The sequence below is a fragment of the Pseudomonas crudilactis genome (assembly GCF_013433315.1).
GTDB classification, from domain to species: Bacteria; Pseudomonadota; Gammaproteobacteria; order Pseudomonadales; family Pseudomonadaceae; genus Aquipseudomonas; species Aquipseudomonas crudilactis.
Genome location: NZ_WXVV01000016.1, coordinates 1 through 166,169, shown reverse-complemented (window position 1 = coordinate 166,169; position 166,169 = coordinate 1). Strand labels below are relative to the sequence as shown.

Annotated in this window: 147 protein-coding genes; 64 read left to right on the top strand and 83 right to left on the bottom strand. The window is 59.6% G+C overall.

The window, feature by feature from the left end; genetic code table 11:
• Positions 1 to 347: 347 nt before the first annotated feature.
• Together GTU76_RS18775 and GTU76_RS18770 are read right to left on the bottom strand one after the other, a co-directional pair.
• Complete coding sequence (locus GTU76_RS18775) at positions 348 to 3,416, bottom strand: efflux RND transporter permease subunit (protein WP_180699303.1); 3,069 nt, start codon at positions 3,414 to 3,416, stop codon at positions 348 to 350.
• A 6-nt stretch (positions 3,417 to 3,422) separates the two neighbouring features.
• Positions 3,423 to 4,523, bottom strand: a complete 1,101-nt coding sequence (locus GTU76_RS18770) for an efflux RND transporter periplasmic adaptor subunit (RefSeq protein WP_123594900.1) — start codon at positions 4,521 to 4,523, stop codon at positions 3,423 to 3,425.
• A gap of 94 nt (positions 4,524 to 4,617) precedes the next feature.
• Here GTU76_RS18770 and GTU76_RS18765 point away from each other — a divergent pair, with 94 nt between their 5' ends.
• Positions 4,618 to 5,253 (top strand): TetR/AcrR family transcriptional regulator, encoded by a 636-nt coding sequence (locus tag GTU76_RS18765; RefSeq protein ID WP_016983601.1) that lies wholly within the window; start codon positions 4,618 to 4,620, stop codon positions 5,251 to 5,253.
• Positions 5,254 to 5,358: 105 nt separating this feature from the next.
• On the opposite strand, the gene GTU76_RS18760 is transcribed toward GTU76_RS18765, so the two are convergent.
• Entirely contained in the window at positions 5,359 to 6,141 is a 783-nt protein-coding gene (locus tag GTU76_RS18760; protein WP_026000488.1) for a class I SAM-dependent methyltransferase, read from the bottom strand.
• Positions 6,142 to 6,233: 92 nt separating this feature from the next.
• On the opposite strand from GTU76_RS18760, the gene GTU76_RS18755 reads away from it, so the two are divergent.
• Positions 6,234 to 6,854 carry an energy transducer TonB gene (locus GTU76_RS18755; protein ID WP_180699302.1) on the top strand — a complete coding sequence of 207 codons (621 nt, stop codon included), beginning with the start codon at positions 6,234 to 6,236 and terminating at the stop codon, positions 6,852 to 6,854.
• A 3-nt stretch (positions 6,855 to 6,857) separates the two neighbouring features.
• On the opposite strand, the gene GTU76_RS18750 is transcribed toward GTU76_RS18755, so the two are convergent.
• From GTU76_RS18750 to ppc, 7 genes are all read right to left on the bottom strand, one after another.
• Positions 6,858 to 7,550 carry an extensin-like domain-containing protein gene (locus tag GTU76_RS18750; protein ID WP_026000489.1) on the bottom strand — a complete coding sequence of 231 codons (693 nt, stop codon included), beginning with the start codon at positions 7,548 to 7,550 and terminating at the stop codon, positions 6,858 to 6,860.
• A 2-nt stretch (positions 7,551 to 7,552) separates the two neighbouring features.
• Positions 7,553 to 8,389 carry an isocitrate lyase/PEP mutase family protein gene (locus GTU76_RS18745; RefSeq protein WP_180699300.1) on the bottom strand — a complete coding sequence of 279 codons (837 nt, stop codon included), beginning with the start codon at positions 8,387 to 8,389 and terminating at the stop codon, positions 7,553 to 7,555.
• Between the two features lie 31 nt (positions 8,390 to 8,420).
• Positions 8,421 to 9,281, bottom strand: a complete 861-nt coding sequence (locus GTU76_RS18740) for a DUF72 domain-containing protein (protein ID WP_180699298.1) — start codon at positions 9,279 to 9,281, stop codon at positions 8,421 to 8,423.
• A complete protein-coding gene (locus GTU76_RS18735) occupies positions 9,281 to 9,589 on the bottom strand; it encodes a hypothetical protein (protein WP_008078387.1) in 309 nt (102 codons plus the stop codon). The genes GTU76_RS18740 and GTU76_RS18735 overlap by 1 nt, the downstream gene beginning before the upstream one ends.
• Before the next feature lie 254 nt (positions 9,590 to 9,843).
• On the bottom strand, positions 9,844 to 10,518 hold the full coding sequence (gene tsaB, locus GTU76_RS18730) for a tRNA (adenosine(37)-N6)-threonylcarbamoyltransferase complex dimerization subunit type 1 TsaB (RefSeq protein WP_016983306.1): 675 nt from the start codon (positions 10,516 to 10,518) through the stop codon (positions 9,844 to 9,846).
• Positions 10,519 to 10,611: 93 nt separating this feature from the next.
• Complete coding sequence (gene adk / locus GTU76_RS18725) at positions 10,612 to 11,262, bottom strand: adenylate kinase (protein ID WP_008078383.1); 651 nt, start codon at positions 11,260 to 11,262, stop codon at positions 10,612 to 10,614.
• 300 nt (positions 11,263 to 11,562) lie between these two features.
• Positions 11,563 to 14,193, bottom strand: a complete 2,631-nt coding sequence (gene ppc / locus GTU76_RS18720) for a phosphoenolpyruvate carboxylase (RefSeq protein WP_180699297.1) — start codon at positions 14,191 to 14,193, stop codon at positions 11,563 to 11,565.
• Positions 14,194 to 14,406: 213 nt separating this feature from the next.
• Between ppc and GTU76_RS18715 the strand changes: the two genes are divergently transcribed.
• From GTU76_RS18715 to lptF (GTU76_RS18705), 3 genes are all read left to right on the top strand, one after another.
• Complete coding sequence (locus GTU76_RS18715; protein WP_016983304.1) at positions 14,407 to 14,751, top strand: hypothetical protein; 345 nt, start codon at positions 14,407 to 14,409, stop codon at positions 14,749 to 14,751.
• Positions 14,752 to 15,129: 378 nt separating this feature from the next.
• On the top strand, positions 15,130 to 15,534 hold the full coding sequence (locus GTU76_RS18710; protein WP_016983303.1) for a DUF4398 domain-containing protein: 405 nt from the start codon (positions 15,130 to 15,132) through the stop codon (positions 15,532 to 15,534).
• Between the two features lie 54 nt (positions 15,535 to 15,588).
• The gene (gene lptF, locus GTU76_RS18705) at positions 15,589 to 16,377 is read left to right on the top strand and encodes a lipotoxin F family OmpA-related lipoprotein LptF (protein ID WP_180699295.1); all 789 of its coding nucleotides are present in this window, start codon (positions 15,589 to 15,591) and stop codon (positions 16,375 to 16,377) included.
• A gap of 345 nt (positions 16,378 to 16,722) precedes the next feature.
• Here lptF (GTU76_RS18705) and GTU76_RS18700 read toward each other — a convergent pair whose 3' ends face one another.
• The 15 genes from GTU76_RS18700 to GTU76_RS18630 all read right to left on the bottom strand — a co-directional run bounded on the left by GTU76_RS18700 (position 16,723) and on the right by GTU76_RS18630 (position 33,439).
• A complete protein-coding gene (locus GTU76_RS18700; protein ID WP_016983545.1) occupies positions 16,723 to 17,052 on the bottom strand; it encodes a PA3694 family proteiin in 330 nt (109 codons plus the stop codon).
• The gene (locus GTU76_RS18695) at positions 17,049 to 17,954 is read right to left on the bottom strand and encodes an alpha/beta hydrolase (protein WP_180699293.1); all 906 of its coding nucleotides are present in this window, start codon (positions 17,952 to 17,954) and stop codon (positions 17,049 to 17,051) included. The genes GTU76_RS18700 and GTU76_RS18695 overlap by 4 nt, the downstream gene beginning before the upstream one ends.
• Positions 17,955 to 18,107: 153 nt before the next feature.
• Positions 18,108 to 19,358, bottom strand: coding sequence for a flavohemoglobin expression-modulating QEGLA motif protein (locus GTU76_RS18690; protein ID WP_175555733.1), 1,251 nt, complete (start codon positions 19,356 to 19,358; stop codon positions 18,108 to 18,110).
• Positions 19,359 to 19,418: 60 nt separating this feature from the next.
• Positions 19,419 to 19,973 carry a hypothetical protein gene (locus tag GTU76_RS18685; protein ID WP_016983548.1) on the bottom strand — a complete coding sequence of 185 codons (555 nt, stop codon included), beginning with the start codon at positions 19,971 to 19,973 and terminating at the stop codon, positions 19,419 to 19,421.
• Positions 19,974 to 20,135: 162 nt separating this feature from the next.
• Complete coding sequence (locus GTU76_RS18680) at positions 20,136 to 20,849, bottom strand: TetR/AcrR family transcriptional regulator (RefSeq protein ID WP_175555734.1); 714 nt, start codon at positions 20,847 to 20,849, stop codon at positions 20,136 to 20,138.
• A gap of 105 nt (positions 20,850 to 20,954) precedes the next feature.
• Positions 20,955 to 22,457, bottom strand: coding sequence for a lysine--tRNA ligase (gene lysS, locus GTU76_RS18675; RefSeq protein WP_016983551.1), 1,503 nt, complete (start codon positions 22,455 to 22,457; stop codon positions 20,955 to 20,957).
• Positions 22,458 to 22,571: 114 nt separating this feature from the next.
• A protein-coding gene (prfB, locus tag GTU76_RS18670) for a peptide chain release factor 2 (RefSeq protein WP_099758102.1) occupies positions 22,572 to 23,667 on the bottom strand; the annotation gives its coding sequence in 2 pieces (ribosomal slippage) (positions 22,572 to 23,594 and positions 23,596 to 23,667; 1,095 coding nt in all).
• A gap of 311 nt (positions 23,668 to 23,978) precedes the next feature.
• Positions 23,979 to 24,980, bottom strand: a complete 1,002-nt coding sequence (locus GTU76_RS18665) for a response regulator (protein ID WP_180699292.1) — start codon at positions 24,978 to 24,980, stop codon at positions 23,979 to 23,981.
• A 48-nt stretch (positions 24,981 to 25,028) separates the two neighbouring features.
• On the bottom strand, positions 25,029 to 26,039 hold the full coding sequence (gene cheB, locus GTU76_RS18660; RefSeq protein ID WP_180699290.1) for a chemotaxis response regulator protein-glutamate methylesterase: 1,011 nt from the start codon (positions 26,037 to 26,039) through the stop codon (positions 25,029 to 25,031).
• Positions 26,036 to 28,321 (bottom strand): hybrid sensor histidine kinase/response regulator, encoded by a 2,286-nt coding sequence (locus tag GTU76_RS18655; RefSeq protein ID WP_180699288.1) that lies wholly within the window; start codon positions 28,319 to 28,321, stop codon positions 26,036 to 26,038. The genes cheB and GTU76_RS18655 overlap by 4 nt, the downstream gene beginning before the upstream one ends.
• Positions 28,318 to 29,001: a chemotaxis protein CheW gene (locus GTU76_RS18650; RefSeq protein ID WP_180699287.1), complete on the bottom strand. Its 684-nt coding sequence runs from the start codon at positions 28,999 to 29,001 to the stop codon at positions 28,318 to 28,320. The genes GTU76_RS18655 and GTU76_RS18650 overlap by 4 nt, the downstream gene beginning before the upstream one ends.
• The gene (locus tag GTU76_RS18645; RefSeq protein ID WP_180699285.1) at positions 28,998 to 30,269 is read right to left on the bottom strand and encodes a CheR family methyltransferase; all 1,272 of its coding nucleotides are present in this window, start codon (positions 30,267 to 30,269) and stop codon (positions 28,998 to 29,000) included. The genes GTU76_RS18650 and GTU76_RS18645 overlap by 4 nt, the downstream gene beginning before the upstream one ends.
• On the bottom strand, positions 30,266 to 30,802 hold the full coding sequence (locus tag GTU76_RS18640; protein WP_016983560.1) for a chemotaxis protein CheW: 537 nt from the start codon (positions 30,800 to 30,802) through the stop codon (positions 30,266 to 30,268). Before GTU76_RS18640 ends, GTU76_RS18645 begins: the two co-directional genes overlap by 4 nt.
• The gene (locus GTU76_RS18635; protein ID WP_180699284.1) at positions 30,802 to 32,424 is read right to left on the bottom strand and encodes a methyl-accepting chemotaxis protein; all 1,623 of its coding nucleotides are present in this window, start codon (positions 32,422 to 32,424) and stop codon (positions 30,802 to 30,804) included. The genes GTU76_RS18640 and GTU76_RS18635 overlap by 1 nt, the downstream gene beginning before the upstream one ends.
• Positions 32,425 to 32,716: 292 nt before the next feature.
• Positions 32,717 to 33,439, bottom strand: a complete 723-nt coding sequence (locus tag GTU76_RS18630) for a tellurite resistance TerB family protein (RefSeq protein WP_180699282.1) — start codon at positions 33,437 to 33,439, stop codon at positions 32,717 to 32,719.
• Positions 33,440 to 33,617: 178 nt separating this feature from the next.
• On the opposite strand from GTU76_RS18630, the gene GTU76_RS18625 reads away from it, so the two are divergent.
• The 8 genes from GTU76_RS18625 to GTU76_RS18590 all read left to right on the top strand — a co-directional run bounded on the left by GTU76_RS18625 (position 33,618) and on the right by GTU76_RS18590 (position 43,676).
• Positions 33,618 to 34,532, top strand: a complete 915-nt coding sequence (locus GTU76_RS18625; protein ID WP_007967749.1) for a LysR family transcriptional regulator — start codon at positions 33,618 to 33,620, stop codon at positions 34,530 to 34,532.
• Between the two features lie 131 nt (positions 34,533 to 34,663).
• A complete protein-coding gene (locus GTU76_RS18620; protein WP_180699304.1) occupies positions 34,664 to 36,121 on the top strand; it encodes a gamma-aminobutyraldehyde dehydrogenase in 1,458 nt (485 codons plus the stop codon).
• 83 nt (positions 36,122 to 36,204) lie between these two features.
• The gene (gene ydcS, locus GTU76_RS18615) at positions 36,205 to 37,356 is read left to right on the top strand and encodes a putative ABC transporter substrate-binding protein YdcS (protein WP_180699280.1); all 1,152 of its coding nucleotides are present in this window, start codon (positions 36,205 to 36,207) and stop codon (positions 37,354 to 37,356) included.
• Positions 37,357 to 37,634: 278 nt separating this feature from the next.
• The gene (locus tag GTU76_RS18610) at positions 37,635 to 38,672 is read left to right on the top strand and encodes an ABC transporter ATP-binding protein (RefSeq protein WP_180699278.1); all 1,038 of its coding nucleotides are present in this window, start codon (positions 37,635 to 37,637) and stop codon (positions 38,670 to 38,672) included.
• A 16-nt stretch (positions 38,673 to 38,688) separates the two neighbouring features.
• Positions 38,689 to 39,609, top strand: a complete 921-nt coding sequence (locus GTU76_RS18605) for an ABC transporter permease (RefSeq protein WP_007908947.1) — start codon at positions 38,689 to 38,691, stop codon at positions 39,607 to 39,609.
• On the top strand, positions 39,599 to 40,423 hold the full coding sequence (locus tag GTU76_RS18600; RefSeq protein WP_180699277.1) for an ABC transporter permease: 825 nt from the start codon (positions 39,599 to 39,601) through the stop codon (positions 40,421 to 40,423). The genes GTU76_RS18605 and GTU76_RS18600 overlap by 11 nt, the downstream gene beginning before the upstream one ends.
• A gap of 167 nt (positions 40,424 to 40,590) precedes the next feature.
• Positions 40,591 to 42,015 carry a gamma-aminobutyraldehyde dehydrogenase gene (locus GTU76_RS18595; RefSeq protein WP_180699275.1) on the top strand — a complete coding sequence of 475 codons (1,425 nt, stop codon included), beginning with the start codon at positions 40,591 to 40,593 and terminating at the stop codon, positions 42,013 to 42,015.
• A gap of 176 nt (positions 42,016 to 42,191) precedes the next feature.
• On the top strand, positions 42,192 to 43,676 hold the full coding sequence (locus GTU76_RS18590) for an APC family permease (protein ID WP_077571272.1): 1,485 nt from the start codon (positions 42,192 to 42,194) through the stop codon (positions 43,674 to 43,676).
• Between the two features lie 75 nt (positions 43,677 to 43,751).
• Here GTU76_RS18590 and GTU76_RS18585 read toward each other — a convergent pair whose 3' ends face one another.
• Positions 43,752 to 44,153 carry a type II toxin-antitoxin system VapC family toxin gene (locus tag GTU76_RS18585; RefSeq protein WP_016986390.1) on the bottom strand — a complete coding sequence of 134 codons (402 nt, stop codon included), beginning with the start codon at positions 44,151 to 44,153 and terminating at the stop codon, positions 43,752 to 43,754.
• A complete protein-coding gene (locus GTU76_RS18580) occupies positions 44,153 to 44,398 on the bottom strand; it encodes an AbrB/MazE/SpoVT family DNA-binding domain-containing protein (RefSeq protein ID WP_016986389.1) in 246 nt (81 codons plus the stop codon). Before GTU76_RS18580 ends, GTU76_RS18585 begins: the two co-directional genes overlap by 1 nt.
• Positions 44,399 to 44,817: 419 nt before the next feature.
• Between GTU76_RS18580 and GTU76_RS18575 the strand changes: the two genes are divergently transcribed.
• The gene (locus GTU76_RS18575) at positions 44,818 to 45,330 is read left to right on the top strand and encodes a BRO-N domain-containing protein (RefSeq protein WP_180699273.1); all 513 of its coding nucleotides are present in this window, start codon (positions 44,818 to 44,820) and stop codon (positions 45,328 to 45,330) included.
• Positions 45,331 to 45,618: 288 nt separating this feature from the next.
• On the opposite strand, the gene GTU76_RS18570 is transcribed toward GTU76_RS18575, so the two are convergent.
• Positions 45,619 to 45,804: a hypothetical protein gene (locus tag GTU76_RS18570; RefSeq protein WP_016986386.1), complete on the bottom strand. Its 186-nt coding sequence runs from the start codon at positions 45,802 to 45,804 to the stop codon at positions 45,619 to 45,621.
• 403 nt (positions 45,805 to 46,207) lie between these two features.
• Between GTU76_RS18570 and GTU76_RS18565 the strand changes: the two genes are divergently transcribed.
• A complete protein-coding gene (locus tag GTU76_RS18565) occupies positions 46,208 to 47,836 on the top strand; it encodes a glucan biosynthesis protein D (RefSeq protein WP_038357769.1) in 1,629 nt (542 codons plus the stop codon).
• Positions 47,837 to 48,041: 205 nt separating this feature from the next.
• On the opposite strand, the gene GTU76_RS18560 is transcribed toward GTU76_RS18565, so the two are convergent.
• From GTU76_RS18560 to GTU76_RS18550, 3 genes are all read right to left on the bottom strand, one after another.
• Positions 48,042 to 49,148: an NADH:flavin oxidoreductase/NADH oxidase gene (locus GTU76_RS18560; protein ID WP_180699271.1), complete on the bottom strand. Its 1,107-nt coding sequence runs from the start codon at positions 49,146 to 49,148 to the stop codon at positions 48,042 to 48,044.
• Between the two features lie 285 nt (positions 49,149 to 49,433).
• Positions 49,434 to 51,143 (bottom strand): single-stranded-DNA-specific exonuclease RecJ, encoded by a 1,710-nt coding sequence (recJ, locus tag GTU76_RS18555; RefSeq protein WP_180699269.1) that lies wholly within the window; start codon positions 51,141 to 51,143, stop codon positions 49,434 to 49,436.
• 55 nt (positions 51,144 to 51,198) lie between these two features.
• Positions 51,199 to 51,741 (bottom strand): YaeQ family protein, encoded by a 543-nt coding sequence (locus GTU76_RS18550; protein WP_007908961.1) that lies wholly within the window; start codon positions 51,739 to 51,741, stop codon positions 51,199 to 51,201.
• A gap of 146 nt (positions 51,742 to 51,887) precedes the next feature.
• On the opposite strand from GTU76_RS18550, the gene GTU76_RS18545 reads away from it, so the two are divergent.
• Complete coding sequence (locus GTU76_RS18545; RefSeq protein WP_016986383.1) at positions 51,888 to 53,087, top strand: CaiB/BaiF CoA transferase family protein; 1,200 nt, start codon at positions 51,888 to 51,890, stop codon at positions 53,085 to 53,087.
• Complete coding sequence (locus GTU76_RS18540) at positions 53,014 to 53,994, top strand: TIGR02285 family protein (RefSeq protein ID WP_080587511.1); 981 nt, start codon at positions 53,014 to 53,016, stop codon at positions 53,992 to 53,994. The genes GTU76_RS18545 and GTU76_RS18540 overlap by 74 nt, the downstream gene beginning before the upstream one ends.
• Before the next feature lie 176 nt (positions 53,995 to 54,170).
• Here the strand turns inward: GTU76_RS18540 and GTU76_RS18535 are convergent, their stop codons facing one another.
• From GTU76_RS18535 to xerD, 7 genes are all read right to left on the bottom strand, one after another.
• The gene (locus GTU76_RS18535) at positions 54,171 to 54,452 is read right to left on the bottom strand and encodes a DUF3509 domain-containing protein (RefSeq protein ID WP_016986381.1); all 282 of its coding nucleotides are present in this window, start codon (positions 54,450 to 54,452) and stop codon (positions 54,171 to 54,173) included.
• A gap of 175 nt (positions 54,453 to 54,627) precedes the next feature.
• Positions 54,628 to 55,035, bottom strand: coding sequence for a response regulator (locus GTU76_RS18530; RefSeq protein WP_016986380.1), 408 nt, complete (start codon positions 55,033 to 55,035; stop codon positions 54,628 to 54,630).
• A gap of 117 nt (positions 55,036 to 55,152) precedes the next feature.
• Entirely contained in the window at positions 55,153 to 56,526 is a 1,374-nt protein-coding gene (locus GTU76_RS18525; RefSeq protein ID WP_026000695.1) for a transporter substrate-binding domain-containing protein, read from the bottom strand.
• Positions 56,527 to 56,646: 120 nt separating this feature from the next.
• Positions 56,647 to 58,056 carry a threonine synthase gene (thrC, locus tag GTU76_RS18520; RefSeq protein ID WP_095119346.1) on the bottom strand — a complete coding sequence of 470 codons (1,410 nt, stop codon included), beginning with the start codon at positions 58,054 to 58,056 and terminating at the stop codon, positions 56,647 to 56,649.
• Positions 58,057 to 58,165: 109 nt separating this feature from the next.
• Entirely contained in the window at positions 58,166 to 59,470 is a 1,305-nt protein-coding gene (locus GTU76_RS18515) for a homoserine dehydrogenase (RefSeq protein ID WP_007908972.1), read from the bottom strand.
• A 130-nt stretch (positions 59,471 to 59,600) separates the two neighbouring features.
• The gene (gene dsbC / locus GTU76_RS18510; protein ID WP_007908974.1) at positions 59,601 to 60,332 is read right to left on the bottom strand and encodes a bifunctional protein-disulfide isomerase/oxidoreductase DsbC; all 732 of its coding nucleotides are present in this window, start codon (positions 60,330 to 60,332) and stop codon (positions 59,601 to 59,603) included.
• 255 nt (positions 60,333 to 60,587) lie between these two features.
• Positions 60,588 to 61,484: a site-specific tyrosine recombinase XerD gene (gene xerD, locus GTU76_RS18505; protein ID WP_016986376.1), complete on the bottom strand. Its 897-nt coding sequence runs from the start codon at positions 61,482 to 61,484 to the stop codon at positions 60,588 to 60,590.
• Positions 61,485 to 61,592: 108 nt separating this feature from the next.
• Here xerD and GTU76_RS18500 point away from each other — a divergent pair, with 108 nt between their 5' ends.
• Complete coding sequence (locus GTU76_RS18500; RefSeq protein WP_180699268.1) at positions 61,593 to 63,401, top strand: cation:proton antiporter; 1,809 nt, start codon at positions 61,593 to 61,595, stop codon at positions 63,399 to 63,401.
• A gap of 118 nt (positions 63,402 to 63,519) precedes the next feature.
• Here GTU76_RS18500 and GTU76_RS18495 read toward each other — a convergent pair whose 3' ends face one another.
• The 6 genes from GTU76_RS18495 to ffh form a co-directional block, all read right to left on the bottom strand.
• Entirely contained in the window at positions 63,520 to 63,933 is a 414-nt protein-coding gene (locus GTU76_RS18495) for an acyl-CoA thioesterase (protein WP_038357747.1), read from the bottom strand.
• Between the two features lie 91 nt (positions 63,934 to 64,024).
• A complete protein-coding gene (gene rplS, locus GTU76_RS18490) occupies positions 64,025 to 64,375 on the bottom strand; it encodes a 50S ribosomal protein L19 (protein ID WP_003175895.1) in 351 nt (116 codons plus the stop codon).
• 45 nt (positions 64,376 to 64,420) lie between these two features.
• Positions 64,421 to 65,173, bottom strand: a complete 753-nt coding sequence (gene trmD / locus GTU76_RS18485) for a tRNA (guanosine(37)-N1)-methyltransferase TrmD (RefSeq protein WP_008081628.1) — start codon at positions 65,171 to 65,173, stop codon at positions 64,421 to 64,423.
• A 2-nt stretch (positions 65,174 to 65,175) separates the two neighbouring features.
• On the bottom strand, positions 65,176 to 65,712 hold the full coding sequence (gene rimM, locus GTU76_RS18480; RefSeq protein ID WP_016986372.1) for a ribosome maturation factor RimM: 537 nt from the start codon (positions 65,710 to 65,712) through the stop codon (positions 65,176 to 65,178).
• A gap of 5 nt (positions 65,713 to 65,717) precedes the next feature.
• Entirely contained in the window at positions 65,718 to 65,969 is a 252-nt protein-coding gene (rpsP, locus tag GTU76_RS18475) for a 30S ribosomal protein S16 (RefSeq protein ID WP_016986371.1), read from the bottom strand.
• A gap of 410 nt (positions 65,970 to 66,379) precedes the next feature.
• Positions 66,380 to 67,756, bottom strand: coding sequence for a signal recognition particle protein (gene ffh / locus GTU76_RS18470; RefSeq protein ID WP_007908988.1), 1,377 nt, complete (start codon positions 67,754 to 67,756; stop codon positions 66,380 to 66,382).
• Between the two features lie 210 nt (positions 67,757 to 67,966).
• Here ffh and GTU76_RS18465 point away from each other — a divergent pair, with 210 nt between their 5' ends.
• The 3 genes from GTU76_RS18465 to GTU76_RS18455 all read left to right on the top strand — a co-directional run bounded on the left by GTU76_RS18465 (position 67,967) and on the right by GTU76_RS18455 (position 71,579).
• Positions 67,967 to 68,779, top strand: coding sequence for a cytochrome C assembly family protein (locus tag GTU76_RS18465; RefSeq protein WP_134174803.1), 813 nt, complete (start codon positions 67,967 to 67,969; stop codon positions 68,777 to 68,779).
• A gap of 12 nt (positions 68,780 to 68,791) precedes the next feature.
• Entirely contained in the window at positions 68,792 to 70,033 is a 1,242-nt protein-coding gene (locus GTU76_RS18460) for a transporter associated domain-containing protein (RefSeq protein ID WP_175555259.1), read from the top strand.
• Between the two features lie 229 nt (positions 70,034 to 70,262).
• Positions 70,263 to 71,579: an MFS transporter gene (locus GTU76_RS18455; RefSeq protein ID WP_175555260.1), complete on the top strand. Its 1,317-nt coding sequence runs from the start codon at positions 70,263 to 70,265 to the stop codon at positions 71,577 to 71,579.
• Between the two features lie 119 nt (positions 71,580 to 71,698).
• Here GTU76_RS18455 and purT read toward each other — a convergent pair whose 3' ends face one another.
• The 5 genes from purT to GTU76_RS18430 all read right to left on the bottom strand — a co-directional run bounded on the left by purT (position 71,699) and on the right by GTU76_RS18430 (position 75,055).
• Positions 71,699 to 72,880 carry a formate-dependent phosphoribosylglycinamide formyltransferase gene (gene purT / locus GTU76_RS18450; protein WP_180699266.1) on the bottom strand — a complete coding sequence of 394 codons (1,182 nt, stop codon included), beginning with the start codon at positions 72,878 to 72,880 and terminating at the stop codon, positions 71,699 to 71,701.
• 100 nt (positions 72,881 to 72,980) lie between these two features.
• The gene (locus GTU76_RS18445) at positions 72,981 to 73,448 is read right to left on the bottom strand and encodes a preQ0 transporter (protein ID WP_126360484.1); all 468 of its coding nucleotides are present in this window, start codon (positions 73,446 to 73,448) and stop codon (positions 72,981 to 72,983) included.
• A gap of 226 nt (positions 73,449 to 73,674) precedes the next feature.
• Entirely contained in the window at positions 73,675 to 73,887 is a 213-nt protein-coding gene (locus tag GTU76_RS18440; RefSeq protein ID WP_180699264.1) for a DUF1289 domain-containing protein, read from the bottom strand.
• Positions 73,884 to 74,408, bottom strand: a complete 525-nt coding sequence (locus GTU76_RS18435; protein ID WP_180699262.1) for a gamma carbonic anhydrase family protein — start codon at positions 74,406 to 74,408, stop codon at positions 73,884 to 73,886. Before GTU76_RS18435 ends, GTU76_RS18440 begins: the two co-directional genes overlap by 4 nt.
• Positions 74,409 to 74,455: 47 nt before the next feature.
• Entirely contained in the window at positions 74,456 to 75,055 is a 600-nt protein-coding gene (locus GTU76_RS18430; RefSeq protein WP_180699261.1) for a CoA pyrophosphatase, read from the bottom strand.
• A 147-nt stretch (positions 75,056 to 75,202) separates the two neighbouring features.
• Here GTU76_RS18430 and GTU76_RS18425 point away from each other — a divergent pair, with 147 nt between their 5' ends.
• The 7 genes from GTU76_RS18425 to nagE all read left to right on the top strand — a co-directional run bounded on the left by GTU76_RS18425 (position 75,203) and on the right by nagE (position 83,923).
• Positions 75,203 to 75,754 carry an NUDIX hydrolase gene (locus tag GTU76_RS18425; RefSeq protein ID WP_180699260.1) on the top strand — a complete coding sequence of 184 codons (552 nt, stop codon included), beginning with the start codon at positions 75,203 to 75,205 and terminating at the stop codon, positions 75,752 to 75,754.
• Between the two features lie 87 nt (positions 75,755 to 75,841).
• Positions 75,842 to 76,357, top strand: coding sequence for a L,D-transpeptidase family protein (locus GTU76_RS18420; RefSeq protein ID WP_016986362.1), 516 nt, complete (start codon positions 75,842 to 75,844; stop codon positions 76,355 to 76,357).
• Positions 76,358 to 76,640: 283 nt separating this feature from the next.
• On the top strand, positions 76,641 to 77,372 hold the full coding sequence (locus GTU76_RS18415) for a GntR family transcriptional regulator (RefSeq protein ID WP_425503647.1): 732 nt from the start codon (positions 76,641 to 76,643) through the stop codon (positions 77,370 to 77,372).
• Positions 77,373 to 77,395: 23 nt separating this feature from the next.
• A complete protein-coding gene (gene nagA / locus GTU76_RS18410; protein WP_180699258.1) occupies positions 77,396 to 78,502 on the top strand; it encodes an N-acetylglucosamine-6-phosphate deacetylase in 1,107 nt (368 codons plus the stop codon).
• The gene (locus GTU76_RS18405; protein WP_180699257.1) at positions 78,483 to 79,505 is read left to right on the top strand and encodes an SIS domain-containing protein; all 1,023 of its coding nucleotides are present in this window, start codon (positions 78,483 to 78,485) and stop codon (positions 79,503 to 79,505) included. The genes nagA and GTU76_RS18405 overlap by 20 nt, the downstream gene beginning before the upstream one ends.
• A gap of 135 nt (positions 79,506 to 79,640) precedes the next feature.
• Positions 79,641 to 82,154 carry a phosphoenolpyruvate--protein phosphotransferase gene (gene ptsP / locus GTU76_RS18400; protein WP_180699256.1) on the top strand — a complete coding sequence of 838 codons (2,514 nt, stop codon included), beginning with the start codon at positions 79,641 to 79,643 and terminating at the stop codon, positions 82,152 to 82,154.
• Positions 82,155 to 82,177: 23 nt separating this feature from the next.
• The gene (nagE, locus tag GTU76_RS18395; protein ID WP_175555267.1) at positions 82,178 to 83,923 is read left to right on the top strand and encodes an N-acetylglucosamine-specific PTS transporter subunit IIBC; all 1,746 of its coding nucleotides are present in this window, start codon (positions 82,178 to 82,180) and stop codon (positions 83,921 to 83,923) included.
• A 49-nt stretch (positions 83,924 to 83,972) separates the two neighbouring features.
• Here the strand turns inward: nagE and GTU76_RS18390 are convergent, their stop codons facing one another.
• The 4 genes from GTU76_RS18390 to purL form a co-directional block, all read right to left on the bottom strand.
• The gene (locus tag GTU76_RS18390) at positions 83,973 to 84,269 is read right to left on the bottom strand and encodes a hypothetical protein (protein WP_016986354.1); all 297 of its coding nucleotides are present in this window, start codon (positions 84,267 to 84,269) and stop codon (positions 83,973 to 83,975) included.
• Positions 84,270 to 84,493: 224 nt separating this feature from the next.
• Entirely contained in the window at positions 84,494 to 84,856 is a 363-nt protein-coding gene (locus GTU76_RS18385) for a DUF6124 family protein (protein WP_180699255.1), read from the bottom strand.
• A gap of 1,098 nt (positions 84,857 to 85,954) precedes the next feature.
• Positions 85,955 to 86,266: a YqfO family protein gene (locus GTU76_RS18380; protein ID WP_016986104.1), complete on the bottom strand. Its 312-nt coding sequence runs from the start codon at positions 86,264 to 86,266 to the stop codon at positions 85,955 to 85,957.
• Between the two features lie 5 nt (positions 86,267 to 86,271).
• Positions 86,272 to 90,168 (bottom strand): phosphoribosylformylglycinamidine synthase, encoded by a 3,897-nt coding sequence (gene purL, locus GTU76_RS18375; RefSeq protein ID WP_180699254.1) that lies wholly within the window; start codon positions 90,166 to 90,168, stop codon positions 86,272 to 86,274.
• 285 nt (positions 90,169 to 90,453) lie between these two features.
• Here purL and mltF point away from each other — a divergent pair, with 285 nt between their 5' ends.
• Positions 90,454 to 91,914, top strand: a complete 1,461-nt coding sequence (gene mltF / locus GTU76_RS18370; protein WP_016986102.1) for a membrane-bound lytic murein transglycosylase MltF — start codon at positions 90,454 to 90,456, stop codon at positions 91,912 to 91,914.
• 127 nt (positions 91,915 to 92,041) lie between these two features.
• Here the strand turns inward: mltF and pdxJ are convergent, their stop codons facing one another.
• The 8 genes from pdxJ to lptF (GTU76_RS18330) all read right to left on the bottom strand — a co-directional run bounded on the left by pdxJ (position 92,042) and on the right by lptF (GTU76_RS18330) (position 100,447).
• Entirely contained in the window at positions 92,042 to 92,788 is a 747-nt protein-coding gene (gene pdxJ, locus GTU76_RS18365; RefSeq protein WP_047292711.1) for a pyridoxine 5'-phosphate synthase, read from the bottom strand.
• A gap of 39 nt (positions 92,789 to 92,827) precedes the next feature.
• The gene (recO, locus tag GTU76_RS18360; RefSeq protein ID WP_180699253.1) at positions 92,828 to 93,517 is read right to left on the bottom strand and encodes a DNA repair protein RecO; all 690 of its coding nucleotides are present in this window, start codon (positions 93,515 to 93,517) and stop codon (positions 92,828 to 92,830) included.
• Between the two features lie 167 nt (positions 93,518 to 93,684).
• On the bottom strand, positions 93,685 to 94,587 hold the full coding sequence (gene era, locus GTU76_RS18355; protein WP_016771562.1) for a GTPase Era: 903 nt from the start codon (positions 94,585 to 94,587) through the stop codon (positions 93,685 to 93,687).
• Positions 94,580 to 95,269, bottom strand: a complete 690-nt coding sequence (gene rnc / locus GTU76_RS18350) for a ribonuclease III (protein ID WP_016986099.1) — start codon at positions 95,267 to 95,269, stop codon at positions 94,580 to 94,582. The genes era and rnc overlap by 8 nt, the downstream gene beginning before the upstream one ends.
• Before the next feature lie 169 nt (positions 95,270 to 95,438).
• The gene (gene lepB, locus GTU76_RS18345; protein ID WP_016986098.1) at positions 95,439 to 96,293 is read right to left on the bottom strand and encodes a signal peptidase I; all 855 of its coding nucleotides are present in this window, start codon (positions 96,291 to 96,293) and stop codon (positions 95,439 to 95,441) included.
• A 5-nt stretch (positions 96,294 to 96,298) separates the two neighbouring features.
• Complete coding sequence (lepA, locus tag GTU76_RS18340) at positions 96,299 to 98,098, bottom strand: translation elongation factor 4 (RefSeq protein ID WP_016986097.1); 1,800 nt, start codon at positions 98,096 to 98,098, stop codon at positions 96,299 to 96,301.
• A 173-nt stretch (positions 98,099 to 98,271) separates the two neighbouring features.
• Complete coding sequence (lptG, locus tag GTU76_RS18335; protein ID WP_016986096.1) at positions 98,272 to 99,333, bottom strand: LPS export ABC transporter permease LptG; 1,062 nt, start codon at positions 99,331 to 99,333, stop codon at positions 98,272 to 98,274.
• The gene (lptF, locus tag GTU76_RS18330; RefSeq protein WP_016986095.1) at positions 99,326 to 100,447 is read right to left on the bottom strand and encodes an LPS export ABC transporter permease LptF; all 1,122 of its coding nucleotides are present in this window, start codon (positions 100,445 to 100,447) and stop codon (positions 99,326 to 99,328) included. Before lptF (GTU76_RS18330) ends, lptG begins: the two co-directional genes overlap by 8 nt.
• A gap of 577 nt (positions 100,448 to 101,024) precedes the next feature.
• On the opposite strand from lptF (GTU76_RS18330), the gene GTU76_RS18325 reads away from it, so the two are divergent.
• The 5 genes from GTU76_RS18325 to rlmF all read left to right on the top strand — a co-directional run bounded on the left by GTU76_RS18325 (position 101,025) and on the right by rlmF (position 107,733).
• A complete protein-coding gene (locus GTU76_RS18325; protein WP_077571238.1) occupies positions 101,025 to 102,515 on the top strand; it encodes a leucyl aminopeptidase in 1,491 nt (496 codons plus the stop codon).
• Positions 102,516 to 102,572: 57 nt separating this feature from the next.
• The gene (locus tag GTU76_RS18320) at positions 102,573 to 103,001 is read left to right on the top strand and encodes a DNA polymerase III subunit chi (protein ID WP_175555273.1); all 429 of its coding nucleotides are present in this window, start codon (positions 102,573 to 102,575) and stop codon (positions 102,999 to 103,001) included.
• An 8-nt stretch (positions 103,002 to 103,009) separates the two neighbouring features.
• Positions 103,010 to 103,405 carry a hypothetical protein gene (locus tag GTU76_RS18315; RefSeq protein ID WP_016984996.1) on the top strand — a complete coding sequence of 132 codons (396 nt, stop codon included), beginning with the start codon at positions 103,010 to 103,012 and terminating at the stop codon, positions 103,403 to 103,405.
• 194 nt (positions 103,406 to 103,599) lie between these two features.
• A complete protein-coding gene (locus GTU76_RS18310) occupies positions 103,600 to 106,446 on the top strand; it encodes a valine--tRNA ligase (RefSeq protein WP_016984997.1) in 2,847 nt (948 codons plus the stop codon).
• A 267-nt stretch (positions 106,447 to 106,713) separates the two neighbouring features.
• On the top strand, positions 106,714 to 107,733 hold the full coding sequence (rlmF, locus tag GTU76_RS18305) for a 23S rRNA (adenine(1618)-N(6))-methyltransferase RlmF (RefSeq protein ID WP_095119373.1): 1,020 nt from the start codon (positions 106,714 to 106,716) through the stop codon (positions 107,731 to 107,733).
• 193 nt (positions 107,734 to 107,926) lie between these two features.
• Here rlmF and GTU76_RS18300 read toward each other — a convergent pair whose 3' ends face one another.
• Positions 107,927 to 108,208: an HU family DNA-binding protein gene (locus GTU76_RS18300; RefSeq protein WP_003221909.1), complete on the bottom strand. Its 282-nt coding sequence runs from the start codon at positions 108,206 to 108,208 to the stop codon at positions 107,927 to 107,929.
• A gap of 395 nt (positions 108,209 to 108,603) precedes the next feature.
• On the opposite strand from GTU76_RS18300, the gene yejK reads away from it, so the two are divergent.
• Together yejK and GTU76_RS18290 are read left to right on the top strand one after the other, a co-directional pair.
• The gene (gene yejK / locus GTU76_RS18295) at positions 108,604 to 109,608 is read left to right on the top strand and encodes a nucleoid-associated protein YejK (protein ID WP_007909053.1); all 1,005 of its coding nucleotides are present in this window, start codon (positions 108,604 to 108,606) and stop codon (positions 109,606 to 109,608) included.
• Positions 109,608 to 109,958: a glutaredoxin family protein gene (locus tag GTU76_RS18290; protein ID WP_175555275.1), complete on the top strand. Its 351-nt coding sequence runs from the start codon at positions 109,608 to 109,610 to the stop codon at positions 109,956 to 109,958. Before yejK ends, GTU76_RS18290 begins: the two co-directional genes overlap by 1 nt.
• A 102-nt stretch (positions 109,959 to 110,060) precedes the next feature.
• Here the strand turns inward: GTU76_RS18290 and GTU76_RS18285 are convergent, their stop codons facing one another.
• The 5 genes from GTU76_RS18285 to GTU76_RS18265 all read right to left on the bottom strand — a co-directional run bounded on the left by GTU76_RS18285 (position 110,061) and on the right by GTU76_RS18265 (position 114,050).
• Complete coding sequence (locus GTU76_RS18285) at positions 110,061 to 110,996, bottom strand: glutathione S-transferase family protein (RefSeq protein ID WP_180699252.1); 936 nt, start codon at positions 110,994 to 110,996, stop codon at positions 110,061 to 110,063.
• 84 nt (positions 110,997 to 111,080) lie between these two features.
• Positions 111,081 to 111,383 carry a GIY-YIG nuclease family protein gene (locus tag GTU76_RS18280; RefSeq protein WP_175555277.1) on the bottom strand — a complete coding sequence of 101 codons (303 nt, stop codon included), beginning with the start codon at positions 111,381 to 111,383 and terminating at the stop codon, positions 111,081 to 111,083.
• Between the two features lie 39 nt (positions 111,384 to 111,422).
• On the bottom strand, positions 111,423 to 111,893 hold the full coding sequence (locus GTU76_RS18275; RefSeq protein WP_180699251.1) for a nuclear transport factor 2 family protein: 471 nt from the start codon (positions 111,891 to 111,893) through the stop codon (positions 111,423 to 111,425).
• A 203-nt stretch (positions 111,894 to 112,096) separates the two neighbouring features.
• Positions 112,097 to 113,401: a CynX/NimT family MFS transporter gene (locus GTU76_RS18270; RefSeq protein ID WP_175555278.1), complete on the bottom strand. Its 1,305-nt coding sequence runs from the start codon at positions 113,399 to 113,401 to the stop codon at positions 112,097 to 112,099.
• Positions 113,391 to 114,050, bottom strand: coding sequence for a FadR/GntR family transcriptional regulator (locus GTU76_RS18265; RefSeq protein WP_180699250.1), 660 nt, complete (start codon positions 114,048 to 114,050; stop codon positions 113,391 to 113,393). The genes GTU76_RS18270 and GTU76_RS18265 overlap by 11 nt, the downstream gene beginning before the upstream one ends.
• A gap of 166 nt (positions 114,051 to 114,216) precedes the next feature.
• On the opposite strand from GTU76_RS18265, the gene GTU76_RS18260 reads away from it, so the two are divergent.
• Both GTU76_RS18260 and GTU76_RS18255 read left to right on the top strand, forming a co-directional pair.
• Complete coding sequence (locus GTU76_RS18260; protein ID WP_016985005.1) at positions 114,217 to 114,528, top strand: type II toxin-antitoxin system MqsR family toxin; 312 nt, start codon at positions 114,217 to 114,219, stop codon at positions 114,526 to 114,528.
• Positions 114,525 to 115,013, top strand: a complete 489-nt coding sequence (locus GTU76_RS18255; RefSeq protein WP_016985006.1) for a type II toxin-antitoxin system MqsA family antitoxin — start codon at positions 114,525 to 114,527, stop codon at positions 115,011 to 115,013. Before GTU76_RS18260 ends, GTU76_RS18255 begins: the two co-directional genes overlap by 4 nt.
• A 57-nt stretch (positions 115,014 to 115,070) precedes the next feature.
• Here the strand turns inward: GTU76_RS18255 and GTU76_RS18250 are convergent, their stop codons facing one another.
• From GTU76_RS18250 to GTU76_RS18235, 4 genes are all read right to left on the bottom strand, one after another.
• Positions 115,071 to 115,835, bottom strand: coding sequence for an amino acid ABC transporter ATP-binding protein (locus tag GTU76_RS18250; RefSeq protein ID WP_008080191.1), 765 nt, complete (start codon positions 115,833 to 115,835; stop codon positions 115,071 to 115,073).
• A gap of 11 nt (positions 115,836 to 115,846) precedes the next feature.
• Positions 115,847 to 116,941 (bottom strand): amino acid ABC transporter permease, encoded by a 1,095-nt coding sequence (locus GTU76_RS18245; RefSeq protein WP_016985007.1) that lies wholly within the window; start codon positions 116,939 to 116,941, stop codon positions 115,847 to 115,849.
• A 10-nt stretch (positions 116,942 to 116,951) separates the two neighbouring features.
• Entirely contained in the window at positions 116,952 to 118,133 is a 1,182-nt protein-coding gene (locus GTU76_RS18240) for an amino acid ABC transporter permease (RefSeq protein ID WP_016985008.1), read from the bottom strand.
• Between the two features lie 66 nt (positions 118,134 to 118,199).
• On the bottom strand, positions 118,200 to 119,231 hold the full coding sequence (locus GTU76_RS18235; protein WP_007914328.1) for an amino acid ABC transporter substrate-binding protein: 1,032 nt from the start codon (positions 119,229 to 119,231) through the stop codon (positions 118,200 to 118,202).
• Between the two features lie 467 nt (positions 119,232 to 119,698).
• Between GTU76_RS18235 and GTU76_RS18230 the strand changes: the two genes are divergently transcribed.
• The 5 genes from GTU76_RS18230 to GTU76_RS18210 all read left to right on the top strand — a co-directional run bounded on the left by GTU76_RS18230 (position 119,699) and on the right by GTU76_RS18210 (position 125,015).
• On the top strand, positions 119,699 to 120,355 hold the full coding sequence (locus GTU76_RS18230) for an alpha/beta hydrolase (RefSeq protein WP_016985009.1): 657 nt from the start codon (positions 119,699 to 119,701) through the stop codon (positions 120,353 to 120,355).
• Between the two features lie 97 nt (positions 120,356 to 120,452).
• Entirely contained in the window at positions 120,453 to 121,931 is a 1,479-nt protein-coding gene (gene rhlB / locus GTU76_RS18225) for an ATP-dependent RNA helicase RhlB (protein WP_016985010.1), read from the top strand.
• 137 nt (positions 121,932 to 122,068) lie between these two features.
• Positions 122,069 to 123,019, top strand: coding sequence for an ornithine cyclodeaminase family protein (locus GTU76_RS18220; protein ID WP_016985011.1), 951 nt, complete (start codon positions 122,069 to 122,071; stop codon positions 123,017 to 123,019).
• A gap of 148 nt (positions 123,020 to 123,167) precedes the next feature.
• Positions 123,168 to 124,295, top strand: coding sequence for an NAD(P)/FAD-dependent oxidoreductase (locus GTU76_RS18215; RefSeq protein ID WP_180699249.1), 1,128 nt, complete (start codon positions 123,168 to 123,170; stop codon positions 124,293 to 124,295).
• A gap of 93 nt (positions 124,296 to 124,388) precedes the next feature.
• Positions 124,389 to 125,015 (top strand): helix-turn-helix transcriptional regulator, encoded by a 627-nt coding sequence (locus GTU76_RS18210; RefSeq protein WP_180699248.1) that lies wholly within the window; start codon positions 124,389 to 124,391, stop codon positions 125,013 to 125,015.
• Between the two features lie 84 nt (positions 125,016 to 125,099).
• Here GTU76_RS18210 and GTU76_RS18205 read toward each other — a convergent pair whose 3' ends face one another.
• The 6 genes from GTU76_RS18205 to GTU76_RS18180 all read right to left on the bottom strand — a co-directional run bounded on the left by GTU76_RS18205 (position 125,100) and on the right by GTU76_RS18180 (position 130,440).
• Positions 125,100 to 125,876 carry an ABC transporter substrate-binding protein gene (locus GTU76_RS18205; protein WP_175555288.1) on the bottom strand — a complete coding sequence of 259 codons (777 nt, stop codon included), beginning with the start codon at positions 125,874 to 125,876 and terminating at the stop codon, positions 125,100 to 125,102.
• Between the two features lie 285 nt (positions 125,877 to 126,161).
• The gene (moaE, locus tag GTU76_RS18200; protein ID WP_016771590.1) at positions 126,162 to 126,614 is read right to left on the bottom strand and encodes a molybdopterin synthase catalytic subunit MoaE; all 453 of its coding nucleotides are present in this window, start codon (positions 126,612 to 126,614) and stop codon (positions 126,162 to 126,164) included.
• Between the two features lie 3 nt (positions 126,615 to 126,617).
• Positions 126,618 to 126,860, bottom strand: a complete 243-nt coding sequence (locus GTU76_RS18195; RefSeq protein ID WP_016985014.1) for a MoaD/ThiS family protein — start codon at positions 126,858 to 126,860, stop codon at positions 126,618 to 126,620.
• On the bottom strand, positions 126,857 to 127,330 hold the full coding sequence (moaC, locus tag GTU76_RS18190; RefSeq protein ID WP_016985015.1) for a cyclic pyranopterin monophosphate synthase MoaC: 474 nt from the start codon (positions 127,328 to 127,330) through the stop codon (positions 126,857 to 126,859). Before moaC ends, GTU76_RS18195 begins: the two co-directional genes overlap by 4 nt.
• A gap of 238 nt (positions 127,331 to 127,568) precedes the next feature.
• Positions 127,569 to 128,963, bottom strand: coding sequence for a PhoH family protein (locus tag GTU76_RS18185; protein ID WP_007914309.1), 1,395 nt, complete (start codon positions 128,961 to 128,963; stop codon positions 127,569 to 127,571).
• Positions 128,964 to 129,300: 337 nt separating this feature from the next.
• A complete protein-coding gene (locus GTU76_RS18180) occupies positions 129,301 to 130,440 on the bottom strand; it encodes a polysaccharide deacetylase family protein (RefSeq protein WP_409077491.1) in 1,140 nt (379 codons plus the stop codon).
• Between the two features lie 313 nt (positions 130,441 to 130,753).
• Between GTU76_RS18180 and yaaA the strand changes: the two genes are divergently transcribed.
• The 13 genes from yaaA (at position 130,754) to GTU76_RS18115 (ending at position 149,114) form a co-directional block, all read left to right on the top strand.
• On the top strand, positions 130,754 to 131,533 hold the full coding sequence (gene yaaA, locus GTU76_RS18175) for a peroxide stress protein YaaA (protein ID WP_180699247.1): 780 nt from the start codon (positions 130,754 to 130,756) through the stop codon (positions 131,531 to 131,533).
• A gap of 810 nt (positions 131,534 to 132,343) precedes the next feature.
• Positions 132,344 to 133,660: a nucleotide sugar dehydrogenase gene (locus GTU76_RS18170; protein WP_016985180.1), complete on the top strand. Its 1,317-nt coding sequence runs from the start codon at positions 132,344 to 132,346 to the stop codon at positions 133,658 to 133,660.
• A 98-nt stretch (positions 133,661 to 133,758) separates the two neighbouring features.
• Complete coding sequence (gene alg8, locus GTU76_RS18165; protein ID WP_175555292.1) at positions 133,759 to 135,240, top strand: mannuronan synthase; 1,482 nt, start codon at positions 133,759 to 133,761, stop codon at positions 135,238 to 135,240.
• Between the two features lie 35 nt (positions 135,241 to 135,275).
• Entirely contained in the window at positions 135,276 to 136,445 is a 1,170-nt protein-coding gene (locus tag GTU76_RS18160) for an alginate biosynthesis protein Alg44 (protein WP_180699246.1), read from the top strand.
• A gap of 9 nt (positions 136,446 to 136,454) precedes the next feature.
• A complete protein-coding gene (gene algK, locus GTU76_RS18155; protein ID WP_219342195.1) occupies positions 136,455 to 137,963 on the top strand; it encodes an alginate biosynthesis TPR repeat lipoprotein AlgK in 1,509 nt (502 codons plus the stop codon).
• On the top strand, positions 137,960 to 139,441 hold the full coding sequence (locus tag GTU76_RS18150; protein ID WP_095119394.1) for an alginate export family protein: 1,482 nt from the start codon (positions 137,960 to 137,962) through the stop codon (positions 139,439 to 139,441). The genes algK and GTU76_RS18150 overlap by 4 nt, the downstream gene beginning before the upstream one ends.
• Before the next feature lie 26 nt (positions 139,442 to 139,467).
• Positions 139,468 to 141,039, top strand: coding sequence for a mannuronan 5-epimerase AlgG (gene algG / locus GTU76_RS18145; RefSeq protein ID WP_180699244.1), 1,572 nt, complete (start codon positions 139,468 to 139,470; stop codon positions 141,037 to 141,039).
• Positions 141,040 to 141,049: 10 nt separating this feature from the next.
• Positions 141,050 to 142,510: an alginate O-acetyltransferase gene (locus GTU76_RS18140; RefSeq protein WP_180699243.1), complete on the top strand. Its 1,461-nt coding sequence runs from the start codon at positions 141,050 to 141,052 to the stop codon at positions 142,508 to 142,510.
• An 8-nt stretch (positions 142,511 to 142,518) separates the two neighbouring features.
• Positions 142,519 to 143,643: a mannuronate-specific alginate lyase gene (locus tag GTU76_RS18135; protein WP_180699242.1), complete on the top strand. Its 1,125-nt coding sequence runs from the start codon at positions 142,519 to 142,521 to the stop codon at positions 143,641 to 143,643.
• A 382-nt stretch (positions 143,644 to 144,025) separates the two neighbouring features.
• Positions 144,026 to 145,591: an MBOAT family O-acyltransferase gene (locus GTU76_RS18130; RefSeq protein WP_016985188.1), complete on the top strand. Its 1,566-nt coding sequence runs from the start codon at positions 144,026 to 144,028 to the stop codon at positions 145,589 to 145,591.
• Between the two features lie 10 nt (positions 145,592 to 145,601).
• Entirely contained in the window at positions 145,602 to 146,777 is a 1,176-nt protein-coding gene (locus GTU76_RS18125) for an alginate O-acetyltransferase (RefSeq protein ID WP_180699241.1), read from the top strand.
• A 14-nt stretch (positions 146,778 to 146,791) separates the two neighbouring features.
• Positions 146,792 to 147,448, top strand: coding sequence for an alginate O-acetyltransferase AlgF (locus tag GTU76_RS18120; RefSeq protein WP_007914291.1), 657 nt, complete (start codon positions 146,792 to 146,794; stop codon positions 147,446 to 147,448).
• 214 nt (positions 147,449 to 147,662) lie between these two features.
• On the top strand, positions 147,663 to 149,114 hold the full coding sequence (locus GTU76_RS18115; protein WP_016985190.1) for a mannose-1-phosphate guanylyltransferase/mannose-6-phosphate isomerase: 1,452 nt from the start codon (positions 147,663 to 147,665) through the stop codon (positions 149,112 to 149,114).
• 78 nt (positions 149,115 to 149,192) lie between these two features.
• On the opposite strand, the gene GTU76_RS18110 is transcribed toward GTU76_RS18115, so the two are convergent.
• Positions 149,193 to 151,946, bottom strand: coding sequence for an RHS repeat domain-containing protein (locus GTU76_RS18110; RefSeq protein WP_180699240.1), 2,754 nt, complete (start codon positions 151,944 to 151,946; stop codon positions 149,193 to 149,195).
• A 181-nt stretch (positions 151,947 to 152,127) separates the two neighbouring features.
• On the opposite strand from GTU76_RS18110, the gene GTU76_RS18105 reads away from it, so the two are divergent.
• The 3 genes from GTU76_RS18105 to GTU76_RS18095 all read left to right on the top strand — a co-directional run bounded on the left by GTU76_RS18105 (position 152,128) and on the right by GTU76_RS18095 (position 154,687).
• A complete protein-coding gene (locus GTU76_RS18105) occupies positions 152,128 to 152,592 on the top strand; it encodes a multidrug transporter (RefSeq protein ID WP_180699239.1) in 465 nt (154 codons plus the stop codon).
• A gap of 37 nt (positions 152,593 to 152,629) precedes the next feature.
• The gene (locus GTU76_RS18100) at positions 152,630 to 153,454 is read left to right on the top strand and encodes an SDR family oxidoreductase (protein ID WP_016985193.1); all 825 of its coding nucleotides are present in this window, start codon (positions 152,630 to 152,632) and stop codon (positions 153,452 to 153,454) included.
• 237 nt (positions 153,455 to 153,691) lie between these two features.
• Complete coding sequence (locus GTU76_RS18095) at positions 153,692 to 154,687, top strand: SEL1-like repeat protein (RefSeq protein WP_016985194.1); 996 nt, start codon at positions 153,692 to 153,694, stop codon at positions 154,685 to 154,687.
• Between the two features lie 98 nt (positions 154,688 to 154,785).
• Here the strand turns inward: GTU76_RS18095 and GTU76_RS18090 are convergent, their stop codons facing one another.
• The 4 genes from GTU76_RS18090 to GTU76_RS18075 all read right to left on the bottom strand — a co-directional run bounded on the left by GTU76_RS18090 (position 154,786) and on the right by GTU76_RS18075 (position 159,682).
• Complete coding sequence (locus GTU76_RS18090; RefSeq protein WP_016985195.1) at positions 154,786 to 155,652, bottom strand: efflux RND transporter periplasmic adaptor subunit; 867 nt, start codon at positions 155,650 to 155,652, stop codon at positions 154,786 to 154,788.
• 10 nt (positions 155,653 to 155,662) lie between these two features.
• Entirely contained in the window at positions 155,663 to 155,863 is a 201-nt protein-coding gene (locus GTU76_RS18085; RefSeq protein WP_007914106.1) for a DUF1656 domain-containing protein, read from the bottom strand.
• Positions 155,853 to 158,045, bottom strand: a complete 2,193-nt coding sequence (locus GTU76_RS18080; RefSeq protein WP_180699238.1) for an FUSC family protein — start codon at positions 158,043 to 158,045, stop codon at positions 155,853 to 155,855. Before GTU76_RS18080 ends, GTU76_RS18085 begins: the two co-directional genes overlap by 11 nt.
• Before the next feature lie 137 nt (positions 158,046 to 158,182).
• Positions 158,183 to 159,682: an efflux transporter outer membrane subunit gene (locus GTU76_RS18075; protein WP_180699237.1), complete on the bottom strand. Its 1,500-nt coding sequence runs from the start codon at positions 159,680 to 159,682 to the stop codon at positions 158,183 to 158,185.
• Positions 159,683 to 159,962: 280 nt separating this feature from the next.
• On the opposite strand from GTU76_RS18075, the gene GTU76_RS18070 reads away from it, so the two are divergent.
• The 4 genes from GTU76_RS18070 (at position 159,963) to GTU76_RS18055 (ending at position 164,087) form a co-directional block, all read left to right on the top strand.
• Positions 159,963 to 160,931 (top strand): LysR family transcriptional regulator, encoded by a 969-nt coding sequence (locus tag GTU76_RS18070; RefSeq protein WP_007914118.1) that lies wholly within the window; start codon positions 159,963 to 159,965, stop codon positions 160,929 to 160,931.
• 380 nt (positions 160,932 to 161,311) lie between these two features.
• Entirely contained in the window at positions 161,312 to 161,686 is a 375-nt protein-coding gene (locus tag GTU76_RS18065) for a DUF6124 family protein (protein WP_093436220.1), read from the top strand.
• Between the two features lie 768 nt (positions 161,687 to 162,454).
• Positions 162,455 to 163,429, top strand: coding sequence for a 2-hydroxyacid dehydrogenase (locus GTU76_RS18060; protein ID WP_180699236.1), 975 nt, complete (start codon positions 162,455 to 162,457; stop codon positions 163,427 to 163,429).
• A 148-nt stretch (positions 163,430 to 163,577) separates the two neighbouring features.
• Positions 163,578 to 164,087, top strand: a complete 510-nt coding sequence (locus tag GTU76_RS18055; protein ID WP_180699235.1) for a DUF2165 family protein — start codon at positions 163,578 to 163,580, stop codon at positions 164,085 to 164,087.
• Positions 164,088 to 164,106: 19 nt separating this feature from the next.
• On the opposite strand, the gene GTU76_RS18050 is transcribed toward GTU76_RS18055, so the two are convergent.
• Positions 164,107 to 165,009, bottom strand: a complete 903-nt coding sequence (locus tag GTU76_RS18050; protein ID WP_016982845.1) for a DMT family transporter — start codon at positions 165,007 to 165,009, stop codon at positions 164,107 to 164,109.
• A gap of 139 nt (positions 165,010 to 165,148) precedes the next feature.
• Here GTU76_RS18050 and GTU76_RS18045 point away from each other — a divergent pair, with 139 nt between their 5' ends.
• The gene (locus GTU76_RS18045; protein WP_175555304.1) at positions 165,149 to 166,024 is read left to right on the top strand and encodes an AraC family transcriptional regulator; all 876 of its coding nucleotides are present in this window, start codon (positions 165,149 to 165,151) and stop codon (positions 166,022 to 166,024) included.
• The last annotated feature ends 145 nt before the right edge of the window (positions 166,025 to 166,169 follow it).

Sequence of the window (166,169 nt, the reverse complement as noted above, 5' to 3'; positions counted from 1 at the left end):
TCGGCTGCGGCTTTTGATCTTGATCTGGAAGCCCGTCGGCAGGCTGAGTGGAGGGATTGATCCGGGGGTGGGAGCGCAGCGACCGTTCGACGAAGTCGAACACATCGAAAGTAGGTGCAGCGAAGCAAACCGGAAGCGATGCCCCCGGATCGATCCCGGAGCGAAGGAACCCCGAGCCCCAGCGAGCGGGCCGAACGTCAGGGCACAGACCTTTGGTTCCTTTGGGGCGTTTGCCAAAGGGACTCGCTGTAAAAGCGAAACCGCCAGCGGCAGCACCCGCAGAAACGGATATACACCCAAAACCCCAAGAACATGGTCGGCCCGAAGGCCGCCACGTCACACAAGAATCAACCCTCCCGACGAACCCGGAACCAGGCCGCATACAACGCTGGCAAAAACAACAGCGTCAACGCAGTCGCAACAATCAACCCCCCCATGATCGCCACCGCCATCGGCCCAAAAAACACACTCCGTGACAACGGAATCATCGCCAAAACCGCCGCCAACGCCGTCAACACAATCGGCCTGAAGCGTCGAACCGTAGCCTCGATAATCGCCTGCCAAGGCCTAAGCCCGGAAGCGATATCCTGCTCGATCTGATCCACCAGAATCACCGAATTGCGCATGATCATCCCGGACAGCGCAATCGTCCCCAACATCGCCACAAACCCGAACGGCTGGCGGAACACCATCAAAAACAGCACCACCCCGATCAACCCCAGCGGCGCCGTCAAAAACACCATCGCCGTGCGCGAAAAACTGCGCAACTGCACCATCAACAGCGTCAGCACCACGACGATGAACATCGGCACCCCGGCATTCACCGACTTCTGCCCACGCTCGGAATCCTCCACCGTGCCGCCGACATCCAGCAAATAGCCATCCGGCAACTCGGCACGAATCGAATCCAGCGTCGGCATGATCTGCTTCACCAGCGTCGCCGGCTGCTCCTTGCCATAAATATCCGCCCGCACGGTCACGTTCGGCAGGCGATTGCGGTGCCAGATAATCCCTTCCTCAAAGCCATATTCCAGCGTGGCAATCTGCGACAACGCCACACTGCGGCCGTTATCCGTCGGCACCGCCAGGCTCGGCAACAACGACAACTCAGTACGTTCATGCACCGTGCCGCGCAGCAGAATCTCGATCAACTCATTGTCTTCGCGATACTGACTGACACTCGACCCGGTCAACGAACTCTGGAGGAATTTCGCCAGATTGGCCGTGCTCACACCCAGCGCCCGGGCACGATCCTGATCGATATTCAGGTACACGACTTTGCTCGGCTCTTCCCAATCCAGATGCACATTGACCACATGCGGGTTCTCGCGAACCTTGGCCGCCACCTTGCGCGCCAACGCTCGGACTTCTTCGATGTGTTCACCGGTGACGCGGAACTGCACCGGATAGCCAACCGGCGGACCGTTCTCCAACCGCGTAACCCGCGAACGCAATGCCGGGAACTGCTCGTTAAGCGTTTCAATCAACCAGCTGCGTAGTGCTTCCCGCTCCTCGATGGTTTTCGCCAACACCACAAACTGCGCGAAGCTCGCCGCCGGCAATTGCTGATCCAGCGGCAGATAGAAACGCGGCGACCCCGTGCCAACATAGGCGACGTAATTATCAATGCCGGCATGCTCCTTGAGCATCGCCTCCAGCCGTTTCACCTCACCGGTGGTATTGGCCAACGACGCACCTTCAGCGAGCTTCAGGTCGACCATCAACTCCAGTCGATTGGAAGCCGGGAAGAACTGCTGTGGCACGAAGCGGAACAACATCACCGAGGCGATAAACAGCCCGACCGTCAGCACGATCACGGTCTTGCGATGCGCCACGCACCATTCCACCAAGCGTCGAACGCGCTGATAAAACGGCGTGCCATACGGATCAGGCTGGCCATCGCCGGTGCCGTGTTTGACCGCATGAATTTTCGCCAGATCCGGCAGCAGTTTTTCCCCCAGATACGGCACAAACACCACCGCCGCCACCCATGACGCGAGCAACGCGATGGTCACTACCTGAAAGATCGACCGGGTGTATTCGCCAGTGCCGGACTGCGCCGTGGCAATCGGCAAGAACCCGGCGGCAGTGATCAACGTACCGGTGAGCATTGGGAATGCGGTGCTGGTCCAGGCATAACTCGCCGCGCGGATGCGATCAAAGCCCTGCTCCATTTTGATCGCCATCATTTCCACAGCAATGATCGCGTCGTCCACCAGCAAACCCAGCGCCAGCACCAACGCGCCAAGAGAGATCTTGTGCAGGCCGATGCCGAGGTAATACATGCAGGCGAAGGTCATCGCCAGCACCAGCGGAATGGTCAGCGCGACGACCATGCCGGTACGCACGCCGAGGGAGAAGAAGCTCACCAGCAAGACAATCGCCAACGCTTCGACCAGTACCTGAACGAACTCGCCGACCCCGGTTTTCACCGCCGCCGGCTGGTCGGAAACCTTGCGCAATTGCATACCGGCCGGAAGGTTTTTCTGGATGCGCGAGAACTCGCCTTCCAGCGCTTTACCGAGCACCAGAATGTCGCCGCCATCCTTCATCGCCACCGCCAGACCAATCGCATCTTCGCCCATGAAGCGCATGCGCGGCGCCGGTGGATCGTTGAAACCGCGACGCACATCGGCCACATCGGAGATGCGGAACGTACGATCACCGACGCGGATCGGAAAGTTTTTTATCTCCTCGACCGTCTGAAAATTCCCCGAGACCCGTAGCTGCAAGCGCTCGCTACCGGTTTCAAAGAACCCGGCGGTCGAGACCGCGTTCTGCTCTTGCAGCGCCTGTTGCACTGCTGCCAGCGGCAAGCCGAGGGTCGCCAGTTTGACGTTGGACAGTTCGACCCAGATTTTTTCGTCCTGCAAACCGAGCAGTTCGACCTTGCCGACGTCCTTGACCCGTTGCAGCTGGATCTGGATGCGATCGGCGTAATCCTTGAGCACCGCGTAATCGAAACCGTCCCCCGTTAGCGCATAGATATTGCCGAACGTGGTGCCGAATTCATCGTTGAAAAACGGCCCCTGAATATCCGGCGGCAAGGTCTGGCGAATATCGCTGACCTTCTTGCGCACCTGATACCAAAGATCAGGGATTTGCTTGGAATGCATCGAGTCGCGGGCAATGAACGTCACTTGCGATTCACCGGGACGCGAGAACGACACGATGCGTTCGTATTCGCCGGTTTCCATCAGTTTCTTTTCGATGCGTTCGGTGACCTGCCGCGAGACTTCTTGCGCGGTCGCCCCTGGCCAACGTGTCTGAATCACCATGGCTTTGAAAGTAAACGGCGGGTCTTCACTCTGGCCGAGTTTGGTGTAGGACAACGCACCGACGATGGCCAGCAAAAGCATCAGGAACAGTACGATCTGGCGATTACGCAGCGCCCATTCGGAAAGGTTGAAGCGCATCGGGATTTACTCCTTGTCCGCCAGATTGACCACACGGTTGGAGCGATCCACCGGACGCACCTGCTGCCCTTCAAGCAACACATGCACGCCAGCAGCCACCACCCAGTCACTGGCGTTCAAGCCTTCGAGCACCGGCACGCTTTTCTCGCCAAACGGACCGATGCGCACCGGGGTTTTCTTCAAGGTGTTGTTGCCATTGACGACCCACACGTAGGTTGCACCGTTTTCCGCAGTGAGTGCCGAAAGCGGCACCGACAGGGAAACGCTGTCAGCCGATTGCACGAACACCCGGGCACTCTGGCCCAGTTCGGCCGGGACTTTGCCGCCGGTGAAGGAAATACGCGCAGCAAAAGTGCGTGAGCGTGGATCGGCGGCGGGCGACAGTTCGCGGATTTGCCCGGCGAAGCGCTGGTTCTGTTGCGTCCACAGTTCGACTGTCACTGGCTGACCGACCTTGAAGCGGCCGAAGCTCTGCTCCGGCAGGCTGATCAGCACTTCGCGCTCGCCATCGGTGGCGAGGGTAAACACGGTTTGCCCGGCGGCGACGACCTGCCCCACCTCGACCGAACGCTTGGCCACCACGCCATCCTGCGGCGCACGCAACACGGCGTAACTGGCCTGATTGGTCGATACGTTGAATTCGGCTTTGATTTGTTTAAGGCGGGCTTCACCGGAACGGTAAAGGTTTTCGGCGTTGTCGTAAGCCGAGCGGCTGACCATCTGCCGATCCATCAAGGTTTTGTAACGATCACGCTCGGCGCGCACAAGATTGAGATTGGCTTCGGCGGCGGCAACCTGAGCACGGGTGGCTTCCAGTTGCAGACGCACGTCCTGTGGATCGAGTTCAGCGAGCGGTTGGTCAGCCTTCACACGCTGACCTTCATCGACCAGTCGTCGGCTGACTTTGCCGCCAATACGAAAGGCCAGATCGGGTTCATAGCGGGCGCGTACCTCGCCCGGATAACTTTCCATCGCCTGGGCCGAAGGCTCTGGCTGCACCACCATGGCCGGTCGCACGGTGACTTGCGTCGCCTCTTCCTGACCGCATGCTGACAAAAGGAACGCCAGACTCACTGGCAACGCGAGGGACAACGCATGGCGGAACATGGTGACGGACCTTTCGCTAATGGTGCTTGGAATAATTATACTGGCGGGTATGTTATTAATAGCAAACTCACCAGTCCAGTATTAAAAGCGAAGAATGTCGAACAATCTTTCAGCTCCAAACGGCCCGGGCCGCCCCAAGGATCTGGCCAAGCGCCAGGCCATCCTCGACGCGGCGAAAATTCTGTTTTTGAGTCATGGCTATGCCAACACCAGCATGGACGCGGTGGCCAGCGAGGCTGGCGTGTCGAAGCTGACGGTCTACAGCCATTTCAACGACAAGGAGACGCTGTTCTCCGCCGCCGTGGTGGCCAAATGCGAAGAGCAATTACCGCCACTGTTCTTCGAATTGCCCGAAGGCATCGCTGTGGAAAATGTATTGCTGAACATTGCGCGAGGCTTTCACCAGCTGATCAACAGCGATGAGTCGGTGAATCTGCACCGCTTGATCATGGCCCTCGGCAGTCAGGATCCGAACCTGTCGCTGATCTTCTTCGAGGCCGGCCCGCAGCGCATGGTGCAAGGGATGGAGCGGTTGTTGACGCGCATTCACGAGACCGGTGCGCTGAGCATTGATCTGCCGCGCAATGCCGCTGAGCATTTCTTCTGCCTGATCAAGGGTGCGGGGAATTTTCGGCTGTTGTATGGCTGTGGGGAGCCGTTGAGCGAAGAGGCTGCGGAGAGCCATATTGAGGAAGTGGTGGCTTTGTTTATGCGCGCCTATCGCCCCTGATTCTGTGGTGTCTGGGGGGACGCCTTCGCGAGCAAGCTCGCTCCCACATTGGAATGCATTTCAAATGTGGGAGCGAGCTTGCTCGCGAATGGGGGCGCCTCGGTCTTAAGCCTTGAGCGCTTTCTTCGGGTAAATGTCATACCGGCTGGATTTGCCATCCAGCGCATGACTCGGCTTCGGCCCCGCAATGCACGGTGCCTTGCGCGGGCGCTTGACCACCACCCGGTGCGTCGCCAGAGCCAAAGCGGCCTGCAACAGCGCCGGCGCATCCGGATCATCGCCCACCAGCGGCCGGAACAGACGCATCTCCTTCTTCACCAGCGCGGTTTTCTCACGGTGCGGAAACATCGGATCGAGATAGATCACCTGCGGCGGCTCCCCTTCCCAGTTCTGCATGACTTCGATGGAGTTGCCCTTGAGCAACTTCATCCGCGCCACGATCGGCGCGACATCGAAATCTTCCGCGCCTCGCGCCAGACCATCTTCCAGCAGCGCGCCAATCAGCGGCTGGCGCTCGATCAGACTCATTTCGCAACCGAGACTGGCCAGCACAAAAGCATCCTTGCCCAGCCCCGCCGTGGCATCCAGCACGCGCGGGCGCACGCCTTGGGCGATGCCGACGGCCTTGGCAATCATCTGCCCGCTGCCGCCGCCATACAAGCGCCGATGCGCCGCCCCGCCTTCAACGAAGTCGACCCGCACCGGCCCTGGTGCATCCGGGCCGAGCTGTTGCAGTTGCAAACCCTGTTCGCCAACCTGCAAGGCGAACTCGCCGTCCGCCACTTCACGCGGCAGACCGAGGCATTCGGCCCACTGCTGCGCTTGCGCTTCAAACGTCGCGCCGAGGGCTTCGACATGGATGCGGCAGGCCGCGGGTTGCTCGATCATGGAAAACACGCTCAAAAATTCAAGGATCGGCAAAAACCGCCGATAATTCATTCAACGCGCATTTTGCCAGAGCTGAGCGTCAACCGAAAAAAATGTCAGGCATTCTTCTCACATCGATTGGCTACATCTCGCCCCATGGCGACTTTAGCCGTCACAACACTCAAGCACTGAGCGGCGTCAGTCACCTGTGGCAGGATTTCTTTGCCCAGGCAATGGCCGAACAGACGAGTGAAGTGGTGCCTGCCTGCGGCACGTTTCCACCGGTTGACCTGAGCAGCCCGGTAGAACCGACCATCGGCAGCGAGTTGCACGCGCACATCGTCAGTCAGCGCGAGTGCGATGTAGTCGAAACCGAAGTGCGTCCGCCGGAGCCATTGTTCCTGCCAATCGCCGAATTCGAAATGGACCTGCTGGACAAGCCATTCCCACCGTTCCCGCCTGAAGAACTCAAGGCTCAGCAAGAGCAACAGGATTTCGACAGCAGTTGGGTGCGTCCGGTGGTGATCAACAATGGTCAGCCAACACCAGAACCTGGCCCGGCCCCGCAGAAGAAACCACTGTACCTGCCGATTGCCGAGTTCGACCTCGACCTGATGCAGAAGCCCTACCCGCCGTTCCCGCCAGAAGAAATCGTCGAGCAACAGAAAGCGCTGGACTTCGATAATGGCTGGGCCCGTCCGATCGTTCTGCAGAACCTGCGCCTCGCCGCCTAAACCTCAGCGACACACGCTCCAGCGGCCGACATCGACATGAAAGTGATTGCGATGGGCGGCGTTGTAATCCGGACTCAACACCACACTGAATGCCTCGCAGGCGCCATCGCGCAGCTGACGGAGAAACTGCGCGTCCTGATTTTGCCTGGGCCAGTCCCTGAGTACGCTGATGCTGCGGCCGTCGGCCAGACGAAACCCGGCAATGTCCAGCGCATCAGCACTGGCATGACGGCTGAGCGCGCCGCTTTCGCGGTTGTAGACATTGCGGCAGGCGAAGCTGCCGAGATGATCGAGGCGTACGACTTTCTGACCGTAAACCGACTGTGCTGCGGGTTGCAGCGAATGGTGCTCGAACATCGCGTAGGCCACCGCCAGCGGACAACTGGCGAGGAAACTGCTGCTCAGCGCCACCTCACCGCCCTGTACGCGCAGGGCGCCGATCAGCGGGCACTTGGCGTCAGGACTGTCGGATTGACGCGTGACGCGCAAGTCAGAGCTGCTCAACGCTTGCGCACAGAGTTGTGGGTCGCTGCGCAAACGCATCAGCTTGTAGCCGGTCAGCCAATTGGGCGTGGCTTTGACGTCCAGCGGCGCCCATGGATTCCATTCTGACGGCACGTCCAGCCAACCGCGCCAGACACTGATCAACGCGCCGCCGATGATCAACAGGACGCTTAGCGCAATCCATCGCCCCATGCTCAACCCTTGAAGAACTGATTGGCCTTGGCGTACGGCATCGACTGCGAGGTAAAGCCGAAGGTGCCGGATTGCTGGATCTCTTCAGCGGCGCGGAAAAACTCGCCGAACGCTGCCAACGCCAAGGCCGAACCGGTACTGATCCGCCGCACACCCATGTTTTGCAACTCCTGCACGGTCAGTTTCAAACCGCCGGACATCAGCACGTTGACCGGTTTCGGCGCCACCGCGCGCACCACCGCCAGCACTTCCTCGGCGTTGCGCAAACCTGGCGCGTACAACACGTCAGCGCCGGCCTCGGCGAAGGCCTGCAAGCGGCGAACGGTGTCGTTGATATCGGGATTGCCGTGCAGATAATTCTCCGCACGGGCAGTCAGGATGAAGGGGAATGGCAACGTGCGCACCGCGGCGACCGCAGCTTCGATACGCGCCACGGCGTGTTCAAAGCAATAGATCGGCGCGTCTGCACGGCCCGTGGCGTCTTCGATCGAGCCACCGACCGCACCCGCCTCGGCTGCACAAATCAGGCTTTTCGCGGCTTCGGCCGGGTCATCGGCAAAACCGTTTTCCAGGTCCACCGCCACTGGCAAATCGGTGGCCGCGACAATCGCGCGGACATTGGCCAGGGTCTCATCAAGACTCAAGGCACCGTCAGCCTTGCCCTGGGAAAACGCATAGCCGGCGCTGGTCGTCGCCAAGGCCTGATAGCCGAGACTCGCGAGCATTTTTGCCGAGCCGGCGTCCCACGGATTGGGAATGACGAAAGTCCCCGAACGTTCATGCAGGGCTTTGAAGGCGTGGGCCTTACGGGTTTGTTCTTGAAGGGCTGAGGCGTCCATCGGCTGGCTCCCGGGCAGGAAAAATTCCGCCTCAGAGCAGGTCAAGCTGCTCGGCGGCGGGCTCTCTGTATAGCTCAGGCAGCGCTGGCAGGCCAGGCAAACGTTGCATCAATTGCGTGTGAAAACGTTGCGCCAGTTTTGCCGCCAACAGGTTGTCGGCGGTGTGCAGGAAGATGTACGGCGTACGGCCCTCTTCAATCCACTCGGCGATTTTCGCCACCCACGGCACAAGGAAATTATCGTTAGCCTCAAGCTCGGGATGGCCAATGAAGCGCACTTGCGGAAACTGTGTGAACGCCGCCGGACGCGTCGGCACTCGCGGTTTCTTCGATTGCGCGTGAATCACCGAGGACTCAGTCGACAGGCAACTGAACAGCGCACGCGGGTCGAGGCAGATGCGTTCCACGCCACGGTCCAGCAGCAGGCGATTGAGCAGGCGTTCGCTCTCGCCCTTGGCGAAGAACTGTTCATGGCGCACTTCCACTGCCAGCGGGCAATCCAGCGCATCGATGAACGCCGCCAGTTCCGGCAGCCGCTGCGGCGTGAAGCTTTTCGACAATTGCAGCCACAGCGGCGAGACGCGCGCACCGAGGGGCTTGAGTAATTGCAGGAAAGTTTCTGCGGCGGTCAGCTGGTCGCGCAGATCACCGCTGTGGCTGATGTCGCCGGGAAATTTGGCGGTGAAGCGAAAGTGTTCGGGCATGACCTCGGCCCAACGCTGCACAGTGGCGGGCGATGGACTGGCGTAGAAGGTCGTGTTGCCTTCGACGGCGTTGAACACTTGCGAATAAAGACCGAGGAAATCGGAGGTTTTGGCGTCTACCGGGTACAGATACTCGCGCCAGGCGTTTTCGCTCCAGGACGGGCAACCGAGGTAGTAAGGCAAATCCATCAGATGTACAGATCGAGGCCCAGCACGTCTGCATCCCAATCGACAAAACCGGCGGTGCTCAGGTAGCTGGCCAAGGCCATTGCTACGCTCTTTTTCATCGCACGGTGGTAGATCATGTCTTGCTGACGGGCAGGCAGATTGCTCAGGCGTTGGGCCGAGGCTTTGGCAGCGCGGGCGGCCAGTTGCTCTTCAGTCGGGAATTCCAGCTCGCCGTCGATATCGTCGACGGACTCATCCACAGTCACATTGCCTTTGCGAGGCTTGCGCTTGATGGGGTAGGACTGAGAGGAAAGGCCGTCTATACGCATAATTTCATGCTCGGTATCGATGATGGCAATTTAGCGGCACTTGACCGACTTAGCAAACCGCCGAGTGATAACTAGAACACATAAAGCGCAAAAGGTTTAAAGCGGGGGGTTGGAAACTGACGATTGGCTGGATTCGCGGGCGACTCAGTTCCCTGTGGGAGCGAGCTTGCTCGCGAAGGCGGTGTGTCGGAGAAGCAGATCGAGACTGAGACACCCTTCGCGAGCAAGCTCGCTCCCACAGGGTTTGTGGTGAATCAGCGGGCTTTCGGGGTGGCGACTTTGTCGCGCAGGTAAACCGGTTGTGCGTCATCCGCCGGGATCGACTCGCCGCGTTCCCAGGCAAAACGCGCCAGCGTCAGCAGGTCTTCGGCATGGGGCAGCATGCCCGCATCCGAGCCGGTCAGCTCGACCGCGATCCGCTCGCCATAACCCCAACCGGTGCCGGCGCCGAACCACTCACCACTGGCATCCGCCGGCAGCGCAGCGACTTCCGGTGGCAACACCGCTTCGGCACCGACCAGCCGCATCTCCCCCGCTGTTTCGCGGTAGCAGCCCCAATACACTTCATCCATCCGTGCATCGATGGCCGCCGCCACCTGACTCACGCCATGTTCACGCAATGCGCGCTGGGCCAGCACGGCAAGGTTGGACACCGGCAACACCGGGCGATCCAGCGCGAACGCCAGACCCTGGACCACACCAATAGCGATCCGCACACCGGTAAACGCGCCCGGTCCGCGACCGAAAGCAATCGCATCAACCGCTTGCAGCGTGGTGCCAGCGTCGGCCAGCAGTTGCTGAATCATCGGCAGCAGCTTCTGCGCGTGCAGGCGTGGGATCACCTCGTAATGGCTCGTGACCTTGCCGTCATGCAGCAAGGCAACGGAGCAAGCTTCAGTCGCGGTGTCCAGGGCCAGCAAGGTGCTCATCGATGTTTCCAAAACAGGGGAGGGAAAAAGTGCGTCAGTATAAACAACTACGGCCCGCAAGCGGGCCGTGGATGATGCAGCCGATCAGACTTTTCAGCTCAGCGCGGCCAGCACCTTGGCGGTGATCGCATCGACCGAACCAACGCCCGGGATGTGGCTGTACTTCGGCTTGCCAGCGTTTTTGGCGGACAGGCTCTGATAGAACTCCACCAGCGGCTTGGTCTGCGAGTGGTAGACCGACAGGCGATGACGCACGGTTTCTTCGGTGTCGTCCTTGCGCTGTACCAGCTCTTCGCCGGTGATGTCGTCTTTACCCGCGATTTTCGGCGGGTTGTAGACGATGTGGTAAACGCGGCCGCTGGCTTCGTGAACACGACGACCGGCGATGCGTTGCACGATTTCTTCGTCTTCAACAGCGATTTCAACTACCGCGTCCAGCTCAACACCGGCAGTTACCAACGCTTCAGCCTGCGGAATGGTGCGCGGGAAGCCGTCGAACAGGAAACCGTTGGCGCAGTCTGGCTGAGCGATGCGATCCTGAACCAGTGCGATGATCAGGTCATCCGACACCAGGCCGCCGGCATCCATGATGCTCTTGGCTTGCACGCCCAGTGGAGTACCGGCCTTGACCGCTGCACGCAGCATGTCGCCAGTGGAAATTTGTGGAATGCCGAATTTTTCGGTGATGAACTTAGCCTGAGTACCTTTACCGGCCCCGGGAGCTCCCAGCAGAATGACGCGCATTAGATGTGCTCCTCAATTTTTTTATAAAAAGCTTTTACAAAACAAAGGATTCGCCGCTTGGGACGAATCCTGAAAATACGGGTCGTGGCCGCACAAACGGCCAAAGGCTGATCAAGATACACAGCAGGCTGCGCCCACACAAGACGCCAAAAGTCGGAGAAACCGACGCCCCCCGCGACCTCGCGACGCGGTAACCCAAGTCGCAACCCCATCCTTAACTGTCGCCTGGCGGCACTTTCGCCGGTCAGGCAACGTGACAGCCAGGTCTTCGTCCGGCTACCGCGCCCCACGACAAAAACGTTAGCCGGTATTTCGCAAACCGGCGGCAATCCCCGCCACAGACACCAGCAACGCCTGTTCCACCGGGCTGCCCTGCTCGACATCCTGCTGCCGCGAGCGGGCCAGCAATTCGGCCTGCAATAGATGCAGCGGGTCGAGGTAGGTGTTGCGCAACCGGATGAATTCAAGGGTGTCCGGGCTATGTGCCAGCAGCTGCGACTGGCCAGTCAGGCCGAGCACCACCGTGCACGCCTGCGACAATAGGTCGCGTAACTGCGCGCCCAACGGCAGCAAGTCCGGCTCGACCAGACGCTGATCGTAGGACAGTGCGATGTCCGCATCTGCCTTGGCCAGGACCATTTCCAGCATGTCGATACGGGTGCGGAAGAACGGCCACTGCTCGCGCATCTGCCCGAGCAACTCGCCTTCACCGCGCTCCAGCGCTTTGCTCAGCGCCGATTCCCAACCGAGCCACGCCGGCAGCATCAGCCGCGTTTGCGTCCAGCCGAAGATCCACGGAATTGCTCGCAGACTCTCGATACCGCCCGCACGACGTTTGGCCGGCCGACTGCCGAGCGGCAAACGGCCCAGTTCCTGCTCCGGGGTGGACTGGCGGAAGTACTCGACGAACTGCGGGTTTTCCCGCACCACCTGGCGATAAGCACTGACTCCGTCAGCCGCCAATTCGTCCATCAGATGACGCCATTCCGGTGTCGGTGGCGGTGGTGGCAGCAATGTCGCTTCAAGCACCGCCGCCAGATACAGATTGAGGTTTTGCTCGGCGATGTCCGGCAGGCCGAATTTGAAGCGAATCATTTCCCCCTGCTCGGTGGTGCGGAAACGCCCGGCCACCGACCCGGGTGGCTGCGACAGAATCGCCGCGTGGGCCGGGCCACCGCCACGGCCCACAGTGCCGCCGCGACCGTGGAACAGCAGCAGTTCGACTTGTTGCTCGCGGCAGATTTCCACCAGGCGTTCCTGCGCGCGATATTGCGCCCAGGCCGCCGCCGTAGTGCCGGCGTCCTTGGCCGAATCGGAATAACCGATCATCACTTCCTGCGGACCTTGCAGCCGCGCGCGATAACCCGGCAGCAGCAACAAACGCTCCATCACCGGCCCGGCGTTGTCGAGGTCGGCGAGGGTTTCGAACAGCGGCACCACGCGCATCGGCCGCAACACGCCGGACTCTTTGAGCAGCAGTTGCACGGCGAGCACATCGGAAGCGGCGCCAGCCATGGAGATCACGTAGGAACCGAGCGAAGCGCCCGGTGCGGCGGCGATTTCCTTGCAGGTGTTGAGCACTTCAGCGGTGTCGGCCGAGGGTTTGAAATGTGCTGGCAGCAGTGGCCGGCGATTGCTCAGTTCGCGGGTCAGAAAGGTGATGCGTTGCTCTTCGTCCCAGTCTTCATAACGACCGAGACCGAGGTAATCGGTGATTTCGGTCATCGCCGAACTGTGCCGCGACGAGTCCTGACGCACATCCAGACGCACGAGGAACAGGCCAAAAGTCACCGCCCGACGCAAGCAATCAAGCAGCGGGCCATCCGCAATCACGCCCATGCCGCATTCGTGCAGCGAGTTAAAGCACAGTTCCAGCGGATCGAGCAGATCGCGGTTGTTGTGCAACACATCGGCCGGCGCTGGTGTCGGTGCGGTCAGCGCGGCGTGTGCCCAGTTGCGCGTGGCGCGCAGACGTTCGCGCAGTTGTTTGAGCACCGCACGATACGGTTCGGCACTGTCGCCAGCCTTGGCTTTGAGGGCTTCGCTGGCCTGCTGCATCGACAGTTCAGCCGCGAGATGATCGACATCGCGCAGGTACAAATCCGCGGCCATCCAGCGCGCCAGCAGCAGCACTTCGCGGGTCACCGCAGCGGTGACGTTGGGGTTGCCGTCACGGTCGCCGCCCATCCACGACGCGAAGCGAATCGGCGCCGCTTCCAGTGGCAGACGCAGGCCGGTTGCTTCATGCAACGCCTTGTCGGCCTTGCGCATATGGTTGGGAATCGCCTGCCACAGCGAATGTTCGATCACCGCGAAACCCCACTTGGCTTCATCGACCGGCGTCGGGCGCGTGCGGCGGATCTCTTCGGTGTGCCAGGCTTCGGCGATCAGGCGTTGCAGGGTGTTCTGAATCTGTTCGCGTTCGGCGCTGGTCAGGTCGCGATGATCTTGCGCCGCGAGTTGCCCGGCGATCGCATCGTATTTCTGGATCAGCGTGCGTCGCGCGACTTCGGTCGGGTGCGCGGTCAGTACCAGTTCGATTTCCAGCCGCGCCAATTGCCGGGCCAGCGATTCAGCGCTGTGGCCTTCGTTACGCAAACGCGCGAGCAATTCCGGCAATACTCGAGATTCGAACGGCGCCGGCTGCGACTCTTCGCGCCGATGAATCAACTGATACTGCTCGGCGATGTTCGCCAGATTGAGAAACTGGTTGAACGCCCGCGCCACCGGGAGCAATTCGTCTTCGCTCAATTGATTGAGGCTGGCGCTCAGTTCAGCGTCCATCGAGCCACGGCGATCGGCCTTGGCGCCCTTGCGAATCTGCTCGATCTTGTCGAGGAAAGCCTCGCCGTACTGGTCTCGAATGGTGTTGCCCAACAGCTCTCCGAGCAGGTGAACGTCTTCGCGCAAGCGTGCATCAATATCGGTCATCAGCAATTCCCCAGCAGTAATCCGGACGGCTTAGAAACGAGTGCATGACCTAGAGAGTGCCGCTCTACGACGCTTCTTACAAGCAGCCGACCAAGGGACTTTAAACCTTGCGGACAAAAGCTAGTCTCAACAGTAAGCCGTACAACGGCTTGCCGCCGGCGCTGCCGGACACTCACCCAGGCCTGCCATGAGCAGGCGCGAAATGAGGTCATCATGAAAATTCGTGAACTCGCCCAGCATTGGGAAGAAAACGCCAAGGGTCGCCTGACCGACACTGGCTACACGATTCATCTGGACGTTGAAGCCGCCGCACGGCTGGCGGCGATTGCCGAGATGTACCCGAAACGGCATGCCGAAGAACTGCTCGGTGAACTGATTGGCGCAGCGCTCGAAGAGTTTGAAGCGAGCCTGCCGTATGTGAAAGGTTCGACGGTGGTGGCGACGGATGAGGAAGGTGATCCGTTGTATGAGGATGTCGGGCCTACGCCGCGGTTTCTGGCGTTGTCGCGCCGGCATCTGCATGACCTGTCGGCTGTTGAAGGCAAGCAAAAACACTGACACAACCTAGTCCAAAACTGTGGGAGCGAGCCTGCTCGCGAATGCGGTATATCAGTCGACATTGATGGCGACTGGCACACCGCTTTCGCGAGCAGGCTCGCTCCCACATTGACTGCATTTTTGCCTCCAGATCGACTTGTTTTCAGTATTGGAAACTCCAGCGCGTACCACTCTCTGCCGCCAAAGTTCCCGCCCTAGAGCCTTGTCCATTCGGTCAAAAAATATTTTGGCGATAGGCCATCTTTTCTGAACTTTTGAAAAATCCCGCCGGTCGGAACCTGTAACCACGCCTGGAACGAGCGTTTCAAAAACGCGCTTTCACACGTCGCTTGCGGCTCCTCGACCAGGATGGATTCAGATGTATTCAGGAGATGCCTAATGGAGTTGAAGACCATGAAAAACCAAACCACATTTGCACACTTGCGCGGTCTGAAACTGGCCGCTCTGGCCATCGGCACCAGCTTCGTGCTGGCTGGTTGCGCCGGTAACCCGCCGACCGAGCAGTACGCCGTGACCCAGTCGGCCGTGAACAGCGCGGTCAGCGCCGGCGGTACCGAGTTTGCTGCCGTTGAGATGAAGCAAGCGCAGGACAAACTGAAACAAGCCGAAATCGCCATGCACGACAAGAAGTATGACGAAGCGCGCACCCTGTCCGAGCAAGCCGAGTGGGACGCTCGCGTCGCAGAACGCAAGGCTCAGGCCGCAAAAGCCGAACAGGCTGTGAAGGATTCCCAGAAAGGTGTTCAGGAACTGCGTCAGGAAAGTCAGCGCACCGTGCAGTAAGCGCGCATCCCGATCGCAAAGCTGAAACTTTTATCGATAGAAAGGACGAAAATTATGCGTAAGCAACTGATGATCCCCGCTCTTCTGGCTGCAAGTGTTGCTCTGGCTGCGTGCTCGACTCCGCCTAACCCGAACCTGGAACAGGCGCGTACCAACTACGCCGGCCTGCAAGCCAACCCACAGGCGAGCAAAGTCGCAGCACTGGAAACCAAAGACGCCAGCGACTACCTGGACAAGGCCGACAAGGCTTATCTGGACAAGCAAGACACGGCCAAAGTCGACCAACTGGCCTACCTGACCAACCAGCGCGTGGAAGTGGCCAAGCAGACCATCGCCCTGCGCACCGCTGAAAACAATCTGAAGAACGCCGCCGCGCAACGTGCCCAGGCGCGCCTGGATGCTCGCGATCAGCAGATCAAGCAGCTGCAGGACAGCCTGAACGCCAAGCAGACCGATCGCGGTACGCTGGTGACTTTCGGTGACGTGCTGTTCGCCACCGATCGTGCTGACCTGAAATCCAGCGGTTTGGTGAACATCAACAAACTGGCGCAATTCCTCCAGGAAAACCCTGATCGCAAAGTGATCGTCGAGGGTTACACCGACAGCACCGGGACCGCCAGCCACAACCAGTCGCTGTCCGAGCGTCGCGCCAACTCCGTGCGCACCGCGCTGGTGAAAATGGGCGTTGATCCAGCGCGCATCGTCACTCAAGGCTACGGCAAGGAATACCCGGTTGCCGAGAACGGCAGCGCCTCCGGCCGTGCGATGAACCGTCGGGTGGAAGTGACCATTTCCAACGACAACCAGCCAGTGATGCCGCGTTCGGCGGTCAGCTCGAACTAAGCGCCCTGCTGTAACGCAAAAGCCCCGCCTGAGTGATCAGGTGGGGCTTTTTTGTGGGGGCTGATATCGCGGCCCCTCACCCCAGCCCTCTCCCGAGGGAGAGGGAGCTGATTTGTGGTGCTTTCAGAATTTGTGTTCGACACAAGGGATCAGGCTGGTTTTTTTGTGCGGGCTGAAATCGCGGCCCCCACAAAAAAGCCCTCTCCCGAGGGAGAGGGCTGGGGTGAGGGGCTTTCAGAATTTGTGTTCGAAACGATGGATCAGGTCGGCGCATAGCGAAAGAACACCTCGGTCAGTCCCCTCTCCCTCTGGGAGAGGGTTAGGGTGAGGGCTGAACCTGCAGAATCACTCTTGCAGCTTCTGCGGGGTCTCTTCGCCCATGCAACGCACCGCTTTTTTCTGTGCATTGATCAACACGCCGGTCAGGCCTTTCTGCTCGGTATCAAACAACACCAGCACGCCATCAATGCACTGCGCCACTTGCGGTGCCGGATCCAGAGAGACTTTGTAATCCTCACCCGGCACAGTCTTGAGCATGGTGAATTCATTGAGCAGCAACGCATCCTCGGGTTTGGCGAAATGCAGGTAACCGTAGTACCACAGCGCCCCGACGGTGCCGAGGATGCTGCAGATACCGGTGATGATCAGCGGGATGGCGTTACGTTCTTCACTCATTGCGGACTCTCATCTTCAGAATTCGGGGGTTGCGGGTAATTGGGGATTTCGCCGAGGCGACGCAGGCCGTTGAAATGCTCTGGATCCTCCAGATAGCGCAGCATCACTTGGCGCCACACCGGATCGCCAAACGTCTGCACATGCCCGCCACGGGTCAGTTGCAGCACGCGCGGGGGCGGCGCAGCTTGATACAGACGGATACCGTTGGAAAGCGGCACCAGCGGATCGTCGATACTGTGGTAGATCAGTTTCGGCACGCCGTTGAGCTGCGGCATCGAGTTGATTGCGCTGTCACTGTCCGGCACCAGCCACGACAGCGGCACCTGAAATGGCCAGGTTAGCCACGAGGTGCTGAGAGCATATTGGCCAACGCTGCGATAGCTGGCGGGCACACCGTCTAGCACCAGCGCTTTCAGCTGTTTTTGCCGCTCGGGATGCTGCACCAGCCAATGCACGGCCATTGAACCGCCGAGGCTCTGGCCGAGCAGCACCAGCGGTTTACCTTTGACTTCCGACGCCTTGTCCAGCCACGCAAACGCCGCGTCGATGTCCTGATAGATCGCCGGCAAACTCGGCTCGCCCTCGGACAAGCCATACCCGCGATAGTCCACCAGCAGCACTTGATAGCCATTTTTCGGCAGCCACCAACTGCCGCCCAAGTGCATCGGCAGATTGCCGCCGTTGCCGTGCAGGTGCAGGACGGTGCCCTTGACCTCTACGCCGGGTTTGGCCGGCAGCCACCAGGCATTGAGCTTGAGGCCATCCGCCGTGACCAGCGTGACGGTGCGGTATTCGAGTTTGGCTTTTTCCGGGGTAAAAATCTGGCCCGGCTCGGGATAGAACAACAAAGAGCTGCAACCGCCGAGGGTCAAGAGCAGGCAGAAGATGCCGAGGATTCTCATCCGGTGAAACCTCGCAAAAGATTCGGATTGGAACACCATTAAAAACTGTAGGAGTGAGCCTGCTCGCGATAGCGGTGTTTCAGTCGCTATTTGTGTTGATTGACACACCGCTATCGCGAGCAGGCTCACTCCTACAGGGGGTTAGTGTGTGGGCTAGAGAATGTTGGAGTAATCCGCTTCGATCCGGTCCAGGCTCAAATGATTGAGGAAGTTGGAGAAGCACATCCATGCCGACAATGCATTCAAATCGCGGAACTGGTCCGGCAGATATTTCGGCGGCACCACCAGTCCCTCATCCACCAACTGACGCAAGGTACGCATGTCTTCCAGCGTGGTCTTGCCGCAGAACAACAACGGAATCTGCTCAAGCTTGCCTTTACGCACGGCCAACTGAATGTAGTTGTAAACCATGATAAAGCCCTTGAGGTAGGACAAGTCTTTGGTGAATGGCAGACCGGTCGGCGTCGATCCACGGAAAACCCGACTGGCGTTGCCATAACTTTCTGCCATTTCAAAACCCTGCTCGCGGAAGAACTCGAAGATCTGCAAGAAGTCCGCGCCCTCCTCGACCATGTGAATGGCGCGGGTGCGGTTGGTCAGTTTGCGCAGGCGGCTCGGGTAAGAGGCGAAGGTGATGATTTCCATGAGGATCGCCAGGCCTTCCTGCGTCACTGTCGACGACGGCGGGCCTTTGGACAGGAAGGTGCAAATCGGCTGGTTCAAACCGTTGAGCGTGGTGCCAACGTGCACCAGGCCCTCGTGGACTTCCAGCGCGCGCACGTCGCGGTCGTTGAACATCGCGTCGGTGCGGATCTTGATGTAATCCGCGCCCGCCGCCGCGTCGGCAACGATGCCGTCGGACTCAAACACGCGGATGGTTTCCTCAGCCTCGCCAAAAACCTTGTTCAGACGAGTCTGCAGCAGGTGAACGGCGTCCTTGGCGGTGAGGATTTTCGGCTCGTCCTTCAGATCGCCACGGCCATCAATGTTGTTCAGATAGTCGGACATCATCAGGCCGAGATCGGCCAGCGTCGGGTCACCAGCGTGGAAAGCATCGGACGCGGCGCCGTACAGCTCTTGCGAGATCAGACCGAAATCCTCGGTGCCGCGCGCTTCGAGCATGCGCACCACCATGCGGTATTCCTTGCACATGCGCCGCATGATCTGCCCGACCGGGTTGAACTGGCCGAGCTGGCGGGTGATGTCGCGCTCGATGTTCTGGAACTCCAGTTTGACCTTGCTCGAATCAAAGCTCAGCGGCCGATTGAGGTAGTAGTCGCGATCAATGGCGGGCATTTCCTTGCCCTTGGCCTTGAGGAAACCCTTGCGGATATTCTCGTCCCACTTGACCGCGTCGAGCACACGGATCGGCGTCTGCGCCAGCACAATGCGGTCGGACAACATGCGTATCGTCTGCTGGTAATCGTCCACCCGAAACTCCTGTAGAAAACCTGACGGTCTGAATTATTTGGCGCGGGCCTGACGCTGGTAGCGCACAGCTTCGACGAAAACATCGGAATTGGCCGGATCGTCGAGGTAAGCAAAGACCTTGTCGAGATTACTGTCGACTTGCACACCGTCGCCATCGTCGGTCTGGAAGACCTGACCGTCGAGGGCTTTCTGTTTGATCGCTTGATTGATCTGCTCGAGATCGAGGTTGTAGACCACCAGTTCGTGTTTGTCGGTGAGTTCGAAACCGGCGATGGTGAAATGGCCACCGTACTGCGCGGGGACTTTCGCCGACAGATACCAGCGGTTGCCGTGGCGCGACACGGTGAAGGGATAGGCTTCGCGTTCGTGGGGTTTGGCCTTGAAGTACGTAACGGCCTGATAGCGATCGTTGCCCAATCGCGTCAGCTCAAGGTTCATCGGATCGCCCCAGGCATTGGTGCTCGACCATTTGCCGAGCAGGCCCTTGGGCGCCGGGTCACTGGCGGCCAGCGGCTCCTTGAAGGTCACCAGACAGCCACCGAGCAGCAGGAACGACAAGGCGATCAGCACGCCACGCCAGGCTTTCATTCAATACTCCCTATGAACATTCGCCGCCCCTTGAATACTCCACCGAACCTGTGGGAGCGAGCTTGCTCGCGAAAGCGTCAGCACAGCCAACATTAGTGTTGAATGTCAGTCCGTCTTCGCGAGCAAGCTCGCTCCCACAGGGTTCGGTGTTTCCCCTGAGGATCAGACCGACGCGAGCACCAGGTGCATGTAGCGCGTCAGAATGCCGAGCATGTCCTCTTCGGCCAAAGGCTCGGCGTCGTTGAGCAGGCCCTGATATTCCATCCGTCCGATAATCGCCGTCAACACCTTGGCATCCTGTTGCGGTTCGCGCGAGCCCAATACCTGAAACAACTGGCAAGTGCCCTGCAGCAGAATCTGCTGATGCGAGCGCACCAGAATCGCCAGACGCGGGTTGAGCAACGCCTCCTGACGGAACGCCTGTTCAGCCATCAAGTGCTCACGACGGTTGACCAACTGCCGGTGCACGTAGTCCGCCATCAGCCGCGCAATATCGTCGGCCAGTTGCGAGCGCGACTCCGGACTGCCGTCGCCACTGACGACCATGTCACGCAACAGGCCTTCATTGTTGATCCACAACTTGGCCATGTACGCAGCGCTGCGCTCGACGTATTGAGCGAAGGTATCGGTGAGCAGGTCGTCGATATCCTTGAAGTAATAGGTGGTCGCCGACAACGGCACACCGGCCTCGGCAGCCACGGCGCGGTGGCGCACGGCGCGCACGCCGTCGCGCACGACAATCCTCATCGCGGCGTCGAGAATGTCCTGTCGACGCTGCTCACTGCCCTGTCGGCTGGCCTTGCGACCCTGGTACTGAACACTTTCAGCGACCGCAGTGGCGATACCCGCTGCACCTTCTTGAGCGATTGCAACCATCACGACTGGACTTCCTCTGCTATTTCAAAAGTAACCAATTGATACATTTGTACCAGACAGGCAATAAAAAGCCGCCTGTTTTAGGCGGCTTTTCAACTGAAACGTTTACGCTTGCGGTCGCATGTGCGGGAACAGGATCACATCGCGGATCGACGGTGAGTTGGTCAGCAACATCACCAGACGGTCGATGCCGATGCCTTCACCCGCCGTTGGCGGCATGCCGTACTCCAGCGCGCGCACGAAGTCGGCGTCGTAGTGCATGGCTTCGTCGTCGCCAGCGTCCTTGTCGGCCACCTGCGCCATGAAGCGCTCGGCCTGGTCTTCCGCGTCGTTCAACTCGGAGTAGGCGTTGGCGATTTCACGGCCACCGATGAACAGCTCGAAACGGTCGGTGACGTTCGGGTTGTCATCGTTGCGACGGGCCAGCGGCGACACTTCGAACGGATACTGAGTGATGAAGTGCGGCTGTTCCAGCTTGTGCTCGACCAGCTCTTCGAAAATCATCACCTGCAGCTTGCCCAGACCTTCGAAGCCCAGCACCTTGGCGCCGGCCTTCTTGGCGATGGCGCGAGCCTTGTCGATGTCGTTCAGATCATCGGCGGTCAGCTCAGGGTTGTACTTGAGGATCGAGTCGAACACCGACAGGCGCACGAACGGCTCGCCGAAGTGGAACACCTTGTCGCCGTACGGCACGTCGGTGCTGCCCAGCACCAGCTGCGCCAGTTCACGGAACAGTTCTTCGGTCAGGTCCATGTTGTCTTCGTAGTCGGCGTAAGCCTGGTAGAACTCCAACATGGTGAATTCAGGGTTGTGACGAGTCGAAACGCCTTCGTTTCGGAAGTTGCGGTTGATCTCGAAAACCTTTTCAAAGCCACCAACCACCAGACGCTTGAGGTACAGCTCAGGGGCGATGCGCAGGAACATTTCCATGTCCAGCGCGTTGTGGTGGGTTTCGAACGGCTTGGCAGCAGCGCCGCCCGGAATGGTCTGCAGCATCGGCGTTTCGACTTCGAGGAAGTCGCGCTTCATCAGGAAGCTGCGGATGTGCGCGATCACTTGCGAACGCACGCGGAAGGTCTGACGCACTTCTTCGTTGACGATCAGGTCAACGTAGCGCTGACGGTAGCGCTGTTCGGTGTCGGTCAGGCCGTGATGCTTGTCCGGCAGCGGACGCAGCGATTTGGTCAGCAGACGCACGCTGGTCATTTCAACGTACAGGTCGCCCTTGCCGGAACGCGCCAGAGTGCCTTCGGCGGCAATGATGTCGCCCATGTCCCAGGTTTTTACCGCGGCCAGGGTGTCTTCCGACAAGGTTTTACGGTTGACGTAGACCTGGATGCGACCGGTCATGTCCTGAATCACCATGAACGAGCCACGGTTGAGCATGATGCGACCGGCAACCTTGACCGGGATTGCAGCCTCTGCCAGCTCTTCCTTGGTCTTGTCCGCGTATTTCTTCTGCAGATCTTCGCAGTAGTTTTCGCGGCGGAAGTCATTCGGGAAGGCGTTGCCCTTGGCGCGCTCGGCAGCCAGCTTTTCCTTGCGCAGGGCGATCAGGGAGTTTTCTTCCTGTTGCAGGGCTTGCGGGTCGAGTTGTTGGTCGCTCATGTCTTTAGATATTCCATCAGGTTCGTTGCCCCCTGACCTTGCGGCCCGGGGATCGCCAGCAGGGCTGGCTCCTACAGGGATCGTGCTGAATCAGCCGATGCTGTATTGCGTCTTTTACAGCCCGGATTTCAGGCTGGCTTCCAGGTATTCGTCGATATCACCGTCGAGTACCTTGTCGCAGTCGCTGCGTTCGATGTTGGTGCGCAGATCCTTGATCCGCGACGCATCGAGCACGTACGAGCGAATCTGGTGACCCCAGCCGATGTCGGACTTGGTGTCTTCCAGCGCTTGCGACGCGGCGTTGCGTTTCTGCATTTCCTGCTCGTACAACTTGGCCCGCAGCATTTTCATGGCGGTGTCCTTGTTGGCGTGCTGGGAACGTTCGTTCTGGCAGCTGACCACGGTGTTGGTCGGTACGTGAGTGATACGTACGGCCGAGTCGGTGGTGTTTACGTGCTGACCACCGGCACCGGAGGAACGATAGGTGTCGATCCGCAGGTCTGCCGGGTTGATTTCGATTTCCACCTTGTCGTCGATCTCTGGCGAGACGAAAACCGCGGAGAACGAAGTGTGGCGACGGTTGCCGGAGTCGAACGGGCTCTTGCGCACCAGACGGTGCACGCCGATCTCGGTACGCAGCCAGCCAAAGGCGTATTCGCCCTTGATGTGCACGGTCGCGCCTTTGATACCGGCGACTTCACCAGCCGACAGTTCCATGATGGTCGCGTCGAAACCGCGTTTATCCGCCCAGCGCAGGTACATGCGCAGGAGGATGTTGGCCCAGTCCTGGGCTTCGGTGCCGCCGGAGCCGGCCTGGATGTCCAGGTAGGCGTTGTTCGGGTCCATTTCATGGCTGAACATGCGACGGAATTCCAGCTTGGCCAGATTTTCCTCGAGACGGGCCAGCTCGGCGACGACATCGCCCACTGCGCCTTCGTCGTTTTCTTCGACGGCCATGTCCAGCAGGTCGCGGCAATCGGCCAAACCGCCGTTCAGTTCGTCGAGAGTATCGACGATCTGTGCCAGCGCGGCGCGCTCGCGGCCCAGTTCCTGGGCGTATTCAGGTTTGTTCCAGACACTCGGATCTTCAAGCTCGCGATTGACTTCGGTCAGACGCTCATGCTTTTGATCGTAGTCAAAGATACCCCCGAATAGTTTCGGAGCGCTCGGACAGGTCCTTGATGGTGTTCAGGATCGGGTTGATTTCCATGACGGGCAGCACTCGTTGGCGAACTTTTGAAAGCCGGCGAGTATAACGTAATCAGGCTGTGACGGCAGCCCGTCTGGCGGGTGTGGGGATCATTAAAGCCTTTGCCCTCACCCTAGCCCTCTCCCAGAGGTAGAGGGGACCGATTGGGGGATATTTGAGAGGTACGCCGACGTGAAAGGGCTTGGCTGAATCCGGAAATGCCAAGCTTGCAGATCCATAATCGACTCGGTCGATCAGGTCGATGTACAGCGCCAGACACCTCGGTCGGCCCCCTCTCCCTCTGGGAGAGGGCTGGGGTGAGGGAAAGGGCGTTACTCGATCCCGACCTGATTACGCCCGTTGTTCTTGGCCAGGTACAGGCCCCGGTCCGCCGCCGAAATCAGCAACCGGCAATCACTGCCCGCCTGCGGCACCATCGTCGCCAGACCAATACTGATCGTAAGACTCGCCCCTTCCGCCGGAGTGTTGTGCGGAATCTTCAGCGAAACCACAGTCTGCCGCAGCTTTTCCGCGACCAGTCGCGCGCCGCCCGGCGAGGTGTTCGGCAGCACCAGCACAAACTCCTCACCGCCATAACGCGCCGGCAGGTCCGACGGTCGCGCGCTGGCATCACGAATCGCCGTGGCGACCTTGCGCAACGCCTCATCCCCTTCAACGTGGCCAAAGCTGTCGTTGTAGGACTTGAAGTAATCAACGTCGATCATCAGCAACGACAACTGGCTCTGGTCACGCTGCGAGCGGCGCCACTCCAGTTCCAGGTACTCGTCGAAGTGGCGGCGGTTGGACAGTCCGGTCAGACCATCGGAGTTCATCAAGCGTTGCAACACCAGATTGGTGTCGAGCAGTTGCTGCTGGCTGACCCGTAGCGCGCGGTACGCGGCATCGCGTTGCAACAAAGTCATGTAGGAGCGCGAGTGATAGCGGATGCGCGCCACCAGTTCGATGGTGTCCGGCAGTTTCACCAGATAGTCGTTGGCCCCAGCGGAGAACGCCGCGCTCTTGATCAGCGGGTCTTCCTTGGTCGACAGGACGATGATCGGAATGTCCTTGGTCGCCGGGTGATTGCGGTATTCGCGCACCAGGCTCAGGCCATCGAGGCCGGGCATCACCAGGTCCTGCAGGATCACCGTCGGTTTGATCCGCACCGCCTGGGCAATGGCCTGCTGCGGGTCGGAACAGAAGTGGAAGTCGATGTTTTCCTGATTCGACAGCCCACGGCGCACGGCTTCGCCGATCATCGCCTGATCATCCACCAACAACACCATGGCGGCGTTTTCGTCGGTTTTAATGTCGTCGATCTGTAAGTCATTCATGGGCGGTCACCTGAGTACTGCGGGGGCCAGGATTGCGGATTGACCTGATCATCTGGGGAAAATCTCCTGCAATCGTGGCGCTATTCTTTCCAGCGGACGTATTTCTACGGCGGCATCAATGGCCGCAGCGGCCTTGGGCATGCCGTACACCGCACTGCTTTGCTGATCCTGCGCGATGGTCAGGTAACCCTGTTGGCGCATGAGCTTAAGCCCTTGCGCGCCGTCGCGCCCCATCCCGGTCAATAAAACCCCGACGGCGTCGCCATTCCAATAGCTGGCGACACTCTCGAAAAACACATCGATCGAGGGTCGATAGATCTCGTTGACCGGCTCGGCGGTGTAGGCCAGCGTGCCGTTTTTCAATAAGCGAATATGGTGATTGGTGCCGGCCAGCAGCACCGCGCCGGCCTGTGGCGGTTCGCCTTCGCGGGCGAGTCGTACATCGAGGCCGCTGGCGCTGGCCAGCCACTCTGCCATGCCAGCGGCGAATACCTGATCGACGTGCTGCACCAGCACAATCGCCGCCGAGAAATCTTTCGGCAAGCCTTTGAGCAACACCTCCAGCGCCGCCGGCCCACCTGCCGATGAGCCGATCGCCACCAATCGCTGGCACGAAGCGGAGCTGCGCTGGGCAGTCGGTACCGGGCGTGAGCGTTGCGGTTTCTCGCCGATCAGCCAGCCGATGTTCAGGATTTTGCGCAACAACGGCGCTGCCGCTTCCCGAGCATCACCGACGCCGAGGGCCGGGGTATCGACCACGTCCAGCGCGCCGTGGCCCATGGCCTCGAAGACCCGGTGCACGTTTTGCTGACGGTCGACGGTGACGATGACGATCGCGCATGGGGTTTCAGCCATGATCCGCCGAGTCGCTTCGACGCCATCCATCACCGGCATGATCAGATCCATCAGGATCAGGTCCGGGGTGTTTTCGGCGCACAGTTGCACCGCCTCGGCACCGTTGCGGGCGACCCAGACCACCTGATGCGCCGGCTCGAAGGCCAGCGCCCGGCGCAGCGCCTCTACCGCCATGGGCATGTCGTTGACGATTGCGATCTTCATGCCCGCGCTCCTCCGATAAGCTCGACCACTGCGTCGAGCAGGGCGTCGTCATGAAAACTGGCTTTGGCTAAATAATAGTCGGCGCCGGCATCGAGGCCACGGCGACGATCCTCTTCCCGATCCTTGTACGACACGACCATCACCGGCAGCGATTGCAGACGGTTATCGCGGCGCAGCAATGTGACCAGTTCGATGCCGTCCATGCGCGGCATGTCGATGTCGGTGATCAGCAAATCGAAGTCCTCCGAACGCAGCGCGTTCCAACCGTCCATGCCGTCCACCGCCACCGCGACGTCGTAGCCGCGATTGAGCAGCAGTTTGCGTTGCAGCTCGCGCACGGTCAGCGAATCGTCGACCACCAGCACCCGCTTTCGCGCCGCCTCGGCGGCCTGATTGCCATGACGGGCGATGCGCTCAAGGCGCCCGGTATTGAGCAGTTTGTCCACCGAACGCAGCATGTCTTCGACATCGACGATCAACACCACCGAGCCGTCGTCAAGCAAAGCGCCGGCAGAGATGTCCTGCACTTTGCCCAGACGTTCGTCGAGTGGCAAGACCACCAGCGTGCGCTCGCCAATGAAACGCTCCACGGCGACGCCATAAATCGTATCGCGCTCGCGAATAACCACGACTTTAAGGGTTTCGCCGCTGTTCTGGCTGGCCGGGCGGTTGAGCAACTGACTGGCCGCAACCAGCCCGACATGCTGGCCTTCGTGCCAGAAATGCTGACGGCCCTCGACTTGCACGATGTCTTCCGGCGCCAGATCACACATGCGCTCGATGTGCGCCAGCGGGAAGGCATACGCCTCTTCGCCGACTTCGACGACCAGGCTGCGCACCACCGACAAGGTCAGCGGCACTTCCAGATGGAAGCGACTGCCCTCGCCCGCCGTCTGCTCCAGCACCACCGCACCGCGCAACTGACGAACCATGTGTTGGACGGCATCGAGGCCAACGCCCCGCCCGGACACTTCGGTGACCGTGTCGCGCAAGCTGAAACCGGGCAGAAAGAGGAAGGTCAGCAGTTCTTCTTCGCTTAGCTGCGCTGCGGTTTCGGCTGGTGATAACTGCCGCTCGACGATGCTGCGGCGGACCTTCTCCAGGTCGACGCCATTGCCGTCATCGCTCAGTTCCAGCACCAGCAGACCGGCCTGATGCGAGGCGCGCAGGCGGATCAGGCCCTCTTCTGATTTGCCTTTAAGCAGACGCTGCTCAGGGGTTTCGATGCCGTGATCGACAGCGTTGCGCAGCAAATGCGTCAGCGGTGCTTCGAGTTTCTCCAGCACGTCGCGGTCGACCTGGGTTTTTTCGCCTTCGATCTCCAGGCGTACCTGTTTGCCAAGGCTGCGACCCAGATCCCGCACCATGCGCACTTGACCGGTCAGCACATCGGCGAAGGGCCGCATGCGGCAGGCCAGCGCGGTGTCGTAGAGCACTTGCGCGCGCTGGCTGGCCTGCCAGGCGAATTCGTCGAGTTCGGCGTTTTTCTCACTCAGCAGTTGCTGGGATTCGGCGAGCAAACGGCGCGCGTCCTCCAAGGCTTCCAGCGCTTCAAGGCTCAGCGCGTGCTCCTTGAGGTGGACGTTGAGGTTTTCCAGCGCACGCAGACCGTTGTTCTGCATGCGCTTGAGACGCTGCATGGTCGCCAGGTGCGGCTTAAGCCGCTGGGTTTCCACCAGCGATTTACTCGACAGATCGAGCAGACTGTTCAGGCGTTCGGCGGTAACGCGCAAGACGCGTTCGCCACCTTCGGTGGTGCGTTTGTTGTTGCGTGGCGCTGGCTCTGGCATCTCAGTCGGAACGTCGATAACGGGCGCTGGCGGTGTCGGCTCAACTCGCGGAGCTTCCAGTTGCAATTCGGCCATGACTGGCGTTGCGACAACGGGCGAGGACGATGGATCCAGCAACTGCGCCATCAACGCCACATACGCTTCGATGTCAGCCGGTTGCGGAGCATTCGCTGGCGTCGCAACGCGCATCAGCAAATCGGTGCCCTGCAACAACGCATCGATATGTTCGGGGCGCAGTAACAAGCGCCCTTCTTGCGCGCTGACCAGACAATCTTCCATGACATGGGCGACGCTGACGCCGCTGTCGATGCCGACAATTCGTGCCGCGCCTTTGAGCGAGTGCGCCGCGCGCATGCACGATTCCAGTTGATCGGCCTGAGTCGGGTTGCGCTCGAGTGCCAGCAACCCGGCGCTGAGTACTTGGGTCTGCGCTTCGGCTTCGAGGCTGAACAACTCCAGCAGCGAGGCGTCGCGCATTTGCTCGGGGGTCATGTGAGGCTCCGGGTCACGGCGGACAGCAGCTGTTCTTCATCCAGCCAACGCAGGCTGCGCCCTCGATATTGCAGAACACCACGGGTGTATTTGGCACTGGTTTGCGCGCCGGACTGCGATGCCGCATCAAGAATGCGCTCGTCGATGGCATGAATGCCGTCGACCTCATCCACCGGCACCACCACCGGCCCGCCATGGGCAGCAATGATCAACATGCGCGGCATGATTCGCACACCTGTGGCCGGCGCGACGTTGCCATCCAGATCGAGCAATTCAACCAGTGACAGGCACGCCACCAGCGCGCCACGCACATTGGCCACGCCGAGCAAGGCTCGCGAGCGCTGGTGCGGCAGCGAGTGAATCGCTTGCAGCGGCGCCACTTCGACGAGACTGCGCGTCGCCAGCCCCAGCCATTCTTCGCCGAGCCGGAACATCAGCAGCGAGCGGGTTTTCACATCGCTTTCCACAGCGATCGCCACCGGGTCGCGCTCGTCCTGCTGCAACGCATAACGGTCAAGCAAGCGCGTGGCGGCGGCGGAATACACCGAGCAATTGCGGCAATGAATATGCTCTTCCAGCAGCGGGCAGGACTTGTCGCCATGAATGCCGATGCGGTTCCAGCAATCATCGATGGCCCGGGCGTCTTCGTGGGTGACGTTCAAGGTGTCGGACGGGATCATCGTTTACGCTCACTGTCAGCGGTGCGGCCGCTGCGGGCGGCGCGCTCCTGCAATCGTCTGGCACCCGCCGTGTCGCCCTGGGCCTGAAGCAGCGCAGCCAGGTGCATCAACGCTTCGGGGTGTTGCGGTTCGAGGTACAAAGCCTTGCGATAGAATCCCTGGGCTTCGAGGGTCAGGCCGGCGACATCACTGAGCAAGCCGAGCCAGTAGAACACCTGGGCCACCGGTTCGTGGCTGCGCAAATACTGTTCACACGCGGCGCGCGCTTCGGCACTTTTACCCTCGTTGGCCAGCGCGGCGATGTTGGCCAGCAACGTCGCCGCGTCCGGGTTCGCGCTTTTACTGGCGATCGGCAGCGGCGGTACGACGGCAAACGGTCGATTGCGCACCGGCACTGGCGGTGTGTTGCGCTGCGGCTGGCTGATCGGCACCGCGACCGGTTTTGCTGTCGGCAGCGGCTCGGGGTGCGGGTCGCTGTGGCGGCTGAAGGCAAAGGATTGCGGGATACCGATTGAGCGCATGCCCAAACGCCCGAGCAGACTGCCCTCGGCCGGGCCGATAAACAGCACGCCATCGAAATGGGTCAGGCGCTTGAGCACCTCGAACACCAGTTTTTGCGTCGGCTGATCGAAATAGATCAACAGATTGCGGCAGAACACGAAATCGAACGCCGGCTCACTGGCCAGAAGCGTCGGATTCAGAACATTGCCGACCTGCAAGCGCACCTGCTCACGTACGTTCTCGTTGACCCGATGGCCGTCCTGCTCAGGGGTGAAATGCCGTTCGCGAAAGTCCAGATCCTGGCCGCGAAACGAGTTTTTGCCATACAGCGCGCGCCGCGCCTTCTCCACCGACAGCGGACTGACGTCCATGCCATCGACCTTGAACTGGTGCGGTTTAAGCCCGGCATCGAGCAAGGCCATGGCAATCGAATAGGGTTCTTCGCCGGTGGAGCACGGCAGGCTGAGGATACGCAGCGCGCGCATGTTGTTCAGCTCGGCGAGGCGATTGCGCGCCAGTTTGCCCAGCGTGGCGAAGGATTCCGGGTAACGGAAAAACCACGTTTCCGGGACGATCACTGCTTCGATCAACGCCTGTTGCTCATCCCGCGAGCCTTGCAGCAACTGCCAATACTCATCGGCATGCGCCGCTTGCGAGAGCGTTGTACGCTGCCGCAAGGCCCGCTCAATGATCGCCGGACCCACCGACGTCACATCAAGGCCGATGCGTTCTTTGAGAAAGTCGAAAAAACGCTGATCGCTGCTCATGTCTGCGCCTCGAGCTGCGCCGGACTCAGCGGACGATCGGGGAACAGCAAGGCGCGCACCTCGTCATCGAGCAAGTCATTGACCCGCACCCATTGCACCAATCCCTGCGCATCTTCGCGAACAGGGCCGAGGTATGGCGCCTCGCGGTTGTCGAGGCCGTAAGGCTGAAACTCGTGCGGATGGCAACGCAGGGTGTCGGTGGCCTGTTCGAGAATCAGCCCGAGCCATTGCGCCGGCTGCGCTTCATCCGGCTGATAATTCACCAACACCAGCCGTGTACTGGTGCGCGCCTCGGCGGGATGGCCAAAGGTCAATGCACTGAGGTCGATCACCGGCACCACCGCACCGCGATAGGCAAACACCCCGGCGACCCACTGCGGCGCGCGCGCAATCGGCTTCAACGGCAGGCGCGGCAGTACCTCCGCCACTTCGGTGGCGCGCAGGGCGTAACGCTCGCTGCTGATGCGAAACAGCAGGAACAACGCCGGCTTCGCCACCTGCGCAGCGCTGCGTTTGGCGATGATTTCGCTCATCAGACTTTGAATCGCGAAACGCCGCTGCGCAGCCCGACGGCCACTTGGCTCAGTTCGTCGATGGCGAAACTGGCCTGACGCAACGATTCGACGGTCTGGCTGCTGGCGTCGCCCAACTGCACCAGCGCGTGGTTGATCTGCTCGGCACCGGTGGCCTGCGCCTGCATACCTTCGTTGACCATCAGCACCCGTGGCGCCAGCGCCTGCACCTGATGGATGATCTGCGACAGCTGTTCGCCGACCTGCTGCACTTCAGACATGCCGCGACGCACTTCTTCGGAGAATTTGTCCATGCCCATCACACCCGCCGACACCGCCGACTGAATCTCGCGAACCATCTGTTCGATGTCGTAAGTGGCGACAGCGGTCTGATCCGCCAGCCGTCGCACTTCAGTTGCAACCACGGCGAAACCGCGACCGTATTCACCGGCCTTCTCGGCTTCGATCGCTGCGTTGAGCGACAACAGGTTGGTCTGGTCGGCAACCTTGACGATGGTCACCACCACCTGGTTGATGTTGCCGGCCTTCTCATTGAGGATCGCCAGTTTGGCATTGACCAGATCGGCCGCGCCCATCACCGAGTGCATGGTGTCTTCCATGCGCGCCAAGCCTTGCTGGCCGGAGCCGGCGAGCACCGAGGCCTGATCGGCCGCGGTGGACACTTCAGTCATGGTGCGCACCAGATCGCGCGAGGTGGCGGCGATCTCTCGGGACGTTGCGCCGATTTCGGTGGTGGTCGCAGCGGTTTCGGTGGCGGTGGCTTGCTGTTGCTTGGAGGTGGCGGCGATCTCGGTCACCGAGGTGGTGACCTGCACTGACGAACGCTGTGCCTGGGACACCAGTGCGGTCAGCTCGGTCATCATGTCGTTGAAGCCGGTTTCCACAGCGCCGAATTCATCCTTGCGGTCGAGGTTCAGGCGCGAACTGAGGTCGCCGGTGCGCATGGTTTCGAGGATCTGCACGATGCGGTTCATCGGCGCCATGATTGCGCGCATCAACAACAGCCCACACAAACCAGCGGCCAGGACGGCGACCAACAGGGAAATGAACATGCTGACTTTGGCAGCCGCCACAGCCTCGTCGATATTGTTCATGGCCTCATCGGCGACTCTCTTGTTTTCACCGATGATGTCGTTGAGCTTCATACGCCCGGAATACCAGGCGGGCGTGAGCTTGTCGTGGAACATCCTGACCGCATCGGCTTCCAGGTTACGCTTGTGCAGGTCCAGCACGGCATCCTGAATCTGGAGGTAGGCGTCGTGGTACTTCTCGAACGCGGCGAACTCGAGACGATCCTCGTCGGTCGCCATGGTCTTGCGATAGTTCTCCATTTGCTCCTGCAAACGCGCCTCGAAAGCCTTGTAGTCTGCCGCGTCCTCGCTGGAAATCCCCTCGCCTTCCTTGAGCCCGAGCAGTTCCTGAGTCTGCAGATAGCTGTCGACCCACGCGCCACGAATCATCGAGCTGTAATAGACGCCGGGAATCGCGTCATCGCGCACGCTGTTTTCACTGGCCTCGATCTTCAATAGTCGCGAATACGAGACGACGACCATCAGCAACATGATGGCGATAATCACCGCAAAGCTCGCCAAAATGCGTTGGCGCAACGTCCAGTTCTTCACAGTGATTCCTCGTGCCTGATCGAAATGCGGGGAGTATAGCCGAGGGCGCTGTTTCATTTATAAGACGCTTTTGACCCTCGTGCCTGTCCGGCGGGGTTGGCGGGAAGGCTCTGGGGTGGGACTGTCCGACAATTGCGGGTGGGCGTGCCAGTGGGGTAATGGCAAAAAGGGACGATGGAATGGTCAGTGCCGTCGCTGTGGCCGGAAAATGCCTTCGCGAGCAAGCTCGCTCTCACATTGGAACGCAATACCCTGTGGGAGCGAGCTTGCTCGCGAAGGGGATCAGCCGGGTTTACGCCGATGCGATGCGCACCTGCTTCTCCAGTTCCACCTTCAACCCCGGCTCCAGCTTCAACTGCCGCGCCAGTTCATCCAGATAGCTCTTCTCCATGAAGTTCTCCTCATCCACGAGCATCACGCTGGCAATGTACATCTCTGCCGCCATCTCCGGTGTGCTCGCGGCGCGGGCGACATCGGTCGGGTCCAGGGGTTTGTTGAGCTCGGCGTGCAGCCAGTGCTGTAGCTCCTGATCGTTGTCGAGCTTGGTGAATTCGCCTTCGATCAGTTGGCGTTCGCGGTCATCGATGTGGCCGTCGGCCTTCGCGGCAGCGACCAGCGCCTTGAGAATGGCCTGGCTGTGCTGTTCGGCCTGCGCCGGTGGCAAACGATCGAGGGTCTGCGGTTCACTTTGTGGGGCGGTGCCTTTTTGCGCGTTGTAGTTGCCGTAGGCTTTGTAAGCCAGCACACCCAGCGCAGCGAGGCCACCGTAGATCGCGACTTTACCGCCGACCTTGCGCACTTTCTTGTTACCGAGCAACAAGCCCATCGCGCCGGCCGCCAATGCGCCACCACCTGCGCCTGAGAGCAAACCGCCAAGGCCACCGGAGCCTGAAGCGCCGCTGAGCAAACCGCCCAAGCCACCGCTGGCCGATTTGTTCTGCGAACCACCGGCCTTGTTCTGCAACAGATCCTGGCCGGACTTGAGTAGTTGATCGAGCAATCCACGGGTGTTCATGTTCCGCCTCCAAAACAGGGGTTATCCGGATCTATAAGGCCTCCAGCCTAGTTCGAAAGTGCCCCTGCCCTGCTTGCGAGTGTGCTTCCAGATGTTGCTCAGTACGCCCAAGCCGTTCGTGAAAATAGATATACACTCAGGCCAATCTATAAAAACCGCCCACTGGGTAGCCCTTCTCATGATGACCCTGCGTCAGATCCGTCATTTCATCGCCGTGGCCGAGACCGGCTCGATCTCCGCCGCCGCGCAAACCGCATTCATTTCCCAATCGACCCTGACCCTGGCGATCCAGCAACTGGAAGAAGAAATCGGTGTCAGCCTGTTCAGCCGCCACGCCAAGGGCATGACGCTGACACACCAAGGTCATCAATTCCTACGCCAGGCGCACCTGATTCTGGCGACTGTGGATAACGCCAAACGTAGCCTTCAGCAAAGCACCGATCAGGTCGCCGGGCAGTTGATCGTCGGTGTGACCAGTCTGGTTGCCGGTTACTACCTGGCGGATCTGCTTACCCGTTTTCAGCGCGCGTATCCCAATGTCGAGATCCGCGTAATGGAAGACGAGCGCCCGTACATTGAGCATTTGCTGGTCAGCGGCGAGATCGATGTCGGCGTATTGATCCTCTCCAACCTCGAAGACCGCCACGCGTTGCAGACTGAAGTACTGACCCATTCACCGCACCGTTTGTGGCTGCCGGCCCAACATCCCCTGCTGGAACACGACAGCATCAACCTCGCTGACGTCGCTCGCGAGCCGCTGATTCAGCTCAACGTCGATGAAATGGATCGCAACGCCCAACGCCTGTGGCGGGGCGCTGGTCTGCAACCGAAGATCACCCTCAGAACCGCCTCGACCGAAGCGGTGCGAAGTCTGGTCGCCGCCGGTTTGGGCGTGTCGATTCAGCCGGACATGACTTATCGCCCGTGGTCACTGGAGGGCGACATCATCGAAGCGCGGCCAATTGCCGACCTCAACCAGACCCTCGACGTCGGTCTGGCCTGGCGCCGTGGCACCGCGCGCCCTGCTCTCGTCGACCCATTCCTGACCGTGGCCCGCGAACAACCCCACGGCGGGCGCAAGCCATCTATTTAATCGAATGCTGCCTTCAGTATTTAGAATTTGTCGACCTCGGAGCCGCGCACTAGTCTTGCTGCATCTATAAGACGGTCGGCTCCCGATATCAGGGAGCAACAATGGCCACACAAGAAAAGAGAACGCGGAAAATGGCTGGCGCGCAGACCCCGATGTGTACCGCGTTGTTGATCGACGGCGAATTGGTCGCCGGGGAAGGTTTCGTCGAGCCGATTCTCAACCCGGCCACCGGTGAAATCCTCACGCACATCGCCGAGGCCAGCACTGAGCAAGTCGAAGCCGCGATCCTCGCCGCCCACCGCGCTTTCGCCGAATGGTCGCGCACCACGCCGCAGCAACGTTCCAACCTGCTGCTCGAGATCGCCAACGCCGTCGAAAAACACGCCGACCACCTCGCCCGCCTCGAATCGCTGAACTGCGGCAAGCCGTTGCACCTGGCGCGTCAGGACGATCTGACGGCGACCGTCGATGTCTTCCGTTTCTTCGCCGGCGCCGTGCGTTGCCAGACCGGTCAACTCAGCGGCGAATACCTGCCGGGCTACACCAGCATGGTCCGGCGCGATCCGATTGGCGTGGTCGCCTCGATTGCGCCGTGGAATTACCCGATCATGATGGCCGCGTGGAAAATCGCTCCGGCCCTCGCCGCCGGCAACACGCTGGTGTTCAAACCCTCCGAACACACGCCGCTGTCGATCCTCGCACTGGCGCCAGCGCTGGCCGAAATCCTCCCGCGCGGGGTGATCAACATCATCTGCGGCGGCGGCGAAGGCGTCGGCAGCCATTTGGTCGGCCACGGGAAAGTGCGCATGGTCTCGCTGACCGGCGATATCGTCACCGGGCAGAAAATCCTCCAGGCCGCCGCGAAAACCCTGAAACGCACGCACCTCGAACTCGGCGGCAAAGCCCCGGTGATCGTCTGCAACGACGCCGACATCCAGGCCGTGGTCGATGGCGTGCGCACTTACGGTTACTACAACGCCGGGCAGGACTGCACCGCTGCCTGTCGGATCTACGCGCAGGCCGGGATTCACGACAAATTGGTCGCCGAACTCGGCGCCGCCGTCAGCAGCCTGCGCTTCGCCGGCAAACGTGATGCAGACAATGAGATTGGCCCGCTGATCAGCACCCGTCAACGTGACCGCGTCGCCAGTTTCGTCGAACGCGCCCTCGGTCAGCCGCACATTGAACGCGTGACCGGTGCAGCGGTGCATTCCGGCGCCGGTTTCTACTATCAACCGACGCTGCTCGCCGGTTGCAAACAGAGCGACGAAATCGTCCAGCGCGAAGTGTTCGGCCCGGTGGTCACGGTGACCCGTTTCGACGAACTCGCGCAGGCTGTCGACTGGGCCAACGACTCCGAATATGGCCTCGCCTCGTCGGTGTGGACGCAGAATCTGGACAAGGCTATGCAGGTTGCCGCGCGCTTGCAGTACGGCTGCACGTGGATCAACAGCCACTTCATGCTGGTCAGCGAAATGCCCCATGGCGGGCTGAAACGCTCGGGTTACGGCAAAGACCTATCCAGTGATTCGCTTCAGGACTACAGCGTGGTGCGGCACATCATGGCCCGCCACGGCCAGCATCTCTGACTACGCTAATAACAAGCCGCCAACGGCATGCTGCACCGCGTTCACAACTGCCCCGACCATAATTTGAAGAAGAGGGTTCAACCATGTTCGTGCACAAGACCGCACTGCTCAGTGCAATCACCACGGCCCTGCTGGCCAGTGCCAGCCTGCAAGCGGCCGAGCCGCTGAAGACTGTCGGTACTGGCGAAGGTCAGCTGGATATCGTTGCGTGGCCGGGTTACATCGAACGTGGCGAGAGCGACAAGGCCTACGACTGGGTGAGCGGTTTCGAAAAAGAAACCGGCTGCAAGGTCAATGTGAAGACCGCTGCGACCTCGGACGAAATGGTCAGCCTGATGGCCAAGGGCGGTTATGACCTGGTTACTGCATCCGGCGATGCGTCGCTACGATTGATCGTCGGCAAACGGGTGCAACCGATCAACACCGCGTTGATCCCGAACTGGAACACCCTCGACCCGCGCCTCAAAGACGCGCCGTGGTACGTGGTCAACAACCAGACTTACGGCACCCCGTACCAGTGGGGCCCGAACGTGCTGATGTACAACACCAACGTGTTCAAGACCGCGCCGACCAGTTGGAACGTGGTGTTCACCGCGCAGGATCTGCCCGATGGCAAGCCGAACAAGGGTCGCGTGCAGGCCTATGATGGCCCGATCTACATCGCCGATGCGGCGTTGTATCTGAAATCGACCAAGCCTGAACTGGGCATCAGGGATCCGTACCAACTCACCGAAGATCAGTACAAAGCCGTGCTCGACCTGTTGCGCGCGCAGCAGCCGCTGATCCACCGCTACTGGCATGACACCACGGTGCAGATGAGCGACTTCAAAAACGAAGGCGTGGTGGCGTCGAGCGCGTGGCCGTATCAGGTCAACGGTTTGATGAACGAGAAGCAGCCGATTGCTTCGACCATTCCGAAAGAAGGCGCTACGGGTTGGGCTGATACCACCATGTTGCACGCCGAGGCCAAGCACCCGAACTGCGCGTACAAGTGGATGGACTGGTCGCTGAAACCGAAAGTCCAGGGTGATGTGGCGGCGTGGTTTGGTTCGTTGCCGGCGGTGCCGGCGGCGTGCAAAGAGAGCGAATTGCTCGGCGCTGAAGGTTGCAAGACCAACGGCTTCGACCAGTTCGACAAGATCGCCTTCTGGAAAACCCCGCAGGCTGAGGGCGGCAAGTTTGTGCCGTATAGCCGCTGGACCCAGGACTACATCGCAATCATGGGCGGCCGCTAAGCCCGGGAGCGACTCGGTCGAGCGCCCTTTCCCCCTCGCCCCCTTGGGGGAGAGGGCTGGGGTGAGGGGGTAGCTTTTGCCTTTGCTCTTGATCTCAGAGCAAAGGCCGAAACCGCTGCCCTCACCCCCCGCCCTCTCCCGGAGGGAGAGGGAGCTAAAAGCGGATCGCATCTCGTCCGCCGAATGTGTGAGCCAAGCAAACCGTAAAACGATTCAGATTTTTCAGAAGTCCAGGCAGGGCCGCTGCGACGGCCTTCGCCTTTTTGGAGCACCGCACCATGACGCTTGCAGTCCAGTTCACCAACGTTTCCCGGCAGTTCGGCGACGTGAAGGCCGTTGACCGGGTTTCCATCGATATCGAGGACGGCGAGTTCTTTTCCATGCTCGGCCCTTCCGGCTCGGGCAAAACCACCTGCCTGCGCCTGATCGCCGGGTTCGAACAACCGAGCACCGGCTCGATCCGCATCCACGGTGCTGAAGCGGCCGGTTTGCCGCCGTATCAACGCGACGTCAACACAGTGTTTCAGGATTACGCGCTGTTCCCGCACATGAACGTCCTCGACAACGTCGCCTACGGCTTGAAGGTCAAAGGCGTCGGCAAAACCGAGCGCCATAAACGCGCCGAAGAAGCCTTGGACATGGTCGCCCTCGGCGGTTATGGCGCGCGCAAACCGGTGCAATTGTCCGGCGGTCAGCGCCAGCGTGTGGCCCTCGCCCGCGCCTTGGTCAATCGTCCGCGCGTGCTGTTGCTTGATGAGCCTTTGGGCGCCCTCGATTTGAAATTGCGCGAACAGATGCAAAGCGAATTGAAGAAGCTGCAACGCCAACTCGGCATCACCTTCATCTTCGTCACCCACGATCAAACCGAAGCGCTGTCGATGTCCGATCGCGTCGCCGTATTCAACAAGGGCCGCATCGAACAGGTCGACACGCCGCGCAATCTGTACATGAAACCGACCACTACATTCGTGGCTGAATTCGTCGGCACCTCGAACGTGATTCGCGGCGATCTGGCCCGTGAAATCAGCGGCCATCCGCAGCCGTTTTCGATCCGCCCTGAACACGTGCGTTTCGCCGAAGGTCCGCTGGCCAGCCACGAAATCGAAGTCAGCGGCCTGCTCCACGACATCCAGTACCAGGGCAGCGCCACCCGTTATGAATTGAAGCTGGAAAACGGCCAGACCCTGAGCATCAGCCACGCCAACAATCAGTGGATAGACAGCAGCGCACAGCATCAGACCGGCCAGCGCCTGAGCGCGCGTTGGGCGCGGGAAGCGATGATCCCGTTGCACGACACCGTGACGAGCGGGGTGTGACATGAGCACGCTCGCGATGACTGCATCGCCGCCGTTGCGCCGGTTTTCCAACCTGCTCTACCGCAAGCCGAACCTGTATCTGTCGATGCTGCTGGTGCCGCCGCTGCTGTGGTTTGGCGCGATTTATCTCGGCTCGCTGCTGGTGCTGTTGTGGCAGGGTTTCTACACCTTCGACGACTTCACCATGGCGGTCACCCCTGACCTGACCCTGGCGAATTTTGCCGCGCTGTTTCAACCGTCGAACTTCGACATCATCCTGCGCACGCTGAGCATGGCCATCGTCGTGTCGATCGCCAGCGCCATCGTCGCGTTCCCGATCGCCTATTACATGGCGCGCTACACCACGGGCAAGACCAAGGCGTTTTTCTACATCGCGGTGATGATGCCGATGTGGGCCAGTTACATCGTCAAGGCCTATGCGTGGACGTTGCTGTTGGCCAAGGGCGGCGTGGCGCAATGGTTTGTGCAGCACCTTGGATTGGAGCCGGTGTTGCAGTTCATTCTGGGGATTCCCGGGGTGGGCGGCAGCACCTTGTCGACCTCGCATCTGGGGCGGTTCATGGTGTTTGTCTATATCTGGCTGCCGTTCATGATTCTGCCGATTCAGGCGTCGCTGGAACGTCTGCCGCCGTCGCTGTTGCAGGCCTCTGCCGACTTGGGCGCGAAGCCGCGTCAGACCTTTATGCAGGTGATTTTGCCGCTGTCGATTCCGGGCATTGCCGCCGGTTCGATCTTCACGTTTTCGCTGACCTTGGGCGACTTCATCGTGCCGCAACTGGTCGGGCCGCCGGGCTACTTCGTCGGCAGCATGGTCTACGCGCAGCAAGGTGCGATCGGCAATATGCCGATGGCGGCGGCGTTCACGCTGGTGCCGATTGTGTTGATCGCGGTTTACCTGTCCATCGTCAAACGACTGGGGGCTTTCGATGCGCTCTGACTCTTCATCACAAGGGCATGCCTCTCTAGGCCTGAAAATCGCTGCCTGGGGCGGGTTGGTGTTTCTGCACTTCCCGATCCTGATCATCTTTCTTTACGCCTTCAACACCGAGGAAGCTGCGTTCAGTTTTCCGCCGAAGGGCTTCACATTGCACTGGTTCAGCGTGGCGTTTTTGCGGCCGGATGTTCTGGAGTCGATCAAGCTTTCATTGCAGATCGCAGCCATCGCCACATTGATTGCGATGGTGCTCGGCACGCTCGCATCGGCCGCGTTATACCGCCGGGAATTCTTCGGCAAACAGGGCATTTCACTGATGCTGATTTTGCCGATTGCGTTGCCGGGGATCATCACCGGGATCGCGCTGCTGGCGACGTTCAAAACGCTGGGCATCGAGCCGGGGATGTTCACCATCATCGTCGGCCACGCGACCTTCTGCGTGGTGATCGTCTACAACAACGTCATCGCCCGCCTGCGCCGTACTTCGCACAGTTTGATCGAGGCCTCAATGGATCTCGGAGCCGATGGCTGGCAGACCTTTCGCTACATCATTCTGCCCAACCTCGGCTCGGCGTTGCTGGCCGGCGGCATGTTGGCGTTTGCGCTGTCGTTCGACGAGATCATCGTCACCACGTTTACCGCCGGGCATGAACGCACGTTGCCGTTGTGGCTGCTCAATCAACTGAGCCGACCACGGGATGTGCCAGTGACCAATGTCGTCGCGATGCTGGTGATGATGGTGACCATGCTGCCGATTCTCGGCGCGTATTACCTGACGCGTGGTGGCGAAAGCGTCGCCGGCAGCGGCGGCAAATAAATATTCAACCGATATCCACTTTCCCCTGTGGGAGCGAGCTTGCTCGCGAAGAGGCCATGACATTCAACATTGATGTCGACTGACACACCGCCTTCGCGAGCAAGCTCGCTCCCACAGGGTTTCGGTTTCTTCAGAAAAATAACAATTGCTGCAAAGAGGACAAAACCATGCAAACCAAACTCCTGATCAACGGCCAACTGGTCAACGGTGAAGGCCCGGCGCAACCAGTGCTCAATCCCTCGCTCGGCGAAGTCCTGGTAGAAATCAACGAAGCCAGCGAAGCCCAGGTCGATGCCGCCGTGCGCGCTGCCGACAACGCCTTCGCCGACTGGTCGCAAACCGCGCCAAAAGACCGCTCGCTGTTGCTGCTCAAACTCGCCGACGCCATCGAAGCCCACGGCGAAGAGCTGGCCAAACTCGAATCCGATAACTGCGGCAAACCCTACACCGCCGCGCTCAACGACGAGATTCCGGCGATCGCCGACGTGTTCCGTTTCTTCGCCGGCGCCAGCCGTTGCATGAGCGGTTCGGCCGGTGGCGAATACCTGCCCGGCCACACCTCGATGATCCGCCGCGACCCGGTCGGCGTGATCGCCTCCATCGCGCCGTGGAACTACCCGCTGATGATGGTCGCCTGGAAAATCGCCCCGGCGCTGGCGGCCGGTAATACCGTGGTGCTCAAGCCGTCGGAACAAACCCCGCTGACCGCGTTGCGTCTGGCCGAACTGGCGTCGGAAATCTTCCCGGCCGGTGTACTCAATCTGGTGTTTGGCCGCGGTCCTACCGTTGGCAGCCCATTGGTTACTCACCCGAAAGTGCGCATGGTTTCGCTGACCGGCTCCATCGCCACAGGCGCCAACATCATTTCCAGCACTGCCGACTGCGTCAAACGCATGCACATGGAACTGGGCGGCAAGGCGCCGGTGATCATCTTCGACGACGCCGATATCGATGCGGCGGTGGAAGGCATTCGTACCTTTGGTTTCTACAACGCCGGGCAGGACTGCACCGCCGCGTGCCGGATCTACGCGCAGCAGGGCATCTACGACAAGTTCGTCGAGAAGCTTGGCGCGGCGGTCAGCAGCATCAAGTACGGCTTGCAGGATGATCCGTCGACTGAACTCGGGCCGCTGATCACCGCGCAACATCGCGACCGTGTGGCCGGGTTTGTCGAGCGTGCCGTGGCGCAGTCGCACATTCGTTTGATCACTGGCGGCAAGGCTGTTGACGGTAACGGCTTCTTCTTTGAACCGACCGTGCTGGCCGATGCCCAGCAGGACGACGAGATCGTTCGTCGCGAAGTGTTTGGGCCGGTGGTTTCAGTGACAAAGTTCACTGATGAAGCACAGGCACTGGAATGGGCCAACGATTCGGACTACGGCCTGGCGTCCTCCGTGTGGACAGCGGATGTAGGACGCGCGCATCGCATGTCGGCGCGTTTGCAGTACGGCTGCACATGGGTGAATACGCACTTCATGCTTGTCAGCGAAATGCCCCATGGCGGTCAGAAATTGTCCGGTTACGGCAAGGACATGTCCATGTATGGGCTGGAGGACTACACCACGGTTCGGCATGTGATGTTCAAGCACTAAGCCTTTACAAGCTTCGCGAGCCTGCTCGCGAAGGCGTCACCCCGGTTTCAGGAAGGAAACCGGCATTACGCACCACCAGGATCCCAAAACAATAACTACCGACCCGGGCGGCGCCTGCATGGCCCCGCCACGGCCTCGGCCATCCGAAATCTGCCGATTTCACGGAGCAAACACACATGAGTTCCTCACCCGATCTCGCCGCAGCCGTCGCCGACAGCGATGCCGAACAACTGCGCAAACTGGGCTACACCTCGAACTTCAACCGCAGCATGAGCCTGTGGGAAAACTTCGCTTTGGGCTTCACTTATCTGTCACCGGTCGTAGGGGTTTATACCCTCTTCGGCCTGTGCCTCGCCGCTGGCGGCCCACCGATGTTCTGGGCCTACTTGCTGGTCGGGTGCGGCCAGTTGCTGGTGTGCCTGATCTTCGGCGAAGTGGTTTCACAGTTCCCGATTTCCGGCGGCGTTTACCCGTGGGCACGCCGATTGGTCGGTAAAAAATGGGCATGGATGGTCGGCTGGATCTACTCCATCGCCCTCTGCGTAACCATTGCTGCAGTTGCCGTCGGCGCTGGCCCGTACCTGGCCGCGATGCTCGGTTTTGAACCGAGCAACAACACCAACATCGTCATCGCCCTGGTGCTGACCCTGTTCGCCACACTGGTCAACCTCAGCGGCACCAAAGTGCTGGCGCGCATCGCCATGTTCGGTTTTCTCTGCGAACTGGTGGGCGCGGTGATCGTCGGCGTGTACCTGCTGGTATTCGAACGCCATCAACCGCTCAGCGTGCTGTTCAACACCTTCGACATCAGCGTCGACGGCTCGTACCTGCCGGCCTTCCTCACCGCATCGCTGGCGGGGATGTTCCTCTACTACGGCTTCGAGGCCTGCGGCGACGTCGCTGAAGAAACCCCGAACCCGAGCGCAAAAATCCCGGTGGCCATGCGCATGACCATCTACATCGGCGGCATCGCAGCAATGTTCGCCTGCCTGGCGCTGATCCTCGCTGTGCCGGACATGCAAGCGGTGATTAACGGCACCGACAAAGACCCGGTCACCACCATCCTCAACAACGCCTTCGGCCCGGTCGGTTCGAAAGTGGTGATGGGCGTGGTGATGATTTCCTTCATCTCCTGCGTCATCAGCCTGCAAGCCGCGGCGAGTCGTCTGTTGTACTCCTACGCTCGCGATGAAATGGTCATCGGCAGCCGACTGCTGAAAAAGATTTCTCCTACCACCCAAGTACCGGTTGCCGCACTGTTCGTGTCCGGCGTCCTGCCCGCGCTGATCATCGCCCTCGGCTTCTTCTTGCAAGACGCCGTCGCCACCATCGTCAGCTTCGCCGCCATCGGCATCTACCTCGCATTCCAGATGATCGTGCTGGCCGCGCTGTACGCCCGCAGCAAAGGCTGGAAACCGAGCGGCAAATTCACCCTCGGCGCCTGGGGCTGGCCGGTGAACATCGGCGCGCTGGTGTATGGCGTTGGCGCAATCATCAACATGGCCTGGCCACGTACGCCGGATGCGGCTTGGTACGTGAACTATGCGATGGTGTTGAGCACGGCCATCGTGATTGGCTTGGGCTTGGTTTATATGTGGATTGGCAAGCCGTATGACCATGGCAAGGCGCCGGCTGGGGATGCGTGGAAGGTGAGTCGCTAAAGCAGAATCGCCCCGGTAGGTTCATTGTAACCGGGGCGATTTGCGAGACCGCACGTCGTGTAGCAATCCATAAGCTCAGGACGGCGTTATCAATTCGACTGAAGGGAAATAAGTGCGGTAACGCTTGGAGTCTCTCGTCAACAAGGGTAATTTTTTTACGGCCGCATGTGCTCCGATGAAAAAATCCGCCAGAACATTATGCTTTCCACCGCCAACCTTCCGATACTTCACGAAGGCCTTACCAGCTAAAAACAGTGCGGGTCTAGGAATCTCCTGCATGACCAATCCCAGTTGACTCACTACTCCGTCCAATGCCTCAAACGTCGAAAATGTCTGTGATAGCTCTGCATAAACTATCGGGTTGATGGCTAACTCATGGATCAGTGATTGAGCACGAAGTTGCTGAATCGACCAATCGGCCCAGACCGGATCGTCTTCGAGCACATCAATCAACACATTCGTATCGACCAGCACCATCAATCATCCCCTCGGAGCAAGGCCATCAAATCATCGGTTCGCCATTTGATATCGGCTTTGCCCCTTACGGCATCAAATCGATCAGGAGTTCGCGCTTTTCCCGATTCGCGCTTAGCACTATGCAGAACCACTTCGCCATGATCGTTGACGCTGAACTCAATGGCCGAGCCCGGCGTAAGATGCAAAGCATCACGAATTGGCTTGGGGATTGTGACTTGCCCCTTGCTGGTCATGGTCGTCGACATGTCATACCCCTAAAGTATTACTCAATGGAACAACGTATTACTTGATCGAGATATCTGCAACCTCCGCTTATCGCAGGATTATTTTTACCGGATTGCAGGCCTCGACCTCTTAGCCCTGATGGCACTCATGCGGTTCATTCCGTGGACCCAAATAGATAAAGGAAAAACTACAGCTTGGGCGGTCGGTTGCTGCCGACACTACAAAATCAGGCATTTCCTACAGATACCGCCTTCAGAAACAAGCTCGCTTTCCTACAGTAGGTGTCGATAGAGCCGACTTGGCGTCGTAGGTTGCTAGCCGATAGGCTTTCTCTCGGCAGCGAAATCAGCGGCCCGGTGTCGGAGCCGGAGTAAATATCAAAACGGCGTGACCGCACTCATTTGAGTGGCGGCTCTATTCTCAATATTGGAGTCGAAAAATGCCTAACCACGTACAAATTCCTTCTGAAACCTCCGCTTTCTTCACCCCCACCATCTTCACCCGCCACAACCGCTTCCTCCACACCTTCATGCAAGACCACGAAGCCTGGTTCTGCGTGCAAGATCTCGGTCGCCTGATGGGCTATCCGCTAAACGAGCGCCTCACCATGAAACTCGATCCCGACCAGCGTCGCCATGTCCTTCTGCGTCGGGACGGCGAAATCATCGATTGCGCGATGGTCAGCGAGTCCGGCCTGTTCGCCCTGCTCGTCCATCACTTCGTCCCGGAAAACCGTCACCTGCGCCAGTGGTTGAGCCATGAAGTCATCCCGATGCTGCGTGAAACCCATTCAAGTCCAGTGGAAAACCACCCAAGTCTGCGTTCGATGCACTGGGCAGGCGTCACCGTGCCACTGCTGCACTGGCAGCAGCAGGCGTGGGTCAAATGGCGGGATGTACCAGAGTTGATGCACGGCCAGCGGCCGTATCCGGTTCAGGGGACTTGTCGCTAAACTCCAGTGAACAAAAAACCTGTGGCGAGGAAGCTAGCTCCCTCGCCACAGGTTTAGCGTGTCACCTCTAGCGAGTTGAATTCAGATGAGTAGAACTGTTCTCAAATTTCCTCAGATTGAGGAAGTGATTCCCTGTGATGAAAGCTTTGCGATCTCTTACCTGAAACTAAACGACAGTGCCGAGCTTCAGAAAGCCATTCACGTCGGCATCACCGATGCCGACGCAGGCAATTTGATTGACCTGGCCACCGTAAAAGCCCAATGGCTTTCACGGTGCCCACCCCAGCGTTAAAACCGCGAAACACTCCGCATCGCATCCACCAGATAGCGCATCGCAATCCGGTCCCCTTCTGAAAGCTCTCGATAACGCTCCACCAGTTTCAGCTCGTCGGAGCTGAGTCGGCGTCTTTTGCGGCCGCTGCCCAGGCAAGGAAAGATGCCCAACATGTCGGTGATGCCTTGGATTTTTGCCATGGACGATGTCCTTCTCTAATACTGCAAAGAATTGCTTAAACACCACATCGCCCTGCCCCTTACAGCAGCGCCGTGTGCCCTACCGGTCAGATGGGTCGCACCGGTCATGCCCATAGAATAGAAATTAAATCGGCGCTGAAAAGCGGTTTTTAGAGTAATTAGTCGAAAAAAGCAGATATGCCGTGTAAATCAGAACGCCCTGTCAGATTTTTAACCGACATGTCTTGTTTCATTGACACACTGGCGCGGTGAATCAACGAATTTTGCATTGCGAGCGAACCGTTTAAGCTAGCCGGCATCTGTTAATAGTCCGTTGCGTTTGGCCGAAGGCTTGTCCGAACCGTTATTTCTGATCCAGCACGTGCCAGGAACGGCGCGGGATTGCACACGACAGGTTGTATTTATGCACCGCAGGAATTTGCTCAAAGCGTCCATGGCCATTGCGGCTTACACCGGTCTTTCAGCCACTGGCCTGCTGGCCAGCCGTGCGTGGGCGGCCAATGGCGGCGCCGCCGATGGCGAGGCGCAGGCCTTCGACTTCGAAGCGCTGAAGCGCCAGGCCAAGCAACTGGCTGGCAGCGCCTATCAGGACACCAAACAGGTGCTGCCGCCAACCCTGGCGACCATGACCCCGCAGAACTTCAACGCGATCCGCTACGACGGCGAGCATTCGCTGTGGAAGGAAAACAAGGGGCAGCTGGACGTGCAGTTCTTCCACGTCGGCATGGGATTCCGTCAGCCGGTGCGCATGTACAGCGTCGACGCCAAGACGCGCACTGCCCGCGAGGTGCATTTCCGCCCGGCACTGTTCAACTATGAAAACACTTCTGTCGACACCCAGCAGCTCAAGGGTGACCTCGGTTTTGCCGGCTTCAAGCTGTTCAAAGCGCCGGAGCTGGATCGTCACGATGTGTTGTCGTTCCTCGGCGCCAGTTATTTCCGTGCGGTAGACGCCACTGGCCAATATGGCCTCTCGGCGCGCGGTCTGGCGATCGACACGTACGCGAAAAAACGCGAAGAATTCCCTGACTTCACCAAGTTCTGGTTCGAGACACCGGACAAGAACGCCACCCGATTTGTGGTGTATGCCCTGCTCGACTCGCCGAGTGCCACTGGCGCTTACCGTTTCGACATCGACTGCCAGGCCGAGCGCGTGGTGATGGAAGTCGATGCGCACATCAATGCGCGCACGGCAATCGAGCAATTGGGCATCTCGCCGATGACCAGTATGTTCAGTTGCGGCACCCACGAGCGCCGCATGTGCGACACCATCCACCCGCAGATCCACGACTCGGATCGTCTGGCGATGTGGCGCGGCAACGGCGAGTGGATCTGCCGTCCGCTGAACAACCCGGCGACGTTGCAGTTCAATGCGTTTGCCGACACCGATCCGAAAGGATTCGGTCTGGTGCAGACCGACCATGAATTCGCCAACTATCAGGACACCGTCGACTGGTACAGCAAGCGTCCGAGCCTGTGGGTAGAACCGACCACGGCGTGGGGTGAAGGCTCTATCGATCTGTTGGAAATTCCTACCACCGGCGAGACCCTCGACAACATCGTGGCATTCTGGACCCCGAAAAAACCGGTCGCTGCCGGGGATTCGCTGAACTACGGCTACAAGCTTTACTGGAGCGCATTGCCGCCAGTGGGTACGCCGTTGGCACGGGTTCATGCGACCCGTTCCGGCATGGGCGGATTCACCGAAGGCTGGGCACCGGGCGAGCACTATCCGCCGGTGTGGGCGCGCCGTTTTGCCGTGGACTTCACGGGCGGCGGTCTCGATCGCCTGCCGCAGGGCACCGGGATCGAGCCCGTGGTGACCTGCTCGAACGGCAAGGTGCAGGATTTCAGCGTGCTGGTGCTGGATGACATCAAGGGTTACCGGATCCTGTTTGACTGGTACCCGACCAATGACAGTGTTGAGCCGGTGGAGCTGCGCTTGTTTATCCGCACCAATGACCGCACGTTGAGCGAGACCTGGTTGTACCAGTACTTCCCGCCGGCGCCGGACAAGCGCAAATACCCTTGATGATTCTCTAGCGTTTGGGCACCTCTTCGCGAGCAAGCTCGCTCCCACACATGATCTCGGCCGATTACAAAAATCATGACCGACTTCGATTCAATGTGGGAGCGAGCTTGCTCGCGAAGGCGGCAGCACAGGCAAAATACAATCATCAGACAAAAACAAAGCCCCGGCCATCACTGACCGGAGCTTTTTGCTTTATCGCTAATACTCAATCGCGCAAATCAGACTCATGAATCGGCTGATCCCGATGAGTCGCACGCTGATACTGCGCCGGCCACACCGCTTTGCGCCCACCCAGATCATCGTCGGCATGCAGCGGCCAGTACGGATCACGCAGCAGCTCTCGGGCGAGGAAGATGATGTCGGCCTGACAGGTGCGCAGAATATGCTCGGCCTGCGCCGGCTCGGTAATCATTCCCACGGTACCTGTGGCGATGCCCGACTCTTTGCGTACGCGTTCAGCGAAACGCGTCTGATAACCCGGCCCGACGGGGATCTCCGCGTTGGCTGCGGTGCCGCCTGACGACACGTCGATCAGATCCGCGCCAAGAGTGTGCAGGCGTCGCGCCAGTTCCACGGTTTCATCCGGGTTCCAGCCGTCTTCCACCCAGTCCGTGGCCGACACCCGAACAAACAGCGGCAACTCCTCTGGCCAGACCGCCCTCACCGCTTCAGTGACTTGCAGCACCAGACGAATGCGGTTCTCAAACGAACCACCGTACTGATCGCGGCGCTGATTGCTCAGCGGCGAAAGAAACTGATGCAGCAGATAACCATGCGCCGCGTGTACCTCGACCACACTGAAACCCGCCTTCAGCGCGCGCTTGGCGGCGTCGACAAACGCCTGAATGACTTCGGCGATCTGCCCTTCATCCAGCTGTTTCGGTTGTGTGTGCTGCGGATCGAAAGCAATCGGCGACGGCCCGACCGGGGTCCAGCCGCCATCCTCCGGTTTGACGCTACCATGCTTGCCGATCCACGGCCGATGGGTGCTGGCCTTGCGCCCGGCGTGGGCCAATTGAATGCCGGCAACCGCGCCTTGGGAGGTAATAAAGCGAGTAATACGTTGCAGCGGTTCGATTTGTTCGTCGTTCCACAGGCCCAGGTCTTCGGCGGTGATCCGCCCATCGGCGGTGACCGCCGTGGCTTCGGTGAAGACCAGACCGGCGCCACCCACCGCGCGACTACCGAGGTGCACCAGATGCCAGTCGTTGGCCAGGCCATCGACGCTCGAGTACTGGCACATCGGTGATACGGCTATGCGGTTGGGCAGGGTCAGTTGGCGAAGAGTGAAGGGTTCAAGCAGCAGACTCATGGGGCACCTCTCAAATCAGTGGGCAGGCTCCAGGGTTCTGTTTGAATAGTCGACGAGTGACAGGAAAAAGGTGCAGCACCCGCCCCCGCGGGCAAAAAATTCGACAAGACGTCACAAGGCCAATCAAGCAGTGCTTAGAGCCTAGTCGACAACCGGGGATGAGGGAGGGTTCAGAGTGATTCAGTGTGTGAAAGGACGCTCTCGCGAGCAGGTCGAATCGTCGCACCGTCGCTCCCACAGGGGATATGCATTCCAAATGTGGGAGCGAGCCTGCTCGCGAAGGACTTAGCGCGGTTCGATATGGGCAATCATCAACTGAACAGTCTCATTCCCCCGAAACTCGTTAACGTCGAGCTTATAAGCCAGTTCAACCCACTTGATCGTCGGGTTCGGCCAGATATCCCGGTCAATACCAAACGCAATGCCATCCAGCTTCACCGAACCGCACTCGCTTTTCAGCACCACTTTCAGGTGTCGTTCACCGACCACGCGCTGTTCGACCAACTGAAACACGCCATGAAACAGCGGCTCCGGGAAGTGCTGCCCCCAAGGCCCAGCGTGGCGCAGCGCGCGAGCCAGTTCGAGGTGGAACTCTTCGACCGCCAGCGTGCCATCGGTCAGCATGCGCCCGGTGAGGTCGTCTTCGCGAAGTTGCCTACGCACTTCAGCGTCAAAGGCCTCGGCGAACAGCGGAAAATTCTCCTGCGGCAAGGTCAGACCGGCCGCCATTGCATGGCCACCGTACTTGGCGATCAGGTTTGGATGCTGCGCCGCTACCACGCTCAAGGCATCGCGAATGTGGAAACCTTGCACCGAACGCCCCGAGCCCTTGAGCAAACCATCGCCCGCATCGGCAAAGGCAATGGTCGGACGGAAGTAACGTTCTTTCATGCGTGAAGCGAGGATGCCGATCACACCCTGGTGCCACTCGGGATCGAACAGGCACAAACCAAACGGCATCGACTCGACCGGCAAGTCCTTGAGCTGCGCCAGCGCTTCACGCTGCATGCCCTGCTCGATGGATTTGCGATCCTGGTTCATGCCGTCCAGTTGCGCGGCCATTTCCCGGGCCAGGTTGGCGTCGGCGGTGAGCAAGCATTCGATGCCCAGGCTCATGTCATCCAGACGCCCGGCCGCGTTCAGACGCGGCCCGACGATAAACCCTAGATCGGTGGAGGTGATGCGCGCAGCGTCACGCTTGGCCACTTCAAGAATCGCTTTGATCCCCGGCCGTGCGCGACCGGCGCGAATCCGTTCCAAGCCTTGATGCACCAGAATCCGGTTGTTGGCGTCCAGCGGCACCACGTCAGCGACGCTGCCCAGCGCCACCAGATCGAGCAGTTCACCGATGTTCGGCTGCGGCTTGTTCTCGTACCAGCCGAGGCTGCGCAGGCGCGCACGCAACGCCATCAACACATAAAAAATGACCCCGACGCCGGCCAGTGCCTTGCTCGGAAATTCGCAACCAGGCTGGTTCGGGTTGACCAACGCATCCGCCTGCGGCAGTTCTTCACCGGGCAAATGGTGGTCGGTGATCAGCACTTTGAGGCCGGCCTTTTTCGCCGCCGCCACACCTTCGACGCTGGAGATGCCGTTGTCGACGGTGACCAGCAAATGCGGCTCCCGAGTCAAAGCGACTTCAACGATTTCCGGAGTCAGGCCATAGCCATATTCGAAACGGTTCGGCACCAGATAATCGACGTGCGCCGCACCGAGCAGACGCAAACCAAGCATGCCAACCGTGCTGGCCGTCGCGCCGTCCGCATCGAAGTCGCCGACGATGAGAATGCGCTGGCGTTGTTCCAGCGCTGTCACCAGCAAGTCCACCGCCGCGTCGATGCCCTTGAGCTGCTGAAACGGGATCAACCGCGCCAGACTCTTGTCCAGCTCCGCCTCGGACTGCACGCCCCGCGCCGCGTACAGGCGGGTCAGCAGCGGCGGAATATCACCCAGAAAGGGCAGCGTGGCAGGCAGTTGACGAGGTTCGATACGCATGGGGTGACGGAAACTTCTCTTTAATACGTGGGATTAATCAGTTGAAGGCGCGGGATCAGCCGCGCTCACCTTGCAGCCATTGCAACTGAACTTCGTGCTGACCACGGTCGTCGGTGACGAAGATCGTCCCTTCGCTGATCATCACGTCCCACTTGATAACGCGGGGCATGTCCTTGGCCAGGGTTTCCAGCACTTCTTGCGGAACCGCAGCGATGTTGACGTTCTTCAGATTCTTGATCGCCGGGATCACTTTGGTTTCCCAAACGCGCAGGCTGCCGTAGGCCAGCAGGCTGGTGCGCTCGGTGCGACGCGAGCACCAGGTCAGGCGATCCGCGTCAGGCTGGCCGACTTCAATCCAGTGCAGGACGCGATCATCCAAGCTCTTTTCCCACAGTGCAGGTTCATCCACGTCTGACAGACCGCGACCAAACGACAACTGCTCGTTGTACCAGAGGGCGTAGGCCAGCAGTCGCACGGTCATGCGCTCTTCGGTTTCCGAAGGGTGACGGGCGATGGTCTGCTTGACGCTCTCGTAGACACTGCGGTCGAGGTCGGTGAGGTTCAGTTCAAACTTGTAGGTAGTGGACGGCTGGGCCATGAACGGGCTTCTTGATACGAGGAAAGTCGGCAAGTCTAACCGATGCGGTAGGCAATCATCGAATTGATGGCGATCAAGCTGCGGCGTCTGACAGCCGGCTATGTTAAAACGCTGTATCCGCTCAGCCTTGTCCTACAGGATTTCGCATGCCGTTCACCAGCAAACCGCTCTCGGGTCTGAAAGTCATTGAATTGGGTACATTGATTGCCGGGCCGTTTGCCTCGCGCATTTGCGGGGAGTTCGGTGCCGAAGTGATCAAGATCGAATCGCCGGACGGCGGGGATCCATTGCGCAAGTGGCGAAAACTGTATGAAGGCACGTCGCTGTGGTGGTTCGTCCAGGCGCGCAATAAAAAGTCGCTGACGCTGAACCTCAAACACCCTGACGGTTTGGCGATCCTGAAACAACTGCTCAGCGAAGCCGACATCCTCATCGAGAATTTCCGCCCAGGCGTGCTGGAAAAACTCGGCCTGAGTTGGGACACCCTGCACGCGCTGAACCCGAAACTGGTGATGGTGCGCCTGTCCGGTTTTGGCCAGACCGGGCCGATGAAGGACCAGCCTGGCTTCGGCGCGGTCGGCGAGTCCATGGGCGGTCTGCGCTACATCACTGGCTTCGAGGACCGGCCACCGGTGCGTACCGGGATTTCCATCGGCGACTCGATTGCCGCGTTGTGGGGCGTGATCGGCGCGCTGATGGCTCTGCGTCATCGCGAAGTCAACGGTGGCACTGGTCAGGTTGTCGATGTGGCGTTGTATGAAGCGATTTTCGCGATGATGGAAAGCATGGTGCCGGAGTTCGACGTGTTCGGTTTTATCCGCGAGCGCACCGGCAACATCATGCCCGGCATCACGCCCTCCTCCATCCACACCAGTGCCGACGGCAAACACGTGCAGATCGGCGCCAATGGTGACGCGATCTTCAAACGCTTCATGCTGATCATCGGCCGCGAAGACCTGGCCAATGACCCTACCCTGACCAGCAACGACGGGCGTGACAATCGTCGCGACGAGTTGTACGGCGTGATCGATCGCTGGGTCAATTCGCTGCCGCTGCAAAGCGTGCTCGACCTGCTCAATCAGGCCGAGGTGCCGGCCAGCCGGATCTTCAGTGCCGAAGACATGTTCAACGATCCGCAGTATCTGGCCCGGGAAATGTTCCTTCACGCCAAACTGCCAGACGGCAAACCTTTCAAGATGCCGGGGATCGTGCCGAAACTCTCAGAGACACCGGGCTCCTCCGAATGGGTCGGGCCGCAGCTCGGTGAACACAATGCGCAGGTACTCCACGATCTTGGCTACGACGAAAAGCAGATCGCCCGATTGCGCGAAGACGGAGCCATTTAAGCTGAAGCGCCTGCCGACACCGGACGCCAATCGCGCCCACCAGTGGTGGACGTGGCGGTTGTTCGGCCTGGTGTTTCTATTGACCTTGCCTGCTTGGGCTCAGGCGAAACCGACGTTGACCTGGTTATTGCGCGACTTGCCGCCACTGACTATTTTCGAAGGCCCGAAAAAGGGCCAGGGCGTCATTGATCACCTCATGCCAATGCTGATCGCCGGCATGCCGCAATACGAACACCAGTTGATGCGGGTCAATCGAGCCCGAGGCAGCCAGATGCTTCACGAAGCCTCCTTCACCTGCGACCCGTCGCTGATATGGAGCAAAGAGCGGACGCAATGGATCGCGTACTCCATCCCGGCCTTTCGCGCCGTCAGCAATGGGCTGGTGGTGCGTCAGAACGATCGCGAAGTGTTGGCGCCGTTTCTCGTGGAGGGTGAAATCGATCTGGCAGCGCTCCTGGCCAATGGCAAAGAGAAAATCGGTGTCGTGGCTGAGCGCAGTTACGGTGAAATGGTCGATGACCTGCTGCGCCAGGCACCACGGGACGCACTGACACCTCATTACGGCAATGACGCCCTGAACAGTCTGCTGATGATGCAGCGCCTGGGACGATTACAGGTGGTGCTGGGCTACTGGCCAGAAATTCGTTATCAGGCTCATCTGGCGCAAATCGCCGAAGACGAGTTGCTGTTTTATCCGATCCGCGGCACCGGTAAATATCTGTCGGGCTACATCGGCTGCTCCGACACACACCAGGGCCGTCAGGCGATCAGCGAAATAAACCAACTGCTGCGCACCCTCCCCCACGATCAACTGAACCAGCTGTACGCCGACTGGCTGGACCCCGCGATGCGAAGCGATTACCTCAAACAGGCCCGATCATTCTTCGAGCAACAAGCGGCGCCCTGAGCCAATTGCAGACAAAAAGAAACCCCGAGAAGTGGGGAGACGACTCGGGGTTAAACGTGGCCTGCATAAGGCCCGTAACAGCAAGCGACAAGCACCGGAGCACAATGCTTGATCCTGCTGTCATGGGGTCTGACTGACAGGGATGCAGGAAGGTTCCCACAAAAGATGTTTGATTTTCAGAGCGCCGGACGCTTGTCCAGAGCCGCATTACGCAAGGCCGCAATCACACAGGGCTCCAGGCGTCCTTCGGCAATCAGAATGTCGCGGTGCAAGCCGTCAACGACATCGGTCAACTGGCGCTTGTCGGTCAACTGCGCCTGGTTGAATTGGCGCTCCACTACAATCGCGCCGTTGCTGTTCTTCAAGGTCACCAGGCATTCACCGTGGGCGCCGCTTGGAGACAAAGAAACCTGATACGGGCTCAGAGCCTCACCGAGCAATAGACTGATACTTTCCATCTCGATCTCCACTCAATAGTCCGAAAACATTGTGTCTGGGGCGTGTCCACAGTAAATGACCACCGGCCCGAGAAGAAAGTTCTGCATTCCGCTCGCCAGCACCGGCGTGTCACGGAGGTATCACCGGTCTGTCAGAGCATGCACGGCAAAGATGACAGAAAAATAACCGGCCGCTTCAGGCCCCGACCGGCAGCGAAGGTGAAATCAGGTAGCTGTCCAGCAAACTGCGCATCAGTACTGCCGAAACAGGTGTTTGCAGAAGCCCCAGCAGTCGCAACCGATGCTCGCACAGCAACGGTTGGAGGTCGTTGAGCACGCTCGGCGCCACCGCGCCCAGCAGGATCAGCGCCCGCGCTTCGCGCTCCACTGCTACGTGCCGAATCAGGGCCAGGCCATCACCGCCCTTGAGCTGCGGATCGCAAATAGCGATATCGACCACGCCACGATGCCCCAGTGAACATAAGGCCGATGCCAGCGATGACGCGGTCAGGACATCATAAATGCCGATAGCATTGAGCATTTGGTGCAACGCCATCAGCTGGAACGGATTGGGTTCAAGAATCAGGACTTTAAGCGAGCGCATGGGCGACCTCTGAAGCGACAATCGCGGACTCTCACCGCAGTTGCTACTCACTGTAGGGCAGCCCTTTGAAGCCTCCCATCGGAAAAGTAGCCGCGTCTTATAGGACATTTCCCATTCTCAATGCAGACATCGGCACCCGCTCTCCGCCCGGCGCTGGGTAATGTCCGTCCAGCCGCCCAGCAGTCCGCGCAATTTGCCATCGACACTGTAAAACGGCACCGTCCACTGATAGACCTCCCGCGTACCGTTCTTGAACAGCAATTGCCGCTTGCTGAAACGTGACTTACGCGTGCGCAACTGCACCATGAATTCGTCGTGAAGCATGCGCGCGGTTGCTTCTGGCAACGCATCGACCTCCATCAACAGCCGCCCCTGCACCTGGTCCTGACGTACCGAAAGCGCTTCTTCATAGCTGCGGTTGCACATGATCAGCCGCCCCTGAAGATCACGGACAAACATCGGATCAGGCATGGAATCGATCAGTGCGTGCTGGAACGCCAATTGATCACCGAGGCTTTTCTCGGCAGCACGGCGTTGCTTGATCACCACCGTCAGGCGGCGGTTCCACACCAGCGACAGCAAGCCGAACACACCGAGGATCACCGCTGCCCAACAGCCCCACTCAATCATCCGTTGCCAGAGCGTGGGGACGGGCTTGAGCGAGATTCCCTCCAGCCACTTCAGGCGAATGGCGCGTAACTCGGGAGCAGGAAAGGCCTCCAGTGCCTTGTTGAGAATACTTAATAGCTCTGGCATGCCCTTGCGCACGGCCAGATGATCAGCTTCCCATTTGCCTTCTACCAAACCACCCACCTTAAGCAGACCCAGCGGGTAAAGTTGCGCCCCGATTTCATTCTCGATCGTCGCGTAGGCTTCGCCGCTTTCGACCAATGCTCGCGCTTCGGCGTAAGTCTTGACCGAACGGATCTCGATCGACGGGTAATCGCGTCGAATCACATCCTCCAGTGCGTGCCGGGCCGGCAACACCAGCACCCGCTTGGCGAGTTGCTCCAGTGACTCTACCGACGGCGCACCGGCGCGCCCGACAAACACCCAGCCAGCCCCACCGAAGGCGTGGCTGAAATCCAGAAACGCCTTGCGCTCATCGCTCATCGCCAGGGTCGTACTGATGTCCGCCTGGCCGCTTTCGAGACGCTCCAGCATGTGATCGGTGGAAAACGACTCCTGATGCATGAACTTCAACCCGGTCATCGCAGTGACGCGCTTGAGCACATCATTGTTCAAACCGCTCCACTGTCCATGTTCATCCTGGAACAGATACAACGGGTATTGCACCGACGCTACCGTTACCCGCGGATTGTCGCGAATCCATTGGCGCTCGTGCGCGTCCAGTTCAACAGGCTGGACGTTGAGTGCCATAACGTCATCGTTCAGCGCCAGTTGCGCCGCCACACTGCAGCGCATCAACCCGAGCAATCCGAACAAGAACAACCAGCCCAGTGCCGGTTTCAAACCTCTATAAAACAGCATTGCCACTTCCTTCGTGATCGACTCACCCGTCCTTCGTGGGTGAAAACCCGAGCAGTGTGGCAGCAGAAACAAAAAAGCCCGTCAGGAGACGGGCTTCAAAATGTGACAGCTTTTGCAGGCTTAAAGCGGCTTGCCGCGGTTGCCATGCTGGCTGACAAAGGCCTGCACGGCTTTCAGCTCGTTTGGCAGAACGGTGCAGCGCTCGTTTCGCTCAAACAAATCAGAAAGATGTGCAGGCAGTTCGAGCGCTTTTCCTACACCGGCTTTCTCCACTGCATCCGGGAATTTAACTGGATGTGCGGTGCCGAGGATCACCATTGGAATGTCCAGGCTGCGACGGCATTCGCGCGCGGCCTTGACGCCAATGGCGGTGTGCGGATCCAGCACTTCACCGCACTGCTCGTAGACTTCGGCGATGGTTTCGCAAGTCTGCGCATCGTCCACAGCCAGCGAGTCGAACAGTTTGCGTGCTTCGGTCCAGCGCTCTTGTTCGACGCTGAAGCCACCACCTTGCTTGAACGTGTCCATCAGCCCGGCGATCGCCGCACCGTTGCGACCGTGCAAGTCGAACAGCAGGCGTTCGAAGTTCGACGAGACCATGATGTCCATCGACGGCGACAGCGTGGCGTGCAGGGTCTCCTTGACGTACTGATTACCGCTCATGAAGCGGTGCAGGATGTCGTTGCGGTTGGTGGCGACGATCAACTGATTGATCGGCAGGCCCATGTTGCGCGCCAGGTAACCGGCGAAGATGTCGCCGAAGTTACCGGTTGGCACCGAGAACGACACCGAACGCGCCGGGCCGCCCAACTGCAGGGCTGCATGGAAGTAGTAAACGATCTGGGCCATGATCCGCGCCCAGTTGATCGAGTTCACCGCGACCAGACGCGTGCCTTTGAGGAAGCTCTGGTCGGCGAAGCTGTTCTTGACCATCTCCTGGCAGTCATCGAAGTTGCCTTCGATGGCGATGTTGTGGATGTTCTCGCCGAAAATCGTGGTCATCTGCCGGCGCTGCACTTCGGACACACGGTTGTGCGGGTGCAGGATGAAGATGTCGACGTTTTCGCAGTGCTTGCAGCCTTCGATGGCGGCCGAACCGGTATCACCGGAAGTAGCGCCGACGATGACAACGCGCTCGCCGCGCTTTTCCAGCACGTAGTCGAGCAGACGACCGAGCAGTTGCAGGGCGAAGTCCTTGAACGCCAGGGTCGGGCCGTGGAACAGCTCGAGCACCCATTCGTTGCCGTTCAGCTGACGCAGCGGCGCGACGGCGCTGTGCGAGAACACACCGTAGGTTTCTTCGAGAATCTTTTTGAAATCGGCGTCCGGAATGCTGCCGGTGACAAACGGGCGCATCACCCGGAAGGCCAGTTCGTGATACGGCAAGCCGGCCCAGGAAGCGATCTCTTCCTGGGTGAAACGTGGCAGGTTTTCCGGAACGTACAGACCGCCGTCGGTGGCGAGACCGGCCAGCAGGACGTCTTCGAAATTCAGGGCCGGTGCCTGGCCGCGGGTACTGATATAACGCATGATTTCAAACCTTCGGTTTGGGCTTCAAGCCGTAAGCTGCAAGCTACAAGTGAAAAGCGGCTCTGCTTTTACTTGCAGCTTGAAGCTCGAAGCTTGCAGCTGCTTCTGTTTAGTTCAGGTGCTCGACGCGGATCCGTACGACCGGACCATTGACGCCGGCCAGCGCTTCGAGGGCGGCGATGGCATCGTTGATGCGCTGTTCCACGACACGGTGGGTCAGCAGGATCATCGGTACCAGACCGTCGTGTTCCTCGACTTCCTTCTGCATGATCGACTCGATGTTGATGCCGCGCTCCGAGAGGATGCTCGCCACCTGAGCGAGAACGCCCGGATGGTCCTTGGCCTGAATGCGCAGGTAGTACGCGCTTTCGCAGGCTTCAATCGGCAGGATCGGATGGGCCGACAGCGAGTCCGGCTGGAAGGCCAGGTGCGGCACGCGGTTTTCCGGATCGGAAGTCATGGCGCGAACCACGTCGACCAGATCGGCGATCACCGACGAAGCGGTTGGCTCCATGCCGGCGCCAGCGCCGTAGAACAGCGTCGAGCCCGCGGCGTCACCGTTGACCATCACCGCGTTCATCACGCCGTTGACGTTGGCGATCAGGCGATCGGCCGGGATCAGCGTCGGGTGCACGCGCAACTCGATGCCGGCGGCAGTGCTACGCGCCACACCGAGGTGCTTGATGCGATAGCCCAGCGCTTCGGCGTAGTTGACGTCGGCGGTGGTCAGTTTGGTGATGCCTTCGGTGTAAGCCTTGTCGAATTGCAGCGGAATGCCGAATGCGATGGAAGCCAGAATCGTCAGCTTGTGCGCGGCATCGATGCCTTCAACGTCGAAGGTCGGATCGGCTTCGGCGTAGCCCAGTGCCTGAGCTTCGGCCAGCACGTCTTCGAAGGTGCGGCCCTTCTCGCGCATTTCGGTGAGGATGAAGTTACCGGTGCCGTTGATGATCCCGGCGACCCAGTTGATGCGGTTGGCGGACAGGCCTTCACGGATCGCCTTGATCACCGGAATGCCACCGGCCACGGCCGCTTCGAACGCCACGATCACGCCTTTCTCGCGAGCCTTGGCGAAAATTTCATTACCGTGAACGGCAATCAGTGCCTTGTTCGCGGTGACCACATGCTTGCCATTCTCGATGGCCTTGAGTACCAGCTCGCGGGCAACGGTGTAGCCGCCCATCAGCTCTATGACGATGTCGATCTCAGGGTTCGTGGCCACTTCGAAGACATCGTTGGTAATCGCAATACCGGTCGTCTGGAACTGAGGCTTTGGCGTGCGCATGGCAATTTGTGCCACTTCGATCCCACGCCCGGCACGACGAGCGATTTCCTCGGCGTTGCGCTGAAGTACGTTGAAGGTACCGCCACCGACGGTCCCTAACCCACAGATGCCTACTTTGACCGGATTCACTGTGAACTCCCCATAAAACGGCCGACGCGGGGTCGGCCGGAAAACAACCGCGTGCTCGCGGCTCTCTATTGATGGCCCGGCGATGTGGCTGCCAGGCCATGATCGTCACGGCTGACCGTGACGATGCGAATTACTTCGCGCCCAGCGCCAGTTTGGCGACTTGTGGCGCAGGCTGGTAGCCCGGAATCACTTGTCCGTCAGCCAAAACGATGGCCGGTGTACCGTTCACGCCAATTGACTGACCGAGGGCGAACTGTTTGGAAACCGGGTTATCGCACTTGGCGGCCTTGATTTCCTTGCCATCGACCATTTTGTCCATGGCGGCTTTCTTGTCTTTCGAGCACCACACGGCTTGCAGTTGCTCATCGCCCGGCGAGTTCAAACCCTGGCGCGGGAAGGCAACATAGCGCACTTCGATGCCGCGCTTGTTCAGCTCAGGCACTTCGGCGTGCAGCTTGTGGCAGTACGGACAGGTGGTGTCGGTGAACACGGTGATGTGCGATTTGGTCTCGCCCACGGCCGGGTACACCACGGTTTCGGCAACCGGAATGGCATTGATCAGTTTGGAGATGCCCAGACGTTCGGTTTTCTCGGTCAGGTTGACCGGTTTGCCGTCCTTGAGCTGAAACAGGTAGCCCTGCACGATGTACTGACCATCGGCACTGGCGTAGAGCACGCGACTGCCTTTGAGTTTGACTTCGTACATGCCCGGCAACGGGCTGGCGCTGATGCTTTCGACCGGAACCTCGAGTTCGAGTTTTTCCAGGCTTTGACGAATGGCTTTGTCGGCCGCGTCATCGGCGACGGCAAAGGTGCTGACCAACGCAATGGCTGCGGCGGCGAAAATCTGGGTCAGACGCATGAGAACTCCTGAAGGCGGACAAATGGAACGATCAGAACGCCCGTGCCGGAACACCGGGTCATAACCGTCCATCGTGCAAACCGGCAAAGCCTAACACATAAGGCCACGGTGGCCGAATGCGCCTGTCGCCATAGATTTTGAGAGCACTGAAGAACCTGTAGGAGTGATCCTGCTCGCGATAGCGGTCCTTCATTCAGCACTGTGTTGTCAGGAATACCGCTATCGCGAGCAGGCTCACTCCTACAAAGACTTTGTTCAGCCGCGCGGGTGATGTTTGGCGTGCAGGTCTTGCAGCCGCGCGCGGGCGACATGTGTGTAGATCTGTGTGGTGGAGAGGTCGCTGTGGCCTAGCAGCATCTGCACCACACGCAAATCCGCGCCATGGTTGAGCAGGTGCGTGGCAAACGCGTGACGCAAGGTGTGCGGCGACAGCGACTTGCCGATCCCGGCGACCTTGGCCTGATGCTTGATCCGGTGCCAGAAGGTCTGGCGAGTCATCTGCTCCCCGCGCTGGCTGGGAAACAGCACATCACTGGGACGGCCACCGAGCAGTTCGCCGCGACCATCGCGCATGTAGCGCTCGACCCAGACGATCGCCTCCTCGCCCATCGGCACCAGCCGTTCCTTGCTGCCCTTGCCCATCACCCGCAGCACGCCTTGGCGCAAGTTGACCTGTTCCAGGGTCAGACTGACCAGTTCGGTCACGCGCAGTCCGCAGGCGTAAAGCACTTCAAGCATGGCGCGGTCACGCTGGCCGATCGCTTCGCTCAGATCCGGTGCTTTAAGCAGCGCCTCGACATCGGCTTCTGACAGGGATTTTGGCAGTGGCCTACCGAGTTGTGGCATATCGACGCGCAAGGTCGGGTCGACGCTGATCATCTTTTCCCGCAGTAGATAGCGATAAAAGCCACGCACCCCGGAGAGAAATCTCGCGGTGGAACGTGGTTTGTAGTTCTGCTCCAGACGCCAGGACAAGTGATCAAGGATCAACTCGCGGCCAGCATTGATCAGCTCCAGGTTTTTCTCCTGCAACCAGCCATTGAACAGCGCCAGATCGCTGCGATAAGCGCCGCGGGTATTATCGGACAGGCCCTTCTCAAGCCACAGAGCGTCGAGGAATTGGTCAATCAGCGGGTGGTCGATGGCAGGCATGGGCGCTCAAGACACACAGCCTCAAGGACTGTGCGCAAATGTAGAGTGAACTGTAGGAATGGGCGCTAGTCTTTCATAGCCCGCTATTTCAAGGAACAGGGATCATCAATGAACGAGCAGCAAATTCTATTGGCGTTTGGCGGGATTGGCGCGGCGGCGCTGGGTTGCCAATGGCTGGCCTGGCGCCTGAAGCTGCCGGCGATTCTGTTTCTGTTGCTGACCGGTATTCTGGTCGGCCCGGTGCTGGGCTGGCTCGATCCGCAGGAAATGTTCGGCCCGCTGCTGATGCCGCTGGTTTCACTGGCCGTCGCGCTGATTCTGTTCGAAGGCAGCCTGACCCTACACCTGTCGGAATGGAAGGAGATTGGTAGCGTCGTTCATCGCCTGGTGACCATTGGCGCTATCTCGACCTGGATCGTCATCGCGGTCGCTACGCACTTCCTGCTCGGTTTCGACTGGATGTTGGCCATCCTGTTCGGCAGCCTGACGCTGGTCACCGGCCCGACCGTCATCGTGCCGATGCTGCGGGTGGTGCGGCCGAAAGCCTCGATCGCCAACATTCTGCGCTGGGAAGGCATCGTCATCGATCCGATCGTCGCGCTCCTCGCCGTGGTGGTTTACAGCTTCATCATTGCCAGCGCCGAAGGCCATGGTCTCAAGCAGAGCCTGTTCACCTTTGGCGGCGTGATTCTCTGCGGCGCTGCGTTCGGCATTCTCGGTGGCTGGCTGCTCGGCACGGTGATCCGTCGGCAATGGCTGCCGGAGTATCTGCATAACCTGGCGTCGCTGGCGGCTGTGCTGGGGATTTTCATTGTCTCCAATGAGGTGATGCACGAGTCCGGTCTGCTGGCGGTGACGCTGATGGGCATGTGGCTGGCCAACATGAAAGGCGTGGATGTACGGCATATCCTGCATTTCAAGGAAAACCTCAGCGTGCTGCTGATTTCCGGGCTGTTCATTTTGTTGGCGGCGCGTCTGGACTTGTATGCCTTGATCGGACTGGGCCCGTTGGTGCTGATTCTGCTGCTGGTGATTCAACTGATCGCCAGGCCGTTGAACGTATTGCTCAGCACGGCCGGTTCCAGCCTGAGCTGGCGGGAGCGTGCATTGCTGTGCTGGATCGCGCCACGCGGGATTGTCGCGGCGGCGGTGTCGGCGATTTTTGCGATTCGGCTGCATGAGGTCGGGCATGAGGGCGCATTGCTGCTGGTGCCGCTGACATTTGCGGTAATTATCGGCACTGTTGTCCTGCAAAGCGCGACGGCACGACCACTTGCACGACTATTGAAGGTGGCCGAGCCGGCGCCGAGCGGTTTCCTGATCGTCGGCGCCAACGGCCCGGCGCGGGAGCTGGGCAAGTCGCTGCAGCAACTGGGCAGCCGCGTGTTGCTGACCGATTCGAGCTGGGAGAATATTCGTGCGGCGCGGATGGAAGGTTTGCCGACGTATTTTGGTAATCCGGCCTCGCAACATGCCGATGCGCATTTGGATCTGGTCGGACTTGGGCATTTGCTCGCGCTGTCGCCGTCGGGTGAGCTGAATACCTTGGCGGCGATGCGCTTTCGGCATGATTTCGGTCATCAGCGCTTGTTTGGTCTGGCCAGTGGTCATGAGAGTCGGCGCAGCGATAAACATCGAGCGAGTCTGGAACATCGAGGCAATCAGTTGGGCAGCGAGGCGTTTACCTACGCGAAACTGGCCAGTCAGATGGGCCAGGGTGCCGAGTTGTACAGTACGACGTTGACGGATGGCTTCGGCTGGGAGGATTACCGGGTGCTGCATGGTAATCGTGCGACCTTGCTGTTCATGCGCGATGACAGCGGTTGGGTGCATGTGGTGACGCCGGAGACTACCGTGAAACCCGGGTCGGGGTGGACGTTGCTGGCGTTGATTCAGCCTGAGGCCAACGGCGCCTGAGCTGACGCTTTCGCGAGCAGGCTCGCTCCCACAGGGTTCGCGCTGAACACAAAATCTGTGAGCGACACACATCCTGTGGGAGCGAGCTTGCTCGCGAACGGCTCGACTCGGATCTGGATCAAGCCGCAAAACCCGGCAGCACCGGCACCGGTCGCTTGTCATCATCAATGGCGACAAAGCTGAACTGCCCATGAATGGCCTTCTCGCGGCCATCACAGCTCATGCTCTCGACAAACACTTCCACCTCGACCTTGAGGCTGGTATTGCCGACCTTGATCACCTTCCCGACCAACTCGACGATGGAACCGGCCGGGATCGCGTGATTGAAGTCGATGCGGTCGGTGGAAACGGTCACCAGTGGCAGTCGGCAGAAACGCGTGGCGGTGATGAACGAGACTTCGTCCATCCATGCCAGCGCGGTACCGCCGAACAGGGTGTTGTGGTGGTTGGTGGTGGGCGGGAAGACGGCTTTGGTTACGCGGGTCACCGAGAGTTCGGTGCGGCGTTCGATTTCCTGGTCGCGGGTGGTCATGGTTCTGGCCTGAAACGAAAGTACGGTGAATAAATTGCAGGCAACAAAAAAGCAGCCCGTAGGCTGCTTTTTTCTGCATCGAAAGCTGGACTTAAGCCAGTTTTTCCTTGATGCGAGCTGCTTTACCCGACAGGTCGCGCAGGTAGTACAGCTTGGCTTTACGTACGTCACCGCGACGTTTAACAGCCATGCTGTCGATCTGCGGGGAGTAGGTCTGGAAAGTACGTTCTACGCCAACACCGTTGGAGATTTTACGAACGGTGAACGCACTGTTCACGCCGCGGTTACGCTTGGCGATTACAACGCCTTCGAACGCTTGCAGACGGGAACGATCGCCTTCCTTCACTTTCACCTGAACGACAATAGTGTCGCCTGGGGCGAAGGTAGGGATTTCTTTGGTCATCTGCTCTGCTTCGAGTGCAAGGATGATTTTGTTGGTCATGCTGTGCTCCTAAGGTAAATCGTTCGATCTACCATCGATACGTTGTTAACTATCGTCCCGCTCGCGGATGTATTCCTCGAGCAGCTTCTTCTCTTCTCCAGAAAGCGAGCGGCTTTCCAGAAGATCGGCGCGTCGTTCAAAGGTCCTACCAAGGGACTGCTGTAAACGCCAACGCCGGATATGCGCGTGATTGCCACTCAGCAACACGTCGGGAACACGCTGATCCGCATACACCTCAGGTCGGGTGTAGTGCGGGCAATCCAGCAGACCATCCGTAAAGGAATCTTCCTCAGCGGAATCCGCATGCCCTAAAGCTCCAGGCAGCAGTCGTGTAACCGCATCGATCAGGACCATCGCCGGCAGCTCGCCGCCAGACAGTACATAGTCACCAATCGACCACTCTTCATCGACATGAGCCTCAATAAAGCGCTCGTCAATGCCTTCATAGCGGCCGGCAATCAGGATCAATGCATCCGATTGTGCCAGCTCGCGTACCGCCGACTGAGTCAGTTGACGGCCTTGGGGGGACAGGTAAATCACCTTCGCCGCCTCCCCGGCTGCTGCCTTGGCCTGAACCAGAGCATCTTCCAGGGGCTTGATCTTCATCACCATGCCCGGACCACCGCCAAACGGGCGATCGTCCACAGTGTGATGCCGATCCGTCGTGTAATCTCGCGGATTCCAACAGGTCAGCTGCAAGAGCCCCTGTTTGACCGCACGACTGGTGATGCCGTAGTCGCCGATGGCGGAAAACATCTCGGGAAACAAACTGATCACTTCTACGCGCAAGTTAGCCACGCTTAGAAGTCCGCGTCCCAATCCACCTTCATCTCGCCCGCTGCCAGGTCGATGGCCAACACGCATTGCTCCGTATAGGGCAACAGGCGTTCGCGATCATCCAGGCTGCCAGCGCAAGGCTTGACGACCATTACATCATTGGCGCCGGTTTCCAGAAGATGATCGATTTTCCCGAGCAATTGCCCAAGGGTGTCGATGACCTTCAGACCTTCCAGTTGGTACCAGTAGTACTCACCGTCGGTCAATTCAGCGAACAGATTGCGCGGCACGCAGATCTCATAACCGGCCAGAAGACGAGCTTCTTCACGATCATCAAGACCCTTGAGCTTCGCGACCAGGAACTTGTCGTTCCCGCGTCCACTGACCAGCTCGACCTGTTTCACATTGCCTTCGCGCTTGAGCGTCCAGGTTTTGTACTGCAACAGGTTTTCAGTCGGATCAGTAAAGGAATAAACCTTCACTTCGCCGCGAACGCCATGAACAGAATAAATTTTGCCAATAACGATCAAATCATCGGCAACAGCAGGCGTCGCGTTCATATTGCTCAGGCCGCAGCCTTGGCAGATTCCTTCAACAACTGAGCAACGCGCTCAGAAGGTTGTGCACCAACGCTCAGCCAGTAGGCTACGCGCTCTTGGTTCACGGACAGACGGGTTTCCTGACCACGGGCAACAGGGTTGAAGAAGCCAACCTGTTCTTTGTGGGAGCCGTCACGCGGGTTACGCGAGTCGGTTACGGTCAGGTGGTAAAACGGGCGCTTTTTGGAGCCGCCAAGGGCAAGACGGATTGTTAGCATGTGAACATCGTTCCTGTAGTCGGTGCTGCAAATCTAAATGCACAGCGGGCATGGGTGCCCGAAAGGCCGCATATTCTAAGGAATATCCGGACTTTTGCAAATGACTTTTTCCGGCGCCTATGGCATGCCGTGCAGATTTGCATAGAGAGCCGTCGATGAAAACGGCCAGTCAGCTCCCGCCGAGTGCGGGTTTGCTGTTGATCCCGCGTCCTTGCGGGGCCTGCGCCGGTGCGACGACCGGCGAGATTCTAGTGTCCCGTCTCACCCATTTCGCTCACTTTTGGCGAGTGACTGATGCCCTCAAGCAAGGCGCCGCGACGAGTCATAGCCCGCTATGGCGAGGAGCGGCAACGCAGCATGAGGGCATCAGACGCCGCCATAAGTGAGCAGAATGGGTGAGACGGGACACCTTACATTTTCGGCATGCCGCCGCCGGGCAACATTCCGCCCATGCCGCGCATCATTTTCGCCATTCCGCCCTTGGCGGAGAATTTCTTCATCATCTTCTGCATCTGCTTGTGCTGCTTGATCAAGCGACCGATGTCCTGCACCTGGGTGCCGGAACCCATGGCGATCCGGCGCTTGCGCGAACCGCTGATCAGCTCAGGGTCGCGGCGCTCGGCCGGGGTCATGGAATTGATGATGGCTTCCATCTGTTTGAATTGCTTCTCTGCGGCGTTCTGGGCATTGCCCATCTGCGACAGGTTGACGCCGCCGATGCTCGGCAGTTTGTCCATGAGCCCGCCGAGGCCGCCCATGTTCTTCATTTGTTGCAGCTGATCGCGGAAGTCTTCGAGGTCGAAGCCCTTACCCTTCTTCAGCTTCTTGGCCAGTTTATCGGCCTTGTCCTTGTCGAGGGTCGCTTCGGCCTGTTCGATCAGGCTGAGCACGTCGCCCATGCCGAGAATGCGCGAGGCGATACGCTCAGGGTGGAACGGATCGAGCGCTTCGCTCTTCTCACCCATACCGATGAACTTGATCGGCTTGCCGGTGATGGCGCGTACCGACAGGGCGGCACCGCCACGGGCGTCGCCGTCGACCTTGGTCAGGATCACACCGGTCAGCGGCAGCGCATCACCGAAGGCCTTGGCCGTATTGGCCGCGTCCTGACCGGTCATGGCATCGACCACAAACAGGGTTTCGACCGGATTGATCGCGGCGTGCAGCGCCTTGATCTCGCCCATCATCTCTTCGTCGATGTGCAGACGACCGGCGGTGTCGACGATGACCACGTCGATGAATTTCAGTTTTGCTTCTTTAATAGCTGCGGTGGCGATGTCCACCGGTTTCTGGCTCAGATCGGACGGAAAGAACGTCACGCCGATGTCGTTGGCCAGGGTTTCCAGCTGTTTAATGGCAGCCGGACGATAAACGTCCGCCGACACCACCATGACCGACTTCTTCTTGCGCTCTTTAAGGAAGCGCGCGAGCTTGCCGGCGGTGGTGGTTTTACCGGCGCCCTGCAGACCGGCCATCAGAATCACGGCAGGCGGTACGGCGCTGAGATTCAAATCTTCGTTGGCCGCGCCCATCAGGCTTTCGAGTTCGGCCTGGACGATCTTCACGAACGCCTGGCCCGGCGTCAGGCTGCGCGACACCTCGGTGCCGACAGCGCGCTCCTTGACCGAATTGACGAAGTCCTTGACCACCGGCAGGGCGACGTCAGCTTCGAGCAACGCCATGCGCACTTCACGCAGGGTGTCTTTGATATTGTCCTCGGTCAGCTTCGCCTTGCCGGTGACATGGCGCAGCGTCTGCGAGAGACGGTCGGTTAAGTTTTCAAACATTGCGCGATCCTTTCAGGCCCTGTGTAGACCGGGATAATGGCGGCCCAGACCGGAATCAACATGTGCTCGGCGAGCCTGCGGCGTGGGCAGGTCGCGGATTATAGCGAAGACTGCGGCTGGCGGACACCTCGCTGTCAGCTTCCTGAGTCTTTCGTGCGATGGCGGTTCTATGCCAAACTCAGCCCCTTTCGGGCCTGCCTAACAGGATTTATGCTCCCCTTGTCACCCAGTTTATTGACCACCCTCGCCGCCGCCCTTCTGTACGCCGCTGCGACCCTTTATCAGAGCACCCGCCTGGCCACCGGCGCCAAGGCGAACAAGCGCCTGCTGGTTACCCTCGGCGTCTTCGCCGTGCTGGCCCACGGCGCCAGCCTGCTCACTCACTTGCTGACCCCGATCGGTCTGGGCCTGGACTTCTTCAGTGCGTCCAGCCTGATCGCCGCAGCGGTGATCGCCCTGACGCTGATCGCCTGCTCGCGCATTCCGGTGGAAAACCTGCTGGTGCTGCTGTTCCCGCTGGGCGCGGTCACCGTGCTGCTGGCGCAGTTCGCGCCGACCGGCACGGTGCAGATCATCGATGAAGAGCCAGGCATCCTCGCGCACATTCTGTTGTCGATCCTCGCCTACGGCATGTTCACCATCGCAGTGTTCCAGGCCTTGCTGCTGCTGGTGCAAGACCACCAGCTCAAGCACAAGCATCCGTCCGGGCTGATCAAAAACTTCCCGCCGCTGCAAACCATGGAAAGCCTGCTGTTCGGTTTCCTCTGGGCCGGCTGGACGCTGCTGTCGCTGTCGTTGATTTCCGGCTGGCTGTTCGTCGAGAACCTGTTCGCCCAGCATCTGGTGCACAAGACCCTGCTGGCGTGCCTGGCCTGGATCGTCTTCAGCGTACTGCTGTGGGGCCGTAATCGCCTCGGCTGGCGCGGTCACAAGGCGATTCGCTGGACCCTCGCCGGTTTCTGCCTGCTGATGTTGGCGTACTTCGGCAGCAAACTGGTTCGTGAATACATCCTGCACATCTGACGGGCGGCATAAATGGACGCTTTGCCCATAGGGCCGATGCTCGCGGTTTTTGTCCTGCTGATTTTATGGTCGGGGCTGTTTACCGCCGTCGAAATCGCGCAACAGCACCTGCTCGCGCAACGCACCGCCTCGCGCGCCAGCGATAAACCGCTGGCGAAGCTGAGCTTTCCGCTCGATAGCCTGATCCTCTGCAATACCCTGTGCCGCGCGCTCGCGGTCGTCATCGCGACGTTGCTGGCAATTTTCCTTTGCGAAGAAAATGGCCCGTGGGCTGCGTGCCTCGGTGCCGGGGCAATCCTGCTGGTGTTTGCCGATTACTTCCCGCGTACCGTCGCTCAACGTTATCCCGACGCGGTGCTGGCGTTCGGCAATACCTTGCTGGCGGTGCCGCTGAAGATTGTTTATCCGTTTGCCTGGTTGTTCAGCCGCATCAGTGGCCTGCTGATGCGGCCGTTTGTGCGCAAGGTTCAAGTCGTACAGCAAAGCGAAGATGACTCACCTGCTGACCGTTACGACGATCCGGAGCACCCGGTTCACGCACACCCGGTTTCGGGGATTCATGCGTTGGACAACATTACGGTCAATGACATTCTGGTGCCGCGCAGTGACGTCGACGGCATCAACCTCGACGATTCGATCGACGAGATCATTGAGCAACTGCGTCACAACAAACGTACGCGCCTGCCGGTATTTCACAGCGACATCAATCAGGTTGAAGCGGTGCTCAACACCCGGCAGATCCGACATTTGCTGAACAATGGCGATCTGACCCGCGAGGCGCTGCTGGCGGCCAGTTACGAGCCTTACTTCGTGCCGGAAAGCACACCGCTGCAACTGCAACTGCTGAATTTCCACAAGCAGCAACGGCGCCTCGGCATGGTGGTCGACGAATACGGCGAAGTGCTCGGTATCGTCACGCTGGAAGACATTCTCGAAGAAATCGTTGGCGAATTCGAAAGCGAGCACAGCATCGATAATCCGCACATTCATCCGCAATCTGATGGCCGCATGGTGATTGACGGTGCCGCGTCGATCCGCGAGCTGAACAAGTGCCTGGGCTGGCATTTGCCGAGCGACGGACCGAAGACCCTCAATGGTCTGGTCACTGAGGCGCTGGAAACCATTCCGGAAAGCGCGGTTTGCCTGAAGATCGGGCGTTATCGGCTGGAGATTCTCGAGACTGAGGAGAACCGGGTGAGCAAGGTGTTGATCTGGCATACCTCTTCTGTGCCCGCTGTGGTGCCTACTCGATAGACGATCTTTTGCTCTTGTTTGATTGTTAGCCCCCTTCCTATAATCGAGACGCTTACCCAAGCGCCGCCGAACCTCGTGCTTACCCCGCACCCGACAGGCTTCGGCTATTTCCGCTGTACTCCGGAGACTGTTCCTACCTGAAGCAGCGACCGTGCCTCATCCCACATCCCTGGGTGTTCGACCATAATAATTCGCTCCAACGGAGCTCATGACTGTCAGGGATCACCGCATGACAACCAGTACCGCTATCAGCGACACCACCCCTGCCCAACCGACCAACTCCGCGACCCGCGTTGCCACGGCGAGCTTTATCGGCACCGCGATCGAGTTCTACGACTTCTATGTTTACGCCACCGCGGCTGCGCTGGTGATCGGGCCGGTGTTTTTCCCGCAGACCTCCGGCACCGCGCAGATGCTCTCGGCATTTCTGACCTTCGGCATTGCCTTCCTCGCCCGACCATTGGGATCGGCGCTGTTCGGCCACTTTGGTGACCGCATCGGACGCAAGTCGACGCTAGTCGCCTCGCTGCTGTTGATGGGCGTGTGCACGACGCTGATCGGCGTGCTGCCGGGTTATGCCAGCATTGGCGCCTGGGCACCGATCCTGCTGTGTGTGCTGCGTTTCGGCCAAGGTTTGGGATTGGGTGGTGAATGGGGCGGTGCCGCCCTGCTCGCAACGGAAAACGCGCCAAAAGGCAAACGTGCCTGGTTTGGCATGTTCCCGCAGCTCGGCCCTTCGATTGGCTTTCTCGCCGCCAACGGTTTGTTTCTGACCCTGGCCATGACGCTCACTGACGAGCAGTTCCGCAGCTGGGGCTGGCGGATTCCGTTCCTGCTCAGCGCAGCGCTGGTGATGGTTGGCCTGTACGTGCGCCTGAAACTTCATGAAACCCCGGTGTTCGCCAACGCCATCGCTCGTCAGGAGCGTGTAAAAGTGCCGCTGGTCGAACTGTTCAGCCAGTATTGGGCACCAACCCTGTTGGGCGCGGCGGCAATGGTGGTCTGCTATGCGCTGTTCTATATCTCGACGGTGTTTTCCCTGAGTTACGGGGTTTCCACACTCGGTTATAGCCGTGAAACGTTCCTTGGGTTGCTGTGTTTCGCGGTGCTGTTCATGGCCGCAGCTACGCCATTATCCGCGTGGGCCAGCGACCGTTACGGGCGCAAACCGGTGCTGATCATCGGTGGCGTGCTGGCGATTCTGTCCGGGTTCCTGATGGAGCCGTTGCTGACTCAGGGTTCGACCTGGGGCGTGGCGCTGTTTCTGTGCATCGAGCTGTTCTTGATGGGCGTGACGTTTGCACCGATGGGCGCACTGTTACCTGAACTGTTCCCGACCCACGTGCGTTATACCGGTGCTTCGGCGGCGTATAACCTGGGCGGTATTGTCGGGGCCTCGGCGGCGCCGTTCTTTGCGCAGAAACTGGTAGCGATGGGTGGTTTGAGTTATGTCGGCGGGTATGTGTCGGCGGCGGCGGTGCTGAGTTTGATTGCGGTGCTGTGCCTGAAGGAAACGCGGGATAACGATCTGAATCGGGTTGCCTGACAGAAAATCAAAAGCTTCGCGAGCAGGCTCGCTCCCACAGGTTTTTTGGTTGGTCACAGATTCTGTGTTCACCCAATCCCATGTGGGAGCGAGCCTGCTCGCGAATGCCGCGACTCGGTTTACAGCTCTACGACAACAGCCTGAGCAGCACGGGTCGCCTTGGCACGAGCAGCCTCGATCGACTCATCCCGCGCCAGTGCCACGCCCATACGGCGCTGGCCATTCACTTCCGGCTTGCCGAACAGACGCAACGCCGTGTCCGGCTCGCTCAACGCAGCCCCCAGATTGGCAAACGCGGTCTGGGTCGACTGCCCTTCCACCAGAATCACCGCCGAAGCCGACGGCCCGAACTGACGGATCAGCGGCACTGGCAAGCCCAGAATCGCGCGGGCGTGCAGGGCGAATTGCGACAGGTCCTGCGAAATCAAAGTAACCAGACCAGTGTCATGCGGACGCGGCGAAACTTCGCTGAACCACACCTGATCACCCTTGATGAACAGCTCAACGCCGAACAAGCCACGACCGCCCAGCGCTTCTGTCACCGCTTTGGCAACGCGCTCGGATTCAGCCAGGGCAATCGGGCTCATGGCTTGTGGCTGCCACGACTCCTGATAGTCGCCCTTCTCCTGACGGTGGCCGACCGGCGCGCAGAAAGTGGTGCCGCCGATGTGGCGCACGGTCAGCAAGGTGATTTCGTAGTCGAAATCGATGAAGCCTTCGATGATCACCCGACCTTTGCCGGCGCGGCCACCCTCTTGTGCGTAGTCCCAGGCTTTCTGCACATCAGCGGCACTGCGCAGCAGACTCTGGCCCTTGCCCGACGAGCTCATTACCGGTTTGACGACACATGGGAAGCCCAGATCGAGGACGGCTTTGCTGTAGTCCTCGAAGGTGTCGGCAAAGTGGTACGGCGAGGTCGGCAGGTCCAGCTCTTCGGCGGCCAGACGACGGATGCCTTCGCGGTTCATGGTCAGTTGCGCAGCGCGCGCGGTCGGGATCACGGTGAAGCCTTCGGCTTCCAGTTCGACCAGGGTAGCGGTGGCGATGGCTTCGATTTCCGGCACGATGAAGTGCGGCTTCTCGGCTTCGATCACCGCGCGCAAAGCGGCGCCGTCGAGCATGTTGATCACGTGGCTACGATGCGCAACTTGCATGGCCGGCGCGTTGGCGTAACGGTCAACGGCGATCACTTCAACGCCCAGGCGTTGCAGCTCGATTACCACTTCCTTGCCCAACTCACCACAGCCACACAGCAATACGCGGGTCGCGGTTGGCGACAATGGAGTTCCGATACGGGTCATCTCAGGTCCTCAAAGAAGCGGATCATCGAGGAAAGCAACGCCAGACGCGCTTTCCATTGGGAGAAAGCGCGGCATTTTACATGAACCTGAAGGTTTGGCTTCAGCCGGCGACGGCCTGTTTGCGATCGCGCCAGGCCATGATCAGCCACACAGCCGTCACGCCAGCAAACTTGGAGGCCAGCGCGGTGATGATCACCGGTGGCGTCAGCAAGTCGATCATGCCGAAGAAAATGAAAGTATCGAGGGGAATGCTCAGCGCCGAACTGATCCACAAGCGGTCGCGCAACGGGCGCTTGGTGATGCTGAACACCAGCCAGTCGATGCACTCGGAGACCGCGAACGCCGTGGCACTGGCCAAGGCAATGGAAGGATCGGAGGTGACGTAAGACAGCACCAGCGCCGCCAGCATCGCCACGATCGCGCCGTGACCGAAGCGGGTTTGCACCATGTCGCGCAGCACGAACACCAGACCACCCCAGGCCGACCAGATGATGTCCAGATGCGGCGCGGTGGAGAAGGCGAAGTTGATCAGCACAACGCTGCTGATGTAGGCGATGAGGAAAATCATGGAGGCGACCTGTCAGATTGGCGCACAGGTTACTTGACCGGCAGATCAAGAGCTACCCCCTCACCCCAGCCCTCTCCCCGAGGGGGCGAGGGGGAAAGGGAGCAGATCGGGGGCTTTTCAAATCTGAGTCCGACTCGACATGTCAGGTCGGCGTATAGCGAAAGACACCTCGGTCAGTCCCCTCTCCCTCTGGGAGAGGGTTAGGGTGAGGGCATACTCATGCCGATCACGACTTCGACGACGGGATCATCCACACCAACCCATTCGCCTTCGCCCGCTCATGACACAACCCCAACACCACACGGCGCTCGTCATTGCTCATGCGGCCCCAACGGGTGATTTCCGCGACCGTACGCTGGCAGCCGGTGCAGATGTCAGCCTCATCCAGCGCACAAATATTCACGCACGGCGAGGCGACCGGTCTTTCGGGCGTGCTCATTCTTCCTGCTCAACCAGATCGCGCGCATAACGCTGTGAGTTATGCACATAGTGCGCGGCGCTGGCTTCGAGCATCTTCTTCTGCGCCTCGGTCAGCTCACGCACAACCTTGCCCGGAGAGCCCATCACCAGCGAACCATCGGGAATTTCCTTGCCTTCGCCGATCAGCGAGTTGGCGCCAATGATGCAGTTCTTGCCGATCTTCGCGCCGTTGAGAATCACCGCGTTAATGCCGATCAGGCTGTAATCGCCGACGGTGCAGCCATGCAACATCGCATTGTGGCCGATGGTCACGCCGGTGCCGATGGTCAGCGGATAGCCCATGTCGGTGTGCATCACGGTGCCGTCCTGGACGTTGCTGTTCTTGCCGATCAGGATCAGTTCGTTGTCGCCACGCAGCACGGCGTTGAACCAGACGTTGGCGCCCTCTTCCAGTTTGACCTTGCCCACCATCACGGCATTGGGGGCGACCCAGCTCTGTGGATGGGTCTCGACACGGGCGTCGCCCAAGCGGTATTTCATCTTGTTTCCCTCAGGGCTCACGGTGAATGACCGTTCGGACGACGGCTTCAGGTATTGATAAAGCTTTTGGGTGGCTCATGCAGGCTGATTTTCGCGTCATAGAGCAAGTTGATCAACTCGACGATCATGATCGCCGTCAGGCCCCAGATTTTGTATTCGCCAAAGCGGTAGCTCGGCACGTACCAACTGCGCCCCTGATAGTCGATGCGGTGAGTGTGTTCGCGAGGGTCTTTACGGAAGAACTCCAGCGGCACGCTGAAGACGGCAGCGATCTCGGCATCATTGGGCTGATACTCGACGAAATCGGGAATCACACCGACATAAGGCGTGACCCTGATGCCGTGCAGGGAAATCAGCGGGCTGAGCGGGCCGATGACTTCGACCAGGCCGGGCGGCAGGCCGATTTCCTCTTCGGCCTCACGCAGGGCGGTAAAGATCAGATCCGGGTCTTCCGGATCGCGGCGACCACCGGGAAACGCCACTTCGCCGCCGTGGGTCGAGAGCCCGCTGGCGCGCAGGGTCAACACCAGTTCCGGCTCGTCACTGCGGGTGATCGGCACCAGAACGGCGGCCTCGGGGAAACGTATGTCGGTCTCCAGCGTGCGCGGTGTGTGGTTGCTTACCCTATGCAGTAGCTCGTCCAGCATGAGTGTTCTCGATCTGTGCCTTACCCTGCATCATGCACCAATCATTGCAGCCACCCAAGCCCCCGAAACCCGTCGTGTCGCGAAACGACAACTTGCCGACCGGCACCGCTGCACGCCAAGATAGGCGCAGCATTCAGGAAGCCCAGCATGAAATTTTGCAGCCACTGCGGTAACCCGGTCACTCAGCGCATTCCCGAAGGCGATTCGCGGCTGCGATTTGTCTGTGACAGCTGTCAGACCATTCACTATCAAAACCCCAATATCGTTGCCGGCTGCGTGCCGACCTGGGGCACGAAAGTGTTGCTCTGCCGTCGCGCCATCGAGCCGCGCCTCGGTTACTGGACGCTGCCTGCCGGTTTCATGGAGAACGGCGAGACCATCGAGCAGGCCGCCGTGCGCGAGACCGCCGAGGAAGCCTGCGCCCGCGTGCGCAACCTGAGCATCTACACGCTGATCGATGTGCCGCACATCAGTCAGGTGCATGTGTTCTTCCGTGCCGAGCTGGTCGACCTGGATTTCGCCGCCGGTCCCGAGAGCCTGGAAGTGCAACTATTCGACGAAGCCGACATTCCCTGGGACGAGCTGGCTTTCCGCACAGTGGGACGTACCTTAGAATGCTTCTTCGCTGATCGGCGTATTGAGGAGTATCCGGTTCGTTCGGAATCGATTCCGCCGCTTGCTCAGCCTGCCATTACTTGATTTCGTCGCCGGCCAGCCGATAACCCGAGCACGTCTGCACAACACCTGTAAATAATGTATCTGCGTCATTCCTGGGGAATCGTTTCAATGCGCTGGTTGCTTGCCCTGTTCTGCCTGTCGTTCGTTTCCGCCTCCCAAGCGTCCTTCGTGACCACCGTGGCGCCTGCGAATAGCCCGCTTATCGAAAAAGTCCTGGTGCTCAAATCAGCTCATCAACTGCAGTTGATCGCCGATGGCAAGCCGCTGAAGACCTATCGCATCTCCTTGGGCAAGGGCGCGAAAAAAGGCCCGAAACTGATTGAAGGCGACAAACGCACGCCGGAAGGTTTCTATTGGATCGACTGGCGCAAGACCAGTGACAAATTCAATCTGTCGATGCACATTTCCTACCCGAACATCAGCGATTCGGCCCGCGCCCGGCGCGAAGGCGTCGAGCCCGGCGGGATGATCATGATCCACGGCACGCCGGATTCGGAAGAGACCCCGGAAGACCTGTTCCACACCCTCGACTGGACCGACGGCTGCGTCGCCATGCGCAACGTCGATATGCGCGAAGTGTGGAGCCTGGTGCCGGACGGCACGATGGTCGAAATCCGCCCTTAATCCTTGACCACTGGTCACCTGCAAAAAAATAAATCAAAAGATCGCAGCCTGCGGCAGTTCCTTCAGAGGTGATACCACTTCCAAATACAGGAGCTGCCGCAGGCTGCGATCTTTTGGTTTTTAATGCCAAGCCCTAATACCAATTCAAACCACACCCAGTAAAAACCACCATTCCATTGGGTCAAAGGCCATTTTCGTGCGTTGACATGGTATTCAAGTGGTATTAATTTCCGCCCCACAAGCGAGCTACAACAATCCTATACTCGCGACGGAAATGCCCTACATGAACGACCTCCACGCCCTACGTCCCTATGACTCCCAGCCGACGCCGCTGTACTTGCAACTGGCACGCAATCTGGAAGCGGCGATTCATGCCGGACAGTGGAAGTCCGAGCAGGCGATGCCGTCCGAACGCAACCTCTGCGAGCAACTAGGCATTTCCCGGGTGACTGCGCGCAAGGCGCTGGAAGTCCTCCTCGATCAAGGCCTGATCCGCCGCCTGCAAGGCTCCGGCACCTTCATCACGCCACGCCTGGAACAGCCGCTGTCGCGCCTCTCGGGTTTCAGCGAGATGCTGCGCCTCAAGGGCTTCGTGCCCAGCTCGCAATGGCTGGAACGTGAAATCACCCTGCCGACTCACGAAGAACTGATCCGCCTGAGCCTGTCGCCGAACGACAAGGTCGCGCGCATGAAGCGTCTGCGCAAAGCCGATGACACCGTTATGGCCATCGAAATGAGCACCCTGCCCGCCTCGATCATGCCCAAGCCACAGCTGGTCGGTGATTCGCTCTACGAATACCTCGACGGTATCGGCAAACCGATTGTCCGCGCCTTGCAACACATCCAGGCAATCAACGCCTCGGACGAGTTCGCCGCGCTGGTCGGCATCGCCCCCGGCACCGCCATGTTGCTGATGACCCGGGTCGGCTATCTGGAAGACAACACGCCGATCGAAGTCACCGACACCTATTGCCGCAACGACTACTACGACTTTGTTGCAGAGCTGCGCCGCTAAAACGGCCCAAAGCGAGAACCAAAATGTCCGAAGACAACATCCTCACCGCCAGCGGCTGGGTTCGTGGCCGGCTGATCCACGAACACGGCAAAGTCGTGTCGATCGAAGGCGTGCCTTGCGATCCGGCCACCAATGACCTGCCGTATCTGCTGCCGGGCTTCATCGATCTGCACGTTCACGGCGGTGGCGGCAAAGACATCATGGAAGGCGCCAGCGCTTTCGAAACAATCACCAGAACCCACGTGCGTTTCGGCACCACCTCACTGCTGGCCACTACCATGACCGCGCCGAGTGCCGAGATCTCCAGCGTCTTGAAAGAAGTCGGGGAATTCTGCGAACAGCGTCCGCAAGGGGCCGCCCGCGTCCTCGGCGTACACCTCGAAGGCCCGTACATCAATCCCGGAAAACTCGGCGCGCAACCGAACTTCGCCCACACCGCGTTGATGGCCGAAGTCGAAGAATATCTGGCACTGGCGCCGATCCGGGTGATCACTATCGCCCCGGAAATCGCCGGCCACGACGGGTTGATCCGCGAACTGAGCAGCCGTGGCGTGCGCATGCAGATCGGCCACACCCTCGGCAGTTACGAGGAAGGCGTTGCTGCCCTCGATGCCGGCGCGACCAGTTTCACCCACCTCTACAACGCCATGAGCCCACTGCATCACCGCGAGCCAGGCATCGTCGGCGCCGCGCTGGCCCACGCCAAATTCGCCGAGTTGATCCCGGATCTGCTGCACGTGCATCCCGGTGCCATTCGCGTGGCCCTGCGTTCGATCCCCTGCCTGTATTGCGTCACCGATTCGACCGCTGCCGCCGGCATGCCCGACGGTGAATACAAGCTCGGCAGCCACACCGTGACCAAATGCCTCGGCGGCGTGCGCCTGCCCGACGGCACCTTGGCCGGCAGCACGCTGACCATGGATCAAGCCCTGCGCAATCTGGTGAAGATCGGTTTGCCGATCGCCGAGGCCTCGCAGCGCCTGTCGCAATTCCCCGCCGACTACCTCGGCATCAACGAACGCGGGCGCCTGCAACCGGGTGCCTGGGCCGACTGCGTGCGGCTGGATCGCTCACTCACACTGACCGCCGTCATGGTCGAAGGAGAAGACATTGACTTCAAAAATGCTTGAGGAGGCACTGTCCTCGTTCGAGGCCGTGCAAGCCCAACTGCAACAGCTCGACCCGCAAATGATCGAGATCGCCGGCCGCCTGCGCCGTCAGCCGCCGCAAGTGGCGATGACCGTCGCACGCGGCAGCTCCGACCACGCGGCGAGCTATTTTGCCTACCTGACCATGCAGCAACTGGGTGTGCCGGTGGCGTCGTTGCCGATGTCGGTGGTGACCATGCAGCAAGCGCCGTTGAAGGTCAGCGGTCAGGTCGCGTTCGCGTTTTCACAATCGGGGCAGAGCCCGGATCTGGTCAACAGCCTGCGTCTGTTGCGCAAGCGTGGCGCGCTCAGTGTGTCGATGGTCAACGCTGCCGATTCGCCACTGGAAGCGGCATGCGAATTCAGCCTGCCGCTGCTCGCCGGTACTGAAAGCAGCGTCGCCGCGACCAAGAGTTTTATCGCCACCCTCAGCGCCAGCGCCCGTTTGATTGCGCACTGGAAAGAGGACAGCGAATTGCTCGAGGCCGGCAATGCACTGCCTGAAGGCCTGCGCGAAGCGGCCAAACAGGACTGGAGCGTGGCCATCGAAGCGCTGCGCGATTGCCAGCGTTTGATGGTCATTGGTCGCGGCGCCGGGTTTGCCATCGCTCAAGAAGCGGCTTTGAAATTCAAGGAAACCTCGGCAATTCAGGCCGAAGCGTTCAGCAGCGCCGAAGTGCGTCACGGCCCGATGGCGCTGATCGACGAACACTATCCGTTGCTGGTCTTCGCTCCGCGCGGCGCCGAGCAGGCGGGTCTGTTGAGCCTGGCAGCAGAGATGCGCCAACGCGGCGCCCGTGTGTTGCTGGCCGCGCCGGATGATGTAAGCGAGCGCGACCTGACCCTGACCCGCGCCGAACACCCGGCCCTCGATCCGATTCTGGCGATCCAGAGTTTCTACGTGATGGCCGCCGGTTTGGCCGTGGCCCGTGGCATGGACCCGGATCAGCCGCGCCACCTGAGCAAAGTGACCCGTACGCACTAATTGAAGCAAACCTGTAGGAGCTGCCGAAGGCTGCGATCTTTTGATTTTGATCCAAAAAACAAGATCAAAAGATCGCAGCCTTCGGCAGCTCCTACAGGGGACATCGAACCGAGATATAACCGATGAGACCGAGCCATGCACAACAACAATAAAGAGCTGACCCTCAGCGCCCCGCTCAGCGGCCCGGTGCTCACGCTCGCCAAAGTCCCGGACGCGGTGTTCGCCAGCGGCGCGATGGGCGACGGCATTGCCATCGACCCGCTCAACGACACCCTGTACTCGCCGTGCGCCGGGGTGATCATTCACGTCGCCCGCACCGGGCACGCGCTGACGGTGCGGGCCGACAACGGCGCGGAGATCCTTCTGCATCTGGGCCTCGACACCGTTGAGTTGAACGGCGAAGGTTTCTCGATGCTGGTCAAGGAAGGGGCCCGCGTGACCAAGGGCCAGCCGTTGTTGCGCTACGACCTCGACAAGGTCGGCCAACAATGCAAAAGCCTCGTCAGCCTGTTGATTCTGACCAATAGCCAGGATTTTCAGGTGCGCCCGATCACGCTGAAAGCGGTGAAGGTTGGCGAGCCGTTATTGCACATTGTTGCGCGCAACAGCGTGGCGGCGAATGTCGCGAAAATCGCCGGACCTGAGGTTTATGGTCATGTATTGGTCGCTCATCGCGGTGGTTTGCATGCGCGCCCGGCTGCATTGATTCGACAGACCGCACAAGGTTTCAACAGCCAGTCGCAACTGCACTTCGCCGGCAAATCGGCGCCGTGCAACAGCCTGATCGGTTTGATGGGATTGGCAGTTGGCGAACAGGATGAAGTGCAGGTCAGCTGTCAGGGGCCGGATGCCGAAGCGGCGTTGCAAGCGTTGCTCAAGGCGTTGGCCACCGCGCTGCCGGATGATCATCACGCTGCAGCGCCGGTCAATGTTGCCGCTATTAAACGTCCGGCCGAGGCTGGCGTTTTGCACGGTGTGTGCGCCGCGCCGGGACTGGTCGGTGGGCCGCTGTTTCGCTTGAACTCGATCAGTTTGCCGGTCGACGCGGGCAATCACGATCCCCTGCAACAACAGCAGGTGCTTGAAGCTGCACTGCGACAGGTCAGCAACGAAATCCAAGGCACGCTAGCTCAAGCGAAAAAGCACAAGAACGCCGATGAAGAAGCAATCTTCGCCGCGCATCTGGCGTTGCTTGAAGACCCGGCGCTGCTCGATGCGGCACAGCAATCCATCGAACAAGGCACTGCGGCGACTCACGCCTGGAGCCAGTCGATCGATGTGCAATGCGACGTGCTGCTACACACCGGCAGCGCGCTGTTGGCTGAACGCGCCAATGATCTGCGCGACCTCAACCAACGGGTGTTGCGGGCATTGCTCGGCGAAGCATGGCATTACGACGTGCCGGCCGGCGCCATTGTTGCGGCTCACGAACTGACCCCATCGGATCTGCTGCAACTCAGCGCGCAAGGTGTTGCCGGTTTGTGCATGGCCGAAGGTGGCGCGACGTCGCATGTGGCGATTCTCGCTCGCGGCAAAGGTCTGCCGTGCATGGTGGCGTTGGGTTCTGCCTTGCTTGATCAGCGACAAGGCCAAGCGGTGGTGCTCGATGCCGACAGTGGACGCCTCGAACTGACCCCAGATGTCGAACGCCTGGCTGAAGTTCAGCAGGCGCAACTCGACCGTCAGCAGCGCCGCGACGCACAGCAAGCCAAGGCTCACTTGCCAGCAGAAACCCGCAATGGCGTGACCATCGAAGTCGTCGCCAATGTCGCCTCCAGCGGTGAAGCGGCAGATGCCTTCACCAACGGCGCTGATGGCGTTGGTCTGCTGCGCACTGAGTTTTTATTCGTCGATCGGCAGACCGCGCCGGATGTCGAAGAACAGCGTGCGGCCTATCAAGGCGTACTGGATGCGATGGGCGATCAATCAGTGATCATCCGCACCATCGACGTCGGCGGCGACAAGCAACTCGATTACCTGCCGCTGCCAATCGAAGCCAACCCGGTGCTCGGCCTGCGCGGCATTCGTCTGGCTCAGGTCCGTCCGGAAATCCTCGATCAACAATTGCGCGCGCTGCTGCAAGTCAGCCCGCTGCGCCGTTGCCGGATCCTGCTGCCGATGGTCACCGAAGTCGACGAACTGCTGCACATTCGCCAACGCGTCGATGCCCTGTGCCTGGAGCTCGGTATCAGCCAGCGTCCAGAAATCGGCGTGATGATCGAAGTCCCCGCCGCAGCGCTGCAATCCGAACAACTCGCCGAACACGCTGACTTCCTCTCGATCGGCACCAACGACTTGTCGCAATACACCCTGGCCATGGATCGCGACCACGCCGGTCTGGCCGCCCGTGTCGACGCCTTGCACCCGGCGCTGTTGCGCCTGATCGCCATGACCTGCGAAGGCGCGGCGGTGCACAAACGCTGGGTCGGCGTCTGCGGCGCCCTCGCCTCTGATCCGCTGGCCACACCGGTGTTGATCGGCCTGGGTGTTACCGAACTGTCGGTCAGCCCGGTGCAAATCGGCGAAATCAAGGATCGCGTGCGGCAACTGCATGAAGCCGAATGCCAGCGCCTCAGCCGCGATCTGCTCAAGCTGAGCAGCGCCGCCGCCGTGCGTCACGCCTGCCATCAACACTGGCCTCTGCGCTAATAACAACAAGAAGGAGAACCGCCATGTATCAACTCTTTATCGAAGGCCTGCAACGCCTCGGCCGCGCGCTGATGCTGCCGATCGCGATCCTGCCGATTGCCGGCCTGCTACTGCGCCTGGGTGACACCGACCTGCTGAACATCGCGATCATTCACGATGCCGGCCAGGTGATCTTCGCCAACCTGGCGATGATCTTCGCCATCGGCATCGCCGTCGGTTTCGCCAAGGACAACAACGGTACCGCCGGCCTCGCCGGGGTGATCGGTTATCTGGTGATGATCTCCACGCTCAAGGTGCTCGACGCGAGCATCAACATGGGCATGCTCGCCGGGATCGTCAGCGGCCTGATGGCCGGCGCGCTGTACAACCGCTTCAAGGACATCAAGCTGCCGGAGTACCTCGCGTTCTTTGGTGGCCGACGGTTTGTGCCGATTGTCACCGGGTTTGCGGCGGTCGGTCTGGGCGTGGTGTTCGGCTATATCTGGCCGCCGATCCAGCACGGCATCAACGCGTTTGGCGCGCTGATGATGGAAAGCGGCAGTATCGGCGCGTTCGTGTTTGGCGTGTTCAACCGCCTGCTGATCGTCACCGGCCTGCACCACATCCTCAACAACATGGCGTGGTTCGTGTTCGGTAACTTCACCGATCCGACTACCGGTGCGCTGGTGACCGGTGACCTGTCGCGCTACTTCGCTGGCGATCCGAAGGGTGGCCAGTTCATGACCGGCATGTTCCCGATGATGATCTTCGGCCTGCCAGCGGCATGCCTGGCGATGTACCGCAATGCGCTGCCGGAACGCCGCAAGGTCATGGGCGGGATCTTCCTGTCGATGGCGCTGACTTCGTTTTTGACCGGGGTGACCGAGCCGATTGAATTCGCCTTCATGTTTCTGGCGCCGCTGTTGTATCTGCTGCATGCGCTGCTGACCGGGTTGTCGATGGCGATTACCAATGCGTTGAACATTCACCTCGGCTTCACCTTCTCCGGTGGCTTCATCGACATGGTGCTGGGTTGGGGGCGCTCGACCAATGGCTGGCTGGTGATTCCGGTCGGGCTGGCGTACGCCGTGGTGTATTACGCGGTGTTTGATTTCTGTATTCGTCGCTTCAACTTGAAGACGCCGGGGCGTGAGGATGTCGCAACGGCAGAGAAAGTGGTTCTGACCGAGAACGAACGCGCCAGCGCTTATATCAAGGCATTGGGTGGTGCTGAAAATCTACTGACGGTCGGCGCCTGCACTACGCGGTTGCGCTTGGAAATGGTCGATCGCAACAAGGCGTCCGATGCTGATTTGAAAGCGTTGGGTGCGATGGCGGTTGTGCGTCCGGGCAAGGGCGGAAGTTTGCAGGTGGTGGTGGGGCCGATGGCGGACAGCATTGCGGATGAGATTCGCCTCGCCATGCCTTCACTGGGGCGTGCGGTTCTGGTTGAAACCGCTGTTGTTGCTGATGAGCCGAAAGCTTTTGTGGTCGCGAGTTCGGAAGCGCAGCAATGGCTGAATGCACTGGGTGGCGGCGACAACGTGCTGCAACTGGATTGCATTGCCATGAGCCGGATTCGCTTGTTGCTGGCAGATGGCAAGGCTCTGTCCGACGCGCAGTTAAAAGAGCTGGGTTGTCAGGGTGTCAGCCAGTTGGAGGGTGGTGTTTGGCACTTGTTGGTGGGTGACAAAGCTGCGAGTTTGAGTGGAGCACTTGAAGCTCTGCTCAATCGCATTGAGCCAAGTGCGAAGGTTTTAACCGCAATAAAAGTCCAACAGCCTTACTGACCCATGAAAAGCCGCCGTGCCAGGAAGCGCTGCGGCTTTTTATATCGTGTTACTTCGCTGGAACAACGATAAACGTGCGAACCGGTGACGTACCAGCGCTTCCTCTGGCCGTAACCGAATGAGCACCCACCATCAGACTCGTTAGGTGCGAATCCCAGAGTCCTGCAGCGCCGACGACTACTTGCCCCCTCAAAACAGCACCGTCGAAAATTTCAACTTTTTCTCCAGCATCTGCAACCCCGCTCAATTGCACAGAAGTTGCCGAGGTGGTGCCACCGTTGTCAATCACTCCCTTATCGTCTCTCACAGAGGTGATGACTGGCACAACATTTTTTTCAGCAGACATAGTCAAGTTCCTTCTTACCCGTTTGGATGGAAGGCTTATCTGACAGGAGTTGGAGGTATCGCGCCACTGTCAGAAATTACAGGTTAAGGGGTGTTTCCGATGAACGGTTAATGCCACATCTGCCACTGAGTTGAGCCGCGAACGTCAATCTCCAAAGTCATGCGCTTGAGCAGGCTCGCCCCTATCCCAATGGGGCCAGCCTGTTTGCGATGTACCCGTATGGATCAGGTTTGCGGGTCTACCCGATCCAGTGCGCGATTTACCGCCAGTTCGGCGAGCATGACGATTTGCTGGATGCCCAATACGGTGCTGCGCTGAGAACCGTTTAGCTCATTGGCGAAGTTGCCGGCCGCGGTACTTGCAGAGGCTAATGACTCGCAGGCGTGAGCGAGCAGGCTTTCGGTGTCGACCTCTGGGCAGACCATGAACATGGTGCTAGGCCGGCGGGGCTTCGCGGGTTCGGGGCACAGGTAGAAGTCGAGCGCGCGTTTGATGGCTTCGCGGTTTCGGGCCTGGTCTTCGGCGCGGAGGGCTGCTTCGAGTGGAGTTTTGGTTTCGTGGGGTGGGTCGGGGATCAGCTTGTCCAAAGTTCAACTCCTGCTACTGCAAGTGGAGATGCCATCGTTCGCCGGATCTCACGCGGCGAAGAGGTGGCAGCTATGTGCAGGGTGAGATCCACCGGAGCAGGCAACCGGCCAGACCGAAGTCTGCCCGCACACAGCCGCCATAAAACAGGCAGCAGATTGAGCTGGCGCCAATTATCGTAGTGTTGGCGCTAGTTGCAAGCATTCCGGGGATCTCACGCCCGGTCGCTGAATTGGCAGGGACAGGCAAAGCCTAGAGAGCGGGCGTCCGACGGACAACCTGAAAACCTTGTGGGAAGGTTCTGGCTATTCGACACATCATTAAACAGCCAAAAGCAAACCCTCACCCTAGCCCTCTCCCAAAGGGAGAGGGGACTGACCGAGGTGTTTGGTGGATGTACGCCGACGTGAAATACCGAGTCGAATTCACATTCTGAAACAGATCAAAGGCCCCTCACCCTAGCCCTCTCCCAGAGGGAGAGGGGACTGACCGGGGTGTTTGGTGGATCTACGCTGACGTGAAATACCGAGTCGAACTCAGATCTCGAAAAGCCCACAAATCGGCTCCCTCTCCCTCGGGAGAGGGCTGGGGTGAGGGGCGAATCCACCAAAAAATCAACGCCGAACACCCCGTGCTCTTCACCACTCAACAGGATGAGCGCAAGCTCGGCTGCAGCTCTTGATCTTGATCCACCGGCCCCGTCGGCAGGCTGAGTGGAGGGATTTATCCGGGGGTGGGAGCGCAGCGACCGTTTGGCGTAGCCAAACACAGCGAGAGGAGGTGCAGCGAAGCAAACCGTAGGCGATGCGCCCGGATGGATCCCGGAGCGAAGGAACCCCGAGCTTTAGCGAGTGGGCCGAACGTTGGGGCACAGACCTTTGGTTCCTTTGGGGCGTTTGCCAAAGGGACTCGCCGTAAGGGCGAAACCGCCAGCCGCAGCCCCCGAAGAAACGGATATTCACTCAGTCAGCCAGAGCATGGTCGCCTGTCAGGGCGCCATCGCGAGCAGGCTCACTCCTACAGAAAAGCAAATCGCAGGCAACAAAAAACCCGCAGACAATCACTCATCTGCGGGTTTCCCATTTCAGCAGCAAGAAAGATCAGAAATCTTCCAGCCGCCACACCTCATAAGCCGGCGTCTCGTAGGGATGGCTCAACTTGAGCGCCGCCACTACAGCAACGATCAACTCATCCGCCACTACAAGCTCAACCTTCCATTCCTCAACCCGCTCAACCCGCCCCGCCTCGCCCATGAACGGCTGACTGCCGTCCAACGGTCGAAACTGCCCCAGACCGAGCACCTGCCAGGCACAGTGGTCATAGTCACCGATCCGCCCACCACCGGCAGCGAACACAGCCCCTTTGACCACCTCGACATGACTGTCAGGAACAAAAAAGGCGAGCTTGTACACAGGTCTTAGTTCACCCAAACGCGAGCATTACGGAACATACGCATCCAAGGTGCATCTTCGTTCCAGTCTTCCGAACGCCACGAGTTCTGCACCGCGCGGAACACACGCTCCGGGTGCGGCATCATGATCGTCACACGGCCATCACGGCTGGTGAGACCGGTAATCCCGCGCGGCGAACCGTTCGGGTTGGCCGGATACGACTCGGTGACCTTGCCATGGTTGTCGACGAAACGCATCGCCACGCAACCGGACAGATCGGCTTCCAGCAGTGCTTCTTCGCTGGAGAACTCAGCGTGACCTTCACCGTGAGCAATGGCGATCGGCATACGCGAACCGGCCATGCCCTGCAGGAAGATCGAGTTCGATTCCTGAATCTGCACCATCGCCACGCGCGCTTCGAACTGCTCGGAACGGTTACGCACGAAGTGCGGCCAGAACTCGCTGCCCGGGATCAGCTCGTGCAGGTTGGACATCATCTGACAACCGTTGCACACGCCGAGGGTGAAGCTGTCGTTACGCTCGAAGAAGCCCTGGAACGCATCGCGGGCACGGCTGTTGAACAGCGCCGACTTGGCCCAGCCTTCACCGGCGCCAAGCACGTCGCCGTAGGAGAAACCACCGCACGCCACCAGACCTTTGAACTCGTTCAGGTCGACACGGCCAGCGAGGATGTCGCTCATGTGCACGTCGATCGCGTTGAAACCGGCGCGGTCGAACGCCGCCGCCATTTCCACCTGACCGTTGACGCCCTGCTCACGCAGCACGGCAACCTGTGGGCGAATGCCTTTCTTGATGTAAGGCGCGGCGATGTCCTGGTTGACGTCGTAGCTCAGCTTGACGCTCAGGCCCGGGTTGTCTTCTTCCAGCAGCACGTCGAACTCTTGCTCGGCGCAGTCGGCGTTATCGCGCAGACGCTGGATCTGGTAGCTGGTTTCAGCCCAGGTACGTTGCAGCAGACGACGCTGACCTTCGAACACGGTGTCACCGTTGAAGGTGATGTTGATCTGGCCGTTGTTCATTGGCTGACCGATCACCGACACGCAGTCGCCCAGACCGGCCGCGCTGAACTGCGCGAGAATGTCTGGCGTGGCGTCCTGACGAACCTGGATCACCGCACCCAGTTCTTCGTTGAACAGGATCGCAGCGATTTCGGCCGAAGACTCGGCAACGCTGTCGAGGTTCAGGCTCAGACCGCAGTGACCGGCGAAGGCCATTTCCACCACGGAAGTCAGCAGACCACCGTCGGAGCGGTCGTGGTACGCCAGCAGATGACCATCGGCGTTCAAGCCCTGGATCACGGCGAAGAAGGCTTTCAGGTCTTCGGCGTCATCGACGTCCGGCGCGTGTTTGCCGAGCTTGCCGTGAACCTGTGCAAGGATCGAAGCACCCATACGGTTCTGACCGCGACCGAGGTCGATCAGGATCAGGTCGGTGGTGCCCTTGTCCATGCGCAGTTCCGGGGTCAGGGTCTGACGGATGTCAGCCACTGGCGCGAAACCGGTCACGATCAGGGACATCGGCGAGGTCACGGTTTTTTCTTCGCCGTTATCGTTCCAGCGAGTGGCCATGGACATCGAGTCCTTGCCCACCGGAATGGTGATACCCAGCTCAGGGCACAGTTCCATACCAACCGCTTTCACGGTGTCGTACAGACGCGCGTCTTCGCCCGGGTGGCCGGCAGCCGACATCCAGTTCGCCGACAGTTTGATGTCGGAGATCTTGTTGATGCGCGAAGCAGCGATGTTGGTCAGGGTTTCGCCGATGGCCATGCGGCCCGACGCCGGGGCGTCCAGCAATGCCAGCGGAGTACGCTCGCCCATCGCCATGGCTTCACCGGTGTAAACGTCGAAACTGGTGGCGGTGACGGCAACGTCAGCCACCGGAACCTGCCACGGGCCGACCATTTGGTCACGGGCCACGAGGCCGGTGATGGTGCGGTCGCCGATGGTGATCAGGAAGCTTTTGCTCGCCACGGCCGGGTGATGCAGAACGCGTTCGATGCTTTCGCTGATGTCGAGGTTCGACGGATCGAAGTCATCGCCCAGCTCGGCTTCACGAACCACCGAACGGTGCATGCGCGGGGCTTTGCCCAGCAACACTTCCAGTGGCATGTCCACCGGGTTGTTGCCGAAGTGGCTGTCGGTCACGGTCAGTTGCGGTTCGGCAGTGGCTTCACCAACAACGGCAAACGGGCAGCGCTCGCGTTCGCAGATCGCCTGGAAGCGCTCGAAGTCTTCCGGGCCGACCGCCAGAACGTAACGTTCCTGGGATTCGTTGGACCAGATTTCGTGCGGGGCCATGCCCGGCTCGTCGTTTGGAATGTTGCGCAGTTCGAAACGGCCACCGCGGTCACCGTCGTTGACCAGTTCCGGGAAGGCGTTGGACAGACCGCCGGCCCCCACGTCGTGGATGAAGCTGATCGGGTTTTTGTCACCCAGTTGCCAGCAACGGTCGATGACTTCCTGGCAGCGACGTTCCATTTCTGGGTTTTCACGCTGTACGGAAGCGAAGTCGAGATCCGCCGAGCTGGTGCCGGTGGCCATCGAGGAAGCGGCGCCGCCACCCAGACCGATCAACATCGCCGGGCCGCCGAGCACGATCAGCTTGGAGCCAACGACGATCTCGCCTTTCTTGACGTGTTCTTCGCGGATGTTGCCCATGCCGCCAGCGAGCATGATCGGCTTGTGGTAACCACGAACTTCGTCACCGTGCGGGGTGGTGATCGATTGTTCGAAGGTACGGAAGTAGCCGGTCAGGGCCGGACGGCCGAATTCGTTGTTGAACGCGGCGCCGCCGAGCGGGCCTTCGATCATGATGTCCAGCGCGGTAACGATGCGCTCAGGCTTGCCGTACGGCACTTCCCACGGCTGTTCGAAGCCCGGGATCTGCAGGTTGGATACAGTGAAACCGGTCAGGCCAGCCTTTGGCTTGGCGCCACGACCGGTTGCACCTTCGTCACGGATTTCGCCGCCGGAACCGGTCGACGCGCCCGGGAACGGAGCAATCGCGGTCGGGTGGTTGTGGGTTTCAACCTTCATCAGGATGTGCACCGGCTCCTGCACCGCGCCGTACTGGCGGGTTTCAGGATTCGGGAAGAAACGGCCGGCAACGTTGCCGACGATCACCGAGGCGTTGTCCTTATAAGCCGACAGAACGCCTTCGCTGTGCATCACGTAGGTGTTCTTGATCATGCCGAACAGGCTTTTTTCCTGGTTCTCGCCATCAATATCCCAACTGGCGTTGAAGATCTTGTGACGGCAGTGCTCGGAGTTGGCCTGGGCGAACATCATCAGTTCGATGTCGTGCGGGTTGCGCTTGAGACCGTTGAAGGCATCGACCAGATAGTCGATTTCGTCTTCGGCCAGGGCGAGGCCCAGCTCGGTGTTGGCTTTTTCCAGCGCGGCGCGACCACCACCGAGGATGTCGATGGCCGTCAGCGGCTTCGGTTCGGCGTGGCTGAACAGACCGGCGGCCTGTTCAAGGTTGGCCAGCACGATTTGAGTCATGCGGTCATGCAGCACGTCGGCAATCTGCTGGGCTTCGGCTTCGCTGAACTGACCGGCAACGTAGAAGGCGATACCGCGCTCCAGACGCTGGATCTTGCTCAGGCCGCAGTTGCGGGCGATGTCGCTGGCCTTGCTCGACCATGGCGAGATGGTGCCGAAACGCGGCAACACCAGAAACAGACGACCGGTCGGCTCTTGTACCGGAACGCTTGGGCCGTACTTCAGAAGGCGCGCTAGCACCTGCTGTTCGTCGCCGGTCAGGACGCCGGTGACTTCGGCGAAGTGAGCGAATTCAGCATACAGGCCACTGACAGCTGGAACCTTCTGGCTCAGTTGCTCAAGGAGTTTGCTGTGGCGAAAGGCAGAAAGGGCAGGAGCGCCGCGCAGGATCAACATCTTCGGGACAGCCTCGGGAAGGGGTGTGCTTTGAGGCCGTGCATTCTAGCCTAAACCGCCCTCAACATCACCCGAAACGCTACGCACGGTTGCACTCGGACACCAATCTGTGTTTCTGCCTCCAGAGTCAGGTAAATCGCGTGTTTCACGATGGCTTATTTTTACTGTAACAAAAAGCCGTGAAGGCCCGTTTCTGCGGGGTTTAACCCGATTCTGTGATCGCTAGCAGACTCGCCCTGCACTGTCGAGATATGGCGCCCGTGGCCGTTTGCGTATACTGCGCAGATGTTTTTTCCAACGGCTTTGCGTCCGCGGTACGCCAAATGGCTGATCGCAACCGGACTCTTCCTGATGCTCGGTGGCTGTGTTGATAAACCCAACACACTCGAGCGCGTAAAGGAGGATGGTGTGCTGCGGGTGATTACCCGTAACAGCCCCGCCACCTACTTTCAGGATCGCAGCGGTGAAACCGGCTTCGAATACGAGCTGGTGAAGCGTTTCGCCGACGATTTGGGCGTAGAACTGAAGATCGAGACCGCCGACAACCTCGACGACCTGTTCGACCAGATCGGCAAGCCGAACGGCCCGGTGCTGGCCGCCGCCGGTCTGGTCAGCAGCGATCAGCGCAAGCAGCAGGTGCGGTTCTCGCATTCCTATCTTGAGGTCACCCCGCAGATCATCTATCGCAATGGCCAGTCGCGGCCGACCGATCCCGGTGATCTGGTCGGCAAGAAGATCATGGTGCTCAAGGGCAGCACTCACGCCGAACAATTGGCAGAGCTGAAAAAGAAATTTCCCGGTATCGAATACGAAGAGTCCGACGCGGTTGAAGTGGTCGACCTGTTGCGCATGGTTGATGAAGGCCAGATTGACCTGACCCTGGTCGACTCCAACGAAGTGGCGATGAATCAGGTGTACTTCACCAATATTCGCGTGGCCTTCGACCTCGGCGATGCGCGCAGCCAGAGCTGGGCGGTTGGTCCGGGCGAAGACAACAGTCTGCTCAACGAAATCAACGCGTATCTGGACAAGGTGCAGAAGAACGGCACCCTGCAACGCCTGAAGGATCGCTACTACGGCCACGTCGATGTCCTCGGCTACATGGGCGCCACGACCTTCGCCCAGCACTTGCAGCAGCGCCTGCCGAAATACGAACAGCACTTCAAGAATTACGCGAAGAAAGAGAAAGTCGACTGGCGCCTGCTCGCGGCCATCGGCTATCAGGAATCGCTGTGGCAGCCGACCGTCACCTCGAAAACCGGCGTGCGCGGCCTGATGATGCTGACCCAGAACACCGCGCAGGCGATGGGCGTGTCCAACCGCCTCGATCCGAAGCAAAGCATTATGGGCGGGGCGAAATACCTGGCTTATATGAAGGATCAGCTCGACGACTCGATCAAGGAGCCGGATCGCACCTGGTTCGCCCTGGCAGCCTACAACGTGGGCAGCGGTCACCTCGATGACGCGCGCAAACTGACGGCCAAGGAAGGGTTGAACCCGGACAAATGGCTGGACGTGAAGAAGATCCTGCCGCGCCTGTCGCAGAAGCAGTGGTATAGCAAGACGCGTTATGGCTACGCCCGGGGCGGCGAGCCGGTGCATTTTGTGGCGAACATTCGTCGCTACTACGACATTTTGACCTGGGTGACGCAGCCGCAGCTTGAAGGCGATCAGGTGGCTGAGGGCAATCTGCATGTGCCTGGCATCGACAAGTCAAAACCCGCGCAAGAACCTGCCCCGCTCTAGCCAACACCCCAAAAACAAATGTGGGAGCGAGCCTGCTCGCGAAGGCGTCGTGTCAGTCGATATCATGCTTGACTGATACACCGCTTTCGCGAGCAGGCTCGCTCCCACAGGGGTTATGCGTTGACCTTTAGCCTTTCAACGCGGCAGCCAGGATCAGCGCTTTCATCTCGGATACCGCGGACTTGAAGCCGACGAACAACGCATGCGCCACCAGCGCGTGGCCGATGTTCAGTTCGTTAATGCCCTTGATTGCCGCGACGGCTTCAACGTTGTGGTAGTGCAAGCCGTGACCCGCGTTTACGATCAAGCCTTGGGCCAAACCAAACGCCACGCCATCGGCAACGCGCTTGAGCTCTTCAGCCACTTCGGTCGGGGTTTCGGCATCGGCATAACGACCGGTGTGCAACTCGATGGCTGGAGCGCCAACACGCTTCGACGCCGCAATCTGCCGCTCATCAGCATCGATGAACAGCGACACTTCGCTGCCGATCTTCGACAGACGCTCGACCGCTGCCTTGATGCGCTCTTCCTGACCCGCTACATCCAGACCGCCTTCGGTAGTCAGCTCCTGGCGGGTTTCCGGGACCAGGCAAATGTGCGCCGGCCGGATGCGCTCGGCGAATGCCATCATTTCTTCGGTGACGCCCATTTCGAAGTTCATGCGGGTTTGCAGCACGTCCTTGAGCAACAGTACATCGCGCTCTTGAATGTGCCGGCGGTCTTCACGCAGGTGCACGGTAATGCCATCAGCGCCCGCCTCTTCCGCGTCCAGCGCCGCTTTGACCGGATCAGGGTAGCGCGTGCCACGGGCCTGACGCAGGGTGGCGACGTGGTCGATGTTCACGCCAAGAAGAATGCGATTGCTGGTGGTCACGGATGCGCTCCTGAATTGAGAGATTCGGCGCACAGCATATCAGGGCTTGCGAAACAGCTCGCGACTGACGAGAGGACGACCGCCCAGGTGAACAGCCAAGGCCTGACGCATCAAGCGCTTGGCCGCGGACAGCGCGCCGGGGGCGGACCAGTCGGCTTCGGCCATGGCCAGTAATTCAACGCCGTTGAACAGACCGGGTTGCAGCAGGAAAACCCTCTCAAGCCCCGCATCCACTTGCAGGCGATAGAGGCCGTCCGCCGCGACAGGCTCGCCATGGATATCAGTGTTCAGGGAAAAACCGTAACCGAGGTCGTCCAGCAGACGCCATTCGAAGGAGCGCAGCAATGGCTCAAGCGGTCTACCTTCAGCCAATGCCAGCAAGGTCGCGGCATAGTGATCGAATACACCCGGATGCGGATCTTCGGCCGGCAGCAGACGGATCAGCAACTCATTGAGATAGAGACCGCTGAACAGTGCCTCGCCGTTGAGCCACGCCGAAGTGCCAGAACTCTCCATGCGCCCGACATTCTTCAACTCACCCTTGCCACGAAATTCGACTTCCAGCGACACGAATGGTCGCGCCAACGTCCCGGCCTTGCCCCGCGCACTGCGCAACACCGCCCGCAGCCGCCCTTGCGGCGTGAGGAAATCCACCAACGCACTGGTTTCGCGGTAGGCGCGGGAGTGCAGGACGTAGGCGGGTTGGGCGGGAGGCGGGTTTGAGGACATGGAACTCTCATGGATAAAACGCGGTTTTATATTCACCCCAAAACCACTGTGGGAGCGAGCTTGCTCGCGAATGCAGGGTGTCAGTCAACAAATATGTCGTCTGGCACTACGCCTTCGCGAGCAAGCTCGCTCCCACAGGTTTTTTCGGTGTTGCGACAACCGCGTACTTACAGGTCGCCGTAACCCAGCGAACGCAGCGCACGCTCGTCGTCGGACCAGCCGCCCTTCACCTTGACCCACAGGTTGAGCATGATCTTGGAGTCGAACAGCAATTCCATATCCTTGCGCGCTTCGGTGCCGATGCGCTTGATGCGCTCGCCCTTGTCGCCAATGATGATCTTCTTCTGGCCGTCGCGCTCAACAAGGATCAAGGCATGGATGTGCAAGGTTTTGCCCTGCTGCTTGAACTCTTCGATTTCGACGGTGATCTGGTACGGCAGCTCGGCGCCCATCTGGCGCATGATCTTCTCGCGTACCAGTTCGGCGGCGAGGAAACGGCTGCTGCGGTCGGTGATCTGGTCTTCCGGGAAGAAGTGATCGTTCTCCGGCAGGTGATCGGCAATGACCTTTTCCAGTGCTTCGAGGTTATGCCCGTGCTGCGCGGAAATCGGAATGATCTGCGCGTTCGGCAGTTGTTCCTGCAACCAGCTGAGGTGCGGCATCAGCTCGGCTTTGTCTTCGATGCGGTCGGTCTTGTTCAGCGCGACGATCAGTGGGCCGGTCACGTATTGCACGCGCTCCAGCACCATCTGGTCTTCGTCGGTCCACTTGGTGCGATCGACCACGAAGATCACCACATCGACGTCTTTCAACGCCGCCGAAGCGGTTTTGTTCATGTAACGGTTCAGGGCCTTTTCGCCACCCTTGTGCATGCCGGGCGTGTCGACGTAGATCGCCTGCACGTCACCTTCGGTTTTGATCCCGAGCATGTTGTGGCGAGTGGTCTGCGGCTTGCGCGAAGTGATCGCGAGCTTCTGGCCGAGGATGTGGTTCAGCAGCGTCGACTTACCGACGTTGGGACGGCCGACGATGGCAACATAGCCACAGCGAGTTGCGTTTGTATCAGTCATTGCCATTCTCCACGCCCAGGGCAATCAGTGCTGCAGCGGCCGCTACCTGTTCGGCAATACGACGGCTCACACCCTGACCCCGGCTTTTTTCATTCAGTAAGACAACTTCGCATTCGACGAAGAAGGTTCGGCAGTGCGGCTCACCCTGGATATCCACCACTTCGTAGCGTGGCAGATCGCAACCGCGCGATTGCAGGTGTTCCTGCAAACGGGTCTTCGGATCCTTGTTGGTGTCGACCAGCGTCAGGCCTTCGAACTCGCCAGCCAGCCAGGCCAGCACGCGCTCACGCGCCATGTCCATACCGGCATCGAGATAGATCGCACCGATCAACGCTTCGAGGGCATCGGCCAGAATCGATTCGCGACGGAAACCACCGCTTTTCAACTCGCCGGAGCCCAGTCTCAGGTAATCGCCAAGGTCAAAACCACGCGCCAGTACGGCCAGCGTCTCACCTTTTACCAGGCGTGCGCGCAAACGCGACAACTGGCCTTCGCGGGCCAGCGGGAAGCGATCGAACAGCGCCTCGCCAGCGACGAAGTTGAGGATGGCATCACCGAGGAATTCCAGGCGTTCGTTGTTACGCCCGGCAAAACTGCGATGCGTGAGGGCCAGCAGCATCAGCTCCTGATCCTTGAAGGTGTAACCGAGCTGGCGCTCGAGACGGCTTAGAGAAACGCTCACGGTTTACCCACGCTGAGTTCGTGGCTGGATTCCACTGCCATCGCCGGGATGCGGCGCAGGCCTGGGACAATTAACGCTGTGTTCAAAAATTAAATCCTGGCGATTGCGAAGCCGATTGTGCCGGCTCCAGAAATGCATTCGGCGCTGTGGTCAACAGCGCCGTGTGTGATTACTTGATCAGGCCAACCCGCGAAAAATTCGGCAGGTGACTGAGTTTCGGCTCCGGCCAGCTCATCCAGACCGCGAAGGCCTTGCCGACGATATTCTGGTCGGGAACCATGCCCAGCAGATCCTTGGGAATGTTCGGATCATCCCAGTAGCGACTGTCGTTCGAGTTGTCGCGGTTGTCGCCCATCATGAAGTAGTGCCCGGCGGGCACTGTCCACGAGCGATCCGGCGTGGCGCGGTAGCGGCTCATTTCCTTGCGGATCAGATGCTCGGCGGCGCCCAGTTTCTCTTTGTATAGCTCGGCGCTGCCGAGTGTGCCCGGCTCGGCGCCGACCATCTGCTCGGCAATCGACTCGCCATTGACGAACAGACGCTTGTCGGCGGTGTAACGCACCGTGTCGCCTGGCAGACCGACTACACGCTTGATGTAGTTGACGTTCGGATCGCTCGGGTAGCGGAACACCATCACATCGCCACGCTGCGGGTCACCGACTTCGATGATTTTCTTGTCGATCACCGGCAGGCGGATCCCGTAGGAAAATTTGCTCACCAGAATGAAGTCGCCGACGTCCAGGGTCGGTTTCATCGAGCCCGACGGGATCTGGAACGGTTCCACGAGGAACGAACGCAGCACCAGCACGATGAACAGCACCGGAAAGAACGACTTGCCGTATTCAACCAGCAGCGGCTCTTTGTTCAGCTTCTCGACCACCACGACATCCGGCTGGCTGACACTGCCTTGATAAGAGGCAATGGCAGCACGCCGACGCGGTGCCAGGATCAACAGATCGAGCAACGCCAACAGGCCGCAGACAAACACGGCGATGACCAGCAACAGCGGGAAATTTAGTGACATAGGACCTAACTATCCAACCTGAGCACGGCAAGGAAGGCTTCTTGTGGAATTTCCACGTTGCCGACCTGCTTCATGCGTTTCTTACCGGCCTTTTGCTTCTCGAGCAGTTTCTTCTTACGGCTGACGTCACCGCCGTAGCATTTGGCCAATACGTTCTTTCTGAGCGCCTTGACGGTTGTCCGGGCAACGATCTGACCACCGATGGCAGCTTGAATCGCCACGTCGAACATCTGACGAGGAATCAGTTCTTTCATCTTCTCGGTCAACTGGCGACCTTTGTAGTGCGAGTTGTCACGGTGCACGATCAACGCGAGGGCATCGACCTTGTCGCCGTTGATCAGCACATCCAGTTTCACCAGATTAGCCGATTGGTAACGGTCGAAATGGTAATCCAGCGAAGCATAGCCGCGACTGGTGGATTTGAGACGGTCGAAGAAGTCCAGGACCACTTCGTTCATCGGCAGGTCGTAAGTGACCTGCACCTGATTGCCGAGGAACAGCATGTCGACTTGAACGCCGCGCTTCTCGATGCACAGGGTGATGACGTTACCCAAGTGTTCTTGCGGCACGAGGATATTGGCGCGCACGATCGGCTCGCGCATGTCTTCGATCGACGACACATCCGGGAGCTTGGATGGGTTGTCGACGTAAATCGTTTCACCGGTTTTCAGCACCAGTTCGAAGATTACCGTTGGCGCGGTGGTGATCAGGTCCAGGTCGTACTCGCGCTCGAGGCGCTCCTGGATGATTTCCATGTGCAGCATGCCGAGGAAGCCGCAACGGAAGCCGAAGCCCAGTGCGTCGGAGCTTTCCGGGGTGTACTGCAGCGACGAGTCGTTGAGGGTCAGCTTCTGCAGCGCTTCGCGGAAATCCTCGAAGTCGTCGGAACTGACCGGGAACAGACCGGCGTAAACCTGTGGCTGGATGCGTTTGAAGCCGGGCAGCACTTCAACGTCCGGGGTCGAACTCAGGGTCAGGGTGTCACCGACCGGTGCACCGTGAATGTCCTTGATGCTGGCGATGATGAAGCCCACTTCGCCGGCCTTGAGGTCAGCGGTGGCGGTGTGTTTCGGGTTGAATACACCAACGCTGTCGACCAGATGGATCTTGCCGGTGGACTTGACGAGGATCTTGTCGCCCTTCTTCACGCGGCCATGACGCACGCGCACCAGGGAGACAACGCCCAGGTAGTTGTCGAACCAGGAGTCGATGATCAACGCTTGCAGCGGATCTTCGATGTTGCCGGTCGGCGCAGGAATGGTGTGCACCAGACGCTCGAGCACTTCGTCGACACCCAGGCCGGTCTTGGCGCTGCACGTGACGGCGTCGGTGGCGTCGATGCCGATGATCTTCTCGATCTCATCCTTGACGCGATCAGGATCGGCCTGCGGCAGGTCGATCTTGTTCAGCACCGGCATGACCTCAAGGCCCTGCTCGATGGCGGTGTAGCAGTTCGCTACGGACTGAGCTTCAACGCCCTGACCGGCGTCGACTACCAGCAAAGCACCTTCACACGCGGCCAGGGAACGGCTGACTTCGTAGGTGAAGTCGACGTGGCCCGGGGTGTCAATGAAGTTCAGCTGATACTTGATGCCGTCTTTGGCGGTGTAATAGAGGGTAACGCTGTGGGCCTTGATGGTGATCCCGCGTTCACGCTCCAGATCCATGGAATCCAGTACCTGGGCTTCCATTTCACGCTCGGCCAGGCCGCCGCACATCTGGATGAAACGGTCAGCCAGCGTCGACTTGCCATGGTCAATGTGGGCGATGATGGAGAAATTGCGGATATGACTCAAATCACTCACGGATCAACACTCAAAAAGGCTGCAGGCATGGCCCGCCGAAAAATAGCCGGGAATTGTACCTGATACACGGCGCAAGCGTCACGTTCGCCTGTCACCCGGATTGCATGCAAAAACGCCCCGATCTGTCGACCGAGGCGTTTTCGAGGTTTGAAGCACAGGTCAATCGCCTGTTATCAACCGGCTCTTCGCAGCAGCCAGACACCCGCCAGCGCACAGACACCGGCCGGCACCAGCACCGCGAACAGCGGCGAGAAACCGAACACCAGGCTGGAGGGACCGAGCAAATCCTGGACGATACGGAAGGTGAAGCCCACCAGCACACCGGTGAACACGCGCTGACCGAGGGTCACCGAACGCAACGGACCGAAGATGAAGGAGATCGCCATCAACACCAGAGCGGCAGTGACCAACGGCTGCAACACCTTGACCCAAAATGCCAGCCAGTAGCGGCCGTTGCTCAGGCCTTGCTCGGACAAATAGTGGATATAGCCCCACAGACCACTGATCGACAGCGATTCCGGTGCCATGACCACAGTGCTGAGCAGTTGGGGGCTCAACGCCACGTCCCATTCTTCGCTCGGGGTATTGACGACTTCAGTGCTGCGCTCATGGAACCGCGTGGTAGCAACGTCAGTGAGCTGCCACTTATTACCGTCGAATTCAGCCTTCTTGGCGAAGCTTGAACTCAGCAGATGACGTTCCTTGTCGAAGTGATAGCGGGTCACGCCGTACAGCAGGCCGTTCGGTTGCACGGCGTTGATGTGGATAAATTCCTCACCCTGACGGTGCCACATACCGTGCTTGGCGCTTTGCGCGTCACCACTGCCCTGCGCCAGCGAGCGATTGGCCTGCGCCATGCTTTCGGTCGCCGGAGCAACGTATTCGCCGATCAGCACGCCCGCCAGCATCAGCACCAGCATCGGCTTCATGACCGCCCAGACGATACGGCCGATGGACACACCGGCAGCACGCATTACAGTCAGCTCGCTGCTGCTGGCCAGACTGCCGAGACCGATCAGGCAACCAATCAATGCGGCCATCGGCAGCATCTCGTAGAGACGACGTGGCGCGGTCAGCAACACGAAGCTCAGCACATCAACGAGGGTGTAGGTGTCGCTAACGTCGCCCATCTCGTCGATGAAGGCGAACAAGGTCGCCAGACCGAGAATGATGGCCAGCACGGCGATGATCGCCATGAACACGCTGCTGCCGATGTAGCGGTCGAGTTTAACCACGGGCCACCTCCAGCGCAGCGGAGCGACGACTGGCCATCTTCAGGCGTAGCGGCTCCCAATAGAGCAGGCCGAGACCGATGACAAGGAAGATCGCATGCACCCACCACAGGCCGAGGGCCGGCGGGATCTTGCCTTTTTCAAGGGCGCCGCGGGCGGCAATCAGAATGGTCAGGTAAGCCATATAAAGAAGAATCGCCGGCAGCAGCTTGAGGAAACGCCCTTGGCGCGGATTGACTCGCGACAGCGGCACCGCCATCAGGGTCACGATAAATACCAGCAACGGCAGGGACAAACGCCATTGCAGCTCGGTTTTGGAGCGGATGTCATCGCTGCCCAGCAGAGACGAGGTCGGCATGGCGTCACGGTCGGTGACTTCTTCGCTGACGTCTGGCTTGGGCAACAGCACACCGTAGGTTTCGTAGTGAATGGCGCGGTAATCGGCCTGCCCCGGGCTGCCGTCGTAGCGATAGCCGTTATCGAGGATCAGGTAGCGATTGCCGTCGGGGCGCACTTCCTGGCGACCGCTTTCGGCCACCAGCACGGAAATCCCGCGATCCTTTTGATCGGCACCGAGGTTCTTCTGCGAAATGAATACGCTGCCCAGATTGACGCGATCGTCGCTCAGGGTTTCGGTATAGGTCACCCGAGTACCGTCACGCAGGGCCTGGAAACGCCCCGGTTCGAGGGTATCGAATTCAGTCAGCGCGTCCTGCTTGTTCAGCAGCAACTGGAACTGGTTGGCGCCTTGCGGGGCCAGGCCCAGACTCAGCCACGCCACGACCAGCGCGACCAGCGTCGCTGGAAACAAGGTCATGCGAAACAGCTTCTGCTGGCTCATGCCTGTGGCCGAAAGCACAGTCATCTCGCTTTCCAGGTACAGCCGACCGTACGCCAGCAGGATCCCGAGGAACAGGCCCAGCGGCAGAATCAGTTGCAGGAACCCCGGCAGACGAAAGCCCATGATCAGGAACAAAGAGCCCGGATCGAGCTGGCCGGCAGCGGCCTGAGCCAGATATTTGATGAAGCGACCGCTCATGATGATGACCAGCAGCACGGCACTCACGGCGCTGAGGGTCAGCAGGACTTCGCGGGACAGATAACGGAAGACGATCAAACCAGACACTCCAGGGTTGTCAGGCTAAGGCGGCCAAACAAGCAAACACATCGACCGGCCCGCAACGCAGAGCCGTCGAAAAAAGATGCGGCATTATCCTGTGATTGAGGGCGCCTGTCACTGCGCACACTCATCCATGTCTGTAATCCTTTGCGGATCGTACAACCTAGGGGGCGTTCTCAATTAGTTTTCACACCGCGCCGGGTCTGCTGTTGTGCAGGGCAAGGCGCGAGAAGTGTGGCTTGGTCATTCCAAAATAAGCTTCGAGCAACGCAGCCCTGCACAACAGCAGGCCCGGCCCTTCGGGTTGTGCCTTAAAGCCGGCCAGTCTGCGTTGCAGGCCTTGGAAAGGGAACAACCATTCCCAGCGGCCCGCGCCTTGCCTGGCTGGCTTTAAGGCGACAACGCGGTGTGAAAACTAATTGAGAACGCCCCCTAGGGTTGTCAGGCGCAGTGAGCGAGGTTCAAACTGCGGCCCTTGTCGCAGGCTTTGGCCTGCGCCTCTTCTATCTATAAGCAGGCGACTGCGGACACCGTCGAACGCCTGCATGTTGACCATTCATTCAGGGATCCGGACATGGAACTGGTTGTAAAAAGCGTTAGCCCAGAAACGTTGAAAACCGCCACCCTGGTGGTTGCCGTCGGCGAAGGCCGCAAACTCGGCGTCGCCGCCAAACAGGTTGATGAGCTGAGCGGTGGCGCCATCAGCGCGGTGCTCAAGCGTGGCGATCTGGCTGGCAAGGTCGGTCAGAGTCTGTTGCTGCACAGCCTGCCGAACCTCAAAGCCGAGCGCGTGCTGCTGGTCGGCGTGGGCAAGGATGAAGAACTGGGCGACCGTCCGTTCCGCAAAATCGTGGCCGGCATCCTCAACACCCTGAAGGGTCTGGGCGGCAGCGACGCCGTGCTGGCGCTGGATGAAGTTATTGTCAAAAACCGTGACAGCTACGGCAAAACCCGTCTGCTGGCGGAAACCCTGGTGGACGGCGAATACACCTTCGACCAGTTCAAGAGCCAGAAAGCCGAACCGCGCGCCCTGAAAAAAATCACCCTGCTGACCATCAAGGCTGCCCAAGCTGAAGTGCAGCGCGCCGTGAACCACGCTACTGCGATCGCCAACGGCATGGCCTTCACCCGCGATCTGGGCAACCTGCCGCCGAACATCTGCCACCCGACCTTCCTCGGCGAACAAGCCAAGAATCTGGGCAAAGAGTTCAAGGATCTGAAAGTCGAAGTCCTCGACGAGAAGAAGATCAAATCCCTGGGCATGGGCTCGTTCTACGCCGTCGGCCAAGGCAGCGAGCAACCGCCGCGCCTGATCGTCATGCAATACAACGGCGGCAAGAAATCCGAGAAGCCGTACGCGCTGGTTGGTAAAGGCATCACCTTCGACACCGGCGGCATCAGCCTGAAACCAGGCGCCGGCATGGACGAAATGAAGTACGACATGGGCGGCGCGGCCTCCGTGTTCGGTACCCTGCGTGCCGTGCTTGAACTGAAATTGCCGATCAACCTGGTGTGCATCCTCGCCTGCGCCGAGAACATGCCTAGCGGCAACGCGACCCGTCCGGGCGATATCGTCACCACCATGAGCGGCCAGACCGTGGAAATCCTCAACACCGACGCCGAAGGCCGACTGGTGCTGTGCGACGCGCTGACCTACTCCGAGCGCTTCAAGCCTCAAGCGGTGATCGACATCGCCACCCTGACCGGCGCTTGCGTCGTTGCCTTGGGCGCCCACACTTCGGGCCTGCTGGGCAACAACGACGAACTGATCGACCAACTGCTCAGCGCCGGTAAAGCCGCTGATGACCGTGCCTGGCAATTGCCGCTGTTCGACGAATACCAGGAGCAACTGGACAGCCCGTTCGCCGACATCGCCAACATTGGCGGGCCGAAAGCCGGCACCATCACTGCGGCGTGCTTCCTGTCGCGCTTCACCAAGAACCTCAACTGGGCGCACCTGGACATCGCGGGCACCGCATGGACCAGCGGCGGCAAGGACAAAGGCGCAACCGGTCGTCCGGTGCCTCTGTTGACCCAGTACCTGCTGGATCGCGCCAAAGCCTGAACCCGCTGACGGGCGGCGTTACCTTCGGGTGACGCCGCTTGCTGCTCTGGAACCGCAATGACCAAAGTCGACTTCTATATCCTGCCCAGCGCTGACCCTTCGGCGCGCCTGGACTTTGCCTGCAAGCTCACCGAGAAAGCCTGGCGCATGGGCCATCGCATCTACCTGCATTGCAGCGATGCCGCTCAGCGCGATGATCTCGATGCACGCCTGTGGGCATTCAAGGGCGAAACGTTTGTACCTCACGGCCCGGCCGACAGCGAACCGGACGGTTTGATTGTGTTGGGTCTGGGTGAAGACTGCGGTCAGCATCAGGATTTGCTGGTTAATCTCGACCTGAAAGTCCCAGCCTTTGCCAACAAATTCGCCCGCGTGGCGGAAGTGGTGGTCGAAGATCCGTCGATCCGGGCGGCCGCGCGGGAGAGTTTCCGTTTCTACCGTGAACAGGGCTATCCTCTGCAAGACCACCGTTTACAGCGACTCTGAGCACTCCAATGGACACTCCGAAACCGCAACAAAAGTCCGCACACCTGTTGGATGATCTTGAATCGATCCGCCAGTTGCTCGGCGATGACAACCTGCAACCACCGCTGTTGACCGACACGGTCGACGATGGCGAACAGGAACAGATTCCGATGCTGTTCGATTCGGTCGGCACCGAGCCGGCTGCCGTCGAACCGCCTCCCACGCCCGCCCCGGCAACTGCCGCGCAATCGGCGGCGCCTGTGGATAAAGGCCCGGACGCCTTGCTTCACCTCGACAGCGAACTGCGCGCCGCCGCGCAATTGATCCTGCAAGACGTGATCGACGACTTCGCGCCGCACATCGAAACCGAAATCAAACGCCGCCTCGACGCGCGGATGGAACGGCTGCTCAGCCAGTACGAATAACGTACCCCGTGTAAGAGCTGCCGCAGGCTGCGATCTTTTGACCTTTGTTTTTTAAAGACAAGATCAAAAGATCGCTGCCTTCGGCAGCTCCTACATTTAGATCTCCATCCGGCCCGCCCCGCTCGCCCTCGGCCCCATGCCCCGCTATACTCGTCGGCTTTTCCTGAATTAATGCCAATAGGGTCCCGCCGCGCATGGATAAGACCTACCAGCCGCACGCCATTGAAACTTCCTGGTACAACACCTGGGAGTCCGAGAACTACTTCGCCCCGCAAGGCGCGGGCGACTCCTACACCATCATGATCCCGCCGCCGAACGTCACCGGCAGCCTGCACATGGGTCACGGTTTCAACAACGCGATCATGGACGCCCTGATCCGTTTCCGCCGCATGCAGGGTCGCAACACCCTGTGGCAGCCGGGCACCGACCACGCCGGTATCGCCACACAGATGCTGGTGGAGCGTCAACTCGAGGCCCAAGGCCAGAATCGCCATGATCTGGGCCGCGAAAAATTCCTCGAGAAAGTCTGGGAATGGAAGGATCAGTCCGGCGGCAACATTAGCCGTCAGATCCGCCGCCTCGGCTCGTCCGTTGACTGGAGCCGCGAGCGCTTCACCATGGACGACGGCCTCTCGGAAGCGGTCAAAGAAGCGTTCGTGCGCCTGCACGAAGACGGCCTGATCTACCGCGGCAAGCGTCTGGTCAACTGGGACACCAAGCTGCACACGGCGATTTCCGACCTCGAAGTGGAAAACCACGACGAGAAGGGTTTCCTGTGGAACCTGAAGTACCCGCTGGCCGACGGCGCGAAAACCGCTGATGGCAACGATTTCCTGATCGTCGCGACCACGCGTCCGGAAACCATGCTCGGTGACTCCGCAGTTGCGGTGAACCCGAACGACGAGCGCTACCAGGCCCTGATCGGCAAGTTTGTCGAGCTGCCACTGGTTGGCCGCCGCATCCCGATCATCGCCGACGATTACTGCGATCCTGAATTCGGCACCGGCTGCGTGAAAATCACCCCGGCCCACGATTTCAACGACTACGAAGTCGGCAAGCGCCACAACCTGCCGCTGCTGAATATCTTCGACAAGAACGCCAACGTGCTGCCGGCAGCGCAGGTGTTCAACCTCGACGGCACACTGAACGACAGCATCGATGGCAAGATCCCGGCTGAATACGCCGGCCTTGAGCGTTTCGAAGCGCGCAAGCAGATCGTTGCTGCGTTCGACGCAGCCGGCCTGTTGGTCAGCGTCAATGACCACGGCCTGAAAGTACCGAAAGGCGATCGCTCCGGCACCATCATCGAGCCGTGGCTGACCGACCAGTGGTACGTGTCGACCAAACCTTTGGCCGAGCCTGCGATTGCCGCCGTTGAAGACGGCCGCATCCAGTTCGTGCCCAAGCAATACGAAAACATGTACTTCTCGTGGATGCGCGACATCCAGGATTGGTGCATCAGCCGTCAGCTGTGGTGGGGCCACCGGATTCCGGCCTGGTACGACGAGTCGGGCAAAGTCTACGTCGGTCGCGACGAAGCCGAAGTGCGTGCCAAGCACAACCTCGGCCCGGACGTGGCGCTGCAACAGGACAACGACGTACTCGACACCTGGTTCAGCTCCGGCCTGTGGACGTTCTCCACCCTGGGCTGGCCGGAAAAAACCGAGTTCCTGAAGAAATTCCACTCCACCGACGTACTGGTGACGGGCTTCGACATCATTTTCTTCTGGGTTGCCCGGATGATCATGCTGACCATGCACCTGATCAAGAACGAGGACGGCACCCCGCAGGTACCGTTCAAGACCGTTTATGTGCACGGTCTGGTGCGTGATGGTCAGGGCCAGAAGATGTCCAAGTCCAAGGGCAACGTCCTTGACCCGCTGGACATCATCGACGGTATCGAGCTGGAAGAACTGGTGCAGAAACGCACCTCCGGCCTGATGCAGCCGAAACTGGCGAAGAAGATCGAGAAGCAGACCCGCGACGAGTTCGCCGACGGCATCGCCAGCTATGGCACCGACGCCCTGCGCTTCACCTTCTGCTCGCTGGCCTCGACCGGTCGCGACATCAAGTTCGACATGGGCCGCGTCGAAGGCTATCGCAACTTCTGCAACAAGATCTGGAACGCCGCGCGTTATGTTCTGGACAAGGGCGAAGACTGCGGCCAGAACGGCGAAGCCTACGAGCTGTCGCTGGCGGACCGCTGGATCATCTCGCAACTGCAGCGCACTGAAGCCGAAGTGACCCGTCAACTCGATCAGTTCCGTTTCGACCTGGCGGCGCAAGCGCTGTACGAGTTCATCTGGAACCAGTACTGCGACTGGTACCTGGAACTGTCCAAGCCTGTGCTGTGGGACGAGAACGCTCCGGTTGAACGTCAGCGCGGCACTCGCCGTACGCTGGTTCGCGTGCTGGAAGTGGCGCTGCGTCTGGCGCATCCGTTCATGCCATTCATCACTGAAGAAATCTGGCAGCGCATCGCGCCGCTGGCCGGCATTCAGGGCAAGACGATCATGCTGCAAGCGTGGCCAGTGGCCAACGAAGAGCGCATTGATCCGGCCGCCGAAGACGATATCGAATGGCTCAAGGAACTGATGCTCGGCACGCGTAACATCCGTGGCGAAATGAACATCGGCCCGGGCAAGCCACTGCCAATCTACCTGAAGAACGTCAGCGCTGAAGACCAGCGCCGTCTGACCGAGAACGAAGCGCTGCTGAAAAAGCTGGCGCGTCTGGAATCGATCACCGTTCTGGCGGCTGGTGAAGAAGCACCGCTGTCCGCCACCGCACTGGTTGGCGAGATGGAAGTGCTGGTGCCGATGGCCGGCCTGATCGACAAGGGTGCCGAACTGGCACGCCTGGACAAGGAAATCCTGCGTCTGCAGGGCGAAGTCCAGCGGGTTGGCGGCAAACTGTCCAACGCCGGTTTCGTCGACAAGGCCCCGGCCGAAGTCATCGAGAAGGAACGCGCCAAATTGGCCGAGGCGGAACAAGCCTTGGGCAAACTGGCCGAGCAACATGCGCGGATTGCCAGCCTGTAAAGGTAAATCGCATTAAAAAGGCGCGCCACCCGATTGGGTGACGCGCCTTTTTTATTGCCTACTTTCCTTCATCCACTGCCAATCCCTGTGGGAGCGAGCTTGCTCGCGAAGAGGCCGTGTCAGGCGAAAGTGATGTTGACTGAAACGACGCTTTCGCGAGCAAGCTCGCTCCCACAGAGATCGTTGGTGTTGCTGATATTGAGTTCGCAACGGCTGGATGTGGGACAATACCCGCCACTTTCAGCCATACCCGAATCGACCACGCCCATGAACGCCCCCCGCACACCCAAACCTGCGCGCAAGAAGCCTGACTCCGCGACCCCGGCCAAGACCGTCGAACCGCGCGAAAAGGCCAGCCTGCACCCGCGCAATCGCCATCAGGGTCGTTACGACTTCCCGGCGCTGATCAAAACCACGCCGGAACTGGCGAAGTTCGTGATCACCAACCCGTACGGCAAGGAAAGCATCGACTTCGCCAGCCCCGATGCGGTGCGTGTGTTCAACCGGGCGCTGCTCAAGTCGTTCTATGGCATCCAGCATTGGGACATCCCGGCGGATTACCTTTGCCCACCGGTTCCGGGCCGTGCCGATTACGTGCACTTCCTTGCGGATTTGCTGGCCAGCATGAACGACGGCAAGGTGCCACGCGGCGCGATCGTCAACGTGCTGGACATCGGGATGGGCGCCAACTGCGTATATCCGCTGATCGGTAACAGCGAATACCGCTGGCACTTCCTCGGCTCGGAAATCGACCCGACCGCCGTGGCCGCTGCCCGCGCCATCGTTCAGTCCAACGACCTGAACAAAGTTATCCAGCTGCGCCAGCAGGAAAACCGCAAGCACATCCTGATTGGCTTGCTGGAACCGGGCGAGCGCTTTGACCTGACCATGTGCAACCCGCCGTTCCACGCTTCGATGGATGAAGCGACCAAGGGCAGCGAGCGCAAATGGCGCGCATTGGGCAAGGCTGACCCGAAACGCAAACTGCCGGTGCTGAACTTCGGCGGGCAGTCGGCTGAACTGTGGTGTGAAGGTGGCGAGGCGCGTTTCGTGACGCAACTGATCGCCGAGAGCGCGAACTTCCAGCATAAGGTGCTGTGGTTCAGCACCTTGGTGTCGAAAGCGTCGAACCTGCCGGCCATCGAAACCGCGCTGAAAAAGGCCGGCGTGCTGGAAAGCCAAGTGGTGGAGATGTCGCAAGGCCAGAAGCAAAGCCGTTTCGTCGCCTGGACTTTCCAGACCAAGTCCGAGCAGCAGATCTGGCGCCGCGAGCGCTGGGTACGCTAATAGCTGCGCAGATGCCCCTGTAGGAGCTGCGGCACGCTGCGATCTTTTGATCTTGATCCTGAAAACAAGATCAAAAGATCGCAGCGTCGTTTCACTCGACAGCTCCTACAGGCGGAGTAACGCCTCACCAAATCGCAGACACAAAAAAACCGTGCCCGGATCACTCCGATGCACGGTTTTTTATTGCTGCGTCTTACTTGTTCACAGCGTCGGTCAGGCCTTTGGCCACAACCAGCTTGATCACTTTCTTAGCAGGGATTTCGATGGCAGCGCCAGTCGAAGGGTTACGGCCAGTGCGGGCAGGACGCTCGGTCACTTTCAGCTTGCCGATACCTGGCAAGGTGATTTCGCCGCCGTTTTCCAGCTGATCGGCAACGATTTGGCCCAGTTGGTCCAGAGCGTTACGCGCGGTGGTTTTCGGCGCGTCGATAGCTTCAGCGATGTCGGCGATCAGTTGGTCTTTAGTAAGAGCCATGTAGTGTTCCTTCCCTATCAAATTCATATGGATTGCAGAGTGCAGTGTCAGCCATCGAGCCCGATCTTCTGGATCTGGCACCCTCGGCGATAACCACGACGAGTCGGGTTATAGATGCCGAAATCAGGGTTTGGTTCGACCTGACAAATGCTGATTGCACGCTTAACGCAGTGACTTCGCGTAAGACCGGGCAAAACTAGCACAGAGACGGGGAAATATCCGCCTCTAGCTACCCATTTGGTCAGCTTTATTACGCTAAATCGGTAAAAAACTGCATATGCGTCAGTACGCGCCCCGGTTTTGCCCTACAACCCGCGCCAAAACCAGTGGTTGCGGTACACTGGGCGCTTTTTCGGGGGAGCCTGCCCTCCTCCCTTCCAACAGCCGAGAAGCCCATGCCGATCCGTCATTGCATCGTCCACCTGATCGACAAAAAACCCGACGGCACGCCCGCAGTTCTGCACGCCCGTGACACGGAACTGGCCGAGTCTGCAGCCATCGAAAACATGCTCGCCGACCTCAACGAGAGCTATAACGCCAAACAGGGCAAAGCCTGGGGCCTGTTCCATCCGGAATCCGGAGCGTTCCCGTTCAGCGGCTGGCTGAAGGAATACATGGAAGGCGGCAAGGACTTCACCGCGTTCAGCAAAGTCGCGGTCGAGCACCTGCAAAAGTTGATGGAAGAATCGAACCTGTCGGTCGGCGGCCACGTGCTGTTCGCCCACTATCAGCAAGGCATGACCGATTACCTGGCGATCGCCCTGCTGCACCACAGCGAAGGCGTGGCGGTGACCGACGAGCTGGACGTGACCCCGTCGCGCCACCTCGACCTCGGTCAACTGCACCTGGCGGCGCGCATCAACGTTTCCGAGTGGCAGAACAACAAGCAGTCCAAGCAATACATCTCGTTCATCAAGGGCAAGAACGGCAAAAAGGTTTCGGAATACTTCCGCGACTTCATTGGTTGCCAGGAAGGCGTCGACGGCCCGGGCGAGACGCGCACGCTGCTCAAGGCTTTCAGCGACTTCGTAGAAAGCGAAGACCTGCCGGAAGAATCCGCCCGCGAGAAGACCAAGACCCTGGTCGATTACGCCAGCAGCCAGGCCAAACTCGGCGAACCGATGGGCCTGGAAGAACTCTCCGAGCTGATCGACGAAGAACGCCCGAAAGCCTTCTACGATCACATCCGCAACAAGGATTACGGCCTGTCGCCAGAGATTCCGGCGGACAAACGCACCCTGAATCAATTCCGCCGCTTCACCGGCCGCGCCGAAGGCCTGTCGATCAGCTTTGAAGCGCACCTGCTGGGCTCGAAGATCGAATACGACGAAGAAGCTGGCACCCTGGTGATCAAGGGCCTGCCGACATCGCTCACCGATCAGTTGAAGCGGCGTAACTGATGCTCGGCAATGTGCTGAAGAAAGTTGCGCTGGTTCTGCTGGTGGTGGTGGTCTATCAGAACTGGGGCAAGATCGAGCGGGTGTTCAATCCGTCGCAGATGGTTGCAGAGCAGACGCGCGCGCAAGCCAACGTCGTGCTCTACGCCACCGACTGGTGCGGCTATTGCAAGCAGACCAAACGCTTTCTCGACAGCAAGGGGATTCCCTTCAAGGAATTCGATATCGAGAAGAATACCGAGGCGCGCAAGGCGTATGAGGCATTGGGCGGACGCGGGATACCGTTGATCGATGTCAACGGCACGTTGATTCGCGGATTCGACCCGGACGAAATCCTCGCCGCCCTGAAATAATCAATGTGGGAGCGAGCCTGCTCGCGAAGACGGCTGATCATTCAACACTGTTGTTGTCTGACACACCGCTTTCGCGAGCAGGCTCGCTCCCACAATGGATCTTTAGCGGGCTTCGATGCGGAAACCGAAACGCGGGAAGTGCACATGCACCACACCGCCACGCTCGTCTTCGCGACGAATGATCAACTCTTCGCGACCGGCAAACAGCAACTCACCCACCACCGGATCAACCCCGTAATCGGTCGCAGAGATCGCCACCTGCTGCCCAGCCTTGAACCCATTCGGATCTACGAACTGCTCATCCGGCAACGCCGCCGGTGTCGCGTTACGTGCAACCTCCAGCGCCTCTTCCGAAGTCATCGCACTCGCCGCGCCATGACCAAAACCCAGCACTCGGCCCAACCAGGCTGCAACCGCCGGATACTCATCCACCAGCGGAGCCGTGACATGCGTGGCCTTCAGGAACCACATGGGATGCGCCAGTGCAAAGTCGGCAATCGACGGTTCGCCGAACAGGAAGTCGCCCTGCTCGCGCTGTAACTGCTGCTCCAGGCGAGCCATGATCGTCGGCCATTGATGCTTGGCCTGTTCGGCGGACAAACGCGTGGCACTGCCACCCGAGAACAAACCTGCACGGTCGGCGAGAAACGCCTTGATCGCTTCCGGCGGCAGTTTGCCGAAGCGCACTGCCACTGATTCCGGTTGGAACACCAGACTCACCGCATGTTGAAACACCACCGAGTCAGCCCACGTGGCAAAACTGGCAGCGGTAAATTCCTGACCTTCGGGGAAGAACGCCGGCAACGCCTTTTCCTGCTCCAGGCGCCGCGCGATTAACGATGTGTCGCAATAGATGTCAGAGCCAATCTGCAGCACCGGCGTCTTGCGGTAGCCACCGGTCAGCGCGGTCAGATCCGGTTTCGGCATCACCGGCGAGATATGCACCGAGCGCCACGACAAGCCTTTGAAGCCCAGCAGCAGGCGGGCCTTCTCGGCAAATGGAGAAGTCGGGTAATGATGCAGAATCAACTCGGACATGCTCGGCTCCGCCGCTCAGATAATGAGCTGGCAGCTTAGCGTGCATTTGCTTAGCAGCCTACAGATCTGGCTGATGGGAACTGATCAGTCAGATTGATAAGACGCGACCAGACATTCCTTGGCGCTTTTCCTGAGTTTTTTGATTAACCGTTCCTGGCGCAGCGCATCGCTCTTGTCGCGGCACAGTTCGGTGTAGACCAGCGCCATCGCCGGGCTGGAGAGGAAGAACCGCGCGCCTTTGCCGCTTTGATGTTTGGCGAAACGGCGCACAGGGTCGTTGCTGATTCCGCAGTACAACGAACCATTGGCGGCGCGAACGAGGTAGACGAACCAGGACTTGCTCACCGGTTCGGCCACATCGACAGATTTTTCGCTAAGGCTGGTCACTTCGGGATCAAGACGTGTAGGAAACAGGCGGCGATCTTATCAGCGACCGGCCTGAAATGCCTTCAGTCCCTTCAATGCCTGAGCGCGTACGGCGTTGCGCACCAGCGGCGTCCAGCCCAGCAGCAGGCCCTTGAAACCCAGCGCCTGACGCGACCAGCGCCACAGATCAAAATGATCGTGGTGCTCGCAGATCTTGCCGTCACGGAACACGAAGCTGGCCTGGATATCGTTGATGACGATGTTGCCGGTCTGGCTGAACAGATAAGTCGCGACCCAATGCGCGCCGCCGCTGCGCTCGTCGGCGCGAACGTTGTCGAAGGTCAGCGAGAAGTCTTTGGCGCGGGTGGTGAGCATGCGCCACATGTCGCCGGCATCGCGCCCACGCAGTTCGCCGAAGGCCGGATCGCTGAACACTACGTCGTCGGTGTAGCAGGCGGCCATGGCTTCGGCATCCAGGCGCTGGAAGGCCTGGTAGAAGCGGCTGATCAACGCGGCGTGGGTTTCGCTCATGGGCAATCTCCAAAATAGGTACAGAGTGCCAGCACGATAATCCGCAATGCGCAGAAACACTATCGGCATTCGCACAGCGAATACCGAGAACACGCATAACCTTGTAGGAGTGAGCCTGCTCGCGATAGCGGTGTGTCAGTCAGCGCAACGTTGACAGGTATAAAGCTATCGCGAGCAGGCTCACTCCTACAGTTTGAACCGCGTCAGATTTTTTCGCTTTGCACTTGCACGTACAGCGCACGCCCGGCACCGAGGCCAGCAATGATCGCACCGGTGCCGATAATGCCAAAGATCCAGCCCACGGCATTCCAGCCGCCGGTCCAGTCATGCACCACGCCGACCGCGAACGGCCCCATCGACGCCAGCGTGTAACCGAAGCCCTGAGACATGCTCGACAGGTTCGCCGCGACATGGGAATCGCGCGAACGCAGCACAATCAACGTCAACGCCAGACTGAACGTACCGCCCTGCCCCAGACCCAGCAAAATCGCCCAGCCCCACAGGCCTTCGATCGGCGCGTACAGGCAGCCGAACAGACCGCCAAGGGTCAGCGCCATGACCACGACGATTGCCAGACGCTGATCCTTGCCACGGGTCGCCAGCCACGGCGCGGCCAGAGAACTGGCGAGCTGAATAATCACCGAACCGGACAACACCAGACCGGCCTGGGTTGGCGTCAGTCCACGACCGATCAGGATCGACGGCAACCAGCCGAAGACGATGTAGGCCAGCGATGATTGCAGGCCCATGTACAAGGTCACCTGCCAGGCCAGCGGATCACGCAGCAGACCGCGCACGCGATAGGCGACGTTGTGCGCGCCATGTTTCTGCCCGACTTGCGGCAACCAGAACAACGCAGCCACCAACGCCGGGATAACCCAAAAGCCCAGGCCGATCGTCCAGCTGCCACCAAAATGCTCGCTTAACGGCACGCTGGAACCGGCCGCCATCGCCGCGCCCAGACACAGGGCCATGGTGTAGACGCCAGTCATGGTGCCGGCATGTTTGGCGAAGTCGCGTTTGACGATGCCCGGCAAAAGCACGCCGACGATGCCGATGCTCGCGCCGCCCAATACGCTGCCGGCGAATAAGCCGATCTCGCCAAAGTTACTGCGCAAAATGATCCCGCCGGCCAATGTCAGCAGAATCCCCAGCACCACCCGTTCAGCGCCAAAACGCCGCGCCAGAATCGGCGCCAGTGGCGCAAACAAACCGAGGCACAACACCGGCAGCGTGGTCAGCAGACCGGCCTGAGCCGCCGACAAGCCGAGGCTTTTGGAAACGTCGCTGAGCAGCGGCGCCATGCTCGACAGCGCCGGGCGCAAATTCAGCGCCACCAGAATCAAGCCGAGCAGCAACAGCCACGGCCGCCGCACCAGCGGATGGCTTTGTTGCACTTGCTCGTCGTCGGCCTCGGCATCGATCAGCAGTTCTTCGAGCTCTGCCGTGCGTTTGGGGGTTGTGGATATCTCGTTGCGGGACATGGATTTCTCGGTTTCAAGGTTCATTGATCAATTGCCTCGACAAGGCTTTGGCCCGTTCCGGGTCGCGTTGCTCGACCGCATCGAGCAACGCGATGTGCAGGTCGAACACTTCCTGACGGCGCGGGACGATGTTCAGGGTCTGGCGCAATTGCGCGCCGACGATGCTGGAGAAATAGCGATACAGCTCACTGAGGGTCGGGTTGTGCGCGGCATCGACCAGACGACGGTGGAACACCAGATCGCAAGCAATGTAGGTATCGAGATCGCCGTGGTAGTGACTGCCGCTGGTGCCGAGTGCCTCGCGCAATGCGACGAGGTCTTCTTCGGTACGACGTGACGCCGCCAGGCCGATGGCCTCGACTTCGAGGATGTGGCGGGTCTCGCGCGCCTGTTCCAGCGAGCATTGCGATAGCGCTTTCAGGGTATCCATCGGATCAACCACTGCGCGCAGGTAACTGCCATCGCCCTGGCGAATCTCGATCAATCCGGAGAATGCGAGTACGCGCATGGCTTCGCGCACGGTGTTGCGGCTGATGCCCAGTTCGGCGCACAGCTCGGGTTCGGTCGGCAATCGCTCGCCGACCTGCCAGGCACCGCTGTTGATGCGCTGACGGAGTTGATCCAGGGCCTGATCGACCAGGGATCGTTTGATGAGTGGAGAAATGTCTGACATAGGATTCGCCCTTTCATCCAATCATAGGATGAATTTTCTGACATGTTAGTCAGACCCGTGTAGGACGGCAACCACCTAGGGTCAATCGGAGACACATGGAGCGGCATTTTCGATTGGTCAAAATTACCCTTTAAGGGTAATTTCAGGGACAGGGTTTTGGTTTCTTATGGAGAAGAACACACCCCATTACGACTTGGCGGTGATTAAGGCGGATGTCGTGCGACGCGGCAAAGAAGCCTTCACCCGACGCGCGCTGGAGACTGGCAGGGAAATGGGCATGTCATATGAATCAATGACGCATATCGTCTGCTCGCTTGAGCGGCGCATGCTTTACAAATCCATGACGTCCTACGCCAACCATCGCAACTGGCACGACGTTTATCACACCTCGTTTCGTGGTTTGGAGATTTACATCAAAGTGACTTACTGCTCTGGCGGTGGGCCCCCGGTAATCTCCTTCAAGGAGAAAAACACATGAGCAAAAGACCGTGCATCAGTTGCGGTACCGAAGACGGAATGAGTCATTTTCGAAATCGCAGTCTCACCGTCAATTACAAACAGTTTTCGCGGCTCGTGCACACTCTTGCCGGTTGGGAGTGCAGGGTTTGCGGTGAAATCATTTTTGACAAGGACACCGACAGCGCTGAACGCTACGTGGATGCCGGGGATCGTTTGCTCGAAGACTCCCTTCGACTTATTGGCGCCGAGATGAAACGCATCCGACTTAAGCTTCATCTCACCCAAAGGAATGCGGTGAAGTTGTTATCGGGTGGAGGACACAATGCATTTTCACGCTACGAGCGGGGCGAGCTTTCTCCTCCTCAACCGCTGCTCACCTTGATGCAACTACTGGATCGCCACCCGCATTTGTTGGCCGACGTACAGGCAGTCAATCAAGGTAACGATCTCAAGCAGCTAATGGCTGCGCGTTACCCAGAACACGAACCTGTATTGACCTCCTGACCCCGGACAAAATAAACCCGGAACTCAATCCGGGTTTATTTCAATGCCTGGACTCGATCAATGCAAAATCTGACTCAAGAACAACTTCGTCCGCTCATTCTGCGGATTATCGAAGAAGTCATTCGGCGCCGCTTGCTCAACGATTTCACCCTTGTCCATGAAGATCACGCGGTTGGCCACGGTGCGGGCAAAGCCCATTTCGTGGGTCACGCAGAGCATGGTCATGCCGTCTTCAGCCAGACCGATCATGGTGTCGAGTACTTCCTTCACCATCTCCGGATCGAGCGCTGAAGTCGGTTCATCGAACAGCATGATTTTCGGTTTCATGCACAGCGCGCGAGCAATCGCCACACGCTGCTGCTGACCACCGGACAGTTGCCCCGGGAATTTGTGCGCCTGCTCCGGAATGCGTACGCGCTCCAGGTAATGCATGGCGATTTCCTCGGCCTTGCGCTTGGGCATCTTGCGTACCCACATCGGCGCCAGGGTGCAGTTCTGCAGAATGGTCAGGTGCGGGAACAGGTTGAAGTGCTGGAACACCATACCGACTTCGCGGCGGATCGCTTCGATCTGCTTGAGGTCGTTGGTCAGCTCCACGCCGTCGACGACGATGCGGCCCTGCTGGTGTTCTTCCAGGCGATTGAGGCAACGAATCGTCGTCGACTTGCCGGAACCCGACGGCCCGCACAGGACGATACGTTCGCCCTGTTTGACGTTGAGGTTGATGTCTTTGAGCACGTGGAACTGGCCGTACCACTTGTTGACGCCCTGCATCTGAATAATGCCTTCAGGACCTACAGGCTTTTTGATTGCTTCACTCATTTACACAACTCCTAACGCTTGTGGCCAGTGTCGAGCTTGCGTTCCAGATGCATGGAATAGCGCGACATACCAAAACAGAAAATCCAGAACACCAGGGCGGCGAACACGTAGCCTTCGGTGGCCATGCCCAGCCATTTCGGATCGGCAGCGGCTTGTTTGACGCTGTTGAGCAGGTCAAACAGGCCGATGATGATCACCAGACTGGTGTCCTTGAACAGCGCAATGAAGGTGTTGACGATGCCGGGGATCACCAGCTTCAGGGCTTGCGGCAGGATCACCAGGCCCATCGAACGCCAGTAACCGAGACCCATCGCCGCAGCCGCTTCGTACTGACCTTTGGGGATCGCTTGCAGACCGCCGCGCACCACCTCAGCCACATAGGCCGACTGGAACAGGATCACGCCGATCAGTGCCCGCAGCAGCTTGTCGAAGTTCATGCCTTCGGGCAGGAACAGCGGCAGCATCACCGAAGACATGAACAGCACCGTGATCAACGGCACACCGCGCCAGAACTCGATGAAGGTCACGCAGACCACACGAATCGCCGGCATGTTCGAACGACGACCCAGCGCCAGCACGATCCCCAGTGGCAAAGCTCCTGCGATACCGACAGTGGCGATCACCAGGGTCAGCATCAGGCCGCCCCATTGGCTGGTCGCCACATTGGTCAGACCGAAACCGCCGTGCAGCAGGGTGAAGGCAATGATCGGGTACAGCACCAGAAAGCTCAGCCCGTATACCGCTTTACGCGGCACGCGCGAGATGAACAATGGCGCCGCGCCGATCACCGCCAGCCACACGGTCAGGTCGACGCGCCAGCGCAACTCCGTCGGGTAGTAGCCGTACATGAACTGGCCGAAACGCTGCTGAATGAACACCCAGCAGGCACCCTCCTTGGTGCAATCGGCGCGAGTGGTGCCGACCCAGTTGGCATCGACAATCGCCCAGCTGAGGATAGGTGGCACCACGAGGTAGATCAGGTAAAACGCAAACAGGGTCAGCAGGGTGTTGAGCCAGCTGGAGAACATGTTCGCGCGCATCCACGCCACCACGCCGATGCTGCTGTTCGGTGGGGGCATGTCGGGTTTGAAAGTATGAGTACTCATGCGCTTTTCCTTACCGCTCGATCAGCGCAATGCGCTTGTTGTACCAGTTCATCAGCAGGGAAATGCTGATACTGATCGCCAGGTACACGCTCATGGTGATGGCAATCACTTCGATCGCCTGACCGGTCTGGTTGAGCACCGTGCCGGCAAACAGCGACACCATTTCCGGGTAACCGATACCGGCCGCCAGCGAGGAGTTCTTCGCCAGATTGAGGTATTGGCTGGTCAGCGGCGGAATGATCACGCGCAGGGCTTGCGGAATGATCACCTTGCGCAGGGTCGGGCCGTTGCGCAGGCCGAGCGAACGCGCCGCTTCGGTCTGGCCGTGGCTGACCGACTTGATCCCGGAACGCACGATCTCGGCGATGAATGCTGCGGTGTACACGGTCAGGGCCAGGGTCAAGGCGAGCAGTTCCGGGATCAGCACCCAGCCGCCGACGAAGTTGAAGCCTTGCAGCTTCGGCATTTCCCAATGCAGCGGTGCGCCGAAGATCAGTGCGCACAACGCCGGGATCACCAGCAAAATCGCCAGGCCCACCCAGAACTTGTGGAACGGCACGCCGGTTTCTTCGAAGCGTTTGTTGGCCCAGCGCGTCATCAACACGATGCCGACAATGGCCACTGCGACGCTGATCACGAACGCCCAGAAACCGTCGGCAGCCAGCGCGGCCGGCATGTTCAGGCCACGGCTGCTGACGAAGAAGGTGTCGCCGAAGTTATGGCTGTTGCGCGGCCCCGGCATGGTCAGGAACACCGCGAAGTACCAGAACAGGATTTGCAGCAGCGGCGGAATGTTGCGGAACACTTCCACATACACGGTCGCCAGTTTGCTGATGATCCAGTTCTGCGACAGCCGCGCCACACCGATGATGAAACCGAGAATCGTCGCCAGAATCACGCCGATCACTGTCACCAACAAGGTATTGAGAAGACCGATGACGAAGACGCGGGCATAGCTGTCCGCTTCGGTGTAGTCGATCAGGTGTTGAGCGATGCCGAACCCGGCACTGCGCTCCAGAAAGCCGAAACCGGAGGTAATGCCCCGGTGCTGAAGGTTGGTTTGCGTGTTGTCGAACAAGTACCAGCCCAGCGAGACCACCGCCACAACAGTGATGATCTGGAATAGCCACGCACGCACTCGTGGATCGCTGAGGCTGAGCCTCTGCTTTGGTGCGCCGATTGAATTTTGCATGAAGTGCCCCGGAAAAAATGGAACAAGAACATCACCCGGCGGTTGGCCCGCCGGGTGATAGAACCATTAGCGCACTGGTGGTGCGTACTGAATGCCGCCGTTGTTCCACAGGGCGTTCAGACCACGGTCGATCTCCAGCGGAGTGCTCTTGCCGAGGTTTTTCTCGAAGATCTCGCCGTAGTTGCCGACTTGTTTGACGATCTGCACCACCCAGTCCTTCGGCAGTTTCAGGTCTTTGCCGTACTCGCCGTCAGCGCCGAGCATACGGGCGACGTCCGGGTTCTTGGTCGACTTGGCTTCAGCTTCGACGTTCTTCGAAGTGATGCCGGCTTCTTCGGTGTTGAGCAGCGCGTAGCCAACCCAACGGACGATGGCCAGCCACTCGTCGTCGCCGTTACGTACGACCGGGCCCAGTGGTTCTTTGGAAATGGTTTCCGGCAGCACCACGTAGTCCTTCGGCGAGGCCAGCTTGCTGCGCTGGGCGAACAGTTGGGACTTGTCGGAGGTCAGCACGTCGCAACGACCGGATTCCAGCGACTTGGCGCTTTCATCGGAGGTGTCGAAAGTGATCGGGGTGTATTTCAGACCGTTGCCGCGGAAGTAGTCGGAAACGTTCAGCTCGGTGGTGGTACCGGCCTGGATGCAGATGGTTGCACCGTCCAGCTCTTTGGCACTCTTCACGCCCAGCTTGTTGTTCACCAGGAAGCCGATGCCGTCGTAGTAGGTAATGAAGCCCGGGAATTTCAGGCCCATGCCCGCGTCACGCGAACTGGTCATGGTGGTGTTGCGCGACAGGATGTCGATCTCGCCCGATTGCAGCGCGGTGAAGCGCTCCTTGGCGTTCAACTGACTGAACTTGACCTTGGTCGCGTCGCCGAATACGGCAGCGGCCACAGCGCGGCAGACGTCAGCGTCGATCCCGAGGATCTTGCCGGTCGCGTCCGGTACCGAGAAGCCCGGCAGACCGTCGCTCACGCCACACTGCACGAAACCTTTCTTCTGCACTGCATCCAGGGTTGCACCCGCCTGAGCGAACCCGCTGACACCGAGTACTGTTGCTGCAGTCACGATGGCCAGGGTGGATTTCAACATCTTCATTCAAACCTCCAGTTTTGCTCTTGTTGTGTCGGAGCTTGAGTCCAGTCGCACCCTTTTGAGGCGTTGCTGACCCGTGTTGGCTTTTTTTGGGGTCAACCGACGTAAGACCTTCGCTATGAGTCTAGTAGGAGAAAATCCACATCATGGACAACTCACTTCTCACCAATCGGCCGAACGGGCTGTAGCCCTTTCACGTTCGCTAAGCCCGTAGCGGCCATTGGCGAACATCCATCACCGGATTCTTTGCAATCCCGTCGCGGGTCGTACACTGATAGTGTTACCGCCCACGCAAGATCGGTTGCACGGTTCAAGCCATAGCAAAGCCCGTACCACACCCGCCGCGGAATCGATTCGGCGACAGGTCAATAGCAAAACTTGTAACCTTGCGACATCTTCTTAACGGATCAACCGGACGCGCACTCGAATCACGCACTTAATGAGAGCGCCCGCACATATTTGGAGCAGACATGACCGAGCCCTTGATTCTTCAGCCTGTTAAGCCCGCAGACGCCTGCGTGATCTGGCTGCACGGCCTCGGCGCCGATCGCTACGACTTCTTGCCGGTAGCGGAAGCGTTGCAGGAAAGCCTGCTGAGCACGCGCTTCGTGTTGCCGCAGGCACCGACCCGTCCAGTGACGATAAATGGCGGATATGCCATGCCGAGCTGGTACGACATTAAAGCCATGAGCCCGGCCCGGGCGATCGATCGTGATGAGCTGGAAGCATCAGCGGATCGCATCATCGAATTGATCGAAAACCAGCGCGCCAGCGGAATAGACGCCTCGCGGATTTTCCTCGCCGGTTTTTCCCAGGGTGGCGCCGTGGTCTTGCACAGCGCATTTGTGAAATGGCAGGGGCCGTTGGGTGGTGTACTGGCGTTGTCGACGTATGCGCCGACCTTCAGTGATGAGATGGAGCTTTCAGCCAGTCAGCAGCGGATTCCCGCGCTGTGCCTGCACGGCCAGTTCGATGGCGTGGTGCAGAACTCGATGGGCCGCAGTGCCTACGAGCATTTGCTGAAGCATGGTGTCACCGTGACATGGCAGGAATACCCAATGGAGCACGAAGTGTTACCCGAGGAAATTCGCGACATCGGCGTCTGGTTGAGCGAACGTCTGCGCTAAGCGTCGAGATTAAAATCGCCCTTTGATCCCTCCCCCTACGCCGCGCCCGTTTCTTGCATTACACTGGCCGGCGTACATTCCTTAACCAATTGATGAGATGACCGTGCTCAAAGCACTCAAGAAGATGTTCGGTAAAAGCGAGGCTGAGCAGCTCGCGCCAGTTCCCAGTGCGCCGTCGCACGCCCCCGGTCATCGCAACGATGCGCCCCAGGCCGACCGCCCCGCTCATGTAGCGGCACCGAAGGCAGAACCGCAACCGGCACCGGCCGCGTCAATCGCCGCCGAACCTGCCCACAGCGAAGCGCCGAAACCGGCCAGACCGCGCCGCGAACCGAAGCCCAAGGCACCGGTAATTCCGTGGAAACTCGAAGATTTCGTTGTCGACCCACAGGAAGGCAAAACCCGCTTCCACGATTTCAAGCTTTCACCAGAACTGATGCACGCCATCCAGGATCTGGGTTTTCCGTACTGCACGCCGATTCAGGCGCAGGTGCTGGGCTTCACCCTCGCTGGCAAAGACGCCATTGGCCGCGCACAGACCGGTACCGGCAAAACCGCCGCGTTTCTGATTTCGATCATCACCCAGTTGCTGCAAACGCCGCCGCCGAAAGAACGCTACATGGGTGAACCCCGTGCGCTGATCATCGCGCCGACCCGTGAGCTGGTGGTGCAGATCGCCAAGGACGCTGCCGACCTGACCAAGTACACCGGCCTCAACGTCATGACGTTTGTCGGTGGCATGGACTTCGACAAGCAGCTCAAGCACCTCGAAGCGCGCCACTGCGACATCCTCGTCGCGACACCGGGCCGCCTGCTCGACTTCAACCAACGTGGCGACGTGCACCTGGACATGGTCGAAGTCATGGTGCTGGACGAAGCCGACCGCATGCTCGACATGGGTTTCATCCCACAAGTACGGCAGATCATTCGCCAGACCCCGCCGAAGTCCGAGCGCCAGACCCTGCTGTTCTCCGCGACCTTCACTGAAGACGTGATGAACCTGGCCAAGCAATGGACGACCGATCCGTCCATTGTCGAAATCGAAGTCACCAACGTCGCCAGCGAAAACGTTGAGCAACACATCTATGCGGTGGCCGGTGCCGACAAGTACAAATTGCTCTACAACCTGGTCAACGATAATGGCTGGGAGCGGGTGATGGTCTTCGCCAACCGCAAGGACGAAGTCCGCCGTATCGAAGAGCGTCTGGTGCGCGACGGTGTGAATGCTGCGCAGTTGTCCGGCGACGTGCCGCAGCACAAGCGCATCAAGACCCTGGAAGGTTTCCGCGAGGGCAAGATTCGCGTACTGGTCGCCACTGATGTGGCCGGTCGCGGCATCCACATCGACGGCATCAGCCACGTGATCAACTTCACTCTGCCGGAAGTCCCGGACGACTACGTGCACCGCATCGGCCGGACCGGTCGTGCTGGCGCCGATGGCGTGTCGATCAGCTTCGCCGGTGAGGACGACTCCTATCAGTTGCCGTCCATCGAAGAGAAGCTCGGTCGCAAGATCAGCTGTGAAACGCCGCCGACGCATCTGTTGCGTGCGGTTGAGCGCAAGCGTCCGCAGTAAGCGACGTTTAAAAGAAAAGCGCAGCCGGCAACGGACTGCGCTTTTTTTTCGCGCGGATTTTCATCAGATGCTTGCCCGACAAAACTAAAAGTCCATAATGGACAAATAAGTTTATGTTTGCATTTTCGGAGCCTGACATGTCCAGTACGCCCTACGTGATCGACCAGCATCAGGCTCGCGAGCTGCTGGCGCGCATCGATGTACCGCAGATATTGCGCAAGCTGTTTCGAGACCTCGCCGCCGGGAACGCTGTGCAGCCGGCGCAACAACTGGTGGAGTTCCCGCAGGGTGCCGGCGACTTCATCAACTATCTGGGCGTGCTGGCTGAAGACGGTGTGTACGGCGTGAAGACTTCGCCGTATATCGTTGGCGAGCACGGTGCGCGGGTGACGGCGTGGACGCTGCTGATGTCGATGAAAACCGGCCAACCGCTGCTGCTCTGCGATGCCGGTGAACTGACCACCGCGCGCACCGCTGCGACCACCGCCGTGGCGGTCGACGCCCTCGCGCCGCTGAATGCCACGCGACTGGCGATCATCGGCAGCGGCAAGGTTGCCCAGGCGCATTTGCACTACGTGAGATCGCTGCGCAACTGGCAGAGCATCAGCCTGTATTCGCCAAGCCTGGCCGCCGAAGCGCAAACCCAGGCACTGTTGAAAGCCATCACGCCCAATCTGAAGATCGCTGACAGCCGTGATGCGGCCATCGCCGAGGCCGACGTGATCATGCTGTGCACTTCGTCTGCCGGACCGGTGATCGATCCCGCCGCATTGAGCAAACCGGCACTGATCACCTCGATCAGCACCAACGCCCCACGCGCCCACGAAGTGCCGCCGCAGAGCCTCAACGACATGCAGGTGTTCTGCGACTATCGTCTGACCACGCCGGGGTCGGCGGGGGAGATGTTGATTGCCAGTGAACAGCATGGCTGGAGCCAGGATTCGATTGTTGGTGACCTCGCCGACTTGCTCAGCGAGAAAGTCCAGCGCCCGGGTTACGACCGTCACGTGTTTTTCCGCTCAATTGGCCTCGGCCTGGAAGACATTGCCCTCGCCAATGCGGTTTATCTCCTCCATCACCAGAATTAAGCCTGATGCAATCCATGTGGGAGCGAGCTTGCTCGCGAATGCGGTCTGACATTCACCGAATGTGTTGACTGATAGGTCGCTTTCGCGAGCAAGCTCGCTCCCACAGGGATTGCGTGTATTTTCATATTTCGAGCATCAGGAGACCTTCATGAGCCAGGCAGACTTCATCATCATCGGCGGCGGGATTGCCGGCGCTTCCAGCGGTTTCTGGCTGTCGCCGCACGGCAAAGTGATCGTACTCGAACGTGAATCCCACCCGGCCTATCACTCCACCGGGCGCTCCGCCGCGCTGTTCACCGCCGCTTACGGCACACCGCAAGTGCGCGCACTGACCCAGGCCAGCCGGGCGTTTTTCGACAACCCGCCCAGCGGTTTCTGCGAACACCCGCTGTTGACCCCACGCGGCGAAATGACCGTGGATTTCACCGGTGACGCTGCCGAACTCAACAACCAATACCTCAGCGCCAAAGCCACCGTGCCAGAAATGCAGTTGCTCACTGCCGACGAAGCCTGCGCGCGACTGCCAATCCTGCGCCGGGAAAAAGTCCATGGCGCGATCTACGATCCAAGCGCCAGCGACATCGACACCGACGCCCTGCATCAAGGTTACCTGCGCGGCATCCGTCGCAACCACGGCGAAGTGCACACCGATTGCGAAGTACTCGGCCTGAACCGCGACGCCAACGGTCTCTGGCACGTACAAACCAACGGCCAGACTTTCAGTGCGCCGGTGATCATCAACGCCGCCGGCGCCTGGGCCGACAAGGTCGGCGCACTGGCCGGCGCCAAGCCGCTGGGCCTGCAACCGAAACGCCGCGCCGCATTCATCTTCGCCGGCCCCGAAGGCGTCGACATTCATCACTGGCCGATGCTGGTCAGTCTCGACGAATCCTTCTACATGAAGCCTGACGCCGGCATGTTCCTCGGTTCACCGGCCAACGCCGACCCGGTCGAACCCCACGACGTGCAGCCGGAAGAACTGGACATCGCCATGGGTATCTACCAGATCGAAGAAGCTACCACGCTGACCATCCGCCGCCCGACCCGCACCTGGGCCGGGCTGCGCAGTTTCGTTGCCGACGGTGATTTGCTCAGCGGTTTCGATCCGCAGGTGCCGGGGCTGTTCTGGGTCGCGGCGCAGGGTGGTTACGGCATTCAGACTTCGCCGGCGATGGGCCAGGCCAGTGCGGCATTGGTGCGCGGCGAGCCTTTGCCCGAGCACTTGCGTGACTTCGGCCTGAGCAGCGCCATGCTCTCCCCGGCCCGCCTTGCCTGATCGTCCACCCGGATGACGCGCCCAACGGATTGCGGCACACTCGCTGCGCCTCCTGATCACGGGGGCGTTGACGCTGCCTGGAGCTCCACTGTCATGACCGTCCCTGAGTTCGACCCGGCGCTGGATAACTTCCGCGCCATCGCCGATGCCATCGCCACACTGTTCTTTCCGCACGCCGAAGTGGTGCTGCACGACCTGCGCACACAGAAGGTCGATTACATCGCCAACAACCTGTCCAAACGCGAGATCGGTGACGACTCATCGCTGGAAGACATGCTCAGCGAGGATGTCAGCGACCGCAATATCGGCCCGTACGAGAAGCTCAACTGGGATGGTCAGAAGATTCGCAGCCTGAGCAGCGTCCTGCGCGACAGTGAAGGCCTGCCGCTGGCAGTGCTGTGCATCAATCTGAATATTTCGCTGTTCGAGAATGCCAAGGCGGCGCTGGATCTGTTCCTCTCACCGAGCAAACTGATCCCGCAACCGGACTCACTGTTTCGCGATGACTGGCAGGAGCGCATCAACACTTTCCTCCACGCCTGGCTGCGTGAGCGGCAGCTGAGCCTGAATGTGCTGACCCGCGATCACAAGCGTGAGCTGGTGCTGGCGCTGCACGCCGAAGGCGCGTTCAAAGGCAAGAGTGCCTCGAACTATGTGGCCAATGTGCTGAACATGGGGCGGGCGACGGTGTACAAGCATTTGAAAGAGCTGAAGGGCTGAAGATCAAAAGATCGCAGCCTGCGGCAGCTCCTACAGGAGCACGCATTCCCCTGTAGGAGCTGCCGAAGGCTGCGATCTTTTCTATCAGTCGCCGTAGATATCGGACTTGAAGTACTTCTCGGAAATCTTCTGGTACTCGCCACTCGCGCGAATGCCATCAATCGCGCCATTCAACTGGCTGACCAACTCGGCATTGCCCTTGCGCACCGCAATCCCCGCGCCTTCGCCCACGTACTTCGGATCCTTCAACTCAGGCCCGACAAACGCATAACCCTTGCCGCGCGGCATCGACAGAAAGTCATTAAGCGGAATGGTGTCGGCAAAAATAGCATCAAGACGCCCCGCTGCCAGGTCCATGTAAATCTCTTCGTTGTTGCTGTAGCGCTTGACGTTGATACCCTTCGGTTCGAACACCTCGGTGGCATAACGATCGGTGGTGGTCGCGCGCTGCACGCCGATGTTCTTGCCTTTGAGGCTGGCGTATTGATCATCAACGGTGGCGCCTTCCTTCATCACCAGGCGCGAGGATGTGAAGTAGTACTTATGAGTAAAATCCACCGACTTCTTGCGGTCTTCGTTGATGGTCATCGAGGACAGCGCCATGTCGATTTTCTTCACTTTCAGCGAAGGAATCAGGCCATCGAACTCACCCTCGACCCACACGCACTTGACCTTCATCTGCGCACACAAAGCGTTGCCGATGTCGTAGTCGAAACCAACGATTTCGCCCTTGTCGGTTTTCGAGGCGAATGGCGGGTAAGCGGCTTCGATACCGATGCGCAGGGTTTGCTCGGCGGCGAACACGCTGGCGCAGGACAACAGGCTGAGGGCCAGACCGGTGATGAGGGGAAGTTTCTTCATGTTCGTTCTCTCGCGGGTTTGTTGTTGGTTTGGCAAGATGAAGAAGAGCAGCTGCAAGCGGGGAGCTTTGAGCGGCAAGAATGAAGCTTTTTTGTACTTGGAAATCCATATTGGACTTATAGGTACAAGCCGTCAATCAGGGAGAAGAGAGTGTCTGCGAAGTTTTTGGTGTTGCAGATGACCCCTTCGCGAGCAAGCTCGCTCCCACATTGGATTTGTGCACGACACAGGTCCCATGTGGGAGCGAGCTTGCTCGCGAAGGCTTACTGAAGGGCGCTACAGGAATTACTTTTTCCAGCGATCCGCCGCAGCATGATCACTGTCCCGCCCTTCAACCCAACGCGGCCCGTCGCTGGTGTTCTCTTTCTTCCAGAACGGTGCGCGGGTTTTCAGGTAGTCCATGACAAAGGCGCAGGCATCGAAGGCGGCCTGGCGATGGGCACTGGCGGCGCCGACAAACACGATCGGCTCGCCCGGTTCCAGCGCGCCGATGCGATGCAGCACTTCCAGTTTCAACAGCGGCCAGCGCTGTTCCGCTTCAACGGCGATCTTGCCGAGGGCTTTTTCGGTCATGCCCGGATAGTGTTCGAGGAACATCCCCGCCACATCGAGGCCGTCGTTGAAGTCGCGCACATAGCCGACAAAGCTCACCACCGCGCCGACGCCGACATTGGCCGCGTGCATTGCGTTGACTTCAGCGCCCGGATCGAACGGCGTGGCCTGCACACGAATCGCCATGGCTCAGCCTCCGGTCACGGTGGGGAAAAACGCCACTTCGTCGCCATCGACCACCGGCTCGTCGAGCTGGCAGAGGTCTTCGTTGCGTGCGCACATCAGGTTCTGCTCGCTCAGCACCTCGGCGCCGTCACGTTGCGCCAGCAGTGCTCGCACGTCGTCGACGGTAGCGAAATCACCTTCAACCTTTACCGAATCCACGCCCAGCGCTTCACGGTAACGGGCAAAAAACTTCACGGTCAGGTTCATGGCTGCTCCGCTTGAAAGTGCCCGCTCTTGCCACCGACCTTCTCCAGCAGGCGTACGCTTTCGATGGTCATGCCGCGATCGACGGCTTTACACATGTCGTAAATGGTCAGGGCGGCAACACTGGCAGCGGTCAACGCTTCCATCTCGACGCCGGTCTGCCCGGAGAGTTTGCAACGGGCGACGATGCGTACGGTGTCTTCACCGTCGGCACTGAGCTCGACTTTGACGCCGGTGAGCATCAGCGGGTGGCACAGGGGAATCAGATCACTGGTTTTCTTCGCCGCTTGAATGCCGGCAATGCGCGCCACGGCGAACACGTCGCCCTTGGGATGGCCGCCGCTGACGATCATCTGCAGCGTTTCGGGGAGCATGCGCACCAGCGCTTGGGCCGTCGCTTCACGGAACGTCACGGCTTTTTCGGTGACGTCGACCATGTTGGCGCGACCTTGGGAATCGAGATGAGTCAGCACGGGATTACTCCTGATCAGGAGCGTGGATTGTAAACCTGCGGGTCAAATTTCCGCATCATTGATTATGAAATCACCACCATCCCTGTAGGAGTGAGCCTGCTCGCGATAGCGGTCTGATATTCACCACTGATGTCGACTGATCGACCGCTATCGCGAGCAGGCTCACTCCTACATTTGGATTTGTGCAGGGCCATAAAAAACCGGGCGGCTTTAGGGCCGCCCGGTTTTGGTTGAAGGGTTACAAATGCGATTCGGCGTATTCGGCCAGAATCGAGCGAGGTACGCCTTGCAGGGTGATGTGCACCCCGTTCGGGAAATCCTTGAAGCGTTCGGTCAGGTAGGTCAGCCCGGAGCTGGTCGCGGACAGGTAAGGGGTGTCGATTTGTGCGAGGTTGCCCAGGCACACCACTTTCGAACCGGCGCCGGCACGGGTGATGATGGTTTTCATTTGGTGCGGCGTAAGGTTCTGGCATTCGTCGATCAGGATCAGGCTCTGCTGGAAGCTGCGACCACGAATGTAGTTGAGCGATTTGAACTGCAACGGCACTTTGCTAAGGATGTAGTCGACGCTGCCATGGGTGTTTTCGTCATCCATGTGCAAGGCTTCGAGGTTGTCGGTGATGGCGCCCAGCCACGGCTCCATTTTTTCCGCTTCGGTGCCGGGCAGGAAGCCGATTTCCTGGTCCAGGCCCTGCACGCTGCGAGTCGCGATGATGCGGCGATAACGCTTGCTGACCATGGTCTGCTCGATCGCAGCGGCCAGCGCCAGAATGGTTTTACCGGAGCCTGCGGCCCCCGATAGATTGACCAGATGAATGTCCGGATCCAGCAACGCGTACAACGCCAGACTCTGATAAATGTCGCGTGGCTTGAGACCCCAGGCTTCTTGATGCAGCAGCGGTTCCTGGTGCAGATCGAGGATCAGCAGCTTGGCCTCATCAATCTCCTTGATCCAGCCGACAAAGCCCTGTTCATCAATGATGAACTCGTTGATGTGTACCGCCGGCAGGTTGTCGATCAGTTGCACTTGATGCCAGGTGCGGCCGTGATCCTGACGCGTATCGACCTTGCTCACGCGATCCCAGAAAGAGCCGGTCATGTTGTGGTAGCCGTTGGGCAGCAGGGACACGTCATCGACCAGTTGGTCGGTGCTGTAATCCTCGGCATCAATACCGCAGGCGCGCGCCTTGAGGCGCATGTTGATGTCTTTGGTGACCAGCACCACCGGTTTTTTCGGGTCGCGGGTGTGCAGATCGATCAGTTGGTTGATGATTTTGTTGTCGTTCAGATGCTCGGGCAGAATCAGATTCGATTCGGCCTGTTTGCTCATCAGAATCGACAGCAAGCCCTTCGGCCCGCCCTTGCCGCGCTGGATCGGCACACCCAGTTCGACATCTTCGGGGGACGCATCGCCCAGGGTCTTGTCGATCAGCCGGATGGCCTGACGGCATTCGGCGGCCACGCTGTGATGCCCGCTCTTGAGCTTGTCCAGCTCTTCAAGCACGGTCATCGGGATCGCGACGTGGTGTTCTTCGAAATTCAGCAGGGCGTTTGGATCGTGAATCAATACGTTGGTATCGAGTACATAAAGGATTGGCTGGTTGGAGGAAGGGCTACGTCCGTGATCATCCATACTCGGTCACCTTTGTCAGAGCCAGTAGACGCAATACCTGAGCGGTGCTGCGCCTCGAAGTGACTGCCGAAATCTCACCTGCGGAGATTCAAGTGACTGCAAACAAACGGGTCTTGGAAGACGCCACCTGTGTTGCAGGTTTCGGCGGTCTGTCTTCGTAATACTCCAAAACCGATGACATAAAAAAGTACTTTGACGGTTTTTTTAAGTTTATTTTGCAGAGTGACGAAAAGCCCTTGGCGGACTGCCCAGACCCCGCTAAAGTCGGAAGTCCGCCTGCACCGAATCCTGCAAAAAAATCGCCCCAAGCCCAATGTTTCCGGGCTTTCTTCGTTTCTCAGCGAAAAGCGTCCTGACAGTCTTCCCAACCAATGCCGCTCTGCGCGGTTTGCGTGATCAGCCACGGCAACGAGGTCTTCACCGCGTCCTGCTTCATGTTGAAATTGATCACCCCGTGACGCCACAGCAACATCAGGGTCAGCACCCGTTGCGCGCTCGGTGCGCCCTTGAGTTTGCCGGCGCCGTCCTGGGCGTCTATGTCCCATAACGCGACTTGCAAGCCTTGGGTGTTGAAGAAACCTTGCGCATCGCTGCGGCGTTGCCCTTCTGGCGGACGGAACAGCGGCACATAGTTTTCCGGCAACTTGTTCTTCACCAGATCAGCGCTGCGCCGCACCGAATCCTGCCAGTCCTGCCAGTGGCTGTGGGAACGGAACTCCCACCCCTGCACGCCGACGCACTGTTTCGAGAAACCGGCTTGCAGGCTGCTGACCGAGCGATCAGCAAGTCGCGCCTGAATATCCTTGCCCAACACAAAGAATGTGCCGCTCAGGTTTGCCTTGCGCAGGTATTCGGTGAGCCAACCGGTGTTGTCCGGTTGCACGTTGGCGGCGCTGTCGAAGGTCAGCAGAAACAAGCGGTCGTGCATCTCGTCGCCATTACGCTCGTAGTCGCCGAAACGATCGAATTCGTTGCTGGTCTGCGGCGATAACGCAGCCTTGCGCATCAACTCGTCCAGATACTGCAGATGGAAGATACGGCTCGGCTCGGCCCACTTGGTGTAATAGCTGTCATCGCTGACCACGAACTTGGCGGCTTGCTCGCGCAAGGTCGGCAGGTCTTCGACGAGGAAACAGAACGAGGCGTCCTGATCGCAGCTTTGCTGGGCGAAGTTGTAGTTGGCCAGCAGGCGCTGCCAGAGGCGTTGGCGCAGAATGTTGACCGCATCGATATTGACCGTGCGCAAGCCCAGACGCTGCGCCAGAGCGGCCTCATCCATCGACTCGGTGCCCAGCAGGACACGGGCGAACATGAGGATTTCCGCCCGTGAAGCCACGTCAAACAGCGTCGGATTACTGAGCTGCTCGGGCCAGGTGCTGCGATCCAGCGTCGCTACATCGCCCGGCGCCGCGATGGCACCGAAGCTCAACAGCCACGCGGTGAATAAAAGAACAATGCGCAAAAGGGATGTCTCCATAACAAAACCCGCGCGGCACTATAGCTGATGTGCAAGGCGGAAGGACGCCGCCCTCACCCCAGCCCTCTCCCGGGGGGAGAGGGAGCTGACCGAGTATCGCTTTCGATATCCGCCAATCGGAACTACCGAGTCGAACTCAAATTTTGAAATCAATGAGATCGGCTCCCTCTCCCTCCGGGAGAGGGCTGGGGTGAGGGAAAAATTCCACCAGCCGTCGCAAATGCCCGAGCTTCCCCACACCTATTACCCCCATAGCTGGAGTCAACACCGACAACCCCCTAGAATCGCCCCCACGATTAAAGGAGACGACTTCATGCTGATGGTGATTTCCCCCGCCAAGACCCTCGATTACGAAACACCGCCGGCGACCCAGCGCTTCACCCAGCCGCAATACCTCGACCACTCCCAGGAACTGATCCAGCAGTTGCGCGACCTGACGCCTGCGCAGATCAGCGAACTGATGCACGTGTCGGACAAGATCGGCGGGCTCAACGCCGCGCGCTTCGGCAGCTGGACGCCAGCGTTCACCCCGGAAAACGCCAAGCAGGCGCTGCTCGCCTTCAAGGGTGACGTCTATACCGGTCTCGACGCACAGTCCTTTAGCGAAGCCGATTTCGACTACGCGCAAAAACACCTGCGCATGCTCTCCGGTCTCTATGGGCTGCTGCGCCCGCTCGACCTGATGCAACCCTATCGTCTGGAAATGGGCACCAAACTGGCCAACGCCCGTGGCAAAGACCTGTACGCCTTCTGGGGCACGCGCATCAGCGAATGGCTGAACGAAGCGCTGGCCGATCAGGGCGATGACGTGCTGCTCAACCTGGCGTCCAACGAATACTTTTCGGCGGTAAAACGCACGGCGCTGAACGCGCGGATCATCAACACCGAGTTCAAGGACCAGAAGAACGGCCAGTACAAGATCATCAGTTTCTACGCGAAAAAGGCCCGTGGCCTGATGAGCCGTTTCGTGATCCAGGAAAAAATCAACGATCCGGCCCAGCTCAAACAGTTCGATGTGCAGGGTTATCGCTACAGCGCCGAACAGTCGAAACCCGAAAACCTGGTGTTTTTGCGCGACCACGCCCCCGAATAAAGCATGCCCAATGCACGACTCTTTCTATAAGGAGTCGTGCAGCTCGCACGATGTCAAAAAACTCTCGCCACATTTCGCCATTTTAATGGCGCCAGAAAATCTCCCCTGTCTTTTCTAAGATTAGTTTCACTCGACACTGATCATTTTTTTCAGTAGTGGCACCTGATTTTTTTCACCGTAGTGGCACAAAACTATCTAACGTGATTTTTCGCCTGTTATTAAAGGTCGAAAACGAAAGTGCTATCAAATTGAGACTAGTGCCATCTCTGACAATATTTCAAGAAATTTCAGATTTCGCGATGAGCGGACAGGAACTTCGTCCGAATGCATAGCTCATACCACCGGTAACGATTCTCGCCGAGTTTGTACGAGATAACTTACGCAGAGCAGATGGCCATGTAACCAAGTTGTCACAGCAACTTGCCTAGATGACTAACTAGTCTCAAAACAGACAATGGACAGGAGATACGCACCATTTATATCCCCTACAAAGGCCATGGCCGCGCCCTTATAAACGTGCTCGCCTGAGCACCCAACCGCTTGATTTACGGGACTTTCATCCTGACATCGAGCGCGCAAGACGATTGCACAAGAGTCTTCTATCAAGAAGATCGGCTGCATAACAGGGCAAGTCATAACAACAAGGCCTGGTTGCGCACATCTTGAGTGCACTTATTTAGACACTCGAAACTTAGTATGCCTGCACACGGCATTGTGGCGCCTGTATGCCGCACTTTCGAGTGCACTAATGAACGCTGAACACCATTAACTCCGGCCTTCTAAGGCCTGATATATACAGAGGTAATTGCGATGCGCATCAGCATATTTGGTTTGGGTTACGTTGGCGCAGTATGTGCCGGTTGCCTGTCTGCACGGGGCCATGACGTAGTTGGCGTCGATGTTGCCAAAGACAAGATCGACATGATCAACGCCGGCAAGTCGCCGATTGTTGAACCGGGCCTGGGCGAACTTCTGCAACAAGGTATCCAGACCGGTCGTCTGCGTGGCACGACCAACTTCGCCGAAGCGATTCGTGACACTGACCTGTCGATGATCTGCGTCGGCACGCCGAGCAAAAAGAACGGCGACCTCGAACTGAACTACATCGAAGCCGTGTGCCGCGAGATCGGTTTTGTTCTGCGTGAAAAAACCACCCGCCACACCATCGTCGTACGCAGCACCGTACTGCCGGGCACCGTTGCCAACGTGGTAATCCCGATTCTCGAAGACTGCTCGGGCAAGAAGGCCGGTGTCGACTTCGGTGTCGCGGTCAACCCTGAATTCCTGCGTGAATCCACCGCCATCGCCGACTACGACCTGCCACCGATGACTGTCATCGGCGAGTTCGACAAGGCGTCCGGCGACGTTCTGCAATCGCTGTACGAAGAACTCGACGCGCCGATCATCCGCAAGGACATCGCCGTTGCCGAGATGATCAAGTACACCTGCAACGTCTGGCACGCGACCAAAGTGACCTTCGCCAACGAGATCGGCAACATCGCCAAAGCGGTCGGCGTCGATGGCCGTGAAGTGATGGAAGTGGTTTGCCAGGACAAGACCCTCAACCTGTCCCAGTACTACATGCGCCCGGGTTTCGCCTTCGGCGGTTCGTGCCTGCCCAAAGACGTGCGCGCCCTCACCTACCGCGCCGGTTCGCTGGACGTCGAAGCACCACTGCTCAACTCGCTGATGCGCAGTAATGAATCGCAAGTGCAGAACGCCTTCGACATCGTGGAAAGCCACGACAAACGCAAAGTCGCCCTGCTCGGCCTGAGCTTCAAGGCCGGCACCGACGACCTGCGCGAAAGCCCATTGGTTGAGCTGGCGGAAATGCTGATCGGCAAGGGTTACGACCTGAGCATCTACGACAGCAACGTCGAGTACGCCCGTGTTCACGGCGCGAACAAAGACTACATCGAGTCGAAGATCCCGCACGTGTCGTCCCTGCTCAACTCGGACTTCGATTCGGTGATCGACAACTCCGACGTGATCATCCTCGGCAACCGCGACGAAAAATTCCGCTCGCTGGCCCAGGAAGCGCCGCACGGCAAACAGGTCATCGACCTGGTCGGCTTCATGGCCAAAGCCACCGACGCCGGTACTCGCACCGAAGGTATCTGCTGGTAAAGCAGCCCTAAGCGACAAGCCTCGAGCTGCCAGCCAAAGCGTTTCGCTTGCAGCTCGAAGCTTGCGGCTTGAAGCCTTCTCACCTTCGGATGACGTTGATGACCAAGCTCAAACATTTTTTTCTGCAATCAGCCGGCTGGCTTTTTTATCTCAGTCTGCTGATGGGCCTGGCCTTGATGCTGCCCACGTCCACATTCGACTCCGAGTCGAAGGACTTCATTTTCCTGATTGGCGCCGTGGGTATCTGGCGCTACTCGATGGGTGCAACGCACTTTGTGCGCGGCATGATTTTTCTCTACATCGTTTACCCGCACCTGCGCCGCAAAGTGCGCAAGCTGGGTAAAGCGGCGGACCCGTCGCATGTGTTCCTGATGGTCACCAGTTTCCGTATCGACGCGCTCACCACCGCGCAGGTCTACAGCTCGGTGATCCGCGAAGCCATCGACTGCGAACTGCCGACCACCGTGGTCTGCTCGATCGTGGAAATGTCCGATGAGCTGCTGGTCAAGGCACTGTGGGCACGGATGAATCCGCCAGACCGCGTGAAGCTCGACTTCGTACGCATTCCCGGCACCGGCAAACGTGATGGCCTGGCCTATGGTTTCCGCGCGATCTCCCGCCACTTGCCGGACGACCGCGCCGTGGTAGCCGTGATCGACGGCGACACCGTGCTCGGCGAAGGCACCGTGCGCAAGACCGTGCCGTGGTTCCAGCTGTTCGGCAACGTCGGCGGCCTGACCACCAACGAGTTCTGCGAAGTGCGCGGCGGCTACATCATGAGCGAATGGCACAAGCTGCGTTTCGCCCAGCGCCACATCAACATGTGCTCGATGGCCCTGTCCAAACGCGTGCTGACCATGACCGGCCGTATGTCGGTGTTCCGCGCCACCGTGGTAACCAACCCGGAATTCATCGCCGATGTTGAAAGCGACTCGCTGCAACACTGGCGCTTGGGCCGCTTCAAGTTTTTGACCGGCGACGACAAGTCGAGCTGGTTCAGCCTGATGCGCCTCGGTTACGACACCTTCTACGTGCCTGACGCAGCAATCAACACCGTCGAACACCCGCCGGAAAAGAGCTTCATCAAGGCCAGCCGCAAACTGATGTTCCGCTGGTACGGCAACAACCTGCGCCAGAACTCGCGAGCGCTGGGCCTGGGAGTAAAACGCCTCGGTGCGTTCACTTCGGTGGTGCTGTTTGACCAGCGCGTATCGATGTGGACTTCGCTGCTCGGCCTGACCGTGGCGATGATCGCCAGCTTCAAGTACGGCACCGCGTTCATCCTGGTCTACCTGCTGTGGATCGGCATCACCCGCCTGATCCTGACCCTGCTGCTGTCGTGCTCCGGTCACCGGATCGGTCCGGCTTACCCAGCAATTCTTTATTACAACCAGATCGTCGGTGCGCTGGTGAAGATCTACGTGTTCTTCCGCCTCGACCAACAATCCTGGACGCGCCAACCCACATCCCTGACCCGTGATCTCGCCAGCTTTCAACGTTGGTTCAACACCTGGTCGTCTCGGACCATGACCTTCTCCGCCGGCAGCATTTTTGTCGCCGTGCTGCTGATGATGGTCTGACCCGCCCCTATTGAATTAACAAGGAAATCGCCCCTATGAATACCGCCGTCAACGCCAACGTAGTGCATGAATCCGAAGCCCAGCGCCAACACGCCCGCGTGAAAATCCCGGCCAAACTGCGCTTCTTCGGTCCCGACCGGACGCCGGTCGAAGCGCGGGTCATCGACCTCTCGGCCGGTGGTCTGGCGTTCAACGCCGGGCAAATGCCACTGACCATCGGCGAGGTGTACAAGGCGCGTCTGCAATTCGTCATCGACAACCTTGGCATCGCCATGGACGTTGAACTGCAAGTGCGTTCCTACGACCGCCAGACCGGTCGCGTCGGCTGCCAGTTCCAGAACCTCGAGCCGCAGGACATTTCCACCCTGCGCCACTTGATCACTTCGCACCTGGCCGGCGACATCGTCAGCATCGGCGAAGTGCTGGCGACCCTGCAGCGCGACAACTTCACCAAGGCGCGCAAGGTCAAGGACGGCGGCTCCGGCATGACCCCGTTCGGGCGTCTGAAAGCAGTGACGTTCAGCGCCGGTATCTTCGCGGTCGGCCTGGTCGCAGCGGGTTTCATTTTCAAATCGGTGTACGGCATGTACTTCGTCAGCCACGCGCAGGCTGGTCTGGTCAGCGTGCCGGGAATGAACATCACCATGCCGCGCGACGGCACCGTGCAGAGCCTGGTCAAGTCCGATGGCGTCGCCGCCAAAGGCGCGCCACTGGCAACCTTCAGCACCAGCATGCTCGACGTGCTCAAGGGCCATCTGGAAGAAGATCAACTGTCGCCGGCCAAGGTTGAAGAACTGTTCGGCAAGCAAATGACCGGCACCCTGACTTCGCCGTGCGATTGCACCGTGGCCCAGCAACTGGTGGCTGACGGTCAATACGCGAGCAAAGGCGATGTGATCTTCCAGCTGGTACCGCGCAACACCCAGGCCACCGTCGATGCGCGCTTCTCCTATCGCCAGTTCGGCGACGTGCGTCCGGGCACCCCGGTGAGCTTCCAGATTGCCGGCGAAGACAAGACCCGCACCGGCAAGATCGTCAGCAGCACCAGCCTGAAAAGCGCTGACCTGTCCTCCGACATCCGCGTGCAGATCCAGCCTGACGAGCCGCTCGACAGCAGCCTCGCCGGTCGCCCGGTGGAAGTGAACAGCGACCGTGGCCCGAACCTGAACTGGCTGATCGACAAAGCCATGGCTGCCGGTCTTTAAGTCGAGGACATGCCTGTGACTACTCCACCCATCCTGAAAACACCGCGATCCCTGTGGGAGCTGGCCTGCCGGCGATTGGATCAGCGCGGTGTGTCTGATGTACCGCGCCGCCTGAATCGCGAGCAGGCTCACTCCTACATGGGCACGGTGTGTGCCTTGGCGCTGGCGGTGAGTCTGGCCGGTTGTGCCGGTCTGCCCGATCAGCGTCTGGCCAACGAAGCGCTCAAGCGTGGCGACACCGCCACCGCTGCGCAGAATTATCAGCAACTGGCCGATCTGGGTTACAGCGAAGCGCAAGTCGGTCTCGCTGATATCCAGGTCGACAGCCGCGACCCTGCGCAAATGAAACAGGCCGAAGCGACTTACCGCGCCGCCGCCAGTGTTTCGCCGCGTGCCCAGGCACGCTTGGGTCGCCTGCTGGTGGCCAAACCGGGTTCCACCGAAGCCGAGCACCACGAAGCCGAAACCCTGCTGAAAAAAGCCGCCGCCAATGGCGAAGGCAACACGTTGATCCCGCTGGCGATGCTCTATCTGCAATACCCGCACAGCTTCCCGAACATCAACGCACAGCAGCAGATCGATCAATGGCGCAAATCCGGTTATCCGGAAGCAGGTCTGGCGCAGGTGCTGCTGTATCGCACCCAAGGCACCTACGACCAGCACCTGGATGACGTGGAAAAAATCTGCAAAGCCGCGCTCAACACCACCGACATCTGCTACGTCGAACTGGCCACCGTTTACCAGAAACGCGCGCAGCCAGAGCAACAAGCCGAGTTGATCAAGCAGATGCAGGCCGGTTACAGCCGTGGCACCGTCACCGCCCAGCGCGTCGATTCCGTGGCCCGTGTATTGGCCGATTCGACCCTGGGCAAGACCGACGAAAAAACCGCGCAGTCGCTGCTCGAGCCGATCGCTCCGGGCTACCCGGCATCGTGGGTGACCCTCGCGCAATTGCTGTACGACTACCCGGAACTGGGCGACGTCGATCAGATGATGAAGTACCTCGACAATGGCCGTGCCGCCGACCAGCCGCGCGCCGAGCTGTTGCTGGGCAAGCTGTACTACGAAGGCAAAATGGTTCCGGCTGACGCGAAAGTCGCCGAAGAACATTTCCAGAAAGCCGTTGGCCGCGAAGTCGCTGCCGACTACTACCTCGGCCAGATCTATCGCCGTGGTTACCTCGGCAAGGTCTACCCGCAGAAGGCTCTCGACCACTTGCTGACCGCTGCGCGCAACGGCCAGAACAGCGCTGATTTCGCCATCGCGCAACTGTTCTCCCAAGGCAAGGGCACCAAGCCCGACCCGCTCAACGCCTACGTCTTCAGCCAATTGGCCAAGGCGCAAAACACCCCGCAAGCCGATGAGCTGGCGACCACCCTCGCCGCGCAACTGCCGCCCGAGCGTCTGGCCGAAGCCCAACGTCTGCTGCAACAAGAGCAAGCCAGCCGTGGCGCTCTGAACCAGAACACGCTGCAACTGCACGCGCTGCAAGAAGAAGACGGCGAGGAAAAATTATGAAGCTGAATCCATTCGTGAAGGCCGGCATTGGCCTTTCGTTCGCGCTGATCTGGTCTTGCCCGACACTCGCCGCGATGACTGAAACCAAGAACTTTGGCCTGGAAGTGAAAGTCACCGGCCAGTCCGAAGACGACCGTGACCTCGGCACTGCCAGCGGCGGCGACGTCAACGGCGTCGGCCTCGACCTGCGTCCGTGGATCTACGGCGAAAGCGGCGCGTGGAGCGCCTACGCCATGGGCCAGGCCGTGACCTCGACCGACATCATCGAAACCGACACCCTGCAACAATCCGACGGTGAACAAGCCACCGACAACAGTGATCGCAAAACCAAGAAAAACTACCTGGCGATGCGCGAGTTCTGGGTCGGCTACAGCGGCCTCACCCCGTACCCGGGCGAGATGCTCAAGTTCGGTCGCCAGCGCCTGCGCAATGACGACGGCCAGTGGCGCGACACCAACATCGAAGCGCTGAACTGGACGTTCGACACCACCCTGTTGCGCGCCAACGCCGGTGTTGCCGAACGCTTCAGCGAATACCGCACCGACCTGAAGGAGCTGGCGCCGAAAGACAAGGATCGCCTGCACGCCTACGCCGATGCGGCCTATCAGTGGACGCCGGGCAACTGGGTCGGCATTCGTGGTCACCACACCCACGATGACGGCAAACTCGATTACGCCGAACCGGGTGTTCCGCGCGACTCGCTGGACAAGACTGAGAATGGCGACATCAGCTGGATCGGCCTGACCGCCGACAGCGACGCCTACAACTGGCGCAACACCAACACCGTCAACTATTGGGGCAGCATCACCGGCATGAGCGGCGACCGCGACACCGTCAACGCTTTGAACGCCGATGGTTCGCGCCCGGCGCAAGCCAAGCGCAGTGATGACGTCAACGGCTGGGCCACCGACATCGGTGTACGTCTGCGCCTCGATCCGCAATGGCAAGTCGGCGGTGCGTATGCCCGTGCCAGCGCCGATTACGAGCAGACCGGTCTGGAGAGCAACCGCTCCAACTACACCGGTACGCGCTCGCGTGTGCACCGTTTCGGCGAAGCCTTCCGTGGCGAAATGAACAACATGCAGACCGCGACCCTGTTCGGTTCGTGGATGGTCAACGACGAGTACGACGCCAGCCTGATCTACCACAAGTTCTGGCGCGTCGACGGCAACAAGCCGGTGGGCAGCAACGGCATCAACGCCGTGGAAAACAACACCGACGACGCCACCGGCGCGATCCTTTCCAGCACCTCGCTGCCGCTTGAAGACGGCAACAAGGATCTCGGTCAGGAGATGGACCTGGTCGTCACCAAGTACTTCAAGCAAGGCCTGTTGCCGGCGGCGTTGAGCCAGTCGATCGACGAGCCTTCGGCCCTCGTGCGTTTCCGTGGCGGTGTGTTCAAACCGGGCGATGCCTACGGCAAGCAGGTTGATTCGTACATGCACCGCGCGTTCATCGACGTGATCTGGCGCTTCTGATGCAAACCGCCAAGGGAGTGCCCGACATGATCAGCACCAGGATAGGCTCACTCAGCCTGCTGGCCGGCGCGATGCTGCTGGCCAGCGCTGGCGCCTTCGCCAACGTGGAGCCGGCAAAGCCTGCGACCACGGCCAAGGAGCTACAACAAGCCAAGACCTACACCGTCAGCAGCGCACCCACCGAGGCGCTGAATCTGGCTGCGCCAAAACTGCCGGACCTGTCCGGCTACACCGCCGAAGCCGCTGCGGCGAAAATCGTCCGCAGCAAAGCGGGCAAGATCAGCGTGCGCCGGATGATGCAGGAAGACGCGCTGAAGGACTTCATTGGCGGCGACAACAAGATGGCCGAATGGGTGGTGCGTCAGCACGGCATTCCGCAGGCGATCTTCGTCGACGACGGTTACATGAACCTAAAGGACCTGGCGCAGAAACTGCCCAAGCAGTACTTCAGCGAAACCTCGCCGGGCGTGTACCTGTCGAAGCTGCCGATCGTCGTGGGCCGTAAAGGCATCCTCGAAATCGACGGCCAGACCCAGGAACTGCGCCTGTCGCAAGAGGCCGGTGCGTTCATGGTCAACGACGGCCAGCTGTTCGTGCGTGACACCAAGATCACTGGCTGGCGCGAAAAGGAAAACGGCCCGGCGACCTTCCGTTCGCCGAAGGAATTCCGTCCGTTCCTGCTCGCCTGGGGCGGCACCGAGACCTACATCGTCAACAGCAAGATGGCCAGCTTCGGCTACGCCAACAGTAAGTCGTACGGGGTGAGTATTTCCCAGTACACGCCGAACATGGCCAAGGTGCTCAAGCGTCCCGAACCGACTGGCTGGATCGTCGGCTCCGAGTTCTCCGACATGTGGTACGGCTTCTACTGCTACGAGACCCGCGACTTCGTGGTCAAGGGCAACACCTACAAAGACAACATCGTCTACGGCATCGACCCGCACGACCGTTCCCACGGCCTGATCATTGCCGAGAACACCGTGCACGGCACGAAGAAGAAGCACGGGATCATTATTTCCCGTGAGGTCAACGACAGCTTCATCTTCAACAACAAGAGCTTCGACAACCACCTCTCGGGCCTGGTGATCGACCGGAACAGCGTCAACAACATCATTGCCTACAACGAGATCTACAAGAACCACACCGACGGCATCACGCTCTACGAGTCCGCCGACAACCTGCTGTGGGGCAACAAGGTCATCAGCAACAAGCGCCACGGCATCCGCATTCGTAACAGCGTGAACATTCGCCTCTACGAAAACGTCGCCATGGCCAACGGCCTGACCGGCGTCTACGGCCACATCAAGGACCTCACCGACACCGACCGTGACATCAAGCTCGATCCGTTCGATGCGCAGGTGTCGCTGATCGTCGTTGGCGGTGAGCTGGCGGCCAATGGCAGCGGCCCGCTGTCGATCGATTCACCGTTGAGTGTCGAGCTGTATCGCGTGTCGATGCTGGCGCCGACCAAATCCAGCGGCATCAGCTTCAACGGCATCCTCGGCGAGCGCCAGGATGAAATTCTCGACCTGCTGGTGCGCCAGCAGAAAGCCGTGCTGATCGACCCTGTCGAACGCCAGACCGAAATGCAGGACTGAGGATAATTTTATGCACCCACACTTGATCAGATTACTCAGCCTGTCGGCCCTGACCGTGGGCATTCTCGCGGCCAGCAACGGCGCCCGCGCCGATGAAGGCGCTGCCGCCACGCCGCCAAAGTTCAGCGCCGAACCGTGCTGCAACCTGTGCCCGGCGGCGCATGACGCGAAGAACTACACCACGCGTTATCAGCAGAACTTCACCACGCTGGTGCAGGCACAAGGCGACTGGCTGTTCCGAACTCAGGAAGATTTGCGCACCGAGTTCAACACCACCCCGGCCGGCTACAAACGCCTGCAACAGCTGCACGATGCGTTCAAGGCCAAAGGCGTTGAGCTGGTGATCGTTTACCAGCCGACCCGTGGCCTGGTGAACCGCAACAAGCTCAACCCGCAGGAAAAAGCCGCGTTCGATTACGAGAAAGCGCTGGGCAACTACAAGACCATGCTCGGCCGTTTCGCCAAGATGGGTTACGTCGTGCCGGACCTGTCGCCGCTGACCAACGAATCGCTGCCGGACACCCTGCCTGCTCACGATTTCTACTTCCGCGGCGACCAGCACTGGACCCCTTACGGCGCACAGCGCACGGCGAAAATAGTCGCCGAGAAGGTCAAGCAGATCCCGGCCTTCGCCGACGTGCCCAAGCGTGAATTCGAGACCAAACGCTCTGGGCGCATGGGCAAGACCGGCACCCTGCACAACATGGCCGGGCAACTGTGCGGCACCAGTTACGCGATCCAGTACATGGATCAGTTCACCACCGAGCCTAAGGGCGAGGCTGGCGACGGCGATCTGTTCGGTGATTCCGGCAACCCGCAAATCACTCTGGTCGGCACCTCGCACAGCGGCAAGAACTACAACTTCGCCGGTTTCCTCGAAGAAGCCATCGGCGCCGACATTCTCAACGTCGCCTTCCCTGGCGGCGGTCTGGAAGGTTCGATGTTGCAGTACCTGGGCAGCGACGAATTCCAGAAGACCCCGCCGAAAATTCTCATCTGGGAATTCTCGCCGCTGTACCGCCTCGACCAGGAAACCATCTACCGCCAGATGATGTCTCTTCTCGACAACGGCTGCGAAGGCAAAGACGCACAAATGTCCGCGAGCACCACGCTCAAGCCGGGCAGCAAACAAGAACTGCTGGTCAACAGCAAGAACCTGAACCTGCAGAACAGCAGCCATCAGGTCGACATCCGCTTCGCCGATCCTTCGGTGAAAACCCTGCAAGCCACCCTCTGGTACATGAACGGTCGCCACGAGGATATCAAGATCGAGAAACCGGAAACCTCCGACACCGACGGTCGTTTCGCCTTTGAGCTGCGCACGGACGAAGACTGGGCCTCGCAAAACCTGCTGGCGGTCGAAGTCCAGGGCCCGGAAACGGGCACCGCGCCACAGAAAGTCGAAGCGAAAATCTGCAAACGCAACGTATTCCCGGGCGCTGGGCAACAAACCGCTCAGGTCGGGCAATGAGGTCTGCTATGCGAAATCCGAAACTCAAAAATCTGTTGGCACCGACGCTGCTGAGCCTGGCGATGTTCGCCGGGGCGACTCAGGCCGCCGCGCCGCTGCGTCCACCCCAGGGCTATTTCGCGCCTGTGGATAAATTCAAGACCGGTGACAAAAGCGAAGGCTGCGATGCGATGCCGACGCCGTACACCGGGCCGCTGCAATTTCGCAGCAAATACGAAGGTTCGGACAAGGCCCGCGCAACGCTGAACGTGCAGTCGGAAAAAGCCTTTCGCGACACCACCAAAGACATCACCACGCTGGAACGCGGCACCGCCAAACGGGTGATGCAGTTCATGCGCGACGGTCGCCCGGAGCAACTCGATTGCACGCTGAATTGGCTGACCGCGTGGGCCAAGGCCGATGCGTTGATGTCGAAAGACTTCAACCACACCGGCAAGTCGATGCGCAAATGGGCGTTGGGCAGCATGGCCTCTTCGTACATTCGTCTGAAGTTCTCCGACTCGCACCCGCTGGCGCAGCATCAGCAGGAGGCGCAGTTGATCGAGGCGTGGTTCAGCAAAATGGCCGATCAGGTCGTCAGCGACTGGGACAACCTGCCGCTGGAAAAAACCAACAACCACTCGTACTGGGCCGCCTGGTCGGTGATGGCGACTTCGGTCGCGACCAACCGCCGCGACCTGTTTGACTGGGCAGTGAAGGAATACAAGGTTGGCGTCAATCAAGTCGATGCCGACGGCTTCCTGCCGAACGAACTCAAGCGTCAGCAACGCGCTCTCGCCTATCACAACTACGCCCTGCCGCCGCTGGCGATGATCGCCAGTTTCGCCCAGGTCAACGGTGTCGATCTGCGTCAGGAAAACAACGGCGCGCTGAAACGTCTCGGTGATCGAGTGTTGTCGGGGGTGAAAGACCCGGATGAATTCGAGAAGAAGAACGGCAAAGAGCAGGACATGACCGATCTGAAAGAGGACATGAAATTCGCCTGGCTCGAACCGTTTTGCACGCTCTACACCTGTGCGCCGGATGTGATCGAGAAGAAGCACGGCATGCAGCCGTTCAAGACTTTCCGCCTGGGTGGGGATCTGACCAAGGTCTACGACCCGTCGCATGAGAAGGGCAACAAAGGCTCATAAAGCAAAAGCCCCTCACCCTAACCCTCTCCCAAAGGGAGAGGGGACTGACCGAGGTGGCTGTGCGAGTTACGCCGAAATGAAATACCGAGTCGGTCTCAGGTGTTGAAAAACAACCGAGATCAGGCGGCACAGAAATACCGAGTTGATCTCAGGTGTTGAAAAACAATCGAGATCAGGCTGCACAGAAATACCGAGTCGATCTCCATTTTTGAAAACCATGGAGATCAGGCTCCCTCTCCCTCCGGGAGAGGGCGGGGGGTGAGGGCAAGTTTTCAAGGCCCGGCACAACCCTGACAGAAACACCGTTTCACCCCTCCACGACCACGGGGGGTTTGGGGGGGCTTTGGCCCTTGACTGTTGGTTCAAACATGGAGAGATCGGGATGGTATTTTCATCCAACGTGTTCCTGTTTCTGTTCTTGCCGATCTTTCTCGGCTTGTACTACTTGAGCGGGCAACGCTATCGCAACCTGCTGCTGCTGATCGCCAGCTACGTGTTCTACGCCTGGTGGCGTGTGGACTTCCTCGCGCTGTTCGCCGCCGTCACGCTGTGGAACTACTGGATCGGCCTCAAAGTCGGTGCCGCTGGCGTGCGAACCAAACCGGCGCAGCGCTGGCTGCTGCTCGGTGTCGCAGTCGACCTGTGCATCCTCGGCTACTTCAAGTACGCCAACTTCGGCGTCGACAGCATCAACGCGATGATGACCTCAGTCGGTCTTGAGCCGTTCATCCTCACCCACGTGCTGCTGCCGATCGGTATCTCGTTCTACATCTTCGAGTCGATCAGCTACATCATCGACGTGTATCGCGGCGACACCCCGGCCACGCGCAACCTGATCGACTTTGCGGCATTCGTGGCGATCTTCCCGCACTTGATTGCCGGCCCGGTTCTGCGTTTCCGCGACCTCGCCGATCAGTTCAACAACCGCACGCACACCCTCGATAAATTCTCCGAGGGCTGCACGCGGTTCATGCAGGGTTTCATCAAGAAAGTCTTTATCGCTGACACCCTCGCGGTGGTCGCTGACCATTGCTTCGCCCTGCAAAACCCGACTACCGGTGATGCCTGGCTCGGCGCGCTGGCGTACACCGCGCAGCTGTATTTCGACTTCTCCGGTTACAGCGACATGGCCATCGGTCTGGGCTTGATGATGGGTTTCCGCTTCATGGAAAACTTCAAACAGCCGTACATCAGCCAGTCGATCACCGAGTTCTGGCGTCGCTGGCACATCAGCCTGTCGACCTGGCTGCGTGACTACCTCTACATCACCCTCGGCGGTAACCGCAAAGGCACGCTGATGACTTATCGCAACCTGTTCCTGACCATGCTCCTCGGTGGTCTGTGGCACGGCGCGAACATCACCTACATCGTCTGGGGCGCCTGGCACGGCATGTGGCTGGCGATTGAAAAAGCGCTGGGCCTGAACACCTCGCCACGCAGCCTCAACCCGATCCGCTGGGCGCTGACCTTCCTGCTGGTGGTGATGGGCTGGGTGATCTTCCGCGCCGAGAACCTGCACGTTGCCGGTCGTATGTACGGCGCGATGTTCAGCTTTGGCGACTGGTCGCTGTCGGAACTCAACCAGGCCAGTCTCACCGGTCTGCAAGTGGCGACCCTTGTTGTGGCGTACGTGACGCTGGCCTTCTTCGGTCTGCGTGATCTGTACACCAACCAGCCACCGGCCAAGAGCAAACCTGAAGTCAACGTCGAGGCCAACGGCCCTGCCACCGCGACCCCGGGAATGATCAAAGCAGCACCTGGCGAAAACCCGGCGAGCATCCACGAGCCTGGCTACACCGTCGGCGTCGAAGCCCAGGTGCAACCGGCCTACTGGAGCGCGGACTGGTCGCGCTACGTGATGCGCGGCTTGATCCTGCTGCTGTTCATCGCCTCGATTCTCAAACTCTCGGCGCAAAGCTTCTCGCCGTTCCTTTACTTCCAGTTCTGAGGGATCTGACATGACCCGCTCATTACGCATCTTCTACATCGCCCTGTTCCTGGTGACCCTGTTGGTCTTGGGTCTGTGGTCGGTTCGCAGTTTCTTCGGCTTCAGCACCAATGCCGACGCGACGGTGCTCAACGGCCGCTGGACCAAGGCTGTGGAAACCCACTACGACGATGAATTCCCGATCAAGCGTCTGGGCACCAATCTCTGGGCCGCGCTGGACTTCAAACTGTTCAACGAGGGTCGTCCGGGCGTGGTGCTCGGTCGCGATCAGTGGTTGTACAGCGATGAGGAATTCAACCCGATCGTCAACGAAGAGCTGAACCTGCAAGGCAACTACGCACTGGTTGAAGGCGTGCGCCAGACCCTGAAAGAGAAAGGCGTGAAACTGGTGATGGCGATCGTACCGGCCAAGGTTCGTCTGTACCCGGAGCATCTGGGTGAAGTGAAACCGGCGAGCATCCACGAAAACCTCTATCAGGATTTCCATGCTCGTGTAGCCGCCGACAAGATCCTCGCCCCTGACCTGCTCAAGCCATTGCAACAGGCCAAGCAGAACGGTCAGCAAGTGTTCCTGCGCACCGACACGCACTGGACCCCGGAAGGCGCCGAGATCGCCGCGAACACCCTGGCAAAAACCATCGCCGACAAGTTCCCGCTCAGCGGCGAGCCGCAGCGTTTCGTCACCACCCCGGCGGAGAAGGTCACGCACAAGGGCGACCTGCGCTTGTTCCTCCCGCTCGATCCGCTGTTTGAAAACCTGATGCCGGCGCAAGAGCCGCTGCAAAAGCGCAACACCGTCGCGGCTGGCGATCAGCCTGCCGGTGACGACGCGCTGTTCGCCAGCAATGAAGTGCCGGTGGCACTGGTTGGCACCAGCTACAGCGCCAACCCGAACTGGAACTTCGTCGGTGCACTGAAACAAGCGCTGCACAGCGACGTGGTGAGCTACGCCGAAGACGGCCACGGGCCGATCCTGCCGATGCTCAGTTACCTGAAAAGCGATGACTTCAAGAACAGCCCGCCACAGGTGCTGATCTGGGAGTTTCCTGAACGATATCTGCCTGTGAACAACGAAATCGGCGACGCCGACCCACAGTGGGTCGCAGAGCTTAAACAAGCCGGCGCGCGCCAACAAAACGTAGCCATCAACACTAAATCCGAGACGCCCGATCGGGCGCAAAACTGAAAGAGAGGTACACCATGACTTTCACTACTACTCCTCGTCGTCTCGCTAAAAGCTTCGCTCTGGTTGCTGGCCTCAGCGTGCTTTCCGTGCCTGCCTTCGCCGGTGGCGACGCCGCGCTCTACGGCCCGACCGCACCGAAAGGCTCGACCTTTGTGCGTGTCTACAACGCCAGCAACGCAGAAGTCAGCGCGACTGTCGGCAGCACCAACCTGAGCGACGTTGCGCCACTGGCCAGCAGCGACTTCAGCTTCATGCCGGGCGGCGATTACAGCGCCAAGGTCGGCAGCCAGACTCTGCCGGTGAAACTCGCCGGTGACCACTACTACACCCTGGTCAACAACGCGTCCGGCGCGCCGCAACTGATCGAAGAGCCGCCGTTCAAGAACAAGCAGAAATCCCTGGTGCGCGTGCAGAACCTCAGCGACAAACCGCTGACCCTGAAGACTGCTGACGGCAAAACCGACGTGGTGCCGAACGTGGCCGCCAAGGGCCGTGGCGAACGTGAAATCAACCCGGTGAAAGTCAGCCTGGCGCTGTACGAAGGTGACAAGAAAGTCGGCGACGTAAAACCGGTCGCCCTGGAACGCGGTGAAGCCGCAGTGCTGTACGTCACCGGCAGCGGCAGCAGCCTGTCGCCAGTCTGGGTGAAACGCCCGGTATCGACTCGCTAACCCTTTTTCCTGACTGACGCATATCCCCTGTGGGAGCGAGCTTGCTCGCGAAAGCGGTCTGACATTCAACAGATGTGTCGACTGATACGCCGCCTTCGCGAGCAAGCTCGCTCCCACAATGAATAGGGTTGTCAGTTCGGGTACGAAACAAAAACAAGAGTGAAACGACACAGCGTTCGTGCCTCTAACCAATCGATTTTATGGAGTAAACAATATGATTCCGGTGATCTTGTCAGGTGGTAGCGGTTCGCGTCTCTGGCCGCTTTCGCGTAAGCAGTTCCCTAAGCAATTCCTCGCCCTGACCGGCGAACACACCTTGTTCCAGCAGACCCTCGAACGCCTGGTGTTTGAAGGCATGGACACCCCGATCGTGGTCTGCAACAAGGATCACCGCTTTATCGTCAACGAGCAGTTGGCCAATCGCAATCTGGAATGCCAGCGCATCCTCATGGAACCGTTCGGCCGCAACACCGCGCCGGCCGTGGCGCTGACGGCGATGATGCTGGTCAATGAAGGCCGTGACGAGTTGATGCTGGTGCTGCCGGCCGACCACGTGCTGGAAGACCAGAAAGCCCTGCAACGCGCATTGGCTCTGGCCACCGTCGCTGCCGAAAACGGCGAAATGGTCCTGTTCGGCGTGCCGGCGACCAAACCGGAAACCGGTTACGGCTACATCAAATCCACTGGCGACTCGCTGCTGCCCGAAGGCGTCAGCCGCGTGTCGCACTTCGTCGAAAAACCTGACGTCAAACGTGCCACCGAGTACGTCGAGTCCGGCGGTTACTACTGGAACAGCGGCATGTTCCTGTTCCGCGCCAGCCGCTTCCTCGAAGAACTGAAAAAGCACGATCCAGACATCTACGACACCTGCCTGCTGACCCTCGAACGCAGCCAGCAGGACGCCGACACCATCACCTTCGACGAAGCCACCTTCGCCTGCTGCCCGGACAACTCCATCGACTATTCCGTCATGGAAAAAACCCAGCGTGCCTGCGTCGTGCCGCTGACCGCTGGCTGGAGCGACGTCGGTTGCTGGTCGTCGCTGTGGGAAGTCAACGAGAAAGACGCCAACGGCAACGTCACCAAGGGCGATGTGGTGATTCAGGACAGCAAGAACTGCATGATCCACGGCAACGGCAAACTGGTGTCGGTGATCGGTCTGGAAAACATCGTCGTGGTCGAAACCAAAGACGCCATGATGATCGCCCACAAAGACAAGGTTCAGGGCGTCAAGCAAATGGTCAACACGCTCAACGAGCAGGGCCGCAGCGAAACCCAGAACCACTGCGAGGTTTACCGTCCGTGGGGTTCGTACGACTCGGTGGACATGGGCGGGCGTTTCCAGGTCAAGCACATCTCGGTAAAACCGGGCGCGTGCCTGTCGCTGCAGATGCACCACCACCGCGCCGAACACTGGATCGTGGTCAGCGGTACTGCCGAAGTGACCTGCGATGAAAACGTGTTCCTGCTCTGCGAAAACCAGTCGACCTACATCCCGATCGCTTCGGTGCACCGCCTGCGCAACCCGGGCAAGATCCCGCTGGAAATCATCGAAGTGCAGTCGGGTTCGTACCTGGGTGAAGACGATATCGAACGCTTCGAAGATATCTACGGCCGCTCCACCCCGATCGAACGCGGCGTGTCGGTGAAGACCATCGCGCAGTGATCGATCTGCAATAAGAAGCCCCCGTCCAGCCCGCTGCGTCCCCTATCCGCAGTGGGTTGGGCGGGGGCTTTTTTTCGCCTAGGCGTAGTTCGATCCCCTGCGAGGACGCCTGACTTCTTCATCTTTGCTGTCCCGGTAATCGACCGCCTGTACAACGTCCGGTGGTGACTGCACAAAGCCGGCATTAAACGCCTGCTGGACGAATGAACTCAGCCCTGCCGATTGTTGCGGGAGCATCGCTCGCTGCGGTGTAGCAAATGATTGCTGGAGCGTCTGAAAGGAGGCTCTTGGTACATCGACTGTCGCAGACATCGGCACATTGGCAGGCGCACTCAACTGCTTGTACTGAACGCGCGTTTGCGCCTCTGAACTCACCATGACTTTACTGACCGCAACAGACGCCGCCCCGACCAACTGAAGCCCGGGATTTGCCGAGTGCATCAATAATTGCCCGCCGACATTAATGGTCGCGGCCACGGCTCCCCGTCTGGCGGCCAGTACTTGTGGGTCTTCGACAGGACTGTTGAAAGCGTCCGACATCGGGCCCATGACCCGACTTGCGAATTTTTCGCCGAACACCGTACTTATGCCGGCCGAAATCATCTCACCGCCGTGATACATCACCGGCCCCGACGGCGGTGAAGTCTGGGTTTTCACGGCGGCCCTTACGTGAGCCTGGTGGGTGTTGAGCAGCGAATCGCTGGTGGCTCCAAGCTTGGCCAGTTCCACGGGAATTTCCCGTCGGTAATTCTGCACTTCAGGGTTGGTATTACCGGCAAAATAATTGCGCACCGGTTGCATGCCGGCAGCCTGCACCGCGTGCACCAGTTTTTTCTCGCTCATATCGTGATAGACCCGATCGGTAGATTTCTTTTCTACTTTGTCCGGATCACGCCCATCGCTGTCCCGGTAAGTCACCGGGCTATTGCGCATGGCTCGATACCGGTTGTGCCCATCAATTGCGCCCGCCGGGTCCGGATTCAACCAGCGCTGCAGCCAGGACAGGTAGTAACGGTATCCGTAGTAATAAAGTCCGGTCGCATCGCGTTCCTTGGCGCAATAACGAACCGTTCGGTAACTGACCTGCGCCTCTTCACTCCACGCCGTGGCGCCGAAGGGATAGAAATGTTCGCGGCTGACAATGGCTGCACCGTCGTCCAGCTCCAGCCCCATTGATCCCATGTGATCGCCGAAATCGTAGCGACAGTGGTCATTGATGCCCGAAGGTCGCGCAGTGTCCCAGTGCAGGACCCGCACCCTGTTCAGCCCGGTCTGCACCGTGATGATGTGCAACACTTCGCCACTACCGCTGTCCGTGCGCACCTCCAGTGCGGGCAGATAACGCACATCCGCAACGACACTACGCGCATTGGTCTGCAGCCAACGGATCTTGCGTCCACGCTGTCCATTGCCGTCATACCGATAGACTTCGCGATCGTCCGCCGCGCTTTCGCGTTGCACCATTGCCACCGAGTCCAACTGATTGCGCACATTCCAGCGCAACAAACGTCCTTGATCGAGCAAGCGTAAATTGCCCCGGGCATCGAACGCCGCCGCGATCTCCGCCTCATCCGGCGGCACGCCATTGCGCCACGGCAAGCAGCGGTTGCTGTAACGTGCCGCCTGCAGTTGATGGCCATGATTTTGTGCGCCCACGTGGGTCAATTTGAGCAAGTTGCCGCCAGCGTCATAACAATAGTGTTGCGTGTAATTGGCGATTGCCGTCGGCCCGGCATTGGCTGCGCCTGCTTCCCATCCGCTGGCCGCACTGATCTGGTAGAGGCTGTCATAACAGAAACGACTGATCGGCTCGATGCGCTGATTGGCGAAGTAGCGCACCGGCAGCGCTTTGTCCTCGACGCTCAGCACGTTGCCCATTGGGTCATAGTCGTAGACCCAATGTTGCACGACCTCACCCGTGGCTTTGCTGGCGCGACGTTCCAGCAGGCGACCGTCCTCGGGCCGATAGCTCAGGGTGGTCAGCACAGCGTTGCCGGCCATTTCCTGGACGACCTGCCCGTCAGCGTTGTAGTGGATATCGCGGACCGGCGTTGTTGATCCGGTCTGGTTCTTCAATTGCAGGTGAATGGCCCGCAGTTGGCCAGCGAGGGTCAGCTCGAAGCCCTGGCGATTGCCACACGCATCCCCCTGCTCGAGGACATGGCCGAGCGCCCCGAAACGCCAGTCAGTCGTCGCGCCTTCACCGGGCTCCAGCAGTTGCTGGCGCTGATCGATCGGCTCCGGCCAATCCGGGTTGACCGGATCCAGCGTGAAATGCCGGGTGGTCTGCAGACATTGGCCACCCAGTGCATAGGCGTCGAACAACAGGCTGCCCAGTGGATCATCGTGGCGAATCAACTGACCGCACTGGTTTTGCGTCGGATCACCGACGCCAGGCTGACCAAAGACAAAACGCTCGGCGCAGCGTCGCGGTTCTTCTGCGCCCGCTTCGAAAATCGCGACCGGGCGTAACAGCAGGTCATGTTCGACTTCGCGCAGGCTGGCCCGACTGTCCCAATCCAGCAGCGCTTCATTGCCCAGGCCATGCAACGCGACCTGCGTACCGGCATCGACGCTGTCCGAACGCACTACCTGCCCCCTCAATGTGTGAACCAGCGTCAGGTTGGCTGTCGCCAGCGGATCGGTCATCTGCAGCAACCACAAGCGCGGATCCCATTGTTCGACCGCACGCCCGGCAGCATCAAAGCCTGTGCGGTTGATGCGGGGTTGTGCAGGACTGCCCTCCTCGTCACGCCAATAATCGACCGCACGCACAGACAGCCCTCGCGGGTCGCTCGCCGAAAGTCGCGGTGTTCTGCTGTGCATGCTCATAGGTCTGCTCCGCACGACGACAGCATCCTGTCTGTCTGTGGTCATCTGAACAGCCGAACGCAAAGGACGCTACTGTCAGAAATTACAGTAGCGACCAACGGTAGGAAGCTTTGCTGGGTGAATGTCCATTCCTGTCGCCCTTCGGTAGGATGGTGCTCACGAACTCAAGGAGTGTTCCAACATGTTCATCGGCGTCTTGCTGATCATCACCTGGCTTGTCCTGCTGCTGCGCTACCCGGCCAAGGCTGTGCCGGTGTCGGTGGCCGCGGCTATCGGGCTGGGTCTGGTGGCCATGTGGGTGGTCTGGCTGGACAACCGCGAGATCAAGCAACTGGCGCGCCTTGAGATGCGTATCGCCTACGCTCCCGAACAATGCCCGGCCGATCGTCCGCTGCAACTGAAAATGAAAAACGGCAACGACGTGCCCCTGACCGAACTGCGCTGGCGCATTGCAGCCTATGCACCGGGTGACACGGTGAATCTGGCCGACAACCAATACACCGCGCCACGCTATCGCGGCCCCGGCGAACTGCAGGCCGGCGGCGACTGGGAAGACTGCCTGCCGATGCCGCCGCTGCGCCCCGGTTATCGCCCGCAAACCCTGGAGTTTCGCGCCGAGCGACTGCAGGGTAGTTTCTCCGACTGATCCTCCCTTCCCCACTCTTTTGCACAAGGAATGCGCCATGCCCGTTGCGTTGATTACCGGTTGTTCCAGCGGCATCGGCCGCGCCCTCGCCGATGCGTTCAAAGCCGCCGGTTTCGAAGTCTGGGCCAGTGCGCGCAAGGCTGAAGACGTGGCGTTGCTGGCATCAGCCGGGTTCACCGCCGTGCAACTCGACGTCAATGACAATGTGGCGCTGGAGCAGCTTGGCGAACGGATCAACCAGCAACACGGCGGCCTCGATGTTCTCATCAACAATGCAGGGTATGGCGCCATGGGGCCTCTGCTCGACGGCGGCGTGCCGGCGATGCAACGCCAGTTCGAGACCAATGTGTTTTCGATTGTCGGGGTCACGCGCGCGCTGTTCCCGGTGCTGCGCCGGGCCAAGGGTCTGGTGGTGAATATCGGCAGTGTTTCAGGGGTTCTGGTCACGCCGTTCGCCGGTGCCTATTGCGCATCGAAAGCGGCGGTGCATGCGTTGAGCGATGCCTTGCGCATGGAGCTGGCACCGTTCGGTATTCGCGTGATGGAAGTGCAGCCGGGGGCGATCCAGTCGAGTTTTGCCAAGAACGCCGGGCATGAAGCCGAGCAATTGATCAATGAACAATCGCCGTGGTTTCCGCTGCGTGAGGGTATTCGCGCGCGGGCCAAGGCGTCGCAGGACAAGCCGACGCCGGCCAGTGAGTTTGCTGCTGAACTGTTGAAGGCTGTGCAGCAGAACAAACCGCCACGCTTGATCCGCATCGGCAACGGCAGCCGCGCGTTGCCGTTGCTGGCGGCGTTGTTGCCCAAGGGGTTGCTGGAGTCGACGTTAATGAAGCGCTTCGGTTTGCGCGGGCGGCTCTGATTTATCTGGATGAAATTGCCAAATCGACCGATCAAAGTAGAATGCGCCGCACTTGAAGCAGCCAATGCTTCAAGTGAACCGGATAGCGTATGGAATCGCTGGCGCACGCACCGAAGCAAGGGAATTGCTGAACACTGATATCCCCCTCCCCCGGCCTTTCTTTGCGGAAACGTCGCTGCTTTGTTTGCCTGCCTGACGCCGCCCTGCGTTCGCTTCACTTCAGATCAGGACCAACTTTTGAAAGTTCTCAACGTATTGCCTGTGGCATTGCTCGCATGGCTGGCAGGCTGTTCGACTCAAGAAGTGCCCCTCAACGACACCCTGCCGAAATTGACCGCGCAAGCGCTCTTGCCAGCCGTCACCGCAAACGAATACTGCAATCCGCAGATGGACAGCGACATTTTGTTTGGCACAGGTTTGCTGATGTTCGAAGACGGATCACGCGATGTCGCTCAAACTTGCCTGGTCATGGCAGCGCCGAAACACCCTCGGGCGTTTTGCTACCTGTCCAGAATGGTGATGCAGTCCGGCGACCTGAGCAAAAACAAAGACCAGGTCTTCAACTACACAGCTTATGCGGCAAAGCAAAATGACTGGTGCGCGGAGTACGGCATGTACGATATGTACAGTTCCGGCACTCTCGGGGCGAAGAAAGATGCCGCACTTGCCATGCGTTGGCTGCTGCGCTCCTCGCAACACGGTTATCCCGATGCCCGGAAGCAACTGATCAAGCAGTACGAAGAACAGGGCAATCTGGCCGAAGCATACGCGTGGAGCAAATTCCTCACCGACGCAGAGGACGCCCGCATCGGTGCCACACTCAAAACCCGGATGTCTGCGGCGCAAATTGCCGAGGCCGACAAACGCTACAACGAGCTCGTCCCCCAGGTCGCCAGCAAGGCTGCCTTGGACGCCGAAGAACGGGCAGAGGACGTCGCCCGCTACTCCGCCCAGATCTATCAGGATTATCCGGATACCTTCAAGGGTCTGACGTCCGCCGAGCGTTATGCCTACATGAGTCAGTCGATCGGCGATGCCATGGACCTGCCATTCATCAGGAACCGTGATCATGTATTGATTTACATCGTGATCAATCGCGCCGCTCAGTTGAAAAAACCTGACGCAAACATTGCCAATGACCAGCGGATTGTCACCCTCATTGAAGACAAACGGTTAACCGTCGATGAGACCATCGAGTCCGGACTGCGGGTGGTCAAAACGTTCTACCGATAACCCCGATCGCGAGCAGGCTCGCTCCTAAAGTGGATCTTCTGCGTGACACAGAGCCACTGTAGGAGTGAGCCTGCTCGCGATGCAGACGACTCGGTCCATCAGCTATCCACAGCGCTCTGCTTGACTACCACCGTACAAGTAATCCCAGCCGCCAACAGAACACCCTCCGGCACTTCATCAATGTGAATCCGCACCGGCACCCGTTGCGCCAAACGCACCCAGTTGAACGTCGGGTTCACATCGGCGATCAGCTCACGGCTTTCCGGGTTGTCGCGGTCGTAGATGCCGCGAGAAATGCTTTCCACATGCCCCTTGAGCACTTCGCCGCTCATCAATTGCATGTCGGCTTTATCACCGACTTTCACGTGGGGCAGTTTGGTCTCTTCGAAGAAGCCGTAAACCCAGAACGAGTTCATGTCGACCACGGCCATTTTCGCCTCGCCGATGCGCGCGTAGTCACCGCGATGCACGTTGAGGTTGGTCACGTAACCGTCGACCGCCGCGCGCACTTCGGTGCGTTTGAGGTTGAGTTCGGCGGCTTCCAGTTGCGCCTGAGCGTGTTGGTAATCGGCGAGTGCGGCGTCGGCGATGTTGCTGGCGTCGTCGCGGTTTTCCTTGGAGATCACCAGGTTGTCGAGATCGGCGCGACGGTGGGCGTTGACCTTGCGCATCTCCCAGGTCGACTTGCGCGAGGCAACCAGCGACTGCGCCTGTTTCACTGCGATGCGGTAATGCTCAGGGTCGATCTGCATGAGCAGATCACCCTTCTTCACCAGTTGGTTGTCGCGCACCGGCACGTCGATCACTTCACCGGTAACGTCGGCGGCGACATTGATGATGTCGGCACGCACGCGACCGTCGCGGGTCCACGGCGTGTTCATGTAGTGCTCCCACAGCGTGCGGCCGATCCACAGCGCCAGGGCCAGCACCAACAGGGTCGCGAGCAGGCTGAAAAACTTTTTCATCGTGACGTTCTCAACGGTAGACAGTCAGCGCCATGGCGCCGAACAGACAGGTAAACAGACTCAGACGCAGCAGCGCCGGGTGCCAGAAAAAGCGGTACAGATCAAACCCGGACAGGAATCGATCCACCGCCCAGGCCAGCGCCGCAGCAATGAAAAACATCAGGGTCATGGTCGGCATGTACACGCCGTGGAAGGCGATTTCACGAGGCATGGGCAAGTCCTTCGGGCTTGGCGATGGCGTAGGCAGCAAGCGGTGATTGCGGGTCGAGCAGCGAGGTGCGGATGAAGTGCAGATAGCTTTTCACCCGGCGCAACGCGGAGGTATCGAAATGCGGCGCGAACGGTTCATCGGTCGCCGCCACGCGACTGATCGCATGATCGACCGCCACCAGCGCGCGTTCGAGATTGCTCGAGTTCGGCTGCAAGAACAGGCGCACCAGCGCCCGACCCATCACGCGAATCGCCTGGCGCCATGGCTGCGATTCGGCATAAGCCGGGTGCACCGGCAAAATCGCCTGCTCCTTGCGCAACTCGATGATCGCGTGGCCGACTTCCAGCACCACAAACATCCAGCGCAGCAGATTCTTTTGCACCTTCGGCTCCCCAGCCGCCAAACCGTAAGCCTGATGCAGCAGATCGCGGGTACGGCTCTCGAAGCTCGACGCCAGGCCTTTCAGTTTGCCGCTGATCGCGTAGACCACCTGCCCGCGCAGATCCTGCTCCAGACGTTTCCACAACCAGCGGCTGTTCGGCGGCAGAATAATTGCTCCGGCAGCGGCACAGACCAACATGCCCATGACCATGGCGATGTAGTCATTGATAAAGGTGTAGGGGTTGTAGATCGTGAGGTTGTCCGGCACCGAACCGGTGCTGAAGAAGATCAGCAAACCGAGGCCGACACCGGCGTATTGCGGGCGCGAGGTGAGGAACGAACCGAGCACGATCACCGGCGCGAGCATCACGCACAGCAGCGGGAAACCATCGATCCACGGGAAGATGAAAAACATCTCGACGAAGCCGATCAGGGCACCGAGGAAGGTACCGCAAGCCATCTGAAAGGCCATGCGTTTCGGGTTTGGCGTGGCGGCGGAGAGGCCCACGGTGGCGGCCGCAATCAACGTCATCGTCGCGCCACTTGGCCATGCGGTGGCGACCCAGTAACTGCCCAGCACAACCAGAATGAACGAGGCGCGAATGCCCGATGCCGCTGCCGCCCACCAGTTGGTTTGCGGGGTGAACGGCTCATCCCAGCGCTCGCGCTCGTGGCGGTGATCGGCGAGCGAAGCGTGAGTCTGGGCATAACTGTGCAGATCATCGACGAAGCGATACAGCAGTTCGTACGCAGTGTGGAAATCCAGTTGCTCGGCGTCGCTCGGATCAGTGTCCTGAAAGATCGCGCGCAAGCTTCGAACCCGTGCCGGCAGGCCTTCCTTGTAGCTCGCCAGCACGGTCGCCAAACGGGCGGCATCGGGGCTGGTCAGGGCGCGGCCGCTGAAGCCATCGAGCACCTCGGCGAGATCCTGCAGGCCCGGCCTGATCGCGGCGACAACGTGTTCTTCGCCGTTGCCGCGCAGGCGTTCGAGCAATTGATGCAGGGCGTTGAAGCGCGTGGTGATGCCCATGAATTCGCTGTTCAAACGACTCAATCGGCCGTTGCGCCGACGCATGTGCGGGTCTTCGAACACGGTCACGCTGCGCAAGCCTTCAAGGCCCACGGCTTCAGCGATGAAGCGTACGTTACTGGCCTCGAAAGACTCGGCTTTGCTGCGCCCGCGCAGGCCATCGGTGACGAACAGCGCGAACACGCCGAAGCGCTGATACAAGGCGTTGCGCATCGCGGCGCTGGCGGTTTGCGGCAGGATCGCGGCGCTGATCAGGGTCGAGCAAAGAATCCCCAGCGAGATCTCCAGCACCCGCCAAACGGCCGCCATGAAAGCGCCGTCCGGGTGCGCCAGCGCCGGCAGCCCGACCATCGCGGCGGTATAGCCGGCGAGGACAAAACCGTAAGCGCGAAAGTTACGGCAACGTGCGGCACCGGCCGAGCAGATGCCGACCCAGATCGCCAACGAGCCGAGGAACAGCTCAGTGTTCTGCGCAAATAACGCAATCAGCGTGACCATCATCGCCGACCCGGCCAATGTGCCGAGGAAGCGATAGAAACTCTTCGCGAACACCTGGCCGCTCTGCGGCTGCATGACGATGAACACGGTGATCATTGCCGTGCGCGGTTGCGGCAATTCCAGACGCATGGCCAGCCACAGGGTGAGGAATGCGGCGATCAACACCTTGAAGATGTAGACCCAGGTCACGCCATCGCTGCGCGCCCAGTCGAAAAACCCACGGCGCCATTCCAGGGCGTAGAGCCAGCGTATTGGTGCGGGCAAAGGAGTCATGAATTCTGCTCAGAAAAGTCGGGACGGACCGGGCCCCTGTGGGAGCGAGCTTGCTCGCGAATGCGGTGAGTCAGTCAACCAATGTGCTGGCTGACACGCCCTCTTCGCGAGCAAGCTCGCTCCCACAAGTTGTGTGTTCAACGCAGGAGAACCGGGGTTTTCGGGGCCTTGGTTTTCTCGGCAGTCGGTACGTCGTTGCCAGCCCCCAGTCCACCACCCAGCGCCGTCACCAACTCGGCATGCGCACTCAACCGTGCCGCCTGCACCTGCTGCTGCACCTGCTGCTGCTTGAACAGCAACGTCTGCGCATTGAGCACGTTGAGGTAATCGGTGAGGCCGCGCTGATAAGCGATCATCGCGATGTCGTAGGTCTTCTGCGCCGTGGCCACCGACTCGGCGGCGAAGCCTTGTTGCTTGTCCATCGACTCGCGGCGGATCAACTGATCGGAAATGTTCTTCAGCGCATTCACCAGCGTCTGGTTGTAATGCGCCACGGCGATGTCGTAACCGGCAGAAGCTTCGCCCAATTCGGCACGCAATCGGCCACCGTCGAAGATTGGCAATGAGATCGCCGGGCCGACGTTGTAGTTGAGTTTCTTGCCGGTCAAAAACTCCAGCGCGCCACCGCCGGTGGCCATGTAACCGAGGCTGCCGACCAGATCGACGTTGGGATAAAAACCGGCATGCGCGACATCAATCCCGCGCGCCTGCGCCGCCACTTGCCAGCGACTGGCGACCACATCGGGCCGCTGGCCGAGCATCTCGGCGGGCAATGCCGATGGCAGTTTCAGCGCAGCACCGAGGGACAATGTCGGGCGCTGCAACTGTGCGCCCGCCCCCGGACCTTTGCCGGCGAGCGCGGCGATCTGGTTGCGACTCAGGGCGATTTCTTCATCCAGTGCATCGAGCTGACGATGGGTTTCCGGCAGTGGCGTTTCGGCTTGGCTGACTTCGAAGTGCGTGCCGATCCCGCCGTTCAAGCGCTTCTGCGCCAGGTCGAGAATCTGTTGCTGCTGTTTGAGCGTCGCCGCGACGATGTCGCGTTGCGCGTAATGCAGCGACAGTTCGATGTAGGCGCGGACGATGTTGTTCTGCAATTCCAGCTGCGCCAATCGCGCCTCGGCGGCGCTCATGTGCGCCAGATCCACCGCCCGCTCGCTGGCATTGCTTTCACGGCCCCAGAGGTCGAGCGCGTAGCTGAAACCCAGCGCCGCGTTGTTATCCCAAGTGGTGGTGTTGGCCAGCTCGCCGGGGCCGTAGAACTGATCGGTCGGCCAGTTGTGCCGCTTGAGTGTCGACTCGCCATTGATCTGCAACGACTCAGCCGCCTCGGTGACACCGGCCATGGCTCTGGCTTGACGTACTCGCGCAGCGGCCATGGCCATGCTCGGGCTGCCCTGCACGGCGAGGTCGATCCAGCGATTGAGTTGCGGGTCGCCGTAGGCTTGCCACCATTGCGCGGTGGGCCAGTTAGCGTCACGGGCGGCGTGGGCGATGGCGTCGTCGGTGGCCAGTGAATTGGCTTCCAACGCCTTGCCTTGCGGGGCGATTCCGTCCGTTGAGATGCAGCCGCCAAGACCCAGGGTAAAAGCCAGAACACTGAGCGGCAAAAGCGCTCTGTTGATGCGACGCGGCACAGCTGCGAATTCCTGAAAAGAGGATAAGGCGGGGCTTGTTTTCTGTAGGAGCTGCCGCAGGCTGCGATCTGTTGATCTTGATTCCCTTAAAACAAAATCGAAAAATCGCAGCCTGTGGCAGCGCCTGCATTGGATCGGCGCAATTCTAGGGGGCGCTCTGAACGGCGATAAGCTGGGATTTCTGTGAATCTTTGTTACGGTTAACGAGATAATCCCTTGGTCGGGGGTCTCGCCCCTGAAACTTCGTGTCACAATTTGCCATCTCCCTTGAGAGCACCCCATGGACACTTTGCAAAACATGCGCGCCTTCAGTTGCGTGGCCGAAGCCGGCAGCTTCACCGCCGCCGCCGTGCAACTCGACACCACCACCGCCAACGTCTCGCGCGCGGTCTCCAACCTGGAAGCCCACCTGCAAACCCGCTTGCTCAACCGCACCACGCGGCGCATTGCCCTCACCGAAGCGGGCAAACGCTACCTGCTGCGCTGCGAACAGATTCTGGCCTACGTCGAAGAGGCCGAAGCCGAAGCCAGCGACGCCCACGCGCGCCCGGCCGGGCAATTGAAAGTGCACACCATGACCGGCATCGGCCAGCACTTCGTCATCGACGCCATCGCCCGCTACCGCAAAACGCACCCCGACGTGACCTTCGACCTGACCCTGGCCAACCGCGTGCCAGACCTGCTCGACGAGGGCTACGACGTGTCCATCGTGCTCGCCAGCGAATTGCCGGACTCGGGTTTCGTCTCGCAACGGCTGGGCATCACCTACAGCATCGTCTGCGCCTCACCGGCCTACGTGAAAGCCAACGGTGCCGCGCAAAAGCCCAGCGACCTGCTCAACCACGCTTGCCTGCGCCTGGTCAGCCCGGTGATCCCCTTGGAGAAATGGGCCTTCGACGGCCCGGAAGGCCAGGAAATGGTCACCATCAACAGTTCGCCGTTTCTGGTGAACTCCGCCGACGCGATGAAAACCGCGATCACCAGCGGCATGGGCGTTGGCGTGTTGCCGGTGTATGCGGCGATTGAAGGTTTGCGTAACGGCACACTGGTGCGAGTGATGCCGAACTACCGCTCGCAAGAGCTGAACCTGTATGCGATCTACCCGTCGCGGCAATATCTGGATGCGAAGATCAAGACGTGGGTTGAGTATTTGCGCGGCTCGTTGCCGGAAATTCTCGCGGCGCATCAAGCCGAATTGGCCGCCTACGAACTCAGCGGCAGCCTCGCCGGCGCGCGTGTCGCCAACTGATTTTTAAACACAATGCGTCTTCTGTAGGAGCTGCCGCAGGCTGCGATCTTTTGATCTTGATGTTTAAAAATCAACAGATCGCAGCCTACGGCAGCTCCTACAGAGCAGTGATTTCGCGGATGTTTCCGACAGGTTTTGACGGTTGTCCGTCGGAAGTGCGGTGGCTAGGATTTGGGTGTCGCTGACGAATCAGCAACCGGACTTGGTCGTCCGGGTTTAGAATGGCGCACTTTTCAGCTTGCCTAATGGCGAACTGTGCGAGGGAGGGCTTTGGCCCTGCCGGGTTTCCATTCCCTGGTCGACCAACCCGCGTACAGTTCGCCACCCTACTGCTTGGTCGCAGTACGTGACGAACTCCACATCCCGAATGGAGTTTCACAATGTTCAAACCAACGCCTAATCCACCTGAAACCGACGACACCACCCCCTACGAATTCCCCGGTTCGAAGAAATTCCACGAAGCCGCCGAACGCGCCCTCGACCACTACCTCAAACCCAACGCCCTCACCCTGCGCTTCCACAAACCCAGCACCATGTTCCAGGTCGCCCCGGAACAGGACAGTGAAAGCCTGCTGGTCCACGCCTGCGAATCACTGGCACAAGCCAGCCTGATGACCAGCGACATCGCCGCCTACATCGACCTGCCGCAACGACGGACGATCCTGGCGATTCAGCAGATCATCATGCTCGCCGAACTGGCGGTGAACCGCGTGCTGGATAATCACGAAATCTCCCAATCCCCGGCACACAGCTAAAAGCCCCTCACCCTAACCCTCTCCCGGAGGGAGAGGGGACTGACCGAGGTGTTTGGGTGAACTACGCCCACGTGCGATACCGAGTCGACCCTCAGATTCTGAAACAGATCAAAAGCCCCTCACCCTAGCCCTCTCCCGGAGGGAGAGGGCACTGATCGAGGTGTTTGGGCGAGCTACGCCGACGTGCGATACCGAGTCGACCCTCAGATTCTGAATCAGATCAAAAGCCCCTCACCCTAGCCCTCTCCCGGAGGGAGAGGGGACTGACCGAGGTGTTTGGACGAGTTACGCCGACGTGCGATACCGCGTTGAACACAAATCAAACGCCGAACACCCCACGCTTTTCACCACTCAATAGGCCGAGTGTCAGCTCGCCTGCTCTTGATCTTGATCCACGGGCGACGTCGGAAGGCTGAGTGGAGGGATTGATCCGGGCGTGGGAGCGCAGCGACCGTTTGGCGCAGCCAAACACAGCGAGAGGAGGTGCAGCGAAGCAAACCGTAGGCGCTGCGCCCGGATCGATCCCGGAGCGAAGGAACCCCGAGCCCGAGCGAGCGGGCCGCACGTAGGAGCAAGCCTTTTTGGTTACTTTTTCGGCGTCTGGAAAAAGTGACCCGCCGTAAGGGCGGAACCCTAATCAGCAACACCCGCAGCAACGGATATACACCCAAAACCCCAAGAACATGGTCGGCCCAGAGGCCGCCAAGACAACCCCAAGCCAGAAATGTTAGCGTGCTTGGTATCAAGCCCGAACAAGAGCCAAAAACGATGAAAAAAACTGTCCTGGCCTTCAGCCGCATCACCCCGCCCATGATCGAACGCCTGCAACAAGAATTCGACGTCATCGTCCCCAACCCAAAAGCCGGCGACATCAACGCCCAATTCAACGAAGCCCTGCCCCACGCCCACGGCCTCATCGGCGTCGGCCGCAAACTCGGCCAGGCCCAACTCGAAACCGCGACAAAACTCGAAGTAGTCTCCAGCGTCTCCGTCGGCTACGACAACTACGACCTCGACTACTTCAATGAACGCGGGATCATGCTCACCAACACACCGGATGTGCTCACAGAAAGCACCGCCGACCTCGCCTTCGCCCTGATCATGAGCAGCGCCCGCCGCGTCGCCGAACTCGACGCCTGGACCAAGGCCGGCCAATGGCAAGCCAGCGTCGGCGCCCCGCTGTTCGGCTGCGACGTCCACGGCAAAACCCTCGGCATCGTCGGCATGGGTAACATCGGCGCGGCCGTCGCCCGCCGTGGCCGCTTCGGCTTCAACATGCCAATCATCTACAGCGGCAACAGTCGCAAGACCGAACTGGAACAGGAACTCGGCGCGCAATTTCGCAGCCTCGATCAACTGCTCGCCGAAGCCGATTTCGTCTGCCTGGTGGTGCCGCTCAGCGACAAGACCCGCCACCTGATCAGCCATCGCGAACTGGCCCTGATGAAACCCGACGCCATTTTGGTGAACATCTCACGTGGCCCGGTGGTCGATGAACCGGCCCTGATCGAAGCCCTGCAAACCAAGCGCATTCGTGGTGCCGGCCTCGACGTTTACGAAAAAGAACCGCTGGCCGAATCGCCGCTGTTCCAGTTGAGTAACGCCGTGACCCTGCCGCACATCGGCTCGGCGACGAATGAAACCCGCGAAGCCATGGCCAATCGTGCACTGGCCAATCTGCGCAGCGCCCTGCTCGGCGAACGTCCGCAGGATCTGGTCAACCCGCAAGTCTGGCGCCGATAAAAGAATACGGGCAAGTGCACCACTGCACTGGCCCGTTAGTTACGCCAATACACAACTTGAAATCGAACAACAAACAAAATTAAACAACAGCATTATAAGCTCTGCCTGGCCATCGAATTATCGACAAACGCTATGGAGAGCAAAAACCTTGAACGCCCTGACCACTGACAAACTTATCCGTTACAGCAAAGTTATTTTGATGGCTTACATCAGTTTCTTTGGCCTGCTGGTGATGATCCACAACTTTACCGACTACAACTCAAACTACACTTACGTGGCGCATATTCTGAGCATGGACACCACCACTGCCTGTGAAACCATCAAGTACCGAGCCATTGAATCACCGATGATTCACCACCGGATCTACTGGTTCATCATCACCCTGGAGGTCACGTATACAGTGTTGTGCCTGATTGGCACCTATCAGCTGTATCGCAACATCAACGCCCCCGCAGAAGTATTCCACGAGGCGAAAAAGTTCTCGATCATGGGCATACTGGCGGCCATTTTCATTTATTACGTGTGCCTGCAAACAGTTGGAGTGGAATGGTTTGACATGGACACTTCGCAATCCTGGAATGCCAAGGACTGGGCACGGCATATCGTTGACTTCATATTCCCGGTAATGATTTACATCACCTTGAAGGTCGAGCGCTGACGTTCAGCGCTCGTTCATTTCAAGCCAACTTTCCCTGCACCGGCGCCGCAACTGCTTTCGGTTTACGAAACACCAGCACGTTACCCAGCATCACTAACACCAGCCCGACCAGAGCCGGTGCCGTCCATTGATAACCTTCGGCAAACGCCGAGACGTTCAGCGCCACCACCGGGAACAGCACGGTGCAGTAAGCCGCACGCTCCGGGCCCATGCGCCCGACCAGCGTCAGATATGCGGTGAAGCCAATGACCGAACCGGGGATCACCAAATACAGCAACGCACCGACATAACGCGGGCTCCAATCCATGCCGAATGGAATGCCCTTGACCAAGCACCACACCGACAGCATCGCCGCGCCATAGGCCATGCCCCAGGCGTTGGTGGTCAGCGGCTTGAGACCGGCCTTCTGCTGCAGGCTCGAGAGCATGTTGCCCGCCGAGAAACACAAGGTGCCGCACAAGGCCAAGCCGAGGCCGAGCAAGGTCTGCGGGCTGGCCTGATGCCCGGCCAGTTCCGGCCAGAACAGCATTCCCAGACCAAACAGCCCCAGCGCACCGCCCATCAGCACATTGCGCGCGATGCGCTGGCCAAAGAACACTCGCGCATTCAGCGCGTTCCACAAGGTTGCGGTAGAAAACACCACCGCGACCAGACCACTGGGGATCCACTGACTGGCGGTCAGGAAGCACATGAAGTTGACGCAGAACAGACACAACCCCTGCGCCACGCAGATCAGATGCCCACGGCGGTTCATCGGTTGCAGGCGACGACTGAGCAGCAACAGCGCAAACAACACCAGCGCGGCGAGACCGAAGCGATAGACGATCGACGCCGGAATCGCCACCACGCCCAGTTGCCATTTCAGAGCAATCCACGTGGTGCCCCAGATCAGCACGGTCAGTAAATACAACGACAGGTTCATGGCAAACACTCCTCGATAGGCCTTGAGTGTCTGCCCGCGCGCGCCTTGAGCGCTTGCAGATTCTTGCGCTTTTGTCGGGCAGCAGGCTGGCAGCGCGGCGCCTACGGAGTAGGATGCAAGGCGTTGAAGAGAACCGCTCATGGCCGCCATCGATACCCTGCAAGTCTTTCAAGCGTTGAACAGCTCGCCGAATGCACGCCTGGTGCACAGCGCCGAGCTCGGTGACGGCTTGTCTGCTGCTTTGTGGACCAATCACCACGATGCCCAGGAGTACGCAGCGCCGAGTCACCACACGCTGTCTTGCTACATTGCCGGTGGCACTGGCACGTTTCGTCGCGGGCAACCGGGCCACAAGGGCGGGCCGGACAAGCTGTGCATCCTGCCGGCCGATCACGAATCAGGCTGGGTGATCAATGGCGATATTCGCTTGGCGCATCTGTATTTCAGCGCTGAACAATTCGCCCTCGGTTGCGTCACCTTGCTTGATCGCGAACCGCGAGAGATGCAGTTGCGCGAGCAGACCTTTCTCGACGATCCGCAGCAGGCGCAGCGCTTTAGGCAGTTGCTGACGCTGAATTGGGACGAGCCCGCCGAACGTTTGCTGACCAGCAGCCTCGCCCATGAATTGATCAGCCACACTTTGCTCAGTCAGGTCGGCGCACGTCAGGGTTCGCGTTTGAAGGGCGGACTGGCGCCACACCAGCGTCGGCAGTTGGTGGAGTTTATCGACAGCCAGTTGGCCGAGCCGATTAGCCTGGGACAACTGGCCGGGATGTGTGCCCTGTCGGAATACCACTTTGCGCGGATGTTTCGCACGAGTTTCGGCCTGCCGCCGCATCAGTATGTGCTGGCGCGGCGCTTGAGCCGGGCGCGGGAGTTGTTGCGCGGGACGGCGTTGCCGCTGGGCGAGATTGCGCTGGCGTGCGGATTTGCCAGCGCGAGTCATTTCACTAATCGGTTCAAGCAGGTTTTGGGTGGGACGCCTGGTGAGTATCGGCAGGCGTTTTTGCGTTGAGCCCTTTTCCCCTCACCCCAGCCCTCTCCCGGAGTGATCTGGTCAAACGATACTGGACACGGTTATAGGGTTTTACCCTTTTTCATGCCGCCAGGGCCTCCATGTCCACCGGAGTTCGGTAGCCATTGTGACTGTGCAGCCTGAT

Coding starts and splice junctions, on each gene's coding strand:
- GTU76_RS18445 (WP_126360484.1), bottom strand. CDS start 73,448: ATGATTTTCCTCATCGCCTACATCAGCAGCGTTGTGCTGATCAACTTC.
- GTU76_RS18605 (WP_007908947.1), top strand. CDS start 38,689: ATGACTGCATCGCCGCCGTTGCGCCGGTTTTCCAACCTGCTCTACCGC.
- GTU76_RS18255 (WP_016985006.1), top strand. CDS start 114,525: ATGAGCAAAAGACCGTGCATCAGTTGCGGTACCGAAGACGGAATGAGT.
- GTU76_RS18680 (WP_175555734.1), bottom strand. CDS start 20,849: ATGGTTGCAATCGCTCAAGAAGGTGCAGCGGGTATCGCCACTGCGGTC.
- GTU76_RS18430 (WP_180699261.1), bottom strand. CDS start 75,055: ATGCTGGACGAGCTACTGCATAGGGTAAGCAACCACACACCGCGCACG.
- GTU76_RS18260 (WP_016985005.1), top strand. CDS start 114,217: ATGGAGAAGAACACACCCCATTACGACTTGGCGGTGATTAAGGCGGAT.
- GTU76_RS18700 (WP_016983545.1), bottom strand. CDS start 17,052: ATGAGTGAAGAACGTAACGCCATCCCGCTGATCATCACCGGTATCTGC.
- GTU76_RS18600 (WP_180699277.1), top strand. CDS start 39,599: ATGCGCTCTGACTCTTCATCACAAGGGCATGCCTCTCTAGGCCTGAAA.
- GTU76_RS18550 (WP_007908961.1), bottom strand. CDS start 51,741: ATGGCCCAGCCGTCCACTACCTACAAGTTTGAACTGAACCTCACCGAC.
- GTU76_RS18045 (WP_175555304.1), top strand. CDS start 165,149: ATGGCCGCCATCGATACCCTGCAAGTCTTTCAAGCGTTGAACAGCTCG.
- GTU76_RS18060 (WP_180699236.1), top strand. CDS start 162,455: ATGAAAAAAACTGTCCTGGCCTTCAGCCGCATCACCCCGCCCATGATC.
- GTU76_RS18575 (WP_180699273.1), top strand. CDS start 44,818: ATGCCTAACCACGTACAAATTCCTTCTGAAACCTCCGCTTTCTTCACC.
- GTU76_RS18080 (WP_180699238.1), bottom strand. CDS start 158,045: ATGACTCCTTTGCCCGCACCAATACGCTGGCTCTACGCCCTGGAATGG.
- GTU76_RS18645 (WP_180699285.1), bottom strand. CDS start 30,269: ATGAGCAGCGATCAGCGTTTTTTCGACTTTCTCAAAGAACGCATCGGC.
- rlmF (WP_095119373.1), top strand. CDS start 106,714: ATGAACGCCCCCCGCACACCCAAACCTGCGCGCAAGAAGCCTGACTCC.
- ptsP (WP_180699256.1), top strand. CDS start 79,641: ATGCACAACAACAATAAAGAGCTGACCCTCAGCGCCCCGCTCAGCGGC.
- GTU76_RS18130 (WP_016985188.1), top strand. CDS start 144,026: ATGGTATTTTCATCCAACGTGTTCCTGTTTCTGTTCTTGCCGATCTTT.
- mltF (WP_016986102.1), top strand. CDS start 90,454: ATGTTTTTTCCAACGGCTTTGCGTCCGCGGTACGCCAAATGGCTGATC.
- GTU76_RS18435 (WP_180699262.1), bottom strand. CDS start 74,408: ATGAAATACCGCTTGGGCGACGCCCGTGTCGAGACCCATCCACAGAGC.
- purL (WP_180699254.1), bottom strand. CDS start 90,168: ATGTTGATCCTGCGCGGCGCTCCTGCCCTTTCTGCCTTTCGCCACAGC.
- GTU76_RS18750 (WP_026000489.1), bottom strand. CDS start 7,550: ATGGGGCGATGGATTGCGCTAAGCGTCCTGTTGATCATCGGCGGCGCG.
- GTU76_RS18265 (WP_180699250.1), bottom strand. CDS start 114,050: ATGTCAGACATTTCTCCACTCATCAAACGATCCCTGGTCGATCAGGCC.
- GTU76_RS18715 (WP_016983304.1), top strand. CDS start 14,407: ATGAAAATTCGTGAACTCGCCCAGCATTGGGAAGAAAACGCCAAGGGT.
- GTU76_RS18495 (WP_038357747.1), bottom strand. CDS start 63,933: ATGACCACCCGCGACCAGGAAATCGAACGCCGCACCGAACTCTCGGTG.
- GTU76_RS18540 (WP_080587511.1), top strand. CDS start 53,014: ATGCGCAGGTACTCCACGATCTTGGCTACGACGAAAAGCAGATCGCCC.
- rhlB (WP_016985010.1), top strand. CDS start 120,453: ATGACCGTGCTCAAAGCACTCAAGAAGATGTTCGGTAAAAGCGAGGCT.
- GTU76_RS18425 (WP_180699260.1), top strand. CDS start 75,203: ATGAAATTTTGCAGCCACTGCGGTAACCCGGTCACTCAGCGCATTCCC.
- GTU76_RS18640 (WP_016983560.1), bottom strand. CDS start 30,802: ATGAGCGAAATCATCGCCAAACGCAGCGCTGCGCAGGTGGCGAAGCCG.
- GTU76_RS18565 (WP_038357769.1), top strand. CDS start 46,208: ATGCACCGCAGGAATTTGCTCAAAGCGTCCATGGCCATTGCGGCTTAC.
- era (WP_016771562.1), bottom strand. CDS start 94,587: ATGACTGATACAAACGCAACTCGCTGTGGCTATGTTGCCATCGTCGGC.
- GTU76_RS18315 (WP_016984996.1), top strand. CDS start 103,010: ATGGACACTCCGAAACCGCAACAAAAGTCCGCACACCTGTTGGATGAT.
- GTU76_RS18245 (WP_016985007.1), bottom strand. CDS start 116,941: ATGAGTACTCATACTTTCAAACCCGACATGCCCCCACCGAACAGCAGC.
- GTU76_RS18570 (WP_016986386.1), bottom strand. CDS start 45,804: ATGGCAAAAATCCAAGGCATCACCGACATGTTGGGCATCTTTCCTTGC.
- GTU76_RS18580 (WP_016986389.1), bottom strand. CDS start 44,398: ATGTCGACGACCATGACCAGCAAGGGGCAAGTCACAATCCCCAAGCCA.
- GTU76_RS18215 (WP_180699249.1), top strand. CDS start 123,168: ATGAGCCAGGCAGACTTCATCATCATCGGCGGCGGGATTGCCGGCGCT.
- GTU76_RS18240 (WP_016985008.1), bottom strand. CDS start 118,133: ATGCAAAATTCAATCGGCGCACCAAAGCAGAGGCTCAGCCTCAGCGAT.
- GTU76_RS18140 (WP_180699243.1), top strand. CDS start 141,050: ATGCACCCACACTTGATCAGATTACTCAGCCTGTCGGCCCTGACCGTG.
- GTU76_RS18545 (WP_016986383.1), top strand. CDS start 51,888: ATGCCGTTCACCAGCAAACCGCTCTCGGGTCTGAAAGTCATTGAATTG.
- dsbC (WP_007908974.1), bottom strand. CDS start 60,332: ATGCGTCTGACCCAGATTTTCGCCGCCGCAGCCATTGCGTTGGTCAGC.
- algG (WP_180699244.1), top strand. CDS start 139,468: ATGATCAGCACCAGGATAGGCTCACTCAGCCTGCTGGCCGGCGCGATG.
- recJ (WP_180699269.1), bottom strand. CDS start 51,143: ATGCGTATCGAACCTCGTCAACTGCCTGCCACGCTGCCCTTTCTGGGT.
- GTU76_RS18105 (WP_180699239.1), top strand. CDS start 152,128: ATGTTCATCGGCGTCTTGCTGATCATCACCTGGCTTGTCCTGCTGCTG.
- GTU76_RS18325 (WP_077571238.1), top strand. CDS start 101,025: ATGGAACTGGTTGTAAAAAGCGTTAGCCCAGAAACGTTGAAAACCGCC.
- GTU76_RS18665 (WP_180699292.1), bottom strand. CDS start 24,980: ATGAATGACTTACAGATCGACGACATTAAAACCGACGAAAACGCCGCC.
- GTU76_RS18235 (WP_007914328.1), bottom strand. CDS start 119,231: ATGAAGATGTTGAAATCCACCCTGGCCATCGTGACTGCAGCAACAGTA.
- GTU76_RS18650 (WP_180699287.1), bottom strand. CDS start 29,001: ATGATCCCGTCCGACACCTTGAACGTCACCCACGAAGACGCCCGGGCC.
- GTU76_RS18300 (WP_003221909.1), bottom strand. CDS start 108,208: ATGGCTCTTACTAAAGACCAACTGATCGCCGACATCGCTGAAGCTATC.
- GTU76_RS18465 (WP_134174803.1), top strand. CDS start 67,967: ATGCTCCCCTTGTCACCCAGTTTATTGACCACCCTCGCCGCCGCCCTT.
- GTU76_RS18685 (WP_016983548.1), bottom strand. CDS start 19,973: ATGAAAGCCTGGCGTGGCGTGCTGATCGCCTTGTCGTTCCTGCTGCTC.
- GTU76_RS18525 (WP_026000695.1), bottom strand. CDS start 56,526: ATGCTGTTTTATAGAGGTTTGAAACCGGCACTGGGCTGGTTGTTCTTG.
- GTU76_RS18275 (WP_180699251.1), bottom strand. CDS start 111,893: ATGAGCGAAACCCACGCCGCGTTGATCAGCCGCTTCTACCAGGCCTTC.
- GTU76_RS18760 (WP_026000488.1), bottom strand. CDS start 6,141: ATGATCGAGCAACCCGCGGCCTGCCGCATCCATGTCGAAGCCCTCGGC.
- GTU76_RS18170 (WP_016985180.1), top strand. CDS start 132,344: ATGCGCATCAGCATATTTGGTTTGGGTTACGTTGGCGCAGTATGTGCC.
- GTU76_RS18290 (WP_175555275.1), top strand. CDS start 109,608: ATGCTCGGCAATGTGCTGAAGAAAGTTGCGCTGGTTCTGCTGGTGGTG.
- GTU76_RS18690 (WP_175555733.1), bottom strand. CDS start 19,358: ATGTTGTCCGACCGCATTGTGCTGGCGCAGACGCCGATCCGTGTGCTC.
- GTU76_RS18455 (WP_175555260.1), top strand. CDS start 70,263: ATGACAACCAGTACCGCTATCAGCGACACCACCCCTGCCCAACCGACC.
- adk (WP_008078383.1), bottom strand. CDS start 11,262: ATGCGCGTCATTCTGCTGGGAGCTCCCGGGGCCGGTAAAGGTACTCAG.
- GTU76_RS18120 (WP_007914291.1), top strand. CDS start 146,792: ATGACTTTCACTACTACTCCTCGTCGTCTCGCTAAAAGCTTCGCTCTG.
- tsaB (WP_016983306.1), bottom strand. CDS start 10,518: ATGAGCACCTTGCTGGCCCTGGACACCGCGACTGAAGCTTGCTCCGTT.
- nagA (WP_180699258.1), top strand. CDS start 77,396: ATGTCCGAAGACAACATCCTCACCGCCAGCGGCTGGGTTCGTGGCCGG.
- rplS (WP_003175895.1), bottom strand. CDS start 64,375: ATGACCAACAAAATCATCCTTGCACTCGAAGCAGAGCAGATGACCAAA.
- thrC (WP_095119346.1), bottom strand. CDS start 58,056: ATGCGTTATATCAGTACCCGCGGCCAGGCACCGGCCCTGAATTTCGAA.
- yejK (WP_007909053.1), top strand. CDS start 108,604: ATGCCGATCCGTCATTGCATCGTCCACCTGATCGACAAAAAACCCGAC.
- GTU76_RS18460 (WP_175555259.1), top strand. CDS start 68,792: ATGGACGCTTTGCCCATAGGGCCGATGCTCGCGGTTTTTGTCCTGCTG.
- GTU76_RS18150 (WP_095119394.1), top strand. CDS start 137,960: ATGAAGCTGAATCCATTCGTGAAGGCCGGCATTGGCCTTTCGTTCGCG.
- GTU76_RS18090 (WP_016985195.1), bottom strand. CDS start 155,652: ATGAAAAAGTTTTTCAGCCTGCTCGCGACCCTGTTGGTGCTGGCCCTG.
- yaaA (WP_180699247.1), top strand. CDS start 130,754: ATGCTGATGGTGATTTCCCCCGCCAAGACCCTCGATTACGAAACACCG.
- lptF (WP_180699295.1), top strand. CDS start 15,589: ATGCGTAAGCAACTGATGATCCCCGCTCTTCTGGCTGCAAGTGTTGCT.
- lysS (WP_016983551.1), bottom strand. CDS start 22,457: ATGAGCGACCAACAACTCGACCCGCAAGCCCTGCAACAGGAAGAAAAC.
- ffh (WP_007908988.1), bottom strand. CDS start 67,756: ATGTTTGAAAACTTAACCGACCGTCTCTCGCAGACGCTGCGCCATGTC.
- GTU76_RS18115 (WP_016985190.1), top strand. CDS start 147,663: ATGATTCCGGTGATCTTGTCAGGTGGTAGCGGTTCGCGTCTCTGGCCG.
- GTU76_RS18390 (WP_016986354.1), bottom strand. CDS start 84,269: ATGTCTGCTGAAAAAAATGTTGTGCCAGTCATCACCTCTGTGAGAGAC.
- GTU76_RS18220 (WP_016985011.1), top strand. CDS start 122,069: ATGTCCAGTACGCCCTACGTGATCGACCAGCATCAGGCTCGCGAGCTG.
- xerD (WP_016986376.1), bottom strand. CDS start 61,484: ATGCCTGCCATCGACCACCCGCTGATTGACCAATTCCTCGACGCTCTG.
- GTU76_RS18710 (WP_016983303.1), top strand. CDS start 15,130: ATGGAGTTGAAGACCATGAAAAACCAAACCACATTTGCACACTTGCGC.
- moaE (WP_016771590.1), bottom strand. CDS start 126,614: ATGGCGATTCGTGTGCAGGCCACGCCGTTCGATCCGGGCGCTGAAGTC.
- GTU76_RS18195 (WP_016985014.1), bottom strand. CDS start 126,860: ATGAACCTGACCGTGAAGTTTTTTGCCCGTTACCGTGAAGCGCTGGGC.
- GTU76_RS18415 (WP_425503647.1), top strand. CDS start 76,641: ATGAACGACCTCCACGCCCTACGTCCCTATGACTCCCAGCCGACGCCG.
- GTU76_RS18755 (WP_180699302.1), top strand. CDS start 6,234: ATGTCAGGCATTCTTCTCACATCGATTGGCTACATCTCGCCCCATGGC.
- GTU76_RS18420 (WP_016986362.1), top strand. CDS start 75,842: ATGCGCTGGTTGCTTGCCCTGTTCTGCCTGTCGTTCGTTTCCGCCTCC.
- GTU76_RS18135 (WP_180699242.1), top strand. CDS start 142,519: ATGCGAAATCCGAAACTCAAAAATCTGTTGGCACCGACGCTGCTGAGC.
- GTU76_RS18530 (WP_016986380.1), bottom strand. CDS start 55,035: ATGCGCTCGCTTAAAGTCCTGATTCTTGAACCCAATCCGTTCCAGCTG.
- GTU76_RS18070 (WP_007914118.1), top strand. CDS start 159,963: ATGGACACTTTGCAAAACATGCGCGCCTTCAGTTGCGTGGCCGAAGCC.
- GTU76_RS18655 (WP_180699288.1), bottom strand. CDS start 28,321: ATGACCCCCGAGCAAATGCGCGACGCCTCGCTGCTGGAGTTGTTCAGC.
- GTU76_RS18160 (WP_180699246.1), top strand. CDS start 135,276: ATGAATACCGCCGTCAACGCCAACGTAGTGCATGAATCCGAAGCCCAG.
- ydcS (WP_180699280.1), top strand. CDS start 36,205: ATGTTCGTGCACAAGACCGCACTGCTCAGTGCAATCACCACGGCCCTG.
- cheB (WP_180699290.1), bottom strand. CDS start 26,039: ATGAAGATCGCAATCGTCAACGACATGCCCATGGCGGTAGAGGCGCTG.
- GTU76_RS18125 (WP_180699241.1), top strand. CDS start 145,602: ATGACCCGCTCATTACGCATCTTCTACATCGCCCTGTTCCTGGTGACC.
- GTU76_RS18180 (WP_409077491.1), bottom strand. CDS start 130,440: ATGGAGACATCCCTTTTGCGCATTGTTCTTTTATTCACCGCGTGGCTG.
- GTU76_RS18535 (WP_016986381.1), bottom strand. CDS start 54,452: ATGGAAAGTATCAGTCTATTGCTCGGTGAGGCTCTGAGCCCGTATCAG.
- rpsP (WP_016986371.1), bottom strand. CDS start 65,969: ATGCTAACAATCCGTCTTGCCCTTGGCGGCTCCAAAAAGCGCCCGTTT.
- GTU76_RS18440 (WP_180699264.1), bottom strand. CDS start 73,887: ATGAGCACGCCCGAAAGACCGGTCGCCTCGCCGTGCGTGAATATTTGT.
- GTU76_RS18065 (WP_093436220.1), top strand. CDS start 161,312: ATGTTCAAACCAACGCCTAATCCACCTGAAACCGACGACACCACCCCC.
- GTU76_RS18630 (WP_180699282.1), bottom strand. CDS start 33,439: ATGAACACCCGTGGATTGCTCGATCAACTACTCAAGTCCGGCCAGGAT.
- GTU76_RS18590 (WP_077571272.1), top strand. CDS start 42,192: ATGAGTTCCTCACCCGATCTCGCCGCAGCCGTCGCCGACAGCGATGCC.
- GTU76_RS18085 (WP_007914106.1), bottom strand. CDS start 155,863: ATGCCTCGTGAAATCGCCTTCCACGGCGTGTACATGCCGACCATGACC.
- GTU76_RS18320 (WP_175555273.1), top strand. CDS start 102,573: ATGACCAAAGTCGACTTCTATATCCTGCCCAGCGCTGACCCTTCGGCG.
- GTU76_RS18110 (WP_180699240.1), bottom strand. CDS start 151,946: ATGAGCATGCACAGCAGAACACCGCGACTTTCGGCGAGCGACCCGCGA.
- GTU76_RS18205 (WP_175555288.1), bottom strand. CDS start 125,876: ATGAAGAAACTTCCCCTCATCACCGGTCTGGCCCTCAGCCTGTTGTCC.
- GTU76_RS18625 (WP_007967749.1), top strand. CDS start 33,618: ATGATGACCCTGCGTCAGATCCGTCATTTCATCGCCGTGGCCGAGACC.
- GTU76_RS18620 (WP_180699304.1), top strand. CDS start 34,664: ATGGCTGGCGCGCAGACCCCGATGTGTACCGCGTTGTTGATCGACGGC.
- GTU76_RS18185 (WP_007914309.1), bottom strand. CDS start 128,963: ATGGATGATCACGGACGTAGCCCTTCCTCCAACCAGCCAATCCTTTAT.
- recO (WP_180699253.1), bottom strand. CDS start 93,517: ATGTCCTCAAACCCGCCTCCCGCCCAACCCGCCTACGTCCTGCACTCC.
- GTU76_RS18740 (WP_180699298.1), bottom strand. CDS start 9,281: ATGGATTTGCCTTACTACCTCGGTTGCCCGTCCTGGAGCGAAAACGCC.
- GTU76_RS18735 (WP_008078387.1), bottom strand. CDS start 9,589: ATGCGTATAGACGGCCTTTCCTCTCAGTCCTACCCCATCAAGCGCAAG.
- lepB (WP_016986098.1), bottom strand. CDS start 96,293: ATGTCACTAAATTTCCCGCTGTTGCTGGTCATCGCCGTGTTTGTCTGC.
- GTU76_RS18500 (WP_180699268.1), top strand. CDS start 61,593: ATGAACGAGCAGCAAATTCTATTGGCGTTTGGCGGGATTGGCGCGGCG.
- GTU76_RS18745 (WP_180699300.1), bottom strand. CDS start 8,389: ATGGACGCCTCAGCCCTTCAAGAACAAACCCGTAAGGCCCACGCCTTC.
- nagE (WP_175555267.1), top strand. CDS start 82,178: ATGTATCAACTCTTTATCGAAGGCCTGCAACGCCTCGGCCGCGCGCTG.
- GTU76_RS18775 (WP_180699303.1), bottom strand. CDS start 3,416: ATGCGCTTCAACCTTTCCGAATGGGCGCTGCGTAATCGCCAGATCGTA.
- GTU76_RS18100 (WP_016985193.1), top strand. CDS start 152,630: ATGCCCGTTGCGTTGATTACCGGTTGTTCCAGCGGCATCGGCCGCGCC.
- GTU76_RS18610 (WP_180699278.1), top strand. CDS start 37,635: ATGACGCTTGCAGTCCAGTTCACCAACGTTTCCCGGCAGTTCGGCGAC.
- GTU76_RS18560 (WP_180699271.1), bottom strand. CDS start 49,148: ATGAGTCTGCTGCTTGAACCCTTCACTCTTCGCCAACTGACCCTGCCC.
- GTU76_RS18270 (WP_175555278.1), bottom strand. CDS start 113,401: ATGAACCTTGAAACCGAGAAATCCATGTCCCGCAACGAGATATCCACA.
- rimM (WP_016986372.1), bottom strand. CDS start 65,712: ATGAACGCGACGCCTGCTGTTGCCGATGATTTGATCGTTATTGGCAAA.
- GTU76_RS18230 (WP_016985009.1), top strand. CDS start 119,699: ATGACCGAGCCCTTGATTCTTCAGCCTGTTAAGCCCGCAGACGCCTGC.
- GTU76_RS18285 (WP_180699252.1), bottom strand. CDS start 110,996: ATGTCCGAGTTGATTCTGCATCATTACCCGACTTCTCCATTTGCCGAG.
- GTU76_RS18585 (WP_016986390.1), bottom strand. CDS start 44,153: ATGGTGCTGGTCGATACGAATGTGTTGATTGATGTGCTCGAAGACGAT.
- GTU76_RS18210 (WP_180699248.1), top strand. CDS start 124,389: ATGACCGTCCCTGAGTTCGACCCGGCGCTGGATAACTTCCGCGCCATC.
- GTU76_RS18250 (WP_008080191.1), bottom strand. CDS start 115,835: ATGAGTGAAGCAATCAAAAAGCCTGTAGGTCCTGAAGGCATTATTCAG.
- GTU76_RS18050 (WP_016982845.1), bottom strand. CDS start 165,009: ATGAACCTGTCGTTGTATTTACTGACCGTGCTGATCTGGGGCACCACG.
- purT (WP_180699266.1), bottom strand. CDS start 72,880: ATGACCCGTATCGGAACTCCATTGTCGCCAACCGCGACCCGCGTATTG.
- alg8 (WP_175555292.1), top strand. CDS start 133,759: ATGACCAAGCTCAAACATTTTTTTCTGCAATCAGCCGGCTGGCTTTTT.
- GTU76_RS18310 (WP_016984997.1), top strand. CDS start 103,600: ATGGATAAGACCTACCAGCCGCACGCCATTGAAACTTCCTGGTACAAC.
- GTU76_RS18770 (WP_123594900.1), bottom strand. CDS start 4,523: ATGTTCCGCCATGCGTTGTCCCTCGCGTTGCCAGTGAGTCTGGCGTTC.
- GTU76_RS18765 (WP_016983601.1), top strand. CDS start 4,618: ATGTCGAACAATCTTTCAGCTCCAAACGGCCCGGGCCGCCCCAAGGAT.
- algK (WP_219342195.1), top strand. CDS start 136,455: ATGCCTGTGACTACTCCACCCATCCTGAAAACACCGCGATCCCTGTGG.
- GTU76_RS18595 (WP_180699275.1), top strand. CDS start 40,591: ATGCAAACCAAACTCCTGATCAACGGCCAACTGGTCAACGGTGAAGGC.
- ppc (WP_180699297.1), bottom strand. CDS start 14,193: ATGACCGATATTGATGCACGCTTGCGCGAAGACGTTCACCTGCTCGGA.
- GTU76_RS18695 (WP_180699293.1), bottom strand. CDS start 17,954: ATGAGAATCCTCGGCATCTTCTGCCTGCTCTTGACCCTCGGCGGTTGC.